The following is a 230,686-nucleotide window of genomic DNA, read 5'->3' on the forward strand; positions in this document are numbered from 1 at the left end:
CCTACAGAGTGGTCCAAAAAAACTGGACCGCTGCAAGCCAGCTCCTACAGGGGAGGCGTTTGTCCTGGGGGCCCGCGTTATCGTTTACCTCCATCGCGAGCAAGCTTTGCTCCCACAGTTGTTATCTCCAACAGTTGTTATCTCCAACAGTTGTTATCTCCAACAGTTGTTTTCTCCAACAGTTGTTATCTCCAACGGTTGTCATCTCCAACAGTTGTCACCTTCAACAAGTGTCACCTGACTCAGGTGTTCATTTCAAACTCAGTGAATGTGCACGACCAGACAAGCGCAGCGCGCCGGCTTGATGCCTTGGTCGGCCCGAAGGCCGCCACGGCCCGGTTGTTGATCGCGGACGCCCCGTTAACCACGCTGGCCGAACGCAGGTATTGCGTAGCGGGTAAACCGGCAAGGATGCCGGTTTAGCCGCGCTGGGCCATGGATGGCCCATCGCGGCGACCCGCGGAGCAATGCCTGCGTTCGGGCACACCGAGCCCAGGCGAGGTGCCGAGTGGTGGGGCAAGAGCGTTTTGGTTACTTTTGCGCTCTATCAAAAGTGACCCGCCGTAAGGGCGGAACCCTTAGAAGCCGTTACCGCAGCAACGGATATGTACGCCAAGCAAGATCAAAAGATCGCAGCCTCGTTTCACTCGACAGCTCCTACAGAAAACGGCGTAAACCTGCTCGAAGGGAGATATCCACAGGCAAAGAAACGCCTCCCCTTACAACGAATACTTCTGCAAATTCCCCATCATCTCCTTCAGCGCCTCGATATTATCCTTGGGATGCGCCGCGCCCTCGAAATCACAAATCTGCTGCCAATTCGCCGCAACGTCTTCCGGCGAGAATCCCACCCGTGGATCAAACCCGGCGCCCAGGCTGCGCTCCCAGCGGACCTTGCCCATCCAGCCACCGCCCACCTCGAACAGTCCCGAAGTCTCTTGGCAGTTTTCGCTGGCCAGGTACACCACCAACGGGCTGACCAACTCCGGTTTGAGTTGCTCGAACACTTGCGGCGGAATCAGGCCTTCGGTCATACGAGTGCCGCCAGTGGGAGCGATGGCGTTGACCAGGATGTTGTTCTTGCGACCCTCGATGGCCAGCGTACGAGTCAGGCCATAGAGGCCGAGTTTGGCCATGCCGTAGTTGGACTGGCCGAAGTTGCCGTAGATGCCAGAGGTCGAAGCGGTGAAGATCACCCGGCCGTAGTTTTGCTCGCGCATGTGTGGCCAGGCGGCGCGGGTGACTTTGTAGGCGCCTTCAACGTGGACGCGGTACACCAGGTCCCAATCGGCGTCTTCCATTTTGTGGAAAGTTTTATCGCGCAGGATCCCGGCATTGTTGACGACTACATCGACCCTGCCGAAAGCGTCCATGGCGTGCTGGACTATTTTGTCGCCGTCGGTGACGGAGTCGTGGTTGGCTTCGGCGGTACCGCCCGCTTCACGAATTTGCGCGACCACCCGATCCGCCGCCGAGGCGTTGGCGCCCTCCCCCTGGGCCGAACCGCCGAGGTCGTTGACCAGTACCCGAGCGCCCTGCTTGGCGAACAGCAGCGCATGGGCGCGACCAAGGCCGCCGCCGGCACCGGTGATGATCACGACTTTATCTTCGAAGCGCACAGACTCACTCATGGGGGACAACTCCAGGCCAAGGGGATATGAGTCCGAGTGTCAGGCACGGGGCTGCGGGTCACAATGAAAACGGCTGGGGCTGAATAGTGCTCGATAAGGTAGGGGGATGATGCGGTTGGTGGCGCCTCGCAGATTCGTCGCGGCTAGTGTTGCGGTGGTGAGTTTGATGACGCCATCGCTGGCAAGCCAGACTCCTACAGGGCCCTGGTGTGGCGCAAATCCGTAGGCGATGGGCTCGCCAGCTCCTACGAACACGCCACCTTGCGCGGCGGCAGCACGCAATTCTCGCGGAACTCCAGGTAATGCTTGAGCACCTGCGCCGGCGCTTCTATCTGGGGATAGTGCCCAATATCGGCCAACAACACGGTGTCGGGGTTGGGGATCAGCTGCCGATAGCGTTCGACCATATGCCCGCCGGAAATCGGATCAGCCTCGCCATCGATCACCCGCATCGGCACTTCGTTGAGTTGCATGGCGGCCACCCAACGCTCGCGCAGCGCCCGTCGCTCGGGAATATAGCCAATCAATTTGTGCATGATGCGCGGGCCACGGTTGCTTTCCACCAGGCTCCAGAAGTCGTCCATCTCACTCTCGCTTGGGCGACTGTGCGGGCCGAAGACATTGCGGAAACTTTTCACCAGTGCATCCCGGTTGAAGGCACGGCCGATCATCCAACCCAATGGGCTGAGCAGCAGTTTCTGCACCATTAGTGCGCGATGGGTTTCAGGAAACAGACCGCCGTTGAGGAACACGCAGCTGGCCAGTTCGACGCGAGCTTCGTGGTGCCGGGCCAACAGTTCCTGGGCAACGCTGTCACCGTAATCGTGGGCGAGCACATGCACCGGGTCCTGAACCTGCAGATGCGCCAGCAACGCCTGCTGCAAATCGGCCTGCTCCAGCAGGCTGTACTCATGCCGGGACGGCTTGGCGGAATCACCGAAGCCGAGCATGTCGCAGGCAATCACCCGATAACGCTGGGCCAGGGGCTGCCACAGGAAATGCCAGTCCCAACTGGCGGTCGGAAAGCCATGGATGAGCAGCAACGGCTCACCCTGCCCCGCCGTCCAATAACGGATGTGCTGGCCGCGGAACACAAACGTCTGGCCGCGCTTGCGCCAGACACACAGGGGAATCTCGGCGAGAGCCATCAGAGTTTATAACCAGGGTCGAGTTGATCGAGTTTGCGCAGCAACGCTGGCCAGGCCAGTGCACCACCCATCCCTTGAGCACTTTTGGTGACGCCGGCGATCATCGCCTTGGCGCCAGCCAGAATCTGCGGTGCGATGGCAATCAACTCGGCACCACCGTTTTGCGCCAGCACCTGGATATCGCAGGCACGCTGGAAGGTGAACATCATCAGGAAAGTGTCAGCGATGGTGCCGCCACAAGTCAGCAAGCCGTGGTTGTGCAGCATCAGGAAATTTTTGTCCGCAAGGTCGGCCTGCAGTCGCACCTTCTCTTCATGGTTGAGCGCAACGCCTTCGTAGGCGTGGTAGGCCAGGCTGGACAGGACAAACAACGACTGTTGACTGATCGGCAACATGCCCTGCTTCTGGGCCGAGACTGCAACGCCGGAGGCGGTGTGGGTATGCAAGACGCAGACGACATCGTGACGCACTTCGTGCACGGCACTGTGGATGGTGTAGCCCGCCGGGTTGATCTCGTAGGGACTGTCCATCAGCTTATTGCCGGCCTGGTCGACCTTGACCAGGCTCGATGCGGTGATCTCGTGAAACATCAGCCCAAAAGGGTTGATCAGGAAATCTTCGGTGCCGGGCACCTTGGCGGATATATGGGTGAAGATCAGATCGTCCCAGCCATGCTGGGCAACCAGGCGATAGCAGGCAGCCAGGTCAACGCGAGCCTGCCATTCAGCGGCGCTGACCTGATCTTTGACGTTGGAAGGTGACAGGACGGAGGCTACGGTCACGACAAGGAACTCCTGTTCTTATTGTTTTGCACGTGACAGCAGTCTAGTCAGCCCCCGGGATTCGCGTAGTTGCATTGGCAGCCAGCTTGATGGCCGAGCGAGTCAGTTACGCAACGCATTCACCAGTTCTGCCAGCCAGGGCTCGGCATCGGTTTCCGGAGTGACGCTTTCGCTGGCGTCCAGTCGCAACATCGGCAGTACCTCGCGAACGCCCAACTCGCCAAACAACTCACGCATCAGCTCGCCGCCACCACAAAAGGTATCGCCGTAGCTCGCGTCGCCCAAGCCGATGACGGCACCTGGCAGACCGCGCCAGGCTGCCGGCAGCTGATCGCGAATGGCGAAATACAGCGGCTGCAGGTTGTCTGGCAACTCGCCCATACCCGTGGTCGAGGTCACGGCGAGCAAGGCTTCGGGGCCAAAAGCCTGGGCGTCTGCAAGCGTTGCCCGAGGGTTATGCCAAGTTTCGAACCCGGCTTGCTTCAAAATGTTTGCCGCGTGACGGGCGACTTCTTCGGCCGAGCCGTAAACCGAGCCGGAAAAAATGGCGACTTTCATCAATCTGATCCTGATCCTGAGTAAATAAGGAGGATATTAACAGCAGCTCAGTGTTGGTTTCTTTTAGAATGCGAATGCCAATCAAACTGGAAGGGATTCTTCAATGATCAACGCCCAGCTGCTGCAACTGGTCATCAACGCTTCGAACGACGGCATCGTGATTGCCGAAAAGGAAGGCGACCAGGACACCATCCTGATCTATGTGAACCCGGCATTCGAACGCCTGACGGGCTACACCAGCGAGGAAATCCTGTATCAGGACTGCCGCTTCCTGCAGGCCGGCGACCGCGCCCAGGAGGCCCTGGTAGTCATCCGCGAAGCCGTGAGCCGTGGTGGCTCGTGCCGGGAAATCCTGCGCAACTACCGTAAGGACGGCACTCCATTCTGGAACGAGCTGTCGCTTTCCACGGTAAGAAGCGAGAGTGATGGGATCACTTATTTCGTGGGTGTGCAGAAAGATGTCAGCGTCCAGGTCAAGGCGCAGCACCGAGTTGCGCAGCTGGAAGCGCAATTGGCCGAAGTCCAAGCCGAGCTCGCCGCACTCAAAGCGACGAACGGTAAAAACAAAAAGGCGAATTAATTGTCATTAACTACAATCACCGATGACTTTGTAACTATTTCTTTCGAGTAGATCATGCACCGCGACGCGCTCCTGACTCAGGATGAGCTGGATTTCATCCAGACCATGCAACATAACCCGCAGCTGAATGTGCGGGATGCGACGTCGAGCCTGCTGGTCAACGGTGGTTCGCAAATCCGTGATCTGCTCACGCGCCTGGCCGCGCACGAGCAAGTCACCATCCAGGCCAACTTCGAAAATCAGCAGATGACTTTTCCGTTGCACCTGGTGGAAGACGAGTTTCACGCGCTGCACCTGCGTCTCGGTGTGCCCAGCATCTATGAAGACGGGCCAATGGTCAGGCCTTGGCGTCTGGTGCTCGAGGAGCCGGTAGCCCTGGAAAATGCCAACGGCCAGCCTGGCACCCTGTGGGTCCACGAAGTGTCGTTCAAGGGTGTGTTGCTGGAAGTACGCAACAAGACCAAACCGCCTAAGCACTTCGCCTTGTGGTTCAGCCCTTCCGGGTATGAGCGGATCGCGTTGCGCGGCACGTTCGAGAAAGAAACCGAGAGCGGCTTTTATGCCTATCAGTTGAGTCAGAGCGACAAGGACGAAACCGAACGGCTACGCCAGTTTATCCTCCAGCAGCACCGCCTGACCCACCCCGCCCTGCATCTCTGATCTTGTATCCCTGCTCAGGTATCGAGAGTGCCCGCCAGAAATTGCTTCAGGCGCTGGCGCATCGTTACCCCTTCACTGCCCAGGCAGCCGATGGACGACCCAGCGAGACTCTCCTGCGCCAGGTCGGACGCATCCCCCGCCAATAACAGCTGACAATCAAGGCTCAGGGCCAGACGATTCAAGCGTCGAGGCAAGTCGGCGGCCGGCGCATGATTGGAAACCAGCACCAATGCTTGCGGCTTGACCCGCTGGCAGACCAGCGTGAGTTCATCAAATGGCTGACCGATCGACAATAACTGGATGGCCGAGTCGACATGGCTGAGGTACAGCGCCGTGACCAGCACTTCGAGCTCACGGGCCTGATCGCCCAGGGCGCAGACAATCACCCGGCGCGGTTGCATTACGCGCACCAACAGCATGCGCTGCAACACCCGGGAGCGCAGAAAACCGTCGAGGAATAGCCATTCGCTGGTCTGCCCAAAGGCATCATGGCGCTGCAGCAACTGTTTCCACAGTGGCATGAGGATGTCCTGGAAAACCACCGCCAGTGGATAACTCGAAAAAATCTGGCCGTAGATCTGTTCCAGCTGCACTTCGTCAAAACCACTGACGGCCGCCTGCACCTGCTCCTGCCACTGGACATAGTCGGCCAGCACCAGCTCATCAGGAATGATTTTGGCCAGCGCCTGGAGCGGTTCGGCCTTGGCCAGGATCTTGCCGACCTTGCTGACCGCGACTCCACGCTCGATCCAGCCAAGAATGCTGCGGACTTTTTCGATATCGGCCATGGAGTACAGCCGATGCCCGCTTTCGGTGCGAGTCGGCTGAATCAGCCCATAACGGCGCTCCCAGGCGCGAAGTGTCACCGGATTGATACCGGTAAGGCGCGACACTTCCCGAATGGGGAACAGGTCTTCGCGCTCCAGCGAGTGCGCTTGCAGCGAATCCGGAGCGATATCAGTCGATACAGGCATTTCGCGGTCCACATCCATGTATAAAACGGCTCTTATCTTACCTCTCCTGCCCCCCGGCCATTCAAGATATTGATGATTCACTAAAGTCGCTGGTGAAATATCAAGAATCAGGAATAATCCTTGCTTGATTGAAGACGCAGCCCATCACCCCGGTGCTGCGCCTGGCGAATCTCCTACCCGGAGTGCCGCAATTGTCTTACGGAGATACACAATGTCTACTTCACCCGTCACGTTGATGGTTGCGCGCCGAGTCGCCGATGGGCGCTACCAGGACCTGATGGACTGGCTGCGCGAAGGCGAACAGCTGGCCACCGACTTCAAGGGTTATCTCGGCTCCGGCGTGCTCGCTCCGCCACCCGGTGATAACGAATTCCAGATCATCTTCCGCTTTGCCGACGAGCAGACCATGCACGCCTGGGAGCACTCCGCCTCGCGTACCGCCTGGCTGGCCCGTGGCAGCGATTTGTTTGCCCATCCCAAGGAGCATCGGGTCAGCGGCATTGAAGGCTGGTTCGGCGCCGCAGGTGCGCGTCCGCCGCGCTGGAAACAGGCAGTGGCTATCTGGCTGGCGTTCTTTCCGGTGTCGCTGCTGTTCAACTTCGTACTGGAGCCATTGCTGGGTGAGCTGAGCCTGTTGCCGCGGGTGCTGGTCAGTACGTTGTGCCTGACGCCGTTGATGGTTTATTTCTTCATTCCGCTGTCGACGCGGATCCTGGCGGGCTGGCTGAGTGGCAATTCGGCGCGGCGGGTGGCGGTGAAGGCTTCTGCGCAAAATCATTGAGATTGGGTTGAAGTCATCGCGAGCAAGCTTTGCTCCCACAGTCCTCAATTCTCAATTCTCAATGCTCAGTCCTCAGTCCTCAGTCCTCAGTCCTGGAGACCACAGGACTGAGGTAGATGCCCGCCGTCGCTGGTATAGTTTTGCTCTTATCGCAAAGCGAGCCCGACATGACCCCTTGCGCAGCTCCCATCCTCATCACCGGTGCCGGCCAGCGAGTCGGCTTGCACTGTGCGCAGCGATTGCTCGAAGAAGGTCAGCCGGTCATCTTCAGCTATCGCAGCGAACGCCCCGGGGTGCAAATTCTGCGCGATCTGGGGGCTACGGCAGTGTTCGCCGACTTCTCCAGTGAGGCCGGGATACTCGCCTTCATCACCGAACTGAAAACCCTCACCGACAGCCTGCGGGCCATCGTGCACAACGCCTCCGAGTGGCTGGCCGAAACCCCGGACACCGACGCGCAGGCCTTCTCCCGCATGTTCAACGTGCATATGCTCGCGCCCTACCTGATCAACCTGCACTGCGCCGAACTGCTCCAGCGCTCGACCCCTGCAGACATCGTGCACATCAGCGACGACGTGACGCGCAAGGGCAGCAGCCGTCACATCGGCTATTGCGCGAGCAAGGCCGGGCTCGACAGCCTGACGCTATCCTTCGCCGCCAGGTATGCTCCGACCATCAAGGTCAACGGCATCGCCCCCGCCCTGCTACTGTTCAACCCTGACGACGACGCGGCGTACCGCGCCAAGGCCCTGGCCAAGTCCGCGCTGGGCATCGAGCCCGGTAGCGAAGTGGTCTACCAAAGCCTGCGCTACCTGCTCGACAACCCCTATGTCACTGGCACTACCCTGACCGTCAACGGCGGACGGCACGTCAAATAAACTGCCCCGCGAGGATCTCCCATGACACTAACGCCACCGCGCAACGGCCTGACCCAGAGCTATCGCGAGATCCTCATCGGCATCGGTGAGAACCCCGACCGCGAAGGCCTGCTCGATACTCCCACACGAGCTGCCAAGGCCATGCAGTACCTCTGCCATGGCTATGAACAGAGTGTTGAAGAGATCGTCAACGGTGCGCTGTTCTCCTCGGACACCGACGAGATGATCATCGTCGCCGATATCGAACTCTACTCATTGTGCGAACATCACCTGCTGCCCTTCATCGGCAAGGCCCATGTGGCTTATATTCCGACCGGCAAGGTGCTGGGCCTGTCGAAGATCGCGCGGCTGGTGGACATGTTCGCCCGCCGCCTGCAGATCCAGGAAAACCTCACCCGGCAAATCGCCGAGGCGGTGCAAGACGTGACCGGTGCCGCCGGCGTCGCGGTAGTGATCGAAGCCCGGCACATGTGCATGATGATGCGCGGCGTGGAAAAACAGAATTCGACCATGAACACTTCGGTGATGCTCGGCGCCTTTCGCGAGTCGAGCAATACCCGCCAGGAGTTCCTGCAATTGATTGGACGGAGCAAGTAGCAATGCCACAACTTCAGCCAGGAATGGCGCGCATCCGGGTCAAGGACCTGTGTTTGCGCACCTTCATCGGAATCAACGAGGACGAGATCCTCAACAAGCAGGACGTGCTGATCAACCTGACGATCCTGTACGCGGCCCAGGAAGCGGTGCGCGACAATGATATCGATCACGCGCTGAACTACCGGACCATCACCAAGGCGATCATCGCTCACGTGGAAGGTAACCGCTTCGCCCTGCTCGAACGCCTGACCCAGGAGATACTCGACCTGATCATGCTTAACGAGTCGGTGCTGTACGCCGAGGTCGAAGTGGACAAGCCCCACGCACTGCGCTTCGCCGAATCGGTGTCGATAACGCTTGCGGCGAGCCGCTAAGCTTCAAGCCTGGAGCTTCAAGCGATAAACTGAGTGCCACCGCAACCCAACTTGCAGCTTGAGGCTTGCCACTTGAAGCTGTCTCGCAGAGAACCCCATGACCGACCAACAACGCCTCGAACTCGAAGCCGCCGCCTTCCGCCGGCTGGTGGCTCACCTCGATAGCCGTAAGGATGTGCAGAACATCGACCTGATGAACCTCTCCGGGTTCTGCCGTAACTGCCTGTCCAAGTGGTACAAGGCCGCCGCCGATGAACGCCAGATCGACGTCAGCCTCGACGACGCGCGCGAAGTCGTCTACGGCATGCCGTACGCCGAGTGGAAAGCCCAATACCAGCAAGAAGCCAGCGCCGAACAACAGGCGGCGTTCGCCAAAGGAAAACCCAATGAGTGATTTGAACACCCTGAGCACCAGCCTCAAGAGCGGCGAACACATGTTTGCCGACACCCTGGCGTTCATTGCCGCCGGTTACGACTACCAGCCACAGGCGTTCGTCAACGGTGGCGTGGAAAACGCGGCCGGGCAGAACGAAGGTTCGTGCAAAACCCTGGGCCTGGCGCTGCTTGAAGGCCTGAGCGATGAAGAGGCACTGTTGGCGTTTGGCGAGCATTACCGCTCAGTGGTCGCCACGCCCGAGGGCAGCGACCATGGCAATATTCGGGCGTTGATTGCCAATGGGTTGGCAGGGGTGAAGTTCAGTGCGCAGCCGCTGACTCGTCGCTGACCTGAAATCAAAAGATCGGGCCGCGTTCGGACGATCTTTTGATCTTCCAAAACATCCCGACTTTTAAGATTGACCCGGCGACTTTATTTCGTTTGCCCGCCACCACTGCTCACGGCTTAGATAAAAAGAAGCATCCCTTCTTCAGAGTCGGTCACCCATGAGCAGCGAAACCATTAGCCGTTCGATCAACGTGGTTCACCCCGTCACCCTCAGCCACGGCAACAACGCCGAGGTCTGGGACACCGCTGGCAAGCGCTATATCGACTTCGTCGGTGGGATCGGCGTGCTCAACCTCGGTCACTGCCACCCACGCATCGTCGCGGCCATCCGCGACCAGGCCACCCGCCTGACCCATTACGCATTCAACGCCGCCCCGCACCAGCCCTACATCGATTTGATGGAGCGCCTCAGTGCCTTTATTCCCGTGGACTACCCGGTCAGCGGGATGCTCACCAACAGCGGCGCAGAAGCCGCAGAAAATGCCTTGAAGATCGTCCGTGGCGCCACCGGGCGCAGTGCCGTGATCGCCTTTGACGGCGCGTTCCACGGCCGGACCCTGGCGACCCTCAACCTCAACGGCAAAGTGGCGCCCTACAAGCAGAAAATCGGCGTGCTGCCCGGCCCTGTGTACCACCTGCCCTATCCGAGCCGGGACAATGGCGTGAGCTGCGCTGAAGCCCTGAAAGCCATGGAGCGCCTGTTCAGCGTGGAAATCGACGTCGATGACGTCGCCTGCTTTATCTTCGAACCGGTGCAGGGCGAAGCGGGCTTTCTCGCGATGGACCCGCAGTTTGCCCAGGCACTGCGGCGCTTTTGCGACGACAAGGGCATTGTGCTGATCGCCGACGAGATCCAGTCGGGCTTCGGCCGTACCGGCCAGCGTTTCGGGTTTTCGCGCCTGGGCATCGAGCCAGATCTGATTCTGCTCGGCAAAAGCATCGCCGGCGGGATGCCACTGGGGGCCGTGGTGGGGCGCAAGGAGCTGCTCGACGTATTGCCCAAGGGCGGGCTGGGCGGCACATATTCCGGCAACCCCATCGCCTGCGCCGCCGCGCTGGCGACCCTCGACGAAATGACTGACGCACAGCTGCACAATTGGGGCGCGCAGCAGGAAGAAGCCATCGTCAGCCGCTATCAGTCCTGGATCGCCAGGCAGCTGTCGCCCTTTCTCGGGCGCCTGACCGGGGTGGGCGCGATGCGCGGCATCGAGCTGAGTCACCCTGACGGCACACCCGCTGCGGCGCAGCTCACCCAGCTGCTGGCCCTGGCCCGCGATTCCGGCTTGCTGCTGATGCCCAGTGGCAAGTCGCGGCACATTGTCAGGTTGCTGGCCCCGTTGACCACCGAGGCTGCAGTGCTGGAGGAAGGACTGGATATCCTTGAAGCCTGCCTGGCGAAACTCGACTGATAGCAAAATGAGCTCAGGGACTGACGTAGCGAATTATGGTCGCTTGCAGTCGCGGATTTTGCGTCGCAATACTCATTGAAGAACTCGATTCAAATTTTCCGCCCTTGGCGATCTCAGGGTCGCCATCGCCGGCAAGCCGGCTTCTACAAAAGCGCGGTGTACATTAGCCCCCAATCTTATTAGCGAGATCATCATCATTTAGACGCCGAGGCCTGCATGTATCACGACAATATAATTTATAAAAAGAAGTCCAACGATCCTCAATTCCTCCTCGGCGTCGCCGTTGTGCTGTTCCTCGGCGCCTACCTGATGAACCTGGGGAACAGCGCCCTCAGCAACTTCCTGCATCCGCTGCTGGGCAATGCGCCCGACAGCCTGACCGCCCGCAACATCGCCATCGGCTTGGCCATTGCCGTGCTGGGAACCCTGAATTTCCACGTCCTCGGACGCCTCAAGTTCAAGGTGCAGACCACGGTGGTGTGGATCGAACTGCTGATCCTGTTCCTCGCGTTCTTCGACACCTTCAACCTGTCTTACAGCTTTATACTCGACAAGGTCGGCTTCCTGATCATCCAGGGTGCTGCCACTACGCTGTATATCTCGGCAGTGGCGATCGTGATTGCCTTCGTCCTGGCGCTGATCGGTGCGGTCGCCAAGCTGTCGAACAACGGCCTGGCCAACGCCCTCGCCTCGTTCTACACCTCGTTCTTTCGCGGAGTGCCATTGCTGATCCAGATCTACCTGATCTACCTCGGCCTGCCACAACTGGGTTATGTAGTCGACGCTGTCCCGGCGGGCATCCTCGCGTTGTCGCTGTGCTACGGCGCCTACATGACGGAGATTTTCCGCGCCGGCATCCAGAGCATTCCGGTGGGCCAGTGGGAAGCGTCCCGGGCCCTGAACATCAGCCCGTTCAAGACCTTGAGCCGGGTGATCATGCCCCAGGCCCTGCGCGTGATTATCCCGCCGACCGGCAACCAGTTCATCGCCATGCTCAAGGACAGCTCACTGGTCTCGGTGATTGGCGTGTGGGAGTTGATGTACCTGGCCAAGACCCAGGGCCGTGCGGACTTTCGCCACCTGGAAATGCTGATCACCGCTGCAATGATCTACTGGGCGCTGTCGTTCATTCTCGAGCGAGTGCAGGCGCGAATCGAAAAACGGGTCAACCGATCCACGGCAAGGGGTTGATGGCTGATGTCTCTTACCAGTACCGCAGAACGTCTCGACCTGGCCCCCGCAGCGCCAGCTAATTCTTCGATGATCAGCATCACCGGCTTGAACAAGTGGTACGGCAATTTTCATGCGCTACGCGATGTCGACCTGAACGTCGCCGCCGGTGAAATCCTGGTGGTGTGCGGGCCCTCGGGCTCGGGCAAGTCGACGATGATTCGCTGCATCAACCATCTGGAGAATTTCCAGAAGGGCCAGATCAAGGTCAACGGGATCATCCTCACCAGCGAGGCGGAAAGTGTCAGCGCCGTGCGCAGTGAAATCGGCATGGTGTTCCAGAGTTTCAACCTGTTCCCGCACCTCAGCGTGATGGACAACCTGACCCTGGCACCGCAACTGGTGCAAGGCGTGTCGGCGGCCGAAGCGAAAAAGCGCGCGCAGGTGTACCTGGAGCGGGTGCGCATTGCCGAACATGCCGACAAATATCCCTCGCAATTGTCCGGAGGCCAGCAGCAGCGCGTAGCGATAGCCCGAGCGCTGTGCATGAACCCCAAAGTCATGTTGTTCGATGAACCGACTTCTGCCCTCGATCCGGAAATGGTTCATGAAGTCCTGGACGTGATGGGCGAGCTGGCCACCGACGGCATGACCATGATCTGCGTGACCCATGAAATGGGCTTTGCCAGCAAGGTCGCCGACCGCGTGCTGTTCATGGACCAGGGTCAGGTGATCGAACAGGCCACCCCGGCTGAATTTTTCAATAACCCACAGACCGAACGTGCGCAGAAATTCCTGTCGCAGATCATCGGACACTGAAGACCGCTTCGCCCGCCATAACAATAACGAGACATGGAGATGGACATGGTCAGAAGTAAACGCGTACTCACCCTCGCCGCCGCAATGTCGCTGTTGTTTGTCGGCGCCGCCAATGCCGGTGCGGTGCTGGACAAGATCCAGAGCAGCAAGACGATGACGGTTGCCACGTCGGCCACCTGGCCGCCACAAGGCTTCATCAACGACAAGAATGAAATCGACGGTTTCGATATCGACGTCTCGAAAGAAATCGCCAAGCGCCTGGGCGTCGAGGTCAAGTTCATCACGCCCGACTGGGATGTAATCACTGCCGGCAAGTGGAACGGCCGCTGGGACATGTCCGTGGGTTCGATGACCGCGACCAAGAGCCGCGCGCGCATCCTCGACTTCCCCGGCACTTATTACTACGTTCCCTACGTGTTTGCCGTGCACGACAAGTCCTCGGTCACCGACCACAAGGCGCTGAATGGCAAGACCATCGGCGTTGAAGGCGGCACCACTTCCGAGGACTTCCTCAACCAGGCCCTGGCCATCGAAACCACCGATGTGCCGCCAGTGGTGTACGACGTCAAGACCGAAAAGATGAAGACCTACGCCGGCTCCGTCGGACCGCTGGACGATCTGCGCCTGGGCGATGGAGCCCGCCTGGATGCCATCCTGACCCAACGCAGCACCCTGGATGCGGCGGTCAAAAAAGGGTATCCGCTGCGTGCTGTGGATAACGCTGTCGCGTTCTACGAACCGCTGGCTGTGGCGACCGACAAGGGTGACCCGGAGTTGAAGGCGAAGCTCGGTACCATCATTGAAGAGATGCACAAGGATGGCACGCTGGCCAAGTTATCGACCAAGTGGTACGGCGTCGATTATTCGACCGTCAAGTAACCCGACGGGAGCAAAGCTGCTCCTGCCCTGTGGGAGCGGGCTTGCTCGCGAAAGCGGTTTACCCGTCAAACCATTCAGTGCCTGATTCACCGCTTTCGCGAGCAAGCCCGCTCCCACAGGATTGGGTGTGATTGGTCAACTATTTTCAAGGATCGACCCATGTCCTTCCCCAATACCTGGTACTCCCAAACCTCGCTGCCCCGGGCGGCCAGGTCCGCACTCAATACCGATGAAAGCTGCGACGTGTGCATCATCGGTGCCGGTATCGCCGGCCTCACCGCCGCCCTGGAACTGACCCGGCGCGGCAAACGGGTGACCCTGCTCGAGGCCCATCAGGTTGCCTGGGGCGCATCCGGGCGCAACGGCGGCGTGGTCTCGCCTGGCTGGGCCGAAGGCTCCGGCGCCATTCGCAAAAAACTCGGGCTGGATCAGGCCAGGGCGCTGTTCCAGATGTCAGTCGAAGGCGTACAGATCGTGCGCGACAATATCGCTGAACTGGCGCTGGACGGTTGCGCGCCATCCGCCGGCACCATCCGGGTCAAGCGCTACGACGACGGCGCTGGCGTGAAGTCGCACATCGAAACGATGCGCCGCGATTTCGGCTACGAACTCAATTACCTCGACACCGCGCAGGTTCGCCAACGCGCTCACACCCTGCGCTATTTCCAGGGAGTCGAAGACCCCAACGCCATGCATTTTCACCCGCTCAATTACTGCCTGGGCCTGGCCCGGTCCATCGAAGCGGGCGGTGGCAAGATTTACGAACAATCAAAAATGCTCGCCTGGCACCACGAAGGCGCGGACAAAGTAATCAACACGGCTCACGGCAGTGTGCGCTGCCAGCACCTGGTGTTCTGTGCCGGCGGTTATGGTGGCCCGGAGCTGCAGAAACTCAGCCGCGCCTACCTGCCGATCGCCACGTACGTGGTGCTGACCGAGCACCTGGGTGACTCGATCAAGTCCGTGCTCGATTCCGGCGCAGCGTTCTCCGACGACCGCCGGGCTTCGGATTATTATCGGGTGGTGGAAGGTGATCGACTGCTGTGGGGCGGGCGCATCACCACGCGCAATGAACAGAACGAAAAAGCCCTGGCGGCCATGCTCAAGGCAGACATGGTCTCGGTCTATTCACAGCTGGCCTCGGTGAAAATCGACCTGGCCTGGTCCGGACTGATGGGATACTCAACCAACAAAATGCCTAACCTGGGGCTGCTGGAACCGGGGGTGTGGGCGTGTACTTCGTTTGGTGGGCATGGGTTGAATACCGGTTCGATTGGCGGTCGAGTGATCGCCGAAGCGGTGTGCGGGGAGAGTCGGCGGTATGAGCTGTTCAAGCCTTACTTACTGGACTGGAACGGTGGGCCATTTGGCCGGGTGGCGGCGAATGCGATTTATCAATCGTTGAAGGTGATGGATTTCGTCCAGGAAAGGATTCGCGGTTGACCACGATAAATGTGGGAGCGGGCTTGCTCGCGAAAGCGGTTACCAGTCCAACCATTCAGCGCCTGATTCACCGCTTTCGCGAGCAAGCCCGCTCCCACCTGTAACCTGCGGCGCTAATCACAATGTGCACAAAAAAACCGGCCGAAGCCGGTTTTTTCATTACAACGATCTCAGAACTTGGCGTTCTGCAGGTCGTCCAGGTAGCGCTCGGCATCCAGTGCCGCCATGCAGCCGGCACCGGCGGAGGTGATGGCCTGGCGGTAGACATGGTCAGCCACGTCGCCCGCAGCGAAGATGCCTTCCAGGTTGGTCGCGGTGGCGTTGCCTTCACGGCCGCCCTGGATCACCAGGTAACCATCTTTCAAGGTCAGTTGGCCTTCGAACAGCGAGGTGTTCGGCGTGTGGCCGATGGCGATGAACACGCCGTCGACTTTCAGCTCGTCGAAGCTGCCGTCGTTGTTCTTCAGGCGCGCACCCGTGACACCCATGTTGTCGCCCAGCACTTCGTCGAGGGTCGAATTGAGCTTGAGGACGATCTTGCCTTCGGCAACCCGCGCGTTCAGCTTGTCGATCAGGATCTTCTCGGCGCGGAAGGTTTCGCGACGGTGGATCAGGGTCACGGTGCTGGCGATGTTGGCCAGGTACAGGGCTTCTTCCACTGCAGTGTTGCCACCACCGACCACAGCCACCGGCTTGTTGCGGTAGAAGAAACCATCGCAGGTGGCGCAAGCCGAAACGCCCTTGCCCATGAACGCTTCTTCCGACGGCAGGCCCAGGTAACGAGCGCTGGCGCCAGTGGCGATGATCAGGGCGTCACAGGTGTAGGTGCCGCTGTCGCCGGTCAGGCTGTAAGGCTTGGAAGCAAAGTCCACGGCATTGATGTGATCGAAAACGATCTCGGTCTCAAAGCGTTCGGCGTGCTCTTTCATGCGTTCCATCAACGCCGGGCCGGTCAGGCCGTGGACGTCGCCGGGCCAGTTGTCGACTTCGGTGGTGGTGGTCAGCTGGCCGCCGGCCTGCATGCCGGTGATCAGCAATGGCTTGAGGTTGGCGCGGGCGGCATAGACCGCGGCGCTGTAACCGGCAGGGCCGGAACCGAGAATAATCACTCGCGAATGACGGACTTCAGACATGACCTGCTCCTGTTAACCGGCCGAAAAAACTGGCACGGAACGCCGGGGTGCCGGCGGGAATAAAAAAGGACCGTTGAAAGCACTTGGGGAAGGCTTGGGCTCGACAGTCCTGTAAAAAGAATGGGTGCAGCTTATCGAGGGGGCGAAGATTAAGGAAATACGCATTAACAATCCAGCTCATAGCGGGTCTCTATCCGGTGACACGAATATATAGACTAATTTGTTAAAGCAGATGTCGCCGCTGCTACCGCGCTTTCGCCCCCTCGGCAAAGCCGGTAAGGTCGGCGCGTTTCCCCTTGCTCGGAGCCCTCTATGCCCGCCCCCGTACTCTCTGGCCCGCAATACCTGCGTGAAGGTCTCAAGCTGGTCCTGAGCCCTGGCCTGCGATTGTTTGTGCTGTTGCCACTGGTAATCAACCTGGTGCTGTTCGTCGGATTGATCTACCTGGCCAGCCATCAGTTCAGCCTGTGGGTCGATACGCTGATGCCATCCCTTCCCGACTGGCTGAGTTTCCTCAGTTACATTCTGTGGCCAATTTTCGTGGTACTGGTGGTATTGATGGTGTTTTTCACCTTCACGATGCTGGCCAACATAATCGCTGCACCCTTTAACGGCTTTCTCGCGGAAAAAGTCGAAGTGGTGGTGCGCGGCACCGACGACTTCCCCGCCTTCAGCTGGGGTGAACTGATTGCCATGATCCCGCGCACCCTCGCCCGGGAGATGCGCAAGCTCGGCTACTTCCTGCCGCGAGCGCTGGGGCTATTCATCCTGTCCTTCATCCCCGTGGTAAACATCATCGCTGCGCCGCTGTGGCTGCTGTTCGGGGTGTGGATGATGGCGATCCAGTACATCGACTATCCGGCGGATAACCACAAGCTCGGCTGGAACGAGATGCTTGCCTGGCTGCGCGAAAAGCGTTGGCAGAGCATGAGTTTTGGCGGGAGTGTTTACCTGGTGCTGTTGATTCCAGTGGTGAACATTCTGATGATGCCGGCAGCCGTAGCCGGCGCAACGTTGTTCTGGGTGCGTGAACGAGGCGCGGAAAACCTGGTAACCCAGGGCTGACTGTTCACAAATCCATCATTTCTCCGTCACACCGACGACATGGCCCCAGCCGACACTGGGGTCATGACGACAGCTCTGCATATCACCCTGATCACCGAAACTTTCCCTCCCGAAATCAACGGCGTGGCCAACACCCTTGGCCGTTTGTGCGACGGCTTGCGCGCGCGTGGGCATCGCGTGGAGCTGGTACGGCCGCGTCAGGATGGCGACCAGCAGTTGGCTGGCGACGATGAGTTGCTGCTGTGTCGGGGTTGGCCGCTGCCTGGGTATCCGGGGTTGCAGTGGGGGCAGTCGTCCATGCACAAACTGCTGCGACGCTGGCAGCGCCATCGCCCCGACGTGCTGTACATCGCTACGGAAGGGCCGCTGGGGTTGTCCGCGTTACGTGCTGCTCGGCGCCTGGGGATTGCCGTGGTCAGCGGGTTTCACACCAATTTCCAGCAGTACTCCAGCCAGTACGGGCTCGGTCTGCTGACCCGGCTGCTGACCCACTACCTGCGCTGGTTTCACAACCGTTCGAGCCTGACGCTGGTGCCCAGTGTCAGCCAGCGCATGGAACTGGAGCGTCGGCATTTCGAGCGATTGGCCTTGTTATCCCGCGGGGTCGACAGCCAGCTGTTTCATCCGACCAGACGCTTGCCGGCACTGCGTGAGCAATGGGGCCTGGCCGAGCGTGACATCGCGGTGATCCATGTCGGTCGCCTGGCGCCGGAAAAGAACCTGGGCTTGCTCAAGCATTGCTTCGAAACGTTGAAGGCGACTTATCCACAGAAGAATCTGAAATTGATCGTGATCGGCGATGGCCCGCAACGAGCAGCCCTCGAAAAGGAGCTGCCCGAAGCGATCTTCTGCGGCGCAAAGCGTGGGGAAATTCTGGCCAGCCACTATGCGTCGGGGGATGTGTTTCTGTTTCCGAGCATGACCGAGACGTTCGGCAATGTAGTGCTGGAGGCACTGGCGTCGGGCCTTGGTGTAGTGGCTTACGATCAGGCAGCAGCGGCCCAGCATATTCGCCATGGCTACAACGGAGTGCTGGCAATGCCAGGGGATGAAGACGCGTTCTGTGATGCGGCGGCCTGGTTGCTGGAGGAGCGCGAGACGCTGCGCTGCGTGCGACTGAATGCCAGGCAGCACGCAAGCCGCCAGGGCTGGCCGGCGATTATCGAACAGTTTGAGGGTCAGTTGCGCGGGGCTTGCGCAGGGGAAATGGTGGTGCCGAATGCGCCAACTACCCCTTGAAATCTCGGGTGGCAGACAGTCAGTCATCGCGGGCAAGCCTTGCTCCCACAGGTTTGGTGCTGGTCACAGCTTTTGTGAAAACCACAAAACCCGTGTCAACCACTAACCGGTGGGAGCAAGGCTTGCCCGCGATGGGGCCCGCCCAGGCGCCGCTTAAACCAACGTCATCAACGCCTCACGACTGAACGGCAAAATCTCCTCCTCACGCCCATCCCGAACTTTCTGCGCCCAGTCCGGATCCACCAGCAGTGCACGCCCTACCGCCACCAGATCGAACTCGTCATTGTTCAAGCGCTCCAGCAGCTTTTCCAGGCTGGCCGGCTGGGCGATCTTGTCGGTGTTGACCATGAACTGCAGGAACTCGCCGTCAAGGCCAACGCTGCCCACGGTGATGGTCGGCTTGCCGGTGAGCTTTCGGGTCCAGCCCGCCAGGTTCAGTTCGGAACCCTCGAACTCCGGCTCCCAGAAACGGCGAGTCGAACAGTGGAAAATATCCACGCCGGCGTCGGACAGCGGCTGCAGGAATTCGCCCAGCGCTTGCGAGGTCTGCACCAGGCGTGCGGTGTAATCCTGCTGCTTCCATTGGGAGAAACGGAAGATGATCGGGAAACCTTCGCCGACCGCCGCACGCACGGCTTGAATCAACTCGATGGCGAAGCGCGAACGGTTCGCCAGGCTGCCACCATACTCGTCGGTACGCTGGTTGCTGCCTTCCCAGAAGAACTGATCGACCAGATAGCCATGGGCGCCGTGGATTTCCACGCCGTCCATGCCAATGCTCTGGGCATCTTTGGCCGCCTGGGCAAACGCGGCGATCACATCCTGAATGTCCTGTTTGCTCATGCCGTGAACCACGACCTGACCGTCCTTGAGCTTTTCCGACGGACCGTAGCCCGGCACGCTGGCGTCAGGTTCGGTGCCGATGCGCCGCACGCTACCGACATGCCACAACTGCGGAACGATTTTGCCGCCTTCGGCATGCACTGCATCAACCACTTTCTTCCAGCCGGCCAATGCGGCCTCGCCGTAGAAGTGCGGCACGTTCGGGTAGCCGTTAGAGGCCTTGTGGCCGACGGTGGTGCCTTCGGTGATGATCAGCCCAACGCCCGCCGCAGCACGGCGACGGTAGTACTCGATCACCTTGGAATTGGGCACGCCACCTGGGGAAAACGAACGGGTCATGGGCGCCATGACGACGCGGGTCGGCAGTTCGAGGCCACCGAGGTGGAACGGTTTGAACAGGGCTTTGACGGGCATGGGACGCTCCACGGGGGATAGGCTTTATGACAGCCATAATATGGAGAGCGTCGAGCCGTGGGAAGCATTATTGATTTTGGTGATTTAGAATCAAAAGATCGCAGCCTGCGGCAGCTCCTACAGGTGTTCAGTTTCCTCTGTAGGAGCTGCCGCAGGCTGCGATCTTTTGATCTTGATGCTGTTTCAGCTCAGCGCTTTCTCAATCGCCTGAACGACCGAGGCATCATCCGGCGCCGTGCGCGGCGAGAAGCGCGCCAGCACGCGGCCGTCCTTGCCCAGCAGGAATTTCTCGAAGTTCCAGGTAATGTCCCCGGGAAATTCAGCCCCCTCGCCTGCCAGCAGGCGATACAACTGATGACGGTCATGCCCGTTCACTTCCAGCTTGCTGGACAACGGAAACGTCACGCCATAGTTGAGGCTGCAGAAGTCCTGGATCTCCTGCTCAGTCCCCGGTTCCTGCCCGGCAAACTGGTTGCACGGCAGCCCGAGCACGCTGAAACCCTTGTCCTTATATTGCTGGTACAGGTTTTCCAGCGCCGCATATTGCGGGGTCAGGCCACATTTGGAGGCAACGTTCACCACCAGCACGACGCGCCCCTTGAAAGGCGCCAGCGGTAGCTCCTGACCATCCAGGGCTGTCAATTTAAGGTCGTGAAAAGCACTCATGACGAACTCCAAATTCCCGTGTTCTTCTCGAAACAGCCACCTGGCGGCGCTGCCATGGACAACCGCGGACTAAAAAAGGCGCCCTCGGGCGCCTCTCCAGTTCTCTGAGCTTAGCGCAGAAAATCAGTGGTGATGACCACCTTCGCCATGGACGTGACCATGGGCGACTTCTTCCTGGCTGGCGTCACGGATGTCGATGATCTTGACCTGGAAATTCAGGCGCTGACCGGCCAACGGATGGTTGCCGTCGACAGTCACGTCGTCGCCGTCCAGATCGCGGATGGTGACGATCTGCATCTGGCCGTCCGGAGCGGAAGCGTGGAACTGCATACCCACTTCCAGTTCGTCGACGCCTTCGAACATGCTGCGGCTCAGGGTGCTGACCAGTTCGGCAGCGTATTCGCCGTAGGCATCTTCAGGTTCAACGGCTACGGTCAGCTCGTCGCCGACTGCTTTGCCTTCCAGGGCTTTTTCCAGGCCTGGAATGATGTTGCCTGCGCCTTGCAGGTAAACCAGCGGCGCGCCGCCGGCGGAGCTGTCGATGACCTCACCAGCGTCGTTGGTCAGGGTATAGTCGATGGAGACAGCCTTATTGGCGGCGATCAGCATGGGGCGAGACCTTTTGCAGAAGAATATAGAAAGACCAAGTTTAGCGAAGCAATCGTCCGAAAGCGAACACAACCCGGACAGACGGAACGCAGCGCCAGGCTCGACGGTCACAGGTTTTCATCAGGACGAGGACGGGCATTGGGTTGCCGAGCTGTCCTGCGGCCATACGCAGCACCTGCGGCACCAGCCGCCGTGGCAAAACCGGGCCTGGGTCACGGAGCCTGCACAACGGCTTGAAAAAATAGGCCAGCCCTTTGCTTGCGGTTGGTGCGCACAAGGCTCGGTTAGCGATAACCTTGGCGACTGAAATTTCGGTAGACCTCCAAAGATAGAAGGTCACCCCTGCGCTCCCTTAGAGAATCCGCATGCAAACTTTTTTTATTGCACCCACCGATTTTGGTGTGGGCCTGACCTCAATCAGCCTTGGCCTGGTGCGCACCCTCGAACGCGCCGGTCTCAAGGTCGGCTTTTTCAAACCGATCGCCCAACCGCACCCGGGCGACACCGGCCCTGAACGTTCCACCGAACTGGTGGCGCGCACCCACGGCCTGAAACCCCCGCAACCCCTGGGCCTGGCTCACGTCGAGCGCATGCTGGGCGACGGACAGCTCGATGAGTTGCTCGAAGAAATCATCACGCTCTATCAACAGGCGGCCATCGGCAAGGACGTATTGATCGTCGAAGGCATGGTTCCGACCCGCAGTGCCAGCTACGCAGCCCGGGTCAACCTGCACCTGGCCAAGAGCCTGGACGCCGACGTGATCCTGGTCTCGGCGCCGGAAAACGAAGTGCTGACCGAGCTGTCAGGTCGAGTGGAATTGCAGGCGCAGCTGTTTGGCGGCCCGAAGGACCCGAAAGTCCTCGGAGTGATCCTCAACAAGGTCAAGACCGATGAAAGCATGGAGGTCTTTGCCTCGCGCCTGAAGGAACACTCACCCTTACTGCGCAGCGGTGATTTCAAACTGCTCGGCTGCATCCCGTTCCAGCCGGAACTCAACGCGCCGCGCACCCGCGACGTCGCCGACCTGATGGGCGCGCAAATTCTCAACGCCGGGGATTACGAAACCCGGCGCATGAGCAAAATCATCATCTGCGCCCGCACCATGCGCAACACCGTGGAGTTGCTCAAGCCCGGCGTGCTGGTGGTGACCCCTGGCGATCGCGACGACATCATCCTCGCCGTCAGCCTCGCCGCCATGAACGGCGTGCCCCTGGCCGGGCTGTTGCTGACCAGCGACACCCTGCCCGACCCGCGCATCATGGACCTGTGCCGCGGCGCCTTGCAGGCCGGCTTGCCGGTGCTGTCGGTGAGTACCGGTTCCTACGACACCGCCAACCAGTTGAACGGCCTGAACAAGGAAATCCCGATCGACGACCGCGAGCGCGCGGAGATCATCACCGACTTCGTCGCCAGCCATCTCGACGCCAACTGGCTACACCAGCGCTGCGGTACTCCGCGGGAAATGCGCCTGTCGCCGGCGGTGTTCCGCTATCAACTGATCCAGCGCGCCCAGGCCGCCAACAAGCGCATCGTGTTGCCCGAGGGCAGCGAGCCGTTGACCGTGCAGGCGGCCGCTATCTGCCAGGCCCGCGGCATCGCTCGCTGCGTGTTGCTGGCCAAGCCGGCAGACGTCGAAGCCGTGGCTCGCGCGCACGATATCGAGCTGCCGCCGGGGCTGGAAATTCTCGACCCGGACCTGATCCGCGAGCGCTACGTCGAGCCAATGGTCGCACTGCGCAAAAGCAAAAGCCTCAACGCGCCAATGGCCGAACAGCAACTGGAAGACACTGTGGTAATCGGCACCATGATGCTGGCGCTGGACGAGGTCGATGGCCTGGTGTCCGGGGTCATTCACTCCACCGCCAACACCATCCGCCCGGCCTTGCAATTGATCAAGACCGCGCCGGGCTGCACCCTGGTGTCGTCGGTGTTCTTCATGCTGTTTCCTGAAGAAGTGCTGGTCTACGGCGACTGCGTGATGAACCCGCACCCGAGCGCCGCCGAACTGGCGGAGATTGCCCTGCAGAGCGCTGACTCGGCGGCTGCTTTCGGCATCACTCCGCGAGTGGCGATGATCAGCTATTCCAGCGGCGAATCCGCCAGCGGTGAAGAAGTCGAGAAGGTCCGCGAAGCGACGTTGCTGGCCCACGAGCAGCAGAACTCATTGCTTATCGATGGCCCGCTGCAATACGACGCCGCCGCCAACGAGACCGTGGCCCGGCAACTGGCACCGAACAGCCAGGTGGCCGGGCGTGCCACGGTGTTCGTATTCCCCGACCTGAACACCGGCAACACCACCCACAAAGCCGTGCAACGCAGCGCCGACTGCGTCAGCCTCGGGCCGATGCTGCAAGGCCTGCGCAAACCGGTGAACGACCTGCCGCGCGGCGCGCAAGTCGATGACATCGTGTACACCATCGCGTTGACCGCGATCCAAGCCGCCAACCGACCTATGGATCTTTAAATGCTGGGTTTCCTGCCTGCCGCCGTGCGCGGCGTGATCGCCTCGATTTTGCTGGCGCTCAATACCATCCTGCTGTGCTCCTTCCTGTTCTGCGTGGCGATCTTCAAGGTGCTGCCTTTCGCCATCACCCAGCGTTTCACACTCTGGCTGATGAGCCACACCCACGAAGCCTGGATCAGCAACAACAAGGCCTGGATGGACCTGGTCTGCCGCACCCGCTGGCACCTCAGCGGCCTGGAAGGCCTGGACTACCAGCACTCCTACCTGATCACCAGCAACCACCAGAGCTGGGTCGACATCATGGTGCTGCAGTACGTGCTTAACCGCCGTATCCAGCCACTGAAGTTCTTTCTCAAGCAGGAGCTGATCTGGGTCCCGGTCATCGGCCTGGCATGGTGGACCCTGGGCTTCCCGTTCATGAAGCGCTACTCCAAGGCCTACCTGGAAAAGCACCCGGAAAAGAAAGGCAAGGACCTGGAAACCACCCGCAAGACCTGCGCGAAATTTCGCAATCATGCAGTGGGGATGTTCAACTTCGCCGAGGGCACGCGCTTCACTGAAGGTAAACATGCACAGCAGAAATCACCGTTCAAGTACCTGTTAAAACCCAAGGCTGGTGGCATTGCGTTTGTGCTGGATGCGATGGGTGAGCAGCTGGAGTCGATCGTCAATGTGACGATTCATTATCCTGGCGGCCGGCCGGGGTATTGGGATTTGCTCTGCGGGAATGTGCAGGACGTGGTGGTGCACTTCCAGGAATTGAAGATTCCACCGGAGTTCATTGGTAAGAACTATGAGCAGGATGGTGAGTACCGGCTGCAGTTCCAGGGGTGGATCAATCAGTTGTGGCTGGATAAGGATGCGTTGTTGGAGCAGATGCACCGGGAGTATCCGGTTCGGACGTAAGTCAGTGCGAAATTCGCTCCTGCAATTTTCGGCTTGCAGGAGCGATACGGCATCGACTTGGTTTTGACAACTTTACTACTCTACTCAGGCGGCATTAGCTGCCAACGTTGGGTGTAATGAACCAGGGTCCATTGGTGTGAACGTCAAGGCTGCGGCAGATTGCGGCGCAAATGACGCCATTGCTTGAACTAGTACGTCAGCGTTGGAGCGAGATGTGAATGCCTCAGATCTGACTGTCTGTTCGCCTGCGGGAGTGTCTCCAGGCGAGAGGTCAGATGATGGGTTGATCATCCAGTTTTCAGCGACGGTGAGACGTTCCGATATGGGGCGGACAATTGTCTCTGCCTGTGGGCGGGCGAAAATGAAGTCAGACTCGCTTAGCTGAGAAACCTCCAATCCGTCCAGATACAACAGTGTAATCTTCGAATCAGTACCTTGCGCAGTACTAACTTCTACTCCGTGAATCATCGAAATGTTATTGATGGTAGAGCGGTTCTGCTTGCTGATGGTCAAGGCACTAAAATCAGTGATACCGGTTTGACTCAGGTCTATCTTGTCGACCCCTTGCCGAAAACCGCGCAACGCATTCTTGTAATCGCTGACGCCCTCTTGCTTTGCAACAACAAAAGTATCGGACGGTTCACCATCGTGGCTGTACAGCTTCCCCTTCAGAGAGGCGACAAAAAGCCCGGTCTCATCTGACGATAGCCCCACACCTTTCGCTCCGCCTCTTAGTGTCACTGTACCCGGCATATCTGGCACGATCACTGGCACAGCGGGTGTGAGGTCGACATCGGGAACAATAAGCGGTGGGTTAATTGAAGTGAGTGGCGCAATGAAGGTTGCCTGAAATTTGAATTGACCCACATCTAATGAAGCGACCAGCTGATTTTTCAGTACAAGGCTTTGATCATTACCCAGCTCGACTAACACATCCGCTCCTTGCTGAGTAAGCAGCAAATCGTCGAACCCTTTACCTTTGAAGCCGACCAGATTGATCACTTCCCCTCGGGCAGAATCTAAGTTGACCAGCGTGTCGACTCCACCATCACGTCGATGAACGACGTAGAGGTCCTTGCCCGCGCCGCCTACCAGCGTGTTGCTGCCCCGGCCGCCACTTAGCAGGCTGTCAGACGGTCCCGCCACCAGCGTGTCATTACCGTCTCCGCTGAACAGGCTTTGAATGGCTTGGACATTGCTAACCGACAGTGCCGCCCCAGCAATAAGTGCCGTGCCCGTACTGAGATCAATTGAGACATCACCGCTGACTGCTGCCGCATTGATTGTGTTGCGTCCGGATCCATCTGCCAGAATGGCTCGCGCATTCTGGCGCACGACCGAGTCGGCAAACTCATCAGTGTAAAAGTAGGTATCGACATCTGCAGGGTCGGAACCGAACAGGCGGAGCGCCCAACTATTGAGCGTTACCGGCAGGCCATTGGCCGCGTTGGTTACCTCCAACGTCCAGTCTCCCGTCTGCTGCTCCGTCCAGTTCTCACCCCGATGATGGGTCGACATAAAGGTGTACTTGAATGTTCCCGCCTGAGTGCTTCCCACGTCCGTGTCGGTGGCTCCCACTGCGGCAATCGGAGCCTTGCCAGCCCGGTTGAGCAGCACGCTCCGGGTACCATTTGGCGCAATCAACTTGACCACCAGGTCCCCCAACCGACCAACCTCTGAGTCGAAATCTACCTCAACATGCTCGATGTTCACCTCACCACGAAGCTGCAGTTTTGTGGTGATACTCTCGCCGGCCCCGATGAGTTGTGCCAGCTTAGATCCCGTTGCTGAAACCTTGTTAAGGCTGCCCATTGGCGTCCAGCTTTCAGCCAGGCGCACGGCGGCTCGCGCATCCACTTTACCAAAACCGTAATCGTGACTGGCATGCATCCCACCACCATTCCAGTTCCGAGCGCCGTTATCGGCCCATTGAGTAGTTCCGTCTTCCACCCTGCGTGCAGACACCGCTAGAATCTGTTGCACATCGCGATAGCCCAGATTCGGATTAGCCTGCAACATCAATGCAACCACCCCGGATACGATTGGCGCGGCGAAACTGGTTCCTTTCATGGCGCTGTAATCATTGCCAAACGTTGAACCTCGCTCGGTTTCCAGTATGTAACTGGTGGACCAGACGTTGCTGCCAGGTGCTGAAACCAACAGGCTCGCACCGGGATTGGAGAAAGGAGCCGCACCTGACTCAAGCGTCGACAGGTCACCATGATTATTGAAGGCGCCGACCTGGATTGAAAAACGATTGCTGTTGATGAACGAACCTTGAGCGCTCCCGCCGCTGGCCCGATTGTTCCCTCCCGCCGTGACAATCACTGTGCCAAGCCCGCCTCGACCGCTCTCGGCGACATATTGCGTATTAGTCATCAATGCACTGATGGTGTTGACCCGTCCACCTTGCAAATTGCTTTGAGCAAAGTCCTTGGTGAACCCCCAACTGTGGTTGGTAATGTCATAGCCAAGCATCTTGCCCATGCCGGTCAAATCTGCACCACTGTTTGCCAGATAGTGACCGCCCAAAGTCGCTTCGTGAGCAATCCCAATCCCTCCCAATGTATTTTTTGCCGCCACCATGATGCCCGCAACCATTGTTGCGTGATCTGATACCAACGACGGCAACGTCTGAGCCGCACGCTGCGACTGCAGCCAGGACTGATCCACATTCGCTGCCAGATCCGGGTGTTGGGTGTCAAAGATTTCCGGAGCGGTGGAAAACAGACCTCCTGGCTCAAACTGCCCAATCCGTACACCCTTGCCGGTGTAATCCTTCCACACAGGCAATACATCGATGTCGCTCAGGTACCACTGACGACTGGTTAGCGGATCGGTTGGAACTTCCGGAGTCAGCAGTGAAACTATCGCGCGCATTGGCGCCAGCTCGCCTGTATTTAGATCTACTATCAAGGCTGCCGGGTTGCCAGCCTCATCCGCCACCCCATATTTGAAATTGGCAATCCCAGTGAAGCGCGGATCCGGGGTGAACAACACATCACCCTGCTCAGTCAGGCTCACGCTGCCACCCAGCGGATCACTAACAGAAGCAATCCGCAAGTTGCCCTGGCTGTTCAAGCGCTGGTCATTGGCAAGGATGCTGGCAGCTGAAATCAGCTGAGGCTGGGTACGATCAAATTCACTCCCCGCCTGATTGAGCCGTAATGCATCCGCCACGGGCATAGCATTCGGTTGCTGAAGATCCACCACTGAAATATCCGCAAAATTCAATTTCTGCACATTGCTTAAGGTCAAGGACCCATCCCGCCCTGACACCTTGTCGGCCACAGTGAAGCCAGAGTCGGTGCGGGTAATCGTGTAGTCGCCGTACTTGCCGTGCAACGCCACCAGATTGATGCCCGCGCCACCGTCAATGACCGCGTCGCCGTGGCCGGCTTCAATTACATCAGGGCCCGCACCACCGTAAATGCGGTCGACCCCGCCGCCGGCATGAATGATGCTGCCACCGGCCGACGCCATGATCGCGTCACCTTTCGGACCGGCGAAAATGACTGCCTTGCCACTACCGCCAATGATGGTATTGCGCCCCGAGCCACCGACCAGCACATCATTACCCGCCCCTCCAATTAGCGTCGAACCGCCTGAGCCCCCTTTGATGAACACACTGGAATGCCCGCCACCGACAATGTAGGCATGACCTCGCCCACCCTGCGCAATGGTCAAGCCAGCCTTGGCCATGTTCAATGCCATACCTTCGTCGCCGACAATTAGCGCAGTATCGCGCCCGCCGTTACCATGAACATCATTGGGATTGTCGCTGGCGCTGACCACAAACACATCGTCGCCGGGCCCACCGTTATAGGTGTTACTCCCAGCGCCACCCACCAGCCAACTGCCCGTAGCAGCGGCGGTCATACTGTCATTGCCACTTCCGGCATACAGATTGGTCACACCCAGCTGGCCTGCATCAAGCACTTCATCGGCGTTACTGCTGCTCGCGTAAGCCGTGGTGGTGATCGCGCCTGTAGTAGAAACCACTTTGCTGCCGGTGCCTTCAACTGTCAGCGTGTTACTGACAGGGTCGCCCAAGAAATTAACTGCAAGGGCTTCGCGGCTTGCACCATTGATCAAGAACGAGCCACGAGCTATTACGCTGTTGCCCTGACGAACATCGCCGCTCACCGGAGTAGCGGTGACGTTGATCTGCGTGATCCCAAGCTCGGCCAGTGTCTTGAGCTCTCCTGCATCGCTTTTGCCGTCGTGAGAGGCATCTACCCAGACTCGTAGCTGGCTCCAGATTTCATCACTTGAATTGATTACTTGGTCCGCATTGCCATCCACACTGGCCAGCGCCGCGAACCCATCCTTGAACAACGCCTCACCGGCCTGCCCATTCCCCCCCAAAGCCCCCCGGAAGTATTCGGAGAACATCTGGCTGACATCCTTGATCTGCCCGCTACCATCGTCGACTACCAATATCCCGGTCGTCCGATCCGCCCAACCGCTGCGCTTGAGCGTGCCGCTGTGATCGGTGTCGAATAACACCCCATCGCTGATCGGCGTCATCTGCACGCCATCACCGGTCAGATCCAACAGCAATGGATCGACGTAGGTATTCACCGTGGTCAGCGCTGCCAACCCATTCAGTATCACCGCATTGCGCAGACTGAAATCCGGCTCGCTGCTTCGACTGTCGAGGTAGAACTGCGACAGGTATTCATTTGGACGGACATTGGGGTCGAGCTGAATTTCCCCGGGACGAATACCGCCGGTGGCGAGACTGCCAAGCTGCACGGAGGTGAAGTCGACATTGTTCAGGGTTTGGTCGCTGAACGACACTTTATGGGTGGCAGCATTTTGAGTGAAGCCGTTTGAAACGTCTTCGCGGGCCTGGTTTTCGCCGGGAATGTTTTGTTGGGGTTGGGGGTCGGGGGTGATTTCTATGTTGATATAGTTAATCGGCGACGTATCACCAGCTATCTCCGAAGGCTCGCCAAACAGCTCGGATAAAGAGGACAACAACTGATCTTTGAGACTGGATAAAAAGGTGAGCGTTCCGGAGGGGGAATCTACACGATCTATCCAACTTCTCGCGAGCTTTCTGTTCTCTTCCGGACCTATTGCACTTGCCATTGACATCAACACATCCGTCTGAGCCGCAAGCCTCAATTCATATTGCAGATTACCTGCGGAATCCAGAACTATAGTCCAGTATGTAGCTTGACTTCCTGGTTTCAGGATAAGAAAAACGTTATTCAGCGTCCAAGCCTCAGCACTCAACCCATACTTTAATAAAATCTCAGTATGAATCGACCAGGCATCTTCAAAACTTATATCAAAAGGTACCAACGCACTTCTTGAAACATAACCTTCCAACTTTTTCAAGTAAGCTTCAGCCAAGTCAAACTTAATCTTACCTACAAGCTCTGGAGATAACGAAACACCTAACTCAGATGCCGTTTCCATCATAAAATTTATCGCTACTGCTCCTGCGACTGAATTACCCTTTGCTACACCATTTGCCAAGGTGGCATATTTGTATCCTTTAGCGGATAGAAAATCATACATACCACCCGGATTATCTGAACCTAACAACCTACGAGCTTGCTCTAAATCTCCAACGGTCAATTTTTGCATGACATAAAACTCCTGTTATTGTTTAAGTTTACTGCTCACAAACTTCTCTACTGCATGAATCATGCTCTCCCATTGATCAATTTTTTCTGGAGTGAATCTCATATCCACTACTGCTTCTATCTGATTTAACGCATAAGTCGCTTCACAGGTGTCCAGCCTGCCCACCTGACTCAACCATTTGCATTCAATTACCACAGGAATCTTGCCACCGACCTCTGACCAGTAGTACTTATTAATATATTCTGAAAAAACACTGTTTTTACCCTCTACATAAAAAAGCCCAAGAGCATGATCAAAGCGCACTTGCTCTTTCCAACTCGGAGGCGTAAAGGAAAGAAAATGTTCGAGCAATGGACGAAAATTCACTTCGGACCGTGAGCGAGGTTTTAATTGGATAGACACCCCTTCAAATTGTAAAGCTTGGGTAAAAAAAGTCACCCTATCAGCCGGCATCATTTGTGGCCACGTCATCACTATTGATACAGAGGTAAGTGATGCATCACAACCTTGTTTATTATTCATGAAGCCTTTTTCCCAAGAGCTTTTACCTTCATACTCTGGCCAAAACATGGAATAGTCACGAGAGAACTCAATGACATGCCCATTAAGTTTGCCGCAGACCATCTCATCCGCCTCGGCCTCATAAACCGAACAAAAAAAGACCACTACACAACAGAGCATTCTTTGTATTCTTAAAAAACTCCTGACAACCAACCAATGATAACTCGGCATACGAGATCTCCATTTTTTCGCTTAAACTTAATCTATCGGAAAAGAAAAAACCTCAAAATCAACTCAAGCTACTATTGGCTTTTATTCCTATTGTCGGTGCAACGCCAAAGTCTTCCAGCGCGCGCTGCTTCATTTAATAGTCGAACTTCATTTGATAAATTAGAAAATATGCCGAACACTCCGAAAATCTGTTCTCTGCAGAACTCACCCAATCCCCAATGCATTGCATTGCATTGCATTGCATTGCATTGCGAACCAGATTGCGACTTATACATGTCAGAACTCCTAATTATTCTAATGGGTTACTTCACAGGCACTACCAAAGTTGATTTAATACTTGACATAGCTCCTAAAAATCTCCAAGAAGCGGAGAACCTCCCTTCCGCAGCTTCCATCAAAAAAGTGAGATGTCCGATGTAGCCTCTGACAAAATAAGGTTTTTGGCGAAAAAAATGCTGACAGTCGGGAGTTACCAGCGAATAAAACAAGCCTCCATCTTTCTTGATTTTATCTATCTTTTCGCGAGCGATTTTTTTTGACTCCTTCGCAGACAGGCCATTCAAGGATGCCACCTCTTTCATAATCATGGTTGTTTCATATATAATCGGGCACCCCCCCTCATAGAATTTAACATCGGTTTTATATCTTTCGAAGTAGTCATTCATGTTATCCCTGACCTGCCCTTCCTTATTTAGTTGCAGGCTAATGAGCGCTGAATTCCTAGTCATACAATTCTGGTTAAATTCCACGCAAGGCTCAAATGATTCCAAATAATCTATTAACGTATTCGGCGGCTTTAAAACTAGCGACCTCATATAAATATCATCTGCTCCGTCTGGAGTTATGCTTTTATCACTGATAATTTCCATCCCCCCAAATCGTTCTATTACCCACCAAGCGTCGTTGGCTTCAGAACCAAACCAGTAAATGACGGAAAAAGCCATTAGCGCAAATGCCCCTACAAAACAAAGTATGTATTTGATGCATGAAATTATCATTTTGCCTCCTAGCTATTAAAGAATATCGCACACGCTTAGCGATCAAGGCTTCTTCCATGACTACATCTCTCAGAACCCATATGCTTCTGGGCACTTTTTTCCTTGCATTAATTTCCCGAAGCCTCCAACTTGACTTGTATTTAATTGAATGCTCGCCATATACTTCTCCTTCTATTTTTATTTTCATTAAAAACCCACCACAAACCTGTCCATCTCTCTCACATCTTTGTAGGAATTCTAATACTGGTACAAAATGCCAAACTTGTTATCAAAAACGCACCGTACGATATTAAAATCCACCCGTTATGCACATATACACTAAGGAGATCAACCCCTGCAAAACGACTGAATCCTATAGTTCCATCGAAACCTTGTACCCGCTCGACGGTATGAATCGGTTTACTGCGAAAAATGTTTGCATCTTCATCATAATTATCTATCTTCTCGATCCGAAAAACCCAAAGAACGACAACATTATTGTCTTCGGGTTTTCGCGGCCGCACGCGCTGGCGCACGACTTTCTTTCGATGGGTAATTCACATAAACATTCAGAACATTGAAACCGAAATACTCCATCAAATGACATTCCTTCGCTGACAGCTCCATCTCAAACTGAGGTACACTCTGCCCGAAACTGCACATTTACAGTCATCAGGCGAGTTTCTTTGCAATGGGCCCACGACCCGACTCCCAGAAAAAATTCCTAGCCCATAATAAGCAATGAACCATGAACACAGCGCTACTCGAGAGAAATTCTGTCGCGCCACCCTTCGTATTCGCGAAACCGCACTGATATGATCGTTTAGCTTTTTATCTAATAGTCGAACGTATACTTGGCAATTCCGACAAAATAAGAGATGACGCAGAAAACCTGCCTTCCGCAAAACTCATCAACATAGCTAGATATCCTAAATACGCCCTCGCCATGTAAGGTTTTTGCCGAAAAAAAATCAGGCACTGGGGAGTGTCCAGAGAATACGTCAACCCACCATTTCTCGTGATACGGCCCATTGTTTCCTTGGCCTGCGCTTTTCGATCTGTCATACGCCTCAGACCTGTAAGCTCCTTAATAATCGCTGTTGTTTCATAAATCACAGGGCAAGCACCTTCAAAAAAATCGGGGTCCGTTTTATATTTCTTTAAAAACTCATCAGCATCTTTCAGCACTATCCCTGTACTGATGAGGTCCAAATTTATCCTGGCAGAGTCTTGGATCAGGCAATTTTGGCTGTATTCCGAGCATGGTTTGAGAGCTCGAATGTCATACATGACATCTGGCTCAAGCTTAAGGCGGAGAGAGCGCATATAAATTTCATCCATCCCAACAGGAATAATGCTTCTGTCTCCGACTACTTCATTCCCACCGAATCGATCCATGACTTCCCAAGCTTCTTGAGCCTCACCCTTAAGCCAATAAATTCCACAAGAGATCAAGAGGACGCATCCCCCGAGAAAATAAAAAAAATACTTTATCCAAGATCTAATCATTTACTGGGCCTTCTCACTCAGATGGAAAATCGACAACCTGCGATGCGTTATCGGGATCAGTAATTAACAGCCTAGTATTACGCCGGTAAAAAAAACACCATTCGCACTTCCGATTATCACGTAGGCCATTTCCGGCACTGGCCAATATTGCAGTAGGATCATTCATACAAAGATCAACAACACGATACAGCCCTACAGCAGAGTGCCATCAACTAAACAGTTACTCCTTTAGCACGCTCTAAACCGCACAACTCGCCCTTTGCTCTTCCAGGGAATGACATTAAACAACTCCGTAAATCCCTCTCACTTAATCTCTTCAGAAATTAAAAAGAAGGATTGTTCTTACATCCATACCTCACAATCCTTAAAGCTGAACCGCCTCTGACCGCAGGGCCACTAGCCAGAATGTGTAGGAACCCCCAATCCCAACTCACCGCTCCCTCAAACTCTCACTCGCATATTGCTGCAACGGACTCAGGAAAAACTCGATCACCCGCCGATGATCTGTCTTGATTTCAGCCGTCACCGACATTCCTGGGGATAACGGCACTTTCTCCCCATTCACCACCAGATGATCGGCTTTCAGGCGGATACGACTGCTATATACCAACCCCTTCTTTTCATCCTCGATTGCGTCACTGGAAACGCCAATCACCTCGCCATCCACCGTTCCATACTTAGTGAAGGTGAACGTCTCTACCTTCACCGTTACCGCCTGCCCCTCCCGAACGAAACCGACGTCCTTGTTCTCCAGCGAAGCCTCTACTTCCACTGGCTGATTACCTGGAACGATGACCATCAAGGGTTGGGCCGGGGTGACTACTCCGCCGATGGTGTGAATCGCCAGCTGCTGGACCCGGCCCGCTACTGGGGATTTGAGCAAAGTCAGGGATTGTTGGTAATCGGCCTTGGCGAGTTCCTGGAGCAGGCGCGCGACTTTTTGCTCGGACTGTTGCTGCAGGTCGAGCATGGACTTTCGGGTTTGGGCGACTACGCCTTCGCGGCGGCGGCGAGCTTCGGTTTGCGCTGCGGTGTGTTGCAGTACGGCGGCCTGTTGCACTTTCAACAGCCGCTGCAAATCCAGGCGAGCCTGTTCCTTGTCGAGGTATTCGTGACGAGCCACGTATTGCTGATCGAGCAGGCGCTGGTAGTCGTCAGCCAGTTGAGTGGCGATCGGCAAGGTTTGCACCAGGTTCGCGACCTGGGCGCGGGCGGCCTGGATTTCCGCGCTGCGCTGAAGAATCTCGGCGTCCACCAACTGAAGGCTGCTGTGGTACTCCTGATACTGCCCTTCGAGCCAGCGCTGCGCCGCCAGCACTTGCTCGGGGTTGGCGTCGCGGATGGCAGCCACCAAAGATGCCGGCGCTTGCTGGTGATTGATGGCGTCCAGCATTGCCTTGCTGCGGGCGCTGTCGATTCGAGCTGCCAGTAGATCGCTCTGGATGAGTTTGACGTCTGCCAGTGCCGCCGTTGGGTCGAGTTCCACCAGCAACTCTCCCACACTGACTAACTGTCCATCGCTGACATGGATGGCCGTGACCACCGCTGTTTCACTGGACTGGATCAGTTTGGTCTTGCCGCTGGGCACTACCTTACCCGGTGCGATGGCGACCATTTCGATCTTGCCAATGCATGACCACAGCAGCGCCAGCAGGGCGAATGTCATGATGCCCCAGATGAAAATCCTGGGCGCGGGATGTACGGGTTTATCCTGGAGTTCCAGCGCGACAGGCAGGAACTGTATTTCGTGGGCCAGGCGTTGGGGTGCATCCATCTGCCGCCGCGCGCGCCAGGATTGGCGCCAGGCGTCACAGTAACGCTGCATAAGATCAAGACTTGCACTCATGGAAAGTTCGCTCCTTGAATCAAAACACCAACTACCTCAGCCCTTTTGCAGGTGATGCAGTCGACAGTAGTGCTCGGCCTGTGCGGCCAGCAGTTCGGCATGTGTGCCTTGCTCGACGATCTGGCCTCGATCCACCACCAGGATGCGATCGGCCTCGCGGACCGCAGACAGTCGATGCGCAATGATGATCACCGTGCGTCCCTCACAGATGGCCTGCATGTTCTGCTGGATGATTCGCTCGGACTCGTAGTCCAGGGCGCTGGTGGCTTCATCGAAGATGAGGATGCGTGGATTGCCCATCAGTGCTCGGGCGATGGCCACGCGCTGACGTTGTCCGCCCGACAGCGAAGCACCGTGCTCTCCGACAACGGTGTCGTAGCCCTCCGGCAACTCGAGGATGAACTCATGGGTGCCGGCCATTTGCGCGGCATCCATCACTGACTCCAGCGGTGCTCCCGGATCGGTGAGGGCGATATTTTCGCGAATGCTGCGGTTGAACAGCATGCTGTCCTGCAATACCACGCCGATCTGTCGCCGCAGCGAAGAAACATCAGCCAGCGCCAGGTCCGTGCCATCCACCAGCACCCGGCCACGCTCCGGGACATACAGGCGTTGTATCAACCGGGTCAGAGTGCTTTTGCCGGAACCCGATCGCCCAACTACGCCGATGACCTCACCCGCCTGGATCTGCAGGCTCACGCCCCGCAGCACTTCTGAACCATCAGCGCGATAACGGAAGTGCACTTGGTCGAATTCCACCCGGCCCTTGAGGGGCGGCAATGTGCTGCGCGTGGCGTTGGACAGCTCGGTCGGCGTATTGAGGATGTCGCCCAGGCGTTGTACCGAGACGCCTGTTTGCTGAAAGCTGGTCCACAATTGCGCCAAGCGCATGATGGGTTGAGATACGCGACCGGCAAGCATGTTGAACGCGATCAGTTCACCCACCGACAGCTGCCCGGTAATGACCAGTTGAGCGCCGAGCCACAGCGTTGCCACAGTGACCATTTTGCCTATCAGCCCTACGCTTTCATTGGCAACTGTAGACAGGTTCTGGGTTTTGAAGCAGGCGGCGACGTACGCCGCCAGCTGGTTGTCCCAGTGCCGCCGGATTTGCGGCTCGACGGCCATCGACTTGAGGGTGTCGATGCCGTTGACGGTCTCCACCAGAAATGCCTGGTTTTCCGCGCCACGCGCGAAGCTGTCTTGCAACCGCGCCCGCAGCAATGGGGTTACGCACACCGACACCAGCACATAGAGTGGCAGCGAAACCAACACTATCAAGGTCAACCAGCCGCTGTAGGCAAACATCACGATGATGAACACCACCGAAAACAGCACGTCCAGGAGCAAGGTAATGGCGTTGCCGGTGAGAAAGCTGCGGATGTTTTCCAGCTCGCGCACCCGTGCCACCGAGTCGCCGACCCGCCGTGCCTGGAAATAAGCCAAGGGCAGTTCAATGAGGTGATGAAAAAGCCGTGACCCCAACTCCACGTCGATGCGACTGGTGGTGTGGGCAAACACGTAGCTACGCAACGTGCTGAGCGCCGTTTCGAAGATCATTACGGCAAGCAAGCCTGAGGCGATGACATCCAGGGTGGTCAGCCCGTGATGCACCAGAACTTTGTCCATGACTACCTGGAAAAACAGTGGCGTCACTAGCGCAAAAAGCTGCAGTACAAAAGAGACCAGAATGATCTCGCCCAGTAACTTTCGATATTTGACGATGGCTGGAATGAACCAGGAGAAATCAAAGCGCGAGGTCTCTCTGGGGTTGGGCGACTCGGATCGCACCAACAGCAAGCGGCCGGTCCATCGGGCATCGAGCTGATCCAACTGGATAACCAATGGCCGGCTGCAGCGGGAATCCTGGATCAGCGCCTTACCTGCCTCCAGTTTGGCGATGATGAAGAACGAGCCATCTCGATCCATCGCGATGGCGGGCAATGGCGTGCGCTCCAGACGAGCGAGGGTGGTGTTGACCCACTTTGCCTTGAGGCCCAGTTTGCGCGCTGCCAGGAGCAGTTCGGTGTGGCCAAGCGCGCACGAGTTTGCCGATAGGTGGTGACAAAGTTGGTCGCTCGAAGCCGCCACATTATGGAAGCGGGCGAGCATGACCAGGCATGCGACACCGGTATCAATCTGAGCGAGCGTGTCCGCTCGTTCGGGCATTTCATCTTCGTTCATGAGGCATCCTTGTCAATCAATGGCAAATTCGTGCGCAAACCTTCTGGAGGAAGAAAGTCCCGTTCAAAATCGTAATTGCTGGACAGATAAGCGCTGAGACTTTTCAGATCGGCCGGACTCAGCAGCCCTGCCGCTTGTTTCAACTTCAGGGTATTGATAATGAAGTCGTAACGAGCATTGTTATATTCCCTGACGACTGTGTAGAGCTGGCGTTGCGCATTCAGAACATCCGAGAAGTTACGAGAACCCATTTGCCAGCCGACCTTATTGGCTTGCACCGAAGCCTGGCTGGAATGAATACTCTGGCGTCTCGCAACTACCTGTTCGACATCGGAATTAACGCTGCGATGCAGATTGCGAGTAGTGAGTACTGTTTCGCGCAGCCGGTCTTCTTTTTCATATTGGCTACGCGTCAGTTGCTCTGTTGCTTCGCGTACTTGGGAGCGAACCATGCCGCCCGAGTACAACGGAATATTGAGTTCAAGCGCTATGCTGCGCTGGCTGATATCTCCTCGTTGATTAAGGCCGCCCATGGCCTCGCTATTGCCCTTTCGGTAGGAAATAACAGCGTCGACTGTCGGGGCAAACCCGGCCTTGCGTTGCAGCAGGGAGTGTTCCGCAGCAACCACTGCGAGTTCACTGGCTTGTAAACTGAGGTTCTGTTGTACCGCCTGATCAACCCAGGCGTCCGCTTCGCCGGGTTTTGGCGCCACTATTGGCAGCTGATGTCGGATACCCTCAATCGACGAGTAAGCGCGATTGGTCAGTCGAGACAAATGCCCAAATGCATCGCCCACCTTGCGCTCCGCGAGTTTGCGATTAGCGGTGGCATTGTCATGCGCCGCTTTGGCTTCCAGCACATCGGTTAAGTTGGCCGCGCCGTTGGCCAGCCGTCCCTGGGCCTGAAGCTGTTGCCGCTGGAGCGCGGTTTCTTCGGCTTTGGTAGCGGCCACTCTGTCCAGCGCTCGCAGGGTTTCGAAGTAGGCCTGCGCCACGCTGAGAATCAGCAGTTGCTCCTTCGCCAGCAGCTCGAATTGATCCTTGGTCACTGTGGCTTGCGCGGCGTCCAGCTGAAACCAGCGATCGGTTCGCAACACTGGTTGTATAAGATTGGCCTGGAACACCGAATCGGTGCGGGAGCGGCTTGTCGAGGATGCCTCCTGGGTAACGGCGGCGGATCGTACTGAAGAGTTCAGAGTTGGTAATAAACCGGCGCGGGCCTGAGGGACTTTTTCCTTGAGGGATTCATAGTGGTGCCTGGCGGCTAAGAGCTGGGCGTCATTCGACAGTGCCTCTTGGTAGACGGCCAACAGTGTTGCACGACCTTCATCAATACTTGCCTGGACTGAAAACGAAAACAATGTCGACAGCAACGCAAGCAATAATAAAATTGAATACGTGGTGTTTGTAGTTTTTTTACTCGGCATCCTCTGCATATTTGCACCCTCCCTAGTAAAGAAATGTTGCGGAAGGAAACCGTACTCGTGAAGTTACGGGGATGGTAGTTCTTGAATTCCGAGCGCGTTGTAATACTAATCTTTTGACTGATGATCAATTATCCAGCGCTGCGTAGGAAAAGGTTTTAAAATACTTTTCCTACAACTTCCTAATTCCGAGGACTACATTGGGTTGTAGGCAATATTTGGAGGGTAAACACTTTGTGATTATCGAGCGGGGAGAAATAGGGCGTCTTAGAGATCGTCATCGCGAGCAGGCTCACTCCTACATTGGATTTTCAGCGAACACAAAATATGTATCCCATGGAAATCACTATGTAGGAGTGAGCCTGCTCGCGATGACGATCTCAAGGACAAAAAAAACCCGCCGATGATCGCTCATCGGCGGGTTTTTATTTCAGCAGCTAACGCTTAGATAGCGCCACGCTGGCGCAGCAGATCGAGCACTTGCTTGACGCTTTCTTCCAGCGATAGCGACTGGGTATCGACCACCAGGTCGGCATCCAGCGGTACGTCGTACGGGAAGGATTCGCCCGGGATGTTGTCGCCCGCTGCAGCGTACAGACCTTGCGGGTCACGTTCGGCGCAGACGGTTGGCGAGGCCTGGACGTAGACGGTCAGCAGACGCTCCTTGCCGATCAGGTCCTTGGCTTGTTCACGGCCCTCGGCGCTCGGTGCGACGAAGGCAGCGAGGGTCAGCAGGCCCGCTTCGTTGAACTGGCGCGCGACGTGTGCGGCACGGCGCCAGTTCTCGGTACGGCCGGCGCGATCCTGTGGCAGACCTTTGTTGAGGTCGTGACGCAGGTTCTGGCCGTCGAGCACGAACACTGCGCGGCCCAGGTCGAACAACTTGCGTTCCACCGCGTAGGCCAGGGTGCTTTTGCCAGCACCCGACAGGCCGCTGAACAACACGGTGGCCGGTTGCTGGCCGAAGCGCTGGGCGCGCTCTTCGGTGGCAACGTGTGCCAGTTTGCCGTGGTGCGTGCTGCTGCCATGAGTCGACGGCTGGGCGATGATCATGCCGGCGGCGACGGTGCCGTTGGTCAAGCGGTCGATGACGATGAACGAACCCGTGGTGCGGTTGCTCGCGTAACCGTCCAGCGCGATCGCTGCGTCGAGGCTGACCTTGACCCGGCCGATCTCGTTCAGTTGCAACGAGCTGGCAGGACCTTCTTCCAGGGTGTTCACGTCAACTCGATTGACGATGCTGGTGATCGAGCCTGGCACGTAGGTGGTGGCGCGTTTGATGTCGTATTTCTTGCCCGGCAGCATTGGCTCTTCGGCCATCCATACCAGCATGGCGTCGAAACCGTCGGTCACTTGCGGCAGGTTGTCGGCGTGCACCAGCAGGTCGCCGCGGGAGATGTCGATCTCGTCTTCCATGGTCAGCGTTACCGCCTGGCCCGGACCTGCGTGTTCCAATTCACCTTCGAAGGTGACGATGGATTTCACCCGGCTGCTCTTGCCCGACGGCAGCACGACGACTTCATCGCCCTTGTGCACGACGCCGCTGGCCAGGGTGCCGGCGAAACCACGGAAGTTCAGGTTCGGACGGTTGACGTACTGCACCGGGAAACGCAGATCGGTGTAGTTGCGGTCGCTGGCGATTTCGACGGTTTCGAGAATTTCCATCAGCGACTGGCCGGTGTACCACGGCGAGCGCTCGGACTTGTTCACCACGTTATCGCCCTTCAGCGCCGACATCGGCACAAAGGCCATGGTGGTCGGCTTGAACGCGATGCCTTCGGCGAACTTCAGGTAATCGGCCTTGATCGACTCGAACACGCTTTCGTCGAAGCCGTTGAGGTCCATCTTGTTGATGGCGACCACGATGTGCTTGATGCCCAGCAACGAGGCGATGAAGCTGTGGCGACGCGTCTGGGTCTGCACGCCGTAGCGGGCGTCGACCAGAATGATCGCCAGGTCACAGGTGGATGCACCGGTGGCCATGTTGCGGGTGTACTGCTCATGGCCAGGGGTATCGGCGATGATGAATTTGCGCTTGGCGGTGGAGAAATAGCGGTAGGCGACATCGATGGTGATGCCCTGCTCGCGCTCGGCCTGCAGGCCGTCGACCAGCAACGCCAGGTCGATGTCTTCACCGGTGGTGCCGACTTTTTTCGAATCGCGGGTGATGGCTTCCAGGTGATCTTCGTAGATCATCTTGGAGTCGTGCAGCAGGCGCCCGATCAGGGTGCTCTTGCCGTCGTCGACGTTGCCACAGGTCAGGAAGCGCAGCATTTCCTTGCGTTCGTGCTGGCCCAGGTAGGCGAGGATGTCCTCGCTGATCAAATCAGATACGTGCGACATGACAACCCCTTAGAAATAACCCTGACGTTTCTTTTCTTCCATCGAGCCTGCGCCATCGTGGTCGATGACCCGGCCCTGGCGTTCGGAAGTTCGCGTCAGGAGCATTTCCTGAATGATGTCGGTCAGGCTGGTGGCCTCGGACTCGACCGCACCGGTCAGTGGGTAGTCACCCAGTGTGCGGAAGCGGACTTTCTTCTTGACGATGCGCGCCTTGTCTTCGTCGCTCAGGTGATTGAGCAGGCGTTCGTCGTCGATCATGATCCAGGTGCCATTCATCTCGATGACGTCGCGCTCGGCGGCGAAATACAGCGGCACGATCGGGATGCCTTCGAGGTAGATGTACTGCCAGATGTCCAGTTCGGTCCAGTTCGACAATGGGAACACACGAATGGATTCGCCCTTGTTGACGTTGCCGTTGTAGACGTTCCACAGTTCCGGGCGCTGGTTTTTCGGGTCCCAGCGGTGCTTGGTGTCGCGGAAGGAATACACACGCTCTTTGGCGCGAGACTTCTCTTCGTCGCGACGGGCACCACCGAAGGCGGCGTCGAAGCCGTACTTGTCCAGGGCCTGTTTGAGGCCTTCGGTTTTCATGATGTCGGTGTGTTTGGCACTGCCGTGGGTCAGCGGGTTGATGCCCTGGGCGACACCATCGGGATTCACGTGTACCAGCAGGTCGAGGCCGAGTTCTTCGACCATGCGGTCGCGGAACGCGTACATCTCCTTGAACTTCCACCGGGTGTCGACGTGCATCACCGGGAACGGCAGCTTGCCCGGGAAAAATGCCTTGCGCGCAAGGTGCAGCATCACGGCGGAGTCTTTACCGACGGAGTACAGCATCACCGGGTTATCGAACTCGGCGGCGACCTCGCGGATGATGTGGATGCTTTCGGCCTCCAGCTGTTTCAGATGCGTCAGTTTGTCGACCATGGCTACTCACGAAAACGATCTTATGGACGGCCAGCGGGCCGTGTTCGAGCGGGGAATCCTAGCACAGCGACCTCTTCTAATCAGGACGCTGGCTAGATCGAAAGGGTATATGAATATACCCCCTCGTTTGGGCTCCTCACCCCTGACAAATTGAAAGCCCACCCTGTAGGAGCTGCCGAAGGCTGCGATCCTTTGACTTTGATTTTCAAGATCAAAAGATCGCAGCCTTCGGCAGCTCCTACACAAGGCATCGTGTTTCAATCAGATCGGATTCGGGCAATCGATGAAGATGTGCTCTACGGCAAAGCGTCGTGCCAGGTAGTCGCCCAGCGCCTGCACGCCATAACGCTCGGTGGCGTGGTGGCCGGCGGCGATGAAGCTAATGTCGTTTTCCCGGGCACTGTGGAAGGTCTGCTCGGAGGCTTCGCCACTCAGGTACAGGTCGACGCCAGCCGCCACCGCCTGGTCGATGTAGCCCTGGCCGCCGCCGGTGCACCAGCCGACTCGACGTATCATCGCGCTGCCTTCGATCAGCAGCGGTTCGCGACCCATGACTTCCTGCACTCGACGGGCAAAGTCCCGCGGAGTCATTGGCTCATTAAGGGAGCCAACCAGGCCGACGATCTTCAGGTTATCCGGGTCCAGCGGGCCTTCCACGGTGATGTCCAGCTGACGGGCGAGCTGAACGTTGTTGCCGACATCCGGATGCAGGTCCAGTGGCAGGTGATAGGCCAACAGGCTGATGTCGTGTTTGAGCAGAGTTTTCAGGCGACGCTGCTTCATGCCGGTGACGCAGGGGTTCTCGCCCTTCCAGAAGTAACCGTGATGCACCAGCACCAGGTCGGCCTGGGCTTCGACCGCGGCATCCAATAACGCCTGGCTGGCGGTGACGCCGCTGACGATGCGCATCACCTGCGGCCGACCTTCGACCTGTAACCCGTTGGGGCAGTAATCGGCAATTTTGGCACTGCTGAGGTAACGGTCGGCTTCTTCGACCAGGGTGCTCAAGGCGACGGCCATAAAAGACTCCTAAATATCCCGTTCAGAGGCGCGCGCGGCCTCGTATAATGCGCGACATTATGGGCGGTCTCATACCGCCTGCAACCATTCAGGACGTGCTTAATGCTCAAGGCGCTGCGTTTTTCCGGCTGGCCGCTGTTGGCCGGCGTGCTTATCGCTCTGTTGATCATCCAGCGTTACCCGCAGTGGGTCGGGCTTCCAAGCCTCGATGTGAACCTGCAGCAAGCCCCACAAACTACCAGCGTGCAGCAAGGTCCGGTGTCCTATGCCGACGCGGTGACCACGGCCGCCCCGTCGGTGGTCAACCTGTACACCACCAAAGTCATCAACAAGCCGAATCACCCGCTGTTCGAGGACCCGCAGTTTCGCCGGTTCTTCGGCGACAACTCGCCCAAGCAGAAACGCATGGAATCGAGCCTGGGTTCGGGTGTGATCATGAGCCCTGAAGGCTATCTGCTGACCAACAATCACGTCACCAGCGGCGCCGACCAGATTGTCGTGGCCCTGAAGGATGGCCGGGAAACCCTGGCCCGGGTGATCGGCAGCGATCCGGAAACCGACCTCGCGGTATTGAAGATCGACCTGAAGAACCTGCCGTCGATCACCGTCGGGCGCTCCGACAATATCCGTATCGGCGATGTGGCGCTGGCCATCGGCAACCCGTTCGGCGTCGGCCAGACCGTGACCATGGGCATCATCAGCGCCACTGGCCGTAACCAGCTGGGCCTGAACAACTACGAAGACTTCATTCAGACCGATGCTGCGATCAACCCCGGCAACTCCGGTGGCGCGCTGGTTGATGCCAACGGCAATCTGACCGGGATCAACACGGCGATCTTCTCCAAGTCGGGCGGCTCCCAGGGCATCGGCTTTGCTATCCCGGTCAAGCTGGCGATGGAAGTGATGAAGTCGATCATCGAACACGGCCAGGTGATTCGCGGCTGGCTCGGCATCGAAGTGCAGCCCCTGACCCAGGAGCTGGCAGAGTCGTTTGGCTTGTCGGGACGCCCTGGCATCGTAGTGGCAGGCATTTTCCGCGATGGCCCGGCGCAAAAAGCCGGCCTGCAACTGGGCGACGTGATTCTGGCGATCGATGGAGAACCGGCTGGCGATGGCCGCCGCTCGATGAATCAGGTCGCGCGGATCAAGCCAACGGACAAGGTGACCATCCAGGTGATGCGTAACGGCAAGGAGATCAAGCTCACCGCCGAAATCGGCTTGCGTCCGCCGCCTGCGCCGGTCAAAGAGAAAGAAGAAGAGTAGCCGCAACACCAAACACTGTGGGTGCGAGCAAGCTCGCTCCCACAGTATCAGGGATGGATCAGAGGTCGCCGAGGCCGTCGATCAGCGCCTGATTCTGCTCAGGCGTACCAATGGAGATCCGCAGGAACTGGGCAATCCGCTCCTGCTTGAAGTGCCGGACGATCACGCCTTGCTCACGCAGTTTGGCCGCGAGACCCGCTGCGTCATGCTGCGGATGACGGGCGAAAATGAAGTTCGCCGCCGATGGCAGCACTTCAAAACCCTTCCCCTCCAATTGTGCAACGACCCACTCACGGTGCTCGATGACCAACCGGCAGGTCTTGTCGAAGTATTCGCGATCCTCGAACGCCGCCGCGCCCCCGACATTCGCCAGGCGATCCAGCGGATAGGAGTTGAAGCTGTTTTTGATTCGCTCCAGTGCCTCGATCAGATCCGGATGCCCCACCGCCAACCCCACGCGCAGGCCAGCCAGTGAGCGGGACTTGGACAGGGTTTGGGTCACCAGCAGGTTCGGATAGCGATCCACCAGGCTGATGGCCGTTTCGCCGCCGAAGTCGATGTAGGCCTCATCCACCACTACCACCGTATCCGGGCTGGCCTTGAGGATTTGCTCCACCGCATCCAGTGCCAGCAGGCAACCGGTCGGCGCGTTCGGGTTGGGGAAGATGATCCCGCCGTTCGGCCTGGCGTAGTCCGCGGGGTTGATCTGGAACTGTTCGTTCAGCGGCACCGCGTCGAATTTGATGCCGTAGAGCCCGCAGTACACCGGGTAAAAGCTGTAGCTGATGTCGGGGAACAGCACTGCTTTGTCGTGTTGCAGCAAACCGTGGAAAATGTGCGCCAGGACTTCATCGGAACCGTTGCCGAGGAATACCTGGTTAGCCTGCACTCCGTAATAACGGGCGACGGCTTGCTTGAGCACATCGCTGTTCGGATCGGGATAAAGACGCAGGTTGTCGTTCAGTTCGGTTTGCATCGCCGCCAGGGCCTTGGGCGAAGGACCGTACGGGTTTTCATTGGTGTTGAGTTTCACCAGCTTGGTCAGCTTGGGCTGCTCGCCGGGCACGTAAGGCACCAGGTCCTTGACGAAGGGGCTCCAGAATTTACTCATGTTCAGTTCCCCTTCTGCGGGTCGACGATGCGGTATTCGGCGCTGCGGGCGTGAGCGGTCAGCGACTCGCCACGGGCCAGCACGGAGGCGGTCTTGCCCAGTTCGGAAGCACCCTGCTCGGAGCAGAAGATGATCGATGAGCGTTTCTGGAAATCGTACACACCCAGCGGCGAGGAGAACCGCGCGGTGCCGGAAGTCGGCAACACGTGGTTGGGGCCTGCGCAGTAATCGCCCAGGGCTTCGGAGGTGTGACGACCCATGAAGATCGCGCCCGCGTGACGGATCAGCGGCAGCCAGGCCTGCGGATCGGCCACCGACAATTCCAGGTGCTCCGGAGCGATGCGGTTGGCCACTTCGATTGCCTGGTTCATGTCTTCGACCAGAATCAGCGCACCACGACCATTGATCGAGGTTTCGATGATCTCGGCACGCTCCATGGTCGGCATCAGTTTGTTGATGCTCGCGGCCACTTTGTCGAGGAACTCGGCGTCCGGGCTGACCAGAATCGCCTGGGCGTCTTCGTCGTGCTCAGCCTGGGAAAACAGGTCCATGGCGATCCAGTCCGGATCGGTGTGGCCGTCGCAGACCACGAGAATCTCCGACGGACCGGCAATCATGTCGATGCCGACCTGGCCGAACACGTGCCGCTTGGCGGTGGCGACATAGATGTTGCCGGGGCCGACGACCTTGTCGACCTTGGGCACGCTTTCAGTGCCGTAGGCCAGGGCGGCAACGGCCTGGGCGCCACCGATGGTGAATACACGGTCGACCCCGGCGATGCACGCCGCCGCCAGCACCAGTTCGTTGATTTCACCACGCGGGGTTGGAACCACCATGACCACTTCAGTCACGCCCGCCACCTTGGCCGGAATTGCGTTCATCAGCACCGAAGACGGATACGACGCCTTGCCGCCGGGCACGTACAGGCCCGCGCGGTCCAGCGGCGTGACTTTCTGGCCCAGCACGGTGCCGTCGGCCTCGGTGTAGCTCCAGGAATCCTGCTTCTGCTTCTCGTGGTAGCTGCGCACCCGAGTGGCGGCTTTTTCCAACGCTTCGCGCTGAGCGATGGTGATGCGCGTCAGCGCCAGTTCCAGGCGCTCGCGCGGCAGGATCAGGTCAGCCATCGAGGCAACTTCCAGGCCGTCGAACTTCTGGGTGAACTCCACCAGCGCAGCATCGCCACGCTCGCGCACGGCCTTGATGATGTCCAGCACCCGCTGATTGACCGAGTCGTCAGACACACTTTCCCAGCTCAGCAGATGATCCAGATGATGCGCGAAATCCGGGTCAGCAGCGTTGAGTCGGCGAATTGCAGTCGGTGCGGTCATAGCGAGAGCCTCATAGGAATGGCAAAAACTCAGGCGCCCTAACTTAGCAGTCGTTTCCGCTTGGGCACCTGAGATTCTGGCTATGAGGCGGATAGACGGGCGCGACTCAAGGTCGCGCAGGTGAATCAGCCGCGGTGTCGAGACTCCACTGCCTTGCGCAGGGTGTCGATCAACGCCTGGATACGGGCGTGCTGCATTTTCATCGAAGCTTTGTTGACGATCAGCCGGGAGCTGATGTCGGCAATGAAATCCTGCGGCTCCAGGCCGTTGGCCCGCAGCGTATTGCCGGTGTCGACTACGTCGATGATCTTGTCTGCCAGACCGATCAGCGGCGCCAGTTCCATCGAGCCGTAGAGCTTGATGATGTCGACCTGACGGCCCTGCTCGGCGTAGTAACGCTTGGCCACGTTGACGAACTTGGTCGCCACCCGCAGACGACCCTTGGGCTCGACATCACCGACACGGCCCGCAGTCATCAGCTTGCAGAGTGCGATTCGCAGGTCCAAAGGCTCATACAGGCCCTGGCCGCCATACTCCATCAGCACATCTTTACCGGCGACGCCCAGGTCAGCGGCACCATGCTCGACATAAGTCGGCACGTCGGTGGCGCGCACGATCAGCAAACGGACGTCGGGCTGGGTCGTGGGGATGATCAGCTTGCGGCTCTTGTCCGGATTCTCGGTCGGCACGATGCCCGCTTCAGCCAGAAGCGGCAGGGTGTCGTCAAGAATGCGGCCCTTGGACAGTGCAATGGTCAACATGGGAAACGTCAGTCCTTAATCAAGGTACTCATGCCCGGTCGCAATCGGCGCCAGACATACATCGAGGTTATCTCATCAATTGAAAGACAACCTCGATTTGAACAAATCCAACGGGCGCTTCCCTGCGCCCATGCAGCAGGGACTAGCCCGGTACGCGGCGGATCTTGGCGCCGAGCATCTGCAGTTTTTCTTCGATGCACTCGTAACCACGGTCTATGTGGTAGATGCGGTCGATCAGGGTGTCACCTTCCGCGATCAGCGCGGAGATCACCAGGCTGGCGGAGGCGCGCAGGTCGGTGGCCATGACTGGCGCGCCCTTGAGCTTCTCGGTGCCGGTAACGATGGCAGTGTTGCCTTCGACCTGGATCTTGGCGCCCATGCGGTGCAGTTCGTAAACGTGCATGAAGCGGTTTTCGAAGATCGTCTCGATCACGGCACCGGTGCCTTCGGCAATGGCGTTGAGCGAGATGAACTGCGCCTGCATGTCGGTCGGGAACGCCGGGTACGGAGCAGTCCGCACGTTCACGGCTTTTGGCCGCTTGCCGTGCATGTTCAGCTCGATCCAGTCTTCGCCGCAGGTGATTTCCGCGCCCGCTTCCTTGAGTTTTTCAAGAACCGCTTCGAGGATGGTCGGATCAGTGTCCTTGACCTTCACACGCCCACCGGTAACGGCAGCAGCCACCAGGTAGGTACCGGTTTCGATCCGGTCCGGCATCACTTTGTAGGTGGCCGGGTGCAGACGGTCGACGCCATCGATGGTGATGGTGTCGGTGCCAGCGCCGGAAATCTTGGCGCCCATGGCGATCAGGAAGTTCGCCAGGTCGATGACTTCAGGTTCGCGAGCGGCGTTTTGCAGGACGCTGCGGCCCTTGGCCAGTGCGGCGGCCATCATGATGTTTTCGGTACCGGTCACACTGACGGTGTCGAAGAAGAAGTGCGCGCCGCGCAGGCCACCTTCAGGCGCCTTGGCCTTGATGTAGCCACCTTCCACGTCAATGACCGCGCCCATGGCTTCGAGGCCACGGATGTGCAGGTCAACCGGACGCGAGCCGATGGCGCAACCGCCAGGCAGTGCCACTTCGGCTTCACCGAAACGGGCCACCATCGGGCCCAGCACCAGGATCGACGCACGCATGGTTTTCACCAGTTCGTACGGGGCGATCAGGGTCTTGATGGTGCGCGGGTCGATTTCGACGCTGAGCTTCTCGTCGATCACCGGCTCGATGCCCATGCGGCCGAACAGCTCGATCATGGTGGTGATGTCGTGCAGGTGCGGCAGGTTGGCAACGGTAACCGGGCCATCGCACAGCAGCGTGGCAGCCAGGATCGGCAGGGCAGAGTTCTTTGCCCCGGAGATGCGGATTTCGCCATCAAGACGAACGCCACCAGTAATAATCAGTTTATCCATAAGAATCTCGACGCCCTTGGGCTCAGGTGCGCTCGGCCCAGGCCGCGCTGCTGAAAAATTTCATAGTGACCGCATGGATGCTGCCATCGGTGATCCATGGGTTCAAATGGGCATAGACCTGCTGCTGACGCTTCACCGGGCTCAACGCCGCCAGTTCATCGCTAATCAGGTTCAGCTGGAAATTGCAGCCTTCGCCTTCAACTTCCACCTTAGTGCCTGGCAGCTTTCCTTCAAGGAAGCTCTTCACTTCTACGGCCTGCATGCTCAACCTCAATCGGCGCCTTGTGCGCGCGGGTCGGACATCATACAAAAAAGCCCCGCGCCTGCGAACCCCGCTAAGCAGGACTCTGACGGGGGGCTTCCCTGTAGATGCGGTTAGGGATGCGCCAATAACTCGGTCAATTCACTGACCTGAGCGATTTCGCGCATATCTTCGGGCATCGCGCGGATGCTCAGGGCCTTGCCGGCGGCCTGGGCGTCACGCATGAAACACAGCAGCAACGACAAGCCGACACTGCTGGACTTCACCACCTGCGAACAATCAACCACCAGCGCCGCAGCCTTGCTGGCCTTGATCAGCGCCTGGCCCTGCTTGCGCAGATCCGGGCCGCTGCGGTAATCCAGCGTACCACTGAGATGCAGTTCGCCGGATTCATTCATCTGGACGGCCGACTCACTCATTGGGTCTTCTTCTCGGCAGCTTGGTCGGTGGTTTCCTTGGCCTTGGCGACTTCGCCGGCCCAGTTGTTGATCACCTTGTCGAGATCATTGCCATTACGCTGCATCGAGTCCTGGAACTGATCGCGGAACAGCTTGCCGATGTTGATACCGTTGATAATGACGTTACGGACTTTCCACTCGCCGTTGATTTTTTCCAGCGTGTAGGACACAGGGTAGATCGAACCGCTGCTGCCCTTGACCTGCATGTCGACGCTGGTGCGGTTGCCGCTCTCGTCCTTGGCAGGGGAAACGGTGATGCCCTGGTTGTTGTACTCCAGCAAGGCATTGCCATAGAACTGCATCAGGCTGCGCTTGAAGTTTTCCTGGAAGCGCTGCATCTGCTCAGGCGATGCCTTGCGTGAATACTTCACGGTCATGATGCTGCGGGAGATGCCATCGGCATCGACCACTGGCCCGACAATGCTGTTCAGGGCATTGTAGAACTCGTTAGGGTCCTGTTTGTACTTTGCTTTGTTGGCAGCCAGGTCGGCCAGCAACCGGGTGGTGGTGTCCTGAACCAGATCGTGCGCCGACGGCGCCGCCACGGCGTTAGCCATCAGCGGCACTGCCGCGAGCAAAATCAACAGGCCACGTCGCAAGGTAGAGATCATTCAACAACTCCTCATTTGGCTTCTTTGCTAACGGTGTTGAGCAGGAATTTACCGATCAGGTCCTCGAGCACCAGCGACGACTGCGTATCGTGGATGATCCCGCCATCCTTGAGCAGTGCTTCTTCACCACCAACGCTGACGCCGATGTACTTCTCGCCCAACAGCCCAGCGGTCAGGATAGATGCAGTGGAGTCCGTCGGCAGGTTATCGACGCTCTTGTCCAGCTGCATGGTCACCCGGCCGGTGAAACTGTCGCGGTCCAGATCGATCGCAGTGACCTTGCCGATGGTCACACCGGCCATGGTCACTTTAGCTCTGACCGTCAAACCGGCGATATTGTCGAAATATGCATAAAGTTTATAAGAATCGGTTGTTGTGCTCGGCGACAGGCCACTGACCCGCAACGCAAGCAACAGCAAAGCCAGGATGCCAGCCAGCAAGAAAAGGCCGACACCGATTTCCAGGGTGCGGTTTTGCATCAGAAATCTCCAAACATCAAGGCGGTCAGAATAAAGTCCAGGCCGAGTACCGCCAACGAGGCGTATACAACGGTCTTGGTAGTGGCACGACTGATCCCCTCGGAAGTGGGCTCGCAGTCATAGCCTTGGAATACGGCAATCCAGGTCACGACAAAGGCGAAGACGACACTCTTGATGATGCCGTTGAGCACATCTTCAGAGAACGTCACGCTGTTCTGCATGTTCGACCAGTAAGAACCTTCATAGACTCCCAGCCAGTCGACGGCCACCCACGAACCACCCCAGATACCCACCACGCTGAAGATCATCGCCAGCACCGGCAGGGAAATGAAGCCGGCCCACAGGCGCGGGGCAATGATGTATTTGAGCGGGTCGACGCCAATCATTTCCAGGCTGGACAACTGCTCGGTGGACTTCATGTTGCCAATCTCGGCCGTCAGGGCAGAGCCCGCACGCCCGGCGAACAGCAGCGCGGTAACCACCGGCCCCAGTTCACGCAGCAGCGTCAGCGCAACCATCTGCCCGACCGCCTGCTCCGAGCCGTAGCTGGACAGGATGTTGAAACCCTGCAGCGCCAGCACCATGCCAATGAACACCCCGGAGACCACGATGATCACCAGGGACATGACGCCCACCGAATGCAATTGCCGGATCAGCAGGCTGAAGCCGCCACCAATGCCGCCACGGCCGAGCAAGGCATGAAACAGAAACAACGTCGCGCGCCCGAACACCGCAACGGCATCGATCGCCGCCGCGCCGAACCGGCGTACACGTTCTATCAGTGAAATCTTGCGCATCAACGCTTCCCCAGAAGATCTGCGCGGTAATCCGTCGCTGGAAAGTGGTATGCGACCGGGCCATCAGGTTCGCCTGTCATGAACTGGCGGATCCGCGGATCGTCCGAATTCATCAGTTCGTCCGGCGTGCCCTGCCCCAGAACCTGCCCCTCACCCACTACATAGATGTAGTCGGCGATGCTCGCAGTCTCTGCCAGGTCGTGGGAAACCACGATACTGGTGATACCCAGGGCGTCGTTGAGCAGGCGGATCAGGCGCACCAGCACACCCATGGCGATCGGGTCCTGACCGACAAAGGGCTCGTCGTACATGAGAATTTGTGGATCGAGCGCGATTGCCCGCGCCAGCGCGACACGGCGCTTCATGCCACCGGACAGTTCGTCGGGCATCAGGTCGATTGCGCCACGCAAGCCTACGGCCTGCAACTTGAGCAGGACGATGTCGCGGATCATCTCTTCCGGCAGCTTGGTGTGAACCCGCAGTGGAAACGCGACGTTCTCGAACACGTCCAGGTCGGTGAACAACGCACCGCTCTGGAACAGCACGCCCATATGCTTGCGTGCATCGAACAAATCGCTTCGAGACAATTTCGGCAGGTTCTGGCCGTTTACCCAGACTTCGCCGGCAGTCGGCCGCAACTGTGCGCCCATCAGGCGCAACAGCGTGGTCTTGCCACACCCGGAAGGCCCCATGATGCCGGTGACCTTGCCCCGTGGGATACGGATATCGACGTTATTGAAAATGCTGCGCGCACCGCGCTTGAAGGTCAGTCCCTTCAGCTCGACCGCGTAGGCGTTATCGGCACTCATCTAAACTCCTTGCGATGCAGCCTCACACTCGGACGCCTGGCTTCCTGGCGAAAGCACATTCATCGTGGGCAGGCCGAACTGGCGGCGAACTATATCACTGCAAGCGCTTGGCGCCCAAGGCTAAAGCCGGGCTATGTTCAGCTGCATGACAGGTCAAAAGACTCGGACCGAGGGGATTACGTAACAGGGAATGACAAAGCACGACGAACTAGCGTGAGGGTTTCGATCATAACCGCTATAATCGCCGCCTTTTCATCAGGCTATACGATTTCCGACATGAGCCAATCCAGCGACCTTATTCAATCGGCACAACGCACCATCCGTCTCGAACTGGAAGCCGTACAAGGCTTGCTTCCACGCATCGACGCAGATTTCGTACGCGCGTGCGAGATGATTCTGGCCAGCAAAGGCCGTGTCGTCGTGGTCGGCATGGGAAAATCCGGGCACATCGGCACCAAGATTGCCGCGACCCTGGCCAGCACCGGGACTACGGCGTTTTTCGTCCACCCGGCCGAAGCCAGCCATGGTGACATGGGCATGATCACCCGGGACGACATCATCCTGGCCCTGTCGAACTCCGGCTCGACCACTGAAATCGTGACCTTGCTGCCGCTGATCAAGCGCCTGGGCATCCAGCTGATCAGCATGACCGGCAACCCTGACTCGACACTGGCCAAGGCCGCCGAGGTCAATCTCAACGTGCAGGTCGAGCATGAAGCCTGCCCGCTGAACCTGGCTCCCACCTCGTCGACCACCGCAGCGTTGGTCATGGGCGACGCGCTGGCCGTCGCATTGCTGGAAGCGCGGGGGTTCACGGCGGAAGATTTCGCTTTTTCGCACCCCGGTGGGGCACTTGGCCGCCGCCTGCTGCTCAAAGTCGAGAACGTGATGCATGCCGGGGACGCCCTGCCCCAGGTTCAGCGCGGCACCCTGCTCAAGGACGCGCTGATGGAAATGACTCGCAAGGGCCTGGGCATGACCGTGATACTGGAAGCCGATGGGAAGCTCGCCGGGATCTTCACTGACGGCGACCTGCGCCGCACCCTGGATCGCGCCATCGACATTCATCACGCCACCATTGACCAGGTCATGACCCTTCACGGCAAGACCGCGCGAGCCGAGATGCTTGCCGCCGAAGCCCTGAAGATCATGGAAGACAACCGAATCAACGCCCTCGTGGTCGTAGATACGGAGGATCGCCCGATTGGCGCCTTCAACCTCTCCGACCTGCTGCGCGCAGGAGTCATGTAATGAGCAACGATCTGCTGCAACGTGGCAAGAACATCAAGCTGGCCATCTTCGACGTCGACGGAGTCCTCACTGATGGACGCCTGTACTTCCTGGAAGACGGCAGTGAATTCAAGACGTTCAACACCCTCGACGGCCAAGGCATCAAGATGTTGATGGCAGCCGGCGTCCAGACCGCTATCATCAGCGGTCGCAAGACCCCGGTGGTCGAACGCCGGGCGAAAAACCTCGGCATTCCCCATCTGTACCAGGGTCGCGAAGACAAACTCGTGGTGCTGGACGAACTTCTTGGCCAACTCGGCCTAAGCTATGAGCAAGTCGCCTACCTCGGCGACGACTTGCCCGACCTGCCGGTGATACGCCGCGTCGGCCTGGGCATGGCGGTGGCCAACGCGGCCAGCTTCGTGCGAGAACATGCCGATGGCATCACCCAAGCCCGTGGAGGCGAAGGTGCCGCTCGCGAGTTCTGCGAATTGATCCTGCGCGCCCAGGGCCGCCTCGATGCGGCAAACGCCGCGTACCTGTGAGCCAACTATGCTGAGCAAAAAGTTTCGCAACATACTGCTGTTCGGCTGCATCGCCGCGATTTTCGCTGCGGTCGGCTACTGGAACATCAGCCCTGAACGCTTCCTCGACCAGCCGACGGTGGCGGTCGATGAAACCGCGATCGACTATTACGCCCTGAACGCCCATAGCGTGCAGTACCTGCCCGATGGCAAGCTGCAGTATGAGATGACGTCGGACAAGGTCGAACACCTTAAAGCCACGGAAGTAACGCTGCTGACCAACCCGGACCTGAACATGTTTCGCGGTACCGAGTTTCCCTGGCACGTCCAGAGTGAACGCGGTGAAGTGAATCCCGATGGTACAGAGGTGGAACTGATCGACTCGGTGCGTATCACACGTTTCGACGAGAAAAACCGCAAGACCCTGATTACCACCACCCGCATGACCGTGTTCCCAAAGCAGCAATATGCGCAGACGGAGCAACCCGTTAGAATCGACGGCGCCGGTGGCGTGTCGACTGGTACGGGAATGAAGGCGTATTTGAAAGAAAGCAGGATACACCTGCTATCGAACGTAAGAGGACAGTATGAGGCTCGTTAAAACCCTCCCTATTTTGCTCAGCCTGGGCGCAGCACTGGGAAGCGTGAGCGCCTGGGCTCTGCCGAACGATCAAGAGCAGCCTATCCGCATTCAGGCCGACGACGCCCAACTGGACGACAAGAACGGCATCGCCACCTATAAAGGCGACGTCATCATCACCCAGGGTTCCATGAAGGTGACCGGTAATACCGTGACCATCACCCGTACTCCGGCAGGCGACATCGACGTCGTGACCTCGGTGGGCAACCTGGCTTACTTCGAACAACTGCAGACCCAGGGCGACACCAAGCCTGTCCAGGGCTACGGCGTCACGATCCAGTATCACGCCTCGCAGAACCGCGTCGTGCTGATTGATCGCGCCAAGGTCATCGACAAGGACAACAACGTCACCCAGGGCGAGAAAATCGTCTACGACACCGAGAAGAAGCTGGCAAGCGCCGGCCGTGCCACGGGCAACAAAGTCACCGAATCGCGTCCGCGCATTGACATGGTGATCCAGCCCAAGCCGAAAAACGACCAGAAAAAGGCCAATTAATGGCAACCCTGAAAGCCCAGCATCTGGCCAAGGCCTACAAAAGTCGTCAGGTCGTACGCGACGTCAGCCTGTCCATCGACAGCGGTCAGATCGTCGGCCTGCTTGGCCCCAACGGCGCCGGCAAGACCACCTGCTTCTACATGATCGTTGGCCTGGTACAGGCTGATCAGGGCCGCGTACTGATCGACGACCTGGATGTCAGCCACCAGCCAATGCACGGTCGCGCCAAAGCCGGTATCGGCTATCTTCCGCAAGAAGCGTCGATCTTCCGCAAATTGTCGGTGGCCGATAACATCATGGCCATCCTCGAGACCCGCAAGGAACTCGACAAGGCTGGTCGTCGCAAGGAACTGGAAAGCCTGCTGCAGGAATTCCACATCAGCCACATCCGCGACAACCTCGGCATGAGCCTTTCCGGCGGCGAGCGGCGCCGTGTGGAGATTGCCCGGGCACTGGCGACCAACCCGAAGTTCATCCTGCTCGATGAACCTTTCGCCGGCGTGGACCCGATCTCGGTGGGTGATATCAAGCAGATCATCCACCACCTGAAGGCCAAAGGTATCGGCGTGCTCATCACTGACCACAACGTGCGCGAGACCCTGGACATCTGCGAGACAGCCTACATCGTCAACGATGGCCAGCTGATTGCCGAGGGCGACTCTGCCACTATCCTGGCCAACGACCTGGTCAAGGAAGTGTATCTGGGCCACGAATTCCGCCTGTAAACGCTAAGGTGCCTGGCCAACCCCCCGAGCGCCTGTGACTCTGAAAAAATCAATACTTTTTTATTGTTACAGCGCTCTAGGCAAACACTGCAATATCGGGCATATAATTTGCTTAAGTTTGGCGCTTCGGCGCCCTGTAGTGGATGGCGCATGCGCGCCGGCGAATAAGGTTTAAGCCCCTGCCATGAAACCATCGCTAGTCTTGAGAATGGGCCAGCAGCTGACGATGACACCGCAGCTGCAACAGGCCATCCGCCTGCTCCAATTGTCGACCCTGGACCTGCAGCAGGAAATCCAGGAGGCGCTGGAGTCCAACCCGATGCTCGAACGCCAGGAAGACGGCGACGACTTCGATAATGCCGATCCCTTGGCCGACAAAGCCGAGCAGCAACCCAACGCCGATGTTTCGGAGCCTTCCTATCAGGAGACGGCGCCGACGGTAGACAATCTCGAGGAAGGCGACTGGAACGAGCGCATTCCCAACGAGCTGCCGGTCGACACTGCGTGGGAAGACGTCTACCAAACCAGCGCCAGCAGCCTGCCTAGCAACGATGACGACGAGTGGGACTTCACCACCCGCACCTCGGTCGGCGAAAGCCTGCAAAGCCACCTGCTATGGCAGCTGAACCTCGCACCGATGTCCGACACCGACCGCTTGATCGCCGTCACCCTGATCGACTGCATCAACAATCAGGGCTATCTGGACGAAACCCTCGAGGAAATCCTCGAAGCCTTCGATCCGGAACTGGACATCGAGCTGGACGAAATCGAAGCCGTCCTGCACCGCATCCAGCAATTCGAACCGGCCGGCATCGCTGCGCGCAACCTCGGCGAATGCCTGTTGCTGCAATTGCGCCAACTGCCCGCCAAGACCCTCTGGCTCGCTGAAGCCAAGCGCCTGGTCACGGACTACATCGACCTGCTGGGTAGCCGCGACTACAGCCAGCTGATGCGCCGCATGAAGCTCAAGGAAGATGAGCTGCGCCAGGTGATCGAACTGGTCCAAAGCCTCAACCCGCGCCCCGGCTCGCAGATCGAGTCGAGCGAGGCCGAATACGTGGTCCCGGACGTGATCGTGCGCAAAGACAACGAGCGCTGGCTGGTGGAACTCAACCAGGAGTCGGTGCCCAAATTGCGGGTCAACGCCCAATACGCCGGCTTCGTTCGTCGCGCTGACACCAGCGCCGACAACACCTTCATGCGCAATCAGTTGCAGGAAGCCCGCTGGTTCATCAAGAGCCTGCAGAGCCGCAACGAAACCCTGATGAAAGTTGCCACCCAGATCGTCGAGCATCAGCGCGGTTTTCTGGAGTACGGCGACGAAGCCATGAAGCCACTGGTACTGCACGACATCGCCGAAGCGGTCGGCATGCACGAATCGACGATTTCGCGAGTGACCACGCAGAAATTCATGCATACCCCACGGGGTATTTATGAACTGAAATACTTTTTCTCCAGTCACGTCAGCACCTCGGAAGGCGGCGAATGCTCGTCCACGGCGATCCGCGCGATCATCAAAAAACTGGTTGCTGCGGAAAATCAGAAAAAGCCGTTGAGTGACAGCAAGATCGCTGGTTTACTGGAGGCACAAGGCATTCAGGTGGCTCGCCGCACCGTCGCCAAGTACCGCGAATCCCTTGGGATCGCGCCTTCGAGCGAACGCAAGCGGTTGATGTAGAGCCACGCCACAGCGTTCCAGTGGTAGATCATCTGGTCTACCGCTTTATGCACTGGCAACGAAGGAGAAGCTGTATGCAAGTCAACATCAGTGGACACCAACTGGAAGTGACCGAACCCCTGCGCACCTACATCGGCGAAAAACTCGACCGATTGGAAAGGCATTTCGACAAGATAACCAACGTGCAAGTCACGATGAACGTCGAGAAGCTGCTGCAGAAAATCGAAGCCACGCTGCATATCCCCGGCGGAGAAGTGGTCGCCAATGCCGAGCATACGGACATGTATGCCGCCATCGACCTGCTGACCGACAAGCTGGATCGCCAACTCAAAAAGCATAAGGAAAAGACCCAGAGCCTCCTCCAGGGCGCGACCGGTCGTTAACACTCCCAACCCATGATCCGACTTGAAAGCATCCTGACCCCCGGCCGTTCCCTCGTGAACGTGCCGGGCGGCAGTAAAAAGAAAGCCCTCGAGCAAATTGCCAACCTTATCCATAAAGAAGTCCCGGATCTGGAGATGCAAGATGTCTTTGAGGCCTTGATCGCCCGTGAAAAACTCGGCTCGACCGGTTTTGGCAACGGCATCGCCATCCCCCACTGTCGCCTCAAGGGCTGTACCTCACCCGTCAGCGCCCTGATGCATCTTGACGCCCCCATCGATTTCGACGCTATCGACGGCGCACCGGTAGACCTGCTGTTCGTGCTGCTGGTCCCGGAAGCCGCCACCGATGCGCACCTGGAGCTATTGCGCCAGATCGCCAGCATGCTTGATCGCAAGGAAGTGCGCGAAAAACTGCGCAGCGCCCCGAGCAATGCAGCCTTGTACCAGGTTGTCCTGGACGAGCAGAACGGTCATTAATCATGCGCCTGATCATAGTCAGCGGCCGTTCCGGCTCCGGTAAAAGTACCGCGCTCGATGTCCTTGAAGACAGCGGGTACTACTGCATCGACAATCTGCCTGCCGGGCTCTTGCCCGAACTGGCCGAACGCGCGCTGATCCATACCGAGCTGGCGCAACCGCTGGTTGCCGTGTCCATCGACGCGCGCAACCTGCCGAGCCATCTGTCACGCTTTCCCGAATTGCTGGAGGAAGTGCGCAGCCGCCATATCAAGTGTGACGTGCTGTACCTGGACGCCGACGAGGAAACTCTGCTCAAGCGTTTTTCCGAGACCCGACGCCGCCATCCGCTGAGCAACGCCAATCGTTCGCTTGCCGAGGCGATTCAGGACGAGTCCAATCTGCTGGGGCCGATCGCCGACCTGGCCGACCTAAAGGTCAACACCACCAACCTGAACCTGTATCAGTTGCGCGATACCATCAAGCTGCGCTTGTTGAACCAGCCAGAGCCTGGCACCGCGTTCCTGGTCGAATCTTTCGGCTTCAAGCGAGGCATGCCGGTGGATGCCGATCTGGTGTTTGACGTGCGCTGCCTGCCCAACCCGTATTGGAAACCTGAATTGCGCGAACAGTCCGGGCTCGATCAGCCGGTAGCCGATTACCTGGCTGCGCAGCCGGATGTCGAGGAGATGTTCCAGGACATTTCCACCTACTTGCTCAAATGGCTACCACGCTTCGCTGCCAGCAACCGTGCGTATGTCACCATTGCCGTTGGCTGCACCGGCGGGCATCACCGCTCCGTCTACCTGACCGAACGTCTGGGTCAGGTTCTGCAACAATCCCTGAAGAACGTCCAGGTCCGCCACCGCGACCTCAGCTAAAGGATTCACATCGCGATGCCTGCTCTGGAAATCGAAATCATCAACAAGCTGGGCCTGCACGCTCGCGCTTCTGCAAAATTCGTCGGGGTTGCCGGACAGTTCAAGGACTGCACGATCAGGGTAGGACGCACGCCGGAAACCACAGTGGACGGCAAGAGCATTATGGCGATGATGATGCTGGCGGCTGGCAAGGGCACCAAGATCCACTTGAGTACGGAAGGCGAGCAGGCGGACGAAGCGCTGGCTGCGCTGGTGGCGTTGATCAATAACTACTTCGACGAAGGCTCGTAAAGATCAACAAATCGCAGCCTGCGGCAGCTCCTACAGTGGAGCGCGATCCATGTAGGAGCTGCCGCAGGCTGCGATCTTTTGATTCTCAAGCCAAAGCAGTATCCATCACCATCATCAGACAAAACCCGATCAGCAACCCCAAGCTCGCCAGCTTGTCGTGACCATTTCGCCGCGACTCGGGGATCACTTCGTGGGTAACCACCAGCAACATGGCCCCGGCCGCCAGTGCCAGGCCGAGCGGCAACAGTAGTTCGGCCAGGCTAACCAGCCACGCGCACAACAACGCAAAAACCGGCTCGACCAACCCTGACGCCGCACCGATCAGGAATGCCTTCACTCGTGACATCCCCGCACCTGCCAGCACCAGCGCAATCACCAGCCCTTCCGGCACATCCTGCAGCGCGATACCCATCGCCAGGCTGTCCGCATCGGCCATCCCGCCCCCGGCTGACACACCCACCGCCATGCCTTCAGGGATGTTGTGGGCAATAATCGCAAACACGAACAGCCAGATCCGCGGCGCAATCACTGGGCGCTCCAGCGTGCCGACCAGCATTTGCGGACTGGCTCCGGAAACCTTGCGGTCCAGCAGGTACAAGCCGAAAGCCCCGAGCATGATGCCAAGGCTGATCAGTCCACTGGCCGCCCAAGGCGTGAGCCCGAGGCTTTCGGCGGCGGAAATGCCCGGTACGATCAGTGAAAACGCTGTCGCCGCCAGCATCACCCCGGCGCCGAAACCCAGCAGCGTATCGCTCACCGCTTGGGGCATACGGCGAATCACCAGCACCGGCACTGCGCCCAGGGCAGTACCCAGCGCGCAGATTGCCCCGCCCTGCAATGCGCGCAACAGTTTCGGCTCAAGATTCAGCCACGCCAATCCCTGGGCGACCAGCAGGCACATGCCCGCCAGCAGTAACAGCGATCCCAATGCGTAACGAAACATCCGTCCACTTCCGATCGCCAGCGCTTCAGTGCCCATAATCAGCCCTGGTGGTTTTTCATTGTGGATTCAACCCAGGGCCGCTTTGTAGCGCGCCGCGACTTCGGGCCAATTGATCACGTTGTAGAACGCGTTGATGTATTCCGGGCGACGATTCTGGTACTGCAGGTAGTACGCGTGCTCCCAGACATCCAGGCCAAGGATCGGCGTATTGCCATTCATCAACGGGCTGTCCTGGTTGCCGCTGCTTTCCACGACCAGAGTCAGCTGCGGAGTCACACTCAGCCACGCCCAACCACTGCCGAACCGGGTGAGTGCAGCTTTGGTGAAGGCTTCCTTGAAACTCTCGAGCCCGCCCAGTTGCTCGTCGATGGCCTTCGCCAGCGCGCCGTCGGGTGCGCCGCCACCGTGAGGAGCCATGACTTCCCAGAACAACGAATGGTTGGCATGACCGCCACCCTGGTTGATCACCGCCGCACGGAGTTTTTCCGGCAGCTGCTGCACGGCGGACACCAGTTTTTCCACCGGCCATTCAGCGAACTCGGTGCCTTCGACGGCGGCGTTCAGGTTGTTGATGTAGGTCTGATGGTGCTTGGTGTAGTGGATCTCCATGGTTTTGGCATCGATGTGCGGTTCCAGGGCATCGTAGGCGTAAGGCAAGGCGGGCAAGGTAAAAGCCATGTTCAATGAACTCCATGATGAAAAGGCGCAGGCCGGTTGGCAGTTGAAACGGCGTCGATGTGCAGCAGCCGGTGGGTCCGCGGGTATTCACCGTGCTCGCTGATGAAATTCAGCAGCTCGACGTAGGTCTTGCTGCTCTGGCGCAGTGCGGCTTCGCGCAAGGCTGGGGTCAGTCGCGTGTCCTGCATGGTCTGCAGCAAGCGCTGGTGAATGGCGCACAGGTACTCGGCGCTCTCTTCCGGCTGATTTAGACGCAGGTGCAGATCCGCCAGGTTGTGATGGGAAATGACGCAGGCGGCCACCGCTTCGTCGGCATCGGCCCAGCGCTCGAACAACACCTGGGCCAGCGCCAATGCCTGCAAGTAAGCCTCGCGGGCATCGACCAGCTCGCCCTGCATGAAACAGCGATTTGCTCTTTCGATCGTGCGTTTCCAGTGCTCCATGGTGAGCCTCCAAAACGGTAGCGGTTATTACACGCCGCCTGCGGTGAGCTTTACCGGGTCGAGCAGAAGCTCAAGCTGGCTGCGCGTCAGGTCAGTGTGTTCAAGGGCGACATCGATGACCGGGCGGCCTTGCTGATAGGCTTTCTTGGCGATTTCAGCGGCTTTCTGGTATCCGATGATCGGGTTCAGGGCAGTGACCAGAATCGGGTTTCGCGCCAGCGCTTCCTTGATCCTGGCTTCGTTGACCTTGAAGCTGGCAATGGCTTTTTCACCCAGCAGATGGCTGGAGTTGGCCAGCAACTCAATGCTGCTCAACAGGTTCTGGGCGATGATCGGCAGCATCACATTGAGCTCGAAATTGCCCGACTGGCCGGCGATGGTGATCACCGTGTCGTTGCCGATCACCTGCGCAGCCACCATCGCAGTGGCTTCCGGGATCACCGGATTGACCTTGCCAGGCATGATCGAAGACCCGGGCTGCAAGGCTTCAAGTTCGATCTCGCCGAGGCCGGCCAAGGGACCGGAGTTCATCCAGCGCAGATCGTTGGCGATTTTCATCAAGGTGACAGCGGTGGCTTTTAACTGGCCGGACACGCTGACCGCCGTATCCTGCGAGCCAATAAGGGCAAACAGATCCTTGCCGGGTGTGAATTCCACCAGGGTCAACTTGCTCAGCTGCTCGCTGAAACGCGCCGCGAACTCAGGATGGGCATTGATCCCGGTGCCGACTGCGGTACCGCCTTGAGCCAGGGATTGCAGGCTCGGCAGCAGATCCTGAAGGTGCTCGATGTTGGCTCGCAGTTGCTGCGCCCAGCCGTTGAGTACCTGGCTCATGCGCACCGGCATGGCATCCATCAGGTGAGTTCGACCGGTCTTGACGTGGTGATGAACCTCTTCGGCCTTGCGCTCTATCACCTGCACCAGCCGCGTCAATGCTGGCAGCAGCTGCTCATGCAACGCCAACGCGGCACTGACGTGAATGGTGGTCGGAATAATGTCATTACTGCTCTGACCGCAATTGACGTGGTCGTTGGGATTAACCGCTTCACCCAGCAGGCGACTGGCCAGGGTGGCGAGCACTTCGTTGGCGTTCATGTTGGAGCTGGTGCCGGAACCGGTCTGGAAAATGTCCACCGGGAAGTGCTGCATGAAATTGCCTTCAAGCAGACCCTGCGCGGCATCGACAATGGCTTTGCCCTGGGACTCGCTGATCTGCTTGAGCCCGACGTTGGCACGGGCGGCAGCAGCTTTGGCGAGGATCAGTGCACGGATGAACTGCACTGGCATCGGTTTGCCGCTGATTGGGAAGTTGTCCACTGCACGCTGGGTTTGCGCGCCGTACAGGGCGTCTACCGGGACGTTCAATTCGCCCATGCTGTCGCGCTCAATACGTGTCTTGTTCATCAGAAAATCCTTGCACCAGTTCGTTTAGAGGAATGGATGGCTGCAACTCGCAGGTCGCCAGTTGCCAGGTGCAGCTTTGCCAGCGCTTGAGGCGGCACTTGCACATGGACAGGCGTTCGAGGTCACGCAGGGGACGCCAGGCCTGGTCAAGACACAGACTGCGCCAGTGCCACGGCAGCGCCACATCGGCGGCGGTGTCGAGCAGTAAACGGAAGGAGGTTTCGGCGATGGTCCAGGGAGAAGTCGCGGTGCAACACGCCAGGTACCGGCCTTCGGCCAGGTAATGCTCGATCAGGCGCGGCTCGTCAGGGTCCATGGCGCAACGGATCTGGCGACTCATCCAGCGCCAGCTTTCTTGATAGGGCTGCTCGTGCAAGGCAGAACTCATGATCCGGGCTCATTCGGTAATGAGATTTATTATTAGATGATAATGATAAGCAACACAACCCCATGTATGGAGACAAAACCAAGTGGGCGATTTAGTGCTGCCCAGAAAAAAGGCGCGCCACCCGATTGGGTGGCGCGCCTTTTGTGTTGCAGCGAGTATTAGCTGCCTGCCACCGTCATCCGCTCGATCAGCACCGACCCTGTGCGAATGTTGCTGCGCAGTTCCAAGTCATTGCCCACTGCTACGATCTGCTTGAACATGTCGCGCATGTTGCCCGCAATGGTTACTTCCTGGACCGCAAACTGAATTTCGCCGTTTTCGACCCAGTAACCCGCAGCACCACGGGAGTAGTCGCCAGTGACCATGTTCAGGCCCTGCCCCATCAACTCGGTGACCAGCAGGCCCCGACCCATGCGGCGCAGCAGCGCTGCCTGGTCTTCGTCGCCATGGGTGACGAACAGATTATGCACGCCGCCAGCATTGGCGGTGCTCGGCATCCCCAGCTTGCGACCCGAATAGGTGCCGAGGATGTACGACACCAGCTCACCCTTTTCGACGAACGGTTTGGCGTAGGTCGCAAGGCCATCGCCGTCGAATGCCGAGCTGCCCATGGCGCGCATCAGGTGGGGACGCTCGTCAATGGTCAGCCATTCAGGAAACAGCTGCTGACCCAGAGTGCCTTCAAGGAACGAAGATTTGCGGTAAAGGCTGCCGCCGGAAATGGCCGACAGGAAACTGCCGAACAAACCACCCGCGAGCTCGGCGGAGAACAGTACGGGCACTTCGCATGTCGGCACCGGACGCGCGCCCAGACGACTGGCAGCCCGCTGCGCGGCACGCTGGCCGATGCTCACCGGATCAGCCAGCAAATTGCCCTGGCGGTTAACGTCGTACCAATAATCGCGCTGCATCTGGCCGTCGGCCTCGGCGATCATCACGCAGCTCAGGCTGTGCCGAGTCGACGCATAGCCGCCAATGAATCCGTGGCTGTTGCCGTAGACGCGGCAGCCCTGATGCGTGCTGAGCGTGGTGCCATCGGCATTCTTGATCCGGCCGTCAGCCGCAAATGCTGCTGCTTCACAGGTCAAGGCCATTTCGATGGCTTGTTCCGGAGTGATGTCCCATTGGTGGAACAGGTCAAAATCCTTCAGGTCCTTGGCCATCAGCGCGGCATCGGCCAGGCCCGAGGCTTCGTCTTCGGAAGTGTGCTTGGCGATGGCCAATGCGGCAGCCACGGTTTCACGAATGGCCTCTGGACCACTCGCCGAAGTACTGGCCGAGCCTTTGCGCTGACCGACGTACAAGGTGATGCCAAAGCCCTGGTCACGGTTGAATTCGACAGTCTCGACCTCACGTTGACGCACTGAGGTCGACAGCCCCTGCTCCAGGGACACCGCCACTTCACAGGCACTGGCGCCCTGACGCTTGGCTTCAGCGATGATCTGCTCGACTTGTTCCTGCAGTGCCGGCAACGCTTGCGGGCCGACGCTTTCAACTGCACTCATGCTGTTCTCCACTCAAATTCTGCTTTCGGCGAGGGTCATCGAGCGACCGGGCCGGACAAGCGGCCCCCGACTGGTTATCATGGCGGCGTTTCTTTGCGGACGGCCACCATGGTTGATTCTTACGACGACTCCCTCGATACGGGAGAAAAAAGCAAATCCCAGGTTAAACGCGAGCTGCATGCTCTGGTTGACCTTGGCGAGCGCCTTACAACACTCAAGCCTGACTTGCTGGCAAAACTGCCGTTGACCGACGCCATGCGCCGGGCACTGGCCGATGCGCCCAAGCACACCGCGAATATCGCGCGTAAACGGCACCTGATGTTCATCGGCAAACTGATGCGCGACCAGGACACTGACGCCATTCTCGTTCTGCTCGATCAACTCGATGCCTCCACCCGGCAGTACAACGAACGTTTCCATGGTCTGGAACGCTGGCGCGATCGCTTGATCGCGGGCGACGATGCGGTCCTGGAGAAGTTCGTGCTCGACTACCCGGAGGCTGATCGTCAGCAATTGCGCTCCCTGATCCGTCAGGCCCAGCACGAACTGGCGACCAACAAGCCACCGGCATCGAGCCGTAAAATCTTCAAGTACATCCGTGAGCTGGACGAGACTCAACGCGGTTTGCGTTAAGCTATCGCAGCCCCTGTAGGAGCTGCCGCAGGCTGCGATCTTTGCTTTTTCAAGATCAAAAGATCGTAGCCTTTGGCAGCTCCTACAGAGGATGTTCTTACGATCCTGTGCCACCCACAGTGATCGCATCTATTTTCAGCGTTGGCTGGCCGACACCCACCGGCACCGACTGCCCATCCTTGCCGCAGGTTCCGACGCCGCTGTCCAGCGACAGGTCGTTGCCGACCATCGACACCTTGCTCATCGCCTCCGGCCCATTACCGATCAGTGTGGCGCCTTTGACCGGCGCAGTGATCTTGCCGTCCTCGATCAGATACGCCTCGCTGGTGGAGAACACAAATTTGCCGCTGGTGATATCGACCTGACCGCCGCCGAGGTTGGCGCAGTAGATGCCCCTTTTCACCGAAGCGATGATTTCTTCCGGGTCGCTTTCGCCCGCCAGCATGTAGGTATTGGTCATGCGCGGCATCGGCAGGTGCGCGTAGGATTCCCGTCGACCGTTGCCAGTGCGGGCCACGCCCATCAGGCGCGCGTTGAGCTTGTCCTGCATGTAGCCCTTGAGCACGCCGTTTTCGATCAGCGTGGTGCACTCGGTCGGGGTGCCTTCATCGTCGACGCTCAGCGAGCCGCGACGACCGGCCAGCGTGCCGTCATCGACGATAGTGCACAGCTTGGAGGCAACCATTTCGCCCATGCGCCCGCTGTACGCGGAGCTGCCCTTGCGGTTGAAGTCGCCTTCCAGGCCATGGCCGACCGCTTCGTGCAGCAACACACCGGACCAGCCCGAGCCCAGCACCACCGGCAGCGTACCGGCCGGTGCTGGAATGGCTTCAAGGTTTACCAGCGCCTGGCGCAATGCTTCGCGAGCGTAGCCCATGGCGCGGTCATCGCTGAGGAAATAACGGTAGTCGGTGCGACCGCCGCCGCCATGGCCACCGCGTTCGCGGCGACCGTTCTGCTCGACGATCACACTGACATTGAAGCGCACCAATGGGCGCACATCCGCCGCCAGGCTGCCGTCGGTGGAAGCTACCAGAATGCGTTCCCAGACACCGGCCATGCTCACGGTGACTTGCTGGATGCGTGGATCAAGGGCGCGGGTTGCAACGTCGATGCGCTTGAGCAACTCGACTTTCTCAGCACGGGTCATCACTTCCAGTGGGTTATCCGGCCCGTACAACTGGGCGACATCCTGGGTGGTGAAAGCCTGCACGCTGCCATTCTGCCCGGCACGGGAGATCGAACGCGCGGCACGGGCCGCAGCGCCCAGGGCTTCAAGGGTAATGGCGTTGCTGTAAGCAAAACCGGTTTTTTCACCGGACTGCGCGCGTACGCCCACGCCCTGGTCGAGGTTAAAACTGCCTTCCTTGACGATGCCGTCTTCCAGCGCCCAGGACTCGGAGATCTGTCCCTGGAAGTACAGGTCGGCGGCATCGATGCCCGGGCCGGCCAGATCGCCGAGCACACCCTGCAGGCTCTCGATGGTTACGCCGCCGGGTGCCAGGAGGTGTTCACTGACTGAGGACAACAACTCGCTCATAGGTTTTACGCCTTAAATTCGTTCATTCCGAGGCAGGTCGCTGCGCGCCCTGCGAGAAAAAGCGCCGGTGACTGGATACCGGCATTCGCGCCCTGATGGACGCCTGTTCGCTGCTATCGCGTTCGGCCAGCAGCACGGCCTCGCCTTGGTCCTGCTGGGCCAGCACGCGCCCCCAAGGGTCGATGATGGCGGCATGCCCCCAGGTTTCGCGCGGTCCCGGATGAGTTCCACCCTGGGCGGCCGCGAGTACATAACATTGAGTCTCGATAGCCCGTGCGCGAATCAACACACCCCAATGTGCCGCGCCGGTCACCGCAGTAAAGGCCGACGGCGCGGTAATCAACTCTGCGCCGGCAGCCCGCAATTCGCTGTACAGCTCCGGAAAACGCAGGTCATAACACACCGTCAGGCCGACGCGGCCCACTGGCGTATCCGCCACCACGACGCCACTGCCATAAGCATAGTCATCGGATTCGCGATAACGCCCGCGATTGTCCGCCACGTCCACATCGAACAGATGGAGCTTGTCGTAGCGCGCCACCGTTTCGCCCTGGGCATTCACCAGTAACGAGCAGGCATGCACTTTTGCCGACGGCTGATCCACTGGCGGCAGCGGTAAAGTGCCGGCCACTATCCATAACTTGAGGTCGAGGGCGGTCTGTTTCAACCATGGCAGGATCGGTCCTTCGCCCATAGCCTCGGCGCGCCCGATGTCAGCGATGTCGCGGCGACCCATGGCTGCGAAGTTTTCCGGTAGCACGGCGAGTTTCGCACCCGCCGCAGCCGCCTCTTCGAGCAAGCGGCGAGCCTGGATCAGATTGGCCAGCACATCGCTCTGGCTGACCATTTGAATCACCGCAAATGACATGACGTATTCCTGAATTGAAATCGACACCTACAGGGTCATGCTACTCCATCGAACCAGGCAGATGATTTCAAAAAGGTTTCTCGAAGGTGATTTTCGGTTCTTTCCATGGCCCTTTCACCGTGTACTTGACGCTGGCGAAACGCGCCACGCGGTCGCCGATCAACTTGTCGATCAGGAACAGCGCACCGCCGATGGCCGGTGCGCCGACAATCAACGCGGCAATCGGCAGGTTGTTGGTCACCGGCAAGGTCACCAGCAACTTGGCATCGACCTTGTCGCCCACCAGGTCCAGGGTGCCATTCAATTCGATGTTGCTCGATGGGCCGGTCATCAGGATCGGCTCGCGGGTGACGTACACCCCGTTACTGGCGACCAGCAGGCCCTTGACCCGGTCGTAGCTCAAGCCTTTGCCAAACAGGTCGGAAAAGTCCAGCCGCAGGCGCCGGCCTATCGAGTTGAAGTTGAGCAGGCCGAACACCCGCAACGCCTGGGCGCCACCTTCAACTTCGACGAACTGGCCTTTGTTCAGCGATGCATCAAGGCTACCGGAGAAACGCTTGGTGGCCAGCCACGCCGGAGAACCAGGCCAGCGACCATCGATGTCCATATGGAAATTTTCACTGGTGACGCTCGGCGCGAACCCCCAGCCCTTCAACACGTCGGCAAGATTCTTGCCGCTGATGCGGCCCTTGTACCAGCTGGCTGATGCGCCTGGCGTACCTTCCCAGCCACCGCTGCCCTGCAGCAGGATGCCCTTGAGCCCCAGGTCCAGCGTATTGAGGGCGATACCCTTGGCGGTAGGCCGGATCTTCAGCGACCAGGCGCCGACCAGGTCCTTACCCTGGAACAGCTGGTTGATGGTGATCTCCAGCGCCGGAATTTTCGTCGGGTCCACGGTGGCCAGCGGATCCGGCGAGTTTTCATCGGCGAGGACAGTCGGATCGGGCGCTGGCAACTTCACGTACTGGAGATTGATGGCGATTGGCGCGCCCTTGGCATCCGGGATAGCAACCGTGCCCTTGACCTGTTGACTGTCGAGCTGCAGGGCCCAGGTGGCCGGCCGGCGATTCAACTGCACCGACGCCTGATCCAGGGTCGTGCCCATGGCGCTGAGCTTGCCGATCTTCAGGTCGGCGCTGCTGAGCAACTGCTTGGCACTGCCGCCAGGATCCTGGCCGGCATACTTGTCCGCCAGGTCTTTCCAAGGCCCTACGTCCAGCTCCGGCAGTGAGCCACGCACGCGCAGGCCCTTGGCGCCGGGTACGACGGCCTGACCGCCACCCAGCAGCAATTCGCCACGGCCTTCGGCAAAATTGTTGGCCGGCGCTTCATAAGTGAAGTTCGCCAACTGACCATAATTGACCCAGTAACGCCGGTCTTCTCCCTGCAAGGTCATGCGGAACGTGGTATCGCGCCCCACATCCGCCCCCATGCCAAACGGCGCCGGCAGATCAACAGCAACACCCTTGAGGTTGGAGCTGACCAGTAACTGGCTATCGGCGCCGCCAAGGTTGAGTTGCAACTGATAGGGGATCACCCCGGAAACCGGCAGCGGCTGGGTGACGGCCAACCAGTCGGTGAGTTTTTTCACCTCGACCTGACCAGATGCGGTCACCCGAGTCTTGAGGTTGCCAGCGCTGCCATCGGCAAAAATCTGCGCGGAGACCGGTTTATCAAAGGCCCGCGCCGTGATGTTCTGACCGCTGAGGCCCTTGGTGCTATCGAACCGGAAATCGCCCTTGAGCTGGGTCAACTCCAGCGCCGGCTCGCTGAGTTTCAGACGCGCCTTGGCGGTCTTGAAGTCGACCAGGATTTTCGGCTGTTCACCCTTGGCCAAGGGGATATCGAGCTTCAACTTGCCTTGCAGATCGCCCTCGCCTTCCCAGCCGGCGAAGGTCTCGGCAGTACCGATCGGCGCCGTCTGGAGAATTTTCAGGCCATCGCCCAGGCCACCGGCAAACGCGCCGTCGAGCAACAGGTGACTGCTCTTGCCGGCAGCGACATGAGGGATGTCGACGTAGATATCGCGAACCTGGGTGTCGAGCAACTGTCCCTTGCTGGCGACAATCCGCACCCCGCTGTCTTCGATGAACACATCACCGCTGACCTTGCTTACGTGCGGCCACCCCGGCTGAAAGGCCAGTTCGGCGTCATGCACCTTGAAAAACAGGCTGATGCTGCGATCGGCATCCCCGGCACCGTGGGCCAGCGAGCCCTGGTACTGGAAGAAACCTTCGTCGACGGCGCCCTTGAGAATCGCCGTGCGCAGCCATTCGTCCAGCGCTGGGCTCAACACAGTCGGCAGGTACTTGGCGGTGTATTTGCCATCACCGTCCACCAGGCCGACCCGCAGGTCCATGTAGTCTTCCTGGGAGTGATCAAGATGCAGGCGGATCAGGAAGTCACCGGCAATCTTGCCTTCCTCCCCCAGCACTTTCAGGTAGGGCGCAATCAGGGTGAAGGCTTCTTTATCAATTTTCCAGGTCAGCTTGGCGTTGGCCTGGATGTACTGCCAGGGCTTGGCGAAAATCGGGTCCAGGTGCAGGGAAAAATCCTTGCTGTCCATGCGCAACTCACCCTGCCCCAGGTCACCGCTGATGCTGCCGCTGACGTTGCGCGCCGCCGGAGCCCCGTGATAGGCATTAAAACCAACCCGGTCGAGGTTGGCGGCGAAGCTGAATTTGCTGTTGTCGGTAACCGTTGGCCGAAAGTCGAGCAGTACGTTACGCAGGCTCCCGGTCACCTTCAGGCGTTCGACCGCCGTGGCGACGCTTTCAGGCAACGGCCCCAGCGCGTTGAGCAGCGGCGTGATCGGCGTGAGATCGAGGCGATCGGCTTGCAGGTGCCACAGTTCCGGGGTGCTATCACCGGCCCCTGTCTGCTTGAGTTGCAGGCGTGATTCCCAGCGGGTTTCGCCGAGATTCATGGCGAGGGAATCCAGGGTGACGAGTACGCCTTGTGAGTCGCGCTGGAAGTAACCGTTGAGCGCCAGGTTGTTGATCTGGATCGGCTTGCGCTCGGCGTAGGCACCCTTGATCTGCGGCGCGTTCAGGCGCACCGCCCCGCTCTGCAATGCGCCGCTGCTCCAGCTCACCCAGAGCTCGCCTCCGGCCTTGATCTCGGTAAAGTTCCACTGCTGAGTCAGGCGCTCCGGCAGCCATTTCGACCAGTCACTTTGCGGCAGGCTGAGATAGGCGTCTGCCGCGCCGTTCTTCCAGTCGCTGGCCCGCAGGCGAGTACGCAGGTTCAAGGCCAGCGGCTGGCCATCGGGCAACGTGAGTCGGGCGTCGAGACGCTGGCGAGAGCTGCCGGTCTTGAGGCTCATACCGACGTAGGTCAGGGTCAGTGGTGGATGATCCAGTGGCTGCAAGGTCACCTGGCTATCAAGAACCGAGAGCTGCTGGACCATCTGCATGCGGTTGAGCAGTTGCTCAGGGTCCAGCGGCTGATCCTGCTGGACCGGCAACCCCTCCAGCGCCCAATGACCATCCTCGCCTTCCTTGAGGCTGATCTTCAGGCCGTTGAGTTCGAGATGTGCCAGGCGTACCTCGCGAGCCAGCAGACTGGCCCAGATGTCGGGCACGGCGCGCACCTGATCCAGGCGCAGGGCGTTCGCCCCTTCGCCGAGCATCACATCATGAGCCAGCAGGATCGGCGCAAAACCGCTCCAGTTACCTTCCAGTTCGCCGATATGCAGCGGCATGCCCAAGGCACTACTGGCCTTGGCTTCGACCTCTGCCCGGTATTCGGCCACCAGCGGCGTCAGTTCCCGACCGAGGCTGACGTAGAGCGCCATCAGCACCAAAGCCAACGCGCACAGGCTCAGACCCCAGCGGGTCAGTGCAGCCAAGATGCGTGTCAGACGGTCCATGTCAGTTGGCTCCCATGGCGTTAATTCTGCAGAAGGCTGAGACCAGCTGTTCCAGGCGATTTACAACGTAAGGGTTCAGAGCAACACCACGTCGTATTGTTCCTGCGAATACATGGTTTCCACCTGGAAACGGATTGTGCGACCGATAAACCCTTCAAGTTCGGCGACATTGCCCGACTCTTCGTCAAGCAGGCGATCGACGACTTTCTGGTTTGCCAATACACGATAGCCCTCCGCCTGATAGGCGCGAGCCTCGCGCAGAATCTCCCGGAAGATTTCATAACAAACGGTTTCCGGAGTCTTCAGCTTGCCCCGCCCCTGGCAGCTGCTGCAGGGCTCACACAGCACCTGTTCGAGGCTTTCACGGGTACGCTTGCGGGTCATTTGCACCAGGCCCAACTCGGTGATGCCGATGATGTTGGTCTTGGCGTGGTCGCGTTCCAGCTGCTTTTCAAGAGTGCGCAGGACCTGGCGCTGGTGCTCTTCGTCTTCCATGTCGATGAAGTCGATGATGATGATGCCGCCCAGATTGCGCAGGCGCAGCTGGCGAGCAATGGCGGTGGCGGCTTCGAGGTTGGTCTTGAAGATGGTTTCTTCGAGGTTGCGATGCCCGACAAAGGCCCCGGTGTTGACGTCGATGGTGCTCATGGCCTCCGCCGGATCGACTACCAGGTAACCCCCGGACTTGAGCGGGACTTTGCGCTCAAGGGCCTTCTGAATTTCATCTTCGACGCCGTACAGGTCGAAAATCGGCCGCTCGCCAGGGTAGTGCTCCAGGCGATCGGCGATTTCCGGCATGAGTTCCGCGACGAACTGCGTGGTTTTCTGAAAGGTTTCCCGGGAGTCGATGCGGATCTTCTCGATCTTCGGGCTGACCAGGTCGCGCAAGGTGCGCAGTGCCAGGCCGAGGTCTTCGTAGATCACGCTCGGCGCGCCGATCGTCTTGATCTGTTCGTTGATCTGATCCCACAGCCGGCGCAGGTAACGGATGTCCATGAGGATTTCGTCGGCACCGGCGCCTTCTGCGGCGGTACGCAGGATGAAGCCACCGGCTTCCTTGATCCCTTCCTTGGCCACGCAGTCGGTGACCACCTGCTTGAGCCGCTCGCGCTCGCCTTCATCTTCGATTTTCAGGGAGATGCCGACATGAGCGGTGCGCGGCATGTACACCAGGTAGCGCGATGGAATCGACAGCTGGGTGGTCAGGCGTGCGCCCTTGGAACCGATCGGATCCTTGGTCACCTGCACCACCAGGCTCTGGCCTTCGTGCACCAGCGCACTGATGCTCTCGACCGCAGGACCTTCGCGCAGGGAAATTTCCGAGGCATGAATGAAGGCGGCACGATCCAGGCCGATGTCGACAAATGCTGCCTGCATCCCCGGCAATACCCGAACGACCTTGCCCTTGTAGATGTTGCCGACGATCCCGCGCTTTTGCGTACGCTCGACGTGGACCTCTTGCAGAACACCGTTTTCAACCACCGCCACGCGCGATTCCATCGGCGTGATGTTGATCAGGATCTCTTCACTCATGGCAGGGTCTCGTTCAGGCATTTTCACGATAATGGCCGCATCTTGTCAGTACGACGCTCAGAGCGCGTTAAAGGTTTGCCAACAGGGTATGCCGAAATGGCCCAGCAGTTCTGCGGTTTCGCACAGCGGCAAGCCAACCACCGCCGAGTAGCTGCCATCCAGCCCGGCCACGAACACCGCGCCAAGCCCCTGGATGCCATAACCACCGGCCTTGTCCCGGGGTTCGCCGCTGGCCCAGTAGGCCGCAGCTTCCGGTGCGCCAATCGGGCGAAAACGCACCAGGCTGCGGATCACCCGCGACTCGCAACGCTCGCCATCCAGCAACGCAATACCTGTCAGAACTTCATGCTCGCGCCCCGACAACATCATAAGCATGGCGCATGCGTCAGCTTCGTCCACCGGCTTGCCGATAATTTTCCCATCCAGCACCACGGCAGTGTCGGCACCCAGCACGCAGAAGTCTGCAGCAGACACCACAGCATCACGCCCAGCCTCGGCCTTGCCACGCGCCAGGCGCTCGACATAGGCCGACGGGGATTCGTCTTTCAGGGGAGATTCATCGATGTCCGCACTGATGGCGGAGAATGGCACGCCAATCTGCGTGAGCAGTTCACGTCGACGTGGCGAGCCTGAGGCGAGGTATAGCTGTTTCATCACGACATCTCCCTGTCCAGTACCAGTGCGGGCAAATGCCTGACCGAATTAATTGATCTTGTAGCGTCGGCGCAACCCGCGCAAACCGTAGCTGATCCATGGCCAGAGCAAGGCGCTGACCAATGCCGGCAACACCAGCGCCAGCGTTGGCTGGCGATTACCGGTCAGGGCACTGAGCCATAGCTGAACCAGCTGGGCCAGGCCGAAGATCACCAGAATCACCAGGCTCTGCTGCCACATCGGAAACATTCGCAGTCGTTGCTGCAGCGACAGTACCAGGAAGGTGATGAGCGTCAGGATCAAGGCGTTCTGGCCCAGCAACGTACCGTAAAGCACGTCTTCGGCCAGGCCCAGGCACCACGCGGTGACCATGCCGACTTTCTGCGGCATCGCCAGCGCCCAGAAGGCCAGCAGCAAGGCCAGCCACAAAGGACGGAGAATTTCCATGAACTGCGGCAGCGGTGAAACGCTGAGCAACATGCCGATGGCGAAGGTCAGCCAGACGATCCAGCCGTTTCGGGATGCAGTCGTACCGACCATTATTCTCGTCCCCCAGTATTAGCCGGTGCAGAGACAGGCGGTTTGGCAGCAGGCTTGGCGGCAGCCGGTGGTTTGGCTGGCGGCTTGGTCGCTGCAGGCTTGACCGGGGTCGTGGCGGCAGGCGCTACCGGCGCAGTGGCGGCCGGTGCAACAGGAGCGACAGGAGCAGCCATCACAGCCGGGACGATGGCGGGTCTTGGCACAGTCGCAGGCATCGGGCCACCACCATATTGGTCGAGGGTTTCCTGGGCCTGGGCTGCGTCATTGGCGCGCTCTTCGGCCGTGCGACCGTCGCTGAACACCAGCAGCAGGTAACGGCTGCGGTTCAATGCGGCAGTGGGCACGGCGCGAACAATGGCGAATGGCTGGCCGGAGTCATGGATGACTTCCTTGACCGTTGCCACCGGGTAACCCGCCGGGAAACGCTGGCCCAAGCCGGAACTGACCAGCAGATCGCCTTCCTTGATGTCGGCCGTATCAGCCACATGGCGCAATTCCAGGCGCTCGGGATTGCCGGTGCCGCTGGCAATTGCGCGCAAACCGTTGCGATTGACCTGCACCGGAATGCTGTGGGTGGTATCGGTCAGCAGCAACACGCGAGAGGTGTACGGCATCAACTCGACCACCTGCCCCATCAAGCCGCGGGCATCGAGTACCGGCTGGCCAAGGACCACGCCGTCGCGCTCACCCTTGTTTATGATGATGCGATGGGTGAAAGGATTGGGGTCCATGCCGATCAACTCGGCCACTTCGACCTTTTCGTTGACCAATGCCGACGAGTTGAGCAACTCGCGCAGTCGAACGTTCTGCTCGGTGAGAGCGGCAAGCTTCTGCATGCGGCCTTGCAACAACAGGTTTTCAGTCTTGAGCTTTTCGTTTTCGGCGACGAGTTCGGTGCGGCTGCCAAACTGGCTGGCCACACCCTGCCATAACCGCTGCGGCAGGTCGGTGATCCAGTAGGACTGCATCAGCACCAGCGACATCTGGCTACGCACTGGCTTGAGCAGTGTGAAGCGGGCATCGACCACCATCAGCGCGACCGATAGCACGACCAGCACCAACAAGCGCACGCCCAGTGAAGGACCTTTGGTGAAAAGCGGTTTAATAAGCCGCTCCTCCCAGGCAAATGTGTTGTTTATTCATACGGCAGACCGGCCTGGATGCAGACTGACAGAAGATAAACGCCAACAGGCAGCACTGCAAAGTGCTGCCTGCGCGCTCAACAGCATAGATGCAACCCCGCGACTTATTCGCTGGAGAGCAGGTCCATGGTGTGTTTATCCATCATTTCCAATGCACGGCCACCGCCGCGAGCAACGCAGGTCAACGGGTCTTCGGCAACGATCACCGGCAGGCCGGTTTCCTGGGCCAGCAACTTGTCGAGGTCACGCAGCAGGGCGCCACCACCGGTCAGCACCAGGCCACGCTCGGCGATATCGGAAGCCAATTCCGGAGGCGATTGCTCCAGTGCGCTTTTCACTGCCTGAACGATGGTCGCCAGGGACTCTTGCAGAGCTTCCAGGACTTCGTTGGAGTTCAGGGTGAAAGCACGTGGCACGCCTTCAGCCAGGTTGCGACCGCGAACATCGACTTCGCGAACTTCGCCGCCCGGGTAGGCCGTACCGATTTCCTGCTTGATGCGCTCGGCAGTGGATTCGCCGATCAGGCTGCCGTAGTTGCGACGCACGTAGGTGATGATCGCTTCGTCGAAACGGTCGCCGCCAACCCGTACGGATTCGGCGTAGACCACACCGTTCAGGGAGATCAGCGCGATTTCAGTGGTACCGCCACCGATATCGACAACCATCGAACCGCGTGCTTCCTCTACCGGCAGGCCGGCACCGATCGCAGCCGCCATCGGCTCTTCGATCAGGAACACTTCACGGGCACCGGCGCCGAGGGCCGATTCACGGATGGCACGACGCTCAACCTGGGTGGATTTGCATGGAACGCAGATCAGCACACGCGGGCTAGGCTGCAAAAAGCTGTTTTCGTGAACCTTGTTGATGAAGTATTGCAGCATCTTTTCGCAGACGCTGAAGTCGGCGATAACGCCGTCTTTCATCGGACGAATGGCAGCAATATTTCCTGGAGTACGGCCGAGCATGCGCTTGGCCTCGGTGCCGACGGCCACGACACTTTTCTGGTTACCGTGTGTCCGAATGGCCACAACCGATGGCTCATTCAGAACGATTCCGCGCTCGCGCACGTAAATAAGGGTGTTGGCAGTGCCCAGGTCAATGGAAAGATCGCTGGAAAACATGCCACGCAGTTTCTTGAACATGGGGAAAGGACCCTAGGCAACGCGTGGGTAAAAAAGTGCGGCAAACTCTAACAACGACAGGGATTTTGGGCAAGGCGCCAATATGTTAAATTGGCCGCTTTTCTGTGCACCAACCCCCACAATCGCGGCCTTATGACCGTAGAAATGCGGTAGTGTTCCGACAATCTAACACACGGACGCCGTCCGTTCTGTTTTCCACTGGAGATTCCCATGGCGCTTGAACGCTCCGACGTGGAAAAAATCGCTCATCTGGCCTGCCTTGGCCTCAATGATGCCGATCTTCCACACATCACTTCGGCCCTGAACAGCATTCTTGGGCTTGTCGACGAAATGCAGGCGGTCAATACCGACGGTATCGAGCCGCTCGCCCACCCACTGGAAGCCAGCCAGCGCCTGCGCGCGGACGTCGTGACCGAGACCGATCATCGCGAGGCCTACCAGTCCATCGCACCAGCGGTCGAAAACGGCCTGTACCTGGTTCCGAAAGTCATCGACTAAAGGGAAAGAGCCTGCAATGCATCAAATGACTCTGGCCGAGATCGCCCGCGGACTCGCCGATAAAAAGTTTTCCTCCGAAGAGCTGACCAAGGTCCTGCTGGCGCGTATCGCCCAGCTCGATCCACAGCTCAACAGCTTCATCAGCCTCACCGAGGACCTCGCGCTGCAGCAGGCCAAAGCCGCTGACGCCCGCCGGGCCAATGGTGAGAACGGTGCCCTGCTCGGCGCGCCGATCGCCCACAAGGACCTGTTCTGCACCCAGGGCATCCGCACAAGTTGCGGTTCGAAGATGCTCGACAACTTCAAGGCACCGTACGATGCCACCGTGGTAGCCAAGCTGGCCGCTGCCGGCGCCGTGACCCTGGGCAAGACCAACATGGACGAATTCGCCATGGGTTCGGCCAACGAGTCGAGCTGGTACGGCGCCGTGAAAAACCCGTGGAACCTGGAGCACGTACCGGGCGGTTCGTCCGGTGGTTCGGCCGCTGCCGTTGCCGCACGCCTGCTGCCGGCGGCTACCGCGACCGACACTGGCGGCTCCATTCGTCAGCCCGCCGCATTTACCAACCTGACTGGCCTGAAACCGACGTACGGTCGTGTTTCGCGCTGGGGCATGATCGCCTACGCCTCGAGTCTCGATCAGGGTGGCCCACTGGCGCGCACCGCCGAAGACTGCGCAATCCTGTTGCAAGGCATGGCCGGTTTTGATGCCAATGATTCCACCAGCATCGACGAGCCAGTACCGGATTACCGCGCCAGCCTCAACGATTCGCTGCAAGGCCTGCGCATCGGCGTGCCGAAGGAATACTTCAGCGCCGGTCTCGACCCGCGGATCGCCGAGCTGATCCACACCAGCATCAAGGAGCTGGAAAAGCTCGGTGCCGTGATCAAGGAAATCAGCCTGCCGAACATGCAGCACGCGATTCCTGCGTATTACGTGATCGCACCGGCGGAAGCCTCGTCGAACCTGTCGCGCTTCGACGGAGTGCGTTTCGGGCATCGCTGCGCAGATCCGAAGAATCTTGAAGACCTGTACAAGCGCTCCCGTGGAGAAGGGTTCGGCCCGGAAGTGCAGCGCCGCATCATGGTCGGCGCCTATGCGCTGTCCGCCGGCTACTACGACGCCTACTACCTGAAGGCCCAGAAGATCCGCCGCCTGGTGAAAAACGATTTCATGGCCGCCTTCAATGAGGTCGACATCATCCTCGGCCCAACCACGCCGAACCCGGCCTGGAAGCTCGGCGCCAAGAACAGTGATCCGGTTGCTGCCTATCTGGAAGACGTCTACACCATCACCGCCAACCTTGCCGGTCTGCCTGGCTTGTCCATGCCCGCAGGTTTTGTTGACGGTCTGCCGGTAGGCGTGCAGTTGCTCGCCCCGTATTTCCAGGAAGGTCGCCTGTTGAACGTTGCCCATCAGTATCAGTTGAACACTGACTGGCACACCCGTACCCCAACCGGCTTCTGAGGAGAAACACATGCAATGGGAAGTCGTGATCGGGCTGGAGATTCATACCCAGCTCACCACCCGGTCGAAAATTTTTTCCGGTAGTTCCACCACTTTCGGCTCCGAGCCGAACACCCAGGCCAGCCTGGTTGACCTCGGCATGCCTGGCGTATTGCCAGTGCTGAACCAGGAAGCGGTACGCATGGCGGTGATGTTCGGCCTGGCCATCGATGCCGAGATCGGCCAGCACAACGTATTCGCCCGTAAAAACTACTTCTACCCGGACCTGCCCAAGGGCTACCAGATCAGCCAGATGGAATTGCCGATCGTTGGCAAGGGCCACCTGGACATCGCCCTGGAAGACGGCACGATCAAACGAGTTGGCGTAACCCGTGCGCACCTTGAAGAAGACGCCGGCAAAAGCCTGCACGAAGAATTCAACGGCGCCACCGGCATCGACCTGAACCGTGCCGGCACCCCGCTGCTGGAAATCGTCTCAGAGCCGGACATGCGCAGCGCCAAGGAAGCCGTGGCCTACGTCAAGACGATCCATGCGCTGGTACGTTACCTGGGCATCTGCGACGGCAACATGGCCGAAGGCTCGCTGCGCTGCGACTGCAACGTGTCGATCCGTCCGAAGGGCCAGGTCGAGTACGGCACCCGCTGCGAAATCAAGAACGTCAACTCGTTCCGCTTCATCGAGAAGGCGATCAACAGTGAAGTGCAGCGTCAGATCGAACTGATCGAAGACGGCGGCAAGGTGATCCAGCAGACCCGCCTCTACGATCCGAACAAGGACGAAACCCGTCCGATGCGCAGCAAGGAGGAAGCCAACGACTACCGTTACTTCCCCGATCCGGACCTGCTGCCGGTGGTCATCGAAGACTCGTTCCTCGACGAAGTGCGCGCCACCCTGCCGGAATTGCCGCCGCAGAAACGCGAGCGCTTCCAGGAACAGTTCGGCCTGTCGGTTTACGACGCCAGTGTGCTGTCCACCAGCCGCGAGCAAGCCGATTACTTCGAGAAGGTCGTGAGCATCGGCGGCGACGCCAAGCTGGCGGCCAACTGGGTGATGGTTGAACTGGGCAGCCTGTTGAACAAACAGGGCCTGGACATCGACCAATCGCCGGTTTCGGCCGAGCAACTGGGCGGCATGCTGCTGCGCATCAAGGACAACACCATCTCCGGCAAGATCGCCAAGGTGGTGTTCGAAGCGATGGCCAATGGCGAAGGCAGCGCGGACGAGATCATCGACAAGCGTGGCCTGAAGCAAGTGACCGACAGCGGCGCGATCTCGGCCGTGCTGGACGAAATGCTCGCGGCCAACGCCGAGCAGGTCGAACAATACCGCGCGGCAGACGAAGCCAAACGCGGCAAGATGTTCGGCTTCTTCGTCGGCCAAGCCATGAAAGCCTCCAAAGGCAAGGCCAACCCGCAACAGGTCAACGAACTGCTGAAAAGCAAGCTCGAAGGCTGATGAGAATGGAGCCAGAATTAACGCCTGGCTCCAATCCCCTGTGGGAGCGGGCTTGCTCGCGAAAGCGTTGTATCAGTCGAATCTTATGTCTACTGACACACCGCTTTCGCGAGCAAGCCCGCTCCCACAATTGCACCGGGAAACCCTGAAATGAAGCGTCTACTCGGCGCCTGCGCCCTGCTCTCTCTTCTGGCCGGATGCGCCAGCAATGACATCATCGACCCCCACGGTTACGACAAGACCGGCACCGCCTCCTATTACGGCGCCAAACACCAAGGCAAACGCACCGCCAGTGGCGAGCGTTTCAACAAGAACTCCCTGACCGCCGCCCACCGCCAACTACCCTTCGGTACGCGGGTGAAGGTCACCAACCTGAGCAACGACAAGTCCTGCGTGGTCCGGATCAACGACCGCGGGCCACACACCCGCAGCCGCCTGATTGATCTTTCCCACGAGGCGGCCGCACGCCTGGGTATGCTTAGAAGCGGGACCGCACGGGTTCGTGTGCAAGCCCTCGACGACTGACAGCTGGAGCGCCGACCATTTTCGGACTTGCAGATTTGCCCCTGATCAATCTGATTGAATTGCTCAGCGGCCTGGTTCTACTGATCGCCGGCGCCGAATTGATGGTGCGCGGCGCGGTACGCCTGGCCGCGCGTCTGCACGTGCGGCCGCTGATCATCGGCCTGACCATCGTCGCCCTCGGCAGCAGCGCGCCGCAAATGGCCGTCAGCCTGCAAGCGACCCTGGCACACAACGTCGACATCGCAGTGGGCAGCGTGATTGGCAGCAGCATCTTCAACATCCTGGTGACGCTCGGTCTGTCGGCGCTGATTATCCCGCTGCGGGTGTCCCGGCAAGTGGTGCGCCTGGATATCCCCCTGATGATCGGCGCCAGCCTGCTGGTCTTCATGCTCGCCTGGAATGAAGAACTGACCCGCTTCGACGGCATGCTATTGCTGGCCGCGCTGATGTTGTACCTGGGCCTGCTGCTGCGGCAGTCGCGCCACTCGGCACGCCCATCGTCCCACGATGAAACTCCCCAGGCGCCCTGGTTCAGCAGCCTGCTGATGATAATCGCCGGCCTGGGCATGCTGGTGTATGCCGGGCACCTGCTACTGGGCGCTGCGGTTGCGGTCGCCACTGACCTGGGGCTCTCGGAGCGAATCATCGGCCTTACCATCGTCGCCATCAGCACTTCCCTGCCTGAACTGGCTACTTCGTTGATTGCAGCCTTGCGCGGCCAACGGGACATCGCCGTGGGCAATGTCATTGGCAGCAACCTGTTCAACTTGTTGGGCGTGCTCGGCGTCACGGCGCTGATCGCGCCGACGCCCTTGTCGGTGTCGCCCAACGCCCTGGATTTCGACCTGCCAGTAATGCTCGGAGTCGCGGTGCTGTGCCTGCCCATCTTCTATTCCGGCTACCGGGTGACGCGTGCCGAAGGCCTGGCATTCCTGGGGCTCTACCTGGCGTACGGCCTGCATGTGGTGTCCTTCACCACCGGCATGCCCCTGGCGGGCAAGCTTGAACATCTGATGCTGTTTTTCGTCCTGCCGGCACTGGTGGCGTTTTTGCTGTTCACGTCCCTGCTCGCCTGGCGCCGCCAACACCACAAGAAGGAAGTGCCATGACCGACAACAAAAAACCCGGCGTTGAAGTGCGCCGCCAAGTAATGGGCGATGCTTTTGTTGATCGCGCCCTGGGCAATGCCACCGACTTCACCCAGCCGCTGCAGGACTTCGTCAACGAACATGCGTGGGGTAGCGTATGGAATCGCGAAGGCCTGCCGCTGAAAACCCGCAGCCTGATTACCCTCGCCGCGTTGACCGCACTGAAGTGCCCGCAGGAATTGAAGGGGCACGTGCGCGGTGCGCTGAACAATGGCTGCACGGTGGAAGAGATTCGCGAGGCGCTGCTGCATTGCGCGGTGTATGCGGGTGTGCCGGCGGCGATCGATGCATTTCGGGCGGCGCAGGAAGTGATCGAGCAGTATAAGTAACCCCCCTATCGTTTAAAACTTCGTTCGACGGGGACCGTGATTGATTTCGCCGCCCCGTCAAATGCAGTCGCCTGCCTGAAGTCCAACTGACGCCAACTTATATCCGACACTTCTCAATACATATATATCGCAATACAACACTTCCGAAAAAACTTTCAATATCGACGACACAAAGACAATCTTTTCCAGTCGCAAAAAAATCCCGCGATAAAAATCATAAAATAACTTGAAACAAGCGAGAATAATCCTATGCGATCTACCCTTTGTGTCGCTCTGCCGAATATACTGGTAACCCTTGTGCTGACGAGCTTCACTGCACAGGCCGAAACATTAATCGATAGATGCTCAGCTGCTCCCAACGACTTCAGCGAAATACTGAATTGCTACAAAACTCAGGAAGCATCCAAACCATTGCTCTACGTCGCAAAGGGTACCCAGGTCTTTCCCGGCGTGGAAAAGCGCAGTTTTGATCTTTCATCTCAGCAGTGGTCACCTCAAGGAATGGTCAGCCCAGAACAATGGAAACACAGTGTCGATATTTATATACCGCACAACGCCCTACAAGGACAGGCATTATTGGTAGCGAATAATGGAACCAACATACCTGCCGGTACCAAGGCTATAACTGAACCCACAGACTTCACCCAGGCCATGGCCCTGGAAGTTGCACGTAAAACGAATACAATCGTCATTTCCCTCAGCAACATCCCCAATCAATATCTCACTTACGCCGATGACGCTGTCCCCCGTACAGAAGACTCAAGTGTCGCCCATAGCTGGAATTTATTTCTCGAAAGTCCTGAAGCGCGCCCTTACATGCCTGCTCATGTACCGATGATGGCTTCCCTGGTCAAGGCGATGGACCTTGCCCAGAAAGAATTGAAGCCATGGAAAGTTGAACGATTTATCGCCAGTGGAGTTTCGAAACGCGCCTGGGCGGCCTGGCTCACCGCTATTGCCGATGAGCGCGTCAACGCCGTCGTACCATTTGTCATTGATGGCCTCGGCACAGACAAAGTGTTCGAACATACCTTTCAAACCTTTGGAAAGAACTGGCCGTTGGCATTCCATGACTATCACCGCGAAGGGGTGCTCCGCCTGCGACACAGCGAAGACTTCCAGAAACTGCTGAAAATCGTTGACCCTCTGGCTTACCTGGACAGTGCCTATGCCGAACGGCTGTCAATTCCGAAATACGTTGTCAACGCCAGCAGTGATGACTTTTTCCCTCCTGACAATTCGGGTTTCTATTTCGATCAACTGCCTGGGCAGAAAAGCCTGCGTGTTGCGCCCAATTCCAGCCACAACGGGATCAGGCAATTCGTTGAGAGCTCACTGATTCCCGTGGTCAACCGGTGGCAGCAAGATAGCCCGTTACCCTCCCTGACGACGAGCGCAACAACCCAGGGAACGGGCAAAACCGTTTCGCTGCAGTTCAGCGAAGCGCCGGTTCAGGTGACTCAATGGACCGCCGTGAACCCGGCTGCGCGAGACTTCCGGGATGCTTGCGGGATTCGCTATCTGCCTCGGCATGTCACCCCCTCCACCCCATTGCACGCACAGGTGCACATGGAAACACCCGAACAGGGCTGGACAGCGACATTTGTCGAGGCGACCTTCGCCGATGGTCTTGTCGTCACTACGCCGGTACAGATCATGCCTGATCGCTACCCGACCGCCGCGCCTCCAGAGACCGGGCCAATGTGCAAAACCCTGCCCGATCTGGCCAGCCGCTAGATCCACCCACCCCACTGCAACAAAAAGATCCCGATGTTGGTGGTCACCGCCGCCATCAAGGTGGTGATCACGATAATCGCCGCCGCCAGTTCATGGTTGCCATTGGCCTGGCGCGCCATGACAAAACTGGCGGCGGCGGTCGGGCTGCCGAAGTACAGGAACAGAATGCCCAGTTCCGCCCCACGGAACCCCCACAGCCATGCGCCCAGGGTCGCCAGCACCGGCAGGCCGATCATCTTGACCAGGCTGGAGCTCAGCGCCATCGAGCCGCTTTTGCGCATCGCCGCCAGCGACAGGGTGCCGCCGATGCATATCAGCGCCAGGGGCAAGGTGGTCTGTGCCAGGTACTGCCCGGAGGTTTCCAGCCAACCGGGCAGGCCAATCTTGAAATAGGCAAAGGGTGCCGCAGCAATCACGCTGATGATCAATGGGTTGATCATCACGCTCTTGAAAATACTCCAGGGGTCGGACTTGATCACCGGGCTGTAGACCGCCAGCACAATGGTCGAGAGAGTGTTGTAGAACAGGATCACCAGCGCCGCGAGAATCGCCCCAAGGGAAATTCCGTAGTCGCCATACATGCTGGCAGCCAGCGCCAGGCCGATGACTCCGTTGTTGCCGCGAAACGCGCCCTGGGTATAAATGCCGCGATCTTCCCGCGGACATTTCCAGATCGCCCAACCCCAAGCGATGGCAAAACACACCAGGGTTGCCACGGAGAAATAGATCAGCAGCGCCGGTTGCAGTGCGGCGTGCAGGTCGGCATGCAGGATGCCCAGGAACAGCAGCGCCGGCATGGTGACGTTGAACACCAGGGCGGAGGCGGTGTGGATAAAGTTGTCGTTGATCCAGTCGATGCGCTTGAGCAGCACACCCAGAAACAGCATGGCAAACACCGGGGCGGTGATGTTCAGGGTTTCGAGGAAAATTGCCAGCATGCCGGGGGTAACCTTGGGTGAGCGTCGTTAGGTGGCTAATGATAAGCCACCAGGTCCCCTGGCGTCTGTTAGACCGCCATCGCGGGCAAGCCTTGCTCCCACAGGGGATGTGCTGTATTCACACAATTTGCGCAACAAAGCAGATCTCCTGTGGGAGCAAGGCTTGCCCGCGATGCAGGCGACTCGGTCTCAGGTGATAGGCGCCGGGTTGAACAAGGTGATGTCGTTATGCAGCTTGTGCTGCTCCGCCCACGTCTGCTTTTTGCCGCTGGCAACATCCAGGTAGTAGTGAAACAACTCCCATCCCAGGTCCTCGATCGAAGCCCGCCCGGTGGCGATCCGCCCGGCGTCGATATCGATCAGATCCGGCCAGCGTTGTGCCAGTTCGGTCCGGGTGGACACCTTTACTACCGGCGCCATTGCCAGACCATATGGCGTGCCGCGCCCGGTGGTGAACACGTGCAGGTTCATCCCCGCCGCCAATTGCAAAGTCCCGCAAACAAAATCACTGGCCGGCGTCGCGCAAAAAATCAGGCCTTTGCGCTTGAAGCGTTCGCCTGGGCCGAGCACCCCATTGATCGCGCTGCTGCCGGACTTGACGATCGAGCCCAGCGACTTCTCGACAATGTTCGACAACCCGCCCTTCTTGTTGCCCGGCGTGGTGTTGGCACTGCGATCCGCTTCGCCCTTGGCCAGGTAGCGGTCGTACCAATCCATTTCCCGCACCAGCTCCTGCGCCACTTCCTCGGTTTCGGCGCGGGACGTCAGCAGGTAGATCGCGTCGCGCACTTCGGTCACTTCGGAGAACATCACCGTCGCGCCGGCGCGCAGCAACAGGTCCGAGGCATAGCCCAGGGCCGGGTTGGCGGTGATGCCGGAAAACGCATCGCTGCCACCGCATTGCATGCCGAGGATCAGCTCGGAGGCCGGCACGGTTTCCCGCCGACGCAGGTCGAGTTTTTTCAAGCGAGTCTCGGCCAGCGCCATGATCTGCTCGATCATCTCGGTGAAACCGTGACTCGAATCCTGCAGGCGGTACAACCACGGATCGCTCAGGTCCACCGAGCTATCGCCCTCATGCATCACCTGCCCGGCCTGCAATTTCTCGCAGCCCAGGCTAATGACCAAGGCTTCGCCACCCAGGTTCGGGTTACGCGCCAGATTGCGCACGGTGCGGATCGGGATGTACGCATCGGTCGCGGTGATTGCCACGCCACAGCCGTAGCTGTGAGTCAGCGCCACCACATCGTCGACGTGCGGATACTTGGGCAGCAATTCGTCCTTGATGCGCTTGACCGCATGATCCAGCACCCCGGTGACGCACTGCACCGTGGTGGTGATGCCGAGGATGTTGCGAGTGCCCACGGTGCCGTCGGCGTTGCGGTAACCCTCGAAGGTGAAGCCTTCCAGCGGAGCCTGCGCAGCCGGTACCTCGGTGGACAGCGGCAGGCTGTCCAGCGGTGGCGCGGTCGGCATGCGCAGTTGATCTTCATTGACCCAACTGCCGCGAGGAATCGGCTGCAACGCATAGCCAATGGTCTGGCCGTAGCGAATCACCTGGCCGCCCTCGGGAATGTCTTCCAAGGTGACCTTGTGGCTCTGCGGCACAAAATCCAGGGTCACCAGACCGTCAGCAAACTCAGTGCCGGCAGGCACACCCTGGTCGTTAACCACCACGACCACGTTGTCCCGCTCGTTGAGGCGGATGTAGCGCGGCGAGTCGGAATGTTCAATCAACTGCATGACGCCGCTCCTCAGGAATGTGCTTGAGACAATTTATTATGAGCTTCAGGACCGCTCACTGGCGGCTCCTTGAGCACCACACGCTTGATCGGACCAACGATCACCAGGTAGCTGAACACTGCAACCAGTGCGTTGCAACCAACGAACACCAGGGCCCATTTGAACGAGCCGGTGGAGCTGATGATGTAGCCGATCACGATCGGAGTGGTGATCGAAGCGATGTTACCGAAGGTGTTGAACAGACCACCACTGAGACCGGCAATCTGCTTCGGCGAAGTGTCGGACACCACCGCCCAGCCCAACGCACCCACGCCTTTGCCAAAGAAAGCCAGGGCCATGAAGCCGACGACCATCCATTCCACGTCGACATAGTTACACGCCACGATACTGCTGGAGACCAGCAAGCCGGCAATGATCGGCGCCTTGCGGGCGAAAGTCAGGGAATGTCCTTTGCGCAACAGGTAGTCGGAAATCACCCCGCCAAGCACACCGCCAATGAAGCCACAGATGGCCGGCAGCGAGGCAATGAAACCGGCCTTGAGGATGGTCATGCCGCGTTCCTGGACCAGGTACACCGGAAACCAGGTCAGGAAGAAGTAGGTGATGCCGTTGATGCAGTACTGGCCCAGGTAGACGCCGAGCATCATGCGGTTAGTCAGCAACTGGCGGATGTAGTCCCACTTCGGCCCGTCAGCCTTGGCGCCTTTGCCTTTGTCCTGGTCCATGTCGACCATGCCGCCGTTGTCGGCGATGTGCTTGAACTCGGCTTCGTTGATCATCGGGTGTTGACGCGGGCTGTAGATCACTTTCAGCCAGACGCCCGAGAAAATGATGCCGATCACGCCCATCACGATGAACACGTGCTGCCAGCCGAAGCTGTAGACGATCCAGCCCATCAGCGGCGCGAACAGAACAGTGGCGAAGTACTGCGCCGAGTTGAAGATCGCTGACGCCGTACCGCGCTCAGCGGTCGGGAACCAGGCCGCGACAATGCGCGCATTGCCGGGGAAGGATGGCGCTTCGGCCAGGCCCACGAGGAAGCGCAGCATGAACAACGCCACCACTGCTGTGGACATGCCGAACTCGCCGACATAACCCTGCAGCACGGTAAACAGCGACCAGGTGAAGATGCTCAGTGCATAGATTTTTTTCGAGCCGAAACGGTCCAGCAGCCAGCCACCGGGGATTTGCCCGGCCACGTAGGCCCAACCGAATGCGGAGAAGATATAGCCGAGGGTGACAGCGTCGATGCCCAGGTCTTTTTGCAGGCTGGAGCCCGCGATGGCAATGGTTGCCCGGTCGGCATAGTTGATGGTGGTCACGAGGAAAAGCATGAGCAATATCAAATAGCGGACGTGGGTCGGCTTGGTCGCTTGCATGTAGATGTACTCCCACTGATTATTTTTATGCGGGTAATAACGGTGTTGATCTCCTGTGGGAGCGAGCCTGCTCGCGATGGACGTCAACGATGACGCTTGTCATCAGGCTGAACTTCGCGACCTCGAGACCATCGCGAGCAGGCTCGCTCCTACAGGGGGGCGGTATCGTCGCTGATACCGCAGTGGTTCCTATCAGGAGCCGATGTAGCTGGTTTTCACGACCGTGTAGAACTCTTGCGCGTAGCGACCTTGCTCGCGGGATCCATAGGATGAACCTTTGCGCCCGCCGAATGGAACGTGGTAATCCACGCCAGCCGTCGGCAGGTTGACCATCACCATCCCGGCCTGGGAGTGGCGCTTGAAGTGGTTGGCATATTTCAGCGAAGTGGTGGCGATGCCCGCCGACAGACCGAATTCGGTGTCGTTGGCCATGGCGAGAGCGGCGTCGTAATCCGCGACTCGAACAATGTTGGCCACCGGGCCAAAGATCTCTTCGCGGCTGATGCGCATCGCGGCTTCGCTGTCGGCAAACAGCGTTGGCGCAAGGTAATAGCCTTCGGTATCACAAGTCACCAGACCACCGCCGCTGACCAGGCGCGCACCTTCGGATTGGCCGATGTCGATGTACTTCATGTCCTGTTCAAGCTGGGCTTGCGAGACCACCGGACCGATATCAGTGCCAGTCTGCAGCGCGTGCCCAACCTTGATCGACTTCATGCGCTCGGCCATGGCTTCGACGAACTTGTCGTGGATCCCGGCGGTGACGATGAAGCGGCTCGAAGCGGTGCAACGCTGGCCAGTGGAGTAGAACGCGCTCTGTACCGACAGCTCGACCGCTTGCTTGAGATCGGCGTCGTCGAGAATGATCTGCGGGTTCTTGCCACCCATTTCCAGTTGGACTTTGGCCTGGCGCGACACACAGCTCACAGCGATCTGACGACCCACTCCAACGGAGCCGGTGAAGCTGATGCCGTCGACTTTCGGGCTTTGCACCAGCGCATCGCCAACCACTCGACCGCTGCCCATTACCAGGTTGAACACGCCAGCCGGGAAGCCCGCGCGGGAGATGATTTCCGCCAGCGCCCAGGCGCAGCCCGGTACCAGGTCAGCGGGTTTGAGCACCACGCAGTTGCCATACGCCAAGGCCGGGGCGATTTTCCAGGCAGGAATCGCGATCGGGAAGTTCCACGGGGTGATCAGACCGACCACGCCCAGGGCTTCACGGGTCACTTCGACGTTGACGCCAGGACGCACCGACGGCAGGTAGTCGCCAGAGAGACGCAGGGTTTCACCGGCGAAAAACTTGAAGATGTTGCCAGCGCGGGTCACTTCACCGATGGCTTCAGGCAGGGTCTTGCCCTCTTCCCGCGCCAGCAGCGTGCCGAGTTCTTCGCGGCGTGCGAGGATCTCAGTGCCCACCTTGTCCAGCGAGTCGTGACGGGCCTGGATTCCCGAGGTGGACCAGGCCGCAAACGCAGCGCGCGCGGCGTCGATGGCGGCGTGAACCTGGGCCAGGTCGGCCTTGGCGTACTCGCCGATGGTATCGGTCAGTTCGGACGGGTTGATGTTGGCGCAGTACTCACTGCCAGCAACCCATTCGCCATTGATGTAATTGTCGTAACGCTTTGAATCTGCCACGGATCTATCTCCTCACGCAAAAGGCCGCTGATTGCTCAGCGGCCTTGCTCAATCGATTGTTATTGCGCGCCCTGCTTGTCGATCAGCGCGGCCAGAGCTTCATACTCTTCTGGCAGCAGATCAGTCAGCGGCGCACGTACCGGACCTGCGTCATAGCCGGCAATTTTTGCTCCGGCCTTGACGATGCTCACGGCGTAACCGGCTTTGCGATTACGGATGTCCAGGTACGGCAGGAAGAAGTCGTCGATGATCTTGCCAACAGTGGCGTGATCTTCGCGGGCAATGGCGTGGTAGAAATCCATCGCGGTTTTCGGGATGAAGTTGAACACCGCCGAGGAGTAAACCGGTACGCCCAACGCCTTATAGGCAGCGGCGTAGACTTCGGCGGTCGGCAAACCACCCAGGTAGCTGAAGCGATCGCCGAGGCGACGACGGATCGACACCATCAGTTCGATATCACCCAGACCGTCCTTGTAGCCAATCAGGTTCGGGCAGCGCTCAGCCAGGCGCTCCAGCAGCGGAGCGGTCAGGCGGCAGACGTTACGGTTGTAGACCACCACACCGATCTTGACCGATTTGCATACGGCTTCAACGTGGTCAGCCACGCCGTCCTGGCTGGCTTCGGTCAGGTAGTGCGGCAGCAGCAACAGGCCTTTGGCGCCCAGGCGCTCGGCTTCTTGCGCGTATTCGATGGCCTGACGGGTGGAACCGCCAACACCAGCCAGAATCGGCACGCTGGTTTCGCAGGTGTCGACGGCGGTCTTGATGATTTCCGAGTATTCGCTGGCCGCCAGGGAGAAGAACTCACCGGTGCCGCCTGCGGCGAACAACGCCGAGGCGCCGTACGGGGCCAGCCATTCAAGGCGCTTGATGTACCCGGCGCGATTGAAATCGCCCTGGGCATTAAAATCGGTGACCGGGAAAGACAGCAGGCCGGAAGAGAGGATGGACTTCAGTTCTTGTGGATTCATTATTCGAACACCCTGGGTAGCGACGTATGTGTTGTTGAGAAAACCGTTCAGCTTTCGCCGAGTTGTAGGTCATCGTACAACTTAAAATATAATCGTCAACTGCATTTCATCGTTGGGGTGGGAATAAGTGCGGAAACTCGCGGCAGGATGGGTGATGGAGAGTTATAGGTAAGAGGTAGGTTGTCGGAAGATGCGGCCTTTCGATGCTGGCTCGGGGTGGCTGCTGGCCTCATCGCGAGCAGGCTCACTCCTACACTGGATCGCATGAGCACTCACCATCGCTGTAGGAGTGAGCCTGCTCGCGATCGCAGTCTTCCGGCCAACAGACATTTCGGATGTGCCGCCGCCATCGCGGGCAAGCCTTGCTCCCACAGGGATCACCCACGGCCGCACAACTGGATTTCACTTGTAGAAGTGAGCCTGCTCGCGATCGCAGTCTTCCGGCCAACAGAGATTTCGGATGTGCCGCAGCCATCGCGGGCAAGCCTTGCCCCCACAGGGATCACCCACGGCCGCACAACTGGATTTCACTTGTAGGAGTGAGCCTGCTCGCGGTCGCAGTGTTCCGGCCAACAGAGATTTCGGATGTGCCGCAGCCATCGCGGGCAAGCCTTGCTCCCACAGGGATCACCCACGGCCGCACAACTGGATTTCACTTGTAGGAGTGAGCCTGCTCGCGGTCGCAGTGTTCCTGTCACATCGAAATTGAATGTGCCGCCGCCATCGCGAGCAAGCCCGGTGCCACAGGGCTTTACCCCCGCTGAGCTTCTGCCTCTTCATGAGCATGGCGCAGCCGTTCGCGGCTGTTGGTCAGGTGCAGGCGCATGGCTGCCCGCGCTGCATCGGAATCCTGGCGGGCGATGGCGTCGTAGATTTCCTCGTGCTCACGGCTCAGGCGGCTCATGTAGTGCTGCTGATCGTCGTGGGCCAGGCGCGCCGAGTTGAGGCGGGTGCGCGGAATGATGCTGGTGCCCAGGTGCGTCATGATGTCGGTGAAGTAGCGGTTGCCGGTCGACAGCGCGATCTGCAGGTGGAACTGGAAGTCCGAGGCTACGGCGTCACTGGCATGGGCTGCACTTTCGTTGAGGGCATCGAGCGCGGCGCGCATCAATGCCAACTGTTCGGCGCTGCGGCGCTGCGCGGCCAGACCGGCGGATTCCACTTCAAGGCTGATGCGCAATTCCAGGATGGCCAGCACATCTCGCAGGGTGACCACGGTGGCGGGGTCGATGCGAAAGCCGCTAGGGCTTGGGGTATCGAGCACGAAGGTACCGATGCCATGCCGGGTTTCCACCTGCCCGGCCGCCTGGAGCCGGGAAATCGCTTCGCGTACCACGGTGCGACTGACGCCATGGGCATCCATGATCGCCGACTCGGTCGGCAATTTGTCGCCGCGCTTGAGGTGGCCGTCGCGGATCTGCTCGGACAGCACCGTCACCAGTTCCTGAGCGAGGCTGCGGCGCTTGCGAGGGAGACGTGGTGTGGCGATCTGGTTTTCCATGGTGAACATCGGTCTCGAAAAATTCGGCTGAAACTGCATCATAGCTCAACGCGGTTGTACGATCACCTCCACCCCTGTGGGAGCAAGCTTTGCTCCCACAGGGTTAGCGGTGTCTAGGCGGTTACCGGTTGCTCCACCAGATGGCCATTGTCGATACGCACATGCCGTGGGTGGAAACGTTTGAGGCTGCTGCGGTGGCCGACGCTGACGATACTCAAGCCTGGGATCTCGTCGATCAGCGCCTGATACAGCGTGGCCTCATCCTCCTCGTCCATCGCCGAAGTGGCTTCGTCCATGTACAGCCATTGCGGGGCAAAAAGCAGCGCGCGAGCAAACGCTAGGCGTTGTTGCTCCCCGGGAGACAGCATGCGCTGCCAGTGATTGGGTTCGTCCAGGCGCGATAGCAGATGCGGCAAACGGCACACCTCCAGCACGTGGGCGTAACGCTCCTCCGAATAGGTTTCGGCGACCTGTGGATAACTCAGCGCCTCGCGCAACGTGCCAATCGGCAGGTATGGTTTCTGGGGCAGGAACAGGTAGCGCGCGGCTGGCAGACGAATACTGCCGTGGCCCGCTGGCCACAAATGGCCCATCGCCCGCAGCATCGTCGATTTGCCACTGCCGGAGCGACCGCTGACCATCACCCGCTCGCCCTCCTCCACCGTCATATCGGCATTGCTCAGCAAGTGTCGACCATCGGCGAGATCGAGCCCCAAGTTACGCACTTGCAACGCTGCACCGGCATTCTGCACATCGATGGTAGCGGGACGTTGTTCGTTTTCGGTCATGGCCTGGCGGAAACTCAGCAGCCGGTCACAGGTGGCGCGCCAGGCGGCCAGGCTTTGGTAGGCGCTGATAAACCAGCTGAAACTCTCTTGCACATTGCCGAACGCCGAGCTGATCTGCATCAGCTCCCCAAGCTCGATCTTGCCGGCGAAGTAGCGCGGCGCGGCGACCATGAATGGAAAGATAATGGCAGCCTGGCCGTAGCCGGCAGTGAAGAAGGTCAGGCGCTTGGACACCTTCATGATGTCCCAGAAATTGTGCCAGACCAGGCTGAAGCGACTGCTCAGGCGACGGTTTTCATTCGGCTCGCCGTTGTACAGCGCGATGCTTTCGGCATTTTCGCGAATGCGCACCATGGAGAAACGCAGGTCAGCTTCGAAGCGTTGCTGCTGGTTGTTCAGGCCGATCAGGCGACGACCGATCAAATGCGTCAGCCAGCTGCCGATCACCGCGTACACCAGCACGCACCAGAACATATAACCGGGAATGGTAAAACCGTAGACTTCAATGCTGCCCGACACACCCCAAAGGATGATCGAAAACGATACCAGGCTGACGATGTTGCGCAGCAGGCCGATCCCCAGCTCCAGGGTGTTGCTGGTGAAACTGTTGAGGTCCTCGGAAATCCGCTGATCCGGGTTATCCGTGTAGCCGCCTTGCTCAAGGTGGTAGTAGTTCTTGTGACCGAGCCAGCGGGAGAAGTGCTTTTCAGTCAGCCAGGCACGCCAGCGGATGGTCAGCATCTGGGTCAGGTACAGCCTGTAGACCGCGCCGACGATCGCGACCGCGGCAATACCGCAGAAGTACAGAATCAACCGCCAGAAAGCCGCCTCATCCTTCTGCTGCAGGGCATTGTAAAAATCCTTGTACCAGGTGTTGAACCACACCGAAATGCCCACGCTGACCAGCGACAACACGATCACCGCGATCAGCAGCGTCCAGGCCTTGACCTTTTCTTCACTGCGCCAGTAAGGCGTGATCATCGCCCATACTTTGGAAAAAAACTGCCCGCGCACAGCATCATTGACCGCGGAATACTCAGCGTTCTGATTCATGTAAAAGGCTCATTGGAAAAAAGAACAGCACACGAACCGATCATAGATGATCAGCTCGTGTTGCAACGCGGTGTGACAACAATTGTTCAGCACCGGTTCAGCGACGGACCGGACGCTTCTGCAATTTGCGCTGCAAGGTGCGCCGATGCATGCCCAGCGCGCGGGCAGTGGCGGAGATGTTGCCTTCGTGTTCGGTCAACACTCGCTGGATGTGTTCCCATTGCAGGCGGTCCACCGACATCGGGTTTTCCGGCACCAGGGTGTCGAGGTCGGCGTGTTCGGACAGCAGGGCCGCCAGTACGTCGTCGGCATCCGCCGGTTTGCACAGGTAATTGCAGGCACCACGCTTGATCGCCTCGACTGCGGTGGCAATGCTCGAGTAACCGGTGAGGATCACTACGCGCATTTCCGGGTCCAGCTCCAGCAGCTTGGGTAGCAGGACCAGGCCGGAATCGCCGTCCATTTTCAGGTCCAGCGCGGCGTAATCCGGCAGGTCGGCCTGGGCGATGGTCAGGCCTTCCTCGGCCGAGCCGGCAGTGCTGACGCGAAAGCCACGGCGGGCCATGGCACGGGCCATCACCCGGGTAAAGGTTGCGTCGTCGTCTACCAGCAGCAAATGCGGGAGTTCTTCGCCTTCGCCTTCGACTTGAATATCGTCACTCATGTTCGTCTCCTCGGGCGACACGGGGCAGGCGCAGCTCGGTGAGCGTGCCGCCTTCCTCATGACTATAGAGTTTCACTGAGCCGCCGGCGCGTGTCACGCTGGCCTTGCTCAAAAACAGGCCCAGGCCGAAACCTTTGCCCTTGGTGGTAAAAAACGGTTTGCCGATCTGTTCGGCGATGGCCAGCGGCACGCCGGCGCCGTGGTCGCGGATACTGATGGTCAGGTCCTCGGCATTCCAGTCCAGCGTCACCTGCAAGCCTTCGGGGCAGGCGTCCGCCGCGTTGTTCAGCAGATTCAGCAGGGCCTGGGTCAGGTCCGGGGGCGGCGCCATGCGCGGTACGGCTCCCTGGCCAAGACGCTGGAAGCGATAGCTGGCTTCGGGACGCATCAGGTGCCAGCGATTCAAGGCTTCGTCGAGCCAGTCGGTGACGTCCTGCATCTCCACGGCCAGGCGGCGATTGGCTTCGGCGGCGCGCACCAGTTGCTGCAAGGTTTCCTTGCAGAGCTTGACCTGATCCTGCAGAACCTTCAGATCATCCTGCAACATCGGGTCTGGATGATCCTGCTGCATCTCTTTCAGCAGCACGCTCATGGTCGCCAATGGGGTACCCAGCTCGTGGGCGGCGCCTGCAGCCTGGGTGGCAACAGCCAGCAATTGCTGGTCACGCAGGCCTTCTTCACGACGTATGGCGCGCAACTCTTCCTGACGTCGCAGCTCCTCGGCCATGCGCGCGGCGAAAAAGGTGATCACTGCTGCGGCCAGGGCGAAGCTCAACCACATCCCGTAGACCTGCAGGTTCTCCCGGGCGATGGGGAAGGTCTGCAAGGGGTAGAAACGCGCCAGCAGCAAGGTATACATGGTCAGGGCGATGCCGGACAGGATCACCGAATAGCGCCATGGCAACGTAACTGCGGCGATGGTCAGCGGCACCAGATAGTACGAAACGAAGGGGTTGGTCGAACCGCCGGAGAAATACAGCAACGCACTGTGGATAAACAGGTCGCAGGCCAGTTGCACGGCGTATTCGAGTTCGGTGACCGGCCAGGAGGTGCGCAGGCGAATCGCCGTGAACGCGCACAGCAACATCGAACAGCCGAGCGTGGCGGCCAGCTGAAACCAAGGCAACGGCAGCAACTCGAGCCAGTAGGCCAGGCCCACGGAGCCAGCCTGGGCGGCGAGCACCAAAGTACGGATGAACGTCAGCCGCCAGAGGTTCTGGCGAGTCGCGGAAGTGATTTGAACGGGGGCGAGCATGAGCTCTCCTGATGAGCGCTCCAGGCGGATCGCCGGGAGTATAACCAAGCGCGGAGGCTGGCAGGCAAAAGTGCGGCAAACGGCCACACGCCAGAATGGATTGTGGCGTCTATAAGACCGCCATCGCGGGCAAGCCTTGCTCCCACAGTATTACGTCATGCACAACTTGCTTGCACACTCCTGACCTGTGGGAGCAAGGCTTGCCCGCGATTGGTCGCGTAGCGGCCACCGGCAATCACCTGTATAGAAGTTGTAACTGTGCGAACCGGATCATTGAAGCTAGAGTCTGATGGTTTCACGCAGGCTCGGACCTTAACCCCTGCGCACCGTCCAAGGAGATTTCATGCACACTTTCCGCCGCAGCGCCGCCCTTCTTGCCCTCAGCGCTGGCGCCGTTGCCAGCCTCCCGGCCCTGGCCGCCGACGAGCTGCATTACAACCAGATTGCCCTGCGCGCCGAAGTCAGCCAGGAGGTGGCTCGCGACCTGATGATCGTGACCCTCTACACCGAAGAGCAGAACACCGACCCGGCCAAACTCGCCGCCGATGTCAGCACCACCATGAACAAGGCACTGGCCCAGGCCAAGCAGGTCAAGGACATCACCCTGCGTCAGGGCAGCCGTAACAGCTATCCGATCTACGACACCAAGGGCCAGAAAATCACTGGCTGGCGTGAGCGTGCCGAGCTGCGTCTGGAAAGCTCCGATTTCGCCGCCCTGTCAAAACTGACCGGTGAACTGCTGACCGACCTGAAAATGGCCGGCATGGACTTCGCCATCGCCACCCCGACCCGCAAGGCCAGCGAAGATGCGCTGCTCAAGGATGCCGTCAGCGCCTTCAAGGCACGCGCACAACTGGCGACCGATGCGTTGGGCGGCAAGGGCTACAAGATCGTGAACCTGAATCTCAACAGCAACGGTTATCCACAGCCGTATATGCGCGGACCGATGATGATGAAAGCCGCCAGCATGGATGCCGCTCCGGTGACTCCAGAAGTTGAAGCAGGAACCAGCCAGGTCAGCATGACGGCAGACGGCTCGATTGAAGTGTTGATGCCTTGATTGAGTGTAGGAGCTGCCGCAGGCTGCGATCTGTTGATCTTAAAAAATTAAAATCAAAAGATCGCAGCCTTCGGCAGCTCCTACGGGTTTAGATAAGTAACACCGCGCGCCAACCGGGTGCGCAATGCACCCCGGTTGCACCATGCTGGCGCGCGAGTTGCACCGAAAAAAACCTGCGCAAACGGTCAAATGCGCGCGAATTTACACATATGCGACATTAAGGTACGTTCGTGCCACTGTTTAATGCTTGTAGCCAACCTGCATCTTGCAATGGGTATGGCCCCTGCATAAGTATCCGCAGGCACGACTCACGAGGTCGTCCTCTAATTCCAAAAATGACAACAAATCATGAGGCCACCATGCTCAAACACGCGGTCATTCCGTTTTTAGTCGGCGCCAGCTTGTTAGCTGCCGCACCTTTCGCCCAAGCGGCGACTAACCTGGTGTTCTGCTCCGAAGGGAGCCCGGCCGGTTTTGATCCTGGTCAGTACACCACCGGAACCGACTTCGACGCCTCTGCAGAAACCATGTTCAACCGCCTGACCCAGTTCGAGCGCGGCGGCACCGCCGTGATTCCTGGCCTGGCGACCAGCTGGGACATCTCCGATGATGGCCTGACTTACACCTTTCACCTGCGTGAAGGCGTGAAGTTCCACACCACCCCGTACTTCAAGCCCACTCGTGAGTTCAACGCCGACGACGTGCTGTTCACTTTTAATCGCATGATTAACAAGGACGACCCGTTCCGCAAAGCGTACCCAACCGAATTCCCGTACTTCACCGACATGGGGATGGATACCAACATCACCAAGATCGATAAAGTCGACGATCACACCGTCAAATTCACTCTGAAGGAAGTTGACGCTGCGTTCATCCAGAACATGGCCATGAGCTTCGCCTCCCTGCAATCCGCCGAGTACGCTGCCCAGCTGCTCAAGGACGGCAAGCCTGCCGATATCAACCAGAAGCCTATCGGCACTGGCCCGTTCGTGTTCAAGAGCTACCAGAAAGACTCCAACATCCGCTACACCGGGAACAAGGACTACTGGAAGCCGGATGACGTCAAGATCGACAACCTGATCTTCGCCATCACCACCGACCCATCGGTACGTATCCAGAAGCTGAAGAAGAACGAGTGCCAAGTCACTCTGTTCCCCCGTCCGGCTGACCTGAAAGCGCTGAAGGAAGACAAGGCGCTGAAGATGCCTGACCAGGCTGGTTTCAACCTGGGCTACATCGCTTATAACGTGATGGACAAGGTCAAGGGCAGCAACGAGGCAAACCCGCTGGCTGACCTGCGAGTTCGTCAGGCGCTGGACATGGCCGTCAACAAACCGCAGATCATCGACTCGGTTTATCAGGGCGCGGGCCAACTGGCCGTCAACGCCATGCCGCCGACCCAATGGTCCTACGACACCACCATCAAGGACGCCAAGTACGACCCTGAGAAAGCCAAGCAGCTGCTCAAGGAAGCCGGCGTCAAGGAAGGTACCGAAATCGTCCTGTGGGCGATGCCGGTGCAGCGTCCGTATAACCCGAACGCCAAGCTGATGGCCGAAATGCTCCAGTCCGACTGGAAGAAAATCGGTCTCAACGTGAAGATCACCAGCTACGAATGGGGCGAGTACATCAAGCGCTCCAAGGGTGGCGAGAACCAGGCGATGATCATCGGCTGGAGCGGTGACAATGGTGATCCGGACAACTGGCTCAACGTGTTGTTTGGTTGCGACTCGCTGAGCGGCAACAACTTCTCGAAATGGTGTGACAAGAAATTCGACGGCCTCGTCAAGGAAGCCAAGCGCACCACCGACCAAGGCAAGCGCACCGAACTGTACAAACAGGCGCAACACGTCCTCAAAGACGCTGTTCCAATGACACCTATCGCCCACTCGACGGTGTACCAACCCATGCGCGCCAACGTGCAGGACTTCAAGATCAGCCCATTCGGCTTGAATTCCTTCTACGGCGTCAGCGTCAGCAAATAAGGTTCCACAACGGCGAGGTCCATGACCTCGCCGTTGTTGCAACTGCCGAGCATGTAGGAAAGAGCCTACAACCAAATCCGAAGCTGACTACAGCATCGGAGTAGGACGCGTCGCCTTTTCCTACGAGCATTTAGGACTCTACGCATTTACTGCCGGCCCGATGGCTCTTACCGTCGGGGTCCGACCAGTTCATGCGTGGGCTTTCGGTTTTGTTGAACGTTAATGGATTGCGCTCGACAACCCCTCGCGTCCCAGGACGGGAAGGCGGCTTGTCGAAAATACTTAGAGAACAGAGGGAGCGTCATGCGCCATACCTTGGTTTTATCCGCATTGCTGGGCACCGGCCTGCTGGCCGCCACTTCCATCAGCCAGGCTGCCTCTGACAGCCTGGTGTTCTGCTCCGAGGGCAGCCCCGCTGGCTTCGACACCGCGCAGTACACCACCGCGACCGACAACGACGCCGCCGAACCGCTGTACAACCGCTTGGCGGAGTTCGAAAAAGGCGCGACCAATGTCGTACCGGGCCTGGCCACCAGCTGGGATATTTCCGAAGACGGCTTGCAGTACACCTTCCACCTGCGCGAAGGAGTGAAATTTCATACCACCAAGTATTTCACCCCTAGCCGTGACTTCAACGCCGATGACGTGCTGTTCACGTTCAACCGCATGCTCGACCCGCAGCAGCCATTCCGTAAGGCTTATCCAACCGAATTTCCGTATTTCAACGGGATGAGCCTGAACAAGAACATCGCCAAGGTCGAAAAGACCGGGCCGCTGACCGTGGTCATGACGCTCAACAGCGTCGACGCCGCGTTTATCCAGAACATCGCCATGAGTTTCGCCGCGATTTTGTCCGCCGAGTACGCCGACAAGCTGCTGGCCGAGGGCAAGCCGAGCGATATCAATCAGAAGCCGATCGGTACCGGGCCGTTCGTATTCAAGAGTTACCAGAAAGACTCCAACATCCGCTACACCGGCAACAAGCAGTACTGGGACCCGAGCCGGGTCAAACTCGACAACCTGATTTTTGCCATCAACACCGACGCCTCGGTGCGGGTCCAGAAGCTCAAGGCCAACGAGTGCCAGATTACCCTGCATCCCCGCCCTGCCGACGTCACCGCGCTGAAGAACGACCCGAAACTCAAGCTCATCGAGAAGCCCGGCTTCAACCTCGGCTACATCGCCTACAACGTGCGGCACAAGCCGTTCGACCAGCTTGAAGTGCGCCAGGCGCTGGACATGGCAGTGAACAAGCAGGGCATTCTCAACGCCGTGTACCAGGGCGCCGGTCAACTGGCGGTTAACGCCATGCCACCGACCCAATGGTCCTACGACGAGACCATCAAGGACGCCGCCTACAACCCGGAAAAAGCCAGGGAATTGCTCAAGGCTGCCGGCGTCAAGGAAGGCACTGAAATTACCCTCTGGGCCATGCCGGTCCAGCGCCCGTATAACCCGAATGCCAAGTTGATGGCCGAAATGCTTCAGGCAGACTGGGCGAAAATCGGCCTCAAGGTAAAGATCGTCAGCTACGAATGGGGCGAGTACATCAAGCGCACCAAGAATGGCGAGCATGACATCAGCCTGATCGGCTGGACCGGTGACAATGGGGACCCGGACAACTGGCTTGGCACGCTTTACAGCTGCGATGCCATTGGTGGCAACAACTACTCCATGTGGTGTGATCCGGCTTACGACAAGCTGATCAAGCAGGCCAAGATCGTCACCGATCGCGACCAGCGCACCGTGCTCTACAAACAGGCGCAGCAATTGCTCAAGCAGCAGGTGCCGATCACGCCAGTCGCCCACTCCACGGTCAACCAGCCGTTGAGCGCCAAAATCGAAGGGTTCAAGGTCAGTCCTTTCGGTCGCAATGTGTTCTCGGGTGTCAGCATAGAAAAATAACCGATTAGCCAAAAAAACCAGGGGGCGGGATTCCGCCCTCACGCATGCGTATTGCCTTTATTCGTCGATCTGGCGCAATGCAAACGTTTGCTAAGCGCGAATGAGTTCCAAACCAAATAGCCGGACCACAAAAAAAGGCCGGTATAAAAAAAGAAACCAAGGAGCTTCACCCATGAAACTGAGCAGCACCGCGTTATTGGCCCTGGCCATCAGTAGCATCACCGCCACGGCATACGCCGAGACTCAGAGCCAGGAGTTCACCCCGGTAACGGTCAACACCAAGAGCGCTCAAGCTGAAGCCACAGGCTTCGTCGAAGGCCAATCCATCAGCGGCACTACCCGCAACTGGTACGCCAACGAACAGCTGAAACGTGGTGGCAAGTTCGCCTACCGCAAAGACGGCGTCTCGACCCCGACCGATCGCCGGATCAACTGGGTCCAGGGCACCATCATCAAGTACAACTCCGGCTTCACTGAAGGCACCGTAGGCTTCAGCACTGAAGTCGCCGCCTACAACGCCATCGCGCTGGAGCGTGATCGCGAGAACCTGGCGTCCAACAACGGTGGCGCACCGGGCACTCGTCCAGGCGCGGGCAACAACCGCACCCTGACCCGCGAAGGCGGCGAAGCCCAAGGCCAGTGGAGCAAACTCGGCCTGGCCAACGTCAAGGCTCGCGTTTCCAACACTACCCTGACCGCCGGCCGCATGAACTTCAGCAGCCCGCAGGTCGACGTCATCGGTAACCGTGCCCTGCCTTCGAGCTTCGAAGGGATCGCGATCCACAGCGAAGAACTGAACAACCTTTCCTTCGACCTGGCCACCTTTGATCGCAACTCACCGCGTACCGAAGAAAGCCTGAGCAAGTTCCGCTCCGAATACGGCGACTCCAGCGCTGAAGCCGATCACGTCAACACCGCAGGTATCACCTACACGCCATTCGCCAGCCTGACCACCAGCCTCTGGGGCACGCAAGCCGAAGACCTGTGGAACCAGTACTACTTCGGCGCCAGCCACGTTCTGGGCGACAGCTCGGTACTGAGCCTGACCACCGGCCTGAACTACTACAAGACCGTCGACGAAGGCAAAAAACTGCTGGGCGAAATCGACAACGACACCTACTCCCTGTCGCTCGGCCTGACCCACCAGGCCCACAGCCTGACCTTCTCGTACCAGGAAGTGAACGGTAACGAGTACTTCGACTACCTGCACGAAACCAACGGCATCTACCTGGCCAACTCCCTGCTGTCGGACTTCAACGGCCCGAACGAGAAATCCTTCCAGATCGCCTATGGCCTGAACATGGCCGAATACGGCGTTCCAGGCCTGAAGTTCAACATCTACCAGGCTCGCGGCTGGGGCATCGACGGCACTCACTACAAGGGTGGCGGCTACGACGGCGTGCAGTCGATGGACGGCGAACACCATTACGAATACGGCATTGGTGCGGCCTACGCAGTGCAGAGCGGCCCGCTCAAAGCCACGGCGATTCGCGCGACCTACACCGCGCACCGTGCCAGCGAAAACCAGGCTGATGGCAGCATCAACGAGTTCCGCCTCGTGACCACCATCCCGTTCAACATTCTGTAATGCACTGGCCCAACCGCTGATTCAGTGATGAATCGGCGGCTGGGCTTTCGTCTTTCAACCGATTGCAGAGGGTTCTTGATGAAAATGCTTCCCCTACGTGCGGCCATCGCGGCCGCGTTGCTGAGTGTCGCGGTTGGCGCCTCGGCCAAGCCCCTGGTGGTTTGTACCGAAAACAGTCCAGAAGGCTTCGACACCGCGCTGTATACGACTGCAGTCACCGCCGACGCCGCAGCCGAGACCATCTTCAATCGTCTGGCCGACTTCAAGCCTGGCACCACCGAGGTGATTCCGGCGCTCGCCGAGTCCTGGGACATCAGTGAAGACGGCCTGAGCTACACCTTCCATCTGCGCAAAGGCGTCAAGTTTCACACCACCGAATATTTCAAGCCGACCCGCGACATGAACGCCGACGACGTGCTTTGGAGCTTCCAGCGCCAGCTGGACCCGAACCATCCATGGCACAAACAGTCGAGCGTAGGCTTCCCGTACTTTGAAAGCATGGGCTTCAAGGAACTGCTCAAAAGCGTCGAGAAGATTGACGACAACACGGTCAAGTTCACCCTGACCCGTCGCGAAGCGCCGTTCCTGGCCGACATCGCCATGGCGTTCGCCTCGATCTACTCCGCCGAATACGCCGACCAATTGCTCAAGGCCAACAAGCTCGGCGACCTAAACAACAAGCCGGTGGGCACCGGCCCGTTCGTGTTCCAGCGTTACAACAAGGATGCCCAGGTCCGCTTCAAGGCCAACCCGGACTATTTCCGTGGCAAGCCACCGGCTGACGCACTGATTCTGGCGATCGCCACCGACAACAACGTGCGCCTGCAAAAGCTCAAGGCCAACGAATGCCAGGTGGCGCTGTATCCGAAACCGGACGACATCCCGAGCATCAAGAAAGACACCAACCTCAAGGTTGATGAGCTCAACGCGATGACCGTTTCGTATATCGCCATGAACACTTCGCACAAATACATGAGCGACGTGCGGGTGCGCAAAGCCATCGACATCGCCTTCGACAAGGAGGCTGCGGTCAACGCGTTGTTTGGCAAGGGCAATGCTACCGTGGCGGTCAACCCGTACCCGGACACCCTGCTGGGCTACAACCACAAGCTGAGCAACCCGCCCCGGGACCTGGACAAGGCGCGTGCCCTGCTGAAGGAAGCGGGCGTTCCGGATGGCACCGTGTTTACCCTGTTTACCCGCAATGGTGGTGGCGCGACCAACCCCAACCCGATGCTCGCCGCGCAGATGATGCAGGCTGACCTGGCCAAGATTGGTCTCAAGATCGATATCCGCGTCATGGAGTGGGGCGAAATGCTCAAGCGCGCCAAAAATGGCGAGCACGACATGGTGGCAGCCGGATGGGCGGGCGATAACGGCGACCCGGATAACTTCCTGACGCCTATGCTCAGTTGCGAGGCGGCCAAAAACGGCGAAAACTACGCGCGCTGGTGCAACGAGAAGTTTCAGGCCCTGCTCGACGATGCCCGGGTCAAAGTGAACCCCGATGAACGTGCGGCGCTCTATGAGCAGGCACAGGAGATCTTCAACCAGGATCAACCCTGGATCGCCCTGGCCCACACCCGCATGTTCACCGCAATGCGCAAGAACGTAGAGGGCTATCACATCAGCCCTCTCACCACGAATAACTTCGCCACCACCCAGGTGAAGTAGATAAGAAAACTCCCGGTGTCCCTGACTCCAGGGACACCAGGCACGCCTAACCGGCTGATGAGGTACACCACAAGATGTTTAGTTTTATTGCCCGCCGATTGGGGTTATTGATCCCCACGTTCTTCGGCATCACCTTGCTGACTTTCGCGTTGATTCGCATGATCCCAGGCGATCCCGTGGAAGTGATGATGGGCGAACGCAGAGTCGACCCGGAAATGCATGCTCAGGCAATGGAACGCCTAGGTCTGAACAAACCCCTGTATGCCCAATACCTGGATTACATTGGCAAACTGGCTCACGGCGATCTCGGCGAATCCCTGCGAACCCGTGAAAGCGTCTGGAGTGAATTCACTTCGCTGTTCCCCGCGACCCTGGAACTGTCCATGGCCGCCCTGCTGTTCGCCGGCATCCTGGGCCTCCTGGCCGGGGTGATCGCGGCACTCAAGCGAGGATCCCTGTTCGACCATGGGGTGATGGGCATCTCCCTGGCGGGATACTCGATGCCGATCTTCTGGTGGGGCCTGATCCTGATCATGTTCTTCTCGGTGTCCCTGGGCTGGACCCCGGTGTCCGGGCGGATCGACCTGCTCTACGACATCGAGCCGCGTACCGGCTTCATGCTGATCGACACGCTGCTGGCCGATGACGTCGGTGCGTTCCTCGATGCGCTGCACCACCTGATCCTGCCGGCCATTGTGCTCGGCACCATCCCGCTGGCGGTTATCGCGCGGATGACCCGTTCCTCTATGCTCGAAGTCCTGCGTGAAGACTACATCCGTACTGCCCGCGCCAAAGGCCTGTCGCCATCGCGCGTGGTGTTCGTGCACGGTCTGCGCAACGCACTGATTCCGGTGCTGACCGTGGTTGGCCTGCAAGTCGGTACGCTACTGGCCGGTGCGGTCCTGACCGAAACCATCTTCTCCTGGCCCGGCATCGGCAAGTGGCTGATCGAAGCCATTGGCGCGCGGGACTATCCCGTGGTGCAGAACGGCATCCTGTTAATCGCCTGCCTGGTGATCCTGGTGAACTTCGTGGTGGATATCCTCTACGGCTTCGCCAACCCACGCATCCGTCACCAGCGCTGAGATCATGACCATGACCACACCAATTCCAGCGGTAGCAGTCGATCAAAGCCTGCTGTACCCGTCCCCGTACAAAGAATTCTGGCAAGCCTTCTCCAAGAACAAAGGTGCGGTAGCCGGCCTGATGTTCATGTTGCTGGTGATTTTCTGCGCGCTGTTCGCCCCTTGGGTAGCACCGCACAACCCGAGCGAGCAGTACCGCGATTTCCTGTTGACCCCGCCAGCCTGGCTGGAAGGTGGGCAGATGCAATTCCTGCTCGGTACCGACGAACTGGGCCGGGACCTGCTGTCGCGCCTGATCCAGGGCTCGCGTTTGTCGCTGCTGATCGGCTTGTCATCGGTAGTGATGTCGCTGATTCCAGGGATTCTCCTGGGTCTGTTCGCCGGGTTCTTCCCGCGCCTGCTCGGGCCGACCATCATGCGTCTGATGGACATCATGCTGGCACTGCCGTCGCTGCTGCTGGCCGTGGCGATTGTCGCCATCCTTGGCCCTGGCCTGATCAACACCGTGATCGCCATTGCCGTGGTGTCCCTGCCGTCCTATGTGCGCCTGACCCGCGCGGCGGTGATGGGCGAATTGAACCGCGACTACGTGACCGCCGCACGCCTGGCGGGTGCCGGCCTGCCACGCTTGATGTTCATCACCGTGCTGCCCAACTGCATGGCACCGCTGATCGTTCAAGCGACCTTGAGCTTTTCCTCGGCGATTCTCGATGCTGCGGCACTGGGCTTCCTCGGCCTTGGCGTACAACCGCCAACCCCTGAGTGGGGCACCATGCTGGCTTCGGCTCGCGACTACATCGAACGCGCCTGGTGGGTAGTCAGCCTGCCTGGTTTGACCATTTTGCTCAGCGTGCTGGCAATCAACTTGATGGGCGACGGCCTGCGCGATGCGCTGGACCCGAAACTCAAGAACGCCGCCTGAGGAGATTCAAATGTCACTGTTAGAAATCAAGAATCTCAACGTTCGCTTTGGCGACAAGAATGCCGTGCCAGTGGTCGACGGCCTCGACCTCAAGGTGGACAAGGGCGAAGTCCTGGCCATCGTAGGCGAGTCGGGTTCCGGCAAATCCGTGACCATGATGGCGCTGATGGGCCTGATCGAGCATCCCGGCATCGTCACCGCCGACGCGCTGAATTTCGACGGCAAGAACATGCTCAAGCTCAGCAACCGTCAGCGTCGGCAAATCGTCGGCAAAGACCTGGCCATGGTCTTCCAAGACCCGATGACCGCGCTGAACCCAAGCTACACCGTGGGTTTCCAGATCGAAGAAGTGCTGCGCCTGCACCTGAAAATGTCCGGCAAGCAAGCGCGCAAACGCGCCATCGAACTGCTGGAAAAAGTTGAAATCCCGGGCGCTGCCAGTCGTATGGACGCCTACCCGCACCAACTGTCCGGCGGCATGAGCCAGCGCGTTGCGATCGCCATGGCGATTGCCGGCGAGCCGAAACTGCTGATCGCCGATGAACCGACCACCGCGCTGGACGTGACGATTCAGGCGCAGATCATGGACCTGCTGTTGGCCTTGCAGAAAGAGCAGAACATGGGCCTGGTGCTGATCACCCACGACCTCGCGGTCGTGGCCGAAACCGCCCAGCGCGTGTGTGTGATGTACGCCGGTCAAGCAGTGGAAGTTGGCCAGGTGCCGCAACTGTTCGACATCCCTGCGCACCCCTACAGCGAAGCACTGCTCAAGGCGATTCCGGAACACAGCCTGGGCGCCTCGCGCCTGTCTACCCTGCCGGGTATCGTTCCCGGTCGTTACGACCGTCCGCAGGGCTGCCTGCTGTCGCCGCGCTGCCCGTATGTGCAAGAAAACTGCCGCACCCAGCGGCCGGCCCTTGATCCGAAAAGCAACAGCCTCGCCCGCTGCTTCTACCCGCTGAACCAGGAGGTGGCGTAATGGCCGTCGTACTTACCGCCCGCGACCTGACCCGTCACTACGAAGTGTCCCGTGGCCTGTTCAAGGGGCATGCGACCGTGCGCGCCCTGAACGGTGTGTCGTTCGAACTCGAAGCCGGCAAGACTCTCGCCGTAGTAGGCGAATCGGGCTGCGGCAAATCCACCCTGGCCCGGGCCCTGACCCTCATCGAGGAACCGTCCTCCGGCTCCCTGAAAATCGCCGGGCAGGAAGTCGCCGGTGCCGACAAGGCCCAGCGCAAGCAGCTGCGTAAAGACGTGCAGATGGTCTTCCAGAGCCCGTACGCGTCGTTGAACCCGCGGCAGAAAGTCGGTGATCAACTTGGCGAGCCACTGCTGATCAACACCAACCTGAGCGCTGCCGAACGGCGCGAGAAAGTGCAGGCGATGATGAAGCAGGTGGGTTTGCGCCCTGAGCATTACCAGCGCTACCCGCACATGTTCTCCGGCGGCCAACGCCAGCGGATCGCCCTCGCTCGCGCAATGATGTTGCAGCCAAAGGTGCTGGTGGCAGACGAACCGACCTCGGCGCTCGACGTGTCGATCCAGGCCCAGGTGCTAAATCTGTTCATGGATCTGCAGCAGGAGTTCAACACTGCCTATGTGTTCATCTCGCACAACCTGGCGGTGGTGCAACACGTCGCCGATGACGTGATGGTGATGTACCTCGGCCGCCCGGTGGAAATCGGCCCGAAAAACGACATCTACGCCCGTCCGCTACATCCTTACACCCAGGCGCTGCTGTCGGCCACCCCGACCATTCACCCGGACCCGAACAAACCGAAGATCAAGATCGTCGGCGAACTGCCCAACCCGCTCAACCCGCCGTCCGGCTGCGCTTTCCACAAGCGCTGCCCGTATGCGACCGAGCGATGCAGTACGGAAGAGCCGGCGTTGCGCTTGCTGGACAATCGGCAGGTGGCTTGCCACTACGCCGAGCAGTTTCTGGATGGCGCAGCGTGACAGCAATTTGAAATGAAATCCCTGTAGGAGTGAGCCTGTTCGCGATGGCGGAGTGTCAGTATCAGAAACACCGACTGACACTCCGCCATCGCGAGCAGGCTCACTCCTACAGGATATGCGACCGTCTTACTGACCTCTTCTACTTCGACTGCGCGTCAGCCGAAGTGAAGAGGTTTTCTTTTGCCTTACGTCTGGCTGTCGCCTTCGTCCGGATCATCGGAGTCCGGCTCATCGGTGGTTGAATCATCGTCACCCGCGCTACCGCCCTGTCCCTGGTCACCGGGCTCTGATTCCGACTTGGCGATCATTAGCCCAGCGTGCGCCACCTGGCCGCTCGAAGCCTGCTCGCCATGATCCGGGCATTCCGCCCGCGCCGCTGACATGCCGACGGACATGATCACTAAAACCTTAAACAACAGCAGAATGCGTTGAAAAATGCTCATAGCCGAATCCATCCTGTTTGAGTGAAGCCTGGGGTGCCTGTTGGGCGGTGAATGAAATCTAGTCCCGATTGAGTCGGTTCTCCAGATAGGACGCTTGTGAAAGAACAGAATGCCTTTGAACAGCAGACTGGTTTTGCATAATCATTATGCTGAATCGATATGAGCGCAGCTCTCGGGCACAGGAGGGGACGATGGCGCTACTGCAGACACTGTACGAACTGGAACAACGCCTGTTGGCACAAGCCACACGAAGTGACACTTTTATTCGCGAACCACACTAAACCTGTGGGATTGAGCCTGCTCGCGATGGCGGAGTGTCAGTCTGTAATTTAACTGCTGACACTCCGCCATCGCGAGCAGGCTCACTCCTACAGTTGGCGCACGTAAAAAAACCCCGGTGCTTTCGCGACCGGGGTTTTGTTTGCAGCTTTAGCTGCTTAGTGATGCTCGCGCGTCGCACGGAATTTCACATCCGGCCAGCGCTCTTCCATCAACGCCAGGTTGACCCGGGTCGGGGCCAGGTAGGTCAGGTGACCGCCGCCGTCGACCGCGAGGTTTTCCACAGCCTTGACTCGGAATTCCTCGAGTTTCTTCTTATCGTCGCAATCAATCCAGCGCGCCGAGTACACGGTGATCGGCTCATAGGAGCACTCGACCTTGTATTCCTCTTTCAAGCGGCTGGCGACCACGTCGAACTGCAGCACACCGACGGCACCGAGGATGATGTCGTTGCTGCGCTCGGGGAAGAACACCTGGGTCGCGCCCTCTTCCGCCAATTGCTGCAGGCCCTGGCGCAGTTGCTTGGATTTCAGCGGATCGCGCAGGCGCACTCGACGGAACAGCTCCGGCGCGAAGTGCGGGATGCCGGTGAAGCCGAGCACTTCGCCTTCGGTGAAGGTGTCGCCGATCTGGATAGTGCCGTGGTTGTGCAGGCCGATGATATCGCCGGCGAAGGCTTCTTCCAGCTGCTCACGTTCGGAGGAGAAGAACGTCAGCGCGTCGCCGATCCGCACGTCCTTGCCAGTACGCACGTGACGCATCTTCATGCCCTTTTCGTATTTGCCGGAGCAGATACGCATGAAGGCGATACGGTCGCGGTGCTTGGGGTCCATGTTCGCCTGGATCTTGAACACAAATCCGGTGAATTTCTCTTCGATCGGTTCCACGGTGCGCTCGTTGGCGACCCGTGCCAGCGGTTTCGGCGCCCAGTTGACTACCGCGTCGAGCACATGGTCGACACCGAAGTTGCCCAATGCAGTACCGAAGAACACCGGCGTCAGCTGGCCGTCGAGGAATTCCTGCTGGTTGAATTCGTGACAGGCACCCTGCACCAGCTCCAGCTGATCGACGAAGCGATCGTACTCGTCGCCCAAGTGCGCGCGGGCTTCGTCGGAGTCGAGCTTCTCGATGATTTTCACATCGGTACGTTCGTGTCCGTGACCGGCGGTGTAGACGATGATGTAGTCGTCGGCCAGGTGATACACACCCTTGAAATCGCGGTAGCAGCCAATCGGCCAGGTGATCGGCGCGGCCTTGATCTTCAGGACTGCTTCGATTTCGTCGAGCAGTTCGATCGGGTCGCGGATGTCACGGTCGAGTTTGTTGATGAAGCTGACAATCGGCGTATCACGCAGGCGGCAGACGTCCATCAGCGCGATGGTCCGCGGCTCTACACCCTTACCGCCGTCGAGGACCATCAATGCCGAGTCAACCGCCGTCAACGTGCGGTAGGTATCTTCGGAGAAGTCTTCGTGGCCCGGGGTGTCGAGCAGGTTGACCATGTGATCGCGGTACGGGAACTGCATGACCGACGTGGTAATGGAAATACCCCGTTGTTTTTCCATTTCCATCCAGTCGGAGGTGGCATGGCGGTCGGACTTGCGCGACTTCACCGTACCGGCAACCGCGATCGCCTTGCCCATCAGCAGGAGCTTCTCGGTGATGGTGGTCTTACCGGCATCGGGGTGGGAAATAATGGCGAAAGTGCGGCGTTTCGCGACTTCGGCGGCCTGTTTGGTCATGGGAAATCGCCTGGCAGGTGATTCAAAAAAGGGCGGCGAGTATAGCTTAAAAAGTGATCTACAGACCACCGTGTAGCAGCTGCCGAAGGCTGCGTTAAGGGCCGAAGGACCTTCTTGCAGGTTGAAATGCCGGGGCCGCTTCGCAACCCGACGCAGCCTTCGGCAGCTGCCACAGGGTGGCCAAATAGTGTCGAACGTGGGAACCTTTTAAACAGTGGAGGCGTCCACTCCCCTGTTACAACTGTCGTCAGGGTGTGAAAAATCAGCAAGTTAGCCTGACGAGGCTGCGCTTATGGCTCGATCTCATGCGGTTGCACCAGCATGAAGAGCTGCTTCTCGCGAACGTTGTTTTTCCCGGCAGCCAGGAATGGCATGCCACACGGGACTGCGTTCGCCGACAAAGAAAAAAAGGAGTCCGCCTGTGGCTATTCGCTATGGCAAAGGGCTGATAGGAGGTGCGGTTGTCGTCGCTCTCCTGGCCCTGCTGGTCCACTGGATTGGCATCAACACGATCGAACATTACCGCGACGATTTGTTGTTTTACCTGCAAGCTCATCTGATTCTTGTACTCGTCTCCATGCTGGCCGCCCTTGTTGTGGGCATACCTGCCGGCATCGTCCTCAGTCGCCCGACCATGGTTGGTCGCGCTGAACGCTTCATGCAGATCTTCAACATCGGCAACACCGTGCCGCCTCTCGCCGTACTGGCCATCGCCCTGGGGATCCTCGGCATCGGCAGCGGCCCCGCGATCTTCGCCCTGTTCCTTGCCTCGTTGTTGCCGATCGTGCGCAACACCTATGAAGGCCTGAAAAACGTCCAGGGTTCGCTCAAGGAAGCCGCCGTCGGCATCGGCATGACACCGACTCAGGTGCTGTGGCGCGTGGAACTGCCCAACGCCGTACCGATCATCATCGGTGGCGTGCGTGTGGCCCTGGCGATCAACGTCGGTACCGCACCGCTGGCATTCCTGATCGGCGCCAACAGCCTGGGCAGCCTGATTTTCCCTGGCATCGCCCTGAACAATCAGCCGCAACTGCTGCTCGGCGCGGCGTGTACCGCCCTGCTGGCCTTGCTGCTCGACGGCCTGGTGACTCTGGCCAGCCGCCTCTGGCTCGAACGCGGCTTGCGCCCGTCTTAAGCCTCGGCAAAGGAATTATCATGAAAAAACTATGCTTATTTTTAGGCTGCTCCCTGCTGCTCGCAGGATTGGCCCAAGCCGCTGAAAAACCGGTAATCCGCATCGGCGCACGGGTGTTCACCGAACAAACCCTGCTCGCTGAAATTACCTCCCAATACCTGCGCACCAAGGGCTACGACGCCCAGGTCACGGGCGGTCTGGGCAGCAACCTCGCTCGCAGCGCCCAGGAAAGCGGCCAACTGGACTTGATCTGGGAATACACCGGTGTGTCGCTGGTGGCTTACAACCACATCACGGAAAAACTCGACAGCGCCCAGTCCTACGCCAAGGTGAAAGAGCTCGACTCGAAGAAAGGCCTGGTCTGGCTCACCCCGTCGAAGTTCAGCAACACCTACGCCCTGGCATTGCCGGAAACCACCGCGAAGGCTTATCCCCAGATCAACACCATCAGCGAATTGAACACGGTGATGCAGGCGGAGGCGAAGACCAACCACCTCGTCGCGCTCGACACCGAGTTTGCCAACCGCTCCGACGGCATGGCCGGCATGGTCGAGCTCTACGACATGAACCTGACCCGTAAAAACACGCGCCAGATGGATGCCGGGCTGGTCTACACGGCCCTGCGCAATGGCCAGGTGTTTGCCGGCCTGGTCTACACCACCGACGGTCGCCTGAACGCCTTCAAACTGAAGCTGCTGGAAGACGACAAGCACTACTTCCCGGACTACACCGCCGCGCCGGTAGTGCGTCAGGTTTACCTCGACGCTCATCCAAAACTCGCCGAAGACATGAAGCCACTGGCCGAGCTGTTCGATGACGAGACCATGCGTGCGCTGAACGCCAGGGTCGACGTCGATCACGAAAGCCCTTCGTCCGTTGCCGCAGATTTCCTGCGCCAGCACCCGATCAACTGAGGAGGAGAAGACATGGAATTTTTGAACGCCTTTTCCCATCTCGACTGGGCGCAGGTCGCGCATCTGACCTGGCAGCACATCACCCTGGTCGGCATTGCCGTGACCCTGGCGATCCTGGTCGGCGTGCCGCTGGGCATCCTGATGACCCGCTTCCCGACGCTCGCCGGCCCCCTGCAGGCCAGCGCTACGGTGCTGCTGACCGTGCCGTCGATTGCGCTGTTCGGCCTGCTGCTGCCGTTCTACTCGAAATTCGGCCAGGGCCTGGGCCCAATGCCGGCGATTACCGCTGTATTCCTGTACTCGCTGCTGCCGATCATGCGTAACACCTACCTCGCGCTGACCGGTGTCGAACCCGGCATCCGCGAAGCCGCCCGCGGCATCGGCATGACCTTTGGCCAGCGCCTGCGCATGGTCGAGCTGCCGATCGCGGTGCCAGTGATCCTCGCCGGCGTACGCACTGCGGTAGTCATGAACATTGGTGTCATGACCATCGCCGCCACCATCGGCGCCGGTGGCCTGGGTGTACTTATTCTCGCTTCAATCAGCCGCAGCGATATGTCGATGCTGATCGTCGGCGCCGTGCTGGTCAGTCTCCTGGCCATCTTCGCCGACCTGCTTCTGCAATGGCTGCAACGCACGCTGACTCCAAAAGGACTGCTCAAATGATCGAACTTCAAAACCTCAGCAAGACCTTCCAAAGCAACGGCAAAGATGTCAAAGCCGTGGACTCCGTCAGCCTGACCGTCAATGAAGGCGAAATCTGCGTGTTCCTCGGGCCATCGGGCTGCGGCAAAAGCACCACGCTGAAGATGATCAACCGCCTGATCAAGCCGACCTCGGGCAAGATCCTGATCAACGGCGAAGACACCACCGACCTTGACGCCGTGACCCTGCGCCGCAACATCGGTTATGTGATCCAGCAGATCGGTCTGTTCCCGAACATGACCATCGAGGAAAACATCACCATCGTGCCGCGCCTGCTGGGCTGGGACAAACAGAAATGCCACGACCGTGCCCGCGAGTTGATGAGCATGATCAAGCTGGAACCCAAGCAGTACCTGAATCGCTACCCGCGTGAACTGTCCGGCGGCCAGCAGCAGCGGATCGGCGTGATTCGCGCTTTGGCCGCAGATGCGCCGTTGCTGTTGATGGATGAACCGTTCGGCGCGGTCGACCCGATCAACCGCGAAATGATCCAGAACGAGTTCTTCGAGATGCAACGCGCGCTGAACAAGACCGTGATCATGGTCAGCCACGACATCGACGAAGCGATCAAGCTGGGCGACAAGATTGCGATCTTCCGTGCGGGCAAGCTGCTGCAGATCGATCACCCGGATACCCTGCTGGCGCACCCGGCGGATGACTTTGTCAGCAACTTCGTCGGCCAGGACAGCACCCTCAAGCGCCTGTTGCTGGTGAAGGCCGAGGACGCGGCGGACAACGCGCCGTCGGTCAGCCCGGAAACTCCGGTAGCCGATGCGCTGGAGCTGATGGACGAGCATGACCGTCGTTATGTGGTCGTCACCGATGGTCAGAACAAAGCCCTGGGCTACGTACGCCGTCGCGACCTGCACCGTCAGACCGGTACCTGCGCGCAATACCTGCGCGAGTTCAATGCCACGGCAGCGTACGACGAGCACCTGCGCATCCTGTTGTCGCGCATGTACGAGTTCAACCGTTCGTGGCTGCCGGTGATGGATGCCGAGCGGGTGTTCCTGGGGGAAGTGACCCAGGAATCGATCGCCGAATACCTGAGCTCCGGTAAGTCCCGTGGCGGCAAGACCAGCATTGTTTCACCTGCTGAGACAGCCGTCGCCTGACCCGACGCCTTCGCGAGCAAGCCCGCTCCCACATTGGATCTGTGGTGTGCATGCAATCTGTGCATCACACAAATCTCCTGTGGGAGCGGGCTTGCTCGCGAATGGCAGCACCACAAATCCCCCTGAAACACCTCAAATTCCCCTGCCAGGGGAACATCACACTGTCATGCAGGTCGGTTACATCAGTAACTGTTCAGGACCGCACGACGGAAGCGTGCAAAAACGCGACATTTTTTGTTGATCTCAAGCCCCTCACGCCCTAAAGTTCGCGCCGAACGTCCATGCTGGAAACGATCCATCCGGCTCAAGTACTGACGACGAGACAGCAAGGCCAAGGGAAGCACCGCCTCCCGTGGCCTTTTTGCTTTCGGCGACATGCCTTGGGAAGTAGGCGAACCAAAGTGGGGATACGGAGGACGTTCAGGAGGGTGTGTCATCAATGAATTCACGAGTGCGCCGGAGCCTGCTTTTGCGCAGGGCAAGGCGCGAGGACCGAGGTTTGGTTGTTCCAAATGAGGTCCGAGTAACGCAGCCCTGCGCAAAAGCAGGCCCGGCCCTTCGGGTTGTGCCTGAGCGCGCGCCATGCTGCGTTGCAGGCCTTGCGAAGGGAGTGGCCATGAGCGGCGGCCTGCGCCTTGCCTGGCACGCGCTCAGGCGCAACGCACTTGCGAATTCATTGATGACACACCCTCGCACCCATTGTTAATTTCAGTTTGCCTTTAGGAGTCTCCAGCATGTCGATCAACGTCGAAGATTATTTCGAGCGCGCCACCTTTGACAAAATGAAGGCGTTCGCCGACAAGCAAGAAACCCCGTTCGTGGTGATCGACACCGCGATGATCAGCCAGGCCTATGACGACCTGCGCGCCGGTTTCGAATTCGCCAAAGTCTATTACGCGGTAAAAGCCAACCCGGCCGTCGAAATCATCGACCTGTTGAAAGACAAGGGTTCGAGCTTCGACATCGCCTCGATCTACGAGCTGGACAAGGTGATGGACCGCGGCGTCAGCGCCGACCGTATCAGCTACGGCAACACCATCAAGAAATCCAAGGACATTCGTTACTTCTACGAGAAAGGCGTGCGCCTGTTCTCCACCGACTCCGAAGCCGACCTGCGCAACATCGCCAAGGCTGCACCGGGCTCGAAAGTCTACGTGCGCATTCTCACCGAAGGCTCGACCACGGCTGACTGGCCTTTGTCGCGCAAATTCGGCTGCCAGACCGACATGGCCATGGACCTGCTGATCCTGGCCCGCGACCTCGGCCTGGTGCCTTACGGCATTTCCTTCCACGTCGGTTCGCAACAGCGCGACATCAGCGTATGGGATGCGGCGATTGCCAAGGTCAAAGTGATCTTCGAGCGTCTGAAAGAAGAAGACGGCATCGTGCTCAAGCTGATCAACATGGGCGGTGGCTTCCCGGCCAACTACATCACCCGCACCAACAGCCTGGAAACCTATGCCGAGGAAATCATCCGCTTCCTCAAGGAAGACTTCGGTGACGACCTGCCGGAAATCATCCTCGAACCAGGCCGTTCGCTGATCGCCAACGCTGGCATCCTGGTCAGCGAAGTAGTGCTGGTTGCGCGCAAATCCCGCACTGCCGTCGAGCGTTGGGTGTACACGGATGTGGGCAAGTTCTCCGGCCTGATCGAAACCATGGACGAAGCCATCAAGTTCCCGATCTGGACCGAAAAGAAAGGCGAGATGGAAGAAGTGGTCATCGCCGGCCCAACCTGCGACAGCGCCGACATCATGTACGAAAACTACAAGTACGGCCTGCCGCTGAACCTGGCGATCGGTGATCGCATGTACTGGCTGTCGACCGGTGCCTACACCACCAGCTACAGCGCCGTTGAGTTCAATGGCTTCCCGCCGCTGAAATCGTATTACGTGTAAGCGCTAGCTGAAAAACAAAAAGCCCATGACGTGTCATGGGCTTTTTTGTTCCTTGAAATATGATCCGGTAGGAGCTGCCGAAGGCTGCGATCTTTTGACCTTGACCTTGAAAAACAAGATCAAAAGATCGCAGCCTGCGGCAGCTCCTACAGGGGAATTGTGCAGACGCCGGAAATTAAAGGGGTTTAAGTTCCAGTTCAGACTGGCGTTGAGCGTAGTCAGTGGCCAATGCGCGGATTTGCGGATCAGTGGCGTTTGATAACGCCTTGCTCGCCACCCGCAGGAAATTCAGATTCCCGCCCGCCAGGGCCTTGCGCAACCAGTCCAGCGCTTCGGCTACATTGCCCTCATCCGCCAACACGGCGGCATAACTGAACTGCCCGCGAAAATCCCCGCCAACAGCCGAACGTCGATACCAATCACGCGCCGCCTGCAGATCAACCGGGCAATGCTGCCCTTCCTCCAGATAACGCCCCAACAGGTTCATCGATTTCGCGTGTCCAAGCCCGGCGGCGCGGCGATACAGCTCCAGCGCCTGCGCTTGATCCTCCATCACTCCACGCCCGGTTGCCAGCAGGTTGGCGTAGTTGTACATCGCCCAATCGAGGCCTGCGGACGCGGCGATCCGATAATGCCCGGCCGCCACTGCAGCATCTGCAGTGCAGCCCCACCCGTGTTCATGGCAACGGCCGAGCATGTTGCGCGCCATCAGATGTCCGCGCCGGGCGGCGATCTCGAACCAGCGCAAGGCCAGTGGCTGATCCTGTGCGATGCCCTGCCCGTCGAGCAGGATCTGCCCCAGCAATGCCTGGGCATCAAGGAGGTTTTCCCGGGCGGCGATCAGGATTGCCTGGGCCGCGCGCGCCGGGCTTTCGTCGAGCATGGCGGTGAGCCGTTCACCGTCGAGAACTTCCTCGCGGCGCAGTTGAAAGGTCATACCTCGACCCAGCGCCGCAACAGATTGTGATAGGTGCCGGTCAGACGGATCAGCGAAGGATGATCTGGCACATCCTGGGTCAACTGGCGAATCGCCTCGTCCATCTCGAACAGCAGCGCGCGCTGGCTGTCCTCGCGCACCAGGCTCTGGGTCCAGAAGAACGAGGCAAAACGCGCGCCGCGAGTGACTGCGTTGACCTTATGCAGGCTGGTGCCGGGATACAGGACCATGTCGCCAGCCGGCAACTTCACCCGCTGGGTCCCGAAGGTGTCATGGATCTCCAGCTCGCCGCCGTCATAGTCGTCGGGCTCGCTGAAGAACAGGGTGGCCGACAAGTCGGTGCGCACACGCTCGATGCTGTTCTGCGGCTGGCGCACGGCGTTGTCGATGTGGAAGTCGAAACTGCCGCCAGCCGTGTAGCAATTCAGCAGCGGCGGAAAGACCTTGTGCGGCAGGGCTGCAGACATGAACAGCGGATTTTTCCACAGCCGCTCCAGCATCGCCGCGCCGATTTCCTTGGCCAGGGGATGGCCTTCCGGCAGCTGCAGATTGTGCTTGGCCTTGGCCGATTGATAGCCCGCAGTGATTTTGCCATCGGCCCAATCTGCCTGCTGCAAGGCTTCACAGATGCGCTGCACTTCTTCTTTCGCGAACACGCCGGGAATGTGCAGCAACATGGAGACACTACCTGAAGGCAAAGGGATGCCAATGGTATTGATTCTTATTGACTGTGTAAAACCCTTGCGACGAATGAATCAGCAAAAACCGTAAGGGTAAATTGTAAAGAATGTAAATTCAGTGCGAATAGTAATGTTTCGCAATTGATACGAATACCTGTTTACCCTATATTCCGCGACCTCAAATCCTTGGGGAGGGGAATTTTAATGTCACGCCAACAACCACAATTACCTGTCAGTTCACCGCGTTTGCTCGCGTCTGCAATTGGCGTGGCAATCACTGCCGGTTCCGCTGGACACATGGTTTTCGCCGCAGAGAAGACCGATGCCAAATCGTCAGGCAGCGCGATTTCCCTGGACGCCACTGCCATTACCGGCGAAGCCCAGGACGCAACGACCTACAACGTCGAAAAAGCCTCCTCGCCCAAGTACACCGCACCTCTGGTGGACACTCCGCGCTCCGTGACGGTAATTCCGCAACAGGTCCTCAAGGACACCGGCGCCCTGAACATGCAGGACGCGCTGCGCACTGTTCCAGGCATCACCTTTGGTGCCGGCGAAGGCGGCAACCCTCAGGGCGACCGTCCATTCATCCGTGGCTTTGACGCCCAGGGCGATACGTACCTGGACGGCGTGCGCGACACCGGTTCGCAAAGCCGCGAGATCTTCGCGGTCGAGTCGATCGAAGTCAGCAAAGGCCCGAACTCGGCCATTGGCGGCCGTGGCGCTGCCGGTGGCAGCATCAACATGGTGAGCAAAAAGGCCCACTTGGGCGATTCGCTCGATGGCGGCTTCACCTGGGGCTCGGACCAGACCCAGCGCTACACCTTCGACGGTAACTACCAGTTCACTGACACCGCCGCTGGCCGTCTGAACCTGATGAGCCACGAGAGCAACGTCGCCGGCCGTGACAGCGTCGACTACGACCGCTGGGGCATCGCGCCGTCCGTGGCGTTCGGCCTGGGCACCGACACCCGCGTCAACCTCGATTATTACCATCTGGAAAGCAACGACACCCCGGACTCGGGAATTCCGTACAGCATTCCGGTAGCCGGGTCTGCGGCGCGCACCAAGTCCAACCCGGACACGCCGGATGACGGTGGCCGCAGCAGCAACTTCTACGGCCTGGACGGTCGCGATTTCCGCAAGGGCCGCACCGATACCGCGACCATCGCCATCGAGCACGACCTGAACGATGCACTGACCGTGAAGAACACCCTGCGCCACGGCAGCAGCATGCAGGATTACATCCTGACCCAGCCGGATGACTCCAAAGGCAACGTCAACAACGGCAGCGTGTGGCGCCGGGCCAACACCCGTGTCAGCAACACCGACACCACCACCAACCAAACCGACCTGTTTGGTGACGTGTACATCGGCGGGTTCAAGAACAGCTTCGCCACGGGTATCGAGCTGAGCCACGAGAAGAGCGAGAAATCCTCTTACACCGTCAACACCGATACAACTCCAGGCACTGCCGCGGCGACTACCAACTGCAGCCCTGCGCTGATCGGCGCGCCAAGCGGTTACAACTGCACCTCTCTGGCCAACCCGAACCCGAGCGATCCGTGGGACGGCTCGATCGCGCGCAACTACGCGGGCACCGACACCTCCAGCACCACTCGCGCACTGTACGTGTTCGACACCCTGGAATTGTCCGAACAGTGGCTGGTGAACATGGGGCTGCGCTACGACCACTTCGACACCAAGTACAAGACCTACAACGCTGCTGGCGCCACGGTCGTGACCAATGGTGTTGCGTCGAAGGGCAAGGACACCAGCGAGTTCATCACCGGTCAGTTCGGTGTGGTCTACAAGCCAGCTGAAAACGGCAGCATCTACGCCTCGTATGCGACTTCCGCCACGCCACCGGGCAACACCCTGGGTGAAGGTCAGGAAGGCAACCCGCTGGGTGGCTCGACCGACCGTGCCGGCAACCTGCTGAGCAGCGACATGGAGCCGGAAACCACCAAGAACTACGAAATCGGTACCAAGTGGGACCTGCTGAACGATCGCCTGTCCCTGACCGCCGATATCTTCCGCACCGAAAAAGACAACGCTCGCGTTCAGGTGGACACCACGTCCTACGAAAACGCCGGCAAGACTCGCGTGCAAGGTATCGAACTGTCGGCAAGCGGCAAGATCACCGACAAGTGGCAGGTGTTCGCCGGTTACGCCTACATGGACAGCGAGCAAGTCGACGGCGGCCCGCTGGGCGCGGCCAACGACGGCAACGAACTGCCTAACACGCCGAAAAACAGCGCCAGCCTATGGACGACCTACCAGGTCACGCCGAAGCTGACTGTCGGTGGCGGTGCGTTCTACGTCGACGACGTGTTCGGTAGCGTGGCCAACACCACGATGGTGGATGACTACGTACGCTACGACGCCATGGTCGCCTACAAGCTGACCAAAAACGTCGACCTGCAGCTGAACGTGCAGAACCTGACCGACGAAACCTACTACGACAAAGCCTTCTCGACCCACTTCGCCAATCAGGCGGCGGGCCGTACGGCATTGTTGAGCACCAACTTCCATTTCTGATTGCTGTCACACCGCAATCGCCACTGTGGGAGCGGGCTTGCTCGCGAATGCGGTGTGTCATTCAGCATAACTGTGATTGACCCACCGCATTCGCGAGCAAGCCCGCTCCCACAGGGAATGTCGGTGAAGGGACCGGCCCCGTTCATCCAGATGAACGGGGCTTTTGTGCGTAATAGACAAGGCATCCCGTCAACCCACGGCATAATGCGCGCCGTGATGATTATTTTCGAACGAAGGCGAGCGACGTGTTGAAGAAAACCCTGTTCCAGCTGCACTGGTTTTTCGGCATCAGCGCCGGGCTGGTCCTGGCTCTGATGGGCATCACCGGGGCGACGGTGTCGTTTCAGGACGAGATCCTGAGCGCGCTGAACCCGTCGGTACTGCAGGTCGAAAAGCAGGTCGCCGGCGTCCTGCCGCCTGCCGAGCTGGTGGAACGCATTGAAGCGGCGTCCGGCAAGAAAGTCTCGATGCTCAGCGTCGAGACCGACAGCGGCGCGGCGGCCAAAGTGTTCTTCACGCCCAAGCCTGGCGAACGCCGCGGCGAGATGCGCTACTTCGACCCGTACACCGCCGAGTTCATGGGCGACGCCAGCGGCCAGGGCTTTTTTGGCCTGATGCTGCAACTGCACCGCTTCCTCGCAATGGGCGATACCGGCCGGCAGATCACCGGGGCCTGCACGCTGATCCTGGTGTTCTTCTGCCTGTCCGGCCTGTACCTGCGCTGGCCGCGACAGTGGAAAAGCTGGCGCGCCTGGCTGACCCTGGACTGGAAGAAAAAAGGCCGCAGCTTCAACTGGGACTTGCACTCGGTGGCTGGCACCTGGTGCCTGCTGTTTTATCTCCTGGCGGCCCTTACCGGCTTGTCCTGGTCTTATGAGTGGTACAACAAAGGCCTGACCCGCTTGCTGTCCGACTCGCCACAAAACGAGCGGGTGCGCGGCGGGCGTGGCCCGGCGCCTAGCGGTCCGGCGCCAACGGCCGACTACGCAGCCATGTGGAGCAGCATCTACAGCGCGGCGGGTCCGGCACTGAGCGCCTACAACATCCGTATGCCGCCTGTGGCGGGCCAGCCGGCGACCGTGTTCTACCTGCTGAACACCTCGCCACACGACCGCGCGCTGAACCAGATCACCCTCGACCCGGCCACCGGCATCGTCAAGCGGCATGACCGCTACAGTGACAAGAGCCTCAAGGCCCAGCTGCTGACCAGCATTTATGCACTGCACGTCGGCAGCTACTTCGGGATTGTTGGACGGGTGATCCTGACCCTCAGCGCATTGACCATGCCGCTGTTCTTCGTCACCGGCTGGTTGCTGTACCTGGATCGTCGACGCAAGAAAAAACAGATCCGCGACGCTCGCAACGGCCTGGCCCAACCGCTGGTTGATACCCCGGCCTGGCTGATCGGTTTCGCCAGCCAGAGCGGCTTCGCCGAACAACTGGCCTGGCAGACCGCCGGGCAGTTGCAAGCCGCCGGCTTGCCAGTGAAAGTGCAGCCGCTGGCCAGTGTCAGCGAGCAGGACCTGCAGGATTCGAGCAACGCATTGTTCGTGGTCAGTACTTTTGGCGACGGCGAAGCACCGGACAGCGCCCGCAGTTTCGAGCGCAAGGTCCTCGGTCGCGCCGTGAGCCTGGACAGCCTGAACTACGCAGTGCTGGGCCTGGGTGATCGACAGTATCAACACTTCTGCGGGTTTGCCCGACGCTTGCACAGCTGGCTGGGCGAGCATGGTGGCAAGACACTGTTCGCGCCGGTGGAAGTCGACAGCGGCGATCCTTACGCCTTGCGTCACTGGCAGCAGCAACTCGGCCTGCTGACCGGACAAGCGCCCGTGGACACCTGGCAAGCACCCAGCTACGACAACTGGACGCTGACCCGTCGTGAACTGATGAACCCTGACAGCAGCGGTTCACCGGTTTACCTGCTGGGCCTGACTGCCCCTACTGCCAGCGGCTGGTTGGCGGGCGATCTGGTGGAAGTCCTGCCGCGTAATTGCCCATGGGCGATCGAGCATTTCCTCGATGGCCTGGGAATCGACGGTCGCGCCAGCGTGACGCTCGATGGCCTGGCGCAAACCCTGGAACAAGCCCTCGCCAGTCGCCAACTGCCGGAAAACCGCGCTCACCTGGTCGGCCTGCACGCCCAGGCGGTGGCGGATGCGCTGGTGCCGCTGGCCATGCGCGAATACTCCATCGCCTCGATCGCTGCCGACGGCATTCTGGAACTGATCGTGCGCCAGGAAGTGCATGCCGACGGCAGCCTGGGCGTGGGCTCCGGCTGGTTGACCGAGCACGCACCGGTGGGCGGCAGCATCAACCTGCGGGTGCGGCGCAACAGCAGTTTCCACCTGCCCACCGAGCCGCTGCCGATGATTCTGCTGGGCAATGGCACCGGCCTTGCCGGGCTGCGCAGCTTGCTCAAAGCGCGGATTGCCGATGGTCAACAGCGCCATTGGCTGCTGTTTGGCGAACGCAATCGCGAGCATGACTTTCTCTGTCGCGATGAGCTGCAGGAATGGCTGGTGTCGGGCGACCTGGAGCGGCTGGACCTGGCGTTCTCGCGTGATCAGGCCGAAAAGATTTATGTGCAGGATCGGCTGCGGGAATCGGCGGACTTGCTGAAGCAGTGGCTCGCCGATGGTGCGGTGATCTATATCTGCGGCAGCCTGCAGGGCATGGCGTCGGGTGTGGATCACGTGCTCAACGAAGTGCTGGGAATCGCAGAGGTCGACAAGCTGATCGAGCAAGGTCGCTATCGACGCGACGTTTACTGAGATCCAAAGGTCTGGGCTTGAACAACAACTTGTAGGAGCCTGGCTTGCCAGCGATGACGTCAGCACGATCGCCATCGCCGGCAAGCCGGGCTCCTACGGATTTGCGCCGAGCCCGAATCTTGCGTACAAGCCGGGCTCTTGCAATGGCTGGTGTCAGGCTTTGGCGGGTTCGAGTGCCAGCTCGACTGTTTCCGGCCGTTTGAGCAGCGCATACGCCACCGCCGTCACCAGGCTCCCCGCGACAATCGCCAACAGATACAGCAACGCATGATTGATCGCATTCGGAATCGCCAACACAAACAACCCACCGTGCGGCGCCATCAGCTTGCAGCCGAAGTACATCGAAAGCGCGCCGGTCAGCGCGCCACCGGCAATGCTGGCCGGGATCACCCGCAGCGGATCCTTCGCGGCAAACGGAATTGCGCCTTCGGAAATGAAGCACAGGCCTAACACCAATGCCGCTTTGCCTGCCTCACGCTCGGTCTGGGCGAACTTGCGTCGGGCGATGAACGTGGCGATGCCCAGGCCAATCGGCGGCACCATGCCGGCGGCCATGGTCGCGGCCATCGGAGCGTAACTTTGCGACGCCAGCAGACCCACCGAGAACGCATAGGCGGCCTTATTGATCGGACCACCCAGGTCTACGCACATCATCCCCCCGAGCAACACACCCAGGAGGATCGCATTGGTGGTGCCCATGCTGTCGAGGAAGTGCGTGAGCCCTTCGAGCATCCCGGCTACGGGCTTGCCGACCACGTAGATCATCACCAGGCCGGTGAACAGGCTGGCCAGCAACGGGATGATCAGGATCGGTTTCAGCGCTTCGAGGCTCTGCGGCAAGCGGGCATAGCGATTGATCGCCTGGGCCGCGTAGCCGGCGATGAAACCGGCAATAATCCCGCCGATGAAACCGGCTCCCAGGGTGCTCGCCAGCATGCCGCCGATCATCCCCGGCGCCAGGCCCGGGCGGTCAGCGATCGAGTAGGCGATGTATCCCGCCAACAGTGGCACCATCAGCTTGAAGGCAGTGTCGCCGCCAATCTGCATCAGGGCGGCCGCCAGGGAGCCTTCTTCCTTGAATGCGGTGATGCCGAATACGAATGACAAGGCGATCATCAAGCCGCCTGCCACTACCATCGGCAGCATGAACGACACGCCGGTCAGCAAGTGCTTGTAGACGCCAGTCTTCTCCTGCTTGGCGGGGCCTTTGGCGCCACTCGCAGCGCTTTCCTGCGAGCCTTCGGCCAGGGCTTTGTTGAGTGTTGCTTCTGCCTGCTTCAAGGCGATACCGGTGCCGCAACGGTAGATTTTCTTTCCGGCGAAGCGCTCGGTCGCAACCTCGATGTCGCAGGCCAACAGCACCACATCGGCCTCGGCAATGGCCTCGGCGCTCAGCGGATTGCGTGCACCCACCGAACCCTGGGTTTCGACTTGCAGGTCGTAACCCAGTCGCTTGGCCGCTTGCTGCAAAGCCTCGGCGGCCATGAACGTGTGGGCGACCCCGGTCGGGCAGGCGGTAATGGCTACCAGCTTCGGTGCCTTCTGACCAGCTGCGATCGGCTCGGCGACAGCTTCTGGCGCCACGTAAACCTGCGCCTCTTCGGCGCCCTTGCGCAACACTGCTTCAACATCCTGCAGGGCCTGGGCCGGAGTACTCTGGAACACGCGCTTGCCGACGAATCTCGACATGTCCACAGGCGCACTGGTCACCAGCAACACCCACTCGGCTGCCTCGAGGGTGGTAGCCGACAACTGCCGTTCAGGGTGCGCCGCATCGGTGACTTCGACGCTGGTGCTCCAGCCCTGGCGCTGCGCTGCTGCATCCAGCAAACGGGCGCACAGCACACTGGTGACCATGCCGTTCGGGCAGGCCGTTACAATGGCTAACTTCATGACAAACCCTCTTATTGTTCTGTCAGGGGGCGTACACGCACACCCTGTTCGAGCTGCGCCAACTGCGCGGTGTCGCCAATGCCGAAGCCGATCTGGGTGACGGCCATCGCGGCAATCGCCGTGGCGGTGCGCAAAGTCTGTTCAGGCGTGTCGGCGCTGAGCAAACCGTGGAGCATGCCCGCCAGCAACGAATCACCTGCGCCTACCGTGCTGGCGACGCTGACCTTGGGCGGCGTGGCGTGCATCGCCGAGCCGACGCTGAACCAGTTCACACCTTGGGCGCCGTGGGAAATCACCACGTGCTCGATGCCTTGCGCGTGCAAGCGGCTCGCCACTTCTGCCTGGGCAGTCACCGACTCCACTGCGCAATCAAATACCTCGGCCAGTTCCTCGGCGTTGGGCTTGATCAGCCAGGGGCCGGCCTTGAGCGCTGCACGCAGGGCTGCGCCACTGGTGTCGAGGGCGACATTCAAACCAAGATGCTTCAAACGCTCAATCAGCGCCTGCAACCACGCCGGGCTGACGCCCTGGGGCAGGCTGCCGGCGACGACGACCGCGTCGTGACCGGGGGCGATCTGTTCGAGCCGATCGAGCAACGCCTGCTGGGCCGCGTCACTGACCAGAGGTCCGGGACCATTGACGTCAGTGATCCGGCCATCACTTTCGGCGAGCTTGAGGTTACTGCGAGTTTCGCCTGGGACACGGATGAACTCATCGACAAACCCGCGCTTGGCGAACAGCGCATCGAACGCCTGGGGATTGTCTGCGCCGAGGAATCCGCTGACGGTCAATTGATGCCCGAGGTCTGCCAGGACCTGCGCCACGTTTACGCCCTTGCCAGCGGCATGGGTGTGCATCTCGTCACTGCGGTTGACCTGGCCGGGCTCAAGGCGGGCCAGCTGAACGGTCAGGTCCAGTGCCGGATTGAGGGTCAGGGTGAGGATCTTGGCCATTACAGGGCCTCCACTAATGCGCGTACTTCATTCGCGCTGCCAACGGCCAGGGCCTGGCGGGCAACGGTTTGGGCCTGGGTGAGGCTGAGCTCGCGGATGCGCGCCTTGACCTCGGCGATGCTGCGCCCGGAAACGCTCAACTCATCGACTCCCAGGCCGATCAGTACCGGCACCGCCAGAGGATCCGCCGCCAGCTCGCCGCACACGCCGACCCATTTGCCATGGGCATGGGCGGCACGCACGGTGATGTCGATCAGTTGCAGCACCGCCGGGTGCAAGCCGTCCGCCTGCGCCGACAGGGTCGGATGACCGCGGTCGATGGCCAGGGTGTATTGGGTCAGGTCGTTGGTGCCGACGCTGAAAAAGTCGACTTCCCTGGCCAGTACTGGCGCGAGCAATGCCGCCGACGGCACCTCGATCATGATCCCCAGCTGCAGGTCCGCCACGGGAATTTCCAGGCGCAGGCGCTCGGTCATGTCCCGCGCCTGACGCCACTCGTCGACACTTCCGACCATGGGAAACATGATGCGCAATGGCCGGTTGTCGGCGGCCCGCAGCAATGCGCGCAATTGCGCTTCCATGACTTTCGGGCGTTGCAGTGTCAGGCGGATGCCACGTACTCCGAGGAAAGGGTTTTCTTCCTTGGCGATTGGCCAATACGGCAGCGGTTTGTCGCCGCCGACATCCAGGGTGCGCACCACCAGCGGACGACCGGCCAGGCCATCGAGCACCTTGCGATATTCCGTTTCTTGCGTGGCCTCGTCCGGCAGTTGCGGGTGGGCCATGAAAATCAGTTCGGTGCGCAGCAGGCCAATACCTTCGGCCCCCTGCTCCACGGCACTGGTCACACCCGCGCTCTCGCCGATGTTGGCGAAGACCTCGACAGCGTGGCCATCGCTGGTCAGCGCCGGTTGATGACGTTGTTCGGCGGCAGCCTGGAGCCGCTGCTCGCGGGTATCTCGCTCTTCGGTAGCGCGCTGCAAAGTGGCGGTATCGGCGTCCACGTGCAGTCGTCCGCGCTGGCCATCCAGCAGCAGCGGCGTGCCCGGAGCCAGCAGCAACACCGCCGCGCCCGCACCCACCAGTGCCGGGATGCCCAAGGCCCGGGCGACAATCGCACTGTGCGCCGTAGCGCCACCGCGGGCGGTGAGGATGCCGGCGACACGCGCCGGGTCAAGGCGGGCCACATCGGAAGGACCGACTTCGTCCATCACCAGGATGTAGGGCTGGTCTGGCTCGCTCGGCGTTTCGACGCCACAGAGTTGCGCCAAGACCCGCCGCCCGATGTCCCGCAGGTCGGCGGCACGCTCGGCGAGCAAGGCGTCCTGCAATGACTCTTGTTGCCGGGCCGCCGCTTCGATGACGGCCATCCACGCCGCTTCGGCGCTTTCGCCCTGCTTGAGGCGGGTGTCGACTTCGTCGGTGAGTTCCGGGTCGTCGAGCATCTCCTGGTGGGTGATGAAAATCTCGCGGATGGCCTTGGCTTTGCTGCGTTCGATCAGACCTTGGATGTCCTGCCGCACCTGAGTCAACGCCAGTTTGAGACGCTCGCGTTCGATCGCGGCGGACTCTCCACGCAATGGGTATTCGATGGTTTGCAGCACCTGGATATGTGCCGGGCCGATGGCGATTCCCGGAGCGGCGGCGATTGCCTGAATCAGGCTGCCGGAGGCCGGTGCCAGAAGCACCTCGGCGATATCGGTGAGCACTTCGCGCTGCTCGCTCACGGCGGGCAATGGTTCGACTTCTTCGCCGAGGCCCTCTTCGATGGCGGCCAACAAAGCCGGCAAAGCGTCAGCGGCAATTGCCGGTTCGGCAACAAATTCCAGTACCTGACCACGCCGGGCGCCAAGGCTCAGCAGCTTGCTCAGGCTTTTCACCGAGACCGCGCTGTCTTGGCCATCGACGATACGCACCCGAATCTCACCTTCAAAACTCTTTGCCAGTTGGGCGAGGATCTTCGCCGGGCGGGCGTGCAAGCCATGGGCGTTGGCCAGGGCGATCCGCGCACTCGGCCAGTCCGCGGGCAATTCTCCGCCCAGCACTTCGAGGACTTTACGGCTGCTGGTGGCACGGCCCAGTTCATGGCCACGCCCTTCGATCAGCAATGCGCACAGGCGCTCGAGCAGAGCCTGATGCGCCTCCCCGAGGCTCGCCAGGCAGAACAGGCCGCTCAGTGGCTGGCCCAGATAACGCATTGGCTTGTCCGGGGTAACAAACGCCAGGCCCGGACGCTTCACCGTCTGTTCGCTGTGCAGCCACCACAAACCATCGCCCAGCGGCAGCGCTTCGACCTGCTGCAACACTGCGGCGAAACCGTTACTCACACAATCCGCCTGGCGCAGCAAACGCGCACCGCGCCACACCAGTTCTTCGAAATCATCGGCGGACACTCCCAGGCCAATCATCTGCGCATCCAGTGCCAGTTCCTGAGGAGCGCCCTGCAGGAGTTTGAGCAAGGCTTCGGCGCTGGAGGCACGTCGCAGGGCTTGGCCCAGGTCGGTCTCGCCCAGGGCGCGGGTCAGCAGCTGCAGCAGGCGCAGGTGTTCGTCGGATTTGGCCGCGATGCCGATCGCCAGGTAGACGATCTGCCCGTCGCCCCAGTCCACCCCGTCGGGGAACTGCATCAGGCGCACGCCGGTGGAAAATACCTGGTCGCGGGTGTCCGGCGTTCCGTGGGGAATGGCAATACCTTGACCGAGAAAAGTCGAGCCCTGGGCCTCCCGGGCTTGCAAGCCGGCGAGATAACCGTCAGCGACCAGTCCATCGGCAACCAGGTGCTGGGCCAGCAAATGCAACGCTGCGGATTTATCCACGGCCGATTGGCCCATGGATATCTGCTCAATAGTGAGCTCGAGCATGCTTTCTCCTTTTTGGCGCCCGAAAGGTGCCAGGTATTGTTTTGGATAGTTCAGCTTAGGCGCTTGTTCAGCATATTTGGCAGTTTCACGGCAGAACTGGCCAAGGCGCCTTAAACGTAGAAAATACGCCTGCTGAAACGTTTAATCTAGAAAGATTGGCACGTTACTCGATAATGTCCCATCCTTGAAGTCCAGATTGTCGGATGCGCCAGGACAATGGTCGCCTGCCTGAATCGGGTAGGATTGGCGAAAATATCGGGCAAGCTCGAAAAAACAAGGAAACCCGAGTTGAAACTCAGTGATATCGCCCAGTTGGCCGGGGTCTCCGTGACCACCGCCAGTTATGTCATCAATGGCAAGGCCGAACAGCAGCGGATCAGCACTGCCACGGTCGAGCGCGTGCGTGCCGTGGTCGAGCAGCATGGCTTTACCCCTAATCCACAAGCGGCAGGCCTGCGCAGTCGGCACACCCGCACCCTGGGGTTCATTCTGCCGGATCTGGAAAACCCCAGTTACGCGCGAATCGCCAAACTGCTCGAACAGGGCGCGCGGGCCCGTGGCTATCAGCTGCTGATCGCCAGTTCGGACGACGCACCGGACAGCGAGCGCCAGCTGTTGCAGCTGTTTCGCGCCCGGCGCTGCGACGCACTGATCGTCGCCAGCTGCCTGCCCAGTGGCGATGACAGTTATCGCCAGCTGCAAGCCAAGGGCATTCCGATTATCGCGATCGACCGGGTCATGGAGCCGGAACATTTCTGTTCGGTGATCAGTGACGACCGCGAAGCCAGCCTGCAATTGACCCGCAGCCTCCTGCAGCCGTTGCCCAGGCAGATCGCCCTGATCGGCGCGCGCCCTGAATTGAGCATCAGCCAGGAACGCGCGGCCGGCTTCAAGGAAGCCTTGGCCGGGTTTGATGGCGAGGTGCTGATTGAGCACGGCGACTCGTTCAGCCGCGAATGTGGCAAGCAGTTGATGGAGCAGATGCTGCAACGCCTTGGGCATCTGCCGGACGCGCTGGTCACGACATCCTACGTCTTGTTGCAGGGTGTGTTCGATGCCTTGCACGACTTCCCGCTGAAGTCCCGCCCATTGCGCCTCGGCACATTTGGCGACACTCAGTTGCTGGATTTCCTGCCATTGCCGGTGAACGCCATGGCCCAGCAACATCAACTGATCGCCGACAAGGCGCTGGAATTGGCCCTGGCGGCCATCGAGCAGTCGGACTACCAACCTGGCGTGCAAGCCATCGCACGGACCTTCAAGCAGCGTATTCGCCAGGACTGAATCGTGGAGCTGATCGATACGCACACCCACCTGGACTTTGCCGACTTCGACGCCGATCGCTCGGCGCTGCTGGCACAAAGCCGCGCGCTGGGGGTGCGGCGCATGGTGGTGCTGGGGGTTTACCAGGATAACTGGCAGCGGGTCTGGGAGCTGGTGCAAAGCGACCCCGACCTGTATGCAGCGTTCGGCCTGCACCCGGTTTATCTGGACCAGCATCAGCCTGACCATCTGCATGAACTGCGTGCCTGGCTTGAGCGCTTGGCCGGGCATCGCCAACTGTGTGCGGTGGGCGAGATCGGCCTCGATTACTTCATTGAAACCCTGGACCGCGAACGCCAGCAGGCGTTGTTCGAAGCGCAGCTGCAATTGGCGATGGAGTTCGATCTGCCGGCGCTGATCCATGTCCGACGCAGCCATGCCGCAGTCATCGCCACGCTCAAGCGCCTGCGCCTGAAACGCGCGGGCATCATCCATGCGTTTGCCGGCAGCAAGGAAGAGGCTCGCGAGTACATCAAGCTGGGGTTCAAGCTCGGCCTGGGCGGCGCAGCGACCTGGCCGCAGGCGTTGCGTATGCACCGGGTGCTCGCCGAATTGCCACTGGACGCCGTGGTGCTGGAAACCGACTCACCGGACATGGCTCCGGCGATGTATCCCGGCGAGCGTAATAGTCCGGCGCATTTGCCGGACATCTGTGGGGCGTTGGCGGGGATCATGGGGATTAGTGCTGAGCGATTGGCGGCCGTCAGCACGGTGAATGCGTGCGAAGTCTTTAACTGGTAACGGCTCACTCCTACAGGGTTTAGTTCAGACCCGGAACGCGCTGATGAGCTGCTTCAACTCCACCACTTGGGCCGACAATGCCCGACTCGCGTCTTCGGTCTGGTGCGCCCCTTCGGCAGTGCGTTCGCCCGCACGGTTGATTTCGACGATGTTCTGGTCGATGTCATGGGCCACAGCCGTCTGCTGCTCCACCGCAGCAGCGATCTGCTGGTTCTGGTCGACGATCATGCCAACTGCGCCGAGGATGTTTTCCAGTGCCTGCTGGACTTTCTCCGACTGGCCCACTGTCCCGCTGGCCATCTGATGACTGCTGCCCATGGCTTTCACCGCAGCGCCAACACCACTGTGCAGCTTGCTGATCATCTGCTCGATTTCTTCGGTCGATTGCTGGGTGCGCTTGGCCAGGGTCCTGACCTCGTCGGCCACTACGGCAAATCCACGCCCCTGCTCACCAGCCCGCGCAGCTTCAATTGCCGCATTGAGGGCCAGCAGATTGGTCTGCTCGGCAATGCTCTTGATCACTTCCAGCACGCGGCTGATGGCCTGGCTGTCAGTGGCCAGTTGATTGATCACCAGCACTGACTGATCGATCTCGCCAGCCAGTGCGGCAATGCTGCCCTGTTGCGATTGCACCAGGCCGCGCCCGCTGAGCGTTTCGTCATTGACGCTATGCGCGCTGCTGACCGCCGCGGCGGCACTGCGCGCCACTTCCAGGGAAGTCGCCGACATCTGGTTCATGGCCGTCGCCACCTGCTCGATTTGCGAGCGTTGCCCCGCGACGGCCTGGTTGCTGCGGGCGGAGACGTTTTCCACCTGACCGGCCTGACGCTCGACCTCACCCACGGTGTGGCCGACACGCTCGATCAGGTCGTGGATCTTTTTCACGGTGCCGTTGAATACCTCGCCCAACTCCCCTAGTTCGTCGCGACTATTGGCGTTAAACGTTACCGTCATGTCGCCCGCCGCGACTTTGTCCATCATCGCGCCGAGGTTCTTGAGGGTGGTGCGGGTAGAAGCGTAGAAACCGCCATACAGGTAGAAAATCAGGATGAACACCACCGATAACGCTACCGCCTGCAGCACCATGTGCGTGCGGTTTTGCTCCAGGCGTTGCTGCAGCTGGGTCCCGAGGAATTTCAGGGTGGCTTCGTTGAGCTGGTAGGTCTGGTCCATCAGACCGGTGACCTGGTCGTAGAAACCTTGCCATGGAGTGTCCAGCGTATCAGCCATCACGACCTGCTCTTCAAACAGCTCGCTGGCTTTTTTCAGGGTTGAGAGGCTGATATCAGCTTGAGCCGCCAGGCTTTCCCTGGCCGCCCGGCTTGAACCGAGCGAGTCCTGCAGCTTCAGCGCGTATTCACCCTGGAGCTTTTCGATTTGCGCCATCAACTCATCAAAACGGGTGCTCGACGCCGAGTTGAGGAACCCTTGCCCCAGGGAAAACGCGCCCATGGCCCGCCCCTCGCCCAGCAGTTGGGTGACGGGGGACGTGACCGTGGTAATCAGTTCGGTCAGCTGGCGTATATCGCTTTGGGTATCGCGACTGAGGCCGGCCTGACTGGCGACGATCTGGCTGAAAACCTGGGCGCTGCCCAGCAGCTTGGCGATCATGCCACTTTTACTTTGCAGGGAGCTCTCGGCCTGCTGGGCCTTGAAGGCGGCGATCAGTTCATCGCGCTTGGCCTCGAATACCGCCACCTGCTCAGGATCAGACGACATGGCGTGCAAATCCTGCAGGCGCGCCAGCAGGCTTTGCTCCAGTGCGCTGATTGTCGACTCGACGTTGCCGGCCTTGCCCGACTGCCCCAGCGTGACGTTGATCTGCACCAGGTTGTTGAGCGTTTCCAGGTCCCGGCGCAGGGTCAGGCTGCTACCCAACAGGTCGATGCTTTGCAGTTCGATCCGCGTGCCCTGGAATTCACGATAGGAATCGCGTACCAGATAGAAGTTGGTCACCAGCATCGGTATGAGGAACAGTACGCTGATCAGGCTGAACTTCATGCCGAAACTCAGGCGATTCATTAGCGCGACGGCGGGATAGAGCAAGCTCTTCACTGTGAAGTCTCCCTTGGATTTTTTATTGTTATTGGCAGGCGCACAGAGACAGCAGATAGCCACTATTGGGCGCTGTCTCTGTATAGCTTAAATCGGCAGGAGTTTTTGTAACTTAAGGTAAACGAACATCCGACGCCAACCCTGTAGCAGCTGGCGAAGCCTGCGTTCGAGGGCGAAGCCGTCGTTAAATATTACAATGCGGCGCTTCAGGTTCACCGCCTCACGGCAAGACTGTCCACAGGGCGAAGCCGGCATACCAGAGCACGGCTGCGCGCAGCAGCAATTCCCAGATGCGGTCGAGGCTGTTGATGCCGTCCGGGCCGACTACCGGGGCGGGGATTTCGCCGGCCACCAAGCCGACTTTTTCGATCAGCTGGGCAGCGCTGATATCCCAGTTCAGCAGTTCATGAAGCATCACCCGGCTGACCGCAACAAAGTTGCCGACCAGGGCGAAACTGGCCGCCAGCAGGCGTACCGGTATCCAGTCGAAAGCATGCCGCAGTTGGCCGGCGCGCTCGGCTACCGCCGGGTTCTGCGAATGGACTTCGGCCAGTGCCAGCAAGCGATAGCTGAGCGCCGCGACCGGACCCAGCAGGAAGTACCAGAAGATCACCGCGAAGAAGCTCTGATAGGCCTCCCACAGCATGTGAGCCTGCACGCGTTCCAGCAATTGCTCGCCATTGTCCGCGCAGATAGCCAGGTCGCGGTTCGCCACATGCGCTGCCGCTTGCAGGTCTTCCCGGCGCCAGGCGTCGCGGAAGGGGCCAAGGCCAGCGAGCAGGTCGCCACGGCCCAGGCTGTAGATCACCACCAGCAAATGCACGGGCAGCGCCAGCAGGCCGTAGGCCACCGGGTCCAGGACGATCAACAGCAGGCCCAGCAGTGCAACCGGCAGCAACACCAGAATCACCAGGACCAGCCACGGGTGGCTCGCCAGACGAGGGCTGGCTTCAAGTTTGTACAGTTCGCGCAACCATCCGCCGTCGCGCTGGACCCGATGACGCAAGGCCGAGAACTTCTCGATCCAGACCGCCAACAGCAACACCAGAAAACTCATTGTTGTTCCTCTTTTACCAGGGCTGCGCGATAGCGTGCCCAATCGAACGCTGGCCCCGGATCGGTCTTGCGACCGGGTGCAATATCACTATGTCCACAAATGCGCTGTGGGGTAATCGCCGGAAACGCCCTCTGCAGCTGTCGAGTCAACTCCGTCAGCGCCTGATACTGAGCGTCGGTGAAGGGTTGATCATCCGTGCCTTCGAGTTCAATGCCCACGGAAAAATCGTTACAGGTTTCCCGTCCTTCGAAAACCGAGACCCCGGCGTGCCAGGCACGCTCAAGACAGGAAACAAACTGCGTCACAGTGCCGTCTCGCTCGATCAGGAAATGTGCGGACACTCGCAGCTCGGCAATCCCTGCAAAATAGGGATGCTCCGTGACATCCAGGCGATTCTGGAAGAACTCCTGCACCTTGCCGGTGGCGAATTGCGCCGGCGGCAGGCTGATGTTATGGATCACCAGCAGGGAAATTTCTTCGGTAGGGCGCGCATTGAAGTTGGGCGAAGGACAGACCTGGGCGCCTTCACACCAACCGCTCGCGGGGTCCAACTGCATACCGGTTCCTTCAGCGTCGACTGTATTGGCCCCCAGTATGCCGCGATAGACCCTCCGCGCGCGATCACTTGCCACGATTGATGTCGCGGGCAAGGCGACCAAATGCAGGTTTCACCACCGCTCAGGTCTTCTGATGCCTTGGGTTGCCGTGCGCCAAGGCCCTATAATCGGACGACTTTGTTTGTGGAGCCCTTTATGCCGAATCTACGTCTCGCCGATTTGACTGCCGAAATCGAAGCCAACGTGCGCCGTGCGTTGCTCGAAGATATCGGCAGCGGCGACATCACCGCGCAGTTGATCCCGGCAGAACGCCTGGCCAAAGCCACCATCATTACCCGTGACGCCGCCGTTATCGCAGGCACCGCCTGGGTCGATGCCGTGTTCCGGCAACTGGACCCGCGAGTTGCCGTGCACTGGCAGGTCAGCGACGGTGACCGGGTGCAACCCAATCAGGCATTGTTTCACCTCGAAGGCCCTGCGCGTTCGCTGCTGACGGGCGAGCGCTGCGCTCTGAATTTTCTGCAGCTGCTCTCGGGCGTGGCGACACGTGCCCGCTACCTGGCAGATTTCGTTGCGCAAACCGACGTCAAGCTGCTCGACACCCGCAAAACCCTACCGGGCCTGCGCCTGGCGCAGAAATATGCCGTAACTTGCGGCGGGTGCCACAATCATCGCATCGGCCTGTATGACGCGTTCCTGATTAAGGAGAACCACATCGCGGCCTGTGGCGGCATTCCAGAAGCCATCAACGCCGCCCACAAGATTGCCCCGGGCAAGCTGGTGGAGATCGAGGTGGAGAACTTGAGCGAGCTGAAGGAAGCGCTGGCAGCGGGTGCCGATATCATCATGCTCGACGAGTTGAGCCTCGATGACATGCGCGAAGCGGTGCGCCTGAACGGCGGCAAGGCCAAGCTGGAGGCTAGCGGCGGGATCAACGAAAGTACGCTGCTGCCGATTGCGCAAACCGGCGTGGATTACATTTCTATTGGTGCGATGACCAAGGACGTCAAGGCTGTCGATCTGTCGATGCGCCTTAGTATCTGAGTCAACATCGCATCACACATGTGGGAGCGGGCTTGCTCGCGAATGCGGTGTGTCATACGACAAATGTGTCGACTGGCACACCGCATTCGCGAGCAAGCCCGCTCCCACAGGTTTTTTGTCACACCACCAGATTATTCATCTCGCAGTACTCTTCCCACTCGACGCCCAGCACTTCGGCCGCCTCCTTGTGCAACACCAGGCGCGCTGCCTCGAACTCTTCCGGGGTCGAGGTGTACTTGAGCGTCAGCTCCCACGGCTGTAGGCCCTGGGATTCTGCCTCGTCCTCGAACGCCCACTGGATCTGGTCTTTCTGATCATCGGCGGGCAGGTCTTTGATCTCGTCAGCCAGCTGCGGCGTATCCAGCAAGTACTTCTTCAGCGCTTCTTCGTGTCTGGCTTCTTGGGTCAATTCTTTAACGGTCATGGCGTTCTCTTTGATCTGAGGAATGGAAGATGGATCTGGATCATCAAGGATCTCTCTGACGCAAAAAGCCGCTTGTTACCCGGCTTATCTGGCCTTCAGAACCATTCGGGGATCATCTGAAAACAACGTGTCGCTGGTGCCCGAGACAGGAATCGAACCTGCGACCTTCGCGTTACGAGTGCGCTGCTCTACCGGCTGAGCTACACGGGCGGTGGGCTAAACCTAGCACTGACCATGGAGTCAGGCAACTTCACTTACCTTTAAAAGCAAATCTTTTCCGGACACAAAAAAATGCCCCGCCGTTTTCACGGCGGGGCATTTTTTATAACGTTGAAGCGGTCAGGCCATGCGCGTAATTAAACGCCCGAAGCCTTGGCAGCTGCTACGTCCTTGATGGACAGCTTGATACGGCCGCGGTTGTCCACGTCCAGTACCAATACTTCCACTTCCTGGCCTTCTTTCAGGATGTCGGTCACTTTCTCAACACGAGCGTCGCTCAGCATCGAGATGTGAACCAGACCGTCCTTGCCAGGCAGGATGTTGACGAATGCGCCGAAGTCGACGATGCGCTCAACCTTACCAACGTAGATCTTGCCGATTTCAGCTTCTGCGGTGATACCCAGAACACGCTGACGTGCAGCTTCAGCAGCTTCCTTGGTTTCGCCGAAGATCTTGATCGAGCCGTCGTCTTCGATGTCGATCGAAGCCTTGGTCTCTTCACAGATCGCACGAATGGTCGCGCCGCCTTTACCGATGACATCACGGATTTTGTCGGTGTCGATTTTCATCGCGATCATGGTCGGAGCGTTTTCCGACAGTTCGGTACGCGACTGGCCAATGATCTGGTTCATCTGACCGAGGATGTTCAGGCGCGCTTCGAGGGCTTGGCCCAGAGCGATCTCCATGATTTCTTCGGTGATGCCTTTGATCTTGATGTCCATCTGCAGCGCGGTAACACCTTTGGCGGTACCCGCTACTTTGAAGTCCATGTCGCCGAGGTGGTCTTCGTCACCCAGGATGTCGGTCAGGATGGCGAATTTCTCGCCTTCTTTAACCAGACCCATGGCGATACCGGCAACCGGCGCCTTCATCGGCACGCCAGCGTCCATCAGGGCCAGGGAAGCGCCGCAGACCGAAGCCATCGAGCTCGAACCGTTGGACTCGGTGATTTCCGATACCACACGGATGGTGTACGGGAACACGTCGGCAGCCGGCAGCATGGCCTGAACCGAACGACGGGCCAGACGGCCGTGACCGATTTCGCGACGACCAGCGCCACCCATGCGACCACACTCACCTACCGAGAACGGAGGGAAGTTGTAGTGCAGCATGAACGGGTCTTTTTTCTCGCCTTCCAGGGTGTCCAGCAGCTGCGCGTCGCGGGCAGTACCCAGCGTTGCAACAACCAGTGCCTGGGTTTCGCCACGGGTGAACAGAGCCGAACCGTGGGTCTTCGGCAAAACGCCAACTTCGATGTTCAGCGGACGTACGGTCTTGGTGTCGCGACCGTCGATACGTGGCTTGCCGTTTACGATGTTTTCGCGAACGGTGCGGTATTCGATTTCGCCGAAAGCCGCTTTGACTTCAGCGGAAGTCGGTTGGCCTTCTTCGCCGGACAGCTTGGCAACGACCTGGTCTTTGAGCTCACCCAGGCGAGCATAACGGTCGGCCTTGATGGTGATGGTGTAGGCCTGGGAGATCGCGTCGCCGAACTCGGCACGGATAGCGCCCAGCAAAGCGGTGGCTTCTGGCTGAGGAGCCCAGGTCCAGGTTGGCTTGGCGGCTTCGGCAGCCAGTTCTTTAACAGCGTTGATCACAACCTGGAATTCGTCGTGAGCAAACAGTACAGCGCCCAGCATCTGGTCTTCGGTCAGCTCTTTGGCTTCCGATTCAACCATCAGTACGGCTTCCGAGGTACCGGCAACGACCATGTCCAGGCTCGAAGCTTTCTGTTGCTCGTAAGTCGGGTTCAGCAGGTAGCCAGTGCTTTCGTGGAACGCAACGCGGGCAGCGCCGATCGGGCCATCGAAAGGAATACCGGAGATAGCCAGGGCAGCCGAGGTACCGATCATCGCAGCGATGTCCGGATCGGTCTTCTTGCTGGTGGAAACGACGGTGCAGACAACCTGCACTTCGTTCATGAAGCCTTCTGGGAACAGTGGACGGATCGGACGGTCGATCAGTCGGGAAGTCAGGGTTTCTTTCTCGGAAGGACGGCCTTCGCGCTTGAAGAAACCGCCAGGGATCTTACCGGCAGCGTAAGTCTTTTCCTGGTAGTGAACGGACAGAGGGAAGAAGCCCTTGCCTGGATCGGCTTGCTTGGCACCGACAACAGTCACCAACACGCTGACGTCGTCGTCAACGGTGACCAATACTGCGCCGGAGGCCTGACGGGCGATACGGCCAGTCTCGAGGGTAACGGTCGACTGACCGAACTGGAATTTTTTGATTACCGGGTTCACGGTGTCCTACCTTCTTTTGTGGCTCTTGGGGAACTTGTCTTCTTGCGAAATTCTTGGGCAATGTCGGGAATCGGCCCAACGCCTGTCCAGGGTAAAACGTGTATCCAGATAAAACTTGAGGCTGGGAGCCTGCCATGCGCCAGCGGGAAACCCGCTGACGCACAGCAAACAACCAACCTCATAGCGCAATCGCTTATTAGCGACGCAGACCCAGGCGACCGATCAGAGCGCTGTAACGGCTCACGTCTTTGCCTTTCAGGTAGTCCAGCAGCTTACGACGCTGGTTTACCATGCGGATCAGACCACGACGGGAGTGGTGATCTTTACCGTTGGCCTTGAAGTGACCTTGCAGTTTGTTGATGTTGTGGGTCAGCAGTGCAACTTGCACTTCTGGAGAACCAGTATCACCAACAGCTTGCTGGTAGTCGGCAACGATTTGAGCTTTTTCTTGAACGTCGAGAGCCATGAGGCAATCCTTTTATCAGGAAACTGTTTCAGAAAAACAGCTTCAACAGGCCAGGGACAAATCCCTGTATCTAAAAATGAGTAGTGACCGTGCCTGTTAACAGCCACCCTCGCCAGCCTGCTTTGACACAGACTGGTTCCGGTCATTCTGACCGAATCAGTCGACGCGGCGCGATGCGCCCGTCTTCGCTCACTTCACCGATTCCGATGAAGCGACCATTGTGATCCTGTACCCGTACCATGCCGAACTTCGGCGCGTCCGGAGCTCGTACCGGCTGGCCGTTAAGCCAGTAGAACGAGCTGTGCTCCGAGAACTGCAGCAGTGGCCAATCCAGCAAGCCGCTGTCCGATGGCATCAGGAAGCGATCGACCGCTTCGTTACCGCCCTCGGCATGTACCGCTTCCAGCTCTTCAAGCGTGACAGTCTGCGCCAGCGTGAAGGGCCCGGCCTGGGTACGTCGCAATTCTGCAACGTAAGCGCCACAACCGAGTTGCTCACCGATATCCTCCACCAGGGTGCGAATATAGGTGCCTTTGCTGCAGTCCACCGCCAGCCGCGCAGTATCGCCTTCGAAGGCCAGCAATTCCAAGCGCGCAATAGTAACAGAACGCGGTTCGCGCTCCACTACTTCGCCTGCACGGGCCAGCTTGTACAGCGGCTGGCCATCACGCTTGAGTGCCGAGTACATAGGCGGTATCTGACTGATTTGCCCACGGAATTTCGGCAGGGCCGCTTCGATATCGGCGCGACCAACGGTCACCGGACGCTCCTGCAAAACCTCACCTTCGGCATCGGCCGTGGTGGTGGTCTTGCCCAGTTGCGCCAAGGTTTCATAGGCCTTGTCGGAATCGAGCAGGTATTGCGAAAACTTGGTCGCCTCACCGAAGCACAACGGCAACACGCCGGTGGCCAGCGGATCGAGACTGCCGGTGTGACCGGCCTTCTCGGCGTTCAGCAACCAGCGAACCTTCTGCAACGCCGCGTTGGAGGTGAACCCCAGCGGTTTGTCGAGCAGGATGATGCCGCTGACGTTACGACGGATACGTTTGACCTGAGCCACCGATTACTCCTTGGCGTCTTCGGGTTCAGTCGCTACCGGGCGCTGACTGTCTTCTGCCACCGCACGTTCGATCAGGGCCGACAGGTGCGCGCCACGCACGACGCTTTCGTCGTAGTGGAAGTGCAACTGTGGAACGCTGCGCAACTTCATCTCACGGGCCAGCTGCATGCGCAGGAAACCAGCGGCAGAGTTGAGCACCTTGATGCTTTGCGCGATGTCTTCGGCGTTGTCCTGACCCATCACGGTGATGAAGATCTTGGCGTGACCGACGTCACGGCTGACTTCAACAGCGGTAATGGTGACCAGGCCGACGCGCGGGTCTTTGACTTCACGACGGATCAGCTGTGCCAGCTCACGCTGCATCTGATCGCCGATACGTTGGGTACGGCTGTATTCTTTTGCCATGTCTTGTTACCTGTTACTGCCCCACGGTGAAACCCGTGTGGTCTGAAAGCGGCAAACGCCCGGCCTGACGGAAGCCAGACCGGGCGTTGCGTTTAGAGTCCTGACACCTGGCCGCGCATCTGCATGCGGCGGCCTGGCGTGGCCCTTGAAGTGCGCGAGTTAGAGGCTGCGAGCAACCTGAACCTTCTCGAAGACTTCGATCTTGTCACCGACTTTGACGTCGTTGTAGCTCTTCACGCCGATACCGCATTCCATGCCGGCACGTACTTCGGAAGCGTCATCCTTGAAGCGGCGCAGGGATTCCAGCTCGCCTTCGAAGATAACGATGTCTTCACGCAGTACACGGATTGGACGGTTACGGTGAACAACACCTTCGAGCACCATGCAACCGGCGATCGCGCCGAACTTCGGCGAACGGAACACGTCACGCACTTCAGCGATACCCAGGATGTTCTCGCGAACATCGCTGCCCAGCATACCGGTGAGGGCTTTCTTGACGTCTTCGATGATGTCGTAGATCACGTTGTAGTAACGCATATCCAGGCCTTCCTGCTCGACGATCTTGCGAGCGCCAGCATCGGCACGCACGTTGAAGCCAAACAGTACAGCGTTGGAGGCCAGTGCCAAGTTGGCGTCGGACTCGGTGATACCACCGACACCGCCACCGACTACACGCACTTGCACTTCGTCGTTACCCAGGCCGTTCAAGGCGCCGTTCAACGCTTCCAGCGAACCACGGACGTCAGATTTGAGGACGATGTTGAGCGTCTTCTTCTCTGCCTGACCCATGTTTTCGAAGATGTTTTCCAGCTTGCCAGCGTGAGCGCGAGCCAGTTTGACTTCGCGGAACTTGCCTTGACGGAACAGAGCCACTTCACGGGCTTTCTTCTCGTCCGACAGCACGCTCATCTCGTCGCCAGCGTCCGGGGTACCGTCCAGGCCGAGGATCTCGACAGGGATGGAAGGCCCGGCTTCCTTGATTGGCTTGCCGTTCTCGTCGAGCATGGCACGTACACGGCCATAGTTCGAACCGACCAGAACCATGTCGCCTTGGCGCAGGGTACCGTCTTGAACCAGAACGGTTGCAACCGGGCCACGACCTTTGTCGAGACGCGATTCAACCACGACACCACGGCCAGGAGCCGAAGGGGTCGCTTTCAGTTCGAGAACTTCAGCTTGCAGCAGGACAGCTTCGAGCAACTCGTCCACGCCGGTACCGACTTTCGCCGAAACCGATACGAACGGGGTGTCGCCGCCCCACTCTTCCGAAGTCACGCCGTGAACCGACAGTTCGCTACGGATGCGATCGAGATCAGCGCCCGGCTTGTCGATCTTGTTCACTGCAACGACCAGCGGAACACCGGCAGCCTTGGCGTGCTGGACAGCTTCAATGGTCTGCGGCATCACGCCGTCGTCCGCTGCAACTACCAGGATCACGATGTCGGTCGCCTTGGCACCACGGGCACGCATTGCGGTAAACGCGGCGTGACCAGGGGTGTCGAGGAAGGTGACCATGCCGCGTTCGGTTTCAACGTGGTACGCACCGATGTGCTGGGTGATACCACCGGCTTCGCCAGCAGCTACCTTGGCACGACGGATGTAGTCGAGCAGCGACGTCTTACCATGGTCAACGTGGCCCATTACGGTCACGACTGGCGCACGGGAGAACGTCTCACCTTCAAACTTCAGGGACTCGGCCAGGGAATCTTCCAGGGCGGTGTCGCTGACCAGGGTCACTTTGTGGCCCAGTTCTTCGGCTACCAGCTGAGCAGTTTCCTGATCAAGCACCTGGTTGATGGTCGCTGGGGTACCCAGTTTGAACATGAACTTGATGATTTCAGCAGCCTTGACCGACATCTGATTAGCGAGATCGCCAACAGTGATGGTCTCGCCGATCTGCACATCACGCACGACAGGGCCGGTTGGGCTCTGGAAACCGTGGGCGTTGCGCTTTTTCAGCTTGGCCTTGCCGCGACCACCACGACGGAAGCCATCGCTTTCTTCGTCGGTAGTACGTGGGGCAACGCGTGGAGCAGGCGCTTTCTCTTTAACCGAAGCACGATGCGGAGCGTTTTTGCGCTCGCCATCGCCACCACCGCTGCGACGATTGTTATCGTCTGCACGTGGTTTGTCAGGACGGCGCTGTTCGTTCTGCTTGTTACGAACGTCTGCAGAAGGAGCCGGAGCAGCAGCCACAACCGGAGCGCTTTCACGCACAGGCTCGGCGGCCGCAGCAGGAGCCGCGACTGCGTCGTTGGTAGCGTTTTGCGCAGCAGCAGGCTGGCGACGCGCTTCTTCTTCGGCGCGACGCTTGGCTTCTTCTTCAGCCTTCTGACGAGCAGCATTTTCTACTGCGCGACGTTCGTCCAGTTCGCGTTTGCGCTCGGCTTCGATTTCTTCCGGGCTGCGCTGTACGAAAACTTTCTTCTTGCGTACTTCAACGCTGATGCTTTTGCTGCCAGCAACACGCAGGGTGCTGGTGGTTTTACGCTGCAGCGTGATCTTGCGTGGTTCTTCCACTTTCGCCTTGTGGCTGCTCTTCAAGTGAGTCAGCAAAGATTGCTTCTCACTGTCAGTCACATGTTCTTCGGCGGCGGTGTGCGGCAGACCTGCCTCACGCATCTGCTGCAACAGGCGCTCTACCGGTGTTTTGACCTCATCGGCCAGTTGTTTCACCGTGACTTGCGTCATGCACTTCTCTCCTCAGGCCGCGCCTAATTACTCGAACCAATGGGCTCGGGCGGCCATGATCAACTTGCCGGCACGATCATCGTCAATGCCGTCGATGTCGAGCAGATCGTCAATAGACTGCTCGGCCAGGTCTTCGCGGGTAATTACGCCGCGCACCGCCAGTTCCATCGCCAAATCCTTGTCCATACCCTCAAGCGAGAGCAGGTCTTCGGCCGGATGGGCGTCTGCCAGCTTTTCCTCAGTAGCGATGGCTTTGGTCAACAAACGATCCTTGGCACGAGCGCGAAGCTCGTTGACGGTTTCTTCGTCAAAGCCGTCGATGTTGAGCATTTCTTCCAACGGTACGTAGGCAATCTCTTCCAGGCTGGTGAAACCTTCATCTACCAGCACCTGTGCCAGGTCTTCGTCGACTTCCAGCTCGTCGATGAAGTTGCGCAGGATGTCGCCGGTTTCTGCTTGCTGCTTAGCCTGGATGTCCGATTCGGTCATCACGTTCAGGGTCCAGCCAGTCAACTGGCTGGCCAGACGCACGTTCTGACCTCCGCGACCGATGGCCTGAGCCAGATTGTCTGCGCCAACGGCGATGTCCATTGCATGGGCATCTTCGTCAACGATAATTGCCGCAACCTCAGCCGGGGACATGGCGTTGATCACGAACTGAGCCGGGTTGTCATCCCATAGGACGATATCCACACGCTCACCGCCCAACTCGCCCGACACTGCCTGGACGCGCGAACCGCGCATACCGATGCAAGCGCCCTGCGGGTCGATGCGTTTGTCCTTGGAACGGACCGCGATCTTGGCGCGCGAACCCGGGTCGCGGGACGCAGCCATGACTTCGATCAGGCCTTCGGCGATTTCCGGCACTTCGATGCGGAACAACTCGATCAGCATTTCCGGCGCGGTACGCGACAGGATCAGCTGCGGGCCGCGGTTCTCGGTGCGGATTTCCTTGAGCAGCGCACGCAGGCGCACGCCAACCCGGAAAGTTTCGCGGGAGATGATGTCTTCACGAGCGAGCAACGCTTCTGCGTTGTTGCCCAGGTCGACGATCACGTTATCGCGGGTGACTTTCTTCACGGTGCCGGAGATGATTTCCCCCAGGCGCTCGCGATAAGCATCAACGACTTGAGCGCGCTCGGCTTCGCGAACTTTCTGCACAATGACCTGCTTCGCAGTCTGTGCAGCAATACGGCCGAACTCGATGGACTCGATCTTTTCTTCGACTACGTCACCGACCTGAGCACCAGGATGCGTTTCAGCAACCTTGCTCGGCCAGGTTTCGATAGCCGGATCGTCCAGGTCCGCTTCCTCGACTACCGTCCAGCGACGGAAAGTCTCGTAGGCACCCGTGTGGCGATTGATTTCCACACGCAGATCGACTTCGTCCTCGAAACGCTTCTTGGTAGCAGTGGCCAGGGCCAGCTCCAGCGCTTCAAAAATTACGTTTGCCGGTACGCCCTTTTCATTGGATACCGACTCAACAACCAGCAGTACTTCTTTGCTCATCGTACGCCTCGCCTTTCGCAAGCCCTTGGATCCGCGGGATCCGCGTCTCAGTCAAAACTGGGAATAATGTTGGCCTTGTCGATCATATCGATCGGCAACAGGAACTCATGGTCTTCTACCTGCACCACGACGTCCTGCTCTTCTGCACCGCGCAGAAGGCCCTGAAAGTTGCGTCGGCCTTCAAAAGGCGAGCGCAGCTTGATCTTCACTTGTTCACCGGCAAATTTTGCAAACTGCTCAAGAGTGAACAGCGGGCGTTCCATGCCAGGCGAGGAAACTTCGAGGGTGTACTCAACGGCGATTGGATCTTCAACGTCCAGGACACCACTGATCTGACGGCTGACAATGGCACAGTCGTCCACCAGCACACCGCCCTCTTTATCGATATAAACGCGCAACATTGAGTGGCGACCTTGAGCCGAAAACTCAATACCCCAGCATTCATAGCCTAGGGCCACGACCACCGGGGCCAGCAAGGCCTGCAACTCTTCTAGCTTGCTCGACACCTGAACCCCCTCGTGCATGTATGTGCATGCTGTGCAAAATAAAAAAATGGGCGAAACGCCCATCCTTGAAACGCCGTCGAACAGCGGCGTTGAAAGTGTCCAGCTAACAAAAAGCCCCTTAAAAGGGGCTCCTTAAACTGGTTGCGGGGGCCGGATTTGAACCGACGACCTTCGGGTTATGAGCCCGACGAGCTACCAGACTGCTCCACCCCGCGACAAAGCTGGGGCGGAAGTATACGACCGATCCCTTGCAGGGTCAATGTAACCTTCCACCTACAAGAAAGCCCGCAACAGCGGGCTCTCCTGATAATTGGTACCGAGAAGGGGACTCGAACCCCTACACCCTATGGGCACAACCACCTCAAGGTTGCGTGTCTACCAATTCCACCACCTCGGCAATACTACGTTTGAAACCCTTCTTACTTCTGCTCTTGAGCTGGAGGCACGTCAGTCGCTGGAGTAGCCGACTTTTGCTCTTGAAGCACCGGTACATCATCAGAAGCCGGTTGTTGCTTTGGCACTTCCAACACTGCTGGATTTGGCAAACCTACTTGAGTCAGCTGGTGAGCTTTCTCTTTAGCAAAGTAACCTAACCCTAAGCTGGTTATGAAGAAACCTGCGGCAAGTATAGCAGTAAACTTACTAAGAAAGGTAGAGGAACCTTGGCTTCCGAACACAGTATTTGAAGCACCTGCTCCGAAAGACGCGCCAGCATCCGCACCTTTACCCTGCTGCAGCAAAACCAGAGCAACTACGCCCAATGCACCCAGCAGATGAAAAACGACTACGACTGTTTCCAGCATTTTTTCAGTTTCCCGCGGCGCGAATGATCGCACCGAACTCATCTGCATTCAGGGAAGCTCCACCAATGAGCCCCCCATCGATATCCGGCATGCCGAACAGTTCGACCGCATTGGCCGCCTTCACGCTGCCGCCGTATAGAAGCCGCACACCTTGTGCGACTTCAGAATTTTCTGCCGCCAACTGCGCGCGGATGGCTGCGTGCACATCCTGCGCCTGTTGCGGCGAAGCAGTCAGCCCGGTGCCAATGGCCCAGACCGGCTCGTAAGCGATTACTGCCTTTGCAAATACTTCGACACCCAGCTTCGCTATGACGCTGCCCAGCTGATGCCCGACAACCTCAAGCGTTTTACCGGCCTCGCGCTGCTCAAGGGTTTCCCCTATACACAACACCGGAATCAAGCCACATGCCTGTGCCGCTGCAAACTTGCGAATGAGTGTTTCATCACTCTCGCCGATGATCTGGCGCCGCTCGGAATGCCCGACGAGCACCAGGGAGCAACCTTCATCAGCCAGCTGACTCGGTGCAATCTCACCGGTCAACGCACCTTGCTTGGATTCCACCGCAGCGTTCTGCGCGCCGACCTTGATCGACTTGCTTTCCAGACCATCAATCACTTGATTGATATGCAGGAAAGACGGGAATACCGCAACATCAACACCGCTCGGCAAGGCCAGATTACCCAAGCCTTTGATCAGCTCAGCGACGCTGGCGCGGGTACCGTGCATCTTCCAGTTACCAGCTACCATAGGGCGACGCATGCTGTACCTCGTCGGTCAAAGTGGGCGCAGATGTTACCCAACACAATCAAGGCTGGCAAGCCGAATTCAGGCAGAAACTTCAGTAACCAGCTTTGCCAGCTCTTCCGCATAGCCGCGAACCTGGGTTTCGTCCTCGCCTTCGACCATTACACGCACTAGCGGCTCGGTACCGGACTTGCGCAACAGCACACGCCCACGACCCGCCATGGCATCAGTTACACGCTGACTGGCCTCTTTGACAGCCGGATGCTCAAGCGGGTTGGCACCGCCGCCAAAACGCACATTGATCAGCACCTGAGGGCACTTGCGCAACGCTTGACGTGCTTGGGCGAGACCTTCGGAGCGAGTCTTGAGCGCCATCAGCACCTGCAACGCGGCAATGATTGCGTCACCGGTAGTGGTGTGGCTGAAGCAGACGATATGCCCGGAATTTTCGCCACCCACCAGCCAGTTGCGCTCCAACAGGTCAGCGATGACGTACCGATCGCCGACGTTGGCCCGCACAAAAGGAATGGACAAGTCGGCCAGGGCCAGTTCCAGCCCCAGGTTACTCATCAAGGTGCCGACTACGCCGCCCTGCAGCTTGTCGCGCTCATGCAGGTCGCGAGCAATGATATAGAGCAGCTCGTCACCGTCAACAATGGCACCGGTGTGATCAACCATCAGCACCCGGTCGCCATCGCCATCAAAGGCGATACCCAGGTCGGCGTGCTCGGCCAGCACTGCGGCCTGCAGCTGGCCCATATGGGTCGAGCCGCAATTGTCGTTGATGTTCAGACCGTTGGGCTGAGCGGAAAGCACCACGACTTCGGCGCCCAGCTCACGGAATACGCTCGGAGCCACTTTGTAGGTCGCGCCGTGGGCGCAGTCGAGCACGATCTTCAGCCCAGTGAAGCTGGTACCGGTCGGCACGCTGCTTTTGCAAAATTCGATATAACGACCCGAGGCATCGTTGATACGCGAAACCTTGCCGATCTTGCTCGATTCAACCACAGTCATCGGGGTGTCGAGCAGCTCTTCGATCATCAGCTCGACTTCATCCGGGAGCTTGGTGCCCTTGCCGGAGAAAAATTTGATGCCGTTGTCATCGTGAGGGTTGTGCGAGGCACTGATCACGATCCCGGCTTCCGCATGGAACGTACGCGTCAGATAGGCAATGGCGGGCGTTGGCATCGGCCCCAGCAGCATCACATCGGCTCCGGCCGACGTCAGGCCAGCCTCCAGCGCCGATTCAAACATGTACCCGGAAATGCGCGTGTCCTTGCCCACCAGCACCTTGCAGGCGCCCATCTTGCGGAACGCCATGCCCGCCGCCCAGCCGAGCTTGAGCATGAAATCGGGGGTAATAGGGTATTCGCCGACTCGACCGCGAATGCCGTCGGTACCAAAGTATTTCTTAGTCATAAGTTGCTCCATCACTCTTATTCGGCTGTTTCAACGGCGGCAATCATCCGCACGACATCAATTGTTTCGGCTACATCATGGACGCGCAATATACGCGCTCCCTTGGCGCACGCCAGGGCCGCAAGCGCAAGACCGCCATAAAGGCGCTCCCCGACCGGACGATTCAAGGCGTGACCGATCATGCTCTTGCGCGAAACCCCTACCAACAGTGGGCGCCCCAAGGCATGCAAAGCTTCCATGTGCTTGAACAAGCTTAGATTGTGCTGCAGGGTTTTGGCGAAACCGAATCCCGGATCCAGGATGACCCGCTCAGCTGGAATTCCAACCAGTGCACACTGGGCCATCCGTTCGGCAAGAAACTCGCCGACCTCCCGGGTGACATCCTGGTAATGCGGATCATCCTGCATGTCGCCAGGCTCACCCAGCATATGCATCAGGCACACGGGCAGGCCGGTAGCAGCAGCAGCATCCAGGGCACCTTCACGGCGCAGCGAGCGCACATCATTGATCAACCCCGCCCCCAGTCGCGCAGTTTCGCGCATGACTGCCGGAGTGGAAGTATCCACCGAGATGATGACATCGAGCTCGCTGTTGATGCGCTCGACGATAGGCGCTACGCGCTCGATCTCCTCGAGAGGAGAAACCGCCCTGGCACCCGGCCGGGTGGATTCACCACCGACATCGATCAGCGTCGCGCCGGCCACCACCATCGCCTCAGCGTGGCGCAAGGCCGCATCGAGCTGGCTGTATCGGCCACCGTCGGAAAAGGAGTCGGGAGTAACATTGAGAATGCCCATGACATGCGTATGGGCCAAATCAAGAACCCGGTTGCCGCAAGGCAACCGGGTCGAGGACTGAACAGAAGTCATTTCAAACCTTAAACGTCAGCAGCAGGACCGCCGATCGGTGTTTCCGGGCGCGGATCCTGCACTGCCGGAGGAGTACCGGAAGTGCCTGTACCACCCGACCAGTCGCGAGGCTCGCGAGGCGTACGACCCGCCATGATGTCGTCAATCTGATCAGCATCGATCGTCTCGTACTTCATCAGGGCATCAGCCATCGCGTCGAGCTTGTCACGGTTATCCGTGAGGATCTGCTTGGCGGTGCCGTAGCACTGGTCAATGATGCTGCGAACTTCGGAGTCGATCAGCTTGGCCGTTTCACCAGAGAAGCTAGCACTCTGACCGCCACCGCCGCGACCGAGGAACACTTCACCCTCTTCTTCGGCATACATCAACGGACCGAGTTTTTCCGAAAGGCCCCACTTGGTCACCATGTTTCGCGCAATTTGGCTGGCACGCATGATGTCGTTGGAAGCGCCGGTGGTCACTCCGTCGAAGCCCAAGGTCATTTCTTCAGCGATACGACCGCCGTACAGTGAGCAGATCTGGCTGATCAACGCACGCTTGGAGAGGCTGTAGCGATCTTCTTCCGGCAGGAACATGGTCACACCCAGCGCACGACCGCGCGGGATGATGGAGACCTTGTAGACCGGATCGTGCTCAGGCACTACACGGCCGACAATGGCGTGGCCAGCTTCGTGATAAGCGGTGTTTTGTTTCTCTTTCTCGGACATGACCATGGATTTGCGCTCGGCGCCCATCATGATCTTGTCCTTGGCCAGCTCGAATTCTTTCATTTCGACGATGCGCTTGCCGGTACGGGCAGCGAACAACGACGCTTCGTTCACCAGGTTGGCCAGGTCGGCACCGGAGAAACCAGGAGTACCACGGGCAATGACCGCAGGAGCGACGTCGTCACCCATTGGCACTTTGCGCATGTGCACTTTGAGAATCTGCTCGCGACCACGAATGTCCGGCAGGCCTACCACCACCTGACGGTCAAAACGACCCGGACGCAACAACGCAGGGTCCAGTACGTCCGGACGGTTGGTTGCGGCAATCACGATGATGCCGTCATTCATTTCGAAGCCGTCCATCTCTACCAGCAACTGGTTGAGAGTCTGCTCGCGCTCGTCGTGACCACCACCCATGCCGGCGCCACGATGGCGACCGACGGCGTCGATTTCATCGATGAAGATGATGCAAGGCGCATGCTTCTTGGCCTGCTCGAACATGTCACGAACACGGCTCGCACCCACGCCGACGAACATCTCGACGAAGTCGGAGCCGGAAATGGTAAAGAACGGCACCTTGGCTTCGCCGGCAATCGCCTTGGCCAGCAAGGTTTTACCGGTACCTGGAGGACCGACCATCAGCACACCGCGAGGAATGCGGCCACCCAGGCGCTGGAACTTGCCCGGATCACGGAGGAATTCGACCAGTTCGCCGACTTCTTCCTTGGCTTCGTCACAACCGGCAACGTCAGCCAACGTGGTCTTGACCTGATCCTCGGACAGCAGGCGAGCCTTGCTCTTGCCGAAGCTCATCGGCCCGCCCTTGCCCCCAGCGCCGCCCTGCATCTGGCGCATGAAGAACATGAACACGGCGATGATCACCAGGATCGGGAAGCTGGCCACGAGGAGTTGAGTCCAGATGCTTTGCTGCTCAGGCTGCTTGCCTTCGACTACGACGTGGTTGTCCACGAGGTCACCGATCAGACCGTTGTCCTGGATTGCCGGACGAATGGTCTTGAAGCTGTCGCCATCGCTGCGCTTGCCGGTGATGACATAACCATCAACGGCTACGCGCTCGACCTTGCCATCCTTGACCTGCTGGATGAAGTCGGAATAGTTGAGGGTCTGCGGCTCGTTAGGGCTGGAGAAGTTGTTCATCACCGTCACCAGGACTGCCGCGATGATCAACCACAGGATCAGATTCTTTGCCATATCGTTCAATTAACTACCCTCTGAAGCAAGCTCCGCTAATGGCGCGCGCTTCGCATGATATTCACCGGCCTAACTTACTACATTACGTACGGCTCTGGCAGGCGCCGTCTGTAACCCTTTGTGAAACACTTTCTACACAATATTCGCTATTGCCCACGGGGCGAAATACGAAAATCCTATCGACCCGCATAAAAACGTCGATTTACTCGCTACGGCCGCGATAGCCCCAAGCCAGCATATATTGCTCGCGGGAACTGCCACGGGACGAGTCCGGCTTGATCATCTGGACCTTGTCGAATTTCTGACGAGCATCCTTCACGTAAGCATCAAACCCTTCGCCCTGGAACACCTTGATCACGAAATTACCACCCGGCTTGAGTATCCGAGCCGCTAGATCAAGAGCCAGCTCACACAGGAACATGGCTTTTGGCATATCCACTTCGGGCGTACCACTCATATTGGGGGCCATATCGGAAATCACAAGGTCCACCTGCGAATTACCCACGGCTTCGAGAATCTCAGCGAGCACCTTGTCCTCGGTGAAGTCACCCTGGATGAAAGTCACATCCGGGATGCTGTCCATTTCCAGGATGTCCGAGGCGATCAGACGGCCCTGGCCGCCGATCAACCGGCTGGTGACCTGCGACCAGCCGCCGGGCGCCGCACCCAGGTCGACAACGCTCATCCCCGGACGGATCAGTTTATATTTCTCCTGGACCTCCAGGAGCTTGTAACTCGCACGCGAGCGGTAGCCATCCTTCTGCGCCTGCTTCACATAGGGATCATTGACATGTCTTTGCAGCCACTTAAGGCTTGTCTTGGAACGGGCCACGGGCCACCTCTAAAATAAAACGGGTCGTGATTAACTGGGCGGTCCCGGACTCGCTCGGGTAAACTGGCCGCCGCTTTTTACAAGATCAGACGCAGGGGTCAGATTATGCCGCTCAAACCAGAGCAGAAGAAACAATACAAATCCATTGGCCACCATCTGAAACCAGTTTTGACTGTGGCTGACAACGGTTTGACTGAAGGTGTGTTAGCCGAACTTGAACGCGCGCTGGCGGATCACGAGCTGATTAAAATCAAGCTCAACATCCTCGATCGCGAATCCCGCCTGGCCACCGTTGCAGAAATTTGCAAGGCCGGCAAAGCGGACCTGGTTCAGGTCATCGGCAAGATGGCACTGATTTACCGCAAGAACTTCAGCGTCAACAAGCAGCTGTCGAACGTCCATCGCTTCGCGTGATGACAAGGGTCAAGGGTGTGCTTCGCGCACCCTGCCACTCCATCCTGGCACCGGCTGCAGGACCAACACCAGCCCCGAAAACCCCAGGACCAGATAGCTGAACACCTGCCAGCGCACGGCATCCGGCCAACCGAAACGCGCTACGACGAACATCCCGCACGCATACAACGCCATCAACAGCAGTTGCCCGCGAATATCGCGCCATAGACTGGCAAGGCCCTCGGCCTGAACCAGCACCAAAGCCTGAAAAATTAAACACGCTGCGGCAAATGCCACCATCAGCGCATTGAGCATGCCTGCAATTTCGTCGATCAGCAGCGGCGCCAAGCCAATCCCGCCCAGCACCGGCAGCAGACCGATATGTAACAGCCACAGGCCGCCCACCCATAACATCTGGGTCAGCTGCCAAAGCATGGCGCCCGCACGAAGCGGGCGCCTTGGCTCATCAGATGTGGCGAACTTCGACAATCTCATACTCGATAACGCCACCCGGCGTCTTCACGGCAACCACGTCACCCTCTTCCTTGGCAATCAAGGCGCGGGCCAGTGGCGAACCGACCGAAATCTTGCCGAGCTTGAAGTCAGCTTCGTCTTCACCAACGATGTGGTAAGTGACGCGCTCATCCGTCTCGACGTTGGCGATTTCAACGGTGGTGCCGAAGATCACTTTGCCAGTATGAGGAATGGAGGTGACGTCGATGATAACCTGATTCTGAATCCGGCCTTCGATGTCACGAATCCGCGCCTCGACCATGCCCTGCTGCTCGCGGGCAGCGTGGTACTCGGCGTTTTCCTTCAGGTCACCCAATTCGCGGGCCGTCCCGATGTCCTGGCTGAGCTTCGGACGAACGACCTTGGTCAGGTGAGTGTGTTCTTCTTCCAGGGCTTTCGCGCCCTGGACAGTCATTGGGTACTTGATCATGCCTTCAATCCTGCGTGTAGATCCTGCAAGCGGCGCACAGTCTTCTCGGGACCGAACTTCAGCGCTTCGCAGATGGCTTCGCCAGCAGCAATGGTGGTGGTGCAGTAGATCTTGTGCTGCAAGGCATTACGACGAATGGAGTACGAGTCGGCGATCGACTGACGGCCTTCGGTGGTGTTGATGATCAGCGTGACTTCGTCATTCTTGATCATGTCGACCACGTGCGGACGACCTTCGGTCACCTTGTTCACACGACGCACTTTCAGGCCTGCGGCTTCGATCAGCTTGGCAGTACCGGCAGTGGCGACCACTTCGAAGCCCAAGTTGATCAGATCACGAGCCACGCCTGCAACCAGTGGCTTATCGTCATCACGCACGCTGATGAACGCGGTACCGCCGGTCGGCAGCACTTCGCTGGCGCCCATCTGGGCCTTGGCAAACGCTTCGCCGAAGGTGTCGCCCACGCCCATCACTTCACCGGTGGACTTCATCTCTGGGCCCAGGATCGGGTCCACGCCAGGGAATTTGGCGAATGGGAACACCGCCTCTTTCACGCTGTAGAAGTTAGGAATGATTTCCTTGGTGAAGCCAATTTCCTTCAGTGTCTTACCGGCCATCACGCGAGCCGCGATCATGGCCAGGGAAACACCGATGCACTTGGACACGAACGGTACGGTACGGGAAGCACGCGGGTTGACTTCGATGACGTAGATGTCTTCGCCTTGCAGCGCCAACTGCACGTTCATCAGGCCGACAACGCCGAGCTCCAGGGCCATTTTCTTGACCTGTTCGCGCATCTCGTCCTGGATGTGCGCAGGCAGCGAGTACGGCGGCAAGGAGCACGCGGAGTCACCGGAGTGAACGCCGGCCTGCTCGATGTGCTGCATGATCGCGCCGATTACTACGTCGGTGCCGTCGCAAACCGCATCCACGTCCATCTCGATGGCGCAGTTGAGGAAGTGGTCGAGCAGCACCGGGCTGTCGTTGGACACTTTCACCGCGTCACGCAGGTAGCGCTTGAGCTCTTCTTCTTCGTAGACGATTTCCATCGCGCGGCCGCCCAGTACGTAGGACGGACGAACCACCAGCGGGTAACCGATCTTGGCTGCGGCACGAATTGCTTCGTCTTCGCTGCGCACAGTGGCGTTTGGCGGCTGACGCAGGTTCAGGCGCTCGACCATCTGCTGGAAGCGCTCGCGGTCTTCGGCACGGTCGATGGCATCAGGGCTGGTGCCGATGATCGGCACGCCAGCTTCTTCCAGGGCACGCGCGAGTTTCAGCGGGGTCTGGCCGCCGTACTGGACGATCACGCCTTTTGGTTTCTCGACCCGGCAGATTTCCAGCACGTCTTCCAGGGTCACTGGTTCGAAGTACAGGCGATCGGAGGTGTCGTAGTCGGTGGAAACGGTTTCCGGGTTGCAGTTGACCATGATGGTCTCGTAACCGTCTTCGCGCAGGGCCAGTGCCGCGTGTACGCAGCAGTAGTCGAACTCGATGCCCTGGCCGATACGGTTAGGACCGCCGCCGAGGATCATGATCTTGTCGCGGCCCGACGGTGCAGCTTCGCACTCTTCCTCGTAAGTCGAGTACATGTAGGCGGTGTCGGTGGCGAACTCGGCCGCGCAGGTGTCAACGCGCTTGTAGACCGGGAAGATTTCGAGCTTGTGACGGTGACGGCGCAGAGCTTTTTCGGTGACGCCCAGCAGCTTGGCCAGACGCATGTCGGAGAAGCCTTTGCGCTTGAGCTTGTACATCAGGTCGCGGTCGATGCTGGCCAGACCCAGGGTCTTGACCTTCTCTTCGTCCTTGATCAGGTCTTCGATCTGCACCAGGAACCACGGGTCGATCATGTTCATGCCGAAGATGTCTTCGACCGACAGGCCGGCACGGAAGGCGTCAGCCACGTACCAGATGCGCTCGGCACCCGGCACGGTCAGCTCGCGCTTGAGGATGCTCATGCTTTCCGGATTGCTCAGGTCGAGCTTCTCGTCCAGGCCGCAAACGCCCACTTCCAGACCGCGCAAGGCTTTCTGCAGGGACTCCTGGAAAGTCCGGCCAATGGCCATGACTTCACCCACCGACTTCATTTGAGTGGTCAGGCGTGCGTCGGCTTTCGGGAATTTCTCGAAGGCGAAGCGTGGCAGCTTGGTGACGACGTAGTCGATCGACGGCTCGAAGGACGCCGGGGTGGCGCCGCCGGTGATTTCGTTCTGCAATTCGTCCAGGGTGTAGCCGATCGCCAGCTTGGCAGCGATACGCGCAATCGGGAAACCAGTGGCTTTCGAGGCCAGGGCCGAGGAACGGGATACGCGCGGGTTCATCTCGATGACGACCATGCGACCAGTGTCCGGGCAGATGCCGAACTGGACGTTGGAACCGCCGGTTTCCACGCCGATCTCACGCAGTACCGCCAGGGAGGCGTTACGCATGATCTGGTATTCCTTGTCCGTCAGGGTCTGTGCCGGAGCAACGGTGATCGAGTCACCGGTGTGCACGCCCATCGGGTCGAAGTTTTCGATGGAGCAGACGATGATGCAGTTGTCCTTCTTATCGCGGACAACCTCCATCTCGTACTCTTTCCAGCCGATCAGGGATTCGTCGATCAGCAGCTCTTTGGTCGGCGACAGGTCCAGGCCACGGGCGCAGATTTCTTCGAACTCTTCACGGTTGTAAGCGATACCGCCACCCGTGCCGCCCATGGTGAAGGACGGACGGATGATGCACGGGAAGCCGAGCTTCTCGAGCACTGCGTTGGCTTCTTCCATGCTGTGGGCGATACCCGAGCGCGGGCAGTCCAGGCCGATGGATTTCATCGCCTTGTCAAAGCGCGAACGGTCTTCGGCCTTGTCGATGGTGTCAGCGTTGGCACCGATCATCTCTACGCCGAACTTCTCCAGGACGCCTTCGCGCTCCAGGTCCAGGGCGCAGTTCAGGGCGGTCTGGCCACCCATGGTTGGCAGCAGCGCGTCTGGACGCTCTTTCTCGATGATCTTGGCAACGGTCTGCCACTTGATCGGCTCGATGTACGTGGCGTCGGCCATGTCCGGGTCGGTCATGATGGTCGCCGGGTTGGAGTTCACCAGGATGACGCGGTAGCCCTCCTCGCGCAGGGCTTTGCAGGCCTGGGCGCCGGAGTAGTCGAATTCGCAAGCCTGGCCGATAACGATCGGGCCAGCGCCGAGAATCAGGATGCTTTTTATGTCTGTACGTTTTGGCATGGGTTTGTCACTCAAATCCGCAGGTCAGTCGGCAAGCCGTCTTGTTCAATCTGTGAAGCCTTGAGGGGGTCGCCGGTGTCGGGACCACCCTCAAGCTTTGCTGCATCAGTGCCAGCGATTAACGTCGCTTGGCCATCTCGTTGATGAAGCGATCGAACAATGGCGCTACGTCGTTCGGGCCAGGGCTGGCTTCCGGGTGACCCTGGAAGCTGAAGGCGCTCTTGTCGGTACGCTCGATGCCTTGCAGGGTGCCGTCGAACAGCGATTTGTGGATCGCGCGCACGTTGGCTGGCAGGGTCGCTTCGTCTACCGCAAAACCGTGGTTCTGGCTGGTGATCATCACTACGCCGCTATCCAGGTCCTGCACCGGGTGGTTGGCACCGTGGTGGCCGTGGCCCATTTTCAGGGTCTTGGCGCCGGAGGCCAGGGCCAGCAGCTGGTGACCGAGGCAGATACCGAATACCGGAATCTCGGTTTCCAGCACGTCCTTGATCGCCTGGATCGCGTAGTCGCATGGCTCCGGATCGCCCGGGCCGTTGGACAGGAACACGCCATCCGGCTTCAGCGCCAGTACATCGGCAGCAGGGGTCTGGGCCGGCACCACGGTCACGCGGCAACCGCGCTCGACCAGCATGCGCAGGATGTTCAGCTTCACGCCGTAGTCGTAGGCAACCACGTGGTATGGCAGCTCGGAAGCGTCGATGGTGGCGTGGCTGTCGGTTTTCAGGTCCCAGACAGTCGAGCGCCATTCGTACTGCTCTTTGGTGCTGACGACTTTCGCCAGGTCCATGCCCTTCAGGCCAGGGAAGCCCTGGGCAGCGGCAATGGCGGCTTCTTCGGAGATGTTGTCGCCGGCCATGATGCAGCCGTTCTGTGCACCTTTCTCACGCAGGATACGGGTCAGGCGACGGGTGTCGATACCGGCGATGGCCACGACATTGTTGGCTTTCAGGTAATCGGCCAGGGACATCGTGTTGCGCCAGTTGCTCGCAACCAGTGGCAAGTCACGGATGACCAGGCCAGCGGACCAGACGCGGTCGGACTCGGCATCTTCCGGCGTGGTGCCGGTGTTGCCGATGTGCGGGTAGGTCAGGGTAACGATCTGTTGGGCGTAGGAAGGATCGGTAAGGATTTCCTGATAGCCGGTCATGGCGGTATTGAACACCACCTCACCAACGGTTTGACCGTCGGCTCCAATTGCTTCGCCGCGAAAAATGCTGCCATCAGCAAGGGCGAGTATGGCTGGCTTAGTCAAGAAGACCTCCCGTAAATAAAGCCTGAAAGGGCGATCGCAGGTGTAAAAAAGCGGAGTGACGTATGGACACGTCACCCCGCTCATTCACTGAATTATTCTGCGCGCTTTTAGTGAACACACTAAAGCTGTAGCTTACAGAAAAAGGCATTTTTGGTCTACCGCCAATGAGCCTTAAAGGCCGGAGAATGCGACAGGACGTCGCTTGGCGGAGTAAAACCGGGCTCAAACGCTGCGCGCGAGCCCGGTTTCGGGTGCATCTTAACGCAGGTCGAGCACGTCTTGCATGTCGTAGAGACCAGGCTCACGCCCGTCCAGCCACAATGCGGCACGTACCGCTCCCTTGGCGAAGGTCATGCGACTGGACGCCTTGTGGGTGATCTCGACTCGCTCACCGTCAGCGGCGAACAGCACGGTGTGATCACCGACGATGTCACCGGCGCGAACAGTGGCGAAACCGATGGTCTCGCGCTCGCGAGCGCCGGTCTGACCTTCACGACCATAAACCGCGACCTTCTTCAGATCACGACCGAGGGCATCGGCAATCACTTCGCCCATGCGCACGGCAGTGCCTGACGGCGCGTCGACCTTGTGCCGGTGATGAGCTTCGGTGATTTCGATATCGACATCATCACCCAGTACCCGGGCAGCCGTGTCGAGCAGCTTCAGGCACAGGTTGACGCCGACGCTGAAGTTGGCGGCGAAGACAATCGGGATGTCCTTGCCAGCCTCGGCCAGCAGCTGCTTTTCTTCAACACTGAAACCCGTCGTACCAATGATCATCGCCTTGCCGTGTTTGCGGCAGAAGGCGAGATTCTTCAGGGTCACTGTCGGATGAGTGAAATCGATCAGCACGTCGAACTCGTCGGCAACCCGCGCGAGGTCACCGGACAACGGCACGCCAATCCGACCCAGCGCTGCCAGTTCACCGGCATCGGCACCGACCAGCGTGCTGTCGGGACGATCCACCGCCGCAGTCAGGCCTGCGCCCGGAGTTTGCTGCACGGCTTCTATCAGGGTTTTGCCCATGCGCCCGGCGGCGCCCATCACTGCAATACGTCGCATGCCTGTCTCCTTACAAATCGCCGAAGAAGCGCTTCACGCCTTCGAACCAGCCGGTGGTTTTCGGCGAATGGCTGTTGTCGTCCGCCAGCGAACTGCGGAACTCTTCCAGTAACTCGCGCTGACGACGACCCAGGTTCACCGGGGTTTCTACCGCCACGCGACACATCAGGTCACCCGCACCGCCGCCGCGCACCGGCGCAACGCCTTTGCCGCGAACACGGAATTGCTTGCCGGTCTGGGTACCCTCGGGAATCTTCAGCTTGACCCGACCATCAAGGGTCGGAATCTCCAGCTCGCCGCCCAGTGCCGCGTCAACGAAACTGATTGGCACTTCACAGAACAGGTGCTTGCCGTCGCGCTGGAAGATCGCGTGCTCGCGCACGTTGATCACCACATACAGATCGCCGGTCGGGCCGCCCTGGGCACCCGCCTCGCCTTCGCCGGACAGGCGAATGCGGTCACCGGTATCAACCCCAGCTGGCACTTTGACCGACAGGGTCTTGTACTCTTCGATACGGCCTTCGCCGTGGCAGGAATCGCACGGGTCGGAAATGATCTTGCCCTGGCCATGGCAACGCGGGCAGGTCTGCTGCACCGAGAAGAAGCCTTGCTGCATACGCACTTGGCCAATGCCGCCACAGGTCGGGCAGGTAACAGGCGCCGAACCCTTCTTGGCACCCGAGCCATCGCACGGCTTGCAGTTGACCAACGTCGGAACGCGGATATTCACGGTGGTACCGCGCACCGCTTCTTCCAGGTTCAGCTCCAGCGTGTAGCGCAAGTCGCTGCCGCGCTGGGCGCCGCCACGAGCACCGCCGCGACCGCCACCGAAGAAGTCACTGAACACGTCACCAAAGATATCGGAGAAATTCTGGCCACCGAAACCGGCGCCACCGCCACCCATGCTCGGATCGACTCCGGCATGACCGTACTGGTCGTAAGCCGCGCGCTTGCTGGAATCGGACAGCACTTCGTAGGCCTCGTTGGCCTCCTTGAACATCTCTTCCGATGCTTTGTCATCGGGATTACGGTCCGGGTGATGCTTCATTGCCAGGCGGCGGTAGGCCTTCTTCAGGTCTGCTTCGCTTGAGCCACGCTCAACACCCAACACTTCGTAATAGTCACGCTTTGCCATAAGTCTTTGCACTCTTGAGGACGTCCGGCAAACCTCTCCTGAGCCTTGCCAAACTCGTTGAGCCCCAATACAGGCCCGGACCCAACTCACGTCAATTCAACGATCCTGGTCTTTGATTCATTGCGGTACTTTCGGCACGAAAAGCAGGAGCATCCTCGGCCATACCACCAACACGCGAACGCTGTCGCATGCTGTAAAAATTCTCGTACTCCAGACACGCCAACGCGGGAGCAGGCTCCCGCGCGGCGACATCCTACCAGTCACCGCCTTAAGGCAGTCAACCGGGCGACCAACAACTTACTTGTTGTCTTTGACTTCTTCGAACTCGGCGTCGACGACGTCATCAGCCTTCTCAGCCTTTTCGTCCTGCGGTGCAGCGCCTTCAGCAGGCTGGGCCTGTTCGGCGTACATCTTCTGCGCCACTGGAGCGGAGACTTTCGACAGCTCTTCAACCTTGGCTTCGATAGCAGCCTTGTCGTCGCCTTTGACAGCGGCTTCCAGGGCTACCACAGCAGCTTCGATTGCAGTCTTCTCTTCAGCGCTCACTTTGTCGCCAGCATCAGCGACCATTTTGCGAGTCGAGTGCACCAGTGCATCACCTTGGTTGCGGGCAGCGGCCAATTCTTCGAACTGACGATCTGCGTCGGCATTGGTTTCAGCATCGCGAATCATCTGCTGAATCTCTTCCTCGGACAGACCCGAGTTAGCCTTGATCACGATCGACTGAGTCTTGCCAGTGGCCTTGTCCTTGGCGCCTACGTGCAGGATGCCGTTGGCGTCGATGTCGAAGGTCACTTCAATTTGTGGCACGCCACGTGGTGCTGGTGGAATCTCGGCCAGGTCGAACTTGCCCAGGGACTTGTTCTGTGCGGCCTGCTTACGCTCACCTTGCAGCACGTGAATGGTCACTGCGCCCTGGTTGTCGTCGGCAGTCGAGAACACTTGCGATTTCTTGGTAGGAATCGTGGTGTTTTTCTCGATCAGCGCAGTCATCACGCCACCCATGGTTTCGATACCGAGGGTCAGCGGGCTGACGTCGAGCAGCAGAACGTCTTTCACATCACCGGCCAATACTGCGCCCTGGATAGCAGCACCCATGGCAACGGCTTCGTCCGGGTTCACGTCTTTACGAGCTTCTTTACCGAAGAATTCGGTAACCAGCTTCTGAACCAGTGGCATACGGGTCTGACCGCCAACCAGGATCACGTCGTTGATCGCGCCAACGTCGATACCGGAGTCTTTCAGAGCGATGCGGCATGGCTCGATAGTGCGTTGAACCAGGTCTTCTACCAGCGCTTCCAGCTTGGCGCGGGAGATTTTCACGTTCAAGTGCTTAGGACCGGTAGCGTCTGCAGTGATGTACGGCAGGTTGACGTCGGTCGAATTGCTCGAAGACAGTTCGATCTTGGCTTTCTCAGCGGCTTCTTTCAGGCGCTGCATGGCCAGCGGGTCACCCTTGAGGTTCATGCCGCTTTCTTTCTTGAATTCGTCAACGAGGTAGTCGATCAGACGAATGTCAAAGTCTTCACCGCCCAGGAACGTGTCACCGTTGGTGGCCAGTACTTCGAACTGATGCTCGCCATCAACTTCAGCGATCTCGATCACGGAAACGTCGAAAGTACCGCCGCCCAAGTCGTAAACGATCACGGTGTGATCGCCCTTGGCCTTGTCCATACCGTAAGCCAGAGCGGCTGCGGTTGGTTCGTTGATGATACGTTTAACGTCCAGGCCCGCGATGCGGCCGGCGTCTTTGGTGGCCTGACGCTGGCTGTCGTTGAAGTAGGCCGGAACGGTGATCACCGCTTCAGTCACTGGCTCGCCGAGGTAGTCTTCGGCGGTCTTCTTCATTTTCTTCAGAATTTCAGCCGAGATTTGTGGCGGCGACATTTTCTGGCCGTTCACTTCTACCCACGCATCGCCGTTGTCAGCCTTGGCGATTTTGTAAGGGACCATCTTGATGTCTTTCTGAACGACTTCTTCGTCGAACTTGCGACCGATCAGACGCTTCACCGCATACAGGGTGTTGTGCGGATTGGTCACTGCCTGGCGCTTGGCGGACTGGCCAACCAGGATCTCGCCATCGTTGGCGTAAGCGATGATCGACGGCGTGGTGCGCGCGCCTTCAGCATTTTCAATAACTTTGGCTACGCCGTTTTCAAGCACGGAGACGCAGGAGTTGGTAGTCCCCAGGTCGATACCGATAATTTTGCCCATGTTAACTCTCCCGAAACTTTGGATTTGGTTGCCGCAGCAGTGGTGGCTAACTGCGGTAGCACTTAAACGCTTGACTTCTAAATGGGGGCCTTGCGGCTAATTTCAAGCCTGCTCATCAATAGAAGGCGAAACTGGCGCAGGTGCCTTGCTGACCACGACCATGGCCGGGCGCAGCAGACGACCGTTGAGCTGGTAGCCCTTCTGAAACACCTTGAGCACGCTGTTCGGCTCTACATCGGCGCTTTCCTGCATGGCCATCGCCTGATGATGAACGGCGTTGAACGGTTCGCCATGCGGGTCGATCGCTTCCAGCTGATAACGCTTCAGGGTGTCCTGGAACATTTTCAGGGTTAGCTCGATGCCTTCGCGCATTGGACGGATGCTTTCGTCGTCCGGGCTGGACAACTCCAGGCCACGCTCCAGGCTGTCGATAATCGGCAGCAGGTCGCTGGCGAATTTTTCCAGGGCGAATTTATGAGCCTTTTCTACATCCTGCTCGGCGCGACGGCGGACGTTCTGCAGATCGGCGGCTACACGCAAAGCCTGATCCTGCGCGCCTGCCAGTTGCTCTTCGAGCACTTGTACACGGGTCGCCAGGTCATCGCCCGAAGTCTCGGGCGCCTGATTGGCGTCTGGATTTTGCGTATCCACTGTCTGTTCGTCAGCCATAGATTTCTCCTTTCAATTACGTCCGCGAGCTCAACTCGCGCTTCTGCCCAGCTATATGGGGCCGCAGAAACAGGCTTCAAGGGGCGAAGCGAATTAACCCTACAAAAAACAGCTGCATTTTGATTCCGACAGGACTAAGGGTTTCGTCGGATCAAGCAAAACGAGCTAAGCGAGGGCATTGTCAGCCAGAATGAAAACACTGTATAAATAACCAGACCTAACACCTGGGAGCGGCCCTTATGCTGGTGCACCTGTCTGTACACAACTACGCCATCGTTGAACATCTCGATCTGGAACTCGATCGCGGGATGAGCGTTATCACAGGGGAAACCGGCGCCGGCAAGTCGATCATGCTCGACGCCCTGGGCCTGACCCTGGGCGATCGCGCTGACAGCGGAGTGGTGCGCCCCGGCGCAGACAAGGCCGATATCCTGGCCACCTTTGATCTGGTCGACATTCCGGAAGCCAGCGCCTGGCTGGCCGAGCGCGACCTCGAAAGCGACGGGCCGTGCATCCTGCGCCGGGTGATTACCGCCGAGGGTCGCTCCCGTGGCTATATCAATGGCACGCCCTGCCCCCTTGGCGACCTCAAGTCCCTTGGCGAACTGCTGATAGATATCCACAGCCAGCACGAACACCAGTCCCTGCTCAAGACCGATACTCATCGCCGCCTACTCGACGAATATGCTGGCGCAACCGACCTGTCCCGCCACGTTCAGCTGGCCGCCCAGCGCTGGCGCCAGACCCGCCACGAGCTGGACCGCCTCTCCAACTCCGGGGACGAACAGCGCGCCCGCCATCAATTGCTCAGCTACCAATTGGAAGAGCTGGAAAACCTTGGCCTTGGTGAAAACGAGCTGGAGCAGCTGGAGCAGGAGCACAAGAACCTGACCAACGCCGAGACACTCCTGGGCATCTGCCGCCAGGTCGTTGAGCAATGCAGCGAAAGCGATTCAGGAAATGTCTTGAACGCGCTGACTGCCAGCCTCAATCGACTATCGAGCGTGAATAACTCCATCGGCGCCCTGGGCGAAGCCAGCAGCTTGTTGACCAGTGCGCAGATTCAAGTCGAAGAGGCCGTGGGCGAATTGAACCGCTTTCTCGACAACTTCGATGCCGACCCGGCGCGCCTGCAATACCTGGAAGAGCGCCTGGATGCGATCTACACCATGGCACGCAAGCACCGGATCCAGCCGACCGAAGTTGCGGAAATGCAGCAGAGACTGCTGGATGAAATCGAGACGTTGAACGCCAACGATGAATCCATCGAGCGCTTGAGTGATGAGCTTGCGTCGTACGCGCGGCATTATCACGAGAAGGCCCGCGACCTGAGTGACCTGCGCCGTCAGGCGGCTGGCAGCCTGGCCAGTGCGGTGGAGCAGGAAATCCAGCGCCTGGGCATGCCTGGCGGGCGCTTCAGCATCGAACTGCGGCCCAACAGCAGCGATGAACTGCTGCCTAACGGGCTGGAGCAGGTCGAACTACTGGTCAGCGCCAACCCCGGCCAACCGCTCAAGGCCTTGGCGAAAGTCGCGTCCGGCGGTGAGTTGTCGCGCATAAGCCTGGCCATTCAGGTCATCACCGCCCAGACCTCACGAGTGCCTACCCTGGTGTTCGACGAAGTGGACGTTGGCATCGGCGGCCCCACCGCAGAAATCGTCGGCCAGTTGCTGCGCCGTCTCGGCGAGCGTGGTCAGGTGCTGACGGTAACTCACTTGCCGCAGGTAGCCGCACAGGGTCATCAACATCTATTTGTGCACAAGGTCCGCGGGGAGGACGCAACCCGTACGGCCGTGTCCAAGCTGAGCAAGAATGATCGAGTGGAAGAAGTGGCGCGGATGCTCGGAGGCATCGATCTCACCAAGGAATCTCTCGCTCACGCGAAAAAGATGGTGGTTACCGCAAAAAATTAAAGCGAACCCTGCGGCCGCTCCGCCAGGAACCGTTTGCAAACCCATACAAGCAGCACAAAGCACGAAGGCGACCCTGGGGTCGCCTTCGCTCGTTTCGCGAACCGTAGGTTCACGCGACATGCTTACTTTTTCTTGCGTACGTACAGCACAAGATTGTGATCAACCATCTCAAAGCCATACTTGTCGACGATGGCTTTCTGCAGGCGCTCGATCTCTTCGTCGAAGAATTCGATCACTTCGCTGGTTTCGACGTTGACCATATGGTCGTGATGCTTGCCGTCGTCCAGCTCGAAGACCGCATGGCCTCCGTCGAAGTTGTGCCGCACCACAAGGCCAGCTGCCTCGAACTGGGTCAGTACACGGTAAACCGTGGCCAGACCGACGTCCTCACCAGCCTCCATCAGCGCCTTGTAGACGTCCTCGGCACTCATGTGGCGTTGCTCGGCGGAATCGAGCATTTGCAGAATCTTGACCCGTGGAAGGGTCACTTTGAGGCCGGCTTTGCGTAGTTCGCTATTTTCAACCATGGTCAGCTTTCTCGCGATGCTGCTTCGCAGCTTCTCTTAATGCGGGTATGATCGGCGTTTACGTTGTCCCAGCCAAGATAGTGGAAGTCGCCCACCGATGCAAAACACCAAGCTCTTGCTAACCAGTTTCACCTTTGTGGGACTGCTCGCACTCGCCGGTTGTTCATTCCCCGGGGTTTACAAAATCGACATCCAGCAGGGCAATGTCGTCACGCAGGACATGATAGACCAGTTACGCCCGGGAATGACCCGTCGGCAAGTACGGTTTATCATGGGCAACCCTCTGCTGACTGACACGTTCCATGCCGATCGCTGGGATTATCTGTACAGCCTGCAACCCGGTGGCGGTGAACGCCAACAGGAACGCATTAGCGTTATCTTCAACCCAAATGACCAACTTGTCAGCCTTTCCGGTGATTTCATGCCGGGTGTCAGCCGAGACGAAGCTATTCTCGGCCAGGATAGTGGCACTAACGTGACCGCTCCTGCGGAGAACGTCGAGCAGCCGAAACCGGAAAAACCGGTGAAGCCAGGTTCGTTGCTGGATCAGATCCAGAAGGACGTGGATGGTGTAGAAACCGTTCCGGTCCCGACTCCAGAGCCTCTGGACACCTCGCCGCAATAATTTGCGACGCATTAAAAAACCCGGCATGCCGGGTTTTTTATTGCCTGCTGTTCGTCGGTTAGAGGTTACGCGCCTTGGCCTCTGCCGCTTTCGCTGCACGCAGTCGCCGGACTTCTTTCGGATCCGCCAGCAACGGCCGGTAGATCTCGATCCGGTCACCCGCCACAACGAGCCGGCTATTCGGGTCGGCGATCACCTTGCCGAAGATTCCTACGGGGTACTCCTCAAGATTCAGCTCGGGAAACGCCTGGCCAACCCCGGAGCGCCGCACAACTTCGCGCACAGTCAGCCCCGGCGACACGCTCACGGCCAGCAACAGCTGCCGATCAATGGCGGCATATACCACTTCGACGTCGATCAAGGCCTCAACCATGCATTTGCTTGGCACGCTGGCAGAACGCGTCCACCAGGGTATTGGCGGCCTGATTGAACAGCGGCCCCAACGTCGCGCGAACGATCGGCCCCGCATAATCAAACGACAGATCAAGGCTGATCTTGCAGGCCTTTTCGCCCAACGGCTTGAAAACCCAGACGCCGTGCAGCTGATTGAACGGACCTTCTTCCAGGTTCATCTCGATGGACTGCCCGGGCACCAGCGTATTGCGCGTCACGAAATGCTGCCTGAGCCCGCCCTTCGCCACGCCAACACTGGCGCGCATGTGTTCGGCAGAGCTCTCCAGAACCTCGGCAGACGAGCACCAGGGCAAGAACTCCGGATATCGCACCACGTCGTTGACCAGGTCGTACAGCGCTTGTGCCGGATACGGCAGCAGGGCGGAACGTTGAATGTGAGTCGTCATGTCAGCGTCACTTCCACAGCTGGGCGGCAAACACTACAAGAATGCCGATGGGCGCCACATAGCGCATCAAAAACAGGGACAGGGCGAACAGTGCCGGGCTGCGGATCGACAATTCGTCACGCACCGCCTCACGGCCCATCACCCAGCCTGCAAACATCACGAAACATAGCCCGCCAAGGGGAAGCATGATTCGCGAGGTGAAGAAATCGATCACGCCGAAGAAGTCCAGACCGCCCGCCGCACCCCATTGATAGAGGTGAAACATCCCGCCTTCGTTCACGAAAAACTTGGCTTCCTTCCAGATATTGAAGGAAAACACCGTGCCCAGCCCGACAAACCAGCAGGTGAAAGCCAGCCAGAACGTAACCCAGGCGCGGCTGACTTTGGTTCGCTCCACCAGGTACGCCACCATCGGCTCCAGCAGAGAAATCGCCGAGCTCCAGGCTGCAACGGCCACCAGCACGAAAAACACTACGCCCATCAATTGGCCGAACGCTACGTTGCCAAAGGCGAACGGCAGGCTGACGAACATCAGCCCGGGGCCCTCGCTCGGGTTCAAGCCAGCAGCGAACACGATGGGGAACAGGGCCAACCCGGCAACCAGGGACACGAAGGTATCCAGCAGCGCCACACCCACCACCGTACCGGATATCGACGAGTCCTTCGGCATGTACGCGCCGTAGATCATGATCGAACCAACGCCGACACTCAGGGAGAAGAACGCGTGGCCCATCGCTGGCAGCAGGCCATCGAGGACTTTTTCCGGATGGAAGTCGAACATGAAATGCACGCCTTCCATAAAGTGGCCAGTGGTCATGCTGTAACCCAGCAACACCAGGATCATCACGAACAGCAGGGGCATCATGATCCGCAGACTGCGTTCAAGCCCGGCGACCACGCCTTTGGCGATCACCACAGCCGACAGCAGCATGAATATTGTGTGCCAAAGTGTCAGGCGCCAAGGGTCGGCAATCACATTACCGAAATAGGCGCCGACCTGATCAGGCGTAACGCCCTGGAAATCGCCGCGCCCCATGTCGATGATGTAATCCAGCGACCAGCCGCCCACCACGCTATAGAAAGACAGGATCAGCAACGCCGTGATCATGCCGGCGAATGCGCCCCAGGACCACTTGCCCGAATGCCCCGCCTCAATGGCCAGCACCTTCAAGGCGTTCGCCGGGCTTTGCCGGGCGCGACGGCCGATCAGGGTTTCGGCCAGCATGACCGGCACCCCGATCAGCGCGATGCAGGCCAGGAACATCAGCACAAAGGCACCGCCGCCATAGACGCCGACCATGTAGGGGAATTTCCAGATACTACCCAGGCCCACGGCCGAACCGGTCGCGGCGAGTATGAAGACCCAGCGGCTAGCCCAACTGCCGTGGACAGAAACCTTGTCTGTCGACATCGTTATCACGCCCAAGCGTTCAAAAAAGAGCGCGCATTGTCCGGGATTCAATCAACCTGCTCAAGCACGTAGCGATACCGTAGCCGACTTGCTTGCAACTCCCTATAATGCCGGCCCTATGGCTAAACAGAAGAAACACCCCACAGGGACCATCGCGCAAAATAAAAAGGCGCGACACGATTACTTCATCGAACATCGGTTCGAGGCTGGTCTGGTCCTGGCCGGCTGGGAAGTAAAGAGTTTGCGGGCGAGCAAGCTACAACTGGTTGACAGTTATGTACTGCTCAAGGATGGCGAAGCCTGGCTGCTCGGCAGTCATATCACGCCGCTGATGACCGCAAGCACCCACGTCATTGCTGACCCGACCCGCACGCGCAAGCTGCTGCTCAACCGGCGCGAGCTGGAAAAGTTGGCCGCGGCCGTGCAGCAGAAGGGTTACGCCTGCGTATGCCTGTCCTGGTACTGGAGCAAGCACATGGTCAAGTGCGAGATCGCTCTGGGCAAGGGCAAGAAGGAATACGACAAGCGTGATACCGAGCGCGAACGCGACGCCGGGCGAGAGCTACAGCGCGCGGTGCGGAACAAGGGCAAGGAAGATTAATCTTCTTTCAGCCTGAGACCGCTATCGCGAGCAGGGTTCACTCCTACAGGGTTTTGTATCGTTTACATAACCCGTGTAGGAGTGAGCCTGCTCGCGATGGCGATCGCACATCCACCACAAATCTCACTGACTACATCCCCTTGCGCCGCTCCGCCCGAGCCACGCGCTGCACTTCCTGACGCACCTCCTCCAGTACTTCCTGCACATACAGGATATGCCTGCTGGATACCTCTCGCGCCTGCTCGGCACGCCCCTCGATAATCGCCAGGTACAACTCCCGGTGCTGAGTGATCAGCATGTCGCGAGTCTCGGTGCGCTGCTTGTACATCCCGCCGATGTTGGTCACGACATTGCGCTTGAGCAGATCGAACAGCCCACGAATCGTGTGCAACAACACCGCGTTGTGACTGGCTTCGGCAATCGCCAGGTGGAATTTCGCATCGGCGGCGCCCTCCTCCGCGCGACTGACTTCATCGTGTCGCGTGTAGCAGTCCTGCAGCTGATTGAAGGCCGCCGTCAATCGCTCGCGATCAACGTCGGTCGCGCGCAGCGCCGCGTAGTAGGCGCATGAAGCTTCCAGGGTGTGACGAAACTCCAGCAGATCGCGCTGAGCCTCGGGATTGCTTTCCAGCAGATGCAGCAACGGATCACTGAACGTCGTCCCCAGGGATTCCACCACATAGTTGCCACCACCCTGACGACTGACCAGCAAGCCCTTGGCCGCCAGTTTCTGGATGGCTTCGCGCAACGACGGCCGCGACACGCCGAACTGCTCCGCCAACGCACGTTCGGCCGGCAATCGCTCACCCGCCTTCAGCGTGCCCTCCAGGATCATCCCTTCGAGCTGCTCGACAATATCGTCAGACAAACGGCGCTGCCGAATCTGATCAAACCCCATGACTCATTTCTCCACGATCCCGACCACTCGCCGGGCTCTCTATTCTGGCCTATCGGCACTGCGCAGGCACCTGCCAGACGCGGCTAAGTCGAGCTAAAAAATCGACCCGCCAGGCGCACCTACGACAAAAGTTTCAGGGCGGCAAATTGACACACCCACCAGAAGGCTTTTACCCTAGCCAACAGCGATTGTAAATTGGTATTACCAATTATCCAAGCACGCTGATCAGTGCCTGACCAACAACAATTAGGGGCCACCCCATATGCAAACCTGGCAACAGCTCTACAGTCCGCTCGGCAGCCTTGGTCTGTCCGCACTCGCGGCCGTCATACCCATCGTATTTTTCTTCCTCGCGCTGGCGGTGTTCCGCCTCAAGGGCCACGTGGCCGGCAGCATTACACTGGCATTGTCGATCGCGGTCGCGATCTTCGCTTTCCAGATGCCGGTGGACATGGCATTCGCTGCCGCTGGTTACGGCTTCGCTTACGGCCTGTGGCCGATTGCGTGGATCATCGTGGCAGCGGTGTTTCTCTACAAACTGACGGTCAAGAGCGGCCAGTTCGAAGTGATCCGCAGCTCGGTGCTGTCGATTACCGACGACCAGCGCCTGCAAGTGCTGCTGATCGGCTTCTGCTTCGGTGCATTCCTGGAAGGTGCGGCCGGCTTCGGAGCCCCGGTCGCCATTACTGCCGCGCTGCTGGTGGGCCTGGGTTTCAACCCACTGTATGCCGCCGGGCTGTGCCTGATCGCTAACACGGCTCCCGTGGCTTTCGGCGCACTGGGCATCCCGATCATCGTTGCCGGGCAAGTCACCGGGATCGACGCGTTCAAGATTGGCGCCATGACCGGTCGCCAACTGCCGTTGCTGTCGCTGTTCGTGCCCTTCTGGCTGGTGTTCATGATGGACGGGATGCGCGGCGTTCGTGAAACCTGGCCAGCAGCACTGGTGGCGGGCCTGAGCTTTGCCATCACCCAGTACTTCACTTCGAACTTCATCGGCCCGGAATTGCCGGACATCACCTCGGCCCTGGCCAGCCTGATCTCCCTGACTTTGTTCCTGAAAGTCTGGCAGCCAAAACGCGCCGCCGGCCAACACATCGCAGGCGCCGTGTCGGCCTCCGTGGTTACCGCCAGCGCTGGCGGCTTTGGCCTGCCGCGCAGCACCGTGGCCTCTCCGTACAGCCTCGGCGAGATTTTCAAAGCCTGGTCGCCGTTCCTGATTCTCACCGTACTGGTCACCATCTGGACCCTGAAACCGTTCAAGGCAATGTTCGCCGCTGGCGGCTCGATGTACAGCTGGGTGTTCAACTTCGCGATCCCGCACCTGGACCAGATGGTCATCAAGGTAGCGCCAATCGTGACTGCGCCTACCGCAATTCCAGCGGTGTTCAAGCTTGATCCGATTTCCGCCACCGGCACGGCGATTTTCTTCTCCGCACTGATTTCGATGCTGGTGTTGAAGATCAACTTCAAAACTGGTCTTACCACTTTGCGCGAGACGTTCTACGAGCTGCGCTGGCCGATTCTGTCGATCGGCATGGTGCTGGCTTTCGCCTTCGTCACCAACTACTCGGGCATGTCTTCGACCATGGCTCTGGTCCTGGCCGGCACTGGCGCAGCGTTCCCGTTCTTCTCGCCGTTCCTTGGCTGGCTGGGCGTGTTCCTCACCGGTTCCGATACCTCGTCCAACGCCTTGTTCAGCTCCCTGCAGGCAACCACCGCGCATCAGATCGGCGTGAACGACACCCTGCTGGTGGCGGCCAATACCAGCGGCGGCGTGACCGGAAAAATGATTTCGCCGCAATCGATCGCCGTGGCATGCGCCGCAACCGGCTTGGTGGGCAAGGAATCGGACCTGTTCCGCTTCACCCTCAAGCACAGCCTGTTCTTCGCCACGATCGTCGGCCTGATCACCTTGGCGCAGGCCTACTGGCTCACCGGCATGCTGGTGCACTAAGGACTACACGCAATAGGCATTAAACCGACGCAGGACCACGATTCCGGCGTCAGCTATTCACCACCCGGTCTGTAAGGCTGCTGAAAGCTTCCCTCTTTATATTCAGCAGCCGCAGCAGACGGATAACCGGGACCACCCGGAGAACACGCCTGATGAGCGAGCTTTTTTACAACGCAGTGCCGAATGCGACCCGAGTTGCACCGCCACTGCCGAAACCTCGGCAATACCCCAGCGAAAAACCAGGACGGGTGTATCTGTTCGGAACTTGTGTGGTGGACTTGTTCTACCCCGAGGCCGGCATGGATGCGATCCACCTGCTGGAACGTGAAGGCATTCGAGTCGAGTACCCGCAAGGGCAAAGCTGCTGCGGGCAACCGGCCTATACCTCGGGCTACACCGAGCAGGCCCGGACTGTAGCGCGAGCCCAGCTGGCGCTGTTCGCCGAGGATTATCCGGTGGTGGTGCCTTCGGGCTCATGTGCGGGCATGTTGCGCGAGCATTATGCCGACCTGTTCAAGGACGAGCCGCATACGTTGCGACAGGTGCAGGCCCTGGCAGCCCGCACCTACGAGTTGGCCGAGTTCCTTTTGTTCGTCTGCAAGGCGCAATTCAAGGACAGCGGCGCACCGGTGAAAGTGGCGTTGCACACTTCGTGCTCGGCACGTCGGGAGATGAATACCCACCTGCATGGCCGCGAGTTGTTGGCGCAGCTGCGCAACGTGGAGCGAGTGGAACACAGCCACGAGAGTGAATGTTGTGGCTTTGGCGGAACGTTCAGCGTCCGTATGCCAGACATTTCCGGGGCGATGGTTGCGGACAAGACGCGGTCGTTGCAGGAGTCCGGCGCGCATCAGGTGCTCAGTGCCGATTGCGGCTGCCTGATGAACATCAACGGCTCGCTGGAGAAACAGAAGGCGGCGTTGCGCGGTCAGCACCTGGCGAGTTTCCTCTGGCAGCGCACCGGAGGTGTTCAATGAACGCTTCCGCGATAATTCCTACGGTTGCCGTGGAAGAAGATTTTCGCACCCGGGCCCACACGGCATTGGGTGACCAGCAGCTGCGAAACAACTTTCGCACTGCAATGGATTCATTGATGACAAAGAGGGCCGCGTCTTTCAGCGATGCCCACGAAAGAGAACATCTGCGAGCGCTCGGCAATGCCGTCCGCGCCCGTGCTTTATCCAAGTTGCCCGACCTGCTCGAGCAACTTGAACAGAACCTGACCCGCAACGGTGTGACAGTGCACTGGGCGGAAACGGTGGACGAGGCCAATGGCATCGTCCTCTCGATCATCCGCGCTCACGAGGGGCGGCAAGTGATCAAGGGCAAATCGATGGTCAGCGAAGAAATGGAAATGAATCATTTCCTTGCTGATCGGGGCATTGAATGCCTGGAATCGGACATGGGCGAGTACATCGTCCAGCTCGACCACGAGAAGCCTTCACACATCATTATGCCGGCAATCCACAAGAATGCCGGTCAGGTCGCGTCCTTGTTCCACGACAAACTTGGCGTGGAGTACACCAAGGACGTAGACCAACTCATTCAGATCGGTCGCAAAGTCCTGCGGCAGAAATTCTTCGAAGCGGACATTGGAGTCTCCGGTGTCAACTTCGCCGTGGCCGAAACCGGCACCCTGCTGCTGGTGGAAAACGAAGGCAACGGGCGCATGACCACCACGGTACCGCCGGTGCACATCGCCGTCACTGGCATCGAAAAAGTCGTGGAAAACCTGCGCGACGTGGTGCCGCTGCTGTCATTGCTGACCCGTTCAGCCCTCGGCCAGCCGATCACCACCTACGTCAACATGATCTCCGGCCCACGCAAGGAGCATGAACTCGACGGCCCGCAGGAAGTGCACCTGGTGTTGCTCGATAACGGTCGCAGCCAGGCTTTCGCCGACAGCGAATTGCGCCAGACCCTCAATTGCATCCGCTGCGGCGCCTGCATGAATCATTGCCCGGTCTACACCCGAATCGGCGGCCACGCCTACGGCGAGGTGTACCCCGGGCCGATCGGCAAAATCATCACCCCGCACATGGTTGGCCTGGCAAAGGTTCCGGACCATCCCAGCGCGTCTTCCCTGTGCGGTGCATGCGGTGAAGTGTGCCCGGTAAAAATTCCTATCCCCGCGTTGCTGCGGCGCCTGCGGGAAGAGAACGTCAAGGCCCCAGACAGCCCGCACCAGGTGATGCGCGGCCAGGGCAGCAAATATTCGCGCAAGGAACGGTTCATCTGGAACGCCTGGGCCAGGCTCAACAGTTCGCCGACGCTGTATCGTCTATTCGGCTTTTTCGCCACACGACTGCGCGCTCTGGCACCGAGTAATGTTGGCCCGTGGACGGAGAACCACAGCGCACCAAAACCCGCTGCCCGCTCACTGCATGACATGGCCCGCGAGCATCTGGCCAAACAGGGAGATCGTTGATGAGCGCCAAGCAAAACATCCTCGCAAAATTGCGCAACAGCCTGACGGGCACCACGCCGGTGGCCGACAACTTCGACGTCGGACTGCTGACAGCGCCCTACACCTACACGCCCGAACAACGCATCCCGCAACTGCGCAAACTGATGGAAGCGGTGCACACCGAGATTCACCTGACCTGCGACGAACAGTGGCCGGAACTGCTTGCGCAACTGGTCAAGGATCGTCAGCTGCCCAGCTTGCTGATTGCACCGACTACAGCTCACGGTCAACGCGTCACTCAGCACTGGGCGAACAATCCTCAGTTGCCGACACTCAAAGCCTACAATCGACCGATCGAGGAATGGAAAGCCGAGTTGTTCCACGATACCCCGGCCAGCCTGACCACCACCCTGGGTGCGATCGCCGCTACCGGCAGCCTGATCCTCTGGCCGACTCGCGAAGAACCGCGCCTGATGAGCCTGGTACCGCCGGTGCATTTCGCCCTGCTCAAGGCGAGCGAAATCCGCGACAACCTTTATCAGGTGCAGCAGGAATTCGAATGGGCGCAAGGCATGCCTACCAATGCCTTGCTGGTGTCCGGCCCGTCGAAGACCGCTGACATCGAACAGGTGCTGGCCTACGGCGCCCACGGTCCGAAAGACCTGGTGGTTTTGATTCTGGAGGACCAATGACTTTACCGGCGGCTTTCCTGCGCGACGCGCAGCAACTGATCCCCCCGCAGCGGCGCTTCGACGACCCGCTGTCGACGCTGGCGTTCGGAACCGACGCCAGCTTTTACCGGCTGATTCCCAAGCTGGTGATTCGGGTCGAGTCCGAAGACGAAGTGGTGGCGCTGCTCAAGCTGGCGCAACGGGACCAGGTTGCGGTGACGTTCCGCGCCGCGGGCACCAGCCTGTCCGGCCAGGCCATCAGCGACTCGGTGCTGATCGTGCTTGGGGATAACTGGAACGGCCGCGAGATCCGCGGTCAGGGCACGCAAATCCGCCTGCAACCGGGCGTGATCGGCGCCCAGGCCAACGCATGGCTGGCGCCGTTCGGGCGCAAGATCGGCCCGGACCCGGCGTCGATCAATGCCTGCAAAATCGGCGGCATCGTTGCCAACAACGCCAGCGGCATGTGCTGCGGCACCGCGCAAAATACCTATCACACCCTGGCCGGCATCCGCCTGGTACTGGCTGACGGAAGCCGCCTCGACACCGAAGACCCGGCCAGTGTCGCGGCATTCCGCCAGAGTCACGCAACGCTGCTGGAGCGCCTGGCGGAACTGGGTCGCGAAACCCGCGACAATACCGAACTGGCTGCGAGAATTCGCCACAAGTACCGTCTGAAAAATACCACCGGCCTGTCACTCAACGCCCTGGTGGATTTCGACGAGCCTGTGGATATCTTGAGCCACCTGCTGGTGGGCTCCGAAGGTACGCTGGGCTTTATCAGCGCAGTGACCTACGACACGGTGATTGATCACCCCAACAAAGCCTCGGCGCTGATCGTCTTCCCGGATGTCGAAACCTGCTGCAACGCGGTGAGTGTACTGAAGAGCCAGCCGGTGTCCGCCGTGGAACTGCTCGACCGCCGCAGCCTGCGCTCGGTGCAGGACAAACCCGGCATGCCGGCTTTCGTACAGCAACTGTCGAACAATGCCTGCGCGCTGTTGATCGAATCCCGCGCCGCGTCGTCCACTTTGCTGCAGGAACAACTGGCGCGAATCATGGCGTCGCTGACCTCGTTCCCAGTGGAAAAACAAGTCGACTTCACTGAAGACCCGGTGGAGAACGCCCGACTCTGGGCGATCCGCAAAGACACCTTCCCCGCCGTCGGTGCCGTGCGTAAAACCGGCACTACGGTGATCATCGAAGACGTCACCTTTCCGGTGGAACAGCTGGCGATCGGGGTAAACCGCCTGATCGAACTGTTCGACAAACATCACTACGACGAAGCGATCCTGTTCGGCCACGCCCTGGAGGGCAACCTGCACTTCGTCTTCACCCAAGGCTTCAACAACCCCGAAGAAGTCGCGCGCTACCAGGCGTTCATGGACGATGTCGCGCAGCTAGTCGCGGTGGAGTTCGGCGGTTCGCTGAAGGCCGAACACGGTACCGGCCGCAACATGGCGCCCTTCGTGGAACTGGAATGGGGCAGCGATGCCTACCAGCTGATGTGGCAGCTCAAGCGCCTGCTCGATCCCGCCGGCATCCTCAACCCGGATGTGGTGCTCAGCCAGGACCCGCAGATCCATCTCAAGCATCTCAAGCCCTTGCCCGCCGCCGACGAGATAGTCGACAAGTGCATCGAGTGTGGCTTCTGTGAACCGGTCTGCCCTTCCAAGGGACTGACTCTGAGCCCGCGCCAGCGCATCGTGATCTGGCGTGATATCCAGGCGAAGAAACGCGCTGGCGTCGACACCGCAGAGCTCGAAGCCGCCTACGAATACCAAGGCATCGACACCTGCGCCGCGACCGGTTTGTGCGCGCAACGCTGCCCCGTAGGAATAAATACCGGCGAGCTGGTGAAAAAACTCCGTAGCCGCAAGGCAACCAGCAAGAAAGCCGCCGACTGGCTGGAAGGAAATTTCGCCACCGCGCTGCAAGGCGCCCGCTTCACCCTGCATGTGGCCAACGGCGCACGAATGCTCCTGGGAGCCCCGCGCCTGGCGAAGTTGTCGGCGACCCTGACAAAATTGTCCAAAGGCCAGGTCCCGCAATGGACCAATGCCATGCCGCAGCCGGAAAAAGCCATTCGCTTCAGCCCGACCCTCTCGGACCAACGCCCTCGGGTGGTGTACCTGGCGGCCTGCGTGTCACGGGTCATGGGCCCCGCAGCCGGCGACAGCGAGCAGATGTCGCTGTACGACAAAACCCGTGGCCTTCTGGAAAAGGCCGGCTACCAGGTAGTCTTTCCGGAAAACCTGGACAGCCTCTGCTGCGGTCAACCCTTCGCGTCCAAGGGTTATGCCGAGCAGGCCGAACACAAGCGCCAGGAACTGATCGGCGCGCTACTGCACGCCAGCCGTGGCGGCCTCGACCCGATCTACTGCGACACCAGCCCGTGCACCTTGCGCCTGGTGCAGGACCTCGGCGAGGTACGCCTGGACCTTTACGACCCGGTACGATTCATCCGCACCCACCTGATGGATCGCCTCGACTTCACCCCGCAGCAAGCCCCCATCGCCGTACACTTCACCTGCAGCACTCAGCATCTGGGCGAAAGTCAGGCGCTGATTGACCTGGCGCGCAAATGCAGCACCAACGTGGTCATTCCGGAAGGCATCCACTGCTGCGGTTTCGCCGGCGACAAAGGCTTCACCACCCCTGAACTGAACGCGCATTCGCTGCGCTCGCTCAAGGATGCCGTGCAGCACTGCAGCGAAGGGATATCCACCAGTCGCACCTGCGAAATCGGCCTGAGCCAACACGGCGGAATCGATTACCACGGCCTGGTCTACCTGGTGGATCGAGTCACCCGCGCGCGAGCCAACTGAAGAAAAAATAGAACCCTTGCGCTCGGCTGTAGTCAACCGGGTAACCCGGCCCTGCCGGGTTTTACCCAAACTCGGCAGCCCGTCCTGACGCCAGCCAAGCCTGGCGCCTCAGTTCAAGGAGATACACATGAAACGTTCTGTACTGTTAGGTCTGTTCGTTACTGCTTCCATGATGGCCTCCACTTCTTTCGCGGCCACTGACGACCTTTGCGAAGTGAATCTGCAGACCATCGCCAATAGCAAGTCGCAGATACAGGCACCGGAAATCCAGACCCGTGTCGACGCCAGTGTCCAGCAAGCCAAGGCGCACCAGGCTATGAACACCAAGGAAGGCACCGAGAAGTGCATTGCTGAGACTACCCAGACCATCCAGGACATCCGGAAGGCTACCAGCGGCACCAATAAATGATCCCCACCCAGCTGGCCAATCTCCGGGTTGGCCTTCTGGGCCGCTTTGCCGTACACTGTACAGGCTTGTTGCTCACCAGATTCACGAGCAATGAGTAAGGGGCCGTTTAGGATTCGACGCCGGTCGCGAAACTTTAGGTGCATGCCGAGTTGGTAACAGAACTCGTAAATCCACTGTTGCAACTACTTATAGTTGCCAATGACGAAAACTACGGCCAGGAATTCGCTCTCGCTGCGTAAGCAGCCTTAGCCCTGAGCTTCTGGTGCCTTCGGGCCCAGCAATCACTAGGGGATGTCTGTAAACCCGAAGTGATTGTCATATAGAACAGAATCGCCGTGCAGTACGTTGTGGACGAAGCGGCTAAAACTTACACAACTCGCCCAAAGCACCCTGCCCTTCGGGTCGCTGAGGGTTAACTTAATAGAAACGGCTACGCATGTAGTACCGACAGCGGAGTACTGGCGGACGGGGGTTCAAATCCCCCCGGCTCCACCACTTCATCATCTAAAGACGTCCACGGACGTCTTTTTTTGTGCCTGAAATCCAGTGAATACTGGGGTTTCAGGGCTATTGGGGGCTTTCGAGGTTTTTAGAGTTCCAGGCGATTTGGTATTCCCAATGGTATTCCCGGCTACCCAGGGCTAATCTTGGGAATACCAAAAAGTGTCATGGAGTACTTCTCATGTGCGCTCAAACCACCCGCCTCTCCGACCGCCAGCTCAAGGCGATCAAACCGAGAGACAAGGATTACGTCCTCACCGATGGCGACGGGCTTCAGCTCCGTGTCAGAGTCAATCGCTCGATGCAGTGGAATTTCAACTACCGGCATCCCGTCACCAAGAATCGAATCAACATGGCACTCGGCTCTTATCCCGAGGTTTCTCTTGCGCAAGCCAGGAAGAAAACCGTTGAGGCTAGAGAGCTGCTTGCACAGGGCATCGACCCCAAAGCTCAGCGTAATGAACTGCAGGAAGCCAAACGAGCGGAAACGGAACATACGTTCGAGAACGTAGCCACCGCGTGGTTCGAATTGAAGAAGGATTCCGTCACCCCGGCGTATGCCGAAGACATCTGGCGCTCACTCACGCTGCATGTATTTCCGAGCATGAAATCAACGCCGCTATCAGAAGTGAATGCCCCGATGGTCATCAAGCTCCTTCGGCCGATTGAGGCCAAAGGTAGCCTCGAGACCGTGAAGCGGGTAAGCCAGCGCCTTAACGAGATCATGACCTACGGGGTCAATTCCGGAATGATCTTTGCCAACCCTCTCAGCGGCATTCGAGCGGTCTTCAAGAAACCCAAAAAAGAGAACATGGCCGCGCTACCAGCTGATGAGCTTCCCGAGCTCATGATGGAAATCGCGAACGCCAGCATCAAGCGGACGACCCGCTGCCTGATCGAATGGCAGCTGCACACCATGACCCGCCCCTCCGAAGCGGCGACCACCCGATGGGCAGATATCGACTTCGACAAACGCCTCTGGACCATCCCTCCGGAGCGAATGAAAAAGCGTCGTCCGCACACAATCCCGCTGACCGAACATGCACTCTCGTTATTGGAGACGCTTAAGCCCCATAGCGCCCACAGGGAATATGTGTTCCCGTCAGATAGAAACCCGCGCACCCACGCGAATAGCCAAACAGCCAACATGGCGTTGAAACGAATGGGTTTTCAGGACCGCTTGGTCAGCCACGGAATGCGCTCCATGGCCAGCACAATCCTGAACGAACATGGATGGGATCCGGAGCTGATCGAAGTCGCGCTGGCGCATGTCGATAAAGACGAAGTTCGAAGCGCCTACAACCGGGCGGATTACATCGAACGCCGGCGTCCGATGATGGCCTGGTGGAGTGAACATATCCAGAAGGCAGCCACCGGCAGCCTGTCGGCATCCGCCATCAATCAAACCAGGGACCGTAACGTCGTGCCGATACGCTGAGCCGGCGACAATCCGTGTCGTGCAGCAGGGCGACTGAAGTGGCGACTGTCGCTAAATCTGCCGCATGCCTGCGCTTCTTCGGCCAAGCCCCTGAGTATGGGAAGGCTCCGCATTCCCATACTCAGGGGCTCACGCTTAAAAGCGTCTATCAGACAACCACGAGTTGCGCCTTTCTGCGGCGGATCAGCCCTGCTGTTAACTCATAGTAATAGACGGTCGCTGGTGCTGAGCAACGCAGATAGTGCTCTAAAAACCATCTGGTGTGCTTTTCCTTCCAGGACCAGGGGGTCGCACAACTCCAGCGCTCACGAATCGCCTTGTGCATCCTTTCTGCCTGCCTGATATGCCGCTGCCGCGTGGCATGCGCACCTTTGAGCACGGGACTCAGAAACAACGCCATATCGAACTCGGACTTCATCAACGACCTCCGATGTAGGCACTCACCACGTCGATGCGGTTATGCCCCAACTCGTGGCTGATCTGCTGGCGTGCACGCTGATCGAGTGCTCGATCGTCTCGATGACCACGACCGCCATTGATGGGCGCGGAGAAGCCGGTCAGTTGCTCATAGCGCTCACAGGCGTAAGCCGCCCGCAGTTCATGAAAGCCTTTCAATCCATGCTCATGCAGGATGTCCCGTGCCGGTCGCACGATTGTCTGTAAGAAATCTTTGTAGCTTTCATCAGGTGTTAACAGATTCCGACTGCCCTTGGGTGAAGCCTCGCTGGCCCTGTCGAGGGCGCCACGAACTTGATCCGTGACCGCAATCCAACGCGGTGCAGATGCGCCTGATCGACCGCCTTTGGTGCCGTCCTGGATATTGATCTTGCCCAGTTGCCGAGCCTCACGTTGCAGCCGGGGCAAGTCCGCCAAGATCGCTTCACGCAGGCGCATGCCGGTCTCCCGAGCAAGGAGCACAATGGCACTCACCCTCGATTGCTGGCCTCGCTCTGACAACGCCTGTGTGATCAACTCGACCTGGACACGGTCTTGGCCTTGCGGGGCCTCACTACGCACACCTGAGCGCTGCAAGCCAAGCGCCTTGCTCGGACTGGGGATTTTGACGTACTGATCACCGCGCAGCGCGGCCATCGTTCGGTTCACGCTGGACAGGCGGTTCTGTGCGGTGGCGATGCCGACGTTGCCCTGATCAACCTGCTCGCGCAAATGGAAGGCGTACCGCATAAGGATCTCGCGGTCGATCTGTCGCGCGTCATTGAGCCTTGGCCCTTCCTCGGATCGACACCAACGCACGAATGCCTGCCAGCGATCGCTATGGGCTTTGACGGTAGCAAAATGGCCGTCGCCAAACAGATCTCTCAGTGCTTGCGGTCCGGCATAGCTGAGCTGGCGACCGAAGCCAAAATTACGTCCCGCTCGCTTACCGACCCGAGCCATTTTTCTGTTCCTGATCGACTGCAGCGAGATCATGCAAAAGGGCTTGCCAGTACGCACTCACGATGGCGAGCTGGGCCCAATCCGTCGGACGAAAACACAGCCTGTTATCGGAGACGTAGAGATGCGCGCCCTCCTCTTTCAACCATTGGATGATGGCTGTCGGCGAGGTGATAGCTTTATGGGTGGTGGCGACACCGGCGACACCGGCGACAACCCTTGTCCTGCCTGGCTTTGAGCGTGGCGACAAAGTGGCGACAGTCGCGGCGACAAACCGCGCTTTCGGCTCCTTTTGGCGCTGAGCCAGGTGGTTGCGCAGCGCTTCATCAAGATTGAACATGGCGCACCTCGAAGGTACAACCGTCGGTGCTCAGCCACTGATGATCAATCAACTCGACCAACAGCTTGGCGGCATGACGACTGCTCTTACGGGCAAATCGGGGACCATTGCGATTCAGCTCCCGAATACTGAAGCGCTTCCAATCTTTGACCTGCAGCCAGCGCAGCAGCCGGTCTGCCTCCTCTTTTACCCGGCACACCGGTTCCTGTTCGGTCAGGCGCTGGATCTCGGAGAGGTAATAGCCGACTAAGGCCGAGGCCCGTTGGATATGATCGACCTCCACGACGCTGCTCTCCTCCACGACTGCCAGATTGCCGGCGACGCGCAGCAGGTTGTCGGCGGCCTTCGATCCGCTAGGCCGTACGCTGGCCAACTCGCCAAACTCACCCAACTGGGCCTCGATGGCATCATGCAGATCAATCCAGCGACGACGAGCCAGTGGACTGAGGCTCAGCGGTGACAGCCGCAAGGCACCGTCAGCGGAAAGCGACCAAGGCTGATGAAACAGGGCCGAAAGACGGTGGTGATATCGCTTTAGGGCGGGGTCTTTGGACAAGTCGACAGCCTGGTAACTGCGTTGTCCGGCCAGGCTGGTGGGCCAGGTCATGAGGCAGCGACCGAGAATGCCTTGCCCCAGCAGCAACGGGTCACTGAGTAACTGCATGGCTAGATACGGTTGCAGCATCAGGTGCAGGCTTAAGCGTCGATCGTAAGCTCGCAAGCTTTCACCCACCATGGACCGCGCGCGATCTATCGGACTGCCGTCCCAGAGTGACGACAAGGTCGTAACCGCTTTCAAACGGTTATCTCGACTCATGGTGCTGCTACCGAGGAATTGTCCCCCCTCGTCACAGAACAGGCCCATGCTCGGCAAGTCATGGCAGAGTCCCTTGATCAGGGCCTCGATAGTCGGATCCGTGGTGATCAGCCTAGGTGCAGAGGGCTCCGCTTCAAGCGGTACGCCGTTTGTGGGGTCGGGATAGCCAGGGTTGATACGCTGCGCCTGCCGCTGCGCGACACGGTACCGGGCGAGTTGTTCACGGTAGCGCTGCCACTGCTCACGCTCCCATTGCCGTGCTGGCAGCAATGCAAAACGATCTGCCGCGGTCTTGCGATCACCTGACGCGGCCACTGTAATCAGGAACAGCGACAGGGGGTAATTTCGTCCATCGAGTTGCAAGCCCGCATGACCTTGAGTGGCTAGCGCCGAGGCAGCCAAGACCGATTGTGCGGCCAGTGCCTGGGGCACGCCGATGACCTCGGCCATGCGCTCAACCGCAGGCCCAAGAATTCCACCCAGTGCCTGGACCGGATAAGGCTCGGCCACGGGGTTTGACTCAATCAGCGGTCGAGGCGGTCGTGGTAGTTCAAGCTTCGGATCTAACTGCTGCATGGGCCCTCTCCTCGGTAATTGCTGGTTGTCCTCACGTAGTCCCGCCACGGCTGTTGAGTGTTATCAGGGATCAAGGCCCCTGCGGCCTGTGAGGTGTTCACTGACGCGGAACACACGGCTCCTTACGACCGGGAGCGAGGGCATGAACCCATGAATCTGGCCTCCTTAGTCGCATCCGAAGATGCGGGCGGGTGGAGGCTGTGCCGACACTGACGAGTTCGGCACCTGGAGATCCTGAGCAGGAGAAGGCAACGACATGGACACCTGGGGCATGCCTGACTGTCAGTCAGGTGCAGCCCTTCCAAAGGCTGCGGCACCGGTGCCTGTATCGATGCGGATGGCGACGAATCAGATTTGTCAGGCCGATTGTCACGAGGAGAGTTGCGGCAATGCCTTGTACGGCGTGGTTTGCAGCAGTGGTACGAGCGCCCGTCTCTTTCCAGCAGAAAGAGACGGGCGCAGTCTGGCGCAACGAAGTGTGCCGAAAGGTGAGGTTGCTGCAGCGCAGCGAGGAAGGTTCATCGTCTGCCGCAGAGGGCAGATCAGTCGAGTGGGCATCCATCACTCTTGGGGAGTGACCGTGCGAGCCGCCGGACGCTAATCGCACTTCGGGAGAACCACCACGCAAGTGGCGTAGCCTTAAAGGTTCTGGCTACCTGGGCTGGTGCTGTCAACAACAGCGGTCCGTGCACCAATTTTTATACCCACTCGAAAAGACGGTCAAGCGTCACGGCCAAAGCGTGCAAAAAGTGGCGACTGTCGCCACTTTTGTCGCCACGCTCCAGGCCCCGTGCTGCATGGGTTGTCGCCGCTGTCGCCGGAGTCGCCACATCTCTAGACATAGTTCTACGACAAGCTCGGTTCTAATGCTGAAACTGCGTTGCACTTGACAGAGATTGAGGGCAATTACTGATGGGTAAAAGAGGAGTGACGCTAATCAAATTTGAAATGGAAGGATGGAACGAAGTGCCTTCGACAAAAAGCGAGTGAACCCTCCGATCGGCGCGATCAAAGATCGCTTGATCAGAGGGTTTGGCGGGAAAAGCAAAGTCTCAAGCATCGAAACTTGTTGATCGGGATACAGCAGCTTCACGAAGGTTGAGCAGCGTCTGCTGCAAACGCAGCAGAAAACCGGCCTCAAACGCTTCCTGAAAGTCCCCTGGAGGATGACGTTTTCGGTTCTGCGCAGTGCGATTCATTCAACAATGAACTGATTCATCCCTGAGGGGACTGATTTAGGCAGAGCTTCATCAGTTGACAAAATAGGATCTGATTGCAGTGCCTCTAGAAACGCGACGACTGCCCCCACGTCGTTTGGCGCCATCGGGTAGATCTCGGCAAGGATGGGGGAGCGGTACCTCAGCAGCCGCCCCGCGAGTTCCGCTTCGCGAGGTCGGCCTTTCTGCGCGGCAAACATTAATGGAATGGGGTTGAAGTGATGACTAATGACTTCTTCCAAGGATGTGAATACACCGTTGTGCCCCCATGGCCCAGTGCGCGTAACATTACGTAGCGGTGGAGTGCGAAATTGAAAGCGATCTATGGCCAACCCCGTCGCTTTTGCCCTTCCATAATCTAAATAACCTCCGTGTTTGCCAACGTCGAGTTGCGGCACGGCAAGTCCGTGATATTTAAAATCCGAGAACTCCTCACCTGTATGACAAACCGCACAGCGCCCTTTCCCGAAGAAAATCATCGCTCCTTTTTTTTGCTGCTGGGATAAAGCGGAGATTTCTCCTCTTACATAGCTATCCCAAGCTGCTGGCTTAAGCTGAAACGCCAAGGAAATGTAAGCTGCCAAGGCATTGCCAATATGAGTAATATCAAACTCGCTTGTAGCCGGATAAGCTGATTGGAAGAGTTTTCTATATTCTGATTGCATAGGGGTCGAGGCGGCCGAAGTGCCTAACAAGCGTTTAACCAAATTACTATAAACATTCAATGTCCGCTCTTGAAAGTTGTCAGGGTCGACTGTCATATCGACTAGATCCGCATGGTAGGTGGCTTGGTTCTCACCTCCGCGGCGTACAGATCGGCCCAGCATCTCATCAGGTTCAACTTGGGGAAAGCTTGCTGCGACGGCAAGTAGATTTTCGAATCCCTTTGGCAGTTTATTACCCATAGGCGATTCAAAATTCCCATTTTCACCCATCTGTACTCGTCCATCCCAAAATAGAGCGGTAAAATCGCTTTCTCCACGATTAAAAAACGGGAGCACATTTCTGGGTATGACAAAAGCTTCTGGAGATTGAAGCCTTTGCTCTCCCACTCCGCTTGAGCCGATACCCACAGCCATAGGCAACCCGTCAACACTGCCTTTGCTACGGACGTGACAAGTCGCGCAAGTCGTGTTGTTTGGCCCCCCCATGACGGGATCAAAAAACAGCATCTGCCCTAACTTTTCCTTCGGCCCCATGAACAACGGCCTGGTAGTCATGGGCTCAACACGATAGGCAGTGAGCACTTTCCTCAGAAGTTGATCTTCATGGTTAAGTTGCGACGCCTGCAGATGGCTAATCCAGGAGAGGAAAATAAAATACGTAAGAATCGACTTCCTCATATTAAAATCTATCCATGCGATGAGCATCGACCATCTGCTGTACCGTGATTTGTTCTACTTCAAGTACCTCCAGGCCTAACATCGCCAGTTGGTCTTCTGATAGACCCTGAATTAATAGCTGTTTACGAAGTATGTCGTAGTCGTGACAGACCATCATCCCAACGTCTGCACTTAACCTGAGACGTTCGGACTGTGGATCATTTCCGATCAATCCCCGTAGCGCAGCTTCCTCATGCATTGCCAGGTCGCACTCTAAAGCGAGTCGCTTGTACTCATCACCGTGACTATATTCGGCAATAAGCGGTCGAACATAATCATGGAAGACAATGAAGCCCAGTCCGATCACGGATATCACAGGAGCCCAAAATCGAATATATCTATAGACCTTATGATTCATTTGGGAACAATCACGCCTAAGGCGTTCAGTGTTTGCGTACCCATCATGCCATCTGCAGGCAAGCTGTTATGAGACTGGAATAATTTCAGTGCCAAACGAGTTTGCTCGCCCATCACGCCGTCTATGGTGCCAGGTTCATAACCTTTGATAATCAAACCCATCTGTACGCGCCGAATTAGCTCCATGAGTTTTTTATTATTAGGATCGAAATCTGAGCTGATGGGGCTGACTGTCGAAGGCCTTCCTGCGTCTACAGGATTGCGGCTACCGGTGGAACCACCAAGACTGTTCGAACCGCTCGTTCCAAAGTTGCTCGAGTAAGGTGTTTTTGGTGCTGAATAGGCAGGACTAGGGGGGGAATAAGTCTTACTTGGAGCCGTGTAAGTCCGGCTTGGAGCAGAGTAGGAACCGCTTCCTGAACTGTGAGATGAATGCGAGGAATGTGACGAGTGGGATCGATGGGCTGCGTATAGGTTATCGCCGGGCATGTTAAGCGGACGCAAGCTGACCGGATCGAGTCTGCTGCCGAAAGGGTTCTTCAGCCCCTGCTCCAGGGCTTGCACATCCGTGTTCACCAAAGAAGTTCCGGCAATGAATGCTGACAGCGACGTGATGAATTTAGACATTGATAATCCCTTCAATTTTTTGGATTTTCATCGAATGTTTACCTGGGTGATGCCATGAGAAAAGGCCTGCACACTCTGTTTTCACTCTGCACGTAGCACAGTCCTCAGCAAACGTACGTTTCCAATCGGAGATGCTTTTGTGTGCATACGGCCACAGAGTTTGTGGCAGAGCGCAGAGTGGGGCATTCATCAAAATGGCAGGTACCTTCGCTCGCTTCAGTGTCCTGAAGCCGTGACTGAGCTCCGTGCTCCAGTCTCGAAGGTCAATGTCGGTCAGTTCAGGGTTTGCCAAAGCAAAGCCAATGGGTTCACATGCCATTAATGCGACCTCACGGACGAAAGGCAAATTACGACCAATGAATTCGCAAAGCGCTGCAAGGTTTTCCAAAACAGGGCGAATCAGCACGATTCTCAACTGAACGGCTTGCCCAAATCGACGAAGATTCAATAGACCAGCCAGTGTCTCCTCAAATGCCCCCGGACTCTGCACGACAAAGTCATGTAGAAAGTCAGCATGCCCATAGAGCGGCACCATCCATGTCACGCGCTCACTCAACCCCTTTAACATGTGCTCAGCATAGATCGGATCAGCTAACAGCCTGCCGTTGCTCAACACGTCGTACCGAGTGCTAGGATGTTGATGAGCAAAGGTATCAAGCACTAGACGTAGATGCTCACCCAGCAACAAAGGCTCTCCTCCGGAAAATCCCAATGTATGCGGAGAGCTAGCTATATGATTGGCGACTTCTACCGCCTCGTTCACCAACCAGCTATCGTCATGTTTTGTCGGGGGCTGCGAGCACATTAGGCAATAGCTATTGCACCGATTGGTGAGGAAAACAGTGTGGTGCTGGTCTGTATACCGAAATAGGACATGCGCGTGATTCATGTGGTCGGCGACGGCTACTACGTCTTCGTCCATCAGAATGCCGCCGGTTTCAACCACAGTCTCTGCCTGCCATTGGCCTGCGGCATGGAGATTAGGTGTCAGTAAAATTAGGTTGGTTAGCCCAGCACTACGCAGTTGCGCAACTTTGGTGATCCCCTCCGCATCTGCGGCCCTCACTAAAAATCTCAATTCGGGTCGCCACTGCGCGCTCAAATTCTCGAGCGAAATGACTCTAGCTACTGTTCGATATCCAACGCCATGCGTTCGTACACGGACCTTACGCATCAGAATATCCAGCGGGGTGAGCCCAGCGATAGGCAATATCGAGAAAATCGTCGTCGGCAGTTCGTAACTTACGAAAAAAGTATTCGAAGAGCCATTTATATCGTTTGCAGTGTTCAGTAAGCAAAGCAACAGTCCTCATGTCACCAAACTCAGCTTGCGCCCCCACTGGATCAGGCCCGCAAAAACTATTGAACGCGCAAATTTCACAGCCCACTGCTTGAGTAGAAATACTTGTTTCTATCAGCTGCCTCATGACAGGAGAAGTCATTAACTGTGCAAGGGACTCACCAATAGAACCTAAACGCAAAGAACAATCTCCCGTTTCGGCGAGCATCCGTGCCTCGTCGCTTGGATAGACATAACCATCGTAGTTGTAGACCAGAACAGCAAGGCCAGACCCTGTCGGGCTTTGCAAATCGACGTAACCCGCATCGAAGGGTGATAAAAGTTTGTTAAAAATTAGTGCGGCGGTACCTTCACGCAACTCAGTACCTCTGGCGTTCCATTCTAAGACACGATGCAAAGCTTTCTGATAGAAGTTTGTGAACTCTGGAAGGGTGTATCCCAAATGCTTGATGTTGCGTTTGGCAAATCCATACAAGCTTAACGGTCGTATGAAAATTTCGGTGAATCCATTTTTTACATACTCATCCACAATGGCCTCAGGGTACGCAAGAGAGGCTTTAGTTGTGGTCATCAATGCTGCAACCGCGTGTGGCCCCATGATACGCCGTGCCAGTTCGATTCCTGCCAAAGTCCGGGCATGCGAATCACGCGATGGTAATGGGCGGTTTTTATTGTGCAACGTCGCCGGGCCGTCAAGGCTCGTTGAGAGGTAGACCTGATTATTTCTAAAGTACTCACACATTCCAGAGGTTAATTGGTGCAACGTTGATGCAACCACGAAACGAATACGGCGCTTGTGTTCCAGATTCATCTTTTGAATAAGATCAATTGCTCGTTGAATAAGATCGAAACGGAGCAGCGGGTCGCCACCTTGAAACTCAATTGTCAGAGCATTGGCCTGACTTTGAAAAATAGTCGCGCAAGCAGCATCAATCTGAATTGGGGTCATTGAATGACCCACATCTTCAAGACGTCTGCTGACTTGGCAGTATTGACAAGAATGTTCGCATTGAAGGGTAGGCACAATTATGTGCAAAGACTGACCTGCCAATACAGTTTCTTTCCGGGCCGCTATTCGTGATCGTAATAGCTCTAGAGTTCCGAAAGAACTTTTTCCGGTCAAAAAATACTTAGATTGTAGTTCCGCGCGCTTTTTGAACTCTAATTTTTCAGGTGCTTGGACTAGAGCCGACAATTCCTGTTGCGTCAAAAAGGCATGGTCACCTGCAGCACTAACGGCTACAACGGACTGATCGTCGAGCCGATGAAAACCGAATGGCAGCAGGCTTCCCACAACGAAGTTAGCGTTCATTCAGAGGCCTCCATAAACATATCCAGCCGCACTAATGTATTTAGTGGAATTTTCCTACGAGTAACTTCGTCATCCAACAGTTGCGTCAAAAGCTCATTGAACGTAGGAATGTTCGATTTTTCTGAACAAAGCGCCTGAAGGCCCGCGTCCACCTGCCGCAACTCGTACCCTCTATGAATCAATTCAGCTTGAAGAGCAAGCGATAAAGGACGGTTGATATCTACCCAAAGCTTGGCCGGAGATGACTCAGGATAGATGAGATTGATATTCGTCACGGGCAACATTCCATTGATTTGCTTTATACATTGGCTCCATTCCAAAGAGCTAATTGCATGCTGACGTGTTCTGCCGATGAGACCAATTCCAACATTACGTTTTTACTCTGAACTTAAATCTTGACGAAAGATAGCAATATGATGTCGCTCCGTCCAAGTTTTTTTGGCTGACACAAACCCGCGCAGCTAACGGTGGCTTGCCTGTCAAAAAATAGGTGGGCTAGAACCCAAATCTTGCACCTCTGACTGACAGCTTTTGGCCGATTCTGTTGGAAAAGTCGGTCTGCCCAAACTGCCTGATCATTGACTGGTGAAAACGCCTTTTTTGCACGCGGCTACGTGAAGTCCGAATCCGGAAGCCCCTGCCAAAAGTAAAGATTTCAATCTCGGACGCGTACTTTTCTGATGCGCAAACCATGGCCGACTTTTTCAACAGAATCGGCCGGTTTCTGCCTGTCGCCACCTTCCGACTCGGATCGATTGCTACCTGTTGTCCCGACCGCTGTAAGAAGATCACTGCTTATCATGGATGCGAAGCAAGGTTTTCAGATCGAATACAAGCGAGGGTCAATGGAATGCTATTTCGTGAGGTATTCCAATTGGTATTCCAATCAAAATACAAAACTAATATTAATGATAATAATCAATAGGATAAATTACCGTTTCAAATTACCCCGGCTCCACCAACTCAACAAAAAAAGACGTCCACGGACGTCTTTTTTTGTGCCTCAAATCCAGTGGAATCAACCGCCACACCCACCCGGTACGCTTACCGACTCACCCCTACCCAGCCCCGAAACACCCCTAACCCTGCCCACTCGGCACCACCTGAATCGCCGACTGCGTACCCCGCGTCAGCTCGCGGTACTCGTACGTCACCTTTTCAGGCGCGACCTTGCCGGTGTAACCCTTCTTGATGTTGGCGACGATGTAGTTGAAGTCACTCTTGCTGTGGGTGGTGACGACGATGTTGGCCTTGCTGCTGGCGCTGGACACGTAGCTGCCCACTTGCGAGAGCGGCTGCTTGAGGCGTTTGTCGCGCTTTTTCACCAGGGTCTGCGGGACGTTGACCTGCATCGAGTCCATGCTTTCTACACTCGCGGCTCCGACGTCGTTGCGCTTATCCGCCGGCACCGCTTCTTGGCGGGTCGTCAGTTGCACGACCGCGACATCACCCGACTGGCGCTCGATGGCGGCCTTGGCCTGGCGGGCGTTTTCCAGGTCTTTCTGACGACCCACGTAGTAACCGGTCGGCGCGCCCAGGGCCGCGCCGATGGCGCAACCGGTGCCAGGGTTGCCACCCGTCCCGGCGGCAATCGCCGCACCGCCGATGCAACCGAGCACACCACCGACCGCCGTGCTGGCTATGGGCGAGTTCTGGCAACCACTCAACAACAAACCGGTGCAGGCGAGCAATACGGTCGATACAGCAAGTGCGCGCGACAAGGGCGATTCCTTTCGAGACTGAATTTGAGCATTCATTGAGGCTGGTAACCGTAGGTCAAGCCCCCGAGCAGGTGCAGGCGCACCCGTTCGTTGAGCGGGTAGAACACCGGCTGGACCTGCGCCGTCCACTGCACGCTATGGGCAATGATCCAGCCCATGAGCCCAAGCGTAGAGCCGCTCTGTTGCTTGAGGTCGAGAAACAGCGGCTGCTCGGTGACCTTGTTGGTCCAGAGCATCGGCACCGTCAGCACCACCAGCGCGTAGCCGACGAAGGCGGCCACGTAGAGCCTCGGTGGCACATAACACAGCGCCCGGGTGAAAAAGCCCAGGCACTTGAAGATGTGGGTGAAGGCGCCGAGCAGGGAAAACAGCAGGGCAATCATCGGCACAATCAGCGCTCGGTAGCTGTCACGGCCGATCTGCGCCTTTTCGCCTCTGTCGCGGTAGTTTTGCGGGTCGACCAAGCGATCTTCGATCAGCTGCTTGGCATCGAAGCTGATGGTCGGCCGGTATACGGTTTGCTCGAAGGCGCTGGGCGACAGGTCGGGTTGCAAGGTGATCAAGTACGGCAAGTGCAACGCGTCACGCCACTTGTTCTGGATCGGCAGCTGCGCAAAAAACTGCCCGCGTGGCAAGCCCGGATCGATCCATCGGCCGACCGACTCTAACCCCGATGCATAGGCACTGCGGGCATCCATTTGTACACGTCGGGCGACGGCGCGATTGAAGCCCGCACGGTCGTTGGGGCGCCAATCGTCGGCCACCGCGATGCCCTTCTCGCGCAGCGACTGACGGACCGTGTTGGCATGGCGGTTCGGCACATTGTTGGGGGTCAGGCGGCGGTTGCGTTGCTTGAGGCTCTGCACGTAATCGTTCCAGGCCTGCTGCTGGTGTCGGGCGATGGAGGCCGCGCTGATTGCCTCCAGGTAACGCTTGCTGCCCTGCTGGTACTGGCGATAGCTGTCATCCAGCTCGGCGAGGGAGTCCTGGTAGTGGCGATAATTAACCTCGGCATCGCCGCGCACGGTTTCGGCGAACAACTCGAAAAACGGCTGCGCCTGCGGCTTGATGCTCTCCGTCAGGTGATCCTTCGACAGCAGCATGATGGGAAGCGTCGCCAGCAGAGTCTTGCCCTCGGGGCGCTGCAAATCCTCGGTTGTGAGGTCCAGGCCAGTCAGGCCGAAATCGCGGTGCACCATCAAGTACGTCATCGGCACGCCCAAGGCCGCGCGCGCACGCTCATCGGGCGTCGAGCGATCGACCAGATGATTGACCAGCGCCAACTGCGCAAAATAAGTAGTAGCCACGCAGCCGACAATCACCAGGGCCGCCCAGATCGTCGTGCGAAGACGGCTCCAGCCCAGACGCAAACTCTTTTTCAGCACCGAACCCAATCCCAACAGGGCCACCGCCGTGCCGGCGATCAAGCGCCCGTAGACTTCGATGGACTCCACTTGATGCTGACTGGCCAGGCCGCCGACTACGTCCAGCAAGCGGGCGTTGAAGCCCATTTCGACCATCAGGTACAGCAGCGTCAGGGTCAGCATCACCAGGACCAGCACACGTTCCTGGCGCCGTGGCAGGGGGTTCTTGTCTTCCCGTAGCCAGTGCAGCAACGCACTGGCCAGCGAGCGGCGCCGCGCCCGGGGAGCAAATTGCTGGAGCGGTGTCAGGCTGGTCACGACTCGGTCTCCACCCTGGAGATCAGGTTGATCTCTACTCGGCGCCTGGGTGGCGTAGTGGCCTGGGCATGTTTGACGACCGCGTCAGCCACCGGTTGCGGCAGCTGGGAAGGAATCGACACCTTGGCCGGCGGTTTCGGCGCAGGTTTGGGCGTCGGCGGCGCGGCAGGCGGAACGCGCGCAGGGGCCTCGGGAGTCGTTGCGGTATTGGGCACCGGCGCAGGCTTGGTGACCACTGGCGGCTTGGGTGCCGGTGCGGTGGCAACCACCACCGGCCGGGCCTTGGCTAGGCCTTGCAGCAGCCCCGGCAGGTCGACCTTCATCGGCCCACGGAAATTCTTATCCTTCGAGGAATAGGTCCAGGCTTCGGAGCGTCGGTCATTCATCTGCATGGCGACGAAACTCTTGCCGTCCTCACTACGTTGGAAGGCCAGCATGTCGCCACAGCGACCCAGTCGATAAGGGCCCCAGACGGTCTTCCCGGAGATCACCACCAAGGCGGTTTGCGAGTCGCACTGGGCGGTGCGATAGCTCATGACCACCGCCGTGTCGCCGTCCAGCTCCATGGTGGTTTCAACGGTGCTTTCACGCCAGTCGTCCGGCAGTTGCACCTGCATCTTGCGCTCATGCAGGCTCAAGTAGGCTTTGCCCGCCGGGGTTTCCATGTGACTGAAAGGCCCGGCCACCGAATTGAAACGACCGATCACCTGGTCGGCCTGCACCCCGAACGCGCTGCACAGCAGTACTAGCAACAAGCCGCGAGAAACTAGGCGGCCCACTGTTCGCAGGGTTCTGATGGGTCTCAACATGGTCTTCCTTAACCGGGTATCTGGGCGAGCCGACATTTCGCTGCGCGCCCGGATGCTAGCATAAAGCCACAAATTCGCGAAAACCCAGCTTACCCGGTGGACGGCCCAGAGTCCTAGTGTGAGTGCCCTTGTGTGAGCTCATCTACTCCCAGCGGAACGCTTGCGACGGGGCGATTGCATCACCACAACGCGATGTCATAGGTCAGGTACAGCCGCCAGTTATCGCGATCGCTGGCGTACGTGGAGCGGTAAGTTGCCTTGCGCACTTCCATCCCCACACCTTTGAACGCGCTGTCCTGGATGACATAACGCAGGTTGGTGTCCGACTCCCATTCACGGGCTTCGCGGCCCCGGTAATCGCCGTTCTCGCCCTTGTAGTAGCGGGTCATGAAACTCAAGCCCGGAAGCACAGCGGCGAAGTCATAGTCGTAGCGCAGCATCCAGGTTTGCTCACCGGCCTGGATGAACTTTCCTACACCGGCATTGCTGAATGAGTAGACCGTCGAGACGCTGGTGTACGGTAACGCGGTGTCACCGGTGACCTTTTGGTAGCCCACGCCAATCGATTGAGCGCCCACCTTGTAGGTAAACAGACCGCTGAACATGTCGGCATCGACCACACCGTTGCGTGCCTCGCCCGCATCGTTGCTGATGAAGTAACGGAGGTCGCTGGTCAGGCTGCCACTGCCCACTGGCAGCTTGTGCACCAGGCCGACGAACTGCTGGCGATAGAACTCGCGCATTTCGCCGTAGTACCAGGTGCCACTGAGGTTTGGCGTGAATTTGTAGCTCGCACCGGCAAAATCGAAATCCGTGCCTTTATCACCCGTGTAACCCTGGGGATAAATATCGACACTGTCCGTCGAGTTGCGCTGCTTGAATTTATCCAGGTGCCCGGCATGCAGATACAGATCGCGCAGGCCGGTGTATTCAACCTGTGTGCCACGAAAGGTTTGTGGCAGCAAACGGCCGTCGTTGTAGACGAGCACCGGAATCTTCGGCTGCAAGTTGCCGGTTTTCACCAACGCATCGCCGATGCGCATCTTCGCCGTCACGCCCAGGCTGGAAAATCCGTCCGCCGCATGCCCGTCATCGTGCACCGGCAACAGACCGGTACCGGCATGGGTCGGGCTCGAGTCGAGTTTGAGGCCGGCCAGGCCCAGCGCGTCCAGGCCAAAGCCCACCACGCCCTCGGTGAAGCCTGATTGCAGGTTGAGCAGAAAGCCCTGGGCCCATTCCCGACGGTCGTTGCCACCGTCACGGTAGTCATCGTTGAAGTAGTAATTGCGCAGGGACAGTTTCCCTTGTGCATCCTCCACAAATCCCTGGGCCAGCAGCTGCGGTGACCAGCTCGTCAGTAGTGCGACGGGCACAATTGCGCCTCTCGTGAACAGCTCACGCATAACCATTTCCTCGGTGCCGTATTGTCGATTTTATGGGCAGTAGCAAAGGTCCCGCGAACGGGATATGTGTCGATAATCTTGTGGTGTCGCGCTGGACTCAGCGGCGCATTGGGGCGGACACTAACGACTCATCCGCACCTGCACAACGTTATGCGAGAAGCGCATCAGGCTATGCGCAAGCTCGAAATTCGCTACCTGGCGCCGGTTAAAACCAAGGGGATCCCTGCGTGAATCTCAAGCAGCTCGAAGCCTTCAAGGCCATCATGTCCACCGGCTCGACCATCGGTGCCGCGACGCGGATGGGCTTGTCCCAATCGGCGGTCAGTCGCCTGCTGACCCAGCTGGAAGAGACCTTGGGGTTTGCCTTGTTCCTGCGCAAAAAGGGTCGTTTGATGGCCACCCCCGAGGCCGAGGAGTTGCTGGCAGAAGTGGCCGGGCTGGTGGATGGCATGCAGCGCATTCATCGGTTGGCCGACGAACTTCGGGTCGGGCATTCTCGCAAGAGCCTGCTCAAGGTCGGCGTGCCAACCAGCATGACTCAGGAGCTGCTGCCGAAGATTGTTGCCGAGTTCCTGAAGGGGCACGAAGACATCGTGGTCGAGCTGCTGACCGGCTCCTACGACATGATCGAACGGGCAGTGCTTGATCGTTCGGCAGATCTTGGATTCGTCCGCCTGCCTACCGAGCTGGCGGATTTTGACATCGAGCCTGTACTGGAAACCGAAGGCGTGTGCGTAATGCCGGCAGACCACCCGTTGACCCGTCACGCAGTGGTCGAGGTCCAGCATTTACGCGACGTGCCATTGGTCATGCTGGGCCGCCAACGGGCGTTGCGTGCAGAGCTCAACCAGGTATTCCGCGCGGTCAACCTGACGCCCCAGGTACGAATCGAAGTGCACTCCGTCGGGGCCGCATGCAGCTTCGTCGCCGAAGGCCTGGGGGTATCGATCGTCAACGGGCTGCTGGCCAGTCACTTCGCCCATTTGCCGATCGTCACCCGACCGTTTCGCCCTGCCCTGCCCTACGCGTTCGGGCTGGCCTTCCGTCGCGACGAGCCACGCTCGAGCGTTGTCAGCGCCTTCGCGGAACACCTCAAGCAGCGCCTGAGCGAGTCATCTGTCGCTGGCAAATAGTGACAAAACGCATAGCCCAACCCGCTCCACGCATAAGATTGTGGGCCTCTGATCTTTGGCCTAGTGTCCGCCTCACCAACAGCCGACACCAACAAAAATAACCGCGAGGGCGTCCCTGCCAGCCAGGGCAAGAATCATGAGCGAACCACAAATCACCATTACCCAGCCGACCACCGCCGCCACGAAAGTGGCCAGCGGTCATGCCGGCCAGCGCAAACCCATCAACCCGGCAATCATCCTCCTGAGCATCGTGTTGCTGGCGGTCGCCTTCACCTATGTCGTCAACTCCGGGACCTTCCAGCGCCAGAACGCACTGGTGGTGCCGGGCTCCTACCAGGTGATGGAGAAGAGCCACTCGCTGACTCAGTTGTTCTCCGTCGAACCGCGCAAAGCTAACGACAGCGTGGCCCGGCCGGTTTCGCTGGTCGAGGGCTTCATGGCAATCCCGCAGGGCATCGAAAAGCGTGCAGCGCTGATTTTCATGGTGCTGTTCATCGGCGGCATGTTCGGTGTGCTGAACAAGGCCGGCGTGATCGACGCCGGGCTCGAGCGCTTGCTTGGAATGACCCGGGGCAACATCTACGTGCTGGTACCGATGCTGATGCTGGTGTTCTCGGCTGGCAGTACCTTCATGGGGTTGGCCAAGGAATTTATCCTGATCGTGCCGCTGATGGTCGCGATGGCGAACCGGCTCGGCCTGTCGAACCTGATCGGGCTGGCGATCGTCTGCATCTCGGTGAAGATCGGTTACCTGGCCTCCATCACCAACCCTGTAGCGCTCTCGGTCGCCCAGCCGATGGTCGGTCTGCCGATCTTTAGTGGTATGAGCATGCGGATCGCTGCCTATGCCTTGTTCCTCAGCGTCGGCATCGCGTTCGTGTTGTGGAGCATCCACAAGCAGGGCTTCGACGCCAGTGCGAAGATCAGCTTCGAACATAAACCGCTGCCGATGCGACATCTGCTGAACCTGCTGGTGTTGGGCAGCGGCATCGCCTTCATGGTCTTTGCCTCCACCCGCTGGAGTTGGAAATACCACGAACTGTCGGCGTTCTGTCTGGCACTGAGCATCGCCTTTGCAGCAATCGCCGGGATGGGCGCGAGTGCCACGGCCAGCGCGTTCGTCGATGGCATGAAGAAGGTGTTAATTGCCGGTGTGCTGATCGGCCTGGCAACTGCGGTTGAAATCATTCTCACCACCGGCCAGGTGCTGGACACCATCGTCAATGGCCTGGCGAGTGTCGTGAGTGATCATGGCCCGGTCATCTCGGCCTATGCCATGTTCTTCTCGCAACTGGGGCTGGATGTATTGATCCCTTCAACGTCCGGCCAGGCTGCGGTGACCATGCCGATTTTCGGCCCTCTCGGCCAGCTCTCCGGTGTCAGTCCGCAAACTACGGTGTATGCGTTCCTGCTGGGCAATGGCCTGACCAATATGATCACCCCGACCTCCAGTGGCCTGCTGGTTTTGCTGGCCACCGCGCAAGTCGGCTGGGGCCAATGGGCGCGCTACATCCTGCCGCTGTTCCTCATCTACATGGCGCTGGCGATGGTGCTCCTGGCCATCGCGGTGACCACCGGTTACTGACTGTGCAACGGCGCTTGCGGGGATGCCCGCAGGCGCCAGCGTCGACAAGGTTCTGATATGAATTCTCTTTCTGAAAACGCCCTCCCGGCCATGCACATCCTGCGCGACCAGCCAGTCCCCATGCGCGATGGCGTACATCTGGCCACCGACATCTATCTGCCGATAAACGCTGCAGGGCCATTGCCGGTGGTCATCGAACGCACACCCTATGACAAGCGCAAACCCTCGCGCTCGGAGAAGCAGCTCGACGGCCAGCACATTTCCCGCGAAGCCATGGCGGCACGGTTTACCGAGCAGGGGTTCGTGGCGATCTTTCAGGATTGTCGCGGGCGCTACGCCTCCGAAGGGGTGTTCACCAAGTACACGGCAGAAGGCGAAGACGGTTTCGACACACTCGCCTGGATCATCAAGCAACCCTGGTGCAACGGAAAAATAGGCAGCATGGGGTTGTCCTATGCGGCCCACACGCAGTTGGCGATGGCCTGCCTGCATCCGCCCGGGCTGAGCAGCATGGTCCTGGACTCGGGTGGTTTTTCCAACGCCTTTCAGTGCGGCATCCGCCAGGGTGGTGCGTTCGAACTCAAGCAGGCCACCTGGGCCTGGCGCCAAGCCAAGGAGAGCCCGGCCGCGCTGGCTGATCCGCTGGTCCGCGAAGCGCTGGAGCAGGAAGATATCCATCAATGGTTCTCGCAGATGCCGTGGCAGCCGGGCCGTTCGCCTATCCGCCATGTGCCGGAATACGAAGCGTATCTGCTCGAACAATGGGCCCAGGGCAGTTTCAGTGATTATTGGCGCAAGCCGGGGATTTATGCCGAGGGTCATTACGCTGAGTTGCCGGATATTCCAGTGCTGTTCATGTCCAGTTGGTATGACGCCTATGTCAGTTCGACGCTCGCCAACTACAGCGCCTTCAAACGCAGCAACAGCGCACCGCAGCACCTGATCATGGGGCCCTGGCTGCACGGCGATCGAAACATCAGTCACAGCGGCGATGTGGAGTTCGGTGAGGCGGCAAACTTCGACGGGCAAGTGGCCGAGGACTGGCTGAGCTGCCGGCTGCAATGGTTCGAGCGCTCGCTCAAAGGCACTTCACAGGTAGCGCCGGAATCGGCGCCGGTGAAGGTATTCCTGATGGGCGGCGGCGCTGGTACTGCTGATGCTAACGGCCGCCTGCAACATGGCGGACGCTGGCTGCACAGTCAGCAATGGCCGCTGCCTGGCAGCGAGGAGATAAGCCTGTATCTGCACCACGACCGACTCTTGAAGCTCGAGCGCCCGAGCGTGCGCGACGCAACACTGAGTTATCGCAGCGATCCTGACAACCCTGTCCCCACCGTCGGCGGCGCGCTCACTTCGGGCGCGCCGGTGTTTGTCGGTGGCGCTTTTGATCAGCGCGAACGGCCGGATTTTTTCGGCACCCGTGGTGATAATCGACCCCTGGCAGAACGGCCGGACGTGCTGAGTTTTCAAACCCTGCCATTGACCGATGACCTGATTGTCGCAGGCCCTCTGCTAATAGAATTGTGGATCGAAAGCGACGCGCTCGACACGGACTTCACCGCCAAACTGGTAGACGTCTATCCGCCAAGCGCCGACTACCCGCAGGGCTACGCGATGAACATCACCGACGGTATTCGCCGCTGCCGTTATCGTGACTCGTGGGAAACCCCGCACCCTCTGACACCGGGGGAACGGGTCAAGGTGGTCATCGAGCCGTTCGCGACTTGCAACCTGTTCAAGCGCGGGCACCGGTTGCGACTGGACATTGCCAGCAGCAACTTCCCGCATTTCGACGTCAACCCTAATAGCGGCGAACCTGAAGGCCAGGCCCGTCACAAGCGGATAGCCACCAACACAGTGCATATGCATGAGGGTTTCGCCTCGCGTCTGGTGCTGTCGGTAATCCCGGCGGGAGTGTAGGGAGAAAAGCGACACAGGGGAGCTGTAAAAAGAGAACACCCATTAGCCCGCCCCGTGCGGGCTTTGCTGCATCCGGGGTTTGAGTCTGATACTCAGGCTATAAGAAAAAATGCTGAGTAAGCATTGAGCCTCGCCAGCGTTCTACCCAAAAGTCCGCGCAAAAGGCACCGCGGCTCTCTCAATCGCCTGCACCACATGCGGCGCACGCTCCCGATGCTGCGGATACCGCCCAAGCACGCCTTCCACCGAAGCAAGTAGCCGCTCGATCCGCTCTCTTGGTCGTTCGACTTCGCAAACTAGCGCAAATTCCAACAGTCCTTGGCGTGAAGCAAACATAGATTTGTTGCCCGCCAAATCCAGCGCCAACACGTCTTCAGGGATATACGCGGTCGTATTGACGATGTCATACGCAGGTGCCAGCCGGGCGTCCCGCTGAGTTGGGTCAGAATAGAGCAAGCCAAAGTTCTTCAAGTGCGCATCACCATTACCGACGATACAGCTCAAAGCGACGATGTCGAACAGCTGCCCAAGGGAAGGTCCTACGTTCGCGGTCGGGCAAAACAAGCGGATTGCCTTCGCGACTGCTGCATAGCTCTTACTGTATTTCTTATCAGCCGACAGCCCCATCAGCGAAGCCATATCCTCGAACCCAATCGGATTGAGCTGCGAATCCCGATCAAATCGGCGCATTACAAATAGCCTGGCGTTATCGGAGAGATAAAACGGTGGAACCGTGATACCTGCGTCTTTGGCGATCGACATGCAAAGAAATTCGTTGATCGCCAGACCTGGGAACTCATCCCTACCACTCTTGATGATCAAGTCGGCAGTTTTTGAAGTCACTCGCGGCAATCCAGCCTCCTGCTTTTCAGGGACCAGCACTTTGGGCTGAACCCCCGAAATACCCGCACGCAGGACATACCGATCCAGCAGGTCAGCAAAAATGTCCGCAGTACCGTCCCATGTCAGGATCTCTTCCAGCTTTTCCCCGGTAAATTTCTGCTCGCCAAGCAATGCATCCAAAGCTTGCGACTGCACTCTGACTCGGCCTATCGGCGAACTGCTGCCCGACAATGCGAGCAGCAACATCGGATCTAGATTTACCGTCTTCGCCAGTCTATTGCGCAAGTACTCAAGGACGAACCCTTCCGGCAAGTTCATCTGGAAAACAGGATGAAGGTCTCGCCGACGAAACTCCTCGGCGCGTACGGGCATCGACAGGCTGATCGCCGCGCCAGGTTGCGCTTGCTCGTCATAGCGGAAGATGAAGTCTGCGGCGCTGGTCAAAATACGGCCGCTGTTACCTTCCGGCGTGCTGACACTGAGTGAGGCCAAGCTCTTCAAAACAGATCCCCCAGTTCATCCAGAGTCGGCATTCGCGCCGGAATCACCGAAAACTCGCAATCCAACGCCCCGAGCACCCGCGCATACGCAATCATGCTCACAGACGACGTCCCCTTCTCGACAGCGATGACTTTCTGCCGCGTCAAACCAGCAAGATTCGCCAGATCCGCCTGAGTGAGCCCACGATTTGTACGTTTTTCGCGTATTTGTTTGCCCAGACGGTCAATGATTAGTGCATAGTCCATGTTCAGTATCCGAGACATTTGTCTTTCAATGTAGCGTATACATAACTTTTACGCCATTTACTCATGTCTATAAATCTGAGGCGAGCCCAGCCCTCCACCGCCCCTTGCCACCACACCCAGCCGATCTATATGATAAGTATTATCATTTGTGATAATTACTCATCCGGCGCCTCCACCTCATGTCCTCACCCCCTCAAACCACCTTCTGCGACGTGGCCATGCTGTACCAACAACAGCACAGCTGGCTGCAGAACTGGCTGCGGCGCCGACTCAATTGTTCGCAGAGCGCCGCGGACCTGGCGCAGGACACGTTCATGCGCCTTCTGGCCAAGGAGCAGGTGCCCGAGCTGCATGCCCCGCGCACGTTCCTGGCGAAGGTGGCGCAGAGTGTTTTATCCAATCACTACCGTCGGCAAAAGCTCGAGCGTGCTTACCTGGAAGCACTGGCGGCGATGCCTGAGTTGACTGCGCCAAGTCTTGAGACACAGGCATTTTTGCTGGAGACCCTGATTGCCCTCGACGCCGCCCTTGAATGCCTGGAGCGACCGGTGCGCGAGGCGTTTCTGTGGTCGCAGGTGGATGGCTTGAGTCACGCCGAAATCGCCCAGCGGCTTGCGGTGTCCATCACCACGGTCAAACGTTACATCGTCAAGGCCGGGGCGCTGTGCATCATGCTCGACGACAGCATGGACCCGCAGTGAGCCCGCCCATCAGCGGCGATATCGCCGAGCAGGCCATGCACTGGCAGCTGGAACTGCAGGAGCCTGGCGCCAGCGCGGAAACCCAGGCGGCCTGCATGCGCTGGCGCCAGGCCCATCCGGTTCACGAGCGCGCCTGGCAACGTGCCGAAGCCCTGGCCCAGCGTATGAGCGAGATGCGCTCGCCGAACCAGCGCCCGCTGGCCCATGCAGCCCTTCGACCCACAATGTCGCGACGTACCGCGCTCAAGCAGCTTGGCCTGGTCTTGGCGGCAGGCGCGGGAGCCTGGAGTATGAGGGACACTGCGCTGCTGCAAGACTTGACTGCGGATTACCACAGCCAGGTCGGCGAACAACAACGTCACGTGCTCGCGGACAATACCCAGGTCGAACTCAACACCGACAGCGCCATCAATGTGGTGTTCGAGCGCGAGGCGCGGCGCATCAAGCTGTTGCGCGGGGAAATGTTGATCACCCGGGACAAGATTGCCGACGGCCGCCCGTTGTCAGTGGCAACCGCTGAAGGACGTATCGACGTGTCCCAGGCGCGCTTCAGCGTCAGGCAGCGTGCGGGGGTGACACAGGTCAGCGTTTATCAAGGCTCGCTGGTGATCAACCCCATGGCCCAGCGCCAACTGGCGATGACGTTGCAGGCAGGAGAGCAACTGAGCTTCAACGAACAGGGGCTGATTACCCGACGCGCCGTTGCGTTGACTGCACCGGCCTGGACCCAGGGCATGCTGGTCGCCCAAGCGCAGCCGCTGCAGGAATTCCTCGCGGAGCTGAGCCGCTACCGTCGCGGGCACCTGGCGTGTGACCCACGCCTGGCCAAAGTTCCAGTATCAGGCACCTTTCCCCTGGCGGACACCGAGCGAGTCATTTTCGCCGTCGCCGAAACGCTGCAGCTCGACGTCCGACAATTCACCCGTTATTGGGTCACCTTGCAGCCCCGACAGGCCTGAGACATTTTTTTTGCGCTTGGGTGGTCTGTTTTCGAATCTCGCGAGACTTAAACCCCAGACACTTATTTTCATTGGGGTATCACTCGTGGATTTCACTGTACGCAACGGCCGGGTCTGGCACTTTTCTCTCAAGCACAAACTGGCCTGCGCCGTGGTTCAGGGCGTCGCCTGCATGGCAGCAACTGCGCCATTACTGATGGCTCCGAGCTGGGCCCAGGCGGCCGAACAGACGCAGCAGGATTTTGATATTCCTGCCGGCCCATTGGCTCCGGCCCTTGCTCGGTTCGGCCAGACCGCACACATCCTGTTGTCGTACTCCTCGCCATTGACCGAAGGCCAGACCACCTCAGGGCTGCACGGTCGCTACGATGTAGATCAAGGCCTGGCCATGTTGCTCGCCGGTTCGGGCCTGGAAGCCAGCCGCAACGCCAGCGGCAACTACTCGCTGGTGGCCAGTTCGGGCGATGCGTTGCAACTGGGTGCGGTGTCGATTTCCGGCAAGGCACCGGGTTCGACCACCGAAGGCACTGGGTTGTACACCACCTACTCGTCCAGCAGTTCGACCCGGCTCAACCTGACCCCGCGGGAAACCCCGCAGTCGCTCACGGTGATGACGCGCCAACGCCTGGACGACCAGAACCTGACAACCCTGACCGATGCGATGGATGCCACACCTGGCATCACTGTCATTCGTGACGGTGTCGGTGCGGAAACAGACACCTACTACTCCCGCGGCTTCGTCATCCAGAACTACGAGATCGACGGCGTCCCCACCAACACGCGTCTGGACAACTACACCCAGAGCATGGCCATGTACGATCGCATCGAGATCATTCGCGGTGCCACCGGTTTGATCAGCGGCATGGGTAACCCCTCGGCGACGATCAACCTGATCCGCAAGCGCCCCACTGCCGAGGCCCAGGCCAGCATCACCGGTGAGGCCGGGACCTGGGATCGCTATGGCAGCGGCTTCGACGTGGCCGGCCCGCTGACCGAAAGCGGCAACGTGCGCGGCCGCCTGGTGGCGGACTACAAGACCCAGGATGCGTGGATCGATCGCTTCAATCTGCAATCGCAACTGCTCTACGGCATCAGCGAATTCGACCTGAGCGAAGACACGTTGCTGACCATGGGCTTCAGCTACCAGCGCACCGACGTCGACTCGCCATTGCGTACGGGCCTGCCATCGCGTTTCAGCACCGGTGAACGCACCGACCTCAAGCGCTCGATCAACGGCGCGCCGGACTGGTCCTATAACGATCACGAACAGACCACTTTCTTCACCTCCATCGAACAGCAATTCGCCAACGGTTGGAGCGGCAAGATCGAGTACACCTACGCTGAGAATAAATTCGACGAAGCCTTCAACTACGTGATGGGCGATCTCAACAAGGACGGCAGCGGCACCACGCAACTCCCGGTGAAGTTCTCCGGCACGCCGCGGCAGGACAACCTCGACCTGTACGTCACCGGCCCGTTTGGATTGTTCGGGCGCGAGCATGAATTGATCGGCGGCATGACCCTGTCGAAATACAAAGAGAACGTTCCGGGCTGGGGCGGCTGGCAATACGACTATGCCTCCTCTGCGGCAGGCGCCATCGACAACCTATATTCCTGGGACGGTAATTCCGCCAAACCGGACTTCGTCGAAAGCGGCAAATCGTCCATCGACGAGACGCAATACGCGGCCTACCTGACTTCACGTTTCAGCGTGACCGATGACCTGAGCCTGATCCTCGGCAGCCGCCTGATCGACTGGAAACGCGATACCTCGGACCGCCCGTATGGCGCGCCGGAAACCGAAGTCAATCGCGAAGAAAATGGCGTGTTCATCCCATACGCCGGGGTGGTCTACGACCTCAGCGATACGTGGTCGGTGTACGCCAGCTACACCAGTATCTTCAGCCCGCAAGCCTCATGGGTGACCAACGAAGACAACAAACCGCTGGACCCGATGGAAGGCAAGGGCTACGAGATCGGCCTCAAGGGCACGCACCTGGATGGCAAGCTGAACTCCAGCGTGGCGCTGTTCAAGCTGGAACAGGACAACCTGGCGATCTGGCAACACGACAACGTTTACTCCGCCGAACAGGACACCACGTCCAAGGGTATCGAGCTGGAACTCAATGGCGAACTGGCTGAAGGTTGGCAGGCGTCGGCGGGTTACGCCTACTCGGTGACGACCGATGCGGACGACAGCCGCATCAGCACGATGATGCCGCGCAACAGCGTCAAGACTTTCACCAGTTATCGCCTGCCGGGCGCCCTGGAGAAGCTCACCGTTGGTGGCGGCGTGAACTGGCAGAGCAAAACCGGCAACGACCTGCACACCTTTACCCAGGGCAGCTACGCGGTCACCAACCTGCTCGCGCGTTATGAAATCAGCCGCAACCTGACGGCTTCGGTGAACTTCAATAACGTATTCGATCGGGCGTACTACAGCTCCCCTGCGCTGTCGGCGAACTACGGCGCGCCGCGCAATGTGATGACCAGTTTCAAGTACGACTTCTGACTGTGATGAGCAGTGCGCATTGCGGATGAATTTTTCTTCACCCCACTGCGCTGCGGCAACCGGTACATTGCCCTCGCTCATTCAAGAAACTACGGTTTGCCCGCCCTCCCGCGGGCTTTTTTTTGTCTGCGAAAAGATCCAGCAAAAGGTTTGCAGCAGGGCTTGCCAGAGATGGCGGACGTGGCATCGCCATCGCCGGCAAGCCGGACTCCTACGGATTTGTGTCGGACCCAAATTCCGCATAAACCCCGATCGTTTTTGCGTCGACTCAAAATCCCGTTTATACCCCGCTCTCTGTAGGAGCTGCCGAGTGAAACGAGGCTGCGATCTTTTGATCTTCAGTTAACAGGCCAGCTGCCGATACCCACCTGCTACCCATTTTTCGCTGGCTCTCAAAAACAACAATCTTCCAGCCTAACGACGATCAAGAAACACAACGTTCCTGGAGGAATTGTGATGAATAGCTGGTTTGGCAACATCAGCGTGAACCTGAAACTGGGCTTGGGATTCGGCCTGGTCCTGGCACTGACCTGCGTCCTCGCCCTGACCGGCTGGACGAGCCTGGGTGGGCTGATTGACCGCAGCAATTGGATGAGCGACATCACCCAGCTCAACGCTGGCCTGACCAAGCTGCGAGTGGTGCGCCTGCAGTACATGCTAACCAACGGCGACGAAGCCGCCGCACAGAATGTGCAAACCACCCTTGATGCATTCTCCGCCCAGCAACAAGCGCTGCTGGCGAAATTTAAAAGCCCGGACAACCTCAAGCTGCTTCGCGAGCAAGGTGCTCAAATCGACGCCTATAAGGCATCCCTGAACAAGATGCGCAGCGCCTACCGCTCCGGCAATAGCGCCCGCGACGCCATGGGCGCCAACGCCGAAAACGCCAATTCGCTGATCAACTCGATCAACGCCCGCGTGCAGCAAATGCCGCTCAGCGATCAGCGCTTTGAGCAGTTCCAGGCCATTACCGCGGCCAAGGAAGCCTTCCTGCTGGCTCGCTACGAAGTACGTGGCTACACCGCCACCACCAATGCCGAGACGGAGCAAAAAGCTGTCGGCCAACTGGACGCAGCGATTGCCAGTTTGAATACGCTTAACGTGCACTTTGCCGACACTCAGCTCGACGCATTGCGTCAGCTGGAAACTGCGCTGGGCAACTATCGCAGCGCTTTGCAGGCTTACAAGAACGCCAGCAATGAAGCAGTTCAGGCGCGCAAGGAAATGACCGATCAAGGCGCGGCCATTGTCTCCCTGAGCGATCAGCTGTACCAGATTCAGCTCGACCGCCGCGACGTCGAAAGCGCTCAAGCGCGCACCCTGCAAATGATCAGCACCTTGCTGGCGTTGCTGGTGGGCATCATTGCCGCCGTGCTCATCACCCGCCAGATCACCGGCCCGCTACGTGAAACCCTGGCCGTGGTCGAGCGCATCGCCGGTGGCGACCTGTCCCAGGACATCAAGGTTACTCGCCGCGATGAACTGGGCGTGTTGCAACAGGGCATCGCGCGCATGGGCGTGACCCTGCGTGACCTGATCAGCGGCATCCGCGACGGCGTCGCCCAGATCGCCAGCGCCGCTGAGGAGCTGTCCGCCGTGACCGAGCAAACCAGCGCAGGCGTCAACAGCCAGAAGGTTGAGACCGATCAGGTGGCCACCGCCATGCACGAGATGACCGCGACCGTGCAGGAAGTCGCGCGCAACGCCGAGCAGGCCTCGCAAGCCGCCGCCGCAGCTGACGGCGAAGCCCGCGCAGGTGACAAGGTGGTGAACGAAGCCATTGCGCAGATCGAACGCCTGGCCAGCGAAGTGGCGCGCTCCACCGAAGCCATGAGTGTGCTGCAACAGGAAAGCGACAAGATCGGCAGCGTCATGGATGTGATCAAGGCCGTCGCCGAGCAGACCAACCTGCTCGCCCTCAACGCCGCCATTGAAGCCGCTCGCGCCGGTGAAGCCGGTCGCGGCTTTGCCGTGGTCGCCGATGAAGTCCGCGGGCTGGCCCAGCGCACGCAGAAATCCACCGAGGAAATCGAAGGCCTGGTGGCCGGTCTGCAGAACGGCACCCAGCAGGTTTCAACGGTGATGAACAACAGCCGCACGCTGACCGACAGCAGCGTCGCACTGACCCGCAAGGCTGGCCTGTCCCTGGAAAACATCACCCGTACGGTGTCGAACATCCAGTCAATGAACCAGCAGATCGCCGCCGCTGCCGAACAGCAAAGCGCCGTAGCCGAGGAGATCAGCCGCAGCATCATCAACGTACGCGACGTGTCGGAACAGACCGCTGCGGCGAGCGACGAGACGGCCAAGTCGAGTGTTGAGCTGGCGCGGCTGGGTGGTCAGTTGCAGATGATGGTGAGCCACTTCCGCGTTTGATCAAGCAGTTGCGGTGACTGCAAGACAGTCACCGCGTCCCCCGCTGGCGCAGCGCTGATGGCATGAAATACGCGTCTTCGGGCACTGGCTGGGAGAAGTCCACGGTCTGTGGTTCTTCGTTGTCCAGGTTCTGCACGTAGTAACGGCGCGCCTGCAGGTCGTGGAACACGTCCAGCGCACTCCAGGTGGTGGGCAGGTCGTAGAAGTTCTTCAGGTAGCCCATCGATACCCGCCACAACTCCCCGCGCCCGTCGTACTGATCCACCAGCGCGGCGCCCCAGCTGTCTTCATCAAGGAACAGCACTCGCTTGGAATAGATGTGGCGCGAGCCAGGTTTGAGCGTGCCTTCCACTACCCACACCCGGTGCAGTTCGTAACGGGTGTACTGCGGGTTGAGGTGGCCGGGGGTAAGCAGGTCGGCGTACTTAACCTGCGGGCTGCCGACTTTGTAACTGTTGTAGGGAATGTAGATCTCCTGCTTGCCCTTGAGCTTCCAGTCGTAGCGGTCCGGCGAGCCGTTGAACAGGTCCGTGTCGTCCGCAGTGCGCAGGCCGTCGGACGAGGCGATCGGCGTGTCGTAAGCCAGGTTGGGAGCCCGGCGCACACGGCGCTGGCCGGCGTCGTAGATCCAGGCCTGACGCGGGTCCTTGAGCTGGTCCAGGGTCTCGTGGATCAGTGCCGCTCCACCCGCCAGCCTGGCCGGGCTTTTTACGAAGGCCAGGTAGTAGAACAGGATGTTTTTCAGGTCGGCGAACTGCCCGCCCGGGCGGTAGTAGTTGAACAGGCCTTCCTGCTGCGAAGTCACCAGCGCGAAGCTGCCGTTACGCTGCACTGGCGCTTCGGAGGCGCGCCGTACTACGTAGATGCCGCGATAGCGGGTGATGTGGTTCCACAACGCCTCGACGCCATCCTTGGGCACCGGAAACGGCACGCCACCGTAGGCATCGGTAAAACCGCTGCCGCCATCGAGCAGCTTCGCGCTGGTGGCGTTCTTGAAGGTGTTTTCGTACAGCCATTGCGGCGCCGAGCCCGAGCGGCGACTGGTGTACACCGGCATCTGGAAGGTGTCCGGATAGCTGTTGAACAGCGCGATCTGACCGGCGCTGAGGTGCGCCTTGTACTGTTCAAGGTTGGCCTTGGTGATGGTGAACAGCGGCTTGTCCGATGCGTACGGGTCGGGGTGATGCTGACCGGGTTTGTAGCCCGCCGGCGGCTGGGTGATTCCGCCATCCCAGGCAGGGATGGTCCCGGCCGAGTTACCGGCACGCTCCGCACCGAGAGGGGTCAGGGTAGATTTGAGCTGCTGCGCTTCCTGGGGTGTGATGGCCGCAAGGGCGTTGCCGGCGGCCAGGCTTAGTACCACTGCCAGCGTGGTCTTGATCAGTCTTGATGCATCAAACATGGACATTCTCCAAAATAGAAATCCTTTGCTCCCACCGAGGCTCGCGCCCACCATTGAGTGCGCTTACTTGAACCAGGCAATCACAAGAAGTACTTGAGGTTGAAGCCGACGTTGTCGCGGTCGCGAATGCCGTTGTTCTGGCCGCCGCCGTAGAACTCGGTGTACTGCAGCTCGGCCTCGAGCCGGTTCTGGTAGTTGGCCTTGATCCCCAGGGTGTAGGCCTTGCGTCCTTCAATGGTGTTGCCGGCCTGGTAGCTGTTGCCCTTGAAATCGTCCTTGTAGACGACATAGGGCGAGACGTTGACCCCGGCATACACATCGTTCCAGGTGCCGTTGAACATCGCGGTGTAGCTGTAGGAGTTGCGGTTGACCTGGTCGCCTCGATCGCCGCCGGACACGTAGGAATAATTGCCGGTGCCCGCGTAGTAACGGGTGCTGCCGTCATACGCGGTGTATTGCAGGTTGCTGCCACGCAAGTGCTCGGACGCCAGTTCGAACACGCCGAACATCGAGTCGAACGACAGGCTCGGGCCGAAGTTGTAGATCGTTCCCAGGGAGGTGTTGAACGCTTCGACCCGCTCGCCGTTGTTGATCTGGCTGTCGAGCTGGACCATCTGCCCGCCAATGTTGATCGTCTGCCCGGCTGCCGCCGCTGCCGCGCCGTTGGCCAGGTCGCCGATCAGGTCGTTGGTCGCGGCGACCCCGATGGGCAGGTTCGGTCGATAGGCCACTTCACCGAAAACCGACGCCTGGCCCAGGGTGGTGTTGAAGCTGAAGCCATACATGCGAATGTCTTCGGCATAGCGCCGATGCGCCTGGATGTTACCCAGCACGTCGGCGGTCGCCAGGCCGTTGGCCAGTTGCCCGGCCTGACTGCCGGCGACCCCTGCGAGCAGATTGGTCAGGGCGTCCATGTCGATGCCCTGGTAACCACCGAGGTTGGCGGAGATGGTCGGCTCCTTGGCGTGGTAGTTGACCATGTACAGACCGAACTCGGTGCTGTTGAGCTGCTCGGCGATGTAGCGAAAGGCGAAGCCGAACTGCCCGTCGTTGCGGGCGTTGTAGTCCTTGCCGACCGACGCCACCTTGAGGGTATTGCCAAACGCCGGGGTCACGCCGTTGGCGTACAGGCCAGTGGTGCCCAGGGCCTGGTTGAGCAGCGGGTTGTTGCCCAGCGCGGTGTACAGGTCGATCACGTTGCCAAAACCTGGCACCGGAGTATCCAGTGCGGTGCCGGTGAAATTGTTGTAGGCGGTGTTGCCGCCATCGGCGAACAGGTCGGTCTGGGAATAGAAGGTACCGACCGGATCGATGCGGGTTTCTTTCCAGTTGGTCTGGTAGAAACTCTCCATGGTCAGGGTGTCGGTCAAGCCGATGTTGAAGCTGATGGCCTCTACCGGGATCAGCACTTCCTTGACCTCGGCGCCGGGCAGGCGATACTTGGCGGCGTCCACCGGATTGGTGGTGTTGATCCCGCCCCGATAGAAAATGCCCTCGCCCCAGTTGAACACCTGGCGCCCCAGCCGCCCGGTCACCGGCATCGAGGCCACGTCCCAATTGCCGTACACGTAGGCGTCGAGCATCTCCACCCGGTTGCCAGCAATATCGCGGGTCTGGTCGGTGAAGTGGTCGTCCTGGGGATAACTCTGGCTCGGCTGCGATGGACTGTTGTTGCGATAGTAATCGTTGCGCTTGTCCATCAACTGGGTGTCATAGAACGCGGTGCCGCGCATGAACAACCCGTAGTTCTGATAATTGGCCTCAAGCTCCGAAGTGATCTTGTACACCTCGGAAACCAGCCCGGTATCGAAGTTGCGGTTGCCGTCGTTGGTGTTGACGTCGTCGTTGCTCTTGTCCCGTCCCTGGACCCGCCACATACGACCATAGGACAGGGTACTGTCGAACGAGCCGGTGACCTGTTGGTCGAGCACACTGAATTCCACCGCCTGCACCGAGCCCACTGTGCACAACTGCAGCAGCCCCGCTACGCCTGCGCCGGTGATGCCCGCGCCAGACAGTTGTAAGCGCATCCTCATGGTCAGATTCTCCTTCCCTGATTTTGTTGTTTTGGGTGCGGGCAACTTGGCCGCGATGGTTAAGGTGGCGATGGTTAAGGCGTCAGTCCCGCCCTGACATAAATCCGGCTGTGGGCACCGAAATGCCCCAGCAACTGCAACAGCTGCCGGTTGAGTTGCGGGTGGTCGTAGTTCTCGCGCCAGACCTGATTACTGGTGCTGAAATCACTGGTCTGCGGGGTCGTCGCCAGCCACTGTTCGATGGCTTCATCAAAGGCTGCGGACTCGGCAACGGACTGGGCACTGACCACTTCACGCAGATAGTCCACCGAGTACGGCGGGTAGCTGGCGTCTTCGCTGAGGTCGGAATAAGCCTGGATCATCGGGTGTGGCTGTCCGGCTTTGAGCAACCGACGCAGCCAGGCGGATTGATACTTCTCCACCTCCATGTGCCGGGTTGCGACGCGCTGGATGGCGGTGTGTTTTTCACTGTCGAAACCCGCCAGTGCCTTGCCTTCCATCAGCAGCAAGCTGGCCAGCCCGGCGCCGGGCAGCGGCTTGGCGTGATAGGGCTGGGTCAGGTCCTGAATGTGGTGCAGGCCCCATCCCAGGAAGCGATAACCCCAATACGGATGCCCCGTCGCGAAGGCCAGGCGAGCCAAGCCCAGGTATTGATAGGCGCGCCAGTCCGGCCAGCTGCGCTGCAAGAAACCGGCAGCGGCGTACACCACCGGGCTCTCATGGAAGAAGCCCATGTGGAAGGGGGCCTGGGAGCTGTATTGGAAGCGCGAGTCGCCGAAAGGCTGCGGGCCGAAACCGTACAGCCCGCCGACCTCGCCCGGGTTGTCGCTGAACAGATTGATGTCGTGGCCATAATCCGGTTCGTCGGCGGCGCTGGCCAGCACCGCCAGGGGCGGCAGCTGTTCTGCGGGCTTCACGAGGATGAAGCGCTGGCGATTCCAGGGCGAGAGGGTTTGTTCAACCATCACCTGGTCAGCCTTCAGGTACTCGCGACCGGGCAGGTCGCGTCCCGGCAGCGGCTGGATGACCATCGCCAGCTGAATCCGCGGGTTGATGCGCAACGCGTGGAGGAAAGCCTTTTGCAGATTGTCCCCGGGCTCGGCTGGCAGCTTCAGGCTGTCGGGACGTGGCGGGTATTGGGCGAAGTGCTGCCGGGCGAACTGCTCCTGTTCATCGAGCAATTGCGCCACTGCGTGATATTGCTCGGCGAGGAATTGCTCCAGGGGTTCGACTGCCACCAGAGGCGCGTCGCGCAGGGCTGGCAACTCCTGCAACGCCAGGTAGCTGCCCACTGTGTGATTGGACCAGCCCCAGGCTGATGGGGCTGTAACACAGAGCACCAGCAGGAGAATTGGCAGCTTCATTGCTCGGGTTTCTTATTGGCTGAACAGTGAGGGGGAGCCTAACAACCGCACTGGGACGTGACACTGTCCGATCTAGCCAAAAAAGTTCTCCGATAGCGCCACAGGTGCTCAACCCATCAAGCCGGATAACCGGTGATCTCGCGGATACTTTGGTACAGAGGTTTCAACTGGCGATACATGCGCAGGTACACCTCGTTGTATAGGCGCTCGTAGGTCTGATGCGCCTCGGCCTGTGGCATGAACACCGCGCCGACCCGGGTCATCGCCGCCGTCGCCGTGGCAAAGTCCGCATGCAGTCCAAGCCCTACGGCGCAGCAGATGGCAGCCCCCAGCCCGGACGCTTCATACACATGCGGACGCTCGGCGGGCAGGCCGAAAATGTCCGCCGTCAGCTGCATCGCCGCATCGCTCTGGGAGCCACCACCGGCGATGCGCAAGCGCTTGATGGAGACTTTCGAGCGCTTCTCGATACTCTCCATGCCCTGGCGCAAGGCGTACGCCAGGCCTTCAAGGATCGCCCGATAGATATGCGCGCGAGTATGCACATCGCCGAAGCCGATCATCGCGCCTTTGGCTTCGACTCCCGGCTCGCGGATACCAGGCGACCAGTACGGTTGCAGCATCAGTCCCATGGACCCGGCGGGTACGGCGTTGACCAGCGCATCGAACAATTGCTCCGGCTCTACTCCCTGCTCCCTGGCCTGCTGCATTTCCCGCAGGCCGAACTCGTTCTTGAACCAGCTGACCATCCAGTAACCGCGGTAGATCATCACTTCGCAGTTGTAGTGATCCGGCACGGCTGCCGGATACGGCGGGATCAGCGGGACAATTTCCAGGTAGCGCGAACGGGTGCTGGTGATGGTCGCCGTGGTGCCATAGGACAGGCATACCGTGCCTGAATCGACCACGCCGGCGCCCACTACTTCGCAGGCCTTGTCGGCACCGGCGGCTATCAACGGCAGGCCTTCGGGAATGCCGGTGTGACGGCTGGCGCTGGCGCTGATATAGCCCAGGGTTTCGCCGGGTTTAAGCAGGCTTGGCAGTTGCTCGGGGCGCACGGCCAGGGCCTGCCATTTCCAGTCGGAGGGAGCGGCCCAGCGCAGGCGCTTGAAGTCGAACGGCAGATAACCGACGCAGCCGCCGATGGAATCGACAAAGCGTCCGCACAGGCGATGGGTGAGGAATCCCGAGAGCAGTAAAAACTTGTCGGTCGCCGCCCACACTTCGGGCTGGTGGCGGGCGATCCAGTTAGCCTCGGCCTGGGCGCGAAAATAATCCACGGTGGCCTGGGCGCCGACTAATTTGAACAACCATCCCCAAGGCCCCTTGATACCGCCTTCGACTTCCGTCTGGCGCTGATCGAGCCACAGGATGGCCGGGCGCAGCGGTTTGCCCTCGGCGTCGACGTTGATCAAGGTACCGCGCTGGGTGGTCAGGGAGACGCCGGCAATCTGTGCTCGATCGATACCGGTCTGCGTCCACAGCAGCTGGCAGGCTTCACCCAGTTTCGCCCAGTAATAATCCGGATCCTGTTCGGCCCAACCGGGCTGGGTCGAGTAGTAGGCTTGCAGTTCGACCTTGCCCTTGCCCAGCAGATTGCCTTGAAGATCGAACAGCAGCGCCCGCACGCTTTGGGTTCCATTGTCGATGGCCAGCAGGTAACGCTTGTTCGGGTGGTTGTCCATGGAGCTCTCTTCAATGGGCATGTGGACCTGCGTATCGGTGAAATTGCGCAAATCGGGAAGGCTGTTGTTTCACGGCAAACCGTGATGCCGCTGCCACAAGGCCAGGTACAGCTGCTGCTCCTGCTGCCAGCGTGCGTCATCCCAGCCCAGGCGAGGCTGGCACAGCTGGCGGATGGCAGGCAGATAGTCCTCGGCGCCACCGGGCAATAACAGACCCAGGCGGGTGCGGCGCAGCAACAGGTCATCCAGGTGCAGGACCATTTCGGTGTCGCAGGCCATCGCCAGTTCTGCCCACAGGGTATCTGTGGCACCAACGCTGTCGTGGCCCAACTGTTCGAGCAGTTGCGCAAGCTGTGGCAAAGCCCGGCCGTGACGCCCGGCCAAGCGCCGCCACTGCTGACTGCTGAGCCCGGCAATCGCCAGGGAGGGCACGGTGGCAAATACCGGCGCGCCGTCATCGTTGAACTCACGCCCGAGCATCAGCGCGCAGGCCTTGAGCACTTCAATGGCCTGCGGGCGAAAAGTGGTCAACTTGCCTCCCGCCAGCGTCACGCAACCGGGCTCTTGCCACAGCACATGCTCGCGGGTTTCGTTCGATGGCTTGCCCTGCTCGCCTGTTGCGCTGCCGACCACCGGACGCACGCCGGACCAGGTCGACAGCACATCGGCCGCTACCACCCCGGCCTGGGGAAACTGCTGGGCACAGGCCGCCAACAGGTAGTCGAGTTCCTCGGCACTGATACTTGCGCTCAGGTCCAGGTCGTCGTGATGATCCAGGTCCGTGGTGCCCACTACGGTGGCGCCTTCCCACGGAAACACAAACACCGGGCGCCGGTCGCTGTGGTGCAGGAAAGTGAAGGCCTGGGCCACCGGCAAACGCCACCCCGGCAGCAGCAGGTGACTACCACGCAGCGGCCGCAACTGGTGTGGATGCTCCGGCGGGCGCAGACGCTCGGCCCAGGCACCGGTCGCCACCGCCAGGGCACGACACTGCAGTTGGAGCCGTCCCCCGCCTTCGCAGTCCACGACCTCGACTCCACACACCCGCCCATCTTCGCGCAGCAAATGCTCGACTCGCACGCCGTTGACCACGACCGCGCCGTCAGCCCGCGCCTCGGCCAGCACACGCATCACCAGGCGGGCGTCATCGGTCAGCGCATCGACAAAACGCGTGCCGCCGAGCAAGCCTTCTTCCTGCACACCCGGCGCCATAAAACGCAGCTGCTGCGCGTCATGGAAACGATGATCTCGGCGCCCGGCCAGCGCGTCATACACGCTCAACAAGCCGCCCATCACTCGCGGCCCGGGGAAGCCGCCACGGTAATGCGGCATCATGAAACTCATAGGCTCCACCAACCCTGGCGCCTCATCCAGCAGGCGCTGGCGCTCGCGCACCGAGTCGCGGGTCAGGCGCCACTGGCCCTTGGCGATGTAGCGCAAGCCGCCGTGGACCATTTTCGAAGAACGGCTGGACGTGCCCCAGGCGAAGTCGCGCTGCTCCAGCAACAGGCACCGCCAGCCACGGCGGGCGGCCTCACGCACGATGCCAGCGCCGCTGATGCCGCCACCGATGACGATCAGGTCCCAGGTCTCATTCGCCAGCGTCGGCAACACGGCCTCGCGCCACGCGCCGTTCCAGTCCAGGCTCATCGCCGTCACTCCTGCAGCAACGTGCCAGGGTTGAGCCGCCCGGCTGGATCGAAATGCCGACTCAGCGCCTGCAAGGCGTCCATCGCCAGGGCGCCTTTTTCCCGCAGCAGATACGGCGCGTGATCCTTGCCCACGCCATGCTGGTGACTGATGGTGCCGCCGTTGTCGACGATGGTCTGGCTGGCCGCCTGCTTGAGTGCCTGCCAGCGCGCCAGGGTGGCCGGGTAATCCGCTGCCGGGCGAAATACGTAGGTGGTGTAGATACTCGAACCTTCGCCATACACATGGGACAGGTGGGTGAACACGTGCACCTGTTCACCCTCGGCTGCCAGGGCCGCACGCAGACTGTTCTCGATGCGTTCGAGCAGGTTGTCGACATTGCTCCAGTCAGTGGCGGTTTCCAAAGTGTCGACCACATAACCGGCGTTCCACAGATTCTCGCGCAGGTAGGGAAAACGAAAGCGGTTCTGCGCCCATTTCTTGCCGAGCAGGGTGCCGGTGAACACGCCACCGAAGGCCTTCAGGTGCTGGCGAGCCTGACTGAGGGACAGCGCGTTCTGCCGACGATTGCCGGTGACCCCGAAGGTGAGCATGCATTTGCCGACACCCGCCCCTCGCAGCGCCAGGTATTTTTCCAGCCAGGCGATCTGTTGCGGATGCCCGGCCAGCGCCAGCTGGGTTTCGGTTTCCAGCGCATTGGACAGGCGCAGCATCGACAACGGCACCCGCGCCTGGGCCAGCTGCCTGATCGCTTGCAATGCCTGCGCCCAGTCGGGCAGGAACACTCCGTAGAAACGCTCATCGGCCGGCAGCGCACTGACTCGCACCTTGACCTCGGAAATGATCCCGAAGCGACCTTCACAACCCAGCACCACTTCGCGTAGATCGGGGCCGGCGGCCGAGGCCGGAAAGGTGGCGATTTCCAAAGGCCCGGCAAACGTTTCCAGGGTGCCACCGGCGAACAACTGCTCGATTCGCCCGTAGCGCAGCGACTGCTGGCCACTGGAACGGCTGGCAACCCAGCCGCCCAGGGTCGACAACTCCCACGACTGCGGGAAATGCCCGAGGGTGTAACCACGGGCGCGCAACTGACTCTCCACCTGAGGGCCGCTGGCACCGGGGCCGAAGGTGGCCAGCAGGCTTTGCTCGTCCAGCTCCAGCAAGCGATTCATCCGGGCCAGGGACACCGTCACCACCGGTCGCGTCGAGCTCGGCGGATTGATATGCCCGGCCACCGAAGTGCCGCCGCCGTAGGGAATCAGGCACAGGTCCTGGGTCTGGGCGAGCGCCAGCAACTGGCGGATCTGCCCGGCACTGTCGGGAAAAGCCACGGCGTCGGGATAGAGCCCAGGTGCACCTTCGCGCAGGGCCAGCCAGTCTGGCAAGCTCTGGCCGCGGGCATGCAGCAGGCGATCATGCGGCTCGACGCTGTACAGCCCGTGCGCCGCCAGTCGCGAGGCCGGCACCCGAGCCAGTGCCTCGTCGAGGGTTGCATCAGGCAATACACGCCCGGCACCCAGCCGTGCGGCGAGAAATCCCGCGCCCTGGGCCGGTAACTCGACCACCGTGGTTGCCTCTCCCCAGCCGTTCCAGCGTCGCATGCGTGTGTCCTTCTGCGGTTCTTATAAGTGATATTTCAGACACCCATACTAGCCAGCCCGGCAAAAGTGTCACGGTCGCATCCGGCCACTTCGAGTAGCCAATTGAGTCAAACATCACACAAGGACCAGCCATTTACTTTAGCGGTGGTTTCACACTACCTTTCAAGGTATTCACCCGCAGATGCGGACCTTGATCAAAGGAACACGATCATGCAATCCCTGGGCTTCACTTCGGTTCCGCCGCTGCTCAAATACCTGCGTTATGCCGAACAGCTGGGCGTCGCCACCGAGCCGGCGCTGGCGGCTGCCGGCTTGCAGGCGCAACAGCTGAGCGACAACAGCCTGCGAGTGCCGGGCGAGGCCCATGAGCGCTTGCTCGACTACTTCTGCGAACATTCCGGTGACCCGCTGTTCGGCCTCAACTCGGCGCGATTTGTTTTGCCCAACTCCTGGAGCGTGCTGGGTTATATCACCATGAATTGCGCGACTCTGGGCGATGCCATGAGCCGCATCATGCCCTTCGAAAAACTGGTCGGCGACATGGGCGTCAGCCGTGCCGAGGTGCAGGGCGCGCACGTGCACCTGATCTGGACCTGCCGCCACCAAACCCCGCGCATTCGCCGGCACCTGGTAGAAAACGTGCTCGGGTCCTGGCTGCAATACGCGCGCTGGATTGCCGACACCCAGCTGTCGCCGGCGGCCGTGTGGCTGCAGCACGCCCACCCGGACGCAACCACACTGGCGCAGTACGAGGAGTTTTTTGACTGCCCGGTGCTGTTTGAACAGCCCTACTCGGCGCTGATTGTGCCGCTGCCCTACCTGCAATTGCCGTTGCGCCAGGCCGATGCGCAACTGCTGCGCACCCTCGAAGAACATGCGCTGGGGTTGATGGCCACACTGGAGGATGCGTCGCTGCAGCAGCGGGTCAAGGGCATCTTGCGCCAACTGCTCAAGGAGGGGTTGCCGCGCAAGGAACAGGTGGCCGAACAGTTCGCCGTGTCCGTGCGCACACTGCAGCGCCAGCTGCATCAGGCGGGCACCTCGTATCAACAGATTCTCGATGACCTGCGCCAGGAGCTGGCTGAGCATTATCTGCTCAACAGTACCCTGCCGATTCAGGATATCGCGCAGTACCTGGGGTTCACCGAGGCCCGCTCATTTCATCGCTCATTCAAAAGCCGCCGGGGAATACCCCCCGGGGAGTTTCGGCAGCTTAATCGGAGTGCGGATTTGGGCAACGCGAACCTGTAGGAGCCTGCGGTCAGTCGTGATTCACCCGGGCACGCTTCAACAGCTTCTTGCAGCGTTCCGACAGGTGCAACACGCGCAGGTGTTTGCCGGCCTTGGCGTAGCGCTCGCGCAGGGTCATGAGTGCGGCAATGGCCGAGTAGTCGACGAAGCTCAGGTGGCGGCAGTCGATCGTCACTACGCCGGGGTCGCCAGCGGGATCGAACTGGTTGAGAAAAGGCGTGGTCGAGGCGAAGAACAGCGTGCCGTGCAGGTGATAGAGCTTGCTGCCGTCGGGTTCGATATGCGCATCGGCATACAACTCGCGCGCCTGTTGCCAGGCGAAGTTGAGCGCCGCGATGATGATGCCGCAGAGCACGGCCGTCGCCAGGTCGGTGAAGACTGTAATCACGGTGACCGCGACGATCACCAGCACATCGTTCAGCGGCACCTTGTTCAGCACTCGCAGGGAAGCCCAGGCGAATGTCTGCTGTGACACCACGAACATCACCCCGACCAGCGCCGCCAGCGGAATGCGCTCGATCAATGGCGACAGGAACAGCACGAACAGCAGAATCATCACCCCGGCCACCACGCCAGACAGGCGACCACGACCACCGGAGCTGAGGTTGATCACGGTCTGGCCGATCATCGCGCAGCCACCCATGCCACCGAAAACGCCGGAGACCATGTTGGCCGCCCCCAACGCCACGCACTCGCGATCCGGGTAGCCGCGGCTCTCGGTGATTTCGTCGGTGAGGTTGAGGGTCAGCAGAGTTTCCAGCAGCCCGACCAGCGCCATCAGGATCGCATAGGGGGCGATGATGCGCAGGGTCTCCAGGTCCCAGGGGATCTGGGGCCAGGCCAAAGTCGGCAGGCCACCGGCGATGTGCGCCATGTCGCCGAGTGTGCGGGTCGGCAGGCCCAGCAGGAACACCGCCAACCCCACGCCGAGAATCGCCACCAGCGCAGGCGGCACTGTGCGGGTCAGGCGCGGCAGCAGGTAGACGATGGCCATGGTCACGGCGACCAGCCCGATCATGATGTACAGCGGCTCGCCACTGAGCCAGGTGTCACCGCTCTTGAAGTGTTCGAGCTGTGCCAGGGCAATGATGATCGCCAGGCCGTTGACGAAACCGAGCATCACCGGGTGCGGCACCATGCGCACCAGTTTGCCCAGCTTGAGCAGCCCGAACGCCAGCATGATCAGGCCACCCAGCAGGACGGTGGCCAGCAGATACTGCACGCCGTGTTGCACCACCAGCGCGACAATCACCACCGCCATCGAGCCTGCGGCCCCCGACACCATGCCCGGCCGACCGCCGAACAGCGCGGTGAGGGTGCAGATGATGAACGCCCCGTATAAACCCATCAGCGGGTTGAGGTGGGCGACCAGGGCAAAGGCGATGCATTCGGGGAGCAGGGCGAACGAGGTGGTGAGTCCGGCCAGGACATCGGCGCGCAGACGTTGTGGTTTCATGGGTTACCCAAAAATACGGGCCGCTGGGGCGTGGCCGGGAAATAGGGTGAGGATGTTACGGAATTGGGGGGGATCAGGCTACTTTGGGGAGTGCGGAAACGCTATCGCGAGCAGGCTCACTCCTACAGAGGATCTTCGGCGCACACAAATATGTGTTTTATGAAGATCCCTGTAGGAGTGAGCCTGCTCGCGATGCCTTTGTGGGAGCAAGGCTTGCCCGCGATTCCTCTGTGGGAGCAAGGCTTGCCCGCGATGAACGATAACTCGGTCTAAGGCGAACTCAGACCATCTCGTCCCTAATCCACTCAACCACCGAAGTACGCTTCGGCGCCCAGCCCAGCAACTCCCGAGCATGCTTGCCGCGGACCCGGCTGTTGGAGCCCAGACCATAGTTGGCCATTTCATAACCCCACTCCGCCTCGGCTTCCTTGAGCGGCCAGTCCTGCGGTTCACCCAGCTGCAAGGCTGCAGCCATGGCCGTGGTCATGTCGATGAACGACGCCTCGCCACTTTCGACGAAGTAGAAGGTGCCTGGGACGTTGCGAGTCAACGCCGACAGGTACAGGGCAACCACGTCCTCGATGTGCACGTTGGACCAGATGTTCCGGCCGCTGCCGACATGGCGCACCACCCCACTCTTGCGCGCCTGCTTGAGCAAGCGCGGCAATTGCACGCTGTCACGGTTGACGCCCAGGCTGTGGCCGTAGATCAGGGTGTTGCAGATCACCGCCGAGTTCACGCCATCCTGCGCCGCTGCCAGGATCAGGTTATCGATGGCCACCCGGGCCGCCTTGTCCACGGTCGGCTCCGGCAGGCTGTCTTCGAAGTAGATCACCTCGCTGGCTTTGCCGCCGGAGGCATCGCCGACGATGCTCGACCCGCTAGTGTGCAAGAACACCTTGTTCGACCCGCGCAGTGCATCAAGCAAAGCCTCGACCGCCCCGCGATGGTCGCTGCTGGCGGCGTTGATGACGGCGTCGGCAGCCTTGGCCTGAACGGCCAGCAAGCCGCTGTCGTCAAGCGTTCCGATGACCGGGGTGATGCCCAGCGCGCTCAGCTCATTGGCCTGTTCGGCACTGCGCACCAATCCGGTCACCCGGTGGCCGGCCCGAACCAGGCCGGTGGCGATCGAACCGCCGATAAAACCTGCAGCGCCGGTAATGAATACGTTCATGGAGAAACTCCCTGCGTGAATAAGTGATGGGCCCAGTATTGAGCACCTGGCCCTCGGGAAACAGGCGTCGCCGCCCAAATCACTCTTGCGCTGGAGTCACGAATCAACCGTTGAACTGCGCATCAGCGTAGGCCGCCAGTTTCTTCTGGATGAAGTCGAGAAAGCATTGAATGCGCAGGGCGAGCTGCGAGTTGCGGTAGTACACCGCGTTGATCGGCTGGCGATATCCGCTGTTGAAGTCCTCCAGCAACACCTGCAGGCGACCGGCGCGAATGTCTTCGATGGTCATGAAGTGCGACAGGCAAGCGATGCCCTGGCCCTCCAGCGCCAGATGGCGAATCGTCTCACCGCTGGAGGCGCCGATGCTCGCCTGGATTGGCCAGCGGTCGCCATGGACGTGGCGCAACGGCCACTGGTTGAGGCCCTCGTTATGGGTGAAGCCGAGCAAGGTGTGCGTACTCAGGTCCGCCACTGCCGCGGGTGCACCGTGCTGCTCCAGATACGCCGGGCTGGCGACTATGTGCAGCGGGCTGCAACCCAGGGAGCGTGCGTGCAGCGTCGAGTCGGCGAGAGTGCCGATGCGGATGGCGATGTCGGTGCTTTGTTCCAGCAGGTCAATGATCAGGTCGTTGCTGTTGAGTTCGAGCTGGATCTCCGGATAGAGCCGACGGAACTCGTCGATGTACGGCACGATAGCGTGCAGCATGAAGGGCGCTGCCGCATTGATCCGCAAGCGCCCCGATGGCGTTTGCTGGCGGGAGGTGAGGCGTTCTTCGAGTTGATCCATCTGGTCGAGAATCAGCTTGGCCTGATCGAAGAAATACTTGCCCTCTTCCGTCAGGTCCATGCGTCGAGTGGTGCGATTGATCAGAGTGGTCTCGAGCTTGGCCTCCAGTCGTGACAACGTGCGACTGACTGCCGACGGCGTTTGCCCGACCTGCTCGGCGGCAGCGGAGATCGATCCGCATTCAATCACGCAGACGAAAATCTGCAGTTCATCGGATCTGGCTTTCACGGGTGTCCCTTATCGATGGCACAGCTTTCTGTAGGAGCGCGGCTTGCCGGCGATTGCGCGCCTGAGGACGCCATCGCCGGCAAGCCGGGCTCCTACGACTGGAGTATCGATAGTAGCCGAGCCTCATGCCCTCAAAGAAGTCGGTTGCGTCAGCTGCGGGGCATTTCAGGTCAGCGACAACGTATGTGAGGACATCTGCTGATGAGTAACCGCTAGCCGCTGATCAGCAAGTGGCCGCCCAGCAGGCCGAGGCCGACGAAAAACACGCGCTTGAAAACTGTGGCGCTGATGCGCTGGCGTAGCCATTGCCCCAGCAGCATACCGGCCACCGCCGGGATCAGCGCCAGCAGCGATGCGCCCAGTTCGCCGCCCCCCAGGGCGCCTCGCCAGAACAGGCCGGCGGCCAGGGCCAGGGTCGAGACCGTGAATGACAGGCCCAGCGCCTGCACCAACTGATCTTTGCTCAGGTCCAGCGCCTGCAGATAGGGCACCGCCGGAATCACGAACACGCCCGTGGCCGAGGTGATCACTCCCGTCAACACGCCGCACAGCGGGCCGAGCCAGCGTTCAGCGCGGCTGCCAATCTGCAGGGTGGGCAGGAACAAGCCGCTCAACGCGTACAGCAGCAATGCGGCGCCCAGTCCTCGTACCACCCAATGTCCACCCGCCATGCCGAGCCACAGTGTGCCCGCTGCTGTGCCGAGGAAAATCGCCAGGAGCATGGGCCACAAGCGCCTGGCGAGCTCCCGCAGATGCCCGCCAAATGCCAGCTGCCAGAGGTTGGTCAATGTCGCAGGGATGATCAGAAGCGCAGCAGCCTGCGCTGGAGCCATAGCCAGGCCGAGCAAGCCCATGGCGATGGTTGGGAGGCCCAAGCCGATTATCCCCTTGATCATCCCGGCCAGCAGGAAGGTGGCGATGACCAGGATTGACAGGGCAAGGCCCAGATTTTGATAGAACGCAGTCAGGGTATTCATGGGGGTATCGTGGGGCTGTGCTGGGGGTTTGGAAAGCTGGCTTATACTGATGGTGCCTCTTGTTTTGACTGAGGCTTAATACTGGGTAGTGGCTAGCGACGCTATCGCGAGCAGGCTCACTCCTACAGGAACTGGTGCGATGCTCACCCCTGTAGGAGTGAGCCTGCTCGCGATGGCGTCAGAGATGACCATACATTTTTCGAGGCAAACACCATGCACTTCGACCTCACCGACCTGCGCCTCTACCTGAACATCCTCGACAGCGGCAACATCACCGCCGGCGCTGCCCGCAGCCATTTGTCCCTGGCGGCGGCGAGTGCGCGGATTCGGGCGATGGAGGCATCCCTGGGAGTGGATTTCCTGCTGCGCGGCCGCCGCGGGGTCACTCCCACCGCTGCCGGCAAAGCCTTGGCGCAACACGCCCGGCTTCTGCTGCAACAGGCCGAGCGCCTGCAACAGGACATGGCTGACTACGCCAAGGGCGTCAAGGGGCAGGTCCGGCTGCTCTGCAACACCACGGCCATGAGTGAGTACCTGCCGGAGTTGCTCGCAGACTTTCTGCTGCACCATCCCAACCTGGACATCGACCTGCAGGAACTGCCGAGTTCACGCATCACCCACGCGCTTCGCCAGGGCGCAGCAGATCTGGGGATTGTCTCGGATGCGGTGGACAGCACCGAGCTGCAAACCCGGCCCTTTCGCGACGATCCACTGGTCTTGGTCATGCCCCGCGAGCACCCACTGGCGAATCGCGGTTCGCTGAGTTTCAGCGACACTCTGGTTCACGACTTTGTTGGCTTGAACAGCAACAGCGCACTGGCGATTTACCTGGAAGAACAGGCCTTGCATATCGGCGCCCGCCTGCAGATTCGCATTCGCGCCGATGGCTTTGATGCAGCCCTGCGCATGGTCGCTCGTGGAGCCGGCCTGGCCATCGTGCCGCAGGCGGCAGTGGAGCGCTGGGCCGGTAATCGCGCGTTCCACAGCATCGCCCTGGCCGAACCTTGGGCGCAGCGCAAATTGCTCCTGTGTGCCCGCGATTTCGCGCAACTGCCCAGCTATGCGAGGGCATTGCTGCATGCCTTGACTCTCCCCTGAAGGGCAGACTTTACCCTTGGGCTTTCCTCCTCAAGGACAGCCAACATGGGTAAAAGAATTCTGGTGATTCTCGGCCATCCTTCGAGCAGCAGTTTTTGCGCCGCTTTGGTCGAGCGCTACACTCAGTCTGCTCTTCGCGCCGGGCATGAAGTGCGCCAACTGTTTCTGGGCCAGCTGGCGTTCGATCCGGTATTGCGTGAAGGCTACCAACAGGTGCAGCCGCTGGAAGTCGACCTGATCCAAGCCCAGGCGGATGTCTTGTGGGCCGAGCAACTGACGCTGGTGTTCCCGATCTGGTGGGGTGGGATTCCAGCCTTGCTCAAGGGCTTTTTCGACCGGGTATTTCTCCCCGGTTTCGCCTTCAAGTACCGCAAAGGCAAAGCGTTCCCCGACAAACTTCTGCACGGTCGCAGCGCGCATCTGCTGGTGACCATGGATACACCGCCCTGGTATTACCGCTGGTTCTACCGCATGCCCGGCTTGCATCAAATGCGCAAGACCACCCTGGAATTCTGCGGCATCAAACCCACCAGGACCCTGACCTTCGGCCCCATCCTCGACTCCAGTGATACACAGCGCGAGCGATGGTTGCAGCAAGCCGAGGCTATCGCCAGCCACTGAGTGTGCCGATAATGCCCAAAGCTCATTAAAGGGAATTATTGATGTACATCGGCCAGGCTGCGCAACGCTCCGGAACCACGATTAAAAGCATCCGCCATTACGAGGCGATCGGCTTGCTGCCGATCGCCGAGCGCCTAGGCAAATATCGCGTATATGACCAGCAAAGCGTCGAACTGCTGATCTTTATCAAATGCGCCCAGCAGCTGGGTTTTCGCCTCAAGGAGCTGCAGGCAATTTTCGCCGGTCATCAGGGCAGCCAGGTACCGTGGGAGTTGGCCCATCAGGCCATTGCGACGAAAAAGCAGGAGATCAGCGACCGCATGGCTGTGCTGGCGCGACAACACGCGCAGCTGGTCGAATTCGAGCAGAGCATCGAACAGGCCCAGCGCGCTTGCCCGCTTGCAACTCTATAGGCGCCTGCGCGTTTCTGGACACTCCGATGTCGAGCACAGACAACTCGCCGCATCGCGGGCGCTATAGGGTGCGACTTCGTTCTTGCATCCATTGCCTGGAGTCCACATGACCGCACCTATTACCGTTCTTCGCGACACCCATCCCCTGCCGGTACTCGACGCCTGCAAATGGGAAAAGCTCGAAGGCGATCCACACACCGTCAACCTCAACGCCTACACCAGTGAAGACGGCAGCAAGATCATGGGCACATGGATCTGCACGCCGGGCAAATGGTATGTGGAATACGTGAAGTGGGAGTACTGCCATTTCCAGGAAGGCTACTGCGTGATCACCCCGGAAGGCATGGCGCCGATCCATCTGCGTGCGGGTGACATCTTTGTCGTAGAGCCGGGGATGAAAGGTACGTGGGAAGTGGTCGAGACCGTGCGCAAGTATTTTGTGTTTGCCTGATACGAAAAAACGGGAGATCACCCGACATGATCTCCCGTTACTTACGTTGCCTGTAGGAGCGAGCCTGCTCGCGATTGCGGTGGGTCAATCGCCATCAAGTCGACTGTAACGACTTCATCGCGAGCAGGCTCACTCCTACAGATTTCCTGCCCTATTACTGGGGTTTGCGATAGCTGTTGATGATCGCCGAGAAGTCCTTGCCACCCTCCCCGCGCAGGCTCATCGCCTGATACAACTGCTGCGCCACTGCGCCCAGTACCACCGGCTGGTGCGCCTGACGGGCCGCTTCAGTCGCCAGTCCCAGATCCTTGAGCATCAGTTCGGCGCCGAAGCCGCCGGTATATCCACGCGAGGCCGGGGCGGTCTCGACGATGCCCGGCCACGGGTTGTACATCTCCGAACTCCAGCAGCGCCCGGTCGAACTGTTGATGATCCCGGCCAGCACGCCGGTGTCGATACCCAGGGCATCGCCCAAAGCCATGGCTTCGCTGACGCCGACCATGGAAATCCCCAGTAGCAGGTTGTTGCAGATCTTGGCGATCTGCCCGGTGCCGACTTCGCCGCAATGCACGATATTGCGGCCCATTTGCGCCAGTACCGGCTGCAGTGTGGCGAACAGCTCGGGAGTGGCACCGACCATGAAGGTCAGGGTGCCTGCAGCCGCGCCACCGGTGCCGCCGGACACTGGCGCGTCGGCCATGGCCACGCCCTGTTTGGCCGCAGCGCTGGCTACTTCACGCGCGGTTTGTGGATCGATGGTGCTGCAATCCACTGCCGGGACGCCTTTGCCAATACCGGCGAGCACACCGTCTTCACCCAACCAGACACTGCGCACATGCACGGCGGCCGGCAGCATCGTAATCACCAGCTCGGCACCTTGCGCCGCCTCACGGGCGGTCGGGCTGATACTGCCGCCCAGCTGCTCAAGCTCCGCGAGCACGGTGGTATTGAGGTCGACCAGCTTCAGGTCATGACCGGCCTTGATCAGGTTGCGCGCCATTGGCGCGCCCATGTTACCCAGACCGATAAATGCGATTTTCATGTACCGCTCCTTAGCGCAAGTTGATGGTGGTGTTCACACCGTCGTTGACGCTGTTGTCATCGAACCAGCGACTGGTGACAGTCTTGGTCTGAGTGTAGAACTGCACCACTTGCTTGCCATACGGGCCGAGGTCGCCGAGTTTCGAACCGCGTGAACCGGTGAAGCTGAAGAACGGCACAGGTACCGGAATCGGAATGTTGATGCCGACCTGGCCGACGTCGATTTCGTTCTGGAATTTACGCGCCGCCGCGCCGCTTTGGGTGAACAGGCCAGTGCCGTTACCAAAGGGGTTGGCGTTGACCAGGGCGATGGCCTCGTCGAGCGTATTGACCTCCAGCACCACCAGTACCGGGCCGAAGATTTCCTGGGTGTAGATCTGCATGTCGGTGGTCACCCCGGAAAACAGGGTTGGGCCAACGAAGTTGCCTTGCTCATAGCCGGCGACACTGATGTCGCGCCCGTCCAATTCCAGCTTGGCACCTTCCTTGATGCCGCTTTCGATCAGCTCGATGATGCGCGCCTTGGCCCGCTTGGAAATCACCGGCCCGACGTCGGTGCCCGGCTCGCTGCCGGCATTGACCTTGAGTTTCTGCGCCAGTGCTTTCAGGTCCGGCAGCCATTGCTTGGCCGCGCCTACCAGCACCACCACCGAAGTGGCCATGCAACGCTGGCCCGCCGCGCCAAAACCGGCGCCAACCAGTGCATTCAGCGCCTGTTCGCGGTTAGCGTCCGGCAGCACCACGGCGTGGTTCTTCGCGCCCATCATCGACTGCACACGCTTGCCGTGTTTGCCCGCCAGGTCGTAGACGTGAGTGCCCACTGCAGTCGAACCAACGAAGGACACCGCCTTGATGTCCTTGTGGGTGCAGAGCGCGTCCACCACATCCTTGCCGCCGTGCACCACGTTGAGCACACCCGCTGGAACGCCCGCCTCAATCGCCAGTTCCACCAGCAGCATGGTCGACAGCGGATCCTGTTCCGAAGGTTTCAGTACGAAGGTGTTGCCGCAGGCAATGGCCATCGGGAACATCCACAGCGGAATCATCGCCGGGAAGTTGAACGGGGTGATGCCAGCGCACACGCCGATTGGCTGGCGCAGGGTGTAGGTGTCGACGCCGCTGGCGACGTTCTCGGCGAACTCGCCCATCTGCAGGGTACCGATGGAGCAGGCATGCTCGACCACTTCCAGGCCACGGAAAATATCGCCTTCAGCGTCGGCAATGGTTTTGCCTTGCTCGTTGCTCAGTACCACGGCAATGCGCTTGGAGTGCTCGCGGATCAATGCCTGGAGCTTGAGCATGATGCGCATGCGCGCGCCGATCGGCGTCAGCTTCCAGGTCTGGAATGCGCGATGGGCTGCGTCGATGGCCGCGTCGACTTCCGCCGCCGTGGCAAACGGAACCTTCGCGAGCACTTGCTGGGTCGCCGGATTGACGATGTCGTGCCACTCGGTGGACTGCGACTCGACCCACTCGCCGTTGATCAACAGCTTGACCTTCTGCACGGTGGTTTCGTTGGGCGTGAGCGATGCGTTCATGTTGGGTCTCCTGGACTTGTTGTTATCAGGGAGCCAAGGCGAGAAAGTCGCCTTGAGATGAGGCGTGTGTCGCGAATTGGTTGTCGGACGGTTTTTGGAGTATAGATGTGCAAACTTCTAATAAGAACGCACATAAAAGCCGGTCCAACATGCAAAAAAACATCACGTCTCTAGGTTCGCTGAATTGGGATGACCTCAAGTTTTTCCTTGAAGTCGCCCGCACCCGCAAGGCCAGCACCGCCGCCAAACGCCTGGCGGTCGACTACACCACGGTGTCGAGACGCATCAGCTCGCTGGAAACGGCGCTGGGCACCCTGCTGTTCGAAAAATCCCGGACCAGCGGCTTTGTCCTGACAGCCGAAGGTCAACGACTGTTGGGTTATGCCGAGTCGATCGAAAGCACGCTGCACATGGCCTGCGAGCAGGTGTCCGGTTCGGGCGTGGCGTTATCCGGGCATGTGCGCATGGGCTGTACCGAAGGCTTCGGCAGCTTTTTCATCACCCCGCAGTTGAGCCATTTCGTCGATGCCTATCCCGCGATCTCGGTGGATATCCTGCCGCTGCCGCACTTCATCAGCCTGTCCAAGCGCGAGGCCGACATCGTCATCGCCCTGGAGCGCCCGGAGCACGGCCCGTACGTGTGCTGCAAACTGTGTGACTACCGATTGCAGCTGTACGCGACCCAGGACTACCTCGACCAACACGCACCCATCCGCCGCCCGAGCGACCTGGCCAAGCATGCGTTCATCAGTTATGTGGATGACCTGGCCTTCAGCTCGGAGCTGTTGTACCTGGCCAACGTGCTGCCCGGCGCCAGCGCCAACCTGCGCAGCACCAGCGTGATCGCGCAGTTTGTCGCCGCGCAGCAGGGCCGCTCGCTGGCGATCCTGCCGTGCTTCCTGGCGGCCCAGGATGCGCGGCTGCTGCCGGTACTGCCGGAAGAGATCAACATCACCCGGCAGTTCTGGATGTACTGCCGGGAGGACCTGAGGAAGCTCAAGCGGATCACCTTGCTGTGGGATTACATCCGCGCGGTGACCGAGCAGAATCAGGCCCTGTTGATGGGTGAGAGTCGCGCGATGTTGTTCGCCGATTAGTTGGCGGAGACCACGATCGACACCCGGCGGTTCTCGGTGCGGCCGCCGGCGGTGGAGTTGCTCGCCACGGGTACGCTGCTGCCGAGGCCACGCAGCTGGATGTTTTCTTCCTTGAAGCCGACGGTGTTCAGGACCATTGCCACGCTCTTGGCACGGCGCAGGGACAGCTGCTGGTTGTAGGCTTCCTTGCCGGATGCGTCGGTGTGGCCGTCGACTCGTAGTCGATCTATGCCCACGCCTTGCAACGCCTTGCCGATGCGCTGGACGATCTCGCTGCTGGGGCGATTGAGGCTGTCGTCGTCACTGCCGAACAGTACTTTGCCGGACAGGCCAAACGCCCAGCCTTCGTCGGTCAACTCGAACCCTTGTTGCTTCAGCACGGCAATTTGCGCAGGTGTCAGGCCTTGTTGCGGGGCTGTCTGGCACCCGGTCAGGGCCAGTAGCGCCATGCACAGTGCAGCGGTGAGGAATCGCAGGGTTCGGTGGGTAAATGTGAACACGGACATCAGCTCCTGGTTTGAACGTCGGCTGTCGGGTGCTCCGACCCGGCAGTGTGTTGCGCGCCTCGGGCGAGGCGCTTGGCTTGGTACATGGCGGCATCGGCGGCATCCAGCAGCGCGCCGGGGGTGTTGCCATGATCGGGGAAGACGGCGACGCCGATGCTGAGGGAGGTCAACACCTGGCTGTCGCCGGGCAAAGGGATTGGCACTTCCATGCTGGCGAGGATTTTTTCGGCGATACGCTCGGCGTCGGCGGTCTTGTGCAGTGGTGTCAGCAACACGGCAAACTCGTCGCCACCCAGGCGCGCCACCAGGTCCTCTTCGCGCAACTGCGCGCGAACCCGGTCGGCAACGGCGACCAGCACGGCATCGCCGGAAGCGTGGCCGAAGCTGTCGTTGATTTCCTTGAACCGGTCGCTGTCGAGAAACAGCACCGCGACGCGCTCATTGAGCTTGCTGGCATTGCGTAGCGCGCGCAGCAGCCGGCCTTCGAAGAACGCTCGGTTGGGCAACC

At 59.3% G+C, this 230,686-nt stretch carries 200 protein-coding genes, 3 tRNA genes, 1 other RNA gene and 2 pseudogenes (1 of these 206 cut by a window edge); 83 read left to right on the top strand and 123 right to left on the bottom strand.

The window, feature by feature from the left end; genetic code table 11:
* On the top strand, positions 1-241 hold a 241-nt coding region (locus tag ORL50_RS12145), incomplete at its 5' end, for a hypothetical protein (RefSeq protein ID WP_266014786.1).
* A 478-nt stretch (positions 242-719) separates the two neighbouring features.
* Here ORL50_RS12145 and ORL50_RS12150 read toward each other — a convergent pair.
* From ORL50_RS12150 to ORL50_RS12165, 4 genes are all read right to left on the bottom strand, one after another.
* On the bottom strand, positions 720-1,631 hold the full coding sequence (locus ORL50_RS12150) for an SDR family oxidoreductase (RefSeq protein WP_266014789.1): 912 nt from the start codon (positions 1,629-1,631) through the stop codon (positions 720-722).
* A 245-nt stretch (positions 1,632-1,876) separates the two neighbouring features.
* On the bottom strand, positions 1,877-2,779 hold the full coding sequence (locus ORL50_RS12155; RefSeq protein WP_266014792.1) for an alpha/beta fold hydrolase: 903 nt from the start codon (positions 2,777-2,779) through the stop codon (positions 1,877-1,879).
* Positions 2,779-3,561, bottom strand: a complete 783-nt coding sequence (locus ORL50_RS12160) for a class II aldolase/adducin family protein (RefSeq protein ID WP_266014795.1) — start codon at positions 3,559-3,561, stop codon at positions 2,779-2,781. Before ORL50_RS12160 ends, ORL50_RS12155 begins: the two co-directional genes overlap by 1 nt.
* 102 nt (positions 3,562-3,663) lie before the next feature.
* Entirely contained in the window at positions 3,664-4,119 is a 456-nt protein-coding gene (locus tag ORL50_RS12165) for a flavodoxin (RefSeq protein ID WP_266014798.1), read from the bottom strand.
* A 103-nt stretch (positions 4,120-4,222) separates the two neighbouring features.
* On the opposite strand from ORL50_RS12165, the gene ORL50_RS12170 reads away from it, so the two are divergent.
* Both ORL50_RS12170 and ORL50_RS12175 read left to right on the top strand, forming a co-directional pair.
* Positions 4,223-4,699 (top strand): PAS domain-containing protein, encoded by a 477-nt coding sequence (locus ORL50_RS12170; protein ID WP_266014801.1) that lies wholly within the window; start codon positions 4,223-4,225, stop codon positions 4,697-4,699.
* A 54-nt stretch (positions 4,700-4,753) separates the two neighbouring features.
* Positions 4,754-5,359, top strand: a complete 606-nt coding sequence (locus ORL50_RS12175; protein WP_266014804.1) for a hypothetical protein — start codon at positions 4,754-4,756, stop codon at positions 5,357-5,359.
* A 14-nt stretch (positions 5,360-5,373) separates the two neighbouring features.
* Here ORL50_RS12175 and ORL50_RS12180 read toward each other — a convergent pair whose 3' ends face one another.
* The gene (locus ORL50_RS12180) at positions 5,374-6,333 is read right to left on the bottom strand and encodes a MerR family transcriptional regulator (protein WP_266014807.1); all 960 of its coding nucleotides are present in this window, start codon (positions 6,331-6,333) and stop codon (positions 5,374-5,376) included.
* A 211-nt stretch (positions 6,334-6,544) separates the two neighbouring features.
* Here ORL50_RS12180 and ORL50_RS12185 point away from each other — a divergent pair, with 211 nt between their 5' ends.
* The 11 genes from ORL50_RS12185 (at position 6,545) to ORL50_RS12235 (ending at position 15,407) form a co-directional block, all read left to right on the top strand.
* Complete coding sequence (locus ORL50_RS12185) at positions 6,545-7,114, top strand: antibiotic biosynthesis monooxygenase (protein ID WP_266014810.1); 570 nt, start codon at positions 6,545-6,547, stop codon at positions 7,112-7,114.
* Between the two features lie 167 nt (positions 7,115-7,281).
* Positions 7,282-7,992, top strand: a complete 711-nt coding sequence (folM, locus tag ORL50_RS12190; protein ID WP_266014812.1) for a dihydromonapterin reductase — start codon at positions 7,282-7,284, stop codon at positions 7,990-7,992.
* A gap of 21 nt (positions 7,993-8,013) precedes the next feature.
* On the top strand, positions 8,014-8,589 hold the full coding sequence (gene folE, locus ORL50_RS12195; protein ID WP_266014815.1) for a GTP cyclohydrolase I FolE: 576 nt from the start codon (positions 8,014-8,016) through the stop codon (positions 8,587-8,589).
* Between the two features lie 2 nt (positions 8,590-8,591).
* A complete protein-coding gene (gene folX, locus ORL50_RS12200; RefSeq protein WP_266014818.1) occupies positions 8,592-8,963 on the top strand; it encodes a dihydroneopterin triphosphate 2'-epimerase in 372 nt (123 codons plus the stop codon).
* Positions 8,964-9,060: 97 nt separating this feature from the next.
* Positions 9,061-9,357 (top strand): DUF1244 domain-containing protein, encoded by a 297-nt coding sequence (locus ORL50_RS12205; RefSeq protein WP_007944633.1) that lies wholly within the window; start codon positions 9,061-9,063, stop codon positions 9,355-9,357.
* Positions 9,350-9,688, top strand: coding sequence for a HopJ type III effector protein (locus ORL50_RS12210; protein WP_266014822.1), 339 nt, complete (start codon positions 9,350-9,352; stop codon positions 9,686-9,688). The genes ORL50_RS12205 and ORL50_RS12210 overlap by 8 nt, the downstream gene beginning before the upstream one ends.
* A 157-nt stretch (positions 9,689-9,845) precedes the next feature.
* Positions 9,846-11,096, top strand: a complete 1,251-nt coding sequence (locus ORL50_RS12215; RefSeq protein WP_266014825.1) for a 2-aminoadipate transaminase — start codon at positions 9,846-9,848, stop codon at positions 11,094-11,096.
* 216 nt (positions 11,097-11,312) lie between these two features.
* Positions 11,313-12,287 (top strand): amino acid ABC transporter permease, encoded by a 975-nt coding sequence (locus ORL50_RS12220; protein ID WP_266014828.1) that lies wholly within the window; start codon positions 11,313-11,315, stop codon positions 12,285-12,287.
* 69 nt (positions 12,288-12,356) lie between these two features.
* Positions 12,357-13,085: an amino acid ABC transporter ATP-binding protein gene (locus ORL50_RS12225; RefSeq protein WP_266015382.1), complete on the top strand. Its 729-nt coding sequence runs from the start codon at positions 12,357-12,359 to the stop codon at positions 13,083-13,085.
* A 45-nt stretch (positions 13,086-13,130) separates the two neighbouring features.
* Positions 13,131-13,964, top strand: coding sequence for a transporter substrate-binding domain-containing protein (locus ORL50_RS12230; protein WP_266014831.1), 834 nt, complete (start codon positions 13,131-13,133; stop codon positions 13,962-13,964).
* 159 nt (positions 13,965-14,123) lie between these two features.
* Complete coding sequence (locus ORL50_RS12235; RefSeq protein WP_266014834.1) at positions 14,124-15,407, top strand: NAD(P)/FAD-dependent oxidoreductase; 1,284 nt, start codon at positions 14,124-14,126, stop codon at positions 15,405-15,407.
* A gap of 170 nt (positions 15,408-15,577) precedes the next feature.
* Here ORL50_RS12235 and trxB read toward each other — a convergent pair whose 3' ends face one another.
* Positions 15,578-16,540 carry a thioredoxin-disulfide reductase gene (trxB, locus tag ORL50_RS12240; RefSeq protein WP_266014837.1) on the bottom strand — a complete coding sequence of 321 codons (963 nt, stop codon included), beginning with the start codon at positions 16,538-16,540 and terminating at the stop codon, positions 15,578-15,580.
* Between the two features lie 312 nt (positions 16,541-16,852).
* Between trxB and cysZ the strand changes: the two genes are divergently transcribed.
* Positions 16,853-17,605, top strand: coding sequence for a sulfate transporter CysZ (gene cysZ / locus ORL50_RS12245; RefSeq protein ID WP_266014840.1), 753 nt, complete (start codon positions 16,853-16,855; stop codon positions 17,603-17,605).
* A gap of 39 nt (positions 17,606-17,644) precedes the next feature.
* Positions 17,645-18,844: a glycosyltransferase family 4 protein gene (locus tag ORL50_RS12250; protein ID WP_266014843.1), complete on the top strand. Its 1,200-nt coding sequence runs from the start codon at positions 17,645-17,647 to the stop codon at positions 18,842-18,844.
* 153 nt (positions 18,845-18,997) lie between these two features.
* On the opposite strand, the gene ORL50_RS12255 is transcribed toward ORL50_RS12250, so the two are convergent.
* The 3 genes from ORL50_RS12255 to ORL50_RS12265 all read right to left on the bottom strand — a co-directional run bounded on the left by ORL50_RS12255 (position 18,998) and on the right by ORL50_RS12265 (position 21,376).
* A complete protein-coding gene (locus tag ORL50_RS12255; protein WP_266014846.1) occupies positions 18,998-20,101 on the bottom strand; it encodes an NADH:flavin oxidoreductase in 1,104 nt (367 codons plus the stop codon).
* A gap of 183 nt (positions 20,102-20,284) precedes the next feature.
* On the bottom strand, positions 20,285-20,767 hold the full coding sequence (locus ORL50_RS12260) for a glutathione peroxidase (RefSeq protein WP_266014848.1): 483 nt from the start codon (positions 20,765-20,767) through the stop codon (positions 20,285-20,287).
* Positions 20,768-20,890: 123 nt separating this feature from the next.
* A complete protein-coding gene (locus ORL50_RS12265) occupies positions 20,891-21,376 on the bottom strand; it encodes an FKBP-type peptidyl-prolyl cis-trans isomerase (protein ID WP_045061434.1) in 486 nt (161 codons plus the stop codon).
* On the opposite strand from ORL50_RS12265, the gene ORL50_RS12270 reads away from it, so the two are divergent.
* From ORL50_RS12270 to yihG, 3 genes are read left to right on the top strand one after another with little or no spacing between them, the layout of a single operon-like run.
* Entirely contained in the window at positions 21,345-21,683 is a 339-nt protein-coding gene (locus tag ORL50_RS12270; protein WP_266014855.1) for a DUF3565 domain-containing protein, read from the top strand. The genes ORL50_RS12265 and ORL50_RS12270 overlap by 32 nt on opposite strands.
* Positions 21,684-21,741: 58 nt before the next feature.
* Positions 21,742-23,841, top strand: a complete 2,100-nt coding sequence (gene pta, locus ORL50_RS12275; protein ID WP_266014858.1) for a phosphate acetyltransferase — start codon at positions 21,742-21,744, stop codon at positions 23,839-23,841.
* On the top strand, positions 23,842-24,747 hold the full coding sequence (yihG, locus tag ORL50_RS12280) for a 1-acylglycerol-3-phosphate O-acyltransferase, YihG family (RefSeq protein ID WP_266014860.1): 906 nt from the start codon (positions 23,842-23,844) through the stop codon (positions 24,745-24,747).
* An 84-nt stretch (positions 24,748-24,831) separates the two neighbouring features.
* On the opposite strand, the gene ORL50_RS12285 is transcribed toward yihG, so the two are convergent.
* The 10 genes from ORL50_RS12285 to ORL50_RS12330 all read right to left on the bottom strand — a co-directional run bounded on the left by ORL50_RS12285 (position 24,832) and on the right by ORL50_RS12330 (position 43,310).
* Positions 24,832-30,348, bottom strand: a complete 5,517-nt coding sequence (locus ORL50_RS12285) for an SPM autocatalytic domain-containing protein (RefSeq protein WP_266014862.1) — start codon at positions 30,346-30,348, stop codon at positions 24,832-24,834.
* A gap of 15 nt (positions 30,349-30,363) precedes the next feature.
* On the bottom strand, positions 30,364-31,080 hold the full coding sequence (locus ORL50_RS12290) for a hypothetical protein (RefSeq protein WP_266014865.1): 717 nt from the start codon (positions 31,078-31,080) through the stop codon (positions 30,364-30,366).
* 302 nt (positions 31,081-31,382) lie between these two features.
* Positions 31,383-32,078: a hypothetical protein gene (locus ORL50_RS12295; RefSeq protein ID WP_266014867.1), complete on the bottom strand. Its 696-nt coding sequence runs from the start codon at positions 32,076-32,078 to the stop codon at positions 31,383-31,385.
* An 810-nt stretch (positions 32,079-32,888) separates the two neighbouring features.
* Positions 32,889-33,566, bottom strand: coding sequence for a hypothetical protein (locus ORL50_RS12300; protein ID WP_266014870.1), 678 nt, complete (start codon positions 33,564-33,566; stop codon positions 32,889-32,891).
* Positions 33,567-33,996: 430 nt separating this feature from the next.
* The gene (locus ORL50_RS12305; protein ID WP_266014873.1) at positions 33,997-35,412 is read right to left on the bottom strand and encodes an HlyD family type I secretion periplasmic adaptor subunit; all 1,416 of its coding nucleotides are present in this window, start codon (positions 35,410-35,412) and stop codon (positions 33,997-33,999) included.
* Positions 35,413-35,448: 36 nt separating this feature from the next.
* Complete coding sequence (locus ORL50_RS12310; protein ID WP_323055225.1) at positions 35,449-37,596, bottom strand: type I secretion system permease/ATPase; 2,148 nt, start codon at positions 37,594-37,596, stop codon at positions 35,449-35,451.
* Positions 37,593-39,032, bottom strand: coding sequence for a TolC family outer membrane protein (locus ORL50_RS12315; protein ID WP_266014876.1), 1,440 nt, complete (start codon positions 39,030-39,032; stop codon positions 37,593-37,595). The genes ORL50_RS12310 and ORL50_RS12315 overlap by 4 nt, the downstream gene beginning before the upstream one ends.
* Positions 39,033-39,464: 432 nt before the next feature.
* Positions 39,465-41,363 carry a sulfate adenylyltransferase subunit CysN gene (gene cysN, locus ORL50_RS12320; protein WP_266014878.1) on the bottom strand — a complete coding sequence of 633 codons (1,899 nt, stop codon included), beginning with the start codon at positions 41,361-41,363 and terminating at the stop codon, positions 39,465-39,467.
* 9 nt (positions 41,364-41,372) lie between these two features.
* The gene (cysD, locus tag ORL50_RS12325) at positions 41,373-42,290 is read right to left on the bottom strand and encodes a sulfate adenylyltransferase subunit CysD (protein ID WP_010463281.1); all 918 of its coding nucleotides are present in this window, start codon (positions 42,288-42,290) and stop codon (positions 41,373-41,375) included.
* A gap of 261 nt (positions 42,291-42,551) precedes the next feature.
* Positions 42,552-43,310, bottom strand: a complete 759-nt coding sequence (locus ORL50_RS12330; protein ID WP_266014893.1) for a Nif3-like dinuclear metal center hexameric protein — start codon at positions 43,308-43,310, stop codon at positions 42,552-42,554.
* A 102-nt stretch (positions 43,311-43,412) separates the two neighbouring features.
* On the opposite strand from ORL50_RS12330, the gene algW reads away from it, so the two are divergent.
* A complete protein-coding gene (gene algW / locus ORL50_RS12335) occupies positions 43,413-44,573 on the top strand; it encodes a Do family serine endopeptidase AlgW (protein ID WP_266014896.1) in 1,161 nt (386 codons plus the stop codon).
* Positions 44,574-44,631: 58 nt separating this feature from the next.
* Here the strand turns inward: algW and hisC are convergent, their stop codons facing one another.
* The 10 genes from hisC to ORL50_RS12385 form a co-directional block, all read right to left on the bottom strand.
* The gene (gene hisC, locus ORL50_RS12340) at positions 44,632-45,684 is read right to left on the bottom strand and encodes a histidinol-phosphate transaminase (RefSeq protein ID WP_266014899.1); all 1,053 of its coding nucleotides are present in this window, start codon (positions 45,682-45,684) and stop codon (positions 44,632-44,634) included.
* Between the two features lie 2 nt (positions 45,685-45,686).
* Positions 45,687-47,012 (bottom strand): histidinol dehydrogenase, encoded by a 1,326-nt coding sequence (gene hisD / locus ORL50_RS12345; protein WP_266014901.1) that lies wholly within the window; start codon positions 47,010-47,012, stop codon positions 45,687-45,689.
* 125 nt (positions 47,013-47,137) lie between these two features.
* Positions 47,138-47,773: an ATP phosphoribosyltransferase gene (hisG, locus tag ORL50_RS12350; RefSeq protein WP_007942738.1), complete on the bottom strand. Its 636-nt coding sequence runs from the start codon at positions 47,771-47,773 to the stop codon at positions 47,138-47,140.
* A 142-nt stretch (positions 47,774-47,915) separates the two neighbouring features.
* A complete protein-coding gene (gene murA, locus ORL50_RS12355; protein WP_122837518.1) occupies positions 47,916-49,181 on the bottom strand; it encodes a UDP-N-acetylglucosamine 1-carboxyvinyltransferase in 1,266 nt (421 codons plus the stop codon).
* Between the two features lie 22 nt (positions 49,182-49,203).
* The gene (locus ORL50_RS12360; protein ID WP_266014912.1) at positions 49,204-49,443 is read right to left on the bottom strand and encodes a BolA family protein; all 240 of its coding nucleotides are present in this window, start codon (positions 49,441-49,443) and stop codon (positions 49,204-49,206) included.
* 113 nt (positions 49,444-49,556) lie between these two features.
* Entirely contained in the window at positions 49,557-49,862 is a 306-nt protein-coding gene (locus tag ORL50_RS12365) for an STAS domain-containing protein (protein ID WP_247290670.1), read from the bottom strand.
* A complete protein-coding gene (locus tag ORL50_RS12370; protein ID WP_266014918.1) occupies positions 49,859-50,512 on the bottom strand; it encodes an MlaC/ttg2D family ABC transporter substrate-binding protein in 654 nt (217 codons plus the stop codon). The genes ORL50_RS12365 and ORL50_RS12370 overlap by 4 nt, the downstream gene beginning before the upstream one ends.
* A gap of 11 nt (positions 50,513-50,523) precedes the next feature.
* Positions 50,524-50,991: an outer membrane lipid asymmetry maintenance protein MlaD gene (mlaD, locus tag ORL50_RS12375; protein WP_266014921.1), complete on the bottom strand. Its 468-nt coding sequence runs from the start codon at positions 50,989-50,991 to the stop codon at positions 50,524-50,526.
* Positions 50,991-51,788 carry a lipid asymmetry maintenance ABC transporter permease subunit MlaE gene (gene mlaE / locus ORL50_RS12380; protein WP_266014924.1) on the bottom strand — a complete coding sequence of 266 codons (798 nt, stop codon included), beginning with the start codon at positions 51,786-51,788 and terminating at the stop codon, positions 50,991-50,993. Before mlaE ends, mlaD begins: the two co-directional genes overlap by 1 nt.
* A complete protein-coding gene (locus ORL50_RS12385; protein WP_266014926.1) occupies positions 51,788-52,597 on the bottom strand; it encodes an ATP-binding cassette domain-containing protein in 810 nt (269 codons plus the stop codon). The genes mlaE and ORL50_RS12385 overlap by 1 nt, the downstream gene beginning before the upstream one ends.
* A gap of 276 nt (positions 52,598-52,873) precedes the next feature.
* Here ORL50_RS12385 and ORL50_RS12390 point away from each other — a divergent pair, with 276 nt between their 5' ends.
* From ORL50_RS12390 to ORL50_RS12435, 10 genes are all read left to right on the top strand, one after another.
* The gene (locus ORL50_RS12390; RefSeq protein ID WP_266014929.1) at positions 52,874-53,848 is read left to right on the top strand and encodes a KpsF/GutQ family sugar-phosphate isomerase; all 975 of its coding nucleotides are present in this window, start codon (positions 52,874-52,876) and stop codon (positions 53,846-53,848) included.
* Positions 53,848-54,372, top strand: coding sequence for a KdsC family phosphatase (locus tag ORL50_RS12395; RefSeq protein WP_266014932.1), 525 nt, complete (start codon positions 53,848-53,850; stop codon positions 54,370-54,372). The genes ORL50_RS12390 and ORL50_RS12395 overlap by 1 nt, the downstream gene beginning before the upstream one ends.
* A gap of 7 nt (positions 54,373-54,379) precedes the next feature.
* A complete protein-coding gene (gene lptC, locus ORL50_RS12400) occupies positions 54,380-54,952 on the top strand; it encodes an LPS export ABC transporter periplasmic protein LptC (RefSeq protein WP_266014935.1) in 573 nt (190 codons plus the stop codon).
* Complete coding sequence (lptA, locus tag ORL50_RS12405) at positions 54,939-55,487, top strand: lipopolysaccharide transport periplasmic protein LptA (protein ID WP_266014939.1); 549 nt, start codon at positions 54,939-54,941, stop codon at positions 55,485-55,487. The genes lptC and lptA overlap by 14 nt, the downstream gene beginning before the upstream one ends.
* Positions 55,487-56,212 (top strand): LPS export ABC transporter ATP-binding protein, encoded by a 726-nt coding sequence (lptB, locus tag ORL50_RS12410; protein WP_266014942.1) that lies wholly within the window; start codon positions 55,487-55,489, stop codon positions 56,210-56,212. The genes lptA and lptB overlap by 1 nt, the downstream gene beginning before the upstream one ends.
* A gap of 184 nt (positions 56,213-56,396) precedes the next feature.
* Positions 56,397-57,890, top strand: a complete 1,494-nt coding sequence (locus ORL50_RS12415) for an RNA polymerase factor sigma-54 (RefSeq protein ID WP_266014945.1) — start codon at positions 56,397-56,399, stop codon at positions 57,888-57,890.
* Positions 57,891-57,964: 74 nt separating this feature from the next.
* Positions 57,965-58,273: a ribosome hibernation-promoting factor, HPF/YfiA family gene (gene hpf / locus ORL50_RS12420; protein ID WP_003178005.1), complete on the top strand. Its 309-nt coding sequence runs from the start codon at positions 57,965-57,967 to the stop codon at positions 58,271-58,273.
* A gap of 12 nt (positions 58,274-58,285) precedes the next feature.
* Positions 58,286-58,750 carry a PTS IIA-like nitrogen regulatory protein PtsN gene (gene ptsN / locus ORL50_RS12425; RefSeq protein ID WP_109627983.1) on the top strand — a complete coding sequence of 155 codons (465 nt, stop codon included), beginning with the start codon at positions 58,286-58,288 and terminating at the stop codon, positions 58,748-58,750.
* A 2-nt stretch (positions 58,751-58,752) separates the two neighbouring features.
* Positions 58,753-59,610, top strand: a complete 858-nt coding sequence (gene rapZ / locus ORL50_RS12430) for an RNase adapter RapZ (protein WP_266014959.1) — start codon at positions 58,753-58,755, stop codon at positions 59,608-59,610.
* Between the two features lie 15 nt (positions 59,611-59,625).
* Positions 59,626-59,901: an HPr family phosphocarrier protein gene (locus ORL50_RS12435; RefSeq protein ID WP_266014962.1), complete on the top strand. Its 276-nt coding sequence runs from the start codon at positions 59,626-59,628 to the stop codon at positions 59,899-59,901.
* An 85-nt stretch (positions 59,902-59,986) separates the two neighbouring features.
* Here the strand turns inward: ORL50_RS12435 and ORL50_RS12440 are convergent, their stop codons facing one another.
* The 6 genes from ORL50_RS12440 to pmbA form a co-directional block, all read right to left on the bottom strand.
* Positions 59,987-60,880 (bottom strand): ZIP family metal transporter, encoded by an 894-nt coding sequence (locus tag ORL50_RS12440; protein ID WP_266014965.1) that lies wholly within the window; start codon positions 60,878-60,880, stop codon positions 59,987-59,989.
* A 30-nt stretch (positions 60,881-60,910) separates the two neighbouring features.
* Positions 60,911-61,522, bottom strand: a complete 612-nt coding sequence (locus ORL50_RS12445; RefSeq protein WP_266014967.1) for a superoxide dismutase — start codon at positions 61,520-61,522, stop codon at positions 60,911-60,913.
* Between the two features lie 2 nt (positions 61,523-61,524).
* Positions 61,525-61,965, bottom strand: a complete 441-nt coding sequence (locus ORL50_RS12450) for a DUF2753 family protein (RefSeq protein ID WP_266014970.1) — start codon at positions 61,963-61,965, stop codon at positions 61,525-61,527.
* Positions 61,966-61,992: 27 nt separating this feature from the next.
* Complete coding sequence (locus ORL50_RS12455; protein WP_266014973.1) at positions 61,993-63,369, bottom strand: class II fumarate hydratase; 1,377 nt, start codon at positions 63,367-63,369, stop codon at positions 61,993-61,995.
* Positions 63,350-63,757: a FagA protein gene (locus ORL50_RS12460; protein ID WP_266014976.1), complete on the bottom strand. Its 408-nt coding sequence runs from the start codon at positions 63,755-63,757 to the stop codon at positions 63,350-63,352. Before ORL50_RS12460 ends, ORL50_RS12455 begins: the two co-directional genes overlap by 20 nt.
* Before the next feature lie 158 nt (positions 63,758-63,915).
* A complete protein-coding gene (pmbA, locus tag ORL50_RS12465; protein ID WP_266014979.1) occupies positions 63,916-65,262 on the bottom strand; it encodes a metalloprotease PmbA in 1,347 nt (448 codons plus the stop codon).
* Positions 65,263-65,370: 108 nt separating this feature from the next.
* On the opposite strand from pmbA, the gene yjgA reads away from it, so the two are divergent.
* Complete coding sequence (gene yjgA, locus ORL50_RS12470; protein ID WP_045061465.1) at positions 65,371-65,895, top strand: ribosome biogenesis factor YjgA; 525 nt, start codon at positions 65,371-65,373, stop codon at positions 65,893-65,895.
* A 97-nt stretch (positions 65,896-65,992) separates the two neighbouring features.
* Here yjgA and tldD read toward each other — a convergent pair whose 3' ends face one another.
* The 8 genes from tldD to mreB all read right to left on the bottom strand — a co-directional run bounded on the left by tldD (position 65,993) and on the right by mreB (position 77,185).
* On the bottom strand, positions 65,993-67,435 hold the full coding sequence (gene tldD, locus ORL50_RS12475; RefSeq protein WP_266014982.1) for a metalloprotease TldD: 1,443 nt from the start codon (positions 67,433-67,435) through the stop codon (positions 65,993-65,995).
* Positions 67,436-67,457: 22 nt separating this feature from the next.
* Positions 67,458-68,303: a carbon-nitrogen hydrolase family protein gene (locus tag ORL50_RS12480; RefSeq protein WP_266014985.1), complete on the bottom strand. Its 846-nt coding sequence runs from the start codon at positions 68,301-68,303 to the stop codon at positions 67,458-67,460.
* Positions 68,304-68,370: 67 nt separating this feature from the next.
* A complete protein-coding gene (locus ORL50_RS12485) occupies positions 68,371-72,174 on the bottom strand; it encodes a YhdP family protein (RefSeq protein ID WP_266014988.1) in 3,804 nt (1,267 codons plus the stop codon).
* Positions 72,175-72,249: 75 nt separating this feature from the next.
* Positions 72,250-73,707, bottom strand: a complete 1,458-nt coding sequence (rng, locus tag ORL50_RS12490; RefSeq protein WP_247290642.1) for a ribonuclease G — start codon at positions 73,705-73,707, stop codon at positions 72,250-72,252.
* 57 nt (positions 73,708-73,764) lie between these two features.
* The gene (locus ORL50_RS12495) at positions 73,765-74,361 is read right to left on the bottom strand and encodes a Maf family protein (protein ID WP_266014994.1); all 597 of its coding nucleotides are present in this window, start codon (positions 74,359-74,361) and stop codon (positions 73,765-73,767) included.
* Between the two features lie 48 nt (positions 74,362-74,409).
* A complete protein-coding gene (gene mreD / locus ORL50_RS12500) occupies positions 74,410-74,901 on the bottom strand; it encodes a rod shape-determining protein MreD (protein WP_045061471.1) in 492 nt (163 codons plus the stop codon).
* Complete coding sequence (mreC, locus tag ORL50_RS12505) at positions 74,901-76,007, bottom strand: rod shape-determining protein MreC (RefSeq protein WP_266015387.1); 1,107 nt, start codon at positions 76,005-76,007, stop codon at positions 74,901-74,903. Before mreC ends, mreD begins: the two co-directional genes overlap by 1 nt.
* 140 nt (positions 76,008-76,147) lie before the next feature.
* Positions 76,148-77,185, bottom strand: coding sequence for a rod shape-determining protein MreB (mreB, locus tag ORL50_RS12510; RefSeq protein WP_002555108.1), 1,038 nt, complete (start codon positions 77,183-77,185; stop codon positions 76,148-76,150).
* 210 nt (positions 77,186-77,395) lie between these two features.
* On the opposite strand from mreB, the gene gatC reads away from it, so the two are divergent.
* The 7 genes from gatC (at position 77,396) to ORL50_RS12545 (ending at position 84,346) form a co-directional block, all read left to right on the top strand.
* The gene (gatC, locus tag ORL50_RS12515; protein ID WP_045061473.1) at positions 77,396-77,683 is read left to right on the top strand and encodes an Asp-tRNA(Asn)/Glu-tRNA(Gln) amidotransferase subunit GatC; all 288 of its coding nucleotides are present in this window, start codon (positions 77,396-77,398) and stop codon (positions 77,681-77,683) included.
* Between the two features lie 16 nt (positions 77,684-77,699).
* Entirely contained in the window at positions 77,700-79,151 is a 1,452-nt protein-coding gene (gatA, locus tag ORL50_RS12520; RefSeq protein ID WP_266015001.1) for an Asp-tRNA(Asn)/Glu-tRNA(Gln) amidotransferase subunit GatA, read from the top strand.
* A 10-nt stretch (positions 79,152-79,161) separates the two neighbouring features.
* Complete coding sequence (gene gatB / locus ORL50_RS12525) at positions 79,162-80,607, top strand: Asp-tRNA(Asn)/Glu-tRNA(Gln) amidotransferase subunit GatB (protein ID WP_266015004.1); 1,446 nt, start codon at positions 79,162-79,164, stop codon at positions 80,605-80,607.
* A 150-nt stretch (positions 80,608-80,757) separates the two neighbouring features.
* Positions 80,758-81,132: a septal ring lytic transglycosylase RlpA family protein gene (locus tag ORL50_RS12530; RefSeq protein WP_266015009.1), complete on the top strand. Its 375-nt coding sequence runs from the start codon at positions 80,758-80,760 to the stop codon at positions 81,130-81,132.
* A 50-nt stretch (positions 81,133-81,182) separates the two neighbouring features.
* Positions 81,183-82,241 carry a calcium/sodium antiporter gene (locus tag ORL50_RS12535; protein WP_266015392.1) on the top strand — a complete coding sequence of 353 codons (1,059 nt, stop codon included), beginning with the start codon at positions 81,183-81,185 and terminating at the stop codon, positions 82,239-82,241.
* A complete protein-coding gene (locus ORL50_RS12540) occupies positions 82,238-82,609 on the top strand; it encodes a carboxymuconolactone decarboxylase family protein (RefSeq protein WP_266015012.1) in 372 nt (123 codons plus the stop codon). Before ORL50_RS12535 ends, ORL50_RS12540 begins: the two co-directional genes overlap by 4 nt.
* Before the next feature lie 297 nt (positions 82,610-82,906).
* Complete coding sequence (locus ORL50_RS12545) at positions 82,907-84,346, top strand: PhoPQ-activated pathogenicity-related family protein (protein ID WP_266015015.1); 1,440 nt, start codon at positions 82,907-82,909, stop codon at positions 84,344-84,346.
* Here the strand turns inward: ORL50_RS12545 and ORL50_RS12550 are convergent.
* The 9 genes from ORL50_RS12550 to ORL50_RS12590 all read right to left on the bottom strand — a co-directional run bounded on the left by ORL50_RS12550 (position 84,343) and on the right by ORL50_RS12590 (position 96,276).
* On the bottom strand, positions 84,343-85,284 hold the full coding sequence (locus ORL50_RS12550) for an AEC family transporter (RefSeq protein WP_266015018.1): 942 nt from the start codon (positions 85,282-85,284) through the stop codon (positions 84,343-84,345). The two genes, ORL50_RS12545 and ORL50_RS12550, sit on opposite strands and share 4 nt — an antisense overlap.
* A 189-nt stretch (positions 85,285-85,473) precedes the next feature.
* A complete protein-coding gene (garD, locus tag ORL50_RS12555; protein WP_266015021.1) occupies positions 85,474-87,027 on the bottom strand; it encodes a galactarate dehydratase in 1,554 nt (517 codons plus the stop codon).
* A gap of 11 nt (positions 87,028-87,038) precedes the next feature.
* The gene (locus tag ORL50_RS12560) at positions 87,039-88,406 is read right to left on the bottom strand and encodes an MFS transporter (protein ID WP_266015024.1); all 1,368 of its coding nucleotides are present in this window, start codon (positions 88,404-88,406) and stop codon (positions 87,039-87,041) included.
* A gap of 192 nt (positions 88,407-88,598) precedes the next feature.
* Positions 88,599-90,044, bottom strand: a complete 1,446-nt coding sequence (locus ORL50_RS12565; protein ID WP_266015026.1) for an aldehyde dehydrogenase family protein — start codon at positions 90,042-90,044, stop codon at positions 88,599-88,601.
* 59 nt (positions 90,045-90,103) lie between these two features.
* Complete coding sequence (kdgD, locus tag ORL50_RS12570) at positions 90,104-91,015, bottom strand: 5-dehydro-4-deoxyglucarate dehydratase (protein ID WP_266015029.1); 912 nt, start codon at positions 91,013-91,015, stop codon at positions 90,104-90,106.
* Positions 91,016-91,766: 751 nt separating this feature from the next.
* Complete coding sequence (locus ORL50_RS12575) at positions 91,767-92,516, bottom strand: FadR/GntR family transcriptional regulator (RefSeq protein ID WP_266015032.1); 750 nt, start codon at positions 92,514-92,516, stop codon at positions 91,767-91,769.
* Between the two features lie 113 nt (positions 92,517-92,629).
* The gene (locus ORL50_RS12580; RefSeq protein ID WP_266015035.1) at positions 92,630-94,357 is read right to left on the bottom strand and encodes an ABC transporter ATP-binding protein/permease; all 1,728 of its coding nucleotides are present in this window, start codon (positions 94,355-94,357) and stop codon (positions 92,630-92,632) included.
* Between the two features lie 97 nt (positions 94,358-94,454).
* Positions 94,455-95,021 (bottom strand): response regulator transcription factor, encoded by a 567-nt coding sequence (locus tag ORL50_RS12585; protein WP_045061485.1) that lies wholly within the window; start codon positions 95,019-95,021, stop codon positions 94,455-94,457.
* On the bottom strand, positions 95,014-96,276 hold the full coding sequence (locus ORL50_RS12590; protein ID WP_266015039.1) for an ATP-binding protein: 1,263 nt from the start codon (positions 96,274-96,276) through the stop codon (positions 95,014-95,016). Before ORL50_RS12590 ends, ORL50_RS12585 begins: the two co-directional genes overlap by 8 nt.
* Positions 96,277-96,619: 343 nt before the next feature.
* Between ORL50_RS12590 and ORL50_RS12595 the strand changes: the two genes are divergently transcribed.
* The 9 genes from ORL50_RS12595 (at position 96,620) to ORL50_RS12635 (ending at position 108,454) form a co-directional block, all read left to right on the top strand.
* On the top strand, positions 96,620-97,336 hold the full coding sequence (locus ORL50_RS12595; protein WP_266015041.1) for an SIMPL domain-containing protein: 717 nt from the start codon (positions 96,620-96,622) through the stop codon (positions 97,334-97,336).
* 359 nt (positions 97,337-97,695) lie between these two features.
* Positions 97,696-99,321 carry an ABC transporter substrate-binding protein gene (locus tag ORL50_RS12600; protein ID WP_266015044.1) on the top strand — a complete coding sequence of 542 codons (1,626 nt, stop codon included), beginning with the start codon at positions 97,696-97,698 and terminating at the stop codon, positions 99,319-99,321.
* 303 nt (positions 99,322-99,624) lie between these two features.
* Positions 99,625-101,226, top strand: a complete 1,602-nt coding sequence (locus ORL50_RS12605) for an ABC transporter substrate-binding protein (RefSeq protein ID WP_266015047.1) — start codon at positions 99,625-99,627, stop codon at positions 101,224-101,226.
* Positions 101,227-101,398: 172 nt separating this feature from the next.
* The gene (locus tag ORL50_RS12610) at positions 101,399-102,814 is read left to right on the top strand and encodes an OprD family porin (protein ID WP_266015050.1); all 1,416 of its coding nucleotides are present in this window, start codon (positions 101,399-101,401) and stop codon (positions 102,812-102,814) included.
* Between the two features lie 78 nt (positions 102,815-102,892).
* On the top strand, positions 102,893-104,488 hold the full coding sequence (locus ORL50_RS12615; protein ID WP_266015053.1) for an ABC transporter substrate-binding protein: 1,596 nt from the start codon (positions 102,893-102,895) through the stop codon (positions 104,486-104,488).
* Positions 104,489-104,562: 74 nt separating this feature from the next.
* Positions 104,563-105,573, top strand: a complete 1,011-nt coding sequence (locus ORL50_RS12620) for an ABC transporter permease subunit (RefSeq protein WP_266015055.1) — start codon at positions 104,563-104,565, stop codon at positions 105,571-105,573.
* Between the two features lie 10 nt (positions 105,574-105,583).
* Positions 105,584-106,495, top strand: a complete 912-nt coding sequence (locus ORL50_RS12625; RefSeq protein WP_266015058.1) for an ABC transporter permease subunit — start codon at positions 105,584-105,586, stop codon at positions 106,493-106,495.
* A 10-nt stretch (positions 106,496-106,505) separates the two neighbouring features.
* Positions 106,506-107,474: an ABC transporter ATP-binding protein gene (locus ORL50_RS12630; RefSeq protein WP_266015061.1), complete on the top strand. Its 969-nt coding sequence runs from the start codon at positions 106,506-106,508 to the stop codon at positions 107,472-107,474.
* Positions 107,474-108,454, top strand: a complete 981-nt coding sequence (locus ORL50_RS12635) for a peptide ABC transporter ATP-binding protein (RefSeq protein WP_266015064.1) — start codon at positions 107,474-107,476, stop codon at positions 108,452-108,454. The genes ORL50_RS12630 and ORL50_RS12635 overlap by 1 nt, the downstream gene beginning before the upstream one ends.
* A 185-nt stretch (positions 108,455-108,639) precedes the next feature.
* Here the strand turns inward: ORL50_RS12635 and ORL50_RS12640 are convergent, their stop codons facing one another.
* Together ORL50_RS12640 and ORL50_RS12645 are read right to left on the bottom strand one after the other, a co-directional pair.
* Positions 108,640-108,897, bottom strand: a complete 258-nt coding sequence (locus tag ORL50_RS12640) for a hypothetical protein (RefSeq protein WP_266015067.1) — start codon at positions 108,895-108,897, stop codon at positions 108,640-108,642.
* Between the two features lie 437 nt (positions 108,898-109,334).
* Complete coding sequence (locus ORL50_RS12645) at positions 109,335-110,918, bottom strand: peptide chain release factor 3 (RefSeq protein ID WP_266015069.1); 1,584 nt, start codon at positions 110,916-110,918, stop codon at positions 109,335-109,337.
* A 421-nt stretch (positions 110,919-111,339) separates the two neighbouring features.
* Between ORL50_RS12645 and ORL50_RS12650 the strand changes: the two genes are divergently transcribed.
* The 5 genes from ORL50_RS12650 (at position 111,340) to ORL50_RS12670 (ending at position 116,688) form a co-directional block, all read left to right on the top strand.
* A complete protein-coding gene (locus tag ORL50_RS12650; RefSeq protein WP_266015072.1) occupies positions 111,340-112,056 on the top strand; it encodes an ABC transporter permease in 717 nt (238 codons plus the stop codon).
* Positions 112,057-112,076: 20 nt separating this feature from the next.
* The gene (locus ORL50_RS12655) at positions 112,077-112,970 is read left to right on the top strand and encodes a glycine betaine ABC transporter substrate-binding protein (RefSeq protein WP_266015075.1); all 894 of its coding nucleotides are present in this window, start codon (positions 112,077-112,079) and stop codon (positions 112,968-112,970) included.
* A gap of 12 nt (positions 112,971-112,982) precedes the next feature.
* Entirely contained in the window at positions 112,983-113,636 is a 654-nt protein-coding gene (locus tag ORL50_RS12660) for an ABC transporter permease (RefSeq protein ID WP_266015078.1), read from the top strand.
* Complete coding sequence (locus ORL50_RS12665) at positions 113,633-114,790, top strand: osmoprotectant ABC transporter ATP-binding protein OsmV (RefSeq protein WP_266015081.1); 1,158 nt, start codon at positions 113,633-113,635, stop codon at positions 114,788-114,790. Before ORL50_RS12660 ends, ORL50_RS12665 begins: the two co-directional genes overlap by 4 nt.
* A 734-nt stretch (positions 114,791-115,524) precedes the next feature.
* A complete protein-coding gene (locus ORL50_RS12670) occupies positions 115,525-116,688 on the top strand; it encodes a type III PLP-dependent enzyme (RefSeq protein ID WP_247290588.1) in 1,164 nt (387 codons plus the stop codon).
* A gap of 175 nt (positions 116,689-116,863) precedes the next feature.
* Here the strand turns inward: ORL50_RS12670 and ORL50_RS12675 are convergent, their stop codons facing one another.
* Entirely contained in the window at positions 116,864-117,625 is a 762-nt protein-coding gene (locus tag ORL50_RS12675) for a tetratricopeptide repeat protein (RefSeq protein WP_266015086.1), read from the bottom strand.
* Entirely contained in the window at positions 117,622-118,302 is a 681-nt protein-coding gene (locus ORL50_RS12680) for a Fe2+-dependent dioxygenase (protein WP_266015089.1), read from the bottom strand. Before ORL50_RS12680 ends, ORL50_RS12675 begins: the two co-directional genes overlap by 4 nt.
* Positions 118,303-118,509: 207 nt before the next feature.
* Between ORL50_RS12680 and ORL50_RS12685 the strand changes: the two genes are divergently transcribed.
* Positions 118,510-120,846, top strand: coding sequence for a TonB-dependent receptor (locus ORL50_RS12685; RefSeq protein ID WP_266015091.1), 2,337 nt, complete (start codon positions 118,510-118,512; stop codon positions 120,844-120,846).
* Between the two features lie 245 nt (positions 120,847-121,091).
* A complete protein-coding gene (locus ORL50_RS12690; protein ID WP_266015094.1) occupies positions 121,092-123,620 on the top strand; it encodes a sulfite reductase flavoprotein subunit alpha in 2,529 nt (842 codons plus the stop codon).
* Positions 123,621-123,773: 153 nt separating this feature from the next.
* On the opposite strand, the gene ORL50_RS12695 is transcribed toward ORL50_RS12690, so the two are convergent.
* From ORL50_RS12695 to ptsP, 3 genes are read right to left on the bottom strand one after another with little or no spacing between them, the layout of a single operon-like run.
* Positions 123,774-125,513 (bottom strand): PTS fructose-like transporter subunit IIB, encoded by a 1,740-nt coding sequence (locus ORL50_RS12695; RefSeq protein ID WP_266015097.1) that lies wholly within the window; start codon positions 125,511-125,513, stop codon positions 123,774-123,776.
* Positions 125,514-125,524: 11 nt separating this feature from the next.
* Positions 125,525-126,466: a 1-phosphofructokinase gene (pfkB, locus tag ORL50_RS12700; protein WP_266015100.1), complete on the bottom strand. Its 942-nt coding sequence runs from the start codon at positions 126,464-126,466 to the stop codon at positions 125,525-125,527.
* Positions 126,466-129,327: a phosphoenolpyruvate--protein phosphotransferase gene (gene ptsP / locus ORL50_RS12705; protein WP_266015102.1), complete on the bottom strand. Its 2,862-nt coding sequence runs from the start codon at positions 129,325-129,327 to the stop codon at positions 126,466-126,468. Before ptsP ends, pfkB begins: the two co-directional genes overlap by 1 nt.
* A gap of 288 nt (positions 129,328-129,615) precedes the next feature.
* Between ptsP and cra the strand changes: the two genes are divergently transcribed.
* Positions 129,616-130,611, top strand: a complete 996-nt coding sequence (gene cra / locus ORL50_RS12710; protein ID WP_266015104.1) for a catabolite repressor/activator — start codon at positions 129,616-129,618, stop codon at positions 130,609-130,611.
* A 3-nt stretch (positions 130,612-130,614) separates the two neighbouring features.
* Positions 130,615-131,391, top strand: coding sequence for a TatD family hydrolase (locus ORL50_RS12715; protein WP_266015107.1), 777 nt, complete (start codon positions 130,615-130,617; stop codon positions 131,389-131,391).
* Between the two features lie 24 nt (positions 131,392-131,415).
* Here ORL50_RS12715 and ORL50_RS29085 read toward each other — a convergent pair whose 3' ends face one another.
* From ORL50_RS29085 to ampD, 4 genes and pseudogenes are all read right to left on the bottom strand, one after another.
* Positions 131,416-132,345, bottom strand: a complete 930-nt coding sequence (locus ORL50_RS29085) for a methyl-accepting chemotaxis protein (RefSeq protein ID WP_416236021.1) — start codon at positions 132,343-132,345, stop codon at positions 131,416-131,418.
* A pseudogene (locus tag ORL50_RS29090) lies at positions 132,322-133,413 on the bottom strand (methyl-accepting chemotaxis protein); the annotation flags it as partial. The gene ORL50_RS29085 and the pseudogene ORL50_RS29090, both read right to left, overlap by 24 nt.
* A gap of 253 nt (positions 133,414-133,666) precedes the next feature.
* Complete coding sequence (gene ampE, locus ORL50_RS12725; RefSeq protein WP_266015113.1) at positions 133,667-134,503, bottom strand: regulatory signaling modulator protein AmpE; 837 nt, start codon at positions 134,501-134,503, stop codon at positions 133,667-133,669.
* Positions 134,500-135,060: a 1,6-anhydro-N-acetylmuramyl-L-alanine amidase AmpD gene (gene ampD, locus ORL50_RS12730; RefSeq protein WP_266015116.1), complete on the bottom strand. Its 561-nt coding sequence runs from the start codon at positions 135,058-135,060 to the stop codon at positions 134,500-134,502. The genes ampE and ampD overlap by 4 nt, the downstream gene beginning before the upstream one ends.
* Positions 135,061-135,255: 195 nt before the next feature.
* Here ampD and nadC point away from each other — a divergent pair, with 195 nt between their 5' ends.
* Positions 135,256-136,104 carry a carboxylating nicotinate-nucleotide diphosphorylase gene (nadC, locus tag ORL50_RS12735; RefSeq protein ID WP_266015118.1) on the top strand — a complete coding sequence of 283 codons (849 nt, stop codon included), beginning with the start codon at positions 135,256-135,258 and terminating at the stop codon, positions 136,102-136,104.
* Positions 136,105-136,222: 118 nt separating this feature from the next.
* On the opposite strand, the gene ORL50_RS12740 is transcribed toward nadC, so the two are convergent.
* The 17 genes from ORL50_RS12740 to rlmE all read right to left on the bottom strand — a co-directional run bounded on the left by ORL50_RS12740 (position 136,223) and on the right by rlmE (position 152,214).
* Complete coding sequence (locus tag ORL50_RS12740) at positions 136,223-136,528, bottom strand: DUF6388 family protein (RefSeq protein WP_094469169.1); 306 nt, start codon at positions 136,526-136,528, stop codon at positions 136,223-136,225.
* A 134-nt stretch (positions 136,529-136,662) separates the two neighbouring features.
* Positions 136,663-136,738 (bottom strand) — tRNA-Thr (locus tag ORL50_RS12745).
* A 146-nt stretch (positions 136,739-136,884) separates the two neighbouring features.
* Positions 136,885-138,990, bottom strand: coding sequence for a polyribonucleotide nucleotidyltransferase (gene pnp / locus ORL50_RS12750; protein WP_266015125.1), 2,106 nt, complete (start codon positions 138,988-138,990; stop codon positions 136,885-136,887).
* Positions 138,991-139,186: 196 nt separating this feature from the next.
* Positions 139,187-139,456: a 30S ribosomal protein S15 gene (rpsO, locus tag ORL50_RS12755; RefSeq protein ID WP_028623136.1), complete on the bottom strand. Its 270-nt coding sequence runs from the start codon at positions 139,454-139,456 to the stop codon at positions 139,187-139,189.
* 142 nt (positions 139,457-139,598) lie between these two features.
* A complete protein-coding gene (truB, locus tag ORL50_RS12760) occupies positions 139,599-140,516 on the bottom strand; it encodes a tRNA pseudouridine(55) synthase TruB (RefSeq protein ID WP_266015134.1) in 918 nt (305 codons plus the stop codon).
* Between the two features lie 3 nt (positions 140,517-140,519).
* A complete protein-coding gene (gene rbfA / locus ORL50_RS12765; RefSeq protein WP_266015137.1) occupies positions 140,520-140,921 on the bottom strand; it encodes a 30S ribosome-binding factor RbfA in 402 nt (133 codons plus the stop codon).
* A 159-nt stretch (positions 140,922-141,080) separates the two neighbouring features.
* Positions 141,081-143,612: a translation initiation factor IF-2 gene (infB, locus tag ORL50_RS12770; RefSeq protein ID WP_266015140.1), complete on the bottom strand. Its 2,532-nt coding sequence runs from the start codon at positions 143,610-143,612 to the stop codon at positions 141,081-141,083.
* A gap of 27 nt (positions 143,613-143,639) precedes the next feature.
* Complete coding sequence (gene nusA, locus ORL50_RS12775; RefSeq protein ID WP_008024459.1) at positions 143,640-145,121, bottom strand: transcription termination factor NusA; 1,482 nt, start codon at positions 145,119-145,121, stop codon at positions 143,640-143,642.
* 47 nt (positions 145,122-145,168) lie between these two features.
* On the bottom strand, positions 145,169-145,627 hold the full coding sequence (gene rimP / locus ORL50_RS12780) for a ribosome maturation factor RimP (protein ID WP_266015395.1): 459 nt from the start codon (positions 145,625-145,627) through the stop codon (positions 145,169-145,171).
* Between the two features lie 138 nt (positions 145,628-145,765).
* A tRNA-Met gene (locus tag ORL50_RS12785) sits at positions 145,766-145,842 on the bottom strand.
* 96 nt (positions 145,843-145,938) lie between these two features.
* Positions 145,939-146,024 (bottom strand) — tRNA-Leu (locus ORL50_RS12790).
* Positions 146,025-146,046: 22 nt separating this feature from the next.
* A complete protein-coding gene (gene secG / locus ORL50_RS12795) occupies positions 146,047-146,430 on the bottom strand; it encodes a preprotein translocase subunit SecG (RefSeq protein ID WP_017336473.1) in 384 nt (127 codons plus the stop codon).
* A 4-nt stretch (positions 146,431-146,434) separates the two neighbouring features.
* Complete coding sequence (gene tpiA, locus ORL50_RS12800) at positions 146,435-147,190, bottom strand: triose-phosphate isomerase (RefSeq protein WP_266015164.1); 756 nt, start codon at positions 147,188-147,190, stop codon at positions 146,435-146,437.
* 66 nt (positions 147,191-147,256) lie between these two features.
* Positions 147,257-148,594 carry a phosphoglucosamine mutase gene (glmM, locus tag ORL50_RS12805; protein WP_266015166.1) on the bottom strand — a complete coding sequence of 446 codons (1,338 nt, stop codon included), beginning with the start codon at positions 148,592-148,594 and terminating at the stop codon, positions 147,257-147,259.
* A 17-nt stretch (positions 148,595-148,611) separates the two neighbouring features.
* The gene (folP, locus tag ORL50_RS12810) at positions 148,612-149,463 is read right to left on the bottom strand and encodes a dihydropteroate synthase (RefSeq protein WP_266015168.1); all 852 of its coding nucleotides are present in this window, start codon (positions 149,461-149,463) and stop codon (positions 148,612-148,614) included.
* 8 nt (positions 149,464-149,471) lie between these two features.
* The gene (gene ftsH, locus ORL50_RS12815) at positions 149,472-151,382 is read right to left on the bottom strand and encodes an ATP-dependent zinc metalloprotease FtsH (protein WP_266015171.1); all 1,911 of its coding nucleotides are present in this window, start codon (positions 151,380-151,382) and stop codon (positions 149,472-149,474) included.
* Between the two features lie 202 nt (positions 151,383-151,584).
* Entirely contained in the window at positions 151,585-152,214 is a 630-nt protein-coding gene (gene rlmE, locus ORL50_RS12820; protein ID WP_266015173.1) for a 23S rRNA (uridine(2552)-2'-O)-methyltransferase RlmE, read from the bottom strand.
* 105 nt (positions 152,215-152,319) lie between these two features.
* Here rlmE and ORL50_RS12825 point away from each other — a divergent pair, with 105 nt between their 5' ends.
* On the top strand, positions 152,320-152,628 hold the full coding sequence (locus ORL50_RS12825; protein WP_054050049.1) for a YhbY family RNA-binding protein: 309 nt from the start codon (positions 152,320-152,322) through the stop codon (positions 152,626-152,628).
* A 9-nt stretch (positions 152,629-152,637) separates the two neighbouring features.
* On the opposite strand, the gene ORL50_RS12830 is transcribed toward ORL50_RS12825, so the two are convergent.
* The 8 genes from ORL50_RS12830 to grpE form a co-directional block, all read right to left on the bottom strand.
* A complete protein-coding gene (locus ORL50_RS12830; protein WP_266015178.1) occupies positions 152,638-153,042 on the bottom strand; it encodes an MFS transporter in 405 nt (134 codons plus the stop codon).
* A 31-nt stretch (positions 153,043-153,073) separates the two neighbouring features.
* Positions 153,074-153,550, bottom strand: coding sequence for a transcription elongation factor GreA (gene greA / locus ORL50_RS12835; protein WP_266015180.1), 477 nt, complete (start codon positions 153,548-153,550; stop codon positions 153,074-153,076).
* A complete protein-coding gene (gene carB, locus ORL50_RS12840) occupies positions 153,547-156,768 on the bottom strand; it encodes a carbamoyl-phosphate synthase large subunit (protein WP_017336466.1) in 3,222 nt (1,073 codons plus the stop codon). Before carB ends, greA begins: the two co-directional genes overlap by 4 nt.
* A 118-nt stretch (positions 156,769-156,886) precedes the next feature.
* Positions 156,887-158,023, bottom strand: coding sequence for a glutamine-hydrolyzing carbamoyl-phosphate synthase small subunit (gene carA / locus ORL50_RS12845; RefSeq protein WP_266015183.1), 1,137 nt, complete (start codon positions 158,021-158,023; stop codon positions 156,887-156,889).
* A gap of 258 nt (positions 158,024-158,281) precedes the next feature.
* The gene (gene dapB, locus ORL50_RS12850; RefSeq protein WP_045060051.1) at positions 158,282-159,085 is read right to left on the bottom strand and encodes a 4-hydroxy-tetrahydrodipicolinate reductase; all 804 of its coding nucleotides are present in this window, start codon (positions 159,083-159,085) and stop codon (positions 158,282-158,284) included.
* A 10-nt stretch (positions 159,086-159,095) separates the two neighbouring features.
* Positions 159,096-160,220 (bottom strand): molecular chaperone DnaJ, encoded by a 1,125-nt coding sequence (gene dnaJ / locus ORL50_RS12855; RefSeq protein ID WP_266015186.1) that lies wholly within the window; start codon positions 160,218-160,220, stop codon positions 159,096-159,098.
* A gap of 297 nt (positions 160,221-160,517) precedes the next feature.
* Positions 160,518-162,434, bottom strand: coding sequence for a molecular chaperone DnaK (gene dnaK / locus ORL50_RS12860; protein ID WP_266015188.1), 1,917 nt, complete (start codon positions 162,432-162,434; stop codon positions 160,518-160,520).
* A gap of 102 nt (positions 162,435-162,536) precedes the next feature.
* On the bottom strand, positions 162,537-163,103 hold the full coding sequence (gene grpE, locus ORL50_RS12865; protein ID WP_266015190.1) for a nucleotide exchange factor GrpE: 567 nt from the start codon (positions 163,101-163,103) through the stop codon (positions 162,537-162,539).
* Between the two features lie 239 nt (positions 163,104-163,342).
* Here grpE and recN point away from each other — a divergent pair, with 239 nt between their 5' ends.
* Complete coding sequence (gene recN, locus ORL50_RS12870) at positions 163,343-165,016, top strand: DNA repair protein RecN (protein WP_266015192.1); 1,674 nt, start codon at positions 163,343-163,345, stop codon at positions 165,014-165,016.
* A 122-nt stretch (positions 165,017-165,138) separates the two neighbouring features.
* Here the strand turns inward: recN and fur are convergent, their stop codons facing one another.
* A complete protein-coding gene (gene fur, locus ORL50_RS12875) occupies positions 165,139-165,543 on the bottom strand; it encodes a ferric iron uptake transcriptional regulator (RefSeq protein ID WP_003197684.1) in 405 nt (134 codons plus the stop codon).
* Positions 165,544-165,640: 97 nt separating this feature from the next.
* Here fur and ORL50_RS12880 point away from each other — a divergent pair, with 97 nt between their 5' ends.
* Entirely contained in the window at positions 165,641-166,168 is a 528-nt protein-coding gene (locus ORL50_RS12880) for an outer membrane protein assembly factor BamE (RefSeq protein ID WP_266015215.1), read from the top strand.
* Positions 166,169-166,226: 58 nt separating this feature from the next.
* Here ORL50_RS12880 and ORL50_RS12885 read toward each other — a convergent pair whose 3' ends face one another.
* Genes ORL50_RS12885 through ORL50_RS12895 form a run of 3 tightly spaced genes read right to left on the bottom strand, consistent with a single transcriptional unit; the run spans position 166,227 to position 168,379 of the window.
* Positions 166,227-166,541 carry an RnfH family protein gene (locus ORL50_RS12885; protein WP_266015217.1) on the bottom strand — a complete coding sequence of 105 codons (315 nt, stop codon included), beginning with the start codon at positions 166,539-166,541 and terminating at the stop codon, positions 166,227-166,229.
* On the bottom strand, positions 166,534-166,968 hold the full coding sequence (locus ORL50_RS12890; protein WP_266015219.1) for a type II toxin-antitoxin system RatA family toxin: 435 nt from the start codon (positions 166,966-166,968) through the stop codon (positions 166,534-166,536). The genes ORL50_RS12885 and ORL50_RS12890 overlap by 8 nt, the downstream gene beginning before the upstream one ends.
* 7 nt (positions 166,969-166,975) lie before the next feature.
* Positions 166,976-168,379, bottom strand: a complete 1,404-nt coding sequence (locus ORL50_RS12895; protein ID WP_266015222.1) for a sodium-dependent transporter — start codon at positions 168,377-168,379, stop codon at positions 166,976-166,978.
* Between the two features lie 118 nt (positions 168,380-168,497).
* Between ORL50_RS12895 and smpB the strand changes: the two genes are divergently transcribed.
* Positions 168,498-168,980 carry an SsrA-binding protein SmpB gene (smpB, locus tag ORL50_RS12900; RefSeq protein ID WP_028623113.1) on the top strand — a complete coding sequence of 161 codons (483 nt, stop codon included), beginning with the start codon at positions 168,498-168,500 and terminating at the stop codon, positions 168,978-168,980.
* A 130-nt stretch (positions 168,981-169,110) separates the two neighbouring features.
* Here smpB and ORL50_RS12905 read toward each other — a convergent pair whose 3' ends face one another.
* Positions 169,111-169,878, bottom strand: a complete 768-nt coding sequence (locus ORL50_RS12905; RefSeq protein ID WP_266015225.1) for a GntR family transcriptional regulator — start codon at positions 169,876-169,878, stop codon at positions 169,111-169,113.
* 262 nt (positions 169,879-170,140) lie between these two features.
* Between ORL50_RS12905 and ORL50_RS12910 the strand changes: the two genes are divergently transcribed.
* The 8 genes from ORL50_RS12910 (at position 170,141) to ORL50_RS12945 (ending at position 180,089) form a co-directional block, all read left to right on the top strand.
* Entirely contained in the window at positions 170,141-171,835 is a 1,695-nt protein-coding gene (locus ORL50_RS12910) for a lactate permease LctP family transporter (RefSeq protein WP_266015229.1), read from the top strand.
* Positions 171,836-171,987: 152 nt separating this feature from the next.
* A complete protein-coding gene (locus ORL50_RS12915; RefSeq protein ID WP_266015232.1) occupies positions 171,988-172,812 on the top strand; it encodes a (Fe-S)-binding protein in 825 nt (274 codons plus the stop codon).
* A complete protein-coding gene (locus tag ORL50_RS12920; protein ID WP_266015235.1) occupies positions 172,809-174,263 on the top strand; it encodes a LutB/LldF family L-lactate oxidation iron-sulfur protein in 1,455 nt (484 codons plus the stop codon). Before ORL50_RS12915 ends, ORL50_RS12920 begins: the two co-directional genes overlap by 4 nt.
* Positions 174,263-174,934: a LutC/YkgG family protein gene (locus ORL50_RS12925; protein ID WP_266015238.1), complete on the top strand. Its 672-nt coding sequence runs from the start codon at positions 174,263-174,265 to the stop codon at positions 174,932-174,934. Before ORL50_RS12920 ends, ORL50_RS12925 begins: the two co-directional genes overlap by 1 nt.
* Positions 174,931-177,741: an FAD-binding and (Fe-S)-binding domain-containing protein gene (locus tag ORL50_RS12930; RefSeq protein WP_266015241.1), complete on the top strand. Its 2,811-nt coding sequence runs from the start codon at positions 174,931-174,933 to the stop codon at positions 177,739-177,741. The genes ORL50_RS12925 and ORL50_RS12930 overlap by 4 nt, the downstream gene beginning before the upstream one ends.
* A gap of 127 nt (positions 177,742-177,868) precedes the next feature.
* A complete protein-coding gene (locus ORL50_RS12935) occupies positions 177,869-178,150 on the top strand; it encodes a PA2433 domain-containing protein (protein WP_266015244.1) in 282 nt (93 codons plus the stop codon).
* Between the two features lie 98 nt (positions 178,151-178,248).
* Positions 178,249-178,645, top strand: a transfer-messenger RNA (tmRNA) gene (gene ssrA, locus ORL50_RS12940).
* Positions 178,646-178,832: 187 nt separating this feature from the next.
* The gene (locus tag ORL50_RS12945) at positions 178,833-180,089 is read left to right on the top strand and encodes an integrase domain-containing protein (RefSeq protein ID WP_073452177.1); all 1,257 of its coding nucleotides are present in this window, start codon (positions 178,833-178,835) and stop codon (positions 180,087-180,089) included.
* Positions 180,090-180,237: 148 nt separating this feature from the next.
* Here the strand turns inward: ORL50_RS12945 and ORL50_RS12950 are convergent, their stop codons facing one another.
* The 14 genes from ORL50_RS12950 to ORL50_RS13015 form a co-directional block, all read right to left on the bottom strand.
* A complete protein-coding gene (locus ORL50_RS12950) occupies positions 180,238-180,507 on the bottom strand; it encodes a hypothetical protein (RefSeq protein WP_073452175.1) in 270 nt (89 codons plus the stop codon).
* Positions 180,507-181,487, bottom strand: coding sequence for an integrase domain-containing protein (locus ORL50_RS12955; RefSeq protein WP_095145081.1), 981 nt, complete (start codon positions 181,485-181,487; stop codon positions 180,507-180,509). The genes ORL50_RS12950 and ORL50_RS12955 overlap by 1 nt, the downstream gene beginning before the upstream one ends.
* A complete protein-coding gene (locus ORL50_RS12960) occupies positions 181,471-181,824 on the bottom strand; it encodes a hypothetical protein (protein WP_095145082.1) in 354 nt (117 codons plus the stop codon). The genes ORL50_RS12955 and ORL50_RS12960 overlap by 17 nt, the downstream gene beginning before the upstream one ends.
* Positions 181,811-183,217 (bottom strand): YfjI family protein, encoded by a 1,407-nt coding sequence (locus tag ORL50_RS12965; RefSeq protein ID WP_073452169.1) that lies wholly within the window; start codon positions 183,215-183,217, stop codon positions 181,811-181,813. Before ORL50_RS12965 ends, ORL50_RS12960 begins: the two co-directional genes overlap by 14 nt.
* Before the next feature lie 1,195 nt (positions 183,218-184,412).
* Positions 184,413-185,804, bottom strand: a complete 1,392-nt coding sequence (locus tag ORL50_RS12970) for a His-Xaa-Ser system-associated MauG-like protein (protein ID WP_237885442.1) — start codon at positions 185,802-185,804, stop codon at positions 184,413-184,415.
* Positions 185,779-186,174, bottom strand: a complete 396-nt coding sequence (locus ORL50_RS12975) for a TIGR03982 family His-Xaa-Ser system protein (protein WP_095145084.1) — start codon at positions 186,172-186,174, stop codon at positions 185,779-185,781. Before ORL50_RS12975 ends, ORL50_RS12970 begins: the two co-directional genes overlap by 26 nt.
* Entirely contained in the window at positions 186,171-186,800 is a 630-nt protein-coding gene (gene hxsA / locus ORL50_RS12980; RefSeq protein ID WP_095145085.1) for a His-Xaa-Ser repeat protein HxsA, read from the bottom strand. Before hxsA ends, ORL50_RS12975 begins: the two co-directional genes overlap by 4 nt.
* On the bottom strand, positions 186,793-187,974 hold the full coding sequence (hxsC, locus tag ORL50_RS12985; RefSeq protein ID WP_095145086.1) for a His-Xaa-Ser system radical SAM maturase HxsC: 1,182 nt from the start codon (positions 187,972-187,974) through the stop codon (positions 186,793-186,795). Before hxsC ends, hxsA begins: the two co-directional genes overlap by 8 nt.
* Positions 187,967-189,412, bottom strand: coding sequence for a His-Xaa-Ser system radical SAM maturase HxsB (gene hxsB, locus ORL50_RS12990; protein WP_095145087.1), 1,446 nt, complete (start codon positions 189,410-189,412; stop codon positions 187,967-187,969). The genes hxsC and hxsB overlap by 8 nt, the downstream gene beginning before the upstream one ends.
* Positions 189,409-189,687 carry a hypothetical protein gene (locus ORL50_RS12995; RefSeq protein WP_141234448.1) on the bottom strand — a complete coding sequence of 93 codons (279 nt, stop codon included), beginning with the start codon at positions 189,685-189,687 and terminating at the stop codon, positions 189,409-189,411. The genes hxsB and ORL50_RS12995 overlap by 4 nt, the downstream gene beginning before the upstream one ends.
* A gap of 804 nt (positions 189,688-190,491) precedes the next feature.
* Positions 190,492-191,133, bottom strand: a complete 642-nt coding sequence (locus ORL50_RS13000; protein ID WP_266015273.1) for a YMGG-like glycine zipper-containing protein — start codon at positions 191,131-191,133, stop codon at positions 190,492-190,494.
* A gap of 32 nt (positions 191,134-191,165) precedes the next feature.
* Complete coding sequence (locus ORL50_RS13005; protein ID WP_266015276.1) at positions 191,166-192,815, bottom strand: hypothetical protein; 1,650 nt, start codon at positions 192,813-192,815, stop codon at positions 191,166-191,168.
* Positions 192,812-193,624 carry a hypothetical protein gene (locus tag ORL50_RS13010; protein WP_266015279.1) on the bottom strand — a complete coding sequence of 271 codons (813 nt, stop codon included), beginning with the start codon at positions 193,622-193,624 and terminating at the stop codon, positions 192,812-192,814. The genes ORL50_RS13005 and ORL50_RS13010 overlap by 4 nt, the downstream gene beginning before the upstream one ends.
* A 179-nt stretch (positions 193,625-193,803) precedes the next feature.
* Positions 193,804-195,027, bottom strand: a complete 1,224-nt coding sequence (locus ORL50_RS13015; RefSeq protein WP_266015282.1) for an OprD family porin — start codon at positions 195,025-195,027, stop codon at positions 193,804-193,806.
* A 227-nt stretch (positions 195,028-195,254) separates the two neighbouring features.
* Here ORL50_RS13015 and ORL50_RS13020 point away from each other — a divergent pair, with 227 nt between their 5' ends.
* From ORL50_RS13020 to ORL50_RS13030, 3 genes are all read left to right on the top strand, one after another.
* Positions 195,255-196,160, top strand: coding sequence for a LysR family transcriptional regulator (locus tag ORL50_RS13020; protein ID WP_266015286.1), 906 nt, complete (start codon positions 195,255-195,257; stop codon positions 196,158-196,160).
* 136 nt (positions 196,161-196,296) lie between these two features.
* On the top strand, positions 196,297-197,745 hold the full coding sequence (locus ORL50_RS13025) for a YfcC family protein (protein ID WP_266015289.1): 1,449 nt from the start codon (positions 196,297-196,299) through the stop codon (positions 197,743-197,745).
* Positions 197,746-197,835: 90 nt separating this feature from the next.
* Positions 197,836-199,665 (top strand): CocE/NonD family hydrolase, encoded by a 1,830-nt coding sequence (locus ORL50_RS13030; RefSeq protein ID WP_266015403.1) that lies wholly within the window; start codon positions 197,836-197,838, stop codon positions 199,663-199,665.
* A gap of 141 nt (positions 199,666-199,806) precedes the next feature.
* Here ORL50_RS13030 and ORL50_RS13035 read toward each other — a convergent pair whose 3' ends face one another.
* Both ORL50_RS13035 and ORL50_RS13040 read right to left on the bottom strand, forming a co-directional pair.
* Positions 199,807-201,000: a type II toxin-antitoxin system HipA family toxin gene (locus tag ORL50_RS13035; RefSeq protein ID WP_416236022.1), complete on the bottom strand. Its 1,194-nt coding sequence runs from the start codon at positions 200,998-201,000 to the stop codon at positions 199,807-199,809.
* 5 nt (positions 201,001-201,005) lie between these two features.
* Positions 201,006-201,254: a helix-turn-helix transcriptional regulator gene (locus ORL50_RS13040; protein ID WP_266015295.1), complete on the bottom strand. Its 249-nt coding sequence runs from the start codon at positions 201,252-201,254 to the stop codon at positions 201,006-201,008.
* A gap of 179 nt (positions 201,255-201,433) precedes the next feature.
* Here ORL50_RS13040 and ORL50_RS13045 point away from each other — a divergent pair, with 179 nt between their 5' ends.
* The 5 genes and pseudogenes from ORL50_RS13045 to ORL50_RS29100 all read left to right on the top strand — a co-directional run bounded on the left by ORL50_RS13045 (position 201,434) and on the right by ORL50_RS29100 (position 207,802).
* Positions 201,434-201,955: a sigma-70 family RNA polymerase sigma factor gene (locus ORL50_RS13045; RefSeq protein WP_266015298.1), complete on the top strand. Its 522-nt coding sequence runs from the start codon at positions 201,434-201,436 to the stop codon at positions 201,953-201,955.
* On the top strand, positions 201,952-202,914 hold the full coding sequence (locus ORL50_RS13050) for a FecR domain-containing protein (protein ID WP_266015303.1): 963 nt from the start codon (positions 201,952-201,954) through the stop codon (positions 202,912-202,914). The genes ORL50_RS13045 and ORL50_RS13050 overlap by 4 nt, the downstream gene beginning before the upstream one ends.
* A gap of 172 nt (positions 202,915-203,086) precedes the next feature.
* Complete coding sequence (locus tag ORL50_RS13055) at positions 203,087-205,426, top strand: TonB-dependent siderophore receptor (RefSeq protein ID WP_266015406.1); 2,340 nt, start codon at positions 203,087-203,089, stop codon at positions 205,424-205,426.
* Between the two features lie 591 nt (positions 205,427-206,017).
* Positions 206,018-206,896 (top strand): annotated as a pseudogene (locus ORL50_RS29095) (methyl-accepting chemotaxis protein); the annotation flags it as partial.
* Between the two features lie 201 nt (positions 206,897-207,097).
* A complete protein-coding gene (locus ORL50_RS29100; RefSeq protein ID WP_416236023.1) occupies positions 207,098-207,802 on the top strand; it encodes a methyl-accepting chemotaxis protein in 705 nt (234 codons plus the stop codon).
* Between the two features lie 28 nt (positions 207,803-207,830).
* Here ORL50_RS29100 and ORL50_RS13065 read toward each other — a convergent pair whose 3' ends face one another.
* From ORL50_RS13065 to ORL50_RS13090, 6 genes are all read right to left on the bottom strand, one after another.
* Positions 207,831-209,204 carry a DUF1329 domain-containing protein gene (locus ORL50_RS13065; protein ID WP_266015309.1) on the bottom strand — a complete coding sequence of 458 codons (1,374 nt, stop codon included), beginning with the start codon at positions 209,202-209,204 and terminating at the stop codon, positions 207,831-207,833.
* 80 nt (positions 209,205-209,284) lie between these two features.
* The gene (locus ORL50_RS13070; RefSeq protein ID WP_266015312.1) at positions 209,285-211,240 is read right to left on the bottom strand and encodes a DUF1302 domain-containing protein; all 1,956 of its coding nucleotides are present in this window, start codon (positions 211,238-211,240) and stop codon (positions 209,285-209,287) included.
* Positions 211,241-211,314: 74 nt separating this feature from the next.
* Positions 211,315-212,604: a phospholipase C/P1 nuclease family protein gene (locus ORL50_RS13075; RefSeq protein WP_266015315.1), complete on the bottom strand. Its 1,290-nt coding sequence runs from the start codon at positions 212,602-212,604 to the stop codon at positions 211,315-211,317.
* A gap of 116 nt (positions 212,605-212,720) precedes the next feature.
* A complete protein-coding gene (locus ORL50_RS13080) occupies positions 212,721-214,289 on the bottom strand; it encodes an FGGY-family carbohydrate kinase (protein WP_266015319.1) in 1,569 nt (522 codons plus the stop codon).
* A gap of 69 nt (positions 214,290-214,358) precedes the next feature.
* Positions 214,359-215,939, bottom strand: coding sequence for a glycerol-3-phosphate dehydrogenase/oxidase (locus ORL50_RS13085; RefSeq protein ID WP_266015322.1), 1,581 nt, complete (start codon positions 215,937-215,939; stop codon positions 214,359-214,361).
* A gap of 5 nt (positions 215,940-215,944) precedes the next feature.
* Positions 215,945-217,540 carry an FAD-binding oxidoreductase gene (locus tag ORL50_RS13090; RefSeq protein ID WP_266015325.1) on the bottom strand — a complete coding sequence of 532 codons (1,596 nt, stop codon included), beginning with the start codon at positions 217,538-217,540 and terminating at the stop codon, positions 215,945-215,947.
* Positions 217,541-217,750: 210 nt separating this feature from the next.
* Here ORL50_RS13090 and gliR point away from each other — a divergent pair, with 210 nt between their 5' ends.
* Complete coding sequence (gene gliR / locus ORL50_RS13095; RefSeq protein ID WP_266015328.1) at positions 217,751-218,791, top strand: AraC family transcriptional regulator GliR; 1,041 nt, start codon at positions 217,751-217,753, stop codon at positions 218,789-218,791.
* 10 nt (positions 218,792-218,801) lie between these two features.
* On the opposite strand, the gene ORL50_RS13100 is transcribed toward gliR, so the two are convergent.
* The 4 genes from ORL50_RS13100 to ORL50_RS13115 all read right to left on the bottom strand — a co-directional run bounded on the left by ORL50_RS13100 (position 218,802) and on the right by ORL50_RS13115 (position 223,413).
* Positions 218,802-220,247: a SulP family inorganic anion transporter gene (locus ORL50_RS13100; protein WP_266015331.1), complete on the bottom strand. Its 1,446-nt coding sequence runs from the start codon at positions 220,245-220,247 to the stop codon at positions 218,802-218,804.
* A 280-nt stretch (positions 220,248-220,527) separates the two neighbouring features.
* Positions 220,528-221,421, bottom strand: a complete 894-nt coding sequence (locus tag ORL50_RS13105; protein WP_266015334.1) for an NAD-dependent epimerase/dehydratase family protein — start codon at positions 221,419-221,421, stop codon at positions 220,528-220,530.
* A 103-nt stretch (positions 221,422-221,524) separates the two neighbouring features.
* Entirely contained in the window at positions 221,525-222,436 is a 912-nt protein-coding gene (locus tag ORL50_RS13110) for a LysR family transcriptional regulator (RefSeq protein ID WP_266015337.1), read from the bottom strand.
* Between the two features lie 212 nt (positions 222,437-222,648).
* On the bottom strand, positions 222,649-223,413 hold the full coding sequence (locus ORL50_RS13115; protein WP_266015340.1) for a sulfite exporter TauE/SafE family protein: 765 nt from the start codon (positions 223,411-223,413) through the stop codon (positions 222,649-222,651).
* Positions 223,414-223,626: 213 nt separating this feature from the next.
* Between ORL50_RS13115 and ORL50_RS13120 the strand changes: the two genes are divergently transcribed.
* From ORL50_RS13120 to ORL50_RS13135, 4 genes are all read left to right on the top strand, one after another.
* The gene (locus tag ORL50_RS13120) at positions 223,627-224,511 is read left to right on the top strand and encodes a LysR substrate-binding domain-containing protein (protein ID WP_266015344.1); all 885 of its coding nucleotides are present in this window, start codon (positions 223,627-223,629) and stop codon (positions 224,509-224,511) included.
* Positions 224,512-224,556: 45 nt separating this feature from the next.
* On the top strand, positions 224,557-225,132 hold the full coding sequence (locus tag ORL50_RS13125; protein WP_266015347.1) for an NAD(P)H-dependent oxidoreductase: 576 nt from the start codon (positions 224,557-224,559) through the stop codon (positions 225,130-225,132).
* Between the two features lie 41 nt (positions 225,133-225,173).
* Entirely contained in the window at positions 225,174-225,545 is a 372-nt protein-coding gene (locus tag ORL50_RS13130; protein ID WP_266015350.1) for a MerR family transcriptional regulator, read from the top strand.
* A gap of 106 nt (positions 225,546-225,651) precedes the next feature.
* A complete protein-coding gene (locus tag ORL50_RS13135; protein WP_028624747.1) occupies positions 225,652-225,996 on the top strand; it encodes a cupin domain-containing protein in 345 nt (114 codons plus the stop codon).
* A 154-nt stretch (positions 225,997-226,150) separates the two neighbouring features.
* Here ORL50_RS13135 and mmsB read toward each other — a convergent pair whose 3' ends face one another.
* Together mmsB and ORL50_RS13145 are read right to left on the bottom strand one after the other, a co-directional pair.
* Entirely contained in the window at positions 226,151-227,038 is an 888-nt protein-coding gene (mmsB, locus tag ORL50_RS13140; protein WP_266015357.1) for a 3-hydroxyisobutyrate dehydrogenase, read from the bottom strand.
* Positions 227,039-227,048: 10 nt separating this feature from the next.
* Positions 227,049-228,575, bottom strand: a complete 1,527-nt coding sequence (locus tag ORL50_RS13145; RefSeq protein ID WP_266015360.1) for a CoA-acylating methylmalonate-semialdehyde dehydrogenase — start codon at positions 228,573-228,575, stop codon at positions 227,049-227,051.
* Between the two features lie 149 nt (positions 228,576-228,724).
* Here ORL50_RS13145 and ORL50_RS13150 point away from each other — a divergent pair, with 149 nt between their 5' ends.
* Positions 228,725-229,672 (top strand): LysR family transcriptional regulator, encoded by a 948-nt coding sequence (locus ORL50_RS13150; RefSeq protein WP_266015363.1) that lies wholly within the window; start codon positions 228,725-228,727, stop codon positions 229,670-229,672.
* On the opposite strand, the gene yfiB is transcribed toward ORL50_RS13150, so the two are convergent.
* Positions 229,669-230,178: an outer membrane lipoprotein YfiB gene (gene yfiB / locus ORL50_RS13155; RefSeq protein WP_266015366.1), complete on the bottom strand. Its 510-nt coding sequence runs from the start codon at positions 230,176-230,178 to the stop codon at positions 229,669-229,671. The two genes, ORL50_RS13150 and yfiB, sit on opposite strands and share 4 nt — an antisense overlap.
* Positions 230,178-230,686, bottom strand: partial view of a diguanylate cyclase DgcN/YfiN gene (gene dgcN / locus ORL50_RS13160; protein WP_266015368.1) — the end only. The gene runs 760 nt beyond the window's last position; only the last 509 of its 1,269 coding nucleotides appear in the window; the start codon falls outside the window, past its right edge — the gene reads right to left on this strand; its stop codon occupies positions 230,178-230,180. Before dgcN ends, yfiB begins: the two co-directional genes overlap by 1 nt.

The organism is Pseudomonas sp. RIT-562 (assembly GCF_026241895.1).
Taxonomy (GTDB): Bacteria; Pseudomonadota; Gammaproteobacteria; order Pseudomonadales; family Pseudomonadaceae; genus Aquipseudomonas; species Aquipseudomonas mandelii_F.

What these genes read in the sequence shown, in the direction of transcription:
- ampE (WP_266015113.1), bottom strand. Translation starts at nt 134,503, where the DNA reads ATGAGTTTTCTGGTGTTGCTGTTGGCGGTCTGGATCGAGAAGTTCTCG.
- lptC (WP_266014935.1), top strand. Translation starts at nt 54,380, where the DNA reads ATGCTGAGCAAAAAGTTTCGCAACATACTGCTGTTCGGCTGCATCGCC.
- ORL50_RS12450 (WP_266014970.1), bottom strand. Translation starts at nt 61,965, where the DNA reads ATGGAGCACTGGAAACGCACGATCGAAAGAGCAAATCGCTGTTTCATG.
- ORL50_RS12955 (WP_095145081.1), bottom strand. Translation starts at nt 181,487, where the DNA reads ATGGCTCGGGTCGGTAAGCGAGCGGGACGTAATTTTGGCTTCGGTCGC.
- ORL50_RS12605 (WP_266015047.1), top strand. Translation starts at nt 99,625, where the DNA reads ATGCGCCATACCTTGGTTTTATCCGCATTGCTGGGCACCGGCCTGCTG.
- hxsB (WP_095145087.1), bottom strand. Translation starts at nt 189,412, where the DNA reads ATGAACGCTAACTTCGTTGTGGGAAGCCTGCTGCCATTCGGTTTTCAT.
- gatB (WP_266015004.1), top strand. Translation starts at nt 79,162, where the DNA reads ATGCAATGGGAAGTCGTGATCGGGCTGGAGATTCATACCCAGCTCACC.
- ORL50_RS12885 (WP_266015217.1), bottom strand. Translation starts at nt 166,541, where the DNA reads ATGGTTGAGGCCTTGATCGACGTCGAAGTGGTATATGCCGCCATTGAT.
- rbfA (WP_266015137.1), bottom strand. Translation starts at nt 140,921, where the DNA reads ATGGCAAAAGAATACAGCCGTACCCAACGTATCGGCGATCAGATGCAG.
- ORL50_RS12635 (WP_266015064.1), top strand. Translation starts at nt 107,474, where the DNA reads ATGGCCGTCGTACTTACCGCCCGCGACCTGACCCGTCACTACGAAGTG.
- ORL50_RS12645 (WP_266015069.1), bottom strand. Translation starts at nt 110,918, where the DNA reads ATGACCAAACAGGCCGCCGAAGTCGCGAAACGCCGCACTTTCGCCATT.
- ORL50_RS12675 (WP_266015086.1), bottom strand. Translation starts at nt 117,625, where the DNA reads ATGACCTTTCAACTGCGCCGCGAGGAAGTTCTCGACGGTGAACGGCTC.
- hisD (WP_266014901.1), bottom strand. Translation starts at nt 47,012, where the DNA reads ATGACCGCACCGACTGCAATTCGCCGACTCAACGCTGCTGACCCGGAT.
- pta (WP_266014858.1), top strand. Translation starts at nt 21,742, where the DNA reads ATGCAAACTTTTTTTATTGCACCCACCGATTTTGGTGTGGGCCTGACC.
- ORL50_RS12625 (WP_266015058.1), top strand. Translation starts at nt 105,584, where the DNA reads ATGACCACACCAATTCCAGCGGTAGCAGTCGATCAAAGCCTGCTGTAC.
- garD (WP_266015021.1), bottom strand. Translation starts at nt 87,027, where the DNA reads ATGCAGTTGATTGAACATTCCGACTCGCCGCGCTACATCCGCCTCAAC.
- ORL50_RS12935 (WP_266015244.1), top strand. Translation starts at nt 177,869, where the DNA reads ATGAAACGTTCTGTACTGTTAGGTCTGTTCGTTACTGCTTCCATGATG.
- ORL50_RS12260 (WP_266014848.1), bottom strand. Translation starts at nt 20,767, where the DNA reads ATGAGTGCTTTTCACGACCTTAAATTGACAGCCCTGGATGGTCAGGAG.
- ORL50_RS12170 (WP_266014801.1), top strand. Translation starts at nt 4,223, where the DNA reads ATGATCAACGCCCAGCTGCTGCAACTGGTCATCAACGCTTCGAACGAC.
- mlaE (WP_266014924.1), bottom strand. Translation starts at nt 51,788, where the DNA reads ATGCGCAAGATTTCACTGATAGAACGTGTACGCCGGTTCGGCGCGGCG.
- ORL50_RS13080 (WP_266015319.1), bottom strand. Translation starts at nt 214,289, where the DNA reads ATGGACAACCACCCGAACAAGCGTTACCTGCTGGCCATCGACAATGGA.
- ORL50_RS12300 (WP_266014870.1), bottom strand. Translation starts at nt 33,566, where the DNA reads ATGATTAGATCTTGGATAAAGTATTTTTTTTATTTTCTCGGGGGATGC.
- ORL50_RS12440 (WP_266014965.1), bottom strand. Translation starts at nt 60,880, where the DNA reads ATGGGCACTGAAGCGCTGGCGATCGGAAGTGGACGGATGTTTCGTTAC.
- ORL50_RS12235 (WP_266014834.1), top strand. Translation starts at nt 14,124, where the DNA reads ATGTCCTTCCCCAATACCTGGTACTCCCAAACCTCGCTGCCCCGGGCG.
- ORL50_RS29085 (WP_416236021.1), bottom strand. Translation starts at nt 132,345, where the DNA reads ATGACGGTAACGTTTAACGCCAATAGTCGCGACGAACTAGGGGAGTTG.
- ORL50_RS12595 (WP_266015041.1), top strand. Translation starts at nt 96,620, where the DNA reads ATGCACACTTTCCGCCGCAGCGCCGCCCTTCTTGCCCTCAGCGCTGGC.
- ORL50_RS13125 (WP_266015347.1), top strand. Translation starts at nt 224,557, where the DNA reads ATGGGTAAAAGAATTCTGGTGATTCTCGGCCATCCTTCGAGCAGCAGT.
- yihG (WP_266014860.1), top strand. Translation starts at nt 23,842, where the DNA reads ATGCTGGGTTTCCTGCCTGCCGCCGTGCGCGGCGTGATCGCCTCGATT.
- ORL50_RS12180 (WP_266014807.1), bottom strand. Translation starts at nt 6,333, where the DNA reads ATGCCTGTATCGACTGATATCGCTCCGGATTCGCTGCAAGCGCACTCG.
- ORL50_RS13120 (WP_266015344.1), top strand. Translation starts at nt 223,627, where the DNA reads ATGCACTTCGACCTCACCGACCTGCGCCTCTACCTGAACATCCTCGAC.
- nadC (WP_266015118.1), top strand. Translation starts at nt 135,256, where the DNA reads ATGCCGAATCTACGTCTCGCCGATTTGACTGCCGAAATCGAAGCCAAC.
- ORL50_RS12310 (WP_323055225.1), bottom strand. Translation starts at nt 37,596, where the DNA reads ATGAACGAAGATGAAATGCCCGAACGAGCGGACACGCTCGCTCAGATT.
- ORL50_RS12530 (WP_266015009.1), top strand. Translation starts at nt 80,758, where the DNA reads ATGAAGCGTCTACTCGGCGCCTGCGCCCTGCTCTCTCTTCTGGCCGGA.
- ORL50_RS12225 (WP_266015382.1), top strand. Translation starts at nt 12,357, where the DNA reads ATGATCAGCATCACCGGCTTGAACAAGTGGTACGGCAATTTTCATGCG.
- ORL50_RS12175 (WP_266014804.1), top strand. Translation starts at nt 4,754, where the DNA reads ATGCACCGCGACGCGCTCCTGACTCAGGATGAGCTGGATTTCATCCAG.
- gatC (WP_045061473.1), top strand. Translation starts at nt 77,396, where the DNA reads ATGGCGCTTGAACGCTCCGACGTGGAAAAAATCGCTCATCTGGCCTGC.
- folE (WP_266014815.1), top strand. Translation starts at nt 8,014, where the DNA reads ATGACACTAACGCCACCGCGCAACGGCCTGACCCAGAGCTATCGCGAG.
- ORL50_RS12415 (WP_266014945.1), top strand. Translation starts at nt 56,397, where the DNA reads ATGAAACCATCGCTAGTCTTGAGAATGGGCCAGCAGCTGACGATGACA.
- ORL50_RS12975 (WP_095145084.1), bottom strand. Translation starts at nt 186,174, where the DNA reads ATGAATCATAAGGTCTATAGATATATTCGATTTTGGGCTCCTGTGATA.
- ORL50_RS13085 (WP_266015322.1), bottom strand. Translation starts at nt 215,939, where the DNA reads ATGAGCCTGGACTGGAACGGCGCGTGGCGCGAGGCCGTGTTGCCGACG.
- pmbA (WP_266014979.1), bottom strand. Translation starts at nt 65,262, where the DNA reads ATGAGTGCAGTTGAAAGCGTCGGCCCGCAAGCGTTGCCGGCACTGCAG.
- ORL50_RS12665 (WP_266015081.1), top strand. Translation starts at nt 113,633, where the DNA reads ATGATCGAACTTCAAAACCTCAGCAAGACCTTCCAAAGCAACGGCAAA.
- ORL50_RS13130 (WP_266015350.1), top strand. Translation starts at nt 225,174, where the DNA reads ATGTACATCGGCCAGGCTGCGCAACGCTCCGGAACCACGATTAAAAGC.
- nusA (WP_008024459.1), bottom strand. Translation starts at nt 145,121, where the DNA reads ATGAGCAAAGAAGTACTGCTGGTTGTTGAGTCGGTATCCAATGAAAAG.
- ORL50_RS12670 (WP_247290588.1), top strand. Translation starts at nt 115,525, where the DNA reads ATGTCGATCAACGTCGAAGATTATTTCGAGCGCGCCACCTTTGACAAA.
- ORL50_RS12365 (WP_247290670.1), bottom strand. Translation starts at nt 49,862, where the DNA reads ATGAGTGAGTCGGCCGTCCAGATGAATGAATCCGGCGAACTGCATCTC.
- ORL50_RS12685 (WP_266015091.1), top strand. Translation starts at nt 118,510, where the DNA reads ATGTCACGCCAACAACCACAATTACCTGTCAGTTCACCGCGTTTGCTC.
- ptsN (WP_109627983.1), top strand. Translation starts at nt 58,286, where the DNA reads ATGATCCGACTTGAAAGCATCCTGACCCCCGGCCGTTCCCTCGTGAAC.
- ORL50_RS12960 (WP_095145082.1), bottom strand. Translation starts at nt 181,824, where the DNA reads ATGTTCAATCTTGATGAAGCGCTGCGCAACCACCTGGCTCAGCGCCAA.
- ORL50_RS13145 (WP_266015360.1), bottom strand. Translation starts at nt 228,575, where the DNA reads ATGAACGCATCGCTCACGCCCAACGAAACCACCGTGCAGAAGGTCAAG.
- glmM (WP_266015166.1), bottom strand. Translation starts at nt 148,594, where the DNA reads ATGACTAAGAAATACTTTGGTACCGACGGCATTCGCGGTCGAGTCGGC.
- ORL50_RS12825 (WP_054050049.1), top strand. Translation starts at nt 152,320, where the DNA reads ATGCCGCTCAAACCAGAGCAGAAGAAACAATACAAATCCATTGGCCAC.
- ORL50_RS12945 (WP_073452177.1), top strand. Translation starts at nt 178,833, where the DNA reads ATGTGCGCTCAAACCACCCGCCTCTCCGACCGCCAGCTCAAGGCGATC.
- cysZ (WP_266014840.1), top strand. Translation starts at nt 16,853, where the DNA reads ATGCCCGCCCCCGTACTCTCTGGCCCGCAATACCTGCGTGAAGGTCTC.
- ORL50_RS12295 (WP_266014867.1), bottom strand. Translation starts at nt 32,078, where the DNA reads ATGATAATTTCATGCATCAAATACATACTTTGTTTTGTAGGGGCATTT.
- ORL50_RS12965 (WP_073452169.1), bottom strand. Translation starts at nt 183,217, where the DNA reads ATGCAGCAGTTAGATCCGAAGCTTGAACTACCACGACCGCCTCGACCG.
- ORL50_RS12895 (WP_266015222.1), bottom strand. Translation starts at nt 168,379, where the DNA reads ATGTCGACAGACAAGGTTTCTGTCCACGGCAGTTGGGCTAGCCGCTGG.
- tpiA (WP_266015164.1), bottom strand. Translation starts at nt 147,190, where the DNA reads ATGCGTCGCCCTATGGTAGCTGGTAACTGGAAGATGCACGGTACCCGC.
- ORL50_RS12305 (WP_266014873.1), bottom strand. Translation starts at nt 35,412, where the DNA reads ATGAGTGCAAGTCTTGATCTTATGCAGCGTTACTGTGACGCCTGGCGC.
- ORL50_RS12455 (WP_266014973.1), bottom strand. Translation starts at nt 63,369, where the DNA reads ATGAACAAGACACGTATTGAGCGCGACAGCATGGGCGAATTGAACGTC.
- ORL50_RS13135 (WP_028624747.1), top strand. Translation starts at nt 225,652, where the DNA reads ATGACCGCACCTATTACCGTTCTTCGCGACACCCATCCCCTGCCGGTA.
- ORL50_RS12290 (WP_266014865.1), bottom strand. Translation starts at nt 31,080, where the DNA reads ATGCCGAGTTATCATTGGTTGGTTGTCAGGAGTTTTTTAAGAATACAA.
- ORL50_RS29100 (WP_416236023.1), top strand. Translation starts at nt 207,098, where the DNA reads ATGACCGCGACCGTGCAGGAAGTCGCGCGCAACGCCGAGCAGGCCTCG.
- ORL50_RS13150 (WP_266015363.1), top strand. Translation starts at nt 228,725, where the DNA reads ATGCAAAAAAACATCACGTCTCTAGGTTCGCTGAATTGGGATGACCTC.
- folP (WP_266015168.1), bottom strand. Translation starts at nt 149,463, where the DNA reads ATGACTTCTGTTCAGTCCTCGACCCGGTTGCCTTGCGGCAACCGGGTT.
- ORL50_RS12550 (WP_266015018.1), bottom strand. Translation starts at nt 85,284, where the DNA reads ATGCTGGCAATTTTCCTCGAAACCCTGAACATCACCGCCCCGGTGTTT.
- ORL50_RS12580 (WP_266015035.1), bottom strand. Translation starts at nt 94,357, where the DNA reads ATGAATCAGAACGCTGAGTATTCCGCGGTCAATGATGCTGTGCGCGGG.
- tldD (WP_266014982.1), bottom strand. Translation starts at nt 67,435, where the DNA reads ATGAGCGAGTTGTTGTCCTCAGTCAGTGAACACCTCCTGGCACCCGGC.
- fur (WP_003197684.1), bottom strand. Translation starts at nt 165,543, where the DNA reads ATGGTTGAAAATAGCGAACTACGCAAAGCCGGCCTCAAAGTGACCCTT.
- ORL50_RS12285 (WP_266014862.1), bottom strand. Translation starts at nt 30,348, where the DNA reads ATGCAAAAATTGACCGTTGGAGATTTAGAGCAAGCTCGTAGGTTGTTA.
- ORL50_RS12220 (WP_266014828.1), top strand. Translation starts at nt 11,313, where the DNA reads ATGTATCACGACAATATAATTTATAAAAAGAAGTCCAACGATCCTCAA.
- carB (WP_017336466.1), bottom strand. Translation starts at nt 156,768, where the DNA reads ATGCCAAAACGTACAGACATAAAAAGCATCCTGATTCTCGGCGCTGGC.
- ORL50_RS12255 (WP_266014846.1), bottom strand. Translation starts at nt 20,101, where the DNA reads ATGCCCGTCAAAGCCCTGTTCAAACCGTTCCACCTCGGTGGCCTCGAA.
- dnaK (WP_266015188.1), bottom strand. Translation starts at nt 162,434, where the DNA reads ATGGGCAAAATTATCGGTATCGACCTGGGGACTACCAACTCCTGCGTC.
- cysD (WP_010463281.1), bottom strand. Translation starts at nt 42,290, where the DNA reads ATGGTCGACAAACTGACGCATCTGAAACAGCTGGAGGCCGAAAGCATC.
- ORL50_RS13055 (WP_266015406.1), top strand. Translation starts at nt 203,087, where the DNA reads ATGGCAGCAACTGCGCCATTACTGATGGCTCCGAGCTGGGCCCAGGCG.
- ORL50_RS12660 (WP_266015078.1), top strand. Translation starts at nt 112,983, where the DNA reads ATGGAATTTTTGAACGCCTTTTCCCATCTCGACTGGGCGCAGGTCGCG.
- ORL50_RS13015 (WP_266015282.1), bottom strand. Translation starts at nt 195,027, where the DNA reads ATGCGTGAGCTGTTCACGAGAGGCGCAATTGTGCCCGTCGCACTACTG.
- ORL50_RS12585 (WP_045061485.1), bottom strand. Translation starts at nt 95,021, where the DNA reads ATGAGTGACGATATTCAAGTCGAAGGCGAAGGCGAAGAACTCCCGCAT.
- ORL50_RS12360 (WP_266014912.1), bottom strand. Translation starts at nt 49,443, where the DNA reads ATGCAGGCCGTAGAAGTGAAGAGCTTCCTTGAAGGAAAGCTGCCAGGC.
- ORL50_RS12265 (WP_045061434.1), bottom strand. Translation starts at nt 21,376, where the DNA reads ATGCTGATCGCCGCCAATAAGGCTGTCTCCATCGACTATACCCTGACC.
- ORL50_RS12890 (WP_266015219.1), bottom strand. Translation starts at nt 166,968, where the DNA reads ATGACGACTCACATTCAACGTTCCGCCCTGCTGCCGTATCCGGCACAA.
- ORL50_RS13030 (WP_266015403.1), top strand. Translation starts at nt 197,836, where the DNA reads ATGCACATCCTGCGCGACCAGCCAGTCCCCATGCGCGATGGCGTACAT.
- ORL50_RS12485 (WP_266014988.1), bottom strand. Translation starts at nt 72,174, where the DNA reads ATGGACCGTCTGACACGCATCTTGGCTGCACTGACCCGCTGGGGTCTG.
- lptB (WP_266014942.1), top strand. Translation starts at nt 55,487, where the DNA reads ATGGCAACCCTGAAAGCCCAGCATCTGGCCAAGGCCTACAAAAGTCGT.
- hisG (WP_007942738.1), bottom strand. Translation starts at nt 47,773, where the DNA reads ATGTTGACCATTGCACTGTCCAAGGGCCGCATTCTTGACGACACCCTG.
- ORL50_RS12205 (WP_007944633.1), top strand. Translation starts at nt 9,061, where the DNA reads ATGACCGACCAACAACGCCTCGAACTCGAAGCCGCCGCCTTCCGCCGG.
- ORL50_RS12155 (WP_266014792.1), bottom strand. Translation starts at nt 2,779, where the DNA reads ATGGCTCTCGCCGAGATTCCCCTGTGTGTCTGGCGCAAGCGCGGCCAG.
- ORL50_RS12330 (WP_266014893.1), bottom strand. Translation starts at nt 43,310, where the DNA reads ATGGCCGTCGCCTTGAGCACCCTGGTCGAAGAAGCCGACCGTTACCTC.
- ORL50_RS12640 (WP_266015067.1), bottom strand. Translation starts at nt 108,897, where the DNA reads ATGAGCATTTTTCAACGCATTCTGCTGTTGTTTAAGGTTTTAGTGATC.
- gatA (WP_266015001.1), top strand. Translation starts at nt 77,700, where the DNA reads ATGCATCAAATGACTCTGGCCGAGATCGCCCGCGGACTCGCCGATAAA.
- ORL50_RS12230 (WP_266014831.1), top strand. Translation starts at nt 13,131, where the DNA reads ATGGTCAGAAGTAAACGCGTACTCACCCTCGCCGCCGCAATGTCGCTG.
- ORL50_RS12210 (WP_266014822.1), top strand. Translation starts at nt 9,350, where the DNA reads ATGAGTGATTTGAACACCCTGAGCACCAGCCTCAAGAGCGGCGAACAC.
- ORL50_RS13070 (WP_266015312.1), bottom strand. Translation starts at nt 211,240, where the DNA reads ATGAGGATGCGCTTACAACTGTCTGGCGCGGGCATCACCGGCGCAGGC.
- ORL50_RS13045 (WP_266015298.1), top strand. Translation starts at nt 201,434, where the DNA reads ATGTCCTCACCCCCTCAAACCACCTTCTGCGACGTGGCCATGCTGTAC.
- lptA (WP_266014939.1), top strand. Translation starts at nt 54,939, where the DNA reads ATGAGGCTCGTTAAAACCCTCCCTATTTTGCTCAGCCTGGGCGCAGCA.
- ORL50_RS13100 (WP_266015331.1), bottom strand. Translation starts at nt 220,247, where the DNA reads ATGAAACCACAACGTCTGCGCGCCGATGTCCTGGCCGGACTCACCACC.
- dapB (WP_045060051.1), bottom strand. Translation starts at nt 159,085, where the DNA reads ATGCGACGTATTGCAGTGATGGGCGCCGCCGGGCGCATGGGCAAAACC.
- ORL50_RS12930 (WP_266015241.1), top strand. Translation starts at nt 174,931, where the DNA reads ATGACTTTACCGGCGGCTTTCCTGCGCGACGCGCAGCAACTGATCCCC.
- ORL50_RS12905 (WP_266015225.1), bottom strand. Translation starts at nt 169,878, where the DNA reads ATGGGGTTTGATCAGATTCGGCAGCGCCGTTTGTCTGACGATATTGTC.
- cysN (WP_266014878.1), bottom strand. Translation starts at nt 41,363, where the DNA reads ATGTCGCACGTATCTGATTTGATCAGCGAGGACATCCTCGCCTACCTG.
- ORL50_RS12165 (WP_266014798.1), bottom strand. Translation starts at nt 4,119, where the DNA reads ATGAAAGTCGCCATTTTTTCCGGCTCGGTTTACGGCTCGGCCGAAGAA.
- ORL50_RS12610 (WP_266015050.1), top strand. Translation starts at nt 101,399, where the DNA reads ATGAAACTGAGCAGCACCGCGTTATTGGCCCTGGCCATCAGTAGCATC.
- grpE (WP_266015190.1), bottom strand. Translation starts at nt 163,103, where the DNA reads ATGGCTGACGAACAGACAGTGGATACGCAAAATCCAGACGCCAATCAG.
- ORL50_RS12480 (WP_266014985.1), bottom strand. Translation starts at nt 68,303, where the DNA reads ATGTCATTTGCGGTGATTCAAATGGTCAGCCAGAGCGATGTGCTGGCC.
- rpsO (WP_028623136.1), bottom strand. Translation starts at nt 139,456, where the DNA reads ATGGCTCTCGACGTTCAAGAAAAAGCTCAAATCGTTGCCGACTACCAG.
- hpf (WP_003178005.1), top strand. Translation starts at nt 57,965, where the DNA reads ATGCAAGTCAACATCAGTGGACACCAACTGGAAGTGACCGAACCCCTG.
- ORL50_RS13115 (WP_266015340.1), bottom strand. Translation starts at nt 223,413, where the DNA reads ATGAATACCCTGACTGCGTTCTATCAAAATCTGGGCCTTGCCCTGTCA.
- dnaJ (WP_266015186.1), bottom strand. Translation starts at nt 160,220, where the DNA reads ATGGCAAAGCGTGACTATTACGAAGTGTTGGGTGTTGAGCGTGGCTCA.
- ptsP (WP_266015102.1), bottom strand. Translation starts at nt 129,327, where the DNA reads ATGCTCGAGCTCACTATTGAGCAGATATCCATGGGCCAATCGGCCGTG.
- ORL50_RS12370 (WP_266014918.1), bottom strand. Translation starts at nt 50,512, where the DNA reads ATGATCTCTACCTTGCGACGTGGCCTGTTGATTTTGCTCGCGGCAGTG.
- ORL50_RS12575 (WP_266015032.1), bottom strand. Translation starts at nt 92,516, where the DNA reads ATGGAAAACCAGATCGCCACACCACGTCTCCCTCGCAAGCGCCGCAGC.
- ORL50_RS12600 (WP_266015044.1), top strand. Translation starts at nt 97,696, where the DNA reads ATGCTCAAACACGCGGTCATTCCGTTTTTAGTCGGCGCCAGCTTGTTA.
- ampD (WP_266015116.1), bottom strand. Translation starts at nt 135,060, where the DNA reads ATGCAGTTGGACCCCGCGAGCGGTTGGTGTGAAGGCGCCCAGGTCTGT.
- ORL50_RS12590 (WP_266015039.1), bottom strand. Translation starts at nt 96,276, where the DNA reads ATGCTCGCCCCCGTTCAAATCACTTCCGCGACTCGCCAGAACCTCTGG.
- ORL50_RS12920 (WP_266015235.1), top strand. Translation starts at nt 172,809, where the DNA reads ATGAACGCTTCCGCGATAATTCCTACGGTTGCCGTGGAAGAAGATTTT.
- ORL50_RS12540 (WP_266015012.1), top strand. Translation starts at nt 82,238, where the DNA reads ATGACCGACAACAAAAAACCCGGCGTTGAAGTGCGCCGCCAAGTAATG.
- trxB (WP_266014837.1), bottom strand. Translation starts at nt 16,540, where the DNA reads ATGTCTGAAGTCCGTCATTCGCGAGTGATTATTCTCGGTTCCGGCCCT.
- ORL50_RS13010 (WP_266015279.1), bottom strand. Translation starts at nt 193,624, where the DNA reads ATGTTGAGACCCATCAGAACCCTGCGAACAGTGGGCCGCCTAGTTTCT.
- ORL50_RS13075 (WP_266015315.1), bottom strand. Translation starts at nt 212,604, where the DNA reads ATGAAGCTGCCAATTCTCCTGCTGGTGCTCTGTGTTACAGCCCCATCA.
- mmsB (WP_266015357.1), bottom strand. Translation starts at nt 227,038, where the DNA reads ATGAAAATCGCATTTATCGGTCTGGGTAACATGGGCGCGCCAATGGCG.
- murA (WP_122837518.1), bottom strand. Translation starts at nt 49,181, where the DNA reads ATGGATAAACTGATTATTACTGGTGGCGTTCGTCTTGATGGCGAAATC.
- folM (WP_266014812.1), top strand. Translation starts at nt 7,282, where the DNA reads ATGACCCCTTGCGCAGCTCCCATCCTCATCACCGGTGCCGGCCAGCGA.
- ORL50_RS12495 (WP_266014994.1), bottom strand. Translation starts at nt 74,361, where the DNA reads ATGAAACAGCTATACCTCGCCTCAGGCTCGCCACGTCGACGTGAACTG.
- ORL50_RS12215 (WP_266014825.1), top strand. Translation starts at nt 9,846, where the DNA reads ATGAGCAGCGAAACCATTAGCCGTTCGATCAACGTGGTTCACCCCGTC.
- ORL50_RS12395 (WP_266014932.1), top strand. Translation starts at nt 53,848, where the DNA reads ATGAGCAACGATCTGCTGCAACGTGGCAAGAACATCAAGCTGGCCATC.
- ORL50_RS12315 (WP_266014876.1), bottom strand. Translation starts at nt 39,032, where the DNA reads ATGCAGAGGATGCCGAGTAAAAAAACTACAAACACCACGTATTCAATT.
- ORL50_RS12270 (WP_266014855.1), top strand. Translation starts at nt 21,345, where the DNA reads ATGGAGACAGCCTTATTGGCGGCGATCAGCATGGGGCGAGACCTTTTG.
- yjgA (WP_045061465.1), top strand. Translation starts at nt 65,371, where the DNA reads ATGGTTGATTCTTACGACGACTCCCTCGATACGGGAGAAAAAAGCAAA.
- ORL50_RS12740 (WP_094469169.1), bottom strand. Translation starts at nt 136,528, where the DNA reads ATGACCGTTAAAGAATTGACCCAAGAAGCCAGACACGAAGAAGCGCTG.
- greA (WP_266015180.1), bottom strand. Translation starts at nt 153,550, where the DNA reads ATGATCAAGTACCCAATGACTGTCCAGGGCGCGAAAGCCCTGGAAGAA.
- ORL50_RS12150 (WP_266014789.1), bottom strand. Translation starts at nt 1,631, where the DNA reads ATGAGTGAGTCTGTGCGCTTCGAAGATAAAGTCGTGATCATCACCGGT.
- ORL50_RS13025 (WP_266015289.1), top strand. Translation starts at nt 196,297, where the DNA reads ATGAGCGAACCACAAATCACCATTACCCAGCCGACCACCGCCGCCACG.
- ftsH (WP_266015171.1), bottom strand. Translation starts at nt 151,382, where the DNA reads ATGGCAAAGAATCTGATCCTGTGGTTGATCATCGCGGCAGTCCTGGTG.
- mreB (WP_002555108.1), bottom strand. Translation starts at nt 77,185, where the DNA reads ATGTTCAAGAAACTGCGTGGCATGTTTTCCAGCGATCTTTCCATTGAC.
- ORL50_RS13105 (WP_266015334.1), bottom strand. Translation starts at nt 221,421, where the DNA reads ATGAACGTATTCATTACCGGCGCTGCAGGTTTTATCGGCGGTTCGATC.
- ORL50_RS12460 (WP_266014976.1), bottom strand. Translation starts at nt 63,757, where the DNA reads ATGAGTTCTGCCTTGCACGAGCAGCCCTATCAAGAAAGCTGGCGCTGG.
- ORL50_RS12680 (WP_266015089.1), bottom strand. Translation starts at nt 118,302, where the DNA reads ATGTTGCTGCACATTCCCGGCGTGTTCGCGAAAGAAGAAGTGCAGCGC.
- hxsA (WP_095145085.1), bottom strand. Translation starts at nt 186,800, where the DNA reads ATGTCTAAATTCATCACGTCGCTGTCAGCATTCATTGCCGGAACTTCT.
- hxsC (WP_095145086.1), bottom strand. Translation starts at nt 187,974, where the DNA reads ATGCGTAAGGTCCGTGTACGAACGCATGGCGTTGGATATCGAACAGTA.
- kdgD (WP_266015029.1), bottom strand. Translation starts at nt 91,015, where the DNA reads ATGAATCCACAAGAACTGAAGTCCATCCTCTCTTCCGGCCTGCTGTCT.
- ORL50_RS13040 (WP_266015295.1), bottom strand. Translation starts at nt 201,254, where the DNA reads ATGGACTATGCACTAATCATTGACCGTCTGGGCAAACAAATACGCGAA.
- ORL50_RS12250 (WP_266014843.1), top strand. Translation starts at nt 17,645, where the DNA reads ATGGCCCCAGCCGACACTGGGGTCATGACGACAGCTCTGCATATCACC.
- smpB (WP_028623113.1), top strand. Translation starts at nt 168,498, where the DNA reads ATGGCTAAACAGAAGAAACACCCCACAGGGACCATCGCGCAAAATAAA.
- ORL50_RS12915 (WP_266015232.1), top strand. Translation starts at nt 171,988, where the DNA reads ATGAGCGAGCTTTTTTACAACGCAGTGCCGAATGCGACCCGAGTTGCA.
- pfkB (WP_266015100.1), bottom strand. Translation starts at nt 126,466, where the DNA reads ATGGCCAAGATCCTCACCCTGACCCTCAATCCGGCACTGGACCTGACC.
- infB (WP_266015140.1), bottom strand. Translation starts at nt 143,612, where the DNA reads ATGACGCAAGTCACGGTGAAACAACTGGCCGATGAGGTCAAAACACCG.
- ORL50_RS12950 (WP_073452175.1), bottom strand. Translation starts at nt 180,507, where the DNA reads ATGAAGTCCGAGTTCGATATGGCGTTGTTTCTGAGTCCCGTGCTCAAA.
- yfiB (WP_266015366.1), bottom strand. Translation starts at nt 230,178, where the DNA reads ATGTCCGTGTTCACATTTACCCACCGAACCCTGCGATTCCTCACCGCT.
- ORL50_RS13090 (WP_266015325.1), bottom strand. Translation starts at nt 217,540, where the DNA reads ATGCGACGCTGGAACGGCTGGGGAGAGGCAACCACGGTGGTCGAGTTA.
- ORL50_RS12970 (WP_237885442.1), bottom strand. Translation starts at nt 185,804, where the DNA reads ATGCTCATCGCATGGATAGATTTTAATATGAGGAAGTCGATTCTTACG.
- ORL50_RS12185 (WP_266014810.1), top strand. Translation starts at nt 6,545, where the DNA reads ATGTCTACTTCACCCGTCACGTTGATGGTTGCGCGCCGAGTCGCCGAT.
- rapZ (WP_266014959.1), top strand. Translation starts at nt 58,753, where the DNA reads ATGCGCCTGATCATAGTCAGCGGCCGTTCCGGCTCCGGTAAAAGTACC.
- ORL50_RS12655 (WP_266015075.1), top strand. Translation starts at nt 112,077, where the DNA reads ATGAAAAAACTATGCTTATTTTTAGGCTGCTCCCTGCTGCTCGCAGGA.
- gliR (WP_266015328.1), top strand. Translation starts at nt 217,751, where the DNA reads ATGCAATCCCTGGGCTTCACTTCGGTTCCGCCGCTGCTCAAATACCTG.
- mlaD (WP_266014921.1), bottom strand. Translation starts at nt 50,991, where the DNA reads ATGCAAAACCGCACCCTGGAAATCGGTGTCGGCCTTTTCTTGCTGGCT.
- folX (WP_266014818.1), top strand. Translation starts at nt 8,592, where the DNA reads ATGCCACAACTTCAGCCAGGAATGGCGCGCATCCGGGTCAAGGACCTG.
- ORL50_RS12695 (WP_266015097.1), bottom strand. Translation starts at nt 125,513, where the DNA reads ATGAAGTTAGCCATTGTAACGGCCTGCCCGAACGGCATGGTCACCAGT.
- secG (WP_017336473.1), bottom strand. Translation starts at nt 146,430, where the DNA reads ATGCTGGAAACAGTCGTAGTCGTTTTTCATCTGCTGGGTGCATTGGGC.
- ORL50_RS12385 (WP_266014926.1), bottom strand. Translation starts at nt 52,597, where the DNA reads ATGAGTGCCGATAACGCCTACGCGGTCGAGCTGAAGGGACTGACCTTC.
- recN (WP_266015192.1), top strand. Translation starts at nt 163,343, where the DNA reads ATGCTGGTGCACCTGTCTGTACACAACTACGCCATCGTTGAACATCTC.
- ORL50_RS12910 (WP_266015229.1), top strand. Translation starts at nt 170,141, where the DNA reads ATGCAAACCTGGCAACAGCTCTACAGTCCGCTCGGCAGCCTTGGTCTG.
- rng (WP_247290642.1), bottom strand. Translation starts at nt 73,707, where the DNA reads ATGAGTGAAGAGATCCTGATCAACATCACGCCGATGGAATCGCGCGTG.
- ORL50_RS12390 (WP_266014929.1), top strand. Translation starts at nt 52,874, where the DNA reads ATGAGCCAATCCAGCGACCTTATTCAATCGGCACAACGCACCATCCGT.
- ORL50_RS12925 (WP_266015238.1), top strand. Translation starts at nt 174,263, where the DNA reads ATGAGCGCCAAGCAAAACATCCTCGCAAAATTGCGCAACAGCCTGACG.
- ORL50_RS12620 (WP_266015055.1), top strand. Translation starts at nt 104,563, where the DNA reads ATGTTTAGTTTTATTGCCCGCCGATTGGGGTTATTGATCCCCACGTTC.
- ORL50_RS13065 (WP_266015309.1), bottom strand. Translation starts at nt 209,204, where the DNA reads ATGTTTGATGCATCAAGACTGATCAAGACCACGCTGGCAGTGGTACTA.
- ORL50_RS12560 (WP_266015024.1), bottom strand. Translation starts at nt 88,406, where the DNA reads ATGCAAGCGACCAAGCCGACCCACGTCCGCTATTTGATATTGCTCATG.
- algW (WP_266014896.1), top strand. Translation starts at nt 43,413, where the DNA reads ATGCTCAAGGCGCTGCGTTTTTCCGGCTGGCCGCTGTTGGCCGGCGTG.
- ORL50_RS12445 (WP_266014967.1), bottom strand. Translation starts at nt 61,522, where the DNA reads ATGGCTTTTACCTTGCCCGCCTTGCCTTACGCCTACGATGCCCTGGAA.
- hisC (WP_266014899.1), bottom strand. Translation starts at nt 45,684, where the DNA reads ATGAGTAAATTCTGGAGCCCCTTCGTCAAGGACCTGGTGCCTTACGTG.
- ORL50_RS12435 (WP_266014962.1), top strand. Translation starts at nt 59,626, where the DNA reads ATGCCTGCTCTGGAAATCGAAATCATCAACAAGCTGGGCCTGCACGCT.
- ORL50_RS12880 (WP_266015215.1), top strand. Translation starts at nt 165,641, where the DNA reads ATGCAAAACACCAAGCTCTTGCTAACCAGTTTCACCTTTGTGGGACTG.
- ORL50_RS12630 (WP_266015061.1), top strand. Translation starts at nt 106,506, where the DNA reads ATGTCACTGTTAGAAATCAAGAATCTCAACGTTCGCTTTGGCGACAAG.
- mreD (WP_045061471.1), bottom strand. Translation starts at nt 74,901, where the DNA reads ATGGTCGGTACGACTGCATCCCGAAACGGCTGGATCGTCTGGCTGACC.
- ORL50_RS12830 (WP_266015178.1), bottom strand. Translation starts at nt 153,042, where the DNA reads ATGCTTTGGCAGCTGACCCAGATGTTATGGGTGGGCGGCCTGTGGCTG.
- ORL50_RS12615 (WP_266015053.1), top strand. Translation starts at nt 102,893, where the DNA reads ATGAAAATGCTTCCCCTACGTGCGGCCATCGCGGCCGCGTTGCTGAGT.